General features: G+C 54.6%; 228 protein-coding genes, 2 tRNA genes, 1 other RNA gene, 3 pseudogenes and 1 other annotated feature (1 of these 235 cut by a window edge). Of the genes and pseudogenes, 124 read left to right on the forward strand and 110 right to left on the reverse strand.

Going from position 1 to position 225647, the window contains the following annotated elements; all coding sequences use genetic code 11:
- The first annotated feature begins 230 nt into the window (after positions 1–230).
- Together iraM and G6Q29_RS09880 are read left to right on the forward strand one after the other, a co-directional pair.
- Entirely contained in the window at positions 231–602 is a 372-nt protein-coding gene (iraM, locus tag G6Q29_RS09875; RefSeq protein WP_207309788.1) for an anti-adapter protein IraM, read from the forward strand.
- 387 nt (positions 603–989) lie between these two features.
- On the forward strand, positions 990–1208 hold the full coding sequence (locus G6Q29_RS09880) for a cold shock domain-containing protein (protein WP_165465469.1): 219 nt from the start codon (positions 990–992) through the stop codon (positions 1206–1208).
- Positions 1209–1324: 116 nt separating this feature from the next.
- Here the strand turns inward: G6Q29_RS09880 and G6Q29_RS21715 are convergent, their stop codons facing one another.
- Entirely contained in the window at positions 1325–1522 is a 198-nt protein-coding gene (locus tag G6Q29_RS21715; RefSeq protein WP_306414190.1) for a YnfU family zinc-binding protein, read from the reverse strand.
- Between the two features lie 119 nt (positions 1523–1641).
- Between G6Q29_RS21715 and G6Q29_RS09885 the strand changes: the two genes are divergently transcribed.
- The 3 genes from G6Q29_RS09885 to tus all read left to right on the forward strand — a co-directional run bounded on the left by G6Q29_RS09885 (position 1642) and on the right by tus (position 4449).
- Entirely contained in the window at positions 1642–1869 is a 228-nt protein-coding gene (locus G6Q29_RS09885) for a hypothetical protein (protein WP_165465470.1), read from the forward strand.
- A gap of 277 nt (positions 1870–2146) precedes the next feature.
- Positions 2147–3445, forward strand: coding sequence for a two-component system sensor histidine kinase RstB (rstB, locus tag G6Q29_RS09890; protein ID WP_165465471.1), 1299 nt, complete (start codon positions 2147–2149; stop codon positions 3443–3445).
- A gap of 74 nt (positions 3446–3519) precedes the next feature.
- Positions 3520–4449 carry a DNA replication terminus site-binding protein gene (gene tus / locus G6Q29_RS09895; RefSeq protein WP_165465472.1) on the forward strand — a complete coding sequence of 310 codons (930 nt, stop codon included), beginning with the start codon at positions 3520–3522 and terminating at the stop codon, positions 4447–4449.
- Here tus and fumC read toward each other — a convergent pair whose 3' ends face one another.
- Both fumC and fumB read right to left on the reverse strand, forming a co-directional pair.
- The gene (gene fumC / locus G6Q29_RS09900) at positions 4450–5844 is read right to left on the reverse strand and encodes a class II fumarate hydratase (protein WP_165465473.1); all 1395 of its coding nucleotides are present in this window, start codon (positions 5842–5844) and stop codon (positions 4450–4452) included.
- A gap of 181 nt (positions 5845–6025) precedes the next feature.
- Entirely contained in the window at positions 6026–7672 is a 1647-nt protein-coding gene (gene fumB / locus G6Q29_RS09905; protein WP_165465474.1) for a class I fumarate hydratase, read from the reverse strand.
- Positions 7673–7871: 199 nt separating this feature from the next.
- Between fumB and manA the strand changes: the two genes are divergently transcribed.
- Both manA and G6Q29_RS09915 read left to right on the forward strand, forming a co-directional pair.
- Positions 7872–9047, forward strand: a complete 1176-nt coding sequence (gene manA / locus G6Q29_RS09910) for a mannose-6-phosphate isomerase (RefSeq protein WP_165465475.1) — start codon at positions 7872–7874, stop codon at positions 9045–9047.
- A 99-nt stretch (positions 9048–9146) separates the two neighbouring features.
- On the forward strand, positions 9147–10673 hold the full coding sequence (locus G6Q29_RS09915; RefSeq protein WP_165465476.1) for a YdgA family protein: 1527 nt from the start codon (positions 9147–9149) through the stop codon (positions 10671–10673).
- A 516-nt stretch (positions 10674–11189) separates the two neighbouring features.
- Here G6Q29_RS09915 and G6Q29_RS09920 read toward each other — a convergent pair.
- Entirely contained in the window at positions 11190–12218 is a 1029-nt protein-coding gene (locus G6Q29_RS09920; protein ID WP_165465477.1) for a Mal regulon transcriptional regulator MalI, read from the reverse strand.
- Between the two features lie 179 nt (positions 12219–12397).
- Here G6Q29_RS09920 and malX point away from each other — a divergent pair, with 179 nt between their 5' ends.
- From malX to add, 3 genes are all read left to right on the forward strand, one after another.
- Positions 12398–13990 (forward strand): maltose/glucose-specific PTS transporter subunit IIBC, encoded by a 1593-nt coding sequence (gene malX, locus G6Q29_RS09925; protein ID WP_165465478.1) that lies wholly within the window; start codon positions 12398–12400, stop codon positions 13988–13990.
- A gap of 49 nt (positions 13991–14039) precedes the next feature.
- The gene (locus G6Q29_RS09930; RefSeq protein ID WP_165465479.1) at positions 14040–15212 is read left to right on the forward strand and encodes a PatB family C-S lyase; all 1173 of its coding nucleotides are present in this window, start codon (positions 14040–14042) and stop codon (positions 15210–15212) included.
- 96 nt (positions 15213–15308) lie between these two features.
- Positions 15309–16310 carry an adenosine deaminase gene (gene add, locus G6Q29_RS09935; RefSeq protein ID WP_165465480.1) on the forward strand — a complete coding sequence of 334 codons (1002 nt, stop codon included), beginning with the start codon at positions 15309–15311 and terminating at the stop codon, positions 16308–16310.
- A 54-nt stretch (positions 16311–16364) separates the two neighbouring features.
- Here the strand turns inward: add and G6Q29_RS09940 are convergent, their stop codons facing one another.
- Positions 16365–17405 carry an oxidoreductase gene (locus tag G6Q29_RS09940; RefSeq protein ID WP_165465481.1) on the reverse strand — a complete coding sequence of 347 codons (1041 nt, stop codon included), beginning with the start codon at positions 17403–17405 and terminating at the stop codon, positions 16365–16367.
- Positions 17406–17643: 238 nt separating this feature from the next.
- Between G6Q29_RS09940 and blr the strand changes: the two genes are divergently transcribed.
- From blr to gstA, 12 genes are all read left to right on the forward strand, one after another.
- A complete protein-coding gene (gene blr, locus G6Q29_RS09945; RefSeq protein ID WP_151884424.1) occupies positions 17644–17769 on the forward strand; it encodes a division septum protein Blr in 126 nt (41 codons plus the stop codon).
- 229 nt (positions 17770–17998) lie between these two features.
- Positions 17999–18214, forward strand: coding sequence for a transcription modulator YdgT (ydgT, locus tag G6Q29_RS09950; protein WP_000217941.1), 216 nt, complete (start codon positions 17999–18001; stop codon positions 18212–18214).
- An 85-nt stretch (positions 18215–18299) separates the two neighbouring features.
- Entirely contained in the window at positions 18300–18740 is a 441-nt protein-coding gene (locus tag G6Q29_RS09955) for a DUF2569 domain-containing protein (protein ID WP_015570663.1), read from the forward strand.
- A gap of 76 nt (positions 18741–18816) precedes the next feature.
- Entirely contained in the window at positions 18817–19398 is a 582-nt protein-coding gene (gene rsxA, locus G6Q29_RS09960; RefSeq protein WP_000133206.1) for an electron transport complex subunit RsxA, read from the forward strand.
- Entirely contained in the window at positions 19398–19976 is a 579-nt protein-coding gene (rsxB, locus tag G6Q29_RS09965; protein ID WP_165465482.1) for an electron transport complex subunit RsxB, read from the forward strand. The genes rsxA and rsxB overlap by 1 nt, the downstream gene beginning before the upstream one ends.
- The gene (gene rsxC / locus G6Q29_RS09970) at positions 19969–22185 is read left to right on the forward strand and encodes an electron transport complex subunit RsxC (RefSeq protein WP_165470167.1); all 2217 of its coding nucleotides are present in this window, start codon (positions 19969–19971) and stop codon (positions 22183–22185) included. Before rsxB ends, rsxC begins: the two co-directional genes overlap by 8 nt.
- Complete coding sequence (gene rsxD / locus G6Q29_RS09975) at positions 22186–23238, forward strand: electron transport complex subunit RsxD (protein WP_165465484.1); 1053 nt, start codon at positions 22186–22188, stop codon at positions 23236–23238. It abuts the gene before it with no gap.
- A 10-nt stretch (positions 23239–23248) separates the two neighbouring features.
- A complete protein-coding gene (rsxG, locus tag G6Q29_RS09980) occupies positions 23249–23869 on the forward strand; it encodes an electron transport complex subunit RsxG (protein ID WP_165465485.1) in 621 nt (206 codons plus the stop codon).
- A gap of 2 nt (positions 23870–23871) precedes the next feature.
- Positions 23872–24558, forward strand: coding sequence for an electron transport complex subunit E (locus G6Q29_RS09985; RefSeq protein ID WP_165465486.1), 687 nt, complete (start codon positions 23872–23874; stop codon positions 24556–24558).
- The gene (gene nth / locus G6Q29_RS09990; protein WP_165465487.1) at positions 24555–25190 is read left to right on the forward strand and encodes an endonuclease III; all 636 of its coding nucleotides are present in this window, start codon (positions 24555–24557) and stop codon (positions 25188–25190) included. The genes G6Q29_RS09985 and nth overlap by 4 nt, the downstream gene beginning before the upstream one ends.
- 613 nt (positions 25191–25803) lie before the next feature.
- Entirely contained in the window at positions 25804–27312 is a 1509-nt protein-coding gene (gene dtpA, locus G6Q29_RS09995) for a dipeptide/tripeptide permease DtpA (RefSeq protein ID WP_165465488.1), read from the forward strand.
- Positions 27313–27417: 105 nt separating this feature from the next.
- Positions 27418–28023: a glutathione transferase GstA gene (gstA, locus tag G6Q29_RS10000; protein WP_165465489.1), complete on the forward strand. Its 606-nt coding sequence runs from the start codon at positions 27418–27420 to the stop codon at positions 28021–28023.
- Between the two features lie 91 nt (positions 28024–28114).
- On the opposite strand, the gene pdxY is transcribed toward gstA, so the two are convergent.
- The 5 genes from pdxY to anmK all read right to left on the reverse strand — a co-directional run bounded on the left by pdxY (position 28115) and on the right by anmK (position 32697).
- Positions 28115–28975, reverse strand: coding sequence for a pyridoxal kinase PdxY (pdxY, locus tag G6Q29_RS10005; protein WP_165465490.1), 861 nt, complete (start codon positions 28973–28975; stop codon positions 28115–28117).
- A gap of 66 nt (positions 28976–29041) precedes the next feature.
- Positions 29042–30316, reverse strand: a complete 1275-nt coding sequence (gene tyrS / locus G6Q29_RS10010; protein WP_165465491.1) for a tyrosine--tRNA ligase — start codon at positions 30314–30316, stop codon at positions 29042–29044.
- A 125-nt stretch (positions 30317–30441) separates the two neighbouring features.
- Positions 30442–31098, reverse strand: a complete 657-nt coding sequence (gene pdxH / locus G6Q29_RS10015; RefSeq protein WP_165465492.1) for a pyridoxamine 5'-phosphate oxidase — start codon at positions 31096–31098, stop codon at positions 30442–30444.
- 57 nt (positions 31099–31155) lie between these two features.
- Positions 31156–31479 (reverse strand): C-type lysozyme inhibitor, encoded by a 324-nt coding sequence (gene mliC / locus G6Q29_RS10020; RefSeq protein WP_006808994.1) that lies wholly within the window; start codon positions 31477–31479, stop codon positions 31156–31158.
- Positions 31480–31572: 93 nt separating this feature from the next.
- Positions 31573–32697 carry an anhydro-N-acetylmuramic acid kinase gene (anmK, locus tag G6Q29_RS10025; RefSeq protein WP_165465493.1) on the reverse strand — a complete coding sequence of 375 codons (1125 nt, stop codon included), beginning with the start codon at positions 32695–32697 and terminating at the stop codon, positions 31573–31575.
- 255 nt (positions 32698–32952) lie between these two features.
- Here anmK and slyB point away from each other — a divergent pair, with 255 nt between their 5' ends.
- A complete protein-coding gene (gene slyB / locus G6Q29_RS10030) occupies positions 32953–33420 on the forward strand; it encodes an outer membrane lipoprotein SlyB (protein WP_003857604.1) in 468 nt (155 codons plus the stop codon).
- Between the two features lie 193 nt (positions 33421–33613).
- Positions 33614–34975, forward strand: a complete 1362-nt coding sequence (locus G6Q29_RS10035) for an MASE4 domain-containing protein (protein ID WP_165465494.1) — start codon at positions 33614–33616, stop codon at positions 34973–34975.
- Between the two features lie 38 nt (positions 34976–35013).
- Here G6Q29_RS10035 and slyA read toward each other — a convergent pair whose 3' ends face one another.
- Entirely contained in the window at positions 35014–35454 is a 441-nt protein-coding gene (gene slyA / locus G6Q29_RS10040) for a transcriptional regulator SlyA (RefSeq protein ID WP_006808997.1), read from the reverse strand.
- Positions 35455–35640: 186 nt separating this feature from the next.
- Between slyA and G6Q29_RS10045 the strand changes: the two genes are divergently transcribed.
- The 3 genes from G6Q29_RS10045 to G6Q29_RS10055 are packed head-to-tail and all read left to right on the forward strand — an operon-like array spanning position 35641 to position 38773.
- Positions 35641–35874, forward strand: a complete 234-nt coding sequence (locus G6Q29_RS10045) for a DUF1656 domain-containing protein (protein WP_165465495.1) — start codon at positions 35641–35643, stop codon at positions 35872–35874.
- Between the two features lie 5 nt (positions 35875–35879).
- Positions 35880–36740 (forward strand): efflux RND transporter periplasmic adaptor subunit, encoded by an 861-nt coding sequence (locus tag G6Q29_RS10050; RefSeq protein WP_165465765.1) that lies wholly within the window; start codon positions 35880–35882, stop codon positions 36738–36740.
- Entirely contained in the window at positions 36740–38773 is a 2034-nt protein-coding gene (locus tag G6Q29_RS10055) for an FUSC family protein (RefSeq protein ID WP_165465496.1), read from the forward strand. Before G6Q29_RS10050 ends, G6Q29_RS10055 begins: the two co-directional genes overlap by 1 nt.
- Here the strand turns inward: G6Q29_RS10055 and sodC are convergent.
- From sodC to G6Q29_RS10070, 3 genes are all read right to left on the reverse strand, one after another.
- Positions 38752–39270 carry a superoxide dismutase [Cu-Zn] SodC gene (gene sodC / locus G6Q29_RS10060; protein ID WP_165465497.1) on the reverse strand — a complete coding sequence of 173 codons (519 nt, stop codon included), beginning with the start codon at positions 39268–39270 and terminating at the stop codon, positions 38752–38754. The genes G6Q29_RS10055 and sodC overlap by 22 nt on opposite strands.
- An 81-nt stretch (positions 39271–39351) precedes the next feature.
- Complete coding sequence (locus G6Q29_RS10065; RefSeq protein ID WP_165465498.1) at positions 39352–40248, reverse strand: aldo/keto reductase; 897 nt, start codon at positions 40246–40248, stop codon at positions 39352–39354.
- A gap of 48 nt (positions 40249–40296) precedes the next feature.
- On the reverse strand, positions 40297–40536 hold the full coding sequence (locus G6Q29_RS10070; RefSeq protein WP_003857614.1) for a DUF1289 domain-containing protein: 240 nt from the start codon (positions 40534–40536) through the stop codon (positions 40297–40299).
- A gap of 147 nt (positions 40537–40683) precedes the next feature.
- On the opposite strand from G6Q29_RS10070, the gene eptA reads away from it, so the two are divergent.
- The 5 genes from eptA (at position 40684) to rnt (ending at position 45364) form a co-directional block, all read left to right on the forward strand.
- A complete protein-coding gene (gene eptA, locus G6Q29_RS10075; protein WP_165465499.1) occupies positions 40684–42309 on the forward strand; it encodes a phosphoethanolamine transferase EptA in 1626 nt (541 codons plus the stop codon).
- 41 nt (positions 42310–42350) lie between these two features.
- Positions 42351–42950, forward strand: a complete 600-nt coding sequence (locus tag G6Q29_RS10080) for a TetR/AcrR family transcriptional regulator (RefSeq protein WP_165465500.1) — start codon at positions 42351–42353, stop codon at positions 42948–42950.
- Between the two features lie 53 nt (positions 42951–43003).
- A complete protein-coding gene (locus G6Q29_RS10085) occupies positions 43004–44101 on the forward strand; it encodes an alkene reductase (protein ID WP_165465501.1) in 1098 nt (365 codons plus the stop codon).
- A 99-nt stretch (positions 44102–44200) separates the two neighbouring features.
- The gene (gene gloA / locus G6Q29_RS10090; RefSeq protein ID WP_003857623.1) at positions 44201–44608 is read left to right on the forward strand and encodes a lactoylglutathione lyase; all 408 of its coding nucleotides are present in this window, start codon (positions 44201–44203) and stop codon (positions 44606–44608) included.
- A 96-nt stretch (positions 44609–44704) separates the two neighbouring features.
- Positions 44705–45364, forward strand: coding sequence for a ribonuclease T (gene rnt / locus G6Q29_RS10095; protein ID WP_165465502.1), 660 nt, complete (start codon positions 44705–44707; stop codon positions 45362–45364).
- Between the two features lie 78 nt (positions 45365–45442).
- Here rnt and grxD read toward each other — a convergent pair whose 3' ends face one another.
- Positions 45443–45790, reverse strand: a complete 348-nt coding sequence (grxD, locus tag G6Q29_RS10100; protein WP_003832760.1) for a monothiol glutaredoxin 4 — start codon at positions 45788–45790, stop codon at positions 45443–45445.
- A 338-nt stretch (positions 45791–46128) separates the two neighbouring features.
- Between grxD and G6Q29_RS10105 the strand changes: the two genes are divergently transcribed.
- Together G6Q29_RS10105 and sodB are read left to right on the forward strand one after the other, a co-directional pair.
- On the forward strand, positions 46129–46887 hold the full coding sequence (locus tag G6Q29_RS10105) for a C40 family peptidase (protein ID WP_165465503.1): 759 nt from the start codon (positions 46129–46131) through the stop codon (positions 46885–46887).
- Positions 46888–47009: 122 nt separating this feature from the next.
- Complete coding sequence (gene sodB, locus G6Q29_RS10110; RefSeq protein ID WP_165465504.1) at positions 47010–47591, forward strand: superoxide dismutase [Fe]; 582 nt, start codon at positions 47010–47012, stop codon at positions 47589–47591.
- Between the two features lie 37 nt (positions 47592–47628).
- On the opposite strand, the gene G6Q29_RS10115 is transcribed toward sodB, so the two are convergent.
- Both G6Q29_RS10115 and G6Q29_RS10120 read right to left on the reverse strand, forming a co-directional pair.
- Positions 47629–48795 carry an MFS transporter gene (locus tag G6Q29_RS10115; RefSeq protein WP_165465505.1) on the reverse strand — a complete coding sequence of 389 codons (1167 nt, stop codon included), beginning with the start codon at positions 48793–48795 and terminating at the stop codon, positions 47629–47631.
- A 161-nt stretch (positions 48796–48956) separates the two neighbouring features.
- Positions 48957–49046: a YnhF family membrane protein gene (locus G6Q29_RS10120; RefSeq protein WP_003857632.1), complete on the reverse strand. Its 90-nt coding sequence runs from the start codon at positions 49044–49046 to the stop codon at positions 48957–48959.
- Positions 49047–49343: 297 nt separating this feature from the next.
- On the opposite strand from G6Q29_RS10120, the gene purR reads away from it, so the two are divergent.
- Positions 49344–50369, forward strand: coding sequence for an HTH-type transcriptional repressor PurR (gene purR, locus G6Q29_RS10125; protein WP_003857634.1), 1026 nt, complete (start codon positions 49344–49346; stop codon positions 50367–50369).
- A gap of 17 nt (positions 50370–50386) precedes the next feature.
- On the opposite strand, the gene punR is transcribed toward purR, so the two are convergent.
- Positions 50387–51298: a DNA-binding transcriptional activator PunR gene (punR, locus tag G6Q29_RS10130; protein WP_165465506.1), complete on the reverse strand. Its 912-nt coding sequence runs from the start codon at positions 51296–51298 to the stop codon at positions 50387–50389.
- Positions 51299–51411: 113 nt separating this feature from the next.
- Here punR and punC point away from each other — a divergent pair, with 113 nt between their 5' ends.
- Positions 51412–52611 (forward strand): purine nucleoside transporter PunC, encoded by a 1200-nt coding sequence (gene punC, locus G6Q29_RS10135; RefSeq protein WP_165465507.1) that lies wholly within the window; start codon positions 51412–51414, stop codon positions 52609–52611.
- A gap of 297 nt (positions 52612–52908) precedes the next feature.
- Positions 52909–54057: a cyclopropane fatty acyl phospholipid synthase gene (gene cfa / locus G6Q29_RS10140; protein ID WP_165465508.1), complete on the forward strand. Its 1149-nt coding sequence runs from the start codon at positions 52909–52911 to the stop codon at positions 54055–54057.
- 30 nt (positions 54058–54087) lie between these two features.
- On the opposite strand, the gene G6Q29_RS10145 is transcribed toward cfa, so the two are convergent.
- Positions 54088–54729, reverse strand: coding sequence for a riboflavin synthase (locus G6Q29_RS10145; protein WP_017384610.1), 642 nt, complete (start codon positions 54727–54729; stop codon positions 54088–54090).
- A gap of 225 nt (positions 54730–54954) precedes the next feature.
- On the opposite strand from G6Q29_RS10145, the gene mdtK reads away from it, so the two are divergent.
- From mdtK to G6Q29_RS10160, 3 genes are all read left to right on the forward strand, one after another.
- Entirely contained in the window at positions 54955–56328 is a 1374-nt protein-coding gene (gene mdtK, locus G6Q29_RS10150) for an MdtK family multidrug efflux MATE transporter (RefSeq protein WP_165465509.1), read from the forward strand.
- 153 nt (positions 56329–56481) lie between these two features.
- Positions 56482–56558, forward strand: a tRNA-Val gene (locus G6Q29_RS10155).
- A 4-nt stretch (positions 56559–56562) separates the two neighbouring features.
- Positions 56563–56639: transfer RNA gene (locus G6Q29_RS10160), tRNA-Val, on the forward strand.
- 303 nt (positions 56640–56942) lie between these two features.
- On the opposite strand, the gene G6Q29_RS10165 is transcribed toward G6Q29_RS10160, so the two are convergent.
- The gene (locus tag G6Q29_RS10165; RefSeq protein WP_080337613.1) at positions 56943–57413 is read right to left on the reverse strand and encodes an Hsp20 family protein; all 471 of its coding nucleotides are present in this window, start codon (positions 57411–57413) and stop codon (positions 56943–56945) included.
- Between the two features lie 172 nt (positions 57414–57585).
- Entirely contained in the window at positions 57586–57786 is a 201-nt protein-coding gene (glgS, locus tag G6Q29_RS10170; protein ID WP_165465510.1) for a cell surface composition regulator GlgS, read from the reverse strand.
- Positions 57787–58567: 781 nt separating this feature from the next.
- On the opposite strand from glgS, the gene G6Q29_RS10175 reads away from it, so the two are divergent.
- Positions 58568–60163, forward strand: a complete 1596-nt coding sequence (locus G6Q29_RS10175) for an FAD-NAD(P)-binding protein (RefSeq protein WP_165465511.1) — start codon at positions 58568–58570, stop codon at positions 60161–60163.
- Positions 60164–60191: 28 nt separating this feature from the next.
- Here the strand turns inward: G6Q29_RS10175 and G6Q29_RS10180 are convergent, their stop codons facing one another.
- The gene (locus G6Q29_RS10180) at positions 60192–60827 is read right to left on the reverse strand and encodes a carbonic anhydrase (RefSeq protein WP_165465512.1); all 636 of its coding nucleotides are present in this window, start codon (positions 60825–60827) and stop codon (positions 60192–60194) included.
- A 72-nt stretch (positions 60828–60899) separates the two neighbouring features.
- The gene (locus tag G6Q29_RS10185) at positions 60900–61682 is read right to left on the reverse strand and encodes an MBL fold metallo-hydrolase (RefSeq protein WP_165465513.1); all 783 of its coding nucleotides are present in this window, start codon (positions 61680–61682) and stop codon (positions 60900–60902) included.
- Positions 61683–61807: 125 nt separating this feature from the next.
- Between G6Q29_RS10185 and G6Q29_RS10190 the strand changes: the two genes are divergently transcribed.
- A complete protein-coding gene (locus G6Q29_RS10190) occupies positions 61808–61948 on the forward strand; it encodes a hypothetical protein (protein ID WP_003857665.1) in 141 nt (46 codons plus the stop codon).
- Between the two features lie 56 nt (positions 61949–62004).
- Here the strand turns inward: G6Q29_RS10190 and G6Q29_RS10195 are convergent, their stop codons facing one another.
- Together G6Q29_RS10195 and G6Q29_RS10200 are read right to left on the reverse strand one after the other, a co-directional pair.
- Entirely contained in the window at positions 62005–63411 is a 1407-nt protein-coding gene (locus G6Q29_RS10195) for a DUF1996 domain-containing protein (RefSeq protein ID WP_165465514.1), read from the reverse strand.
- Positions 63412–63555: 144 nt separating this feature from the next.
- Complete coding sequence (locus G6Q29_RS10200) at positions 63556–63723, reverse strand: hypothetical protein (RefSeq protein WP_032653328.1); 168 nt, start codon at positions 63721–63723, stop codon at positions 63556–63558.
- A gap of 245 nt (positions 63724–63968) precedes the next feature.
- Between G6Q29_RS10200 and G6Q29_RS10205 the strand changes: the two genes are divergently transcribed.
- Genes G6Q29_RS10205 through G6Q29_RS10220 form a run of 4 tightly spaced genes read left to right on the forward strand, consistent with a single transcriptional unit; the run spans position 63969 to position 67032 of the window.
- Positions 63969–64799 carry an ABC transporter substrate-binding protein gene (locus G6Q29_RS10205; RefSeq protein ID WP_165465515.1) on the forward strand — a complete coding sequence of 277 codons (831 nt, stop codon included), beginning with the start codon at positions 63969–63971 and terminating at the stop codon, positions 64797–64799.
- 1 nt (position 64800) lies between these two features.
- Positions 64801–65616: an amino acid ABC transporter ATP-binding protein gene (locus G6Q29_RS10210; RefSeq protein ID WP_165465516.1), complete on the forward strand. Its 816-nt coding sequence runs from the start codon at positions 64801–64803 to the stop codon at positions 65614–65616.
- Positions 65616–66362 carry an amino acid ABC transporter permease gene (locus G6Q29_RS10215; RefSeq protein WP_165465517.1) on the forward strand — a complete coding sequence of 249 codons (747 nt, stop codon included), beginning with the start codon at positions 65616–65618 and terminating at the stop codon, positions 66360–66362. The genes G6Q29_RS10210 and G6Q29_RS10215 overlap by 1 nt, the downstream gene beginning before the upstream one ends.
- Entirely contained in the window at positions 66346–67032 is a 687-nt protein-coding gene (locus G6Q29_RS10220; RefSeq protein WP_165465518.1) for an amino acid ABC transporter permease, read from the forward strand. Before G6Q29_RS10215 ends, G6Q29_RS10220 begins: the two co-directional genes overlap by 17 nt.
- Here the strand turns inward: G6Q29_RS10220 and fumD are convergent.
- The 4 genes from fumD to G6Q29_RS10240 all read right to left on the reverse strand — a co-directional run bounded on the left by fumD (position 67013) and on the right by G6Q29_RS10240 (position 69850).
- On the reverse strand, positions 67013–67222 hold the full coding sequence (gene fumD, locus G6Q29_RS10225; protein ID WP_003857676.1) for a fumarate hydratase FumD: 210 nt from the start codon (positions 67220–67222) through the stop codon (positions 67013–67015). The two genes, G6Q29_RS10220 and fumD, sit on opposite strands and share 20 nt — an antisense overlap.
- 108 nt (positions 67223–67330) lie before the next feature.
- A complete protein-coding gene (locus tag G6Q29_RS10230; RefSeq protein WP_003857677.1) occupies positions 67331–68143 on the reverse strand; it encodes a MetQ/NlpA family ABC transporter substrate-binding protein in 813 nt (270 codons plus the stop codon).
- Between the two features lie 23 nt (positions 68144–68166).
- Positions 68167–68835, reverse strand: coding sequence for a methionine ABC transporter permease (locus G6Q29_RS10235; RefSeq protein ID WP_045334087.1), 669 nt, complete (start codon positions 68833–68835; stop codon positions 68167–68169).
- On the reverse strand, positions 68828–69850 hold the full coding sequence (locus G6Q29_RS10240; protein WP_165465519.1) for a methionine ABC transporter ATP-binding protein: 1023 nt from the start codon (positions 69848–69850) through the stop codon (positions 68828–68830). Before G6Q29_RS10240 ends, G6Q29_RS10235 begins: the two co-directional genes overlap by 8 nt.
- A 335-nt stretch (positions 69851–70185) precedes the next feature.
- Here G6Q29_RS10240 and G6Q29_RS10250 point away from each other — a divergent pair.
- From G6Q29_RS10250 to lpp, 4 genes and pseudogenes are all read left to right on the forward strand, one after another.
- Positions 70186–70414 (forward strand): annotated as a pseudogene (locus G6Q29_RS10250) (PLP-dependent transferase); the annotation flags it as partial.
- Between the two features lie 73 nt (positions 70415–70487).
- Complete coding sequence (locus G6Q29_RS21880; RefSeq protein ID WP_431732536.1) at positions 70488–70784, forward strand: hypothetical protein; 297 nt, start codon at positions 70488–70490, stop codon at positions 70782–70784.
- Positions 70785–70791: 7 nt separating this feature from the next.
- Positions 70792–72204 carry a pyruvate kinase PykF gene (pykF, locus tag G6Q29_RS10255; protein ID WP_014883536.1) on the forward strand — a complete coding sequence of 471 codons (1413 nt, stop codon included), beginning with the start codon at positions 70792–70794 and terminating at the stop codon, positions 72202–72204.
- Between the two features lie 312 nt (positions 72205–72516).
- Complete coding sequence (lpp, locus tag G6Q29_RS10260) at positions 72517–72753, forward strand: murein lipoprotein Lpp (RefSeq protein WP_001082307.1); 237 nt, start codon at positions 72517–72519, stop codon at positions 72751–72753.
- 60 nt (positions 72754–72813) lie between these two features.
- On the opposite strand, the gene ldtE is transcribed toward lpp, so the two are convergent.
- From ldtE to G6Q29_RS10305, 9 genes are all read right to left on the reverse strand, one after another.
- Entirely contained in the window at positions 72814–73827 is a 1014-nt protein-coding gene (gene ldtE / locus G6Q29_RS10265) for a L,D-transpeptidase LdtE (RefSeq protein WP_165465520.1), read from the reverse strand.
- Between the two features lie 97 nt (positions 73828–73924).
- Positions 73925–74341 (reverse strand): cysteine desulfuration protein SufE, encoded by a 417-nt coding sequence (sufE, locus tag G6Q29_RS10270; protein WP_165465521.1) that lies wholly within the window; start codon positions 74339–74341, stop codon positions 73925–73927.
- Between the two features lie 14 nt (positions 74342–74355).
- A complete protein-coding gene (sufS, locus tag G6Q29_RS10275; protein ID WP_165465522.1) occupies positions 74356–75576 on the reverse strand; it encodes a cysteine desulfurase SufS in 1221 nt (406 codons plus the stop codon).
- Positions 75573–76844: a Fe-S cluster assembly protein SufD gene (gene sufD / locus G6Q29_RS10280; RefSeq protein WP_165465523.1), complete on the reverse strand. Its 1272-nt coding sequence runs from the start codon at positions 76842–76844 to the stop codon at positions 75573–75575. Before sufD ends, sufS begins: the two co-directional genes overlap by 4 nt.
- Entirely contained in the window at positions 76819–77565 is a 747-nt protein-coding gene (gene sufC, locus G6Q29_RS10285; protein WP_165465524.1) for a Fe-S cluster assembly ATPase SufC, read from the reverse strand. The genes sufD and sufC overlap by 26 nt, the downstream gene beginning before the upstream one ends.
- A gap of 9 nt (positions 77566–77574) precedes the next feature.
- Positions 77575–79065 carry a Fe-S cluster assembly protein SufB gene (gene sufB / locus G6Q29_RS10290; protein WP_003857739.1) on the reverse strand — a complete coding sequence of 497 codons (1491 nt, stop codon included), beginning with the start codon at positions 79063–79065 and terminating at the stop codon, positions 77575–77577.
- Between the two features lie 8 nt (positions 79066–79073).
- Positions 79074–79442, reverse strand: a complete 369-nt coding sequence (sufA, locus tag G6Q29_RS10295) for a Fe-S cluster assembly scaffold SufA (RefSeq protein WP_003857741.1) — start codon at positions 79440–79442, stop codon at positions 79074–79076.
- A 321-nt stretch (positions 79443–79763) separates the two neighbouring features.
- Positions 79764–80492, reverse strand: coding sequence for a MerR family transcriptional regulator (locus tag G6Q29_RS10300; protein ID WP_165465525.1), 729 nt, complete (start codon positions 80490–80492; stop codon positions 79764–79766).
- Positions 80493–80681: 189 nt separating this feature from the next.
- The gene (locus G6Q29_RS10305) at positions 80682–81902 is read right to left on the reverse strand and encodes a diguanylate phosphodiesterase (protein WP_165465526.1); all 1221 of its coding nucleotides are present in this window, start codon (positions 81900–81902) and stop codon (positions 80682–80684) included.
- 339 nt (positions 81903–82241) lie between these two features.
- Between G6Q29_RS10305 and ycgZ the strand changes: the two genes are divergently transcribed.
- The 4 genes from ycgZ (at position 82242) to fdhF (ending at position 85458) form a co-directional block, all read left to right on the forward strand.
- Positions 82242–82481: a regulatory protein YcgZ gene (gene ycgZ / locus G6Q29_RS10310; RefSeq protein WP_165465527.1), complete on the forward strand. Its 240-nt coding sequence runs from the start codon at positions 82242–82244 to the stop codon at positions 82479–82481.
- A 4-nt stretch (positions 82482–82485) separates the two neighbouring features.
- Complete coding sequence (locus G6Q29_RS10315) at positions 82486–82806, forward strand: hypothetical protein (RefSeq protein WP_165465528.1); 321 nt, start codon at positions 82486–82488, stop codon at positions 82804–82806.
- Positions 82807–82835: 29 nt separating this feature from the next.
- A complete protein-coding gene (locus G6Q29_RS10320) occupies positions 82836–83114 on the forward strand; it encodes a biofilm/acid-resistance regulator YmgB/AriR (protein WP_003857748.1) in 279 nt (92 codons plus the stop codon).
- Between the two features lie 193 nt (positions 83115–83307).
- Positions 83308–85458, forward strand: a complete 2151-nt coding sequence (gene fdhF / locus G6Q29_RS10325; protein ID WP_165465529.1) for a formate dehydrogenase subunit alpha — start codon at positions 83308–83310, stop codon at positions 85456–85458.
- Between the two features lie 60 nt (positions 85459–85518).
- On the opposite strand, the gene G6Q29_RS10330 is transcribed toward fdhF, so the two are convergent.
- Together G6Q29_RS10330 and G6Q29_RS10335 are read right to left on the reverse strand one after the other, a co-directional pair.
- Positions 85519–86169, reverse strand: a complete 651-nt coding sequence (locus G6Q29_RS10330) for a helix-turn-helix transcriptional regulator (RefSeq protein ID WP_165465530.1) — start codon at positions 86167–86169, stop codon at positions 85519–85521.
- 41 nt (positions 86170–86210) lie between these two features.
- The gene (locus tag G6Q29_RS10335; RefSeq protein WP_165465531.1) at positions 86211–86723 is read right to left on the reverse strand and encodes a fimbrial protein; all 513 of its coding nucleotides are present in this window, start codon (positions 86721–86723) and stop codon (positions 86211–86213) included.
- A 33-nt stretch (positions 86724–86756) separates the two neighbouring features.
- Between G6Q29_RS10335 and G6Q29_RS10340 the strand changes: the two are divergent.
- Together G6Q29_RS10340 and G6Q29_RS10345 are read left to right on the forward strand one after the other, a co-directional pair.
- A pseudogene (locus G6Q29_RS10340) lies at positions 86757–87092 on the forward strand (helix-turn-helix domain-containing protein); the annotation flags it as partial.
- Positions 87093–87169: 77 nt separating this feature from the next.
- Positions 87170–87799 (forward strand): helix-turn-helix domain-containing protein, encoded by a 630-nt coding sequence (locus G6Q29_RS10345; RefSeq protein ID WP_165465532.1) that lies wholly within the window; start codon positions 87170–87172, stop codon positions 87797–87799.
- 46 nt (positions 87800–87845) lie between these two features.
- Here the strand turns inward: G6Q29_RS10345 and G6Q29_RS10350 are convergent, their stop codons facing one another.
- From G6Q29_RS10350 to ydiJ, 3 genes are all read right to left on the reverse strand, one after another.
- Entirely contained in the window at positions 87846–88040 is a 195-nt protein-coding gene (locus tag G6Q29_RS10350; protein WP_013096972.1) for a YdiH family protein, read from the reverse strand.
- A gap of 85 nt (positions 88041–88125) precedes the next feature.
- Positions 88126–88536 (reverse strand): 1,4-dihydroxy-2-naphthoyl-CoA hydrolase, encoded by a 411-nt coding sequence (gene menI, locus G6Q29_RS10355; protein WP_165465533.1) that lies wholly within the window; start codon positions 88534–88536, stop codon positions 88126–88128.
- The gene (ydiJ, locus tag G6Q29_RS10360) at positions 88533–91589 is read right to left on the reverse strand and encodes a D-2-hydroxyglutarate dehydrogenase YdiJ (protein WP_165465534.1); all 3057 of its coding nucleotides are present in this window, start codon (positions 91587–91589) and stop codon (positions 88533–88535) included. The genes menI and ydiJ overlap by 4 nt, the downstream gene beginning before the upstream one ends.
- A gap of 199 nt (positions 91590–91788) precedes the next feature.
- Between ydiJ and ydiK the strand changes: the two genes are divergently transcribed.
- Together ydiK and rprA are read left to right on the forward strand one after the other, a co-directional pair.
- The gene (gene ydiK, locus G6Q29_RS10365; protein ID WP_165465535.1) at positions 91789–92904 is read left to right on the forward strand and encodes an AI-2E family transporter YdiK; all 1116 of its coding nucleotides are present in this window, start codon (positions 91789–91791) and stop codon (positions 92902–92904) included.
- A 209-nt stretch (positions 92905–93113) separates the two neighbouring features.
- An RNA gene (rprA, locus tag G6Q29_RS10370) (antisense sRNA RprA) lies at positions 93114–93221 on the forward strand.
- 5 nt (positions 93222–93226) lie between these two features.
- Here rprA and G6Q29_RS10375 read toward each other — a convergent pair.
- The 3 genes from G6Q29_RS10375 to ppsA form a co-directional block, all read right to left on the reverse strand.
- Positions 93227–95602 (reverse strand): glycoside hydrolase family 3 N-terminal domain-containing protein, encoded by a 2376-nt coding sequence (locus tag G6Q29_RS10375; protein WP_165465536.1) that lies wholly within the window; start codon positions 95600–95602, stop codon positions 93227–93229.
- A gap of 3 nt (positions 95603–95605) precedes the next feature.
- Entirely contained in the window at positions 95606–97006 is a 1401-nt protein-coding gene (locus tag G6Q29_RS10380) for an MFS transporter (RefSeq protein ID WP_165465537.1), read from the reverse strand.
- A gap of 234 nt (positions 97007–97240) precedes the next feature.
- The gene (gene ppsA / locus G6Q29_RS10385) at positions 97241–99619 is read right to left on the reverse strand and encodes a phosphoenolpyruvate synthase (RefSeq protein WP_165465538.1); all 2379 of its coding nucleotides are present in this window, start codon (positions 99617–99619) and stop codon (positions 97241–97243) included.
- A gap of 335 nt (positions 99620–99954) precedes the next feature.
- Between ppsA and ppsR the strand changes: the two genes are divergently transcribed.
- The 8 genes from ppsR (at position 99955) to G6Q29_RS10425 (ending at position 108508) form a co-directional block, all read left to right on the forward strand.
- Positions 99955–100788 carry a posphoenolpyruvate synthetase regulatory kinase/phosphorylase PpsR gene (ppsR, locus tag G6Q29_RS10390; RefSeq protein ID WP_017384644.1) on the forward strand — a complete coding sequence of 278 codons (834 nt, stop codon included), beginning with the start codon at positions 99955–99957 and terminating at the stop codon, positions 100786–100788.
- Between the two features lie 150 nt (positions 100789–100938).
- Entirely contained in the window at positions 100939–101985 is a 1047-nt protein-coding gene (aroH, locus tag G6Q29_RS10395) for a 3-deoxy-7-phosphoheptulonate synthase AroH (RefSeq protein WP_165465539.1), read from the forward strand.
- 633 nt (positions 101986–102618) lie between these two features.
- Positions 102619–102807, forward strand: a complete 189-nt coding sequence (hemP, locus tag G6Q29_RS10400) for a hemin uptake protein HemP (protein ID WP_015570723.1) — start codon at positions 102619–102621, stop codon at positions 102805–102807.
- A 75-nt stretch (positions 102808–102882) separates the two neighbouring features.
- Positions 102883–104865: a TonB-dependent hemoglobin/transferrin/lactoferrin family receptor gene (locus G6Q29_RS10405; RefSeq protein ID WP_165465540.1), complete on the forward strand. Its 1983-nt coding sequence runs from the start codon at positions 102883–102885 to the stop codon at positions 104863–104865.
- A 35-nt stretch (positions 104866–104900) separates the two neighbouring features.
- Positions 104901–105929 (forward strand): hematinate-forming heme oxygenase ChuS, encoded by a 1029-nt coding sequence (gene chuS, locus G6Q29_RS10410; protein ID WP_165465541.1) that lies wholly within the window; start codon positions 104901–104903, stop codon positions 105927–105929.
- Complete coding sequence (locus G6Q29_RS10415) at positions 105926–106744, forward strand: heme/hemin ABC transporter substrate-binding protein (RefSeq protein WP_165465542.1); 819 nt, start codon at positions 105926–105928, stop codon at positions 106742–106744. The genes chuS and G6Q29_RS10415 overlap by 4 nt, the downstream gene beginning before the upstream one ends.
- Positions 106744–107736, forward strand: coding sequence for a FecCD family ABC transporter permease (locus G6Q29_RS10420; RefSeq protein ID WP_165465543.1), 993 nt, complete (start codon positions 106744–106746; stop codon positions 107734–107736). The genes G6Q29_RS10415 and G6Q29_RS10420 overlap by 1 nt, the downstream gene beginning before the upstream one ends.
- The gene (locus tag G6Q29_RS10425; protein ID WP_165465544.1) at positions 107729–108508 is read left to right on the forward strand and encodes a heme ABC transporter ATP-binding protein; all 780 of its coding nucleotides are present in this window, start codon (positions 107729–107731) and stop codon (positions 108506–108508) included. Before G6Q29_RS10420 ends, G6Q29_RS10425 begins: the two co-directional genes overlap by 8 nt.
- On the opposite strand, the gene selO is transcribed toward G6Q29_RS10425, so the two are convergent.
- From selO to thrS, 14 genes are all read right to left on the reverse strand, one after another.
- Entirely contained in the window at positions 108505–109947 is a 1443-nt protein-coding gene (gene selO, locus G6Q29_RS10430) for a protein adenylyltransferase SelO (protein WP_165465545.1), read from the reverse strand. The two genes, G6Q29_RS10425 and selO, sit on opposite strands and share 4 nt — an antisense overlap.
- A gap of 61 nt (positions 109948–110008) precedes the next feature.
- Positions 110009–110722 (reverse strand): EAL domain-containing protein, encoded by a 714-nt coding sequence (locus G6Q29_RS10435; protein ID WP_165465546.1) that lies wholly within the window; start codon positions 110720–110722, stop codon positions 110009–110011.
- A 291-nt stretch (positions 110723–111013) separates the two neighbouring features.
- Positions 111014–111478, reverse strand: coding sequence for an NlpC/P60 family protein (locus G6Q29_RS10440; RefSeq protein WP_017693586.1), 465 nt, complete (start codon positions 111476–111478; stop codon positions 111014–111016).
- Between the two features lie 72 nt (positions 111479–111550).
- On the reverse strand, positions 111551–112306 hold the full coding sequence (gene btuD / locus G6Q29_RS10445; RefSeq protein ID WP_165465547.1) for a vitamin B12 ABC transporter ATP-binding protein BtuD: 756 nt from the start codon (positions 112304–112306) through the stop codon (positions 111551–111553).
- Entirely contained in the window at positions 112306–112857 is a 552-nt protein-coding gene (locus G6Q29_RS10450) for a glutathione peroxidase (RefSeq protein WP_165465548.1), read from the reverse strand. The genes btuD and G6Q29_RS10450 overlap by 1 nt, the downstream gene beginning before the upstream one ends.
- A 31-nt stretch (positions 112858–112888) precedes the next feature.
- Positions 112889–113869, reverse strand: coding sequence for a vitamin B12 ABC transporter permease BtuC (gene btuC / locus G6Q29_RS10455; RefSeq protein WP_165465549.1), 981 nt, complete (start codon positions 113867–113869; stop codon positions 112889–112891).
- Positions 113870–113972: 103 nt separating this feature from the next.
- Positions 113973–114272 carry an integration host factor subunit alpha gene (gene ihfA, locus G6Q29_RS10460; RefSeq protein WP_003857805.1) on the reverse strand — a complete coding sequence of 100 codons (300 nt, stop codon included), beginning with the start codon at positions 114270–114272 and terminating at the stop codon, positions 113973–113975.
- 4 nt (positions 114273–114276) lie between these two features.
- Entirely contained in the window at positions 114277–116664 is a 2388-nt protein-coding gene (pheT, locus tag G6Q29_RS10465) for a phenylalanine--tRNA ligase subunit beta (RefSeq protein ID WP_165465550.1), read from the reverse strand.
- A 15-nt stretch (positions 116665–116679) separates the two neighbouring features.
- Positions 116680–117663: a phenylalanine--tRNA ligase subunit alpha gene (pheS, locus tag G6Q29_RS10470; RefSeq protein ID WP_029740434.1), complete on the reverse strand. Its 984-nt coding sequence runs from the start codon at positions 117661–117663 to the stop codon at positions 116680–116682.
- Between the two features lie 62 nt (positions 117664–117725).
- Positions 117726–117850, reverse strand: a sequence feature (Phe leader region).
- Positions 117801–117845: a pheST operon leader peptide PheM gene (gene pheM, locus G6Q29_RS10475; protein WP_001386830.1), complete on the reverse strand. Its 45-nt coding sequence runs from the start codon at positions 117843–117845 to the stop codon at positions 117801–117803. (Overlaps the previous feature by 45 nt.)
- A gap of 117 nt (positions 117851–117967) precedes the next feature.
- Positions 117968–118324: a 50S ribosomal protein L20 gene (gene rplT, locus G6Q29_RS10480; RefSeq protein ID WP_000124850.1), complete on the reverse strand. Its 357-nt coding sequence runs from the start codon at positions 118322–118324 to the stop codon at positions 117968–117970.
- Between the two features lie 49 nt (positions 118325–118373).
- A complete protein-coding gene (gene rpmI, locus G6Q29_RS10485; RefSeq protein ID WP_001124225.1) occupies positions 118374–118571 on the reverse strand; it encodes a 50S ribosomal protein L35 in 198 nt (65 codons plus the stop codon).
- A 97-nt stretch (positions 118572–118668) separates the two neighbouring features.
- Positions 118669–119211, reverse strand: coding sequence for a translation initiation factor IF-3 (infC, locus tag G6Q29_RS10490; RefSeq protein ID WP_023616141.1), 543 nt, complete (start codon positions 119209–119211; stop codon positions 118669–118671).
- Positions 119212–119214: 3 nt separating this feature from the next.
- Entirely contained in the window at positions 119215–121143 is a 1929-nt protein-coding gene (thrS, locus tag G6Q29_RS10495; protein ID WP_047051470.1) for a threonine--tRNA ligase, read from the reverse strand.
- Positions 121144–121465: 322 nt separating this feature from the next.
- Between thrS and yncL (G6Q29_RS10500) the strand changes: the two genes are divergently transcribed.
- Both yncL (G6Q29_RS10500) and yniD read left to right on the forward strand, forming a co-directional pair.
- A complete protein-coding gene (yncL, locus tag G6Q29_RS10500; protein ID WP_165465551.1) occupies positions 121466–121558 on the forward strand; it encodes a stress response membrane protein YncL in 93 nt (30 codons plus the stop codon).
- Between the two features lie 98 nt (positions 121559–121656).
- Entirely contained in the window at positions 121657–121764 is a 108-nt protein-coding gene (yniD, locus tag G6Q29_RS10505) for a small membrane protein YniD (RefSeq protein WP_165465552.1), read from the forward strand.
- A gap of 148 nt (positions 121765–121912) precedes the next feature.
- Here yniD and G6Q29_RS10510 read toward each other — a convergent pair whose 3' ends face one another.
- Both G6Q29_RS10510 and G6Q29_RS10515 read right to left on the reverse strand, forming a co-directional pair.
- Positions 121913–122146: a hypothetical protein gene (locus G6Q29_RS10510; protein WP_165465553.1), complete on the reverse strand. Its 234-nt coding sequence runs from the start codon at positions 122144–122146 to the stop codon at positions 121913–121915.
- A gap of 262 nt (positions 122147–122408) precedes the next feature.
- Positions 122409–123167, reverse strand: coding sequence for a DUF481 domain-containing protein (locus tag G6Q29_RS10515; protein ID WP_026080717.1), 759 nt, complete (start codon positions 123165–123167; stop codon positions 122409–122411).
- 296 nt (positions 123168–123463) lie between these two features.
- Between G6Q29_RS10515 and pfkB the strand changes: the two genes are divergently transcribed.
- The 3 genes from pfkB (at position 123464) to G6Q29_RS10530 (ending at position 125744) form a co-directional block, all read left to right on the forward strand.
- Positions 123464–124396 carry a 6-phosphofructokinase II gene (gene pfkB / locus G6Q29_RS10520; RefSeq protein WP_165465766.1) on the forward strand — a complete coding sequence of 311 codons (933 nt, stop codon included), beginning with the start codon at positions 123464–123466 and terminating at the stop codon, positions 124394–124396.
- 91 nt (positions 124397–124487) lie between these two features.
- On the forward strand, positions 124488–124778 hold the full coding sequence (gene ghoS / locus G6Q29_RS10525) for a type V toxin-antitoxin system endoribonuclease antitoxin GhoS (protein WP_165465554.1): 291 nt from the start codon (positions 124488–124490) through the stop codon (positions 124776–124778).
- 105 nt (positions 124779–124883) lie between these two features.
- Complete coding sequence (locus G6Q29_RS10530) at positions 124884–125744, forward strand: fructosamine kinase family protein (protein ID WP_165465555.1); 861 nt, start codon at positions 124884–124886, stop codon at positions 125742–125744.
- A 34-nt stretch (positions 125745–125778) separates the two neighbouring features.
- Here the strand turns inward: G6Q29_RS10530 and G6Q29_RS10535 are convergent, their stop codons facing one another.
- A complete protein-coding gene (locus G6Q29_RS10535) occupies positions 125779–126315 on the reverse strand; it encodes a YniB family protein (RefSeq protein WP_165465556.1) in 537 nt (178 codons plus the stop codon).
- Between the two features lie 141 nt (positions 126316–126456).
- Here G6Q29_RS10535 and hxpB point away from each other — a divergent pair, with 141 nt between their 5' ends.
- The 4 genes from hxpB (at position 126457) to tcyP (ending at position 130223) form a co-directional block, all read left to right on the forward strand.
- Positions 126457–127128 (forward strand): hexitol phosphatase HxpB, encoded by a 672-nt coding sequence (gene hxpB, locus G6Q29_RS10540; RefSeq protein ID WP_165465557.1) that lies wholly within the window; start codon positions 126457–126459, stop codon positions 127126–127128.
- 128 nt (positions 127129–127256) lie between these two features.
- On the forward strand, positions 127257–128018 hold the full coding sequence (kduD, locus tag G6Q29_RS10545; protein WP_165465558.1) for a 2-dehydro-3-deoxy-D-gluconate 5-dehydrogenase KduD: 762 nt from the start codon (positions 127257–127259) through the stop codon (positions 128016–128018).
- 95 nt (positions 128019–128113) lie between these two features.
- Positions 128114–128704 (forward strand): metal-dependent hydrolase, encoded by a 591-nt coding sequence (locus G6Q29_RS10550; RefSeq protein ID WP_015570742.1) that lies wholly within the window; start codon positions 128114–128116, stop codon positions 128702–128704.
- A gap of 127 nt (positions 128705–128831) precedes the next feature.
- Positions 128832–130223 (forward strand): cystine/sulfocysteine:cation symporter, encoded by a 1392-nt coding sequence (gene tcyP, locus G6Q29_RS10555; RefSeq protein WP_165465559.1) that lies wholly within the window; start codon positions 128832–128834, stop codon positions 130221–130223.
- Between the two features lie 48 nt (positions 130224–130271).
- On the opposite strand, the gene cedA is transcribed toward tcyP, so the two are convergent.
- Positions 130272–130526, reverse strand: a complete 255-nt coding sequence (gene cedA, locus G6Q29_RS10560) for a cell division activator CedA (protein ID WP_071850030.1) — start codon at positions 130524–130526, stop codon at positions 130272–130274.
- Positions 130527–130714: 188 nt separating this feature from the next.
- Between cedA and katE the strand changes: the two genes are divergently transcribed.
- Positions 130715–132964 (forward strand): catalase HPII, encoded by a 2250-nt coding sequence (gene katE / locus G6Q29_RS10565; RefSeq protein WP_165465560.1) that lies wholly within the window; start codon positions 130715–130717, stop codon positions 132962–132964.
- A gap of 126 nt (positions 132965–133090) precedes the next feature.
- Here katE and chbG read toward each other — a convergent pair whose 3' ends face one another.
- The 7 genes from chbG to osmE all read right to left on the reverse strand — a co-directional run bounded on the left by chbG (position 133091) and on the right by osmE (position 138942).
- Positions 133091–133840, reverse strand: a complete 750-nt coding sequence (chbG, locus tag G6Q29_RS10570; RefSeq protein WP_165465561.1) for a chitin disaccharide deacetylase — start codon at positions 133838–133840, stop codon at positions 133091–133093.
- Between the two features lie 11 nt (positions 133841–133851).
- Entirely contained in the window at positions 133852–135207 is a 1356-nt protein-coding gene (locus G6Q29_RS10575; RefSeq protein ID WP_165465562.1) for a 6-phospho-beta-glucosidase, read from the reverse strand.
- A 109-nt stretch (positions 135208–135316) separates the two neighbouring features.
- Positions 135317–136135 (reverse strand): transcriptional regulator ChbR, encoded by an 819-nt coding sequence (chbR, locus tag G6Q29_RS10580; RefSeq protein ID WP_017384663.1) that lies wholly within the window; start codon positions 136133–136135, stop codon positions 135317–135319.
- Positions 136136–136164: 29 nt separating this feature from the next.
- Positions 136165–136512 (reverse strand): PTS N,N'-diacetylchitobiose transporter subunit IIA, encoded by a 348-nt coding sequence (gene chbA / locus G6Q29_RS10585; RefSeq protein WP_165465563.1) that lies wholly within the window; start codon positions 136510–136512, stop codon positions 136165–136167.
- A 47-nt stretch (positions 136513–136559) separates the two neighbouring features.
- Positions 136560–137918, reverse strand: a complete 1359-nt coding sequence (chbC, locus tag G6Q29_RS10590; RefSeq protein WP_165465564.1) for a PTS N,N'-diacetylchitobiose transporter subunit IIC — start codon at positions 137916–137918, stop codon at positions 136560–136562.
- Positions 137919–137998: 80 nt separating this feature from the next.
- On the reverse strand, positions 137999–138316 hold the full coding sequence (gene chbB / locus G6Q29_RS10595) for a PTS N,N'-diacetylchitobiose transporter subunit IIB (RefSeq protein ID WP_015570750.1): 318 nt from the start codon (positions 138314–138316) through the stop codon (positions 137999–138001).
- 281 nt (positions 138317–138597) lie between these two features.
- Complete coding sequence (gene osmE, locus G6Q29_RS10600; RefSeq protein ID WP_003857836.1) at positions 138598–138942, reverse strand: osmotically-inducible lipoprotein OsmE; 345 nt, start codon at positions 138940–138942, stop codon at positions 138598–138600.
- 231 nt (positions 138943–139173) lie between these two features.
- On the opposite strand from osmE, the gene nadE reads away from it, so the two are divergent.
- Positions 139174–139998 (forward strand): ammonia-dependent NAD(+) synthetase, encoded by an 825-nt coding sequence (nadE, locus tag G6Q29_RS10605; RefSeq protein ID WP_165465565.1) that lies wholly within the window; start codon positions 139174–139176, stop codon positions 139996–139998.
- Between the two features lie 167 nt (positions 139999–140165).
- The gene (gene cho, locus G6Q29_RS10610) at positions 140166–141056 is read left to right on the forward strand and encodes an excinuclease Cho (protein WP_431732537.1); all 891 of its coding nucleotides are present in this window, start codon (positions 140166–140168) and stop codon (positions 141054–141056) included.
- On the opposite strand, the gene ves is transcribed toward cho, so the two are convergent.
- The 7 genes from ves to astC form a co-directional block, all read right to left on the reverse strand.
- Entirely contained in the window at positions 141034–141591 is a 558-nt protein-coding gene (gene ves / locus G6Q29_RS10615; protein WP_165465567.1) for an environmental stress-induced protein Ves, read from the reverse strand. The two genes, cho and ves, sit on opposite strands and share 23 nt — an antisense overlap.
- Positions 141592–141756: 165 nt before the next feature.
- Positions 141757–142251, reverse strand: a complete 495-nt coding sequence (gene spy, locus G6Q29_RS10620; protein ID WP_165465568.1) for an ATP-independent periplasmic protein-refolding chaperone Spy — start codon at positions 142249–142251, stop codon at positions 141757–141759.
- A 337-nt stretch (positions 142252–142588) separates the two neighbouring features.
- Complete coding sequence (gene astE, locus G6Q29_RS10625) at positions 142589–143554, reverse strand: succinylglutamate desuccinylase (protein WP_165465569.1); 966 nt, start codon at positions 143552–143554, stop codon at positions 142589–142591.
- A 9-nt stretch (positions 143555–143563) separates the two neighbouring features.
- On the reverse strand, positions 143564–144889 hold the full coding sequence (gene astB, locus G6Q29_RS10630; RefSeq protein ID WP_165465570.1) for an N-succinylarginine dihydrolase: 1326 nt from the start codon (positions 144887–144889) through the stop codon (positions 143564–143566).
- Positions 144876–146363, reverse strand: coding sequence for a succinylglutamate-semialdehyde dehydrogenase (astD, locus tag G6Q29_RS10635; RefSeq protein WP_165465571.1), 1488 nt, complete (start codon positions 146361–146363; stop codon positions 144876–144878). Before astD ends, astB begins: the two co-directional genes overlap by 14 nt.
- Positions 146360–147394 (reverse strand): arginine N-succinyltransferase, encoded by a 1035-nt coding sequence (gene astA, locus G6Q29_RS10640; RefSeq protein WP_165465572.1) that lies wholly within the window; start codon positions 147392–147394, stop codon positions 146360–146362. The genes astD and astA overlap by 4 nt, the downstream gene beginning before the upstream one ends.
- Positions 147391–148611, reverse strand: a complete 1221-nt coding sequence (gene astC, locus G6Q29_RS10645) for a succinylornithine/acetylornithine transaminase (RefSeq protein WP_165465573.1) — start codon at positions 148609–148611, stop codon at positions 147391–147393. Before astC ends, astA begins: the two co-directional genes overlap by 4 nt.
- Positions 148612–149044: 433 nt before the next feature.
- Here astC and xthA point away from each other — a divergent pair, with 433 nt between their 5' ends.
- The 6 genes from xthA to G6Q29_RS10675 all read left to right on the forward strand — a co-directional run bounded on the left by xthA (position 149045) and on the right by G6Q29_RS10675 (position 155220).
- Positions 149045–149851: an exodeoxyribonuclease III gene (gene xthA, locus G6Q29_RS10650; protein WP_165465574.1), complete on the forward strand. Its 807-nt coding sequence runs from the start codon at positions 149045–149047 to the stop codon at positions 149849–149851.
- Between the two features lie 6 nt (positions 149852–149857).
- Complete coding sequence (locus G6Q29_RS10655; protein ID WP_165465575.1) at positions 149858–150541, forward strand: TVP38/TMEM64 family protein; 684 nt, start codon at positions 149858–149860, stop codon at positions 150539–150541.
- A gap of 15 nt (positions 150542–150556) precedes the next feature.
- A complete protein-coding gene (locus tag G6Q29_RS10660) occupies positions 150557–151717 on the forward strand; it encodes an ABC transporter substrate-binding protein (RefSeq protein WP_242637213.1) in 1161 nt (386 codons plus the stop codon).
- Positions 151690–153219 carry a thiamine ABC transporter permease gene (locus G6Q29_RS10665; protein ID WP_165465577.1) on the forward strand — a complete coding sequence of 510 codons (1530 nt, stop codon included), beginning with the start codon at positions 151690–151692 and terminating at the stop codon, positions 153217–153219. The genes G6Q29_RS10660 and G6Q29_RS10665 overlap by 28 nt, the downstream gene beginning before the upstream one ends.
- Entirely contained in the window at positions 153219–153839 is a 621-nt protein-coding gene (locus G6Q29_RS10670; RefSeq protein ID WP_165465578.1) for an ATP-binding cassette domain-containing protein, read from the forward strand. Before G6Q29_RS10665 ends, G6Q29_RS10670 begins: the two co-directional genes overlap by 1 nt.
- 73 nt (positions 153840–153912) lie before the next feature.
- Entirely contained in the window at positions 153913–155220 is a 1308-nt protein-coding gene (locus tag G6Q29_RS10675; RefSeq protein WP_165465579.1) for a sulfurtransferase, read from the forward strand.
- Here G6Q29_RS10675 and G6Q29_RS10680 read toward each other — a convergent pair.
- Both G6Q29_RS10680 and G6Q29_RS10685 read right to left on the reverse strand, forming a co-directional pair.
- A complete protein-coding gene (locus tag G6Q29_RS10680; protein WP_165465580.1) occupies positions 155217–155834 on the reverse strand; it encodes a CDP-alcohol phosphatidyltransferase family protein in 618 nt (205 codons plus the stop codon). The two genes, G6Q29_RS10675 and G6Q29_RS10680, sit on opposite strands and share 4 nt — an antisense overlap.
- A complete protein-coding gene (locus G6Q29_RS10685; protein ID WP_165465581.1) occupies positions 155824–156396 on the reverse strand; it encodes a carboxymuconolactone decarboxylase family protein in 573 nt (190 codons plus the stop codon). The genes G6Q29_RS10680 and G6Q29_RS10685 overlap by 11 nt, the downstream gene beginning before the upstream one ends.
- 75 nt (positions 156397–156471) lie before the next feature.
- Here G6Q29_RS10685 and G6Q29_RS10690 point away from each other — a divergent pair, with 75 nt between their 5' ends.
- A complete protein-coding gene (locus G6Q29_RS10690) occupies positions 156472–156888 on the forward strand; it encodes a pyrimidine (deoxy)nucleoside triphosphate diphosphatase (protein ID WP_165465582.1) in 417 nt (138 codons plus the stop codon).
- On the opposite strand, the gene G6Q29_RS10695 is transcribed toward G6Q29_RS10690, so the two are convergent.
- The gene (locus tag G6Q29_RS10695; protein ID WP_006809115.1) at positions 156848–157120 is read right to left on the reverse strand and encodes a YnjH family protein; all 273 of its coding nucleotides are present in this window, start codon (positions 157118–157120) and stop codon (positions 156848–156850) included. The genes G6Q29_RS10690 and G6Q29_RS10695 overlap by 41 nt on opposite strands.
- Before the next feature lie 225 nt (positions 157121–157345).
- Here G6Q29_RS10695 and gdhA point away from each other — a divergent pair, with 225 nt between their 5' ends.
- The gene (gene gdhA, locus G6Q29_RS10700; protein ID WP_165465583.1) at positions 157346–158689 is read left to right on the forward strand and encodes an NADP-specific glutamate dehydrogenase; all 1344 of its coding nucleotides are present in this window, start codon (positions 157346–157348) and stop codon (positions 158687–158689) included.
- Positions 158690–158803: 114 nt separating this feature from the next.
- On the opposite strand, the gene G6Q29_RS10705 is transcribed toward gdhA, so the two are convergent.
- From G6Q29_RS10705 to G6Q29_RS10715, 3 genes are all read right to left on the reverse strand, one after another.
- Positions 158804–160726 carry a DNA topoisomerase III gene (locus G6Q29_RS10705; protein WP_165465584.1) on the reverse strand — a complete coding sequence of 641 codons (1923 nt, stop codon included), beginning with the start codon at positions 160724–160726 and terminating at the stop codon, positions 158804–158806.
- Between the two features lie 4 nt (positions 160727–160730).
- Positions 160731–161774 carry a selenide, water dikinase SelD gene (gene selD / locus G6Q29_RS10710; protein ID WP_165465585.1) on the reverse strand — a complete coding sequence of 348 codons (1044 nt, stop codon included), beginning with the start codon at positions 161772–161774 and terminating at the stop codon, positions 160731–160733.
- Between the two features lie 116 nt (positions 161775–161890).
- Positions 161891–162442 carry an NAD(P)H nitroreductase gene (locus G6Q29_RS10715; RefSeq protein WP_165465586.1) on the reverse strand — a complete coding sequence of 184 codons (552 nt, stop codon included), beginning with the start codon at positions 162440–162442 and terminating at the stop codon, positions 161891–161893.
- Between the two features lie 167 nt (positions 162443–162609).
- Between G6Q29_RS10715 and sppA the strand changes: the two genes are divergently transcribed.
- The 4 genes from sppA (at position 162610) to G6Q29_RS10735 (ending at position 167673) form a co-directional block, all read left to right on the forward strand.
- Positions 162610–164466 carry a signal peptide peptidase SppA gene (sppA, locus tag G6Q29_RS10720; RefSeq protein WP_165465587.1) on the forward strand — a complete coding sequence of 619 codons (1857 nt, stop codon included), beginning with the start codon at positions 162610–162612 and terminating at the stop codon, positions 164464–164466.
- A gap of 62 nt (positions 164467–164528) precedes the next feature.
- Positions 164529–165545, forward strand: a complete 1017-nt coding sequence (ansA, locus tag G6Q29_RS10725) for an asparaginase (protein WP_032673734.1) — start codon at positions 164529–164531, stop codon at positions 165543–165545.
- 9 nt (positions 165546–165554) lie between these two features.
- Complete coding sequence (pncA, locus tag G6Q29_RS10730; protein ID WP_165465588.1) at positions 165555–166196, forward strand: bifunctional nicotinamidase/pyrazinamidase; 642 nt, start codon at positions 165555–165557, stop codon at positions 166194–166196.
- Positions 166197–166416: 220 nt separating this feature from the next.
- On the forward strand, positions 166417–167673 hold the full coding sequence (locus tag G6Q29_RS10735; RefSeq protein ID WP_165465589.1) for a glycoside hydrolase family 18 protein: 1257 nt from the start codon (positions 166417–166419) through the stop codon (positions 167671–167673).
- A 60-nt stretch (positions 167674–167733) separates the two neighbouring features.
- Here the strand turns inward: G6Q29_RS10735 and G6Q29_RS10740 are convergent, their stop codons facing one another.
- Both G6Q29_RS10740 and msrB read right to left on the reverse strand, forming a co-directional pair.
- Entirely contained in the window at positions 167734–168012 is a 279-nt protein-coding gene (locus G6Q29_RS10740) for a YeaC family protein (RefSeq protein WP_165465590.1), read from the reverse strand.
- A 41-nt stretch (positions 168013–168053) separates the two neighbouring features.
- A complete protein-coding gene (gene msrB / locus G6Q29_RS10745; RefSeq protein WP_165465591.1) occupies positions 168054–168467 on the reverse strand; it encodes a peptide-methionine (R)-S-oxide reductase MsrB in 414 nt (137 codons plus the stop codon).
- Positions 168468–168808: 341 nt separating this feature from the next.
- Between msrB and gapA the strand changes: the two genes are divergently transcribed.
- On the forward strand, positions 168809–169804 hold the full coding sequence (gapA, locus tag G6Q29_RS10750) for a glyceraldehyde-3-phosphate dehydrogenase (protein WP_006809136.1): 996 nt from the start codon (positions 168809–168811) through the stop codon (positions 169802–169804).
- 74 nt (positions 169805–169878) lie between these two features.
- Complete coding sequence (locus G6Q29_RS10755) at positions 169879–170763, forward strand: D-hexose-6-phosphate mutarotase (RefSeq protein ID WP_165465592.1); 885 nt, start codon at positions 169879–169881, stop codon at positions 170761–170763.
- 66 nt (positions 170764–170829) lie between these two features.
- Here G6Q29_RS10755 and G6Q29_RS10760 read toward each other — a convergent pair whose 3' ends face one another.
- On the reverse strand, positions 170830–171576 hold the full coding sequence (locus tag G6Q29_RS10760; protein ID WP_165465593.1) for a MipA/OmpV family protein: 747 nt from the start codon (positions 171574–171576) through the stop codon (positions 170830–170832).
- Positions 171577–172008: 432 nt separating this feature from the next.
- On the opposite strand from G6Q29_RS10760, the gene yeaG reads away from it, so the two are divergent.
- The 3 genes from yeaG to G6Q29_RS10775 all read left to right on the forward strand — a co-directional run bounded on the left by yeaG (position 172009) and on the right by G6Q29_RS10775 (position 175918).
- Positions 172009–173943, forward strand: a complete 1935-nt coding sequence (gene yeaG / locus G6Q29_RS10765; RefSeq protein WP_006809140.1) for a protein kinase YeaG — start codon at positions 172009–172011, stop codon at positions 173941–173943.
- An 89-nt stretch (positions 173944–174032) separates the two neighbouring features.
- Positions 174033–175316, forward strand: coding sequence for a YeaH/YhbH family protein (locus G6Q29_RS10770; protein WP_165465594.1), 1284 nt, complete (start codon positions 174033–174035; stop codon positions 175314–175316).
- Positions 175317–175417: 101 nt separating this feature from the next.
- Positions 175418–175918 (forward strand): YbaK/prolyl-tRNA synthetase associated domain-containing protein, encoded by a 501-nt coding sequence (locus G6Q29_RS10775; protein ID WP_165465595.1) that lies wholly within the window; start codon positions 175418–175420, stop codon positions 175916–175918.
- Between the two features lie 20 nt (positions 175919–175938).
- Here the strand turns inward: G6Q29_RS10775 and yoaI are convergent, their stop codons facing one another.
- Complete coding sequence (yoaI, locus tag G6Q29_RS21725) at positions 175939–176040, reverse strand: small membrane protein YoaI (protein WP_017384693.1); 102 nt, start codon at positions 176038–176040, stop codon at positions 175939–175941.
- Between the two features lie 154 nt (positions 176041–176194).
- Between yoaI and G6Q29_RS21730 the strand changes: the two genes are divergently transcribed.
- Both G6Q29_RS21730 and G6Q29_RS10785 read left to right on the forward strand, forming a co-directional pair.
- Complete coding sequence (locus G6Q29_RS21730) at positions 176195–176683, forward strand: MFS transporter (RefSeq protein WP_242637210.1); 489 nt, start codon at positions 176195–176197, stop codon at positions 176681–176683.
- Positions 176684–177102: 419 nt separating this feature from the next.
- Entirely contained in the window at positions 177103–177549 is a 447-nt protein-coding gene (locus G6Q29_RS10785; RefSeq protein WP_003857881.1) for a DUF441 domain-containing protein, read from the forward strand.
- Here the strand turns inward: G6Q29_RS10785 and G6Q29_RS10790 are convergent.
- Entirely contained in the window at positions 177533–178324 is a 792-nt protein-coding gene (locus G6Q29_RS10790; protein ID WP_165465596.1) for an AraC family transcriptional regulator, read from the reverse strand. The two genes, G6Q29_RS10785 and G6Q29_RS10790, sit on opposite strands and share 17 nt — an antisense overlap.
- A gap of 99 nt (positions 178325–178423) precedes the next feature.
- Between G6Q29_RS10790 and G6Q29_RS10795 the strand changes: the two genes are divergently transcribed.
- On the forward strand, positions 178424–179611 hold the full coding sequence (locus G6Q29_RS10795) for a CynX/NimT family MFS transporter (RefSeq protein ID WP_165465597.1): 1188 nt from the start codon (positions 178424–178426) through the stop codon (positions 179609–179611).
- Between the two features lie 30 nt (positions 179612–179641).
- Here G6Q29_RS10795 and G6Q29_RS10800 read toward each other — a convergent pair whose 3' ends face one another.
- Complete coding sequence (locus tag G6Q29_RS10800; protein ID WP_165465598.1) at positions 179642–180349, reverse strand: CTP synthase C-terminal region-related (seleno)protein; 708 nt, start codon at positions 180347–180349, stop codon at positions 179642–179644.
- Between the two features lie 151 nt (positions 180350–180500).
- Between G6Q29_RS10800 and G6Q29_RS10805 the strand changes: the two genes are divergently transcribed.
- Positions 180501–180845, forward strand: a complete 345-nt coding sequence (locus G6Q29_RS10805) for a DUF488 domain-containing protein (protein ID WP_165465599.1) — start codon at positions 180501–180503, stop codon at positions 180843–180845.
- Here G6Q29_RS10805 and G6Q29_RS10810 read toward each other — a convergent pair whose 3' ends face one another.
- Together G6Q29_RS10810 and G6Q29_RS10815 are read right to left on the reverse strand one after the other, a co-directional pair.
- The gene (locus tag G6Q29_RS10810) at positions 180846–181151 is read right to left on the reverse strand and encodes a hypothetical protein (RefSeq protein ID WP_165465600.1); all 306 of its coding nucleotides are present in this window, start codon (positions 181149–181151) and stop codon (positions 180846–180848) included.
- 80 nt (positions 181152–181231) lie between these two features.
- Positions 181232–181486 carry a putative hemolysin gene (locus G6Q29_RS10815; protein ID WP_165465601.1) on the reverse strand — a complete coding sequence of 85 codons (255 nt, stop codon included), beginning with the start codon at positions 181484–181486 and terminating at the stop codon, positions 181232–181234.
- Positions 181487–181797: 311 nt separating this feature from the next.
- Between G6Q29_RS10815 and G6Q29_RS10820 the strand changes: the two genes are divergently transcribed.
- From G6Q29_RS10820 to yoaJ, 3 genes are read left to right on the forward strand one after another with little or no spacing between them, the layout of a single operon-like run.
- Positions 181798–182826 (forward strand): sensor domain-containing diguanylate cyclase, encoded by a 1029-nt coding sequence (locus tag G6Q29_RS10820; protein WP_165465602.1) that lies wholly within the window; start codon positions 181798–181800, stop codon positions 182824–182826.
- Positions 182827–182871: 45 nt separating this feature from the next.
- Positions 182872–182970, forward strand: coding sequence for a YoaK family small membrane protein (locus G6Q29_RS10825; RefSeq protein WP_165465603.1), 99 nt, complete (start codon positions 182872–182874; stop codon positions 182968–182970).
- Positions 182971–183045 carry a protein YoaJ gene (gene yoaJ / locus G6Q29_RS21885; protein WP_165465767.1) on the forward strand — a complete coding sequence of 25 codons (75 nt, stop codon included), beginning with the start codon at positions 182971–182973 and terminating at the stop codon, positions 183043–183045.
- Between the two features lie 52 nt (positions 183046–183097).
- Here yoaJ and G6Q29_RS10835 read toward each other — a convergent pair whose 3' ends face one another.
- Positions 183098–183346: a GlsB/YeaQ/YmgE family stress response membrane protein gene (locus G6Q29_RS10835; protein ID WP_003857896.1), complete on the reverse strand. Its 249-nt coding sequence runs from the start codon at positions 183344–183346 to the stop codon at positions 183098–183100.
- Between the two features lie 370 nt (positions 183347–183716).
- Between G6Q29_RS10835 and yncL (G6Q29_RS10840) the strand changes: the two genes are divergently transcribed.
- Together yncL (G6Q29_RS10840) and G6Q29_RS10845 are read left to right on the forward strand one after the other, a co-directional pair.
- Positions 183717–183809 carry a stress response membrane protein YncL gene (gene yncL / locus G6Q29_RS10840; RefSeq protein WP_165465604.1) on the forward strand — a complete coding sequence of 31 codons (93 nt, stop codon included), beginning with the start codon at positions 183717–183719 and terminating at the stop codon, positions 183807–183809.
- Between the two features lie 124 nt (positions 183810–183933).
- Positions 183934–185433, forward strand: coding sequence for an EAL domain-containing protein (locus tag G6Q29_RS10845; RefSeq protein ID WP_165465605.1), 1500 nt, complete (start codon positions 183934–183936; stop codon positions 185431–185433).
- Between the two features lie 4 nt (positions 185434–185437).
- On the opposite strand, the gene G6Q29_RS10850 is transcribed toward G6Q29_RS10845, so the two are convergent.
- Both G6Q29_RS10850 and icd read right to left on the reverse strand, forming a co-directional pair.
- A complete protein-coding gene (locus tag G6Q29_RS10850; protein ID WP_165465606.1) occupies positions 185438–185683 on the reverse strand; it encodes a DUF2543 family protein in 246 nt (81 codons plus the stop codon).
- Between the two features lie 75 nt (positions 185684–185758).
- A complete protein-coding gene (gene icd, locus G6Q29_RS10855; protein ID WP_165465607.1) occupies positions 185759–187009 on the reverse strand; it encodes an NADP-dependent isocitrate dehydrogenase in 1251 nt (416 codons plus the stop codon).
- A gap of 405 nt (positions 187010–187414) precedes the next feature.
- On the opposite strand from icd, the gene G6Q29_RS10860 reads away from it, so the two are divergent.
- On the forward strand, positions 187415–187846 hold the full coding sequence (locus G6Q29_RS10860; protein WP_165465608.1) for a hypothetical protein: 432 nt from the start codon (positions 187415–187417) through the stop codon (positions 187844–187846).
- Positions 187847–187852: 6 nt separating this feature from the next.
- On the opposite strand, the pseudogene G6Q29_RS10865 reads toward G6Q29_RS10860, so the two are convergent.
- The 8 genes and pseudogenes from G6Q29_RS10865 to G6Q29_RS10900 all read right to left on the reverse strand — a co-directional run.
- A pseudogene (locus G6Q29_RS10865) lies at positions 187853–188097 on the reverse strand (IS3 family transposase); the annotation flags it as partial.
- Between the two features lie 318 nt (positions 188098–188415).
- The gene (locus tag G6Q29_RS10870) at positions 188416–188592 is read right to left on the reverse strand and encodes a hypothetical protein (RefSeq protein ID WP_165465609.1); all 177 of its coding nucleotides are present in this window, start codon (positions 188590–188592) and stop codon (positions 188416–188418) included.
- Between the two features lie 118 nt (positions 188593–188710).
- Positions 188711–189076 carry a DUF1870 family protein gene (locus G6Q29_RS10875; protein ID WP_165465610.1) on the reverse strand — a complete coding sequence of 122 codons (366 nt, stop codon included), beginning with the start codon at positions 189074–189076 and terminating at the stop codon, positions 188711–188713.
- An 887-nt stretch (positions 189077–189963) separates the two neighbouring features.
- Positions 189964–190365, reverse strand: a complete 402-nt coding sequence (locus G6Q29_RS10880) for an Exc2 family lipoprotein (protein WP_165465611.1) — start codon at positions 190363–190365, stop codon at positions 189964–189966.
- Between the two features lie 848 nt (positions 190366–191213).
- On the reverse strand, positions 191214–194441 hold the full coding sequence (locus G6Q29_RS10885) for a YadA C-terminal domain-containing protein (RefSeq protein ID WP_165470168.1): 3228 nt from the start codon (positions 194439–194441) through the stop codon (positions 191214–191216).
- Between the two features lie 68 nt (positions 194442–194509).
- The gene (locus G6Q29_RS10890) at positions 194510–194833 is read right to left on the reverse strand and encodes a hypothetical protein (protein ID WP_165465613.1); all 324 of its coding nucleotides are present in this window, start codon (positions 194831–194833) and stop codon (positions 194510–194512) included.
- A 712-nt stretch (positions 194834–195545) separates the two neighbouring features.
- Positions 195546–195770, reverse strand: coding sequence for a hypothetical protein (locus G6Q29_RS10895; protein ID WP_165465614.1), 225 nt, complete (start codon positions 195768–195770; stop codon positions 195546–195548).
- Positions 195771–196113: 343 nt separating this feature from the next.
- On the reverse strand, positions 196114–196587 hold the full coding sequence (locus G6Q29_RS10900) for a hypothetical protein (protein ID WP_165465615.1): 474 nt from the start codon (positions 196585–196587) through the stop codon (positions 196114–196116).
- A 1051-nt stretch (positions 196588–197638) separates the two neighbouring features.
- Here G6Q29_RS10900 and G6Q29_RS10905 point away from each other — a divergent pair.
- The 9 genes from G6Q29_RS10905 (at position 197639) to purB (ending at position 204871) form a co-directional block, all read left to right on the forward strand.
- Entirely contained in the window at positions 197639–197857 is a 219-nt protein-coding gene (locus G6Q29_RS10905; protein WP_278186974.1) for a hypothetical protein, read from the forward strand.
- Between the two features lie 350 nt (positions 197858–198207).
- Complete coding sequence (locus G6Q29_RS10910) at positions 198208–198609, forward strand: hypothetical protein (RefSeq protein WP_165465617.1); 402 nt, start codon at positions 198208–198210, stop codon at positions 198607–198609.
- Positions 198610–198920: 311 nt separating this feature from the next.
- Positions 198921–199121 (forward strand): hypothetical protein, encoded by a 201-nt coding sequence (locus G6Q29_RS10915; protein ID WP_165465618.1) that lies wholly within the window; start codon positions 198921–198923, stop codon positions 199119–199121.
- Positions 199122–199531: 410 nt separating this feature from the next.
- Positions 199532–199822 carry a Bor family protein gene (locus G6Q29_RS10920; protein WP_165465619.1) on the forward strand — a complete coding sequence of 97 codons (291 nt, stop codon included), beginning with the start codon at positions 199532–199534 and terminating at the stop codon, positions 199820–199822.
- A gap of 716 nt (positions 199823–200538) precedes the next feature.
- Positions 200539–201198 carry a 23S rRNA pseudouridine(2457) synthase RluE gene (gene rluE, locus G6Q29_RS10925; protein WP_165465620.1) on the forward strand — a complete coding sequence of 220 codons (660 nt, stop codon included), beginning with the start codon at positions 200539–200541 and terminating at the stop codon, positions 201196–201198.
- Positions 201198–201671 carry an NUDIX hydrolase gene (locus G6Q29_RS10930; protein ID WP_165465621.1) on the forward strand — a complete coding sequence of 158 codons (474 nt, stop codon included), beginning with the start codon at positions 201198–201200 and terminating at the stop codon, positions 201669–201671. The genes rluE and G6Q29_RS10930 overlap by 1 nt, the downstream gene beginning before the upstream one ends.
- Positions 201672–201711: 40 nt before the next feature.
- On the forward strand, positions 201712–202824 hold the full coding sequence (gene mnmA, locus G6Q29_RS10935) for a tRNA 2-thiouridine(34) synthase MnmA (RefSeq protein WP_165465622.1): 1113 nt from the start codon (positions 201712–201714) through the stop codon (positions 202822–202824).
- Between the two features lie 27 nt (positions 202825–202851).
- A complete protein-coding gene (gene hflD / locus G6Q29_RS10940) occupies positions 202852–203481 on the forward strand; it encodes a high frequency lysogenization protein HflD (protein ID WP_006809213.1) in 630 nt (209 codons plus the stop codon).
- Positions 203482–203500: 19 nt separating this feature from the next.
- Entirely contained in the window at positions 203501–204871 is a 1371-nt protein-coding gene (gene purB / locus G6Q29_RS10945; RefSeq protein ID WP_165465623.1) for an adenylosuccinate lyase, read from the forward strand.
- 86 nt (positions 204872–204957) lie between these two features.
- On the opposite strand, the gene G6Q29_RS10950 is transcribed toward purB, so the two are convergent.
- Positions 204958–205350, reverse strand: coding sequence for a hypothetical protein (locus G6Q29_RS10950; protein ID WP_207309790.1), 393 nt, complete (start codon positions 205348–205350; stop codon positions 204958–204960).
- Positions 205351–205762: 412 nt separating this feature from the next.
- Here G6Q29_RS10950 and phoP point away from each other — a divergent pair, with 412 nt between their 5' ends.
- The 3 genes from phoP (at position 205763) to G6Q29_RS10965 (ending at position 209111) form a co-directional block, all read left to right on the forward strand.
- Positions 205763–206434 carry a two-component system response regulator PhoP gene (gene phoP / locus G6Q29_RS10955; protein ID WP_165465768.1) on the forward strand — a complete coding sequence of 224 codons (672 nt, stop codon included), beginning with the start codon at positions 205763–205765 and terminating at the stop codon, positions 206432–206434.
- Positions 206435–207898, forward strand: coding sequence for a two-component system sensor histidine kinase PhoQ (phoQ, locus tag G6Q29_RS10960; protein ID WP_165465624.1), 1464 nt, complete (start codon positions 206435–206437; stop codon positions 207896–207898).
- 91 nt (positions 207899–207989) lie between these two features.
- Positions 207990–209111, forward strand: a complete 1122-nt coding sequence (locus G6Q29_RS10965; RefSeq protein ID WP_165465625.1) for a JmjC domain-containing protein — start codon at positions 207990–207992, stop codon at positions 209109–209111.
- 90 nt (positions 209112–209201) lie between these two features.
- Here G6Q29_RS10965 and pepT read toward each other — a convergent pair whose 3' ends face one another.
- The gene (pepT, locus tag G6Q29_RS10970; RefSeq protein ID WP_112791731.1) at positions 209202–210425 is read right to left on the reverse strand and encodes a peptidase T; all 1224 of its coding nucleotides are present in this window, start codon (positions 210423–210425) and stop codon (positions 209202–209204) included.
- A 237-nt stretch (positions 210426–210662) separates the two neighbouring features.
- On the opposite strand from pepT, the gene potA reads away from it, so the two are divergent.
- From potA to potD, 4 genes are read left to right on the forward strand one after another with little or no spacing between them, the layout of a single operon-like run.
- On the forward strand, positions 210663–211811 hold the full coding sequence (gene potA / locus G6Q29_RS10975) for a spermidine/putrescine ABC transporter ATP-binding protein PotA (RefSeq protein ID WP_165465769.1): 1149 nt from the start codon (positions 210663–210665) through the stop codon (positions 211809–211811).
- Complete coding sequence (gene potB, locus G6Q29_RS10980) at positions 211795–212652, forward strand: spermidine/putrescine ABC transporter permease PotB (RefSeq protein ID WP_165465626.1); 858 nt, start codon at positions 211795–211797, stop codon at positions 212650–212652. The genes potA and potB overlap by 17 nt, the downstream gene beginning before the upstream one ends.
- On the forward strand, positions 212649–213440 hold the full coding sequence (gene potC, locus G6Q29_RS10985) for a spermidine/putrescine ABC transporter permease PotC (protein ID WP_015570805.1): 792 nt from the start codon (positions 212649–212651) through the stop codon (positions 213438–213440). Before potB ends, potC begins: the two co-directional genes overlap by 4 nt.
- Positions 213437–214471, forward strand: a complete 1035-nt coding sequence (gene potD / locus G6Q29_RS10990) for a spermidine/putrescine ABC transporter substrate-binding protein PotD (RefSeq protein ID WP_165465627.1) — start codon at positions 213437–213439, stop codon at positions 214469–214471. Before potC ends, potD begins: the two co-directional genes overlap by 4 nt.
- Positions 214472–214505: 34 nt before the next feature.
- On the opposite strand, the gene cobB is transcribed toward potD, so the two are convergent.
- Genes cobB through lolC form a run of 5 tightly spaced genes read right to left on the reverse strand, consistent with a single transcriptional unit; the run spans position 214506 to position 219445 of the window.
- Positions 214506–215327 carry a Sir2 family NAD+-dependent deacetylase gene (gene cobB, locus G6Q29_RS10995; protein WP_165465628.1) on the reverse strand — a complete coding sequence of 274 codons (822 nt, stop codon included), beginning with the start codon at positions 215325–215327 and terminating at the stop codon, positions 214506–214508.
- A 14-nt stretch (positions 215328–215341) separates the two neighbouring features.
- Positions 215342–216253 carry an N-acetylglucosamine kinase gene (gene nagK / locus G6Q29_RS11000; RefSeq protein WP_165465629.1) on the reverse strand — a complete coding sequence of 304 codons (912 nt, stop codon included), beginning with the start codon at positions 216251–216253 and terminating at the stop codon, positions 215342–215344.
- Positions 216254–216307: 54 nt separating this feature from the next.
- The gene (lolE, locus tag G6Q29_RS11005) at positions 216308–217552 is read right to left on the reverse strand and encodes a lipoprotein-releasing ABC transporter permease subunit LolE (RefSeq protein ID WP_165465630.1); all 1245 of its coding nucleotides are present in this window, start codon (positions 217550–217552) and stop codon (positions 216308–216310) included.
- Complete coding sequence (gene lolD / locus G6Q29_RS11010; RefSeq protein ID WP_165465631.1) at positions 217552–218253, reverse strand: lipoprotein-releasing ABC transporter ATP-binding protein LolD; 702 nt, start codon at positions 218251–218253, stop codon at positions 217552–217554. The genes lolE and lolD overlap by 1 nt, the downstream gene beginning before the upstream one ends.
- On the reverse strand, positions 218246–219445 hold the full coding sequence (lolC, locus tag G6Q29_RS11015; RefSeq protein ID WP_006809230.1) for a lipoprotein-releasing ABC transporter permease subunit LolC: 1200 nt from the start codon (positions 219443–219445) through the stop codon (positions 218246–218248). The genes lolD and lolC overlap by 8 nt, the downstream gene beginning before the upstream one ends.
- Before the next feature lie 256 nt (positions 219446–219701).
- On the opposite strand from lolC, the gene G6Q29_RS11020 reads away from it, so the two are divergent.
- The 3 genes from G6Q29_RS11020 to ldtC all read left to right on the forward strand — a co-directional run.
- Entirely contained in the window at positions 219702–220775 is a 1074-nt protein-coding gene (locus tag G6Q29_RS11020) for an acyltransferase family protein (RefSeq protein WP_165465632.1), read from the forward strand.
- Positions 220776–221297: 522 nt separating this feature from the next.
- Positions 221298–224744: a transcription-repair coupling factor gene (gene mfd, locus G6Q29_RS11025; RefSeq protein ID WP_165465633.1), complete on the forward strand. Its 3447-nt coding sequence runs from the start codon at positions 221298–221300 to the stop codon at positions 224742–224744.
- A gap of 145 nt (positions 224745–224889) precedes the next feature.
- Positions 224890–225647: the 5' portion of a L,D-transpeptidase LdtC gene (ldtC, locus tag G6Q29_RS11030; protein WP_165465634.1), read on the forward strand. It continues 208 nt past the right edge of the window; the window shows 758 of its 966 coding nt (coding positions 1–758); the start codon lies at positions 224890–224892; its stop codon lies off the right edge, out of view.

The raw sequence follows: 225647 nt of genomic DNA on the forward strand, positions 1-225647 counted from the left end.
AGATGCTCGCACACCGTCATTGATCAAAAATCCGTCACTTAAATGCACAATGTGTTAAAAATGAACTTTACAATCGACTTAATAAATTTCTTATCCTTATGAAAACAAAGGGGATAGTCGCATCCTCTCAAATAATATCGATCTTTTTCAACAGCTTACGTGTTTGCAGAAATCTAATTCTCATGCTAAACCTTATACTCTCTCAATTATTTAATGAAAGAGGTATAGCGATGTCATGGAGAGTCATTAGCTCGGTAATTTGTCCTAACACGGGGATCGTTTATTCAAGCATCTTGGGACTCAAGTTCTTGAAACTCATCATTTGGTATGAAAGCGATGTCTATTTGTACCCCGGCGACAGGATATATCCGACAAAGAATGGCGTCTTCATTAACGGTATTTTTAAGCCTATATCAATATACAACATATCACCTTACAACGAGATGTTGTGGAGTGAAATTAAAAACAAAATGGCCTGCCCGTACAATCGAAACCAGGAAGAGGAGATATGCACATACGCTGTGCATTGCAATGCGCGGAAATGCCCGCATGGGTTTACCACTAACCCACTGATTATCAGCACAGGTAAATCCAGACATTAATGAAAATCGGGGATATTAATCGAGAGACAATTAATTTTTCTGCTGCACAGCCCGTCACCGGATAAATTTCCTTGACTACAGCCTTAATGCTGACATTGGTGGTATTAGGTCTGTAGTCACGCTCGGCAATTCTGGCTTCTTGTACATCATAAATTTTGATATGTCATTCATGGAAAGCCGTCTGGAAGGCTAAAATAAAAATTGCTAATTAACCCCTCCCGTGCATTAATGGTCTCGTTAGGCTGTTCCATTAACAGATTAACCAGTTTCATGACTATTCTCATAACCAGGCGCTATCGCTGATATCCCCTCCTTTTGAGTCCATACCTTAACATTATTTGTTTCTTAGCTTTTATATCACTTTGAAAATGTTCAAATGGAGTTTTTATGTCAACTAAAATTTTAGGTCTGGTTAAGTGGTTTAAGGAAGATAAAGGTTTTGGTTTTATCTCCCCGGTAGATGGTAGCAAGGATGTTTTCGTGCATTGTTCTGCCCTTCAGGGAGAAAATTTCAAAACGCTTTTTGAAGGCCAGAAAGTTGAATTTATCATCGTAAGCGGCAATAAAGGCCCCGCTGCTGCGAATGTAACGCTTTGCGATAAATGATATTAACAAGGACCCGCGATAACGATGATGGTTTTTCCTGAGTAGACGGGGCCGTGTTAATGAGGTCAGGCGACCTCAAAAGCATCATCTCTTCCACTTATTGTATGAGTATTTCTTCAGAGACGCTGAGAAGATTTAAACAACGCGCTACAGTAGGGACAGACAAGTTGGGCCCCCTTTTGTATGCGAGTGAAACTGTGCTCTGACTCTTTAGCGCAGTTTGGACATGAACATTTGACTAAATAATTGCGACGGAGTTGTGAGTTTTTACGTCCCGACATAGGCTGCTCCTGAATGAAAAGGATTGCCACCATACACGTTAAGGCAGGATATTGCTTGCTTTTATTTTCCAAAGAGAGCAAAAAAATGGAAAGGAGCCACGCTTATGGAACATTCTTACCTTGCACAATCACAAAGAGATATAGAGTGATATATGAAAAAGGTGATCGTTTTTTTTAATGCTAACCCCGGCAAAGTCATTATCGTGCTTAAGGGCATAACGTCTGTACGCCAGACTTATCCGGATGGTGAAGAAATTAATCTTCAGATCATGACTGCAAGCTTTCCGTCGTTGACGGGAGATCATAATTTTATCTATGTTGCTTCAGACAGAGAACTTACCTCTCAGAAAATAGCTGATGCTGCGAAACAATATTTATAATAGTTTCCGTCACTAGTCCGGTTAACAACACAGCATTTATTTCACTCAGAATGAGAAAAATTACAATCCATCATGATCAGCGCCTGCAAAATGCAGGCTTTTTTTACGACATCGCCCTTAAATTTACCTATTTCGCCTAATCGTGCTGTTCACTTTGCTCCCTCTGTTTCCGAAGAAAGTGTATTATCAACCCTCTTCGCTCCTGTGGTGATATGGATGTCCACGCAGGGCTGACGAAGTAAAGCAAGGTTCTTAATTGATTTAGCGGTGCTATCCAATGAAAAAGCTCTTTGTGCAGTTTTATCTCCTGCTGTTTGTCTGCTTTCTGGTGATGACCATGCTGGTCGGCCTGGTCTACAAATTCACCGCAGAGCGCGCGGGCAGGCAATCCCTGGACGATCTGATGAAAAGCTCGCTCTACCTGATGCGTAGCGAGCTGCGAGAAATTCCTCCCCATGACTGGGCGCGCACGTTAAAAGAGCTGGATCTGAATCTGTCGTTTGATTTGCGTATCGAACCCATGAAGGATTTTGACTTAGCGCCGCCTGCGATGCAGCGTCTGCGCGACGGAGACATCGTCGCACTGGACGAGAAATATACCTTCATTCAGCGTATTCCGCGCAGCCACTATGTCCTTGCCGTCGGGCCGGTGCCCTATCTCTATTACCTGCACCAGATGCGCCTGCTGGATCTCGCTCTGCTGGGCTTTATTGCCATCTCACTCGCTTTACCTGTGTTCATCTGGATGCGACCGCACTGGCAGGACATGCTGAAGCTGGAATCCGCCGCACAGCGTTTTGGGGAGGGGCATTTAACTGAACGCATACATTTCGACAGCGGTTCCAGTTTTGACCGGCTCGGTATTGCCTTCAACCAGATGGCCGATAACATCAACGCCCTGATTGCCAGCAAGAAGCAGCTGATTGACGGCATTGCGCATGAACTGCGTACTCCCCTGGTACGCCTGCGTTATCGCCTGGAGATGAGCGAGAACCTTACCGGGGCGGAATCGCAGGCGCTCAATCGGGATATTGGCCAGCTTGAAGCGCTGATTGAAGAGCTGCTGACCTATGCCCGCCTCGATCGGCCTCAGACGGAGTTGCACCTCAGTACGCCCGATCTCCCCGTCTGGTTACGGACGCATATAAACGATGTGCAGAGCGTTAACCCTCAGCGAAAACTGCTGACAGCCATTACCCCCGGGGCGTACGGCGCGCTGGACATGCGCCTGATGGAACGCGTGCTGGATAATCTGATGAACAACGCCATGCGCTACAGCGAAACGACGCTGCGCATAGGTTTAGATGTGCAGGGAAGCCAGGCGATTCTGTGTGTGGAGGACGATGGCCCCGGCATAGCGCCGGCGGAGCGTGAAAAAGTTTTTGAGCCGTTTGTGCGCCTCGATCCCAGCCGCGACCGGGCTACCGGCGGCTGTGGGCTAGGGCTGGCTATTGTCCGTTCTATTGCCCTGGCGATGGGCGGTTCGGTTCGCTGCGAAGCGAGCGAGCTGGGTGGGGCCCGGTTCGTTTTTAGCTGGCCAATCTATCACAATATTCCCCTTCCCGTTCCTGCCTGACCTAAACCGCACGCTGGCCTGACCCGGCGTGTTGTGCTATATCTTTAGTATGTTGTAACTAATTAAGGTCTGCCATGGCAACTTACGATCTCATCGAAAGGCTTAACTCCACATTTCGGCAAATAGAACAGGCGTTACTGACCCTCACGGGGCAACTTCAGGACTGTCGCCTGCTGGCCGCCCGCGTCTTTTCCCTGCCCGAGGTGGCGAAAGGCGCGGAGCACGATCCGCTGAATACCATTGAGGTGACGCAGCATATTGGCAAGGCGGCGCTGGAAATGACGTTGCAGCACTATCGTCGCCTTTTCATCCAGCAGCAATCCGAAAATCGCAGCAGTAAGGCCGCCGTTCGCCTGCCCGGCGTCATCTGCCTGCAAACGGATGCCGCAACGCGTGAAGGAATTGAGGCGCAGATTACGCATATCAATTCGCTGAAAGCCGCCTTCGAGAAGATTGTGACCGTTGAGTCCGGGCTGGCACCGGCTGCCCGCTTTGAGTGGGTGCATCGCCAGCTTCCAGGGCTGATCACCCTAAACGCTTACCGCTCGCTGACAGTACTGCGCCACCCCGCCACGCTGCGCTTCGGCTGGGCCAACAAGCACATCATTAAAAATTTCACGCGCGATGAGATCCTGGCGCAGCTGGAGAAAAGCCTGAAATCGCCGCGGACGGTCGCCCCATGGTCGCGGGAACAGTGGATTGAACGGCTGGAGCAGGAGTATCACAGCATTGCCGCTCTCCCTGCTGATACGCGTCTTAAAATAAAGCGACCGGTGAAGGTGCAGCCTATCGCCCGCGTCTGGTATGCCGGACAGCAAAAGCAGGTGCAATACGCCTGCCCGACGCCGCTGATTGCGCTCTACGATGCCGATCAGGGTGCGGTGGTGCCGGATATCGGGGAGCTGCTTAACTACGATGCTGAAAACGTTCAGCATCGCTATAAACCCCAGGCGCAGCCGCTACAGCCAATCATTCCGCGGCTGCATCTGTATGTGGCGCAGTGATTACCGGAAGCTGCCCACCATCGCTTCCGGGCGGACCCAGGCATCAAACTCGGCGTCCGTCAGGTAGCCCAGCGCCAGCGCAGAGGCTTTCAGGGTAAGCCCCTCTTTGTGCGCTTTTTTAGCGATTTCGGCCGCTTTGTCATAGCCAATGTGGGTGTTCAGCGCCGTTACCAGCATCAGAGACTCATTCAGCAGCTGGCTGATACGCTCGCGATTAGGCTCAATGCCCACCGCGCAGTGCTCGTTAAAGCTCTCCATGCCATCGGCCAGCAGACGAATCGATTGCAGTACGTTGTGGATCACCATCGGGCGATAGACGTTAAGCTCGAAGTTACCCGACGCACCGCCCATATTGACCGCCACATCATTACCCATTACCTGACAGCACAGCATGGTCATGGCTTCGCACTGCGTCGGGTTCACTTTACCCGGCATAATGGAGCTACCCGGCTCGTTTTCCGGAATGCTGATTTCGCCGATGCCGCAGCGCGGGCCGGAGGCCAGCCAGCGCACGTCGTTGGCGATTTTCATCAACGAGGCCGCCAGCCCTTTCAGCGCGCCATGGGTGTGAACCAGGGCATCGCAGGTCGCCAGTGCTTCGAATTTATTCGGGGCGGTCACAAACGGCTGGCCGGTGATCTTCGCCAGCTCGTCGGCCACGCGCACCGCGTACTCGGGATGGGTGTTCAACCCGGTGCCAACCGCCGTTCCGCCGAGCGCCAGCTCCGCCAGATGCGGCAGGCTGTTGTCTATATGCTTAAGGTTGTGCTCCAGCATCGCCACCCAGCCGGAGATCTCCTGGCCAAGCGTCAGCGGCGTGGCGTCCTGAAGGTGCGTACGACCAATTTTAACGATGTCGCGGAAGGCCTGCGCTTTCTCATTAAGCGTAGAGTTAAGCACGTTGAGCTGCGGGATCAGCTGCTCGCGGATAGCGATAACGGCCGCCACGTGCATGGCCGTCGGGAAGACATCGTTTGAACTCTGGCTTTTGTTTACGTCATCGTTCGGGTGAACCTTACGCTCCATGCCGCGCACGCCGCCAAGCAGTTCGCTTGCGCGGTTCGCCAGAACCTCGTTCATGTTCATGTTGCTCTGGGTGCCTGAGCCGGTCTGCCAGATGGCGAGAGGGAATTCGTCGGGATGCTTACCCGCCAGCACTTCGTCAGCGGCGTTAATGATAGCCGTGGCTTTATCGGCATCCAGCAGGCTCAGATCCTGATTCACTTTGGCGGCAGCGCGTTTGGTCAACGCCAGCGCCTGGATGAGCGAGACGGGCATTTTCTCTGTCGAAATACGGAAATGCTCCAGTGAACGCTGGGTTTGCGCGCCCCATAGCTTGTCGGCCGGGACGTCGATGGCGCCCATGGAGTCTTTCTCGCGGCGATGCATTGTCATTACTTACTCCTTGATAACAAAGATGGGATTGCTCACATGCTTAAGAGATAAGTATTGATGACTTCTGAGAAACGTTATGGCGCTTTGTGCGCTCTTTTTGATGTAGGGTGGCGTTGTGCTTACCCGACCTGCCAGACACGTAGGCCGGGTAAGGCGAAGCCGCCACCCGCAATTTACAGAATTACTTCACACACGCCGAACACTGAGACGACTGGATCTGTTTGAAAAAGTCGTTACCTTTATCATCCACGAGGATGAATGCCGGGAAATCTTCCACTTCAATTTTCCAGATCGCTTCCATACCCAGTTCCGGGTACTCCACGCACTCGAGGCTCTTGATACTGCCCTGTGCCAGCACCGCCGCCGGGCCGCCGATGCTGCCGAGGTAGAAGCCGCCGTGCTTGTGGCACGCGTCCGTCACCTGCTGGCTGCGGTTGCCTTTCGCCAGCATAATCATGCTGCCGCCGTTGGCCTGCAACTGGTCGACGTAGGAGTCCATACGGCCCGCCGTGGTTGGGCCTAACGAGCCGGAAGCATAGCCTTCAGGCGTTTTTGCCGGGCCTGCGTAGTAGATCGGGTGATCTTTAATGTACTGCGGCAGCCCTTCGCCGTTGTCCAGCCGCTCTTTCAGCTTCGCATGGGCAATGTCGCGGCCCACGATAATCGTTCCGTTCAGGGAAAGGCGCGTCGAGACCGGATACTGCGAAAGCTGCGCCAGGATCTCCTTCATTGGGCGGTTCAGATCAACGCGTACCGCTTCGCCCTCGCCCGCTTTACGCAGTTCTTCCGGAATATATTTACCTGGGTTGTTCTCCAGCTTTTCGATCCAGATACCGTCGCGGTTGATCTTCGCTTTGATGTTTCGGTCCGCGGAGCACGACACGCCCATCCCCACCGGACAGGAAGCACCGTGGCGCGGCAGGCGGATCACGCGAATGTCATGCGCAAAGTATTTGCCGCCAAACTGCGCCCCCAGCCCCAGATTCTGCGCTTCGGCCAGCAGTTCCTGCTCAAGCTGCACGTCCCGGAACGCCTGACCATGTTCGTTACCTTCCGTTGGCAGGCCATCGTAGTACTTGGTAGAGGCCAGCTTGACGGTTTTCAGGGTGCTTTCAGCAGACGTCCCACCAATCACGAACGCGATATGGTACGGCGGGCAGGCCGCGGTGCCGAGGGTGCGCATCTTCTCGACCAGATAGTTCTTCAGCTTGCCCGGGGTAAGCAGCGCTTTGGTTTCCTGGTAAAGATAGGTTTTGTTGGCTGAACCGCCGCCTTTAGCGATGCAGAGGAATTTGTACTCGTCACCGTCGACGCTGTAGAGGTCAATCTGTGCAGGCAGGTTGGTGCCGGTGTTGACCTCTTTGTACATATCCAGCGCCGCGTTTTGGGAATATCGCAGGTTGTCTTCGGTGTAGGTGTTGTAGACGCCGCGCGCCAGCGCCGCTTCGTCACCGCCGCCGGTCCAGACGCGCTGGCCTTTTTTGCCGGAGATAATCGCCGTGCCGGTGTCCTGGCAGGTCGGCAGTATGCCTTTCGCCGCGATATCAGAGTTACGCAGGAATTGCAGCGCGACGTATTTGTCGTTCTCGCTGGCTTCCGGGTCGTTCAGGATATCGGCAACCTGCTGCTGATGCGCCGGACGGAGCATAAAGGAAGCGTCGTGGAAGGCTTGCTGCGCCAGCAGCGTCAGCGCCTGCGGGTCAACTTTGAGGATCTCCTGCCCTTCAAACTCAGAGACAGAAACGTAATCGCGGGTTAACAGGTAATACTCGGTCTGATCCTTACTGAGGGGGAAAGGATCCTGATAATGGAAGGGTTTATTCGACATTGTTCTCTCACTTACTGCTTCGGTCTGTTTATTCAGGGCAGATGTTCCGCTGCCCGGCTTAAAAGCGAGTCAGCTTATCCTACACAATTTTTTAACAAAAACTGAGACTAGTACGACTTTTTACATCCGCAGGTTACTTCCAATCGGTTTATTGCTTTAATACGCGGAGTTAATTCCACATTTGAATCAGGGCTTGATAATGCAAAAACTCATCAACTCAGTGCAAAACTACGCCTGGGGAAGTAAAACTGCGTTAACGGATCTCTACGGTATCGCCAACCCGGACAACCTGCCGATGGCAGAGCTGTGGATGGGCGCGCACCCGAAGAGCAGCTCAAAAATTGAAGATGCCAGCGGCCAGGTTTGCAGCCTGCGTGACGTCATCGACGCCGACAAAGCCGCACTGCTCGGCGATAAAGTGGCGAATCGTTTTGGTGAGCTGCCGTTTCTGTTCAAGGTATTGTGCGCCGACCAGCCGCTGTCCATTCAGGTTCACCCGAACAAAAAAGCCTCTGAGCTGGGCTTTGCCAAAGAAAATGCCGCCGGTATTCCGTTAGACGCCGCAGAGCGTAACTACAAAGATCCAAACCACAAGCCGGAACTGGTTTTCGCCCTTACCCCTTTCCTGGCGATGAACGCCTTCCGCGAATTTTCCGAAATCATCTCCCTGCTTCAACCGGTCGCCGGGGCTCATAACGCCATCGCCCATTTCCTGGAGAACCCGAACGCAGAAGCGCTGAGCGAGCTGTTTGCCAGCCTGCTCAATATGCAGGGCGAGGAAAAATCCCACGCCCTGGCAGTGCTAAAAGCCGCGCTGAACAGCCAGCAGGGTGAGCCATGGGACACCATTCGCGTAATTTCCGCGTTTTATCCGGACGACAGCGGCCTCTTCTCTCCGCTGCTGCTGAACGTGGTGAAGCTCAACCCAGGCGAAGCAATGTTCCTGTTCGCTGAAACTCCACACGCCTACCTGAACGGCGTGGCGCTGGAGGTAATGGCTAACTCCGATAATGTGCTGCGCGCGGGCCTGACGCCAAAATACATCGACATTCCTGAGCTGGTGGCCAACGTGAAATTCGTGGCGAAACCTGCTGCACAGCTGCTCACGCAGCCAGTAAAAAACGGCGCAGAGCTGGATTTCCCGATTCCGGTTGACGATTTTGCCTTCTCTCTGCACGACCTCAGCGCAGACGAAACCGCCATTTCTCAGGATAGCGCGGCGATCCTGTTCTGTGTGGAAGGCGAAGCGACGTTGCATAAAGGTAGCGAACGTCTGGTGCTTAAACCGGGTGAATCCGCCTTTGTCGCGGCAAACGAGTCGCCTGTCCGGGCGAGCGGCACCGGTCGCCTGGCGCGTGTTTTTAATAAGCTTTAGGGACTTACTGAATTTTTTAACAACTCTTGCTAAGCTAGTAACAGGCGTTGTAACACCAGGCGGTTTTCACCGCCTGGTTTCATTTTAGGGATAATCGCAATGAAAAAATCGGTTGTAGCGGTAGGAGTGATTGTTGCTTTAGGCGTGATCTGGACGGGTGCATCCTGGTATACCGGGAAACAGCTGGAAAGCCGTCTGGCAGAGATGATGGCGCAGGCAAACAGCGAGATTAAGCGCAGCGCGCCTGAAGCAGGCCTGGAGCTGAGCTACCAGAACTACCAGCGTGGCGTGTTTACCAGCCATATGCAGGTGGTGGTGAAGCCGGTTGCGGGTAATCAGAACGCCTGGCTGAAACCGGGCCAGAGCGTGGTGCTGGATGAAGTGGTCAGCCACGGTCCGTTCCCGCTGGCGCAGTTGAAAAAGTTTAACCTGATCCCCTCCATGGCATCCGCCAGAACCGTACTGGTAAATAACGAGGTGACGAAGCCGATTTTCGAAATGGCGAAAAATGAATCGCCGTTTGAGATCAATACCCGCATCAGCTATGCCGGTGATACGCATTCCGACATCGACCTGAAGGCCCTGAATTACGAACAAGGCACCGATAAAGTCGCCTTCAGCGGCGGTAATTTCCAGCTTGATGCCGATCGCGACGGCAAGAATGTCTCCCTGACCGGCGATGCCGCCAGCGGCCTGGTGAATTCAGTCAATGAATATAACCAGAAGGTTCAGCTTACCTTCAACAATCTGAAAGCCAGCGGCAATAGCCGTATGACCGATTTTGACGAGCGAATTGGCGACCAGAAACTGAGCCTCGATAAGATCGCCATTGCGATCGAAGGCAAAGAGATGGCGGTGCTGGAAGGCATGGATCTGGACGGTAAGTCTGACGTGTCCAAAGACGGTAAAAGCATCAACACCCAGCTGGATTACAGCCTGAAAAGCCTGAAAGTACAGAATCAGGATCTGGGTACCGGTAAGCTGTCTCTGAAAATCGGCAACATTGACGGCCAGGCGTGGCATGAGTTCAGTCAGAAATACAGCAAAGAGAGTCAGGCTCTGCTGACCGATGCCGCCCTGCAACAGAACCCGCAGGCGTACCAGCAGCAGGCGATGACGGTGCTGTTTAATAACCTGCCGATCCTGCTGAAGGGCGAGCCGGTGATTACCGTTGCGCCACTGAGCTGGAAAAACGGCAAAGGCGAAACCAACTTCAACCTGTCGCTGTTCCTGAAGGATCCGGCCGCCGCAACCGGCGAACCGCAGACCCTGGCGCAGGAAGTTGACCGCAGCGTGAAATCGCTCGACAGCAAGCTGACCATCCCGATGGATATGGCGACCGAGTTCATGACGCAGATTGCGAAACTTGAAGGGTATGGTGAAGAGGATGCTGGCAAACTGGCAAACCAACAGGTGAAAGGCCTGGCGGCGATGGGCCAGATGTTCCGCGTCACCAAGGTAGAAGACAACACCATTTCCACCAGCCTGCAATATGCTAATGGTCAGGTGACGCTCAACGGCGACAAAATGCCGCTGGAAGATTTTGTCGGCATGTTTGGAATGCCAACGCTGGGCATTCCGGCACCTGCTGAACCGGCAGCCCCGCCGGCAGTACCGCAGCAGTAAATGACAAAACCCCTCGCACGAGCTGAGGGTTCCCCACAAAATTATGCCTGCACAGACGGCCCCCTCTCCCTTGAGGGAGAGGGCTGGGGTGAGGGGAACATATGGCTCTGATGGTCATTCCGTTCACCTTATGTTCCCTGCTACTCTGTCACGACATGAGCGGTGAACGTGCCAGGGTGGCTCAGTCGCCACCACCCTGGCGACCCGTGCTCCCGGCGGAAAATCGCCGCTTCGCGGTACCTTCGGCTTATTCCTTCCGGCTTATCGGGGACGGGCGGAGGTAACATCCCTGTAAAGCCCGCCCTCTCGGCGCATCCCTGCGCCTCGCCCCGGCCGGAAGGCAAACGCCTCAGCGATTTACAGCCGGACCAGGACATCGCTGAAAGCTCTCAGTTATTCAAAGGCAACGTTATCGCTTTTGCTTTCAAATTACTGGAGATCCCTCAGCTCGCACGAGGGGTTTTTTATTGCCGGGGGACGGCTGCGCCTTATCCGGCGTACGATTCTGAGCCAGCGTCACTTCACCGTCACTAACCGCGCCGCTACAATCTGATGCCCGGCCTGCACGTCCGTATTTTCAATGCGCTGCATGATCCTGTCTGCCAGGGTGTACCCCATTTCACGAGCCGGCGTCGTCGCCCAGACGATGGGGAGATCGTCTAATGCATTTTCACCCACATCCGCAAATGCCCCCAGCGCCACCTGATGGCCGAAGAAGGTTTCAACCCCGCCCTCACCGCTCTGGCGCCCGGCGCGGATCAAGCCAAACCACGCCCCCATCGCAATGACGTCGTTATAGCAAATCACCGCGCTGATCGTCGGGCTGTTACGAAGCAACGTGCCGATGGCTTCCGCGGCTTTTTTCTGGCTGGATCCACACTCCACCACCCATTCGCTGTGAAACGGCAGGCCGTATTTGATAAGCGTGGCGCAGTAACCGCCCACCCGCTCGGCACGCGTCAGAGACGAGCTTTTACCGCCGAGCCAGGCGATGCGCTGATGGCCGCGATGAATAAGATGCTCGGTCAGCATTTGCGCGGCCTGCATATTATCCGGCCGAAGGGTATCAGCTTCGTCGAGATAGCTGGCGCGCGACGCAAACACCAGCGGTACGCCTTTCTGCGCGGCGCGTTCGCACAGTTCGGTGCTCAGGCCAGACGCGCCGGCAACGATCGCCCCATCGACCCCTTGCGTCAGCAACATATCCAGCCTGGAGAGCAGCTGCTCCGGTTCGCGTCCGCCGTGGAGCAGGAAAACCATTCGCCCCTGCGCTTCAAGCGCCTCGGTAAGCCCGGCGGTCAGTTCTGCATAAAATGGCGACGCGAGGTCGCGAACGATCAGCCCTATCACCCCGCTTTGCCCACCGCGCAGCGCCGACGCCTGGCGATTACGCACAAAGCCCAGCTGCTCAACGGCCTCGTTGACGCGCTGACCCGTTGCAGGAGAGATACGCCCCTTCCCGCTCAATACCAGCGAAACGGTGCTGACGGAAACCCCCGCCGCCAGCGCGACATCGTTGATGGTGATCTTTTTCGCTACAGCCATGTGGTGGCGTGACTCCCTGATAATGAGATCGCTAAAACGTTTTATCAATACGTTATCTTTATACTACCAGTAAAAGCCTGAGAATGTGATTCAGCGCGCACTAAAATTTGATAAAACGTTTTATCTTCTCGCCCCATCGAGGCCGTTAAATCTCTTTCTACCATTTAAGGAGTCGTTTTATGACGACGAAAGCAGCACAAAAAATATCGCTGTGGGAGTTTTTCCAGCAACTGGGTAAAACCTTTATGCTGCCCGTGGCGCTTCTCTCTTTTTGCGGGATCATGCTGGGGATCGGCAGCTCGTTAAGCAGTCACGACGTCATTACCCTGATCCCTTTCCTGGGAAATCCGGTACTTCAGGCGATCTTCATCTGGATGAGCAAGGTCGGATCGTTTGCCTTTAGCTTCCTGCCGGTAATGTTCTGTATCGCCATTCCTCTGGGTCTGGCGCGCGAAAACAAAGGCGTGGCGGCGTTTGCGGGCTTCGTTGGCTATGCGGTCATGAACCTTGCGGTTAACTTCTGGCTGACCGCCAAAGGGATCCTGCCGACGACCGACGCGGCGATACTAAAAGCCAATAACATCCAGAGCGTGATTGGTATTCAGTCCATCGATACCGGGATCCTTGGCGCCGTGATCGCCGGGGTGATTATCTGGATGCTGCACGAGCGCTTCCATAACATCCGCCTGCCCGATGCGCTGGCTTTCTTCGGCGGCACCCGCTTTGTGCCGATCATTACGCTGGTTGTGATGGGTCTGTTTGGTCTGATCATCCCGCTGATTTGGCCGATTTTTGCCATGGGTATCACCGGTATCGGCCGCATTATCAACGGCGCAGGTGATTTCGGCCCGATGATTTTCGGTACGGGCGAACGTCTGCTCCTGCCGTTTGGTTTACAGCATATTCTGGTCGCCCTGATCCGCTTTACGGAAGCAGGCGGCACCATGGACGTTTGCGGCCATTCCGTTAGCGGCGCGCTGACCATCTTCCAGGCCCAGCTGAGCTGCCCGACCACTCACGGCTTCTCTGAAAGTGCGACGCGCTTTCTGTCACAGGGTAAAATGCCCGCCTTCCTCGGCGGCCTGCCGGGCGCTGCGCTGGCGATGTACCACTGCGCCCGTCCTGAAAATCGTCATAAAATTAAAGGCCTGCTGATCTCCGGCGTTATTGCCTGCGTGGTGGGCGGTACGACAGAACCTATCGAGTTCCTGTTCCTGTTCGTGGCACCGGTACTGTATCTCATCCACGCCGTACTGACGGGCCTGGGCTTTACCGTGATGGCGGTACTGGGTGTCACTATCGGCAATACCGACGGTAACGTGATTGACTTCGTGGTATTCGGTATCCTGCACGGCCTGTCCACCAAATGGTATATGGTGCCGGTTGTGGCCGCCATCTGGTTCGCGGTTTACTACGGGATCTTCCGCTTCGCCATCACCCGCTTTAACCTGAAAACACCTGGCCGCGATCCCGATACGGCCACCAGCGTTGAACAGGCGGTAGCCGGTACCGTTGGGAAATCCGGATATAACACGCCAGCTATTCTGGCGGCGCTGGGCGGTGCGGATAATATTACCTCTCTGGATAACTGCATCACCCGCCTGCGTTTGTCGGTGGCGGACATGTCTAAAGTGGATACCAACGCACTTAAAGCTAACCGGGCTATTGGGGTGGTACAGTTGAATCAACACAATTTGCAGGTCGTCATTGGCCCACAGGTACAGTCAGTGAAGGATGAGCTGGCAACCCTGATGCGAACCGTCGAAGCCTGATGCCTTGCCCCCCTCGTCATGAGGGGGTTTTACTTTACGGAGCACCGTCATGTTTGATTTTTCTACCGTCGTGGATCGACACGGCACCTGGTGTACTCAGTGGGATTATGTCGCTGACCGTTTTGGCGCAGCCGACCTGCTGCCCTTCACCATCTCTGATATGGATTTCGCCACTGCCCCCTGCATTACCGATGCGCTGCACCAGCGAATAGACCACGGCGTGTTTGGCTACAGTCGCTGGAAAAATGACGACTTTCTGGCCGCGGTGGCGCACTGGTTCCGGCAACGCTTTAACAGTCAGATTGATACTGAAACCGTGGTGTATGGGCCGTCGGTCATTTATATGGTCTCAGAGCTGATCCGACTCTGGTCCGCGCCTGGCGAGGGCGTGGTGGTCCACACCCCGGCTTACGATGCCTTTTATAAAGCCATCGAAGGCAACCAGCGTACCGTTGTTTCCGTGCCGATGCAGAAAAAGGCGCGTGGCTGGGAGGGCGATATGGCCGCGCTGGAAGCGGCACTGTCAAAACCGGAAAACAAGGTGCTGCTGCTGTGTAGCCCGCAAAACCCGACCGGCAAAGTCTGGACGCGGGAGGAGCTGACCACAATGGCGGCGCTTTGCAGCCGTTATGATGTGGCAGTAATCAGCGACGAAATTCATATGGACATGGTGTGGGGCACGCATCGTCATACCCCCTGGAATGAAGTTGCGCGCGGTAAATGGGCGCTGCTGACCTCGGGTTCCAAAAGCTTCAACATTCCGGCGCTGACGGGCGCCTACGGGCTTATCGCCGATGACGACAGCCGTAACGCCTATCTGAATGCATTAAAAGGTCGGGATGGACTCTCATCCCCTTCCGTGTTGGCGCTGACCGCGCATATTGCAGCCTACCGACAGGGAGAACCCTGGCTGGACGCGCTGCGGGCCTATCTCGAAGAAAACCTGCGCTACGTTGCTGACGAACTGAATACTGCATTTCCGACACTCAACTGGCAACCGCCCGAGGCCACTTATCTGGCATGGATCGATCTCAGCCCGCTTGGAATTGATGACACTACGCTGCAAAAAGTACTGACTGAACAGCAAAAAGTGGCCATCATGCCGGGATATACCTATGGGGATGAAGGAAAAGGCTATGTGCGACTGAACGCTGGCTGCCCGCGTAGTAAGCTTGAACAGGGCGTTCAGCGCCTTATCGCTGGCATCAACACTCTGCTGTAGATCATTTGCGCAACGGAATATTCCCTTGCGCAAATAGCTTTTTACCCCGTTTTGTTTTTATAATATGGCGCACTTTAACCAGCAAAGAGTGCGACCATGATTGATACACGCCTGCCTTTAACTGATATTCACCGCCACCTCGACGGCAACATTCGTGCCCAAACCATTCTCGATCTTGGCCGCCAGTTCAATTTAACGCTTCCTGCCGAAACGCTTGACACTCTGATCCCCCATGTCCAGGTCACGTCGAGCGAACCGGATCTGGTGAGTTTTCTGAGCAAGCTAGACTGGGGCGTGAAAATGCTGGCCTCGCTTGATGCCTGTCGCCGTGTCGCCTTTGAAAACATCGAAGATGCCGCGCGTAACGGCCTGCACTATGTCGAACTGCGTTTCTCGCCGGGCTATATGGCGATGACCCACCATCTCCCCGTAGCGGGCGTGGTTGAAGCGGTCATTGAAGGCGTGCGTGAAGGCTGCAAAACTTTTGACGTTCAGGCGCGTTTGATCGGCATCATGAGCCGTACCTTCGGTGAAGCGGCCTGTCTTCAGGAGCTGGAAGCGTTACTTGCGCATCGCGACCAGATCACCGCCATCGATCTCGCCGGTGACGAGCTGGGTTTCCCGGGCAGCCTGTTCCTGTCTCATTTCAACCGTGCACGTGATGCAGGCTGGCATATTACCGTTCACGCGGGTGAAGCCGCGGGACCGGAAAGCATCTGGCAGGCCATTCGTGAGCTGGGTGCGGAACGTATTGGTCACGGCGTTAAGGCGATTGAAGATCGCGCGCTGATGGATTTCCTCGCCGAGCAACGTATTGGGATCGAATCCTGCCTGACCTCCAATATTCAGACCAGCACAGTGGCATCGCTGGCCCACCATCCGCTGAAAACCTTCCTCGAACACGGTGTACTGGCTTCGCTGAATACCGACGATCCGGCTGTTCAGGGCGTGGATATTATTCACGAATACAACATCGCCGCACCGCAGGCCGGACTGAGCCGCGAGCAGATCCGTCAGGCGCAAATCAACGGGCTTGAAATCGCCTTCCTGACGCCAGATGAGAAACAGGCACTTCGGGATAAGGTTGCAACCGCGTAAATGCGTAGCCGGGTGGCGGCTACGCCTTACCCGGCCTACAAAAGCGTCGTAAACTTATGCCAGACAGAGCGTTGCGCGATGTTTGGCAGATTCGATCCCCAGCTCAATGAGTTCCATGATCTGGATTGCCTGGCTCGCCGGAACCGGGTTTTCACCTGAACCGTTCAGCGCGTCACGAATGGCGGCGTAATACGCCGGGTAATTCCCCGGCAGGGTCAACACCGTTTCCTCAACCCGTATCTCACCCTCCGCACGCGTCACCACTCCGTCCCGCATGTCGTAGCCCCAGTCCTCCTGCGGCAAGCGTTCGCCATTTTTGAGGCGCTCCTCCTGCGGATCCAGGCCGAACTTCACATAGCTGCCGCGCGCCGCGTGAATGATATAGCGCGCCGATTCCGCCGCCGCAAGCATTGTCCCGTGCAGCACAATGCGCCGCTGCGGATAACTCAAAATGGCATGGAAATAGTCGGTGGTCTGCGCCCCCGGCCTGAGCTGGGCTAAATCGACCGTCATGCTCACGGGCAGACCAAACAGATGGACTGCCTGATCGAGAAGATGCGGCGCTAAGTCATACCAGATGCCGCTGCCCGGACCCGCCTGCTCGCGCCAGCGATCTCGCACCTGCGGACGATAACGATCGAAATGCGACTCAAAAAAGGCAATCTCGCCGAGCGTGCCTTCGTTTATCAGCGCTTTGACCGTCAGGAAATCGCTATCCCAGCGTCGGTTGTGAAAGACCGACAATAACCGACCCAGGCTTCGCGCCAGCGCGTCCAGCTCGCGCGCCTGTGACAACGTCACGGTGAAGGGCTTATCGACAACGACATGTTTGCCTGCCTCCAGCGCCGCTTTCGCCAGGGGGAAATGCGTGTCGTTAGGGGTGGGAATGACAATAAGGTCAATATTAGGATCATTAAACAGATGCTTAGGCTCCTTTACCACCGGCACGGCAGGCCAGTCGGCGTGGACCTTGGTTTCATCGCTGCTTGTGATAGCAGCCAGTTCCATGCCCGGCGTGCCGGCAACCAGAGGTGCATGAAAGGTTTTACTTGCGTACCCGTAGCCAATAAGACCGACGCGGATGTTTTCACTCATCGTATGCCCCCTCGCTGTGCGCTTATTTATCACTGGCCTAGTGCTTAACGCACAGATTAATAATGTGCGCTGTAACGTAAAATAGCATCATATGGCCGTGTTTTTTGTTACCCCGCATTAAAGTGTGCATATTTGCCCGGGAATCGTTCCCAAAACCCTTGCTCTGTCGAAAAGGGCGCTGTAACATTTGTAATCTGTATTTATGGATAAATTACAAACACAAATTATGACGTCAATAATTAATCGAATCATTGAATTAGCGGGATGGATTGTCCTTGGAGTTTCGGTGGTGTTGCTCGGCATTGCCAGCCATATCGATAACTACCAACCGCCGGAGCCTGTTACTGTCGCACAACAAAAGTAAGCCGTAGCGTCATAAAGCGTGACACATTACGTCATGAAACGTATTGCCAGCCGTAATGAACGGGGTTACCCTTCTCTTCCAGGCATCAGCTGATGCCTGATTCTTCGCAAAGAAAACTCCTAATTTCGTCGCGTTACCCAAGTGGACAGTTTACGTCTTTATTAATCCGTTTATTATTCAAACGCATTACCTTTATGGGTATTACCCTTTTATATGGAAACTTATTAATATGACAGTTCAGGACTATTTATTAAAATTTCGTAAGATCAATTCCCTTGAAAGCCTGGAAAAACTGTTTGACCATCTGAACTACACGCTGTCGGATAATCAGGACATCATTAATATGTACCGCGCTGCTGACCATCGTCGCGCCGAGCTGGTTTCTGGCGGACGTCTGTTCAACGTGGGGGAAGTGCCTAAATCTGTATGGCGTTACGTTGTATAAGAAAGTAGCCTTCGGCGTGAAATGTTATATACTCTCCGCCCTGCAAATTTCTGTATAACATTTCGCGCAGACTATGGGAGAGCGTATGACCGCATTGCCTGGAGAGAGAATTGGGGGCTGGTTAATCGCCCCGCTGGCATGGCTGCTGGTGGCATTATTAAGCGCTTCGCTGGCGCTGTTACTATACACCACCGCACTGGTTACGCCTCATGCTATCCAGACACTGATGTCGCAGAGTGCGCTCAATATTGCAACGTGGTTTGTGTCGTTCGTTTTCGCGATCGCGATGTGGTACTACACGCTGTGGCTGACTATCGCCTTCTTCAAACGCCGCAAAAGCGTGCCGAAACATTACATTATCTGGCTGCTGGTCTCCGTGCTGCTGGCCGTCAAAGCGTTCGCTTTCTCGCCAGTGTCTGACGCGCTGGCGGTTCGCCAGTTACTGTTTCCGCTACTGGCGACGGCGCTTCTGGTGCCCTATTTCAAGCGTTCGACGCGCGTTAAGAAGACCTTCGTTAACCCGTAATAACCTTACAGTTAACCTGTTGTGACCTGTTGTCGTTTATCCGATAATAGGCGGCTATTTTATTTCAGGCTCAATAATGACCGATTACTTACTGCTCTTTGTCGGAACTGTGCTGGTTAATAACTTCGTACTGGTGAAGTTCCTTGGCCTGTGCCCGTTTATGGGTGTCTCCAAAAAACTGGAGACAGCTATGGGCATGGGGCTGGCGACCACCTTCGTGATGACGATGGCCTCCATTTGCGCGTGGCTGATTGATACCTGGATCCTAATCCCGCTCGACATGCTCTACCTGCGCACCTTGTCCTTTATTCTGGTCATTGCGGTTGTGGTGCAATTTACCGAGATGGTCGTGCGTAAAACCAGCCCTGCCCTGTATCGTCTGCTGGGCATTTTCCTGCCGCTCATCACCACCAACTGTGCGGTGCTGGGCGTGGCGCTGCTCAATATCAATCTTGGGCATAATTTTCTTCAATCGGCACTGTACGGTTTTTCAGCGGCGGTTGGTTTCTCTTTTGTTATGGTCCTGTTCGCGTCGATTCGCGAGCGTCTTGCGGCGGCGGATATACCCGCACCGTTTCGCGGTAACGCCATCGCCCTGGTGACCGCCGGTTTAATGTCTCTGGCCTTTATGGGCTTTAGTGGTCTGGTGAAGTTGTAATGAGTGCTATCTGGATTGCCGTCGCGTCCATCAGCGTACTGGGACTCGTCTTTGGCATCATTCTGGGTTATGCCTCCCGCCGTTTTGCGGTGGAGGACGATCCGGTTGTTGAAAAAATTGATGAACTTTTACCGCAGAGCCAGTGTGGGCAGTGCGGATACCCTGGCTGCCGCCCTTACGCTGAGGCGGTGGGCGTGCAGGGAGAGAAGATCAACCGCTGCGCGCCGGGCGGCGAAGCGGTCATGCTTAAAATAGCTGCCCTGCTTAACGTCGATCCGCAGCCTGTCGACGGCGATGAACAGGCCCAGGAGCCCATTCGTGCCCTTGCCGTTATTGACGAAGCCAACTGCATTGGCTGCACCAAATGTATTCAGGCGTGTCCTGTTGACGCCATTGTGGGCGCAACGCGCGCGATGCACACCGTTGTGGCGGATCTGTGCACCGGCTGTAATCTCTGCGTGGCACCCTGCCCGACGCAGTGTATAGAACTACGCCCGGTTGAAACGACTACCGAAAACTGGAAGTGGGACCTTCAGACCATTCCGGTTCGCAATATTCCTGTGGAACAACATGCTTAAGTTATTTTCTGCTTTCAGAAAAGATAAGATCTGGGATTTTGATGGCGGCATTCATCCGCCTGAGATGAAATCACAGTCTAACGGCACACCGCTGCGCCAAATCCCGCTGGCAACCCGTTACGTTATGCCTCTGAAACAGCATATCGGCGCGGAAGGTGAACTGTGCGTGAAAGAAGGCGATAGCGTTCTTCGCGGCCAGCCGCTGACCTTTGGTCGCGGACGGATGTTGCCGATACATGCCCCGACTTCCGGCAAGGTGGTGGCTATTGCCCCCCATACCGTTGCCCACCCGTCTGCGTTGTCTGAGCTGAGCGTGATCGTTGAAGCCGATGGCGAAGACCGTTGGATCGATCGTGACGGCTGGAGCGACTACTCTTCCCGCAGCCGAGAAGCGCTGATTGAACGCATTCATCAGTTCGGCGTGGCGGGTCTGGGGGGCGCTGGCTTCCCGACCGGCGCCAAGCTACACGGCGGTGGTGATAAAATCGACACGCTGATAATCAACGCAGCCGAGTGCGAACCGTACATCACCGCCGATGATCGTCTGATGCAGGACTGTGCCGCGCAGGTGGTGGAAGGTATTCGCATCCTTGCGCATATTCTGCAACCCCGTGAAGTGCTGATCGGTATTGAGGACAATAAACCGCAGGCTATTTCCATGCTGCGTGCGGTTCTGGCGGATAGCCATGATATCGCCTTACGCGTGATCCCCACCAAATACCCGTCCGGCGGTGCAAAGCAGCTGACGCAGATCCTGACCGGAAAACAGGTCCCTCACGGGGGCCGTTCATCCGACATCGGCGTGCTGATGCAAAACGTGGGTACCGCTTACGCGGTGAAACGTGCGGTGATTGACGGTGAGCCATTGACCGAACGTGTCGTCACGCTGACCGGCGAGTCCGTCTCCCGTCCCGGTAACGTCTGGGCACGTCTGGGTACGCCGGTACGTCATCTGCTTGAACAGGCGGACTTCTGCCCGGGAAGCGATCAGATGGTCATTATGGGCGGCCCGTTGATGGGCTTTACCCTGCCGTGGCTCGACGTGCCGGTAGTGAAGATTACCAACTGCCTGCTGGCCCCTTCCCCATCGGAGATGGGCGAAACACAGGAAGAGAAAGGCTGCATCCGCTGTAGCGCCTGCGCGGACGCGTGCCCGGCAGATTTGCTGCCGCAGCAGTTGTACTGGTACAGCAAAGGCCAGCTGCACGATAAAGCACAGGCGCATAACCTGGCTGACTGCATTGAATGCGGTGCCTGCGCCTGGGTCTGCCCAAGCAATATTCCGCTGGTGCAGTATTTCCGTCAGGAGAAAGCCGAAATTTACGCCATCTCCATGGAAGAAAAACGTGCCGCTGAAGCGAAGGCCCGCTTTGAAGCGCGCCAGGCGCGACTGGAGCGCGAAAAACAAGCCCGTCAGGAACGTCATAAGCAGGCTGCGGTACAGCCTGCGGCGAAAGATCAGGATGCCATTAACGCCGCCCTGGCCCGCGTGCGCGAGAAAAAAGCCACTGCCGCCCAGGCGGTAGCGATCGTGGCGGGACAGAAGCCGGACAACAGCGAAGCGATTGCGGCTCGCGAAGCGCGTAAAGCCGAAGCGCGCGCGCGTCAGGTGGAGAAAGCGCAAAACGCTAAACCGGAAGCCGACATCGATCCGCGTAAAGCGGCCGTTGAAGCGGCCATCGCCCGCGCTAAAGCGCGTAAAGCCGCGCAGAGTCAGCCTGCCGAAGAGAGTGAAGCGCCTGTCGACCCGCGTAAAGCCGCCGTTGACGCGGCCATCGCCCGCGCCAAAGCGCGTAAAGCCGCGCAGAGTCAGCCTGCCGAAGAGAGTGAAGCGCCTGCCGACCCGCGTAAAGCCGCCGTTGACGCGGCCATCGCCCGCGCCAAAGCGCGTAAAGCAGCGCAGAGTCAGTCTGCCGAAGAGAGTGAAGCGCCTGTCGACCCGCGTAAAGCCGCCGTTGACGCGGCCATCGCCCGCGCCAAAGCGCGTAAAGCAGCGCAGAGTCAGTCTGCCGAAGAGAGTGAAGCGCCTGTCGACCCGCGTAAAGCCGCCGTTGAAGCGGCCATCGCCCGCGCTAAAGCACGAAAAGCGGCGCAGCAGGATGAACTGCCTGCGGCCGCTAACGATGACCCACGCAAAGCCGCAGTCGCCGCCGCGATTGCGCGCGTTCAGGCAAAGAAAGCCGCGCAGCAAGCCGTTAACGAGGATTAAATGGTTTTCAGAATTGCAAGTTCCCCCTACACCCATAATCAGCGCCAGACATCGCGCATTATGATGCTGGTTTGCCTGGCCGCGCTGCCAGGTATTGCCGTACAGTGCTGGTTTTTTGGCTGGGGTACGCTTTTCCAGTTAGTTCTGGGTTGCGCCAGTGCCGTCGCAGCGGAAGCAGCGATCCTGAAGCTGCGCAAAATGGAAGTGACTCGCATCCTCAGCGATAACTCCGCCCTGCTGACCGGCCTGCTGCTGGCCATCAGCATTCCCCCGTTCGCCCCGTGGTGGATGGTGGTATTGGGCACGGTGTTTGCGGTGATCATCGCCAAGCAGCTGTACGGTGGGCTGGGCCATAACCCGTTTAACCCGGCGATGATTGGCTACGTGGTGCTGCTGATCTCCTTCCCGGTACAGATGACCAGCTGGCTACCGCCGCATGAGATCGCCGCCACCGTGCCCGGCTTCATGGATGCCCTGCACGTTATCTTTACCGGCCACACCGTGCTGGGCGCGGATATGAACACGCTTCGCATGGGGGTGGATGGCATCAGCCAGGCGACCCCGCTCGATACTTTCAAAACATCCCTGCGTGCCGGACACAGCGTGGAGCAGGTGATGAAATCGTCTATTTACAACGGTGTACTGGCTGGCGCTGGCTGGCAGTGGGTCAATCTGGCCTATCTCCTTGGCGGCGCGTTCCTTCTGCAACAGAAGGCGATCCGCTGGCACATTCCGGTGAGCTTTCTGGTGACGCTGGCCGTTTGCTCGACGCTCGGCTGGGTCATTTCACCTGAGTCACTGGCCAGCCCGCAGCTCCATCTGCTCTCCGGCGCGACCATGCTCGGGGCATTCTTCATTCTGACCGATCCGGTCACCGCCTCTACCACCAACCGAGGACGTCTGATTTTCGGCGCTCTGGCAGGCCTGCTGGTCTGGCTTATTCGCAGTTTTGGCGGTTATCCCGACGGGGTGGCGTTTGCCGTGCTGCTGGCTAACATCACCGTTCCGCTCATCGACTACTACACGCGTCCTCGCGTCTACGGTCATCGCTAAGGGTCACGCCATGCTTAAGACAATGCAAAAACACGGCGTCACGCTGGCGATTTTCGCCGCCGCCCTCACCGGGCTGACCGCGCTGGTAAATGAACTGACGAAAACCACCATTGAAGAGCAGGCAATGAAGCAGCAAAAGGCGCTGTTCGATCAGGTGATCCCATCAGACTTCTACGATAATGACCTGCAAAAAAGCTGCTTTGTCGTGCAGGCTCCGCAGCTCGGTAAAGGCTCCCATCGCGTTTATATTGCCCGCAAGGGCGATAATCCCGTGGGCGCCGTCATGGAATCCACCGCGCCGGACGGTTACTCTGGCGCCATTCAACTGCTGGTGGGTAGCGATTTTTCCGGTACCGTGCTGGGCACTCGCGTGACGGAGCATCACGAAACGCCGGGCCTTGGCGACAAAATTGAAACGCGCTTAAGCGACTGGATATTACACTTTGCCGGGAAGATGATTCATGGCGAGGACGATCCCGCTTTCGCAGTGAAAAAAGATGGCGGCGAATTTGATCAGTTCACCGGCGCCACGATTACACCCCGCGCAGTAGTCAACGCCGTCAAACGCGCCGGGCTGTATGCCGAAACGCTGCCCGCGCAAATCAATCACCTTTCTACCTGTGAGGAGTGATCATGAGCCAGGTTAAAGAGGTTATTGTCCAGGGTCTCTGGAAGAACAACTCGGCACTGGTACAGCTGTTGGGACTGTGTCCGCTGCTGGCGGTGACGTCTACCGCCACCAATGCGCTGGGGCTGGGGCTGGCGACCACGCTGGTACTCACCCTGACCAATTTCTCCATTTCTGTTTTGCGCCGCTGGACGCCGTCGGAAATCCGTATTCCGATCTATGTCATGATCATTGCGTCGGTGGTCAGCGTGGTGCAAATGCTGATCAATGCCTACGCATTTGGCCTGTACCAGTCGCTCGGGATCTTCATTCCGCTTATCGTGACTAACTGTATTGTCGTGGGCCGTGCTGAAGCCTTCGCGGTGAAAAACAATCCGGCCATATCCGCGCTGGATGGGTTTTCCATCGGCATGGGCGCGACTGCCGCGATGTTTGTTCTCAGCTCTCTGCGTGAAATGTTGGGCAACGGTACGCTCTTCGACGGTGCGGACGCGCTGCTTGGCGGCTGGGCGAAGTCGCTGCGTATTGAGGTTTTCCATACGGACACCCCGTTCCTGCTCGCCATGCTACCGCCAGGCGCCTTCATTGGCCTTGGGATGATGCTGGCATTAAAATACCTGATTGATGAAAAACGTAAACGCCGCGCCGCTGAACGCAGCGTGCAGGAAGGGATCCCAGAGAAAGTAGTATGAATAAAGAGAAACGCATTGCGATCCTGACGCGCCTGCGCGACGAGAATCCTCATCCAACGACAGAGCTGAATTTTAATTCGCCGTTTGAACTGTTGATCGCGGTGCTGCTCTCTGCGCAGGCGACGGACGTGAGCGTAAATAAAGCCACGGCCCTGCTCTACCCCGTCGCCAGTACACCGCAGGCCATGCTGGAGCTGGGCGTTGAAGGGGTGAAATCCTATATCAAGACCATCGGCCTGTTTAACAGTAAGGCCGAAAACGTCATTAAGACCTGCCGTATCCTGCTGGAACAACACGGCGGTGAAGTCCCGGAGGATCGGGCTGCGCTGGAAGCGTTGCCGGGCGTCGGGCGTAAAACGGCAAATGTGGTGCTGAACACAGCGTTTGGCTGGCCGACGATCGCTGTGGATACCCATATCTTCCGCGTCTCTAACCGCACCAGGTTTGCGCCGGGTAAGAACGTGGAAGAGGTCGAAGAGAAGCTGTTGAAAGTGGTTCCAGCGGAATTTAAGGTGGACTGCCACCACTGGCTTATCCTTCACGGGCGCTATACCTGTATTGCGCGTAAACCACGCTGCGGTTCCTGCATTATCGAAGATCTCTGCGAATACAAAGAAAAAGTCTATCCCTGAGCGTAAACCACCTTACTTCGTATCTGTTCAAGCCCTTAAAATTAACAAGGGCTCTGATATTTTCCCGATTGACCATAAATTACCCTATTGTTCTCGTGGACGCATTGGTGGTTCTTCGGTCATTTAACACTCAAACAGGTTAATAGTTTTTTCATCACCAAAAATTTCTATACATCTGTGATCGCGATCACTCTGATAACCTGATGTTGGATTTTTGTTGTCAAAACCCGCCCAACCCCTTTGTCAGACAAGATTTCATCGATTCCACACCGCACATAAGACCAGTCATTTTTCAGAATATGGGCTATATCACTGCCATTCACCCAAAATAGCAGAACATATCGCCATACAGCCATTAAACAGGGTCGATTACAGTGAAAAAAACCATCAATTTTGAACGGATGAGATTTAACGCTGTATAACATTTGCATGAACCGATGATTATACCGCCAGAGTTATATGTAACAGATTATTACAAACGTATTGCCAGATGGGGCTGGATAGTGAACATTACCCGCCGTTTCCCCTCCCAATATAACTATAAAGCGGATGGACTACGGTCATCACGCTATGAACACCCCCGTTAATATGGGATGTAAAAAAAGAGGTATATGTGTCTACTGCAAACAATAAACCAACAGATGAGAGCGTCAGTCTTAACGCTTTCAAACAGCCTAAAGCGTTCTATCTCATTTTCTCTATCGAATTATGGGAACGTTTTGGTTACTACGGCCTGCAAGGGATCATGGCGGTTTACCTGGTTAAACAGCTGGGTATGTCTGAAGCCGATTCCATCACGCTGTTCTCTTCCTTCAGCGCCCTGGTGTATGGCCTGGTCGCTATCGGCGGCTGGTTAGGCGATAAAGTCCTTGGGACTAAACGTGTCATTATGCTGGGCGCCGTTGTTCTGGCGATTGGCTATGGTCTGGTCGCCTGGTCCGGGCACGATGCAGGTGTGGTTTACATGGGCATGGCTACCATCGCGGTAGGTAACGGCCTCTTTAAGGCGAACCCGTCTTCCCTGCTTTCTACCTGCTACAGCAAAGATGACCCACGTCTGGACGGTGCATTTACCATGTACTACATGTCCATCAACATCGGTTCCTTCTTCTCTATGCTGGCAACCCCATGGCTGGCCGCCAAATTCGGCTGGAGCGTAGCGTTTGCGCTGAGCTTCGTGGGTATGCTGATCACCGTGGTGAACTTCCTGTTCTGCCGTAGCTGGGTTAAAGACTACGGTTCAAAACCAGACTTCGAACCTGTGCACATGGGCAAACTGCTGGCAACCATCGTCGGCATTGTGATCCTGGCGGCTGTCGCCACCTGGCTGCTGCATAACCAGGGCGTTGCACGTGCCGTACTGGGCGTGGTTGCGCTGGGTATCGTGATTATCTTCGCAAAAGAAGCCTTTGCGATGCAGGGTGCGGCACGTCGTAAGATGATTGTGGCATTTATCCTGATGCTGGAAGCGATCATCTTCTTCGTTCTGTACAGCCAGATGCCAACGTCTCTGAACTTCTTCGCTATCCGCAACGTAGAGCACTCCATCCTGGGCATCGCGTTCGAGCCGGAGCAGTATCAGGCTCTGAACCCGTTCTGGATCATGATTGGTAGCCCGATTCTGGCCGCTATCTATAACAAGATGGGCGACCGTCTGCCTATGCCGCACAAGTTCGCCATTGGTATGGTACTGTGCTCTGGCGCGTTCCTGGTGCTGCCGCTGGGGACGAAATTCGCGACCGACGCGGGTATCGTATCGGTTAACTGGCTGATCCTGAGCTATGCGCTGCAATCCATCGGCGAGCTGATGATCTCCGGTCTGGGCCTGGCGATGGTTGCACAGCTGGTTCCTCAGCGTCTGATGGGCTTCATTATGGGTAGCTGGTTCCTGACTACCGCTGGCGCAGCCATTATTGCCGGTAAGATTGCGAACCTGATGGCGGTACCAGAAAACGTTACCGACCCGCTGGTTTCCCTGAATGTCTACGGCACCGTGTTCATGCAAATTGGTATCGCGACCGCCGTGATCGCCGTGCTGATGCTGCTGACCGCACCTAAACTGAATCGTATGACGCAGGACGACGACAAATCCGCTAAAGCGATCAAAACCGCGAACGCGTAATGTCATCGGGAAACGACTGAACAGAAGCCGCTAATTGATTAGCGGCTTTTTTTTTATCCGAACGCGCACTAACATAGCTGGAACCTCAGCAAAAAGGAGTTACCGATGAAACTGTTCTATAAACCGGGCGCCTGCTCTCTTGCTTCCCATATTACTCTCCGCGAGAGCGGTAAAGATTTCACGCTGGACGGCGTTGACCTGATGAAAAAGCGTCTGGAAAACGGGGATGACTTTTTTGCGATTAACCCAAAAGGCCAGGTTCCGGCCCTGCTGCTGGATGATGGCACCCTGCTGACCGAAGGGGTGGCGATTATGCAGTTTCTGGCGGACAACGTACCGGATCGTCAGCTCCTTGCCCCCACCGGCAGCATTGCGCGTTATAAAACGCTGGAGTGGCTGAACTATATTGCCACCGAACTGCACAAAGGCTTTACGCCCCTGTTCCGCCCGGACACGCCGGAAGAGTACAAACCTACCGTGCGCGCGCTGCTGGAGAAAAAGTTGCAGTACGTTAACGACGCGCTGAGAGACGACCAGTGGATCTGTGGCTCGCGTTTCACCATCGCCGATGCCTATCTGTTTACCGTTCTGCGCTGGGCGCGCGCGGTTAAGCTGAACATGGAAGGGTTAGACCATGTCGCGTCGTATATGACGCGCGTGGCGGAGCGTCCTGCGGTGGCGGCGGCGCTGAAAGCGGAAGGGTTGAATTAAGCGAGCGGCCTGTGTTGCCGGGTAGCGCTAGCGCTTGCATCTGCCAATGGAAGTGATAGGCCGGGTAAGCGTCAGCGCCACCCGGCATAATTTAGAGCCGAGTTGCGCTGAAATAGTGCTCAGGCTGCGCGATACGATCCTGCGCCGCGACGACCTGGAGCTCATATTCCTGCATCGTCTTCGTCGCAATCATGATTTCATAAACGGCTGCGGTGACGTGCTCCAGCGCATCGCGCAGGCTCGCGCCCTGCAATAGCTTCACCAGCAGCAAACCGCTGGTCACATCCCCGACCCCGACAGGCTGACGTGTTCCAAAATCCACCAGCGGTCGACTGATATGCCAGGCTTCATCCTTCGTCACAAGCAGCATCTCAAAACGCTCCTGGCTCAACCCTGCGCGTGCCAGGTGTTTCACCAGCACAATCTCTGGCCCCTGGGCGATCAGCTCGCGAGAAGCGCGTACAGCCTCTTCTACGCTGTTGACCGGATGCTCGCACAGGATCTCAAGTTCAATCAGGTTGGGCGCAATAATGTCGCTGGCGGGCAACGCGTGACGAACATGGAACTCCGCCACCCCCGGCGCTACGATGCAGCCTTTTTCCGGATGTCCCATCACCGGATCGCAGAAATACTTCGCCGCGGGGTTTGCCGCTTTCACCTGGCGCACGATGCCGAGAATATGTTCTCCCTGCTCCGCCGAGCCCAGATAGCCGCTCAGTACGGCGTCGCAGCGTTTGAGCTGGTCGATATCCGCAATCCCCTGAACGATTTCCGTCAGATGCGTCGGCGGCATCACGCAGCCGGTCCATTTACCGTACTGGGTGTGATTCGAGAACTGGACGGTATTGAGGGGCCAGACGTTAACGCCGAGGCGGCGCATTGGAAATTCCGCAGCGCTGTTGCCAGCATGTCCAAAAACAACGTGGGATTGAATGGCGAGGATGTTCTTCATGTTGTACTTACCAAACCCTGTCAAAACAAAAGGGGCGTGGTTTCCCACGCCCCTGCATACTTTTAATTACTTCCAGCAGACCAGGCAGTAATTTTTCTTACCGCGACGCAGCAGCGTGTAGCGACCATAGAGACGGTCGTTCTCGGTAAAAATGTATTCCGGATCGGCCTGTTTTTCGCCATTAATGGTGATTGCATTAGAGGCGATGGTTTTACGCGCCTGACCGCGAGACGGCTGGAGTTCGGAGTCCACCAGCGCCTGCATCAGGTCCGCGCCTTTTTCCATCTCCACCATTGGCACACCATCCTGCGCCAGCTGTTCGAAATCCGCTTCGCTTAAATCGCTCAGGGTTCCGTTGAACAGGCTCGCCGTAATGCGCTTCGCCGCCGCCAGGCCTTCTTCGCCGTGAACCAGTTTAGTCACTTCGTCCGCCAGCACGTACTGGGCGCGTGGCGCTTTACCGCTGTTCTTGTCTTCTTCTTCCAGGGCATTGATTTCTTCGATATCCATAAAGGTGAAGAACTTCAGGAAGCGATAAACGTCGGCATCCGCCGTGTTGATCCAGAACTGGTAGAATTTATACGGGCTGGTTTTCTTCGGATCCAGCCATACCGCGCCGCCTTCGGTCTTGCCGAACTTGGTACCGTCGGCTTTGGTGATCAGCGGCACGGTCAGACCAAACACCTGGTTCTGGTGGAGGCGACGGGTCAGATCGATACCGGAGGTGATGTTACCCCACTGGTCGGAACCGCCAATTTGCAGAGAGACGCCGTGCAGCTTGTTCAGGCAAGCGAAGTCATACCCCTGCAACAGGTTGTAGGAGAACTCGGTGAAAGAGATACCCTGATCGTCACGGTTAAGACGCTGTTTCACTGCTTCTTTGTTAATCATCTGGTTAACAGAGAAGTGTTTGCCGATGTCACGCAGGAACGTCAGCACGTTCATGCCACCAAACCAGTCGTAGTTGTTCGCCGCAATCGCAGAGTTATCACCGCAGTCGAAATCGAGGAACGGTGCAACCTGTTTACGGATCTTATCCACCCACTCCTGCACGGTGTCTTCGGTATTCAGCTTACGCTCAGCGGCTTTAAAACTTGGGTCGCCAATCAGACCGGTTGCACCGCCAACCAGTGCGACAGGCTTATGGCCGGCCATCTGGAAGCGTTTCAGGCATAACAACGGAACAAGATGCCCCAAATGCAAGCTGTCAGCGGTAGGATCGAAGCCGCAATAGAGCGCGATCGGGCCTTGCGCCAGCAGCGAAGCTAACGCTTCTTCGTCCGTCACCTGAGCCACGAGGCCCCGCTCTTGCAATTGTTTAATCAAGTTACTGCTTGCCATCAAATTCTCCATGTATAAACGACTGCACCTTTGCCGGTACACGACTTTTCGCCTGGTGCGAAAGGTACATAGAATAAAGCGCCAGCGCGGTGTGCGCTAGCGCTTAACACAACAAATTTCAGGGTTTACGGCGCCAGTCGGTCTATTTTCCAGCCGCCGTTGTCGCGCTGGTATAAAAAGCGGTCGTGGAGACGGTGTTCACCGCCCTGCCAGAACTCCATTTGTTCAATGGGAATACGGAACCCGCCCCAGAAACTCGGCAGCGGTACTTCACCCTGCTGAAACTTCTGTTTGAGTTCGAGGAATTTACTCTCCAGCACGCCGCGAGCTGAGATTCGGCTGGATTGTTTAGAGACCCAGGCACCGATCTGACTGTCGCGCGGGCGGCTGTGGAAATATTTCACCACTTCCAGCGTAGAGAGACGCTCCGCCTTGCCGGTGACCATCACCTGGCGCTCAAGCATATGCCACGGGAAGAGCAGGCTAATACGCGGATTATTTTCCAGGTGATGCGCTTTGCGGCTGCCAAGGTTGGTGTAGAACACCAGCCCTTTCTCGTCATAATGCTTGAGAAGAACGATGCGTTGATACGGCTGACCGTTTTCATCAACCGTGGCAACGACCATCGCCGTCGGGTCAGCCAGTTTCGCGTCGCAGGCCTGCTTCAGCCAGCGTTCAAAAAGCACCAGCGGTTCGGCGGGAAGATCCTGGCGGCGCAAACCGCCTTTGGTGTATTCACGGCGCAGATGCGCAATTTGCTGTAGTTCGTCGTTATCTGACATGGCGTTAGCTGAAAGTGAGATTGGGTGGCGCTATTGTGCGCGCCCCCTTCAAAAATCTCAACGCTTCGGATTTTCGAGCTGACAATTGTTCAGCACAATACGGTCTCGCTTGTAGACGGTGGCGCTGTCGCCTTTCGACCAGAAGACGTAGATCCCGTCTGAATAGCGCGCACCGGAGGCCGACATCCCCTGTTTCAGGGTTAACAATTTATTATCGTAAACAAAGCTGGCTTCCTGACGAGGATTGTTCAGCTTCACCGTCAGCGGTTTTTCATCACAACGGTATTCCAGCGTATCGGTCTGCATACGCTCAACGAACTGGTTATAGACGCTGCATCCGGTCATAAGAAAAGGTACAGCAATAAGAAGGAGTTTTTTCATGGGCAGTTTCCGAAGACTATCCTGGTCCTGGAGGGCCTAACCGCCCTCCTGTTTTTCCCTATTTTACGGGTTACAACTCCTGCTGAATTTCAGTTAACTCTGATTATGGCGCGGGTTTGCGGGGAAAATGGCGCCGAGGACACTCGCCTCCCGCGCACCGGTAACGGAGGGTAAATTCCCCGGCAGACCGGCAACCGTACGCCAGGCAAGCCAGGCGAAAGCCAGCGCTTCCATATCGTCTCCGCTGATCCCGGCTTCATCAGTTGTCGTGACTTCGGTGCCCGGCAGCAGAGCGGCGAGGCGTGTCATCAGCAGCGGGTTGCGGCTGCCGCCTCCGCATACCAACAAACGCTCACATCCGCCGCTCAGCAACACCTGTTCAGAAATCGACACGGCGGTGAGCTCAGTCAGCGTAGCCTGCACATCCTGAGGTGCAAGGCCGGGGAATCGTGCCAGCTGACGTTCAAGCCAGCCGTAGTTGAAATATTCTCGCCCCGTACTTTTCGGCGCGGGCAGAGCAAAGAAAGGATCGCTTAACAGGGTTTGCAGCAAGGGAAGGATCACTTTCCCCTGGCTGGCCCACTGCGCGTCTTTGTCATAGGGTTTACCGCTCTGACGCCAGATCCAGGCATCCATCAACATATTACCGGGTCCGGTATCGTACCCGCGCACGGGCTGACCGGGAATGAGCATCGACAGGTTGGCGATCCCGCCAATGTTCAGGACCATTCTGCGCTCTTCCGGGTGCGCAAGCAGCGCCTGATGAAATGCAGGAACCAGTGGCGCCCCCTGCCCACCAAGGGCCATATCGCGACGACGGAAATCGCCTACCACCGTCACGCCGGTTTTTGCCACAATCTGGTTGTTATCGCCAATTTGCATCGTATGCGGCGCCTCGCCGACAGGTTCATGCCAGACGGTCTGCCCATGGCAGCCTATTGCCACGATATCCTGCGGGTGGAGTCGTTCTTGTTGCATCAAGGCCAGTATCGCATCAGCAAACAGCGCCCCCAGACGCACATCCAGTTGGCCCAGTTGGGAAAGCGTCAGCTGCTGCCCCTGGCAGATGTTCAGAATCTCTTCTTTTAGCGAGACCGGAATAGGCCAGCTCAGGCTTGCCTGCTGCGCCACCATGTTCTCATCAATGGCGGCCAGAACGACATCCACACCATCAAGACTGGTACCAGACATCACACCGATATAGCGACCCGATTTCATGCGCTTTCCTTACGTTAAGTGGGCTAAATGCAAACACTCCATCATAAATGACGCGGCTTTGCTATGCGGTAATAATAATTTTTAACAATCTCAGATCTGTCACACAGGCAGTTTTTGTTTATGTCCCGTTAAGCCACAACCAAGTAAAATTTGCCTATTCGGCATGCAAAGATATGAACTGTGGTCAGGAATGCCATATAATTTAGCCATAACGGATGCCCCAACCGGGCGTTTTTTGGTGAACAGGAGAGTCAAATGATTTTACGTGTACTGGGCGTTTCGCTGATTGGTTTAACACTGGCGGGTTGTGTGAATGACAGTTCACTCTCCGGCGACGTATATAGTGCTTCAGAAGCTAAACAGGTACAGAACGTGACATACGGTACTATCGTTAATGCCCGTCCTGTTCAGATCCAGGGTGGCGATGACACGAACGTAGTGGGCGCAATCGGTGGTGCTGTGCTGGGCGGTTTCCTGGGCAATACCATTGGCGGAGGCACCGGACGTTCTCTGGCGACCGCAGCGGGCGCAGTTGCTGGCGGCGTAGCAGGTCAGGGCGTTCAGGGCGCGATGAACAAAACTCAAGGCGTTGAACTGGAAATCCGTAAGGATGATGGCAGCACCATTATGGTTGTACAGAAACAGGGTAATACTCGTTTCTCTGCTGGCCAGCGTGTTGTGCTGGCAAGCAATGGTAGCCAGGTCACCGTTTCCCCGCGCTAATATCCTGATGGATGTGGTCTCTTCGGACCACATCCATTCATAAAAATCATTATTTAAATAAATCTATTTGCTGAACGCATTCACACGGTGAATATTAGATTTCATCCGTTCTTGTCCCTGCGCAAAGTATTTTTTATCCGCCTCCCGTAGACTCTTCGCAATCTCTTTTTCTTTTTTATTATTAAAATTATCTATGCTTGCGATCTGTCGATTTGTAAAAAACCGTTTTGTAGCCTTCGCACTTGTATGCTTTGTTATCATTGCTTTATTACAAGCTTTATTTATTAAACTTGTTGAATGGGTTCCTTCGTTTTCTCCCCTGTTTTTCCCTACGCTGACTATTTTTCTTTTGGTATTCCATCTGTTTATAGCCTGTTTTATGGCAATGAAATACTGGTGCGACAGGAGGCGGTTGTATCTTGTTCCAATTGCGCTGGCTTTTGCCGGCTCAGCGTTACTGATGGCAGGAACATTGTCCAGCTTCCCGGCCTGGCTCGACCTCTATCAGTTCAATGAGGCGAACTATAACGACGCAATGATTTTCTATATGTTCCGACACTTATTGATGGCGGTGCTGATAATCGTTGCGGCATTACTGTATGCCCTGCGGAATTCTGGACTCTCACGAAGCACCCATCTTGGTATCGTTATGGGCACCTCGCTCTTTACGGGCTGTATGCTGGGACTGGCGATGATGTATTCCAGCCATTCAACCCTACTCACACTGGACCTGGTGGATAATGAAACTCGCCAGTTTATGGTTCTCTGGAGCCATGCGATCAATATCATTCTGATCGTCCTGTGGGTAATAACATTAATCATCCTGATGGTCATTACTCAAGTGAGGAATTTGTTTTGGGTGGGCGGCAATTTTTTATGTGTGTGTTACATCGTCACGCTGTTAATGCTTTTGTTAGGGGGACACGCAGAAGATATTTCATGGTACCGGGCGCGGTTATTCGAAACTGTCGCTACGTTAATGATTATTTTCATCTTACTTTCTGACGTATTTAATTTGTATCGTGAATCGCATGTAAAATACCAGCAGTCTTATCAAAACTCGATCCGCGATCCCCTTACCCGTCTTTATAATCGCAGCTATTTCTATGATTCATTACATCATGCACTGAGTACAGCAACAATGGCGCACCCGGTCTCGGTGATCGTAAGCGATCTTGACCGTTTCAAGCGGATTAACGACTGCTACGGCCATTTGCAGGGGGATAAGGTTTTACAGTTTGTTTCTAATCTGCTGACCGACTCGGTGCGACCAGAGGATATCGCGGCGCGGATAGGCGGCGAAGAATTTGTGCTCATGCTGACAAATACCCCTTCCGATCTTGCGCAACAGGTTGCCGAACGTATACGTCTCAAATTGAGCGGTTACGATAAAGCCAGCAGCGGTGGTCATCTTCCGGAACCGATTACCATCAGTATGGGCGTATTTACCGCCACGTCACCGCAAATCAGTGCAGAAACCTGTGTGGAAAGCGCGGATAAAGCCATGTATGAGGCAAAAGAAACGGGCCGCAACCGGGTGGTGGTGTTCAAATGATGATGCAGGCCTTGAATGAGCAAGGCCTGTTACCCATGTCAGTCGCGTGACTGTAAGTCATGAATATTTTGTTCGAGACGGGCGATGAGGCCGATCAGCATCTCCAGCTCAGCGGGGGAAATTCCGGCCAGGATCTCCCCTCGCGTTTTACTGATGACGGTTTCCATCTCGGTAATTATCGGGGCCGCTTTTTCCGTCAGCTTTATCCGCTTGGCGCGACGGTCGCTGGCACAGGTTTGCCGGGAGATGAGTCCCTTCTCTTCCAGCTGGTCAAGGGTACGCACAAGAGACGGTTGCTCAATACCAATCGCTTTTGCCAGTTGGATCTGTGACTGATCGGGCGGAAGCTGATGTATGTTATGCAGCGTAACCCAGTGCGTCTGTGTGAGTTCCAGAGGTTTCAGGCGATGGTCAATCAGAGCACGCCAGATGCGTACCAACCTTGCCAGATCAGAACCTAATGGCGATTCCAATTTCATCTCCTTATAATTAGCTTGCTAAGTGATTATAGTGATTTTAGAATAGTTTGCAGTATTTGTATTGCCAAAACAAATGCAATCACGGTATTCATCATTCCTGAAAGGTTGATTTACACTGAACGGTATGCGCCATCGCATTGAAAAATGCCATTGTGGCCCTCATTCCACTGCAAAGGATCGCTGCTTGTGACGTTTTTTTCCTTCTCCGCAGGGTTGCCCCTCCAGGATCTGATTGTTGGCGCATCGGTCTACTTTCCGCCACTGTTTAAAGCCGTCATGGTCGGTTTTGTGATCTGGCTCATTGCGCACCGCCTGCTGCGCGACTGGATGTATTCCGGTGAAATCTGGCACCCCATGTTAATGGATCTCTCCCTTTTTACCCTCTCCGTCTGTCTTGGCCTTGCCCTGTTAACCGTGTAGTGAGAATTGCTTTGAAAACGTTAAAATATTTTTCCACTCTTATCGTTTTAGCACTGGCGCTGGTGGCCGGCTGGTGGCTCTGGAATTATTACATGCAGTCGCCCTGGACGCGTGATGGCAAGATCCGTGCGGAACAGGTCAGCATTACGCCACAGGTGTCCGGTAGTATCAGCGCGCTTCTGGTGAAGGACAATCAGTTCGTTCACGCGGGCGATGTGTTATTCCGCATCGATGAAACCCCTTTTCATATTGCGGTGCTTAATGCCCAGGCGCAGCTCGCTAAAGCTCAGTCAGATCTCGCAAAAGCCAATAACGAAGCCGACCGCCGCCGACATCTGTCGAGGAATTACATTTCTGCGGAAGATCTCGATACGGCCAATATCAATGTGAAAAGCATGCAGGCCAGCCTGAAGGTTGCGGAGGCAACGCTGAAACAGGCCGAGTGGCAACTGACTCAGACAGTGGTCAAAGCCCCGGTGGAGGGATGGGTCACGAGCCTGTCTACCCGTGTGGGGGATTATGCCACCACCGGACAGCCGGTTTTTGCCCTGGTCGATAGCCACTCTTTCTATGTTGTAGGTTATTTTGAAGAGACTAAGCTGCGCCATATCCGCGAGGGAGCGCCTGCACGGATCACGCTTTACAGCGGCTCTGAGACGTTACAGGGTCACGTAAGCAGCATAGGTCGGGCAATTTACGATCAGAGCGTGGAAACCGATTCTGGCCTGGTGCCCGACATTAAACCTAACGTACCGTGGGTACGTCTGGCTCAGCGGGTACCTGTTCGCGTCGAGTTTGATCAACTGCCGAAAGATATTACCCTGGTCTCTGGCACGACCTGCACTGTCTCCATCGGGTCGCGATAATGAACCTGGGGGCTTTCTCCTGGCGCAATACGCCCTGGATAAAAGCGACACGTCCGCAGTGGCGTTACGCGCTGCGCAACGGCATCGCCATGTGCCTTGCGCTTACGGTTGCCTACTATCTGAATCTGGATGCACCCTACTGGGCAATGACCTCTGCGGCAGTCGTCAGCTTCCCTACCGTCGGTGGTGTTATTAGTAAAAGCCTTGGGCGCGTGGTGGGTAGCCTGCTGGGGGCGACCGCCGCCCTGCTCCTTGCCGGGCATACCCTGAACGATCCCTGGCTCTTCCTGTTAAGCATGTCGGCATGGCTGGGGCTGTGTACCTGGGCCTGTGCCCACTTTACCAATAACGTTGCCTACGCGTTTCAGCTGGCGGGTTATACCGCGGCCATTATCGCCTTTCCAGTTGTCAACGTGCTGGATACCACCGAGCTGTGGGATATCGCTCAGGCACGCGTGTGCGAAGTGATGGTCGGCATTCTGTGCGGGGGTCTCATGATGATGATCCTGCCCAGTACCTCAGATGGCACTGCGCTTATTACCGCCCTTAAAACGATGCACGCACGTTTGCTGGAACATGCCAGCCTGCTCTGGCAGCCCGACAGTAATGATGATATGCGTCTTGCACACGAAAAAGTCATCGGCCAGATCCTGACCATGAACCTGTTGCGCATCCAGGCTTTCTGGAGCCATTACCGCTTTCGTCGCCAGAATACGCTCCTGAACTATCTACTGCACCAGCAATTGCGCATGACGAGTGCAATCTCAAGCCTTCGTCGGATGTTGCTGAACTGGCCTTCGCCGCCAGCCCAGACTCGGGAGATTATCGAGGCGCTGCTCGCCGCCCTTGCGCGTCCGGATGCCGATAGCTATACCGTGGCCCGCATTATCGCGCCGCTCGCCCCAACGGATGAATATGACTACCGGCACCGCGCGTTCTGGCAGCGTCTGAACTATTTCTGCCGCCTGTATCTGCGCAGCAGCCGCTGGTTAAAAGCCGTCGAAAATGCCACGCCCGTCACCGAATTTTCCGTTCCCGGTCGTCCTGCTCTGGCACGCCATACCGACGCAATGGAGGCGCTGTGGAGCGGTTTTCGTACGTTTTGCGCGTTGACAACCGTGGGCGCATGGGCCATCACCACCCAATGGGAGGCGGGCAGTGCGGCCCTGACGCTTGCGGCAATCAGCTGTGTGCTCTATTCCGTCGCCGCTTCCCCCTTTAATTCCCTGACGCTTCTGCTGCGTACGCTGGTACTGCTGTCGCTGTTCAGCTTCGTGGTGAAATTTGGTTTGATGGTGCAGATAACCGACCTCTGGCAATTTCTGCTGTTTCTCTTCCCGCTATTGACCACCATGCAGTTGCTCAAGCTGCAAATGCCGAAATTTGCCGGTCTGTGGGGCCAGTTGATTGTTTTTATGGGCTCATTTATCTCTGTAACGAATCCACCGGTTTATGATTACGCTGATTTTCTCAATGACAACCTGGCGAAGATCCTCGGCGTGGGGCTGGCGTGGCTGGCTTTCGCCGTGTTACGCCCGGGGTCTGACGCACGCAAAAGCCGCAGGCATATTAGGGAGTTACGCAGAGAGTTCGTGGATCAGCTGAGCCGCAGGCCATACCTGCGCGAAAGCGAGTATGAATCGCTGGTTTACCATCATGTCAGCCAGCTGAACAACAGCCAGGATTCACTCTCCCGTCGCTGGCTACTGCGCTGGGGCGTGGTGCTGCTAAACTGTTCGCACGTGGTGTGGCAGCTGCGCGCCTGGGAGACGCGTTCCGATCCGCTGTCGCAGGTCCGTGATAACTGTATTTCTATGCTCCGCAATGTGATGAGCGAGCGCGGGGTTCAGCAGCGCCCCCTGAGCGTCACGCTCGTCGAACTTCAGCGTATATGCGACACGCTGGCGCACCATCATCAGCCTGCGGCCCGCGATCTGGCGTCGATTATCTGGCGGCTGCACTGCTCCCTGTCACAGCTTGAGCAGGCGCCGCCACCCGGAACGATTGGCGATCAGATCACCCCGCAGGCATAGCGCGCCCCGCCGCCGCCGAGCGGTTTAGGCTGATCGGACATGTTATCGCCGCCCACGTGGACCATCAGCGCCTTGCCTTTGACCTCTTCAAGCTTTTTGAGTCGTGGCGCCACAACCGGATCGGTGGCTTTACCGTCGTTATTTACCACCAGCACCGGCAGATCGCCGAGGTGCCCCATCCCTTCCGGGCCTTCATGCTTACCGGAGTTATGCGGGTCGAGATGCCCTCCTGCGGCCTCCGCGGCTGAAGGTTTCCCCTCTTTCATTGCGGGTTGACAGCTGCCTTTGGCATGAACGTGAAAACCATGTTCGCCGGGTGGAAGAGCCTTGAGATCGGGAGCAAATTCCAGCCCTTTATCGGTTTCGGTGATTTTCACCGTCCCGATGGACTGACCTATCCCCTGAGAAGTGACGAGATTCATTTCAACGTCCTCGCTGGCTGCCTGCGCCCCTGCGCAAACAACCAGCGTGACCATTGCCAGAGCAAAACGCTTCATATGACCTCCACGGGTTATTTTTTGCACCTTAAGTTTATACCAGAGGCGCAGATTTCACCGGAAAGTCAGGCTCAGGCGTACTCAGGGTACGTCGTAGCCCAGCGCCGCCTTACGGATGCGGAACCACTGCTGACGCGTCATATTCAGCTCTTCAGCAACAAGCGCAGCGCGGACGCGCTCAATTTTGCCGGAGCCAATAATCGGTAGCGGTTTAGACGGCAGGCGCAGTATCCAGGCGTAAACCACCTGCTCAATGCTCTCCGCATTCAGTTCGCGGGCCACCGTTTCAAGCTCGTTACGCAACGGCTGGAATGCTTCATCGTTAAACAGGCGGCCGCCTCCCAGGCAGGACCATGCCATTGGACGGATGCGCAGCTGTTGCAGTTGGTCGAGCGTGCCATCCAGCAGCAGCGGCTGATGAACAGGCGAGATCTCCACCTGATTCGTCGCCAGCGTAAACGGCAGGCGAGACTGCAATAGCGCAAACTGTGCCGGGGTGAAGTTAGACACGCCAAAATGGCGCACTTTGCCGCTCTGGTGCAGCGTCAGGAAGGCTTCCGCGACCTCATCCGCATCCATCAACGGATCGGGACGGTGGATCAGCAGCAGGTCGATACGATCGGTATCCAGGTTGATCAGTGACTGCTCGGCGCTTTTAACGATATGCGCGCTGTCGGTGATGTAATGCCCAAGCGCATGCTCCGGTTTTGCTGTGGTGGCAATACCGCATTTGGTCACAATCTCCATACGTTCACGCAGCGCTGGCGTACGCTTTAGCGCTTCGCCAAAGGCGGCCTCGCACTGATAGCCGCCATAAATATCAGCGTGATCGACGGTCGTGATCCCGAGATCGAGATGTTCTTCTATAAAATCCGCCAGCTGGACCGGAGACATATTCCAGTCCATAAGACGCCAGTAGCCCATAACAAATCGGGAGAATTCCGGGCCCTGCGGGGCAAGGGTAATACGCTGAACCATAACATTTTCCTCAAGGAAGTCATGTCACCAGTATACGCAATTACCCTGCTAAAACAGTGAAGGTTGCTGAGGTTCTTCGGGTTCAACCGCTTTATTTGCACGAATTTTGCGCAGCAGACGCTGTCGGCAGAGCCGTAAGACCTCCTGCTTCTGCGCGTCGCTGAAATTTTGCCAGTTAAAACGTTCATCGCGCGTGCGCATGCAGCCACGGCAGTATCCTCGTTCATCAACCTGGCAAATACCCCGGCACGGGCTCTGGACAGGGAAAAATTCCAGTTGCTCTGCCACACCAACCTCCAGAACGTTATTATTCCCTACAGTGAAGACCCTAAATGGATTGCATGCAAGGATGTCCGCCACAAACAGAGCATTAAGGTTTCGCTAATCTTTCCTTCTTATACTCGCCACATTGATATTATGAATGGTTTGGTTATCATGTGGTTCACTAAAAAGTTACACTGTAACGATATAAAATTTACGCTGGGCTGTGCGCTTTTCTTTACCGTACTGAATGCACTGTTTATCCAGCGCAGCTGGTCGATCATTGCGCCTGCGCGTCTGCACGATGTCCTGTTTGCTGCCAGCATACCGCTGGTGCTCTTCTGCGGCTGGGTCATTGTTTTTAGCCTGCTGAATATTCCCTATATACGCAAGCCGCTCATGATAGTCCTGACCCTGGGATGCGCCGCCGCAACCTGGTTTATGTATACCTATGGCGCGGTTATCGATCAGAACATGATTGTGAACGTGTTCGAAACTAATTCTCAGGAAGCGACTGCCCTGGTGACGCCACAGATGCTCCTGTGGCTGATTGTGGCGGGTCTGGTTCCATCGATTATTTTAGCCCTGACGCGCATTCGCACCGGAAAATGGTGGTATGCCCTCCTGACGCGTTTCGCCGCGATGCTGGGTGCGCTGCTGGCGATCATCCTGGTCGCGTCAGTGTTTTATAAAGACTATGCTTCGTTGTTCCGCAATAATAAAAGCATCGTCAAAATGGTCACCCCGGCGAATTACGTGAGCGCCGTGGTGAAATACAGCAAAATGCGCTGGTTTGCCGGCGACCAAACGCTGGTCCGCATTGGGGAGGATGCCCATAAAGGGGCGCTGATTTCTGGTCAACACAAGAAAACCGTGCTGGTTGTGGTGGTAGGCGAAGCCTCCCGCGCCGCAAACTACTCGTTAAACGGTTACCCGCGTGAAACTAACCCCGAGTTGAAAAAGCAGGCTGTCATCAATTTCCCGCAGGCCTCCTCCTGTGGCACGGAAACCGCCGTTTCCGTCCCCTGCATGTTCTCCGGCATGACGCGGAAAAAATATGACGCGGACCTCGCCCATCATCAGGAAGGTCTGCTCGACGTACTTAACCATGCCGGATTCAACCTGCTGTGGCGCGACAACGACGGCGGGTGTAAAGGCGCCTGCGACCGCGTCCCGCACACGGACATGACCCAGTGGAAACTGGATCAGTTCTGTAAGGACAAATCCTGTATCGACGACGTTAACCTGTACCGCCTGGACAATGTGCTGGATGGAATAAAGCAGGATACGGTTCTGGTTATTCACCTGATGGGCAGCCACGGTCCGGCCTATTACAAACGCTACCCGGACAGCTTCCGCAGGTTTACCCCAACCTGCGATACCAATGAAATTCAGGATTGCGATCATCAGTCGCTGATCAATACCTATGACAACTCGATTCTGTATACCGACAGCGTGGTCAGCCGAACCATCGACGCGCTGAAAACCCGGCAGGCCAGCATGAACACGGCGTTGATTTACCTCTCCGATCACGGTGAATCGCTGGGCGAAAGCGGAATTTACCTGCACGGTACGCCGTACATGCTGGCCCCGGAACAGCAAACGCATATTCCGTTTATGTTCTGGCTCTCCCCGGATTATGCGAAAAACTTTGGCGTAAACACGGATTGCCTGCGTGACCATGCCGCAAAAGAGGTGGTCTCACAGGACAATTTATTCGCCACCGTTCTGGGCATGATGGACGTAAAATCAGCGGTTTATCAGCCGCAGCTGGATATTCTGTCGCAGTGTCGTCGCTAAGCGGGCTTGCATTAGACCGAACGGTCTATTAGAGTTAAGGCATGAGCAGACACACTGAACACGATACGCGAGAACATTTGCTGGCTACCGGCGAGCGCCTTTGCATGCATCGCGGGTTTACCGGGATGGGGCTGAGCGAGTTATTAAAAACCGCTGAAGTGCCTAAGGGATCGTTTTATCACTATTTTCGATCTAAAGAGGCGTTCGGCGTTGCCATGCTGGAGCGGCACTATGCCAGCTACCATCAGCGCCTGGCAACCCACTTTGCCAGCGGAGAGGGCAACTACCGGGATCGTGTATTGAACTACTATCAGGAGACGCTGACGCAGTTCTGTCAGCAGGGCATCATCAGCGGCTGCCTGACGGTAAAACTGTCTGCCGAAGTGTGCGATCTCTCCGAAGATATGCGCACCGCCATGGATAAAGGAGCCAGCGGCGTTATTGCCCTGTTGGCTCAGGCGCTGGAGAACGGGCGCACTGAAAAAACGCTCTCCTTCTCCGGCGATCCGCTCGCGCAGGCACAGGTGCTCTATTCCCTCTGGTTAGGCGCCAACCTGCAAGCAAAAATGTCTCGCAGCGCCGTGCCGCTCGAAAGCGCGTTGGCGCATGTGAAAAACTGTATTAACGCGCCTGCCGTTTAGCCGGCGTTTTTATTTACCTATTTACTAGTCGACTGGTCTACTCAGGAGCCATTATGTCCGATGAAAAGTTGTTTACCCCTCTGAAAGTGGGTGCCGTTACTGCACCAAACCGCGTATTTATGGCCCCACTTACCCGTCTGCGCAGCATCGAGCCAGGCGATATCCCAACGCCATTGATGGGTGAGTATTATCGTCAGCGCGCCAGCTCGGGCCTGATTATTTCCGAAGCCACGCAGATATCTGCCCAGGCAAAAGGCTACGCCGGTGCGCCGGGTCTGCACAGCCCGGAACAGATCGCCGCGTGGAAAAAAATCACCGCAGGTGTTCATGCTGAAGAAGGCCGGATTGCGGTTCAGCTGTGGCACACCGGTCGTATCTCACACAGCAGCATCCAGCCTGGCGGTCAGGCGCCGGTATCTGCCTCTGCCCTGAACGCCAATACCCGCACTTCCCTGCGCGATGAAAACGGTAATGCGATCCGCGTCGACACCACCACGCCACGCGCGCTGGAGCTGGACGAGATCCCGGGTATCGTGAATGATTTCCGTCAGGCCGTCGCCAACGCCCGTGAAGCGGGCTTCGACCTGGTTGAGCTTCACTCTGCGCACGGTTACCTGCTGCATCAGTTCCTGTCCCCGTCTTCCAACCAGCGTACCGACCAGTACGGCGGCAGCGTTGAAAACCGCGCGCGTCTGGTACTTGAAGTGGTGGATGCTGTCTGTAATGAGTGGAGCGCAGACCGCATTGGTATTCGTGTCTCTCCGATTGGTACGTTCCAGAACGTCGACAACGGTCCGAATGAAGAAGCAGACGCGCTGTATCTGATTGAAGAGCTGGCGAAACGCGGTATCGCCTATCTGCACATGTCCGAGCCGGACTGGGCAGGCGGCAAGCCTTACAGTGAAGCCTTCCGACAGAAAGTGCGCGAGCGCTTCCACGGCGTGATTATCGGGGCGGGTGCGTATACGGCAGAGAAAGCCGAGGATCTGATCGGTAAAGGCCTGATCGACGCCGTGGCCTTTGGCCGCGATTACATTGCAAACCCGGATCTGGTTGCCCGTTTGCAGAAGAAAGCCGAACTGAATCCGCAGCGCCCAGAAAGCTTCTATGGCGGCGGCGCGGAAGGATATACCGACTACCCTTCACTGTAATCCCGCTTTGTACATTGATAGCGGCGGCCTTTCGCCGCTATACTAAAACATCGTTTCTGTTCAAAAAGATAATCCATTCCACTGGTTAATGAGGAAATTATGCGCCTACTTCACACCATGCTGCGCGTTGGCGACCTGCAACGTTCCATCGATTTCTACACTAACGTTCTGGGCATGAAGCTGCTGCGCACCAGCGAAAATCCGGAATATAAATATTCTCTGGCGTTCGTCGGTTACGGCCCGGAATCTGATGAAGCGGTCATCGAGCTGACCTACAACTGGGGCGTGGACAGCTACGAGCTGGGTACGGCTTACGGCCACATCGCGCTTGAAGTGGATAACGCCGCCGAAGCCTGCGAACGTATCCGCAGCAATGGCGGTAACGTCACCCGTGAAGCCGGTCCGGTTAAAGGCGGTACCACCGTAATTGCGTTTGTGGAAGATCCGGACGGTTATAAAATCGAACTGATCGAAGCCAAAGACGCTGGTCGCGGTCTGGGCAATTGATCCCGCAGGGCGCGCTATGCGCCCGTTGTTTTGCTGCATCCCCGCTTAAAATTTGCCATAATGCGCACTGCTTTTTCCCCCTTGTAAGAGACCCTGATGTCCGATAACGCTCAATTTACCGGTCTGTGCGACCGTTTTCGTGGTTTTTATCCTGTTGTCATTGATGTAGAAACAGCCGGATTTAACGCTAAAACCGATGCGCTGCTTGAGATTGCCGCCATCACGCTGAAGATGGATGAACAGGGCTGGCTTGTACCGGACACCACGCTGCATTTCCACGTTGAACCCTTTGAAGGGGCAAACTTACAGCCAGAGGCGCTGGCCTTTAACGGTATCGATCCGACAAACCCGCTGCGCGGGGCGGTAAGCGAATACGAGGCGCTGCACGCCATTTTCAAAACGGTGCGCAAAGGCATGAAAGAGAATGACTGTAGCCGCGCCATCATGGTGGCCCATAACGCTACGTTCGATCACAGCTTCACCATGGCTGCCGCCGAGCGCGCCTCGCTGAAGCGTAATCCATTCCATCCGTTTGTGACCTTCGACACCGCCGCGCTGAGCGGCCTGGCGCTGGGGCAAACCGTGCTCTCTAAAGCCTGCATCACGGCAGGTATTGCGTTTGACGGCACCCAGGCGCATTCCGCGTTATACGATACCGAGCGTACGGCGGAGCTGTTCTGTGAGATCGTCAACCGCTGGAAACGTCTGGGCGGCTGGCCGCTGCCGATGGGCGACGAGGCCGATCTTCAATCGTAGATTGGGTAATCAACAGCCGCACAGGACAAAAAAAAGCGACCAACATAGTGTGGTCGCTTTTTTATATCCGCAGAAAATTTATTCAGCGTCCGGCTCTTCGGTTTTATACTTCGCGGCAGTCTCTTTGATCAGCTGTTGCAGTTCGCCGCGCTGATACATTTCAATCAGGATGTCGCATCCGCCAACCAGTTCACCATCAACCCACAGCTGTGGGAAGGTCGGCCAGTTTGCGTATTTTGGCAGTTCAGCGCGAATGTCCGGGTTTTGCAGGATATCAACGTAAGCAAAACGCTCACCACAGGCGGACAGCGCCTGAACCGCTTGCGCGGAGAAGCCGCAGCTTGGCAGCTTCGGAGAACCTTTCATGTACAGGAGAATCGGGTTTTCAGCGATCTGGCGCTGAATTTTTTCAATAGTGGTGCTCATGTCTTGCTTCCTTTAACTTCTGTTACGGCATCAGTCTGACATTGTAGCGGGTCAGGCCGACATCGGAAAATAACATTTTTGTCACGTCTAATTATTTTATCGCTTATCGCATAAAGTTGCATTGCTAATGTCGTTTATCCCCAGACGCGGTGCGGTTTTGCTTAAAGAGCGAACAAGCGGACAACAGAATGGCGAATTTTTTTGCACTTGCTAACGAAACACGATTTTTGAATGAAAAATGCTATTAACTTCTTCTGATTTTATGGATTAGAATCGACAAGTTTTGTCAATCTCACGCGGGTATGCATTGTAGCCTGCACTTATCAGGGGACTGCCCAGTGGCGCGGATAACTAAAATCTCGATGACGCTCTGTGCTTTACTGTTTACCACACTCTCATTTACGCCAGCGGCGAACGCCTCCGAACAGGCGCGGCATTCTGCTGTACAAAAAACGCATCTGGCAAAAAGCACAGAACGTAAGAAAAAAACCACCAGCAAGACCGTAAAAAAGAAAACGACCTCTCAGACCAAAAAGACCGCCTCCAGTAAAACCAAAACTCTCCGTTCCGGCACGCACAAAACCTCCGGTAAAACCGCCAGCCTGGTTAATGAAAAGTGCACCGTGCGCAAAGGCCATAAAACGAAATGCGCGAAGGTGACGAAGCTGGCTGAGGTGCATAAAGCTCGCATGCAGAAAGCGCAAAAAACGGCGATGAACAAACTGATGGGTCAAATTGGTAAACCGTATCGCTGGGGTGGCACCTCTCCCCGCACGGGTTTTGACTGTAGTGGGCTGGTCTATTACGCCTATAAAGATCTGGTGAAGTTCCGCATTCCGCGCACCGCCAATGAGATGTACCATCTGCGTGACGCCGCGCCTGTAAATCGTGGCGAACTGCAAAATGGCGACCTGGTGTTCTTCCGAACCCAGGGGCGTGGCACGGCCGATCACGTTGGGGTGTATGTGGGTAACGGTAAATTTATCCAGTCACCACGCAGCGGTCAGGATATTCAGATCACTTCCCTCAGCGAAGATTACTGGGTACGCCACTATGTGGGCGCACGCCGTGTCATGACGCCAAAAACCATCCGCTAACCCCTGCCCTGCCGCCTTCACGGCAGGGTAAGTTCCTCTTTTGCATACCCTTTCAATTTGCTATTCTGTCCTTGTTGTCTGTAGGGTTATTGGCAACGTATAAAACTATAAGGAGAGAAGCAATGTCGTTCGAATTACCTGCACTACCGTATGCAAAAGACGCTCTGGCCCCGCACATTTCTGCGGAAACCCTGGAGTACCATTACGGCAAGCATCACCAGACCTATGTCACCAACCTGAATAACCTGATCAAAGGCACCGATTTTGAAGGCAAAACGCTGGAAGAGATCGTGCGCAGTTCTGACGGTGGCGTATTCAACAACGCCGCTCAGGTCTGGAACCACACCTTCTACTGGCACTGCCTGGCCCCAAATGCAGGTGGAGAGCCTGCCGGTGAGTTAGCCGCAGCGATTAACGCCGCGTTCGGCAGTTTTGCGGATTTCAAAGCGAAATTTACTGACGCCGCCGTTAAAAACTTTGGCTCCGGCTGGACCTGGCTGGTAAAAGAGGCCGATGGCAAACTGGCTATCATTTCCACTTCTAATGCGGGTACCCCTCTGACCACCCGCGCAACGCCGCTGATGACCGTGGACGTATGGGAACACGCTTACTACATTGATTACCGTAATGCGCGCCCGAACTACCTGGAACACTTCTGGGCACTGGTTAACTGGGAATTTGTTGCGAAGAACTTCGCCGCATAAGAGACACGCAGAAGGGGCAGCCCTTCTGCGTTTTTGTTTATTCCGCCGTACACGCCGCTTCAGGCTGTTTACGACCAGACATCATCACCAGCAGCAGGCCGAGTGCGGCAATGATCGCCCCCATCACCGGCACAAAGCTGTAACCCAAACCACCGGATATCACCGCCCCGCCCGCTGCGGCTCCCAGCGCATTGCCCAGGTTAAACGCACCGATATTCACGGACGAAGAGAGCCCCGGCGCTTCGTGCGCAACGCGCATTACGCGCATCTGCAACGGTGGCACCACGGCGAAGGTTGCGGCGCCCCACACCACCATGGCAATCGCGGCACCCACTTCGTTACGTGCCAGCCACGGGATCGCCACCATGATGACAATCAGCAGCGTTAAAAAACCTTTCAGCGTCCCGCTGACGGAGCGGTCTGCAAATTTCCCGCCGAGATAGTTGCCAATCGAGAACCCGACGCCAATAAGCACCAGCATCGCGGTAACAAACAGTGGCGTTGCGTGGGTAATGTCATGCAGTACCGGGGAGATATATGTGTAGAGCGTAAACATCGCCCCGGCCCCCAGCACCGTGGTGAGCAGCGCGGACAACACCTGAGGACGCATGAGCACCGCCAGCTCTTTACGCACTTCCGGACGTTCTCCCGCACTTCCTTTCGGCAGTGAGAAGAACAGCGCGACCATTGCGACCACGCCCAGTCCGGCGGTTGCGAGGAAAGACATACGCCAGCCGATGGCTTCTCCCAGCCAGGTGGCAGCGGGAACGCCGCCGATATTAGCGATGGTGAGGCCCATAAACATAGTGGCTACCGCGCTGGCCTGCTTATGCTTTGGCACCACGCTGGCGGCAACAACGGAGCCCAGTCCGAAGAAGGCACCATGGTTGAGGCTGGTCAGAATGCGCGAAAGCATCAGCGTGGTGTAATCGGGCGAAATCGCGGAAAGCACATTTCCGAGAGTAAAAATTGCCATCAGGAAAATCAGCGCGTTGCGGCGCGCGCGGTGCGAAAGCAGCAGCGTCATCAGCGGCGCGCCCACCATCACGCCGATTGCGTAGGCGCTAATTAACATACCGGCCGCAGGGATAGAGACGTCCACCCCCCGGGCGATAACGGGCAATAATCCCATCGGGGAGAATTCAGTGGTGCCAATCCCAAAGGCGCCAATCGCCAGGGCCAGCAGGGGAAAATTGATTTTCATGAAGAGACTCCGGATACCGTGCCATAACCCGGCACAGAATTAAGAAGTCAAAAGCATGACATTAATCACAAAAAATGAGAAGTTAACATTTTGGCAAAAGATTTTTGCCGTAGAGGTAACAATAGCGGCAAGAGAGAGGGAGAAGATCTCCCTCTCCTGAATCAGTGCAGCGCAGCGGTTAAACCACCGGCAACAATCAGAGCAAGAACAACAATGGTGGTAAACAGCGAAAACTTCAGATCGGTACTCATCAATTTTTCTCCTTTTATTCACCCTACGAAAAGTGAGCTTGCTCATTTTTACACAGTTCAGGTCAAAAATCTTCCAGGATTTAAACGGATATACACTTTACCTCTTCCCCTTTTCATCAAGATAGGACAAAATTCCACGCTAAATTTATTAGCGTACCGGCCACTGACCCCCTCCTGACGTCCTGTGTCGTTTTCCCGGCGTGTCGCAACTCATGTTTGCGTGATAAGGGTGAGAGAAGGCAAACGTTTACCTTCATATTTTTCAGGAGCTTAGGATATGGTCTGGAGTGACATTTAATGGCAACAATTAAAGACGTAGCAAAACGCGCAAACGTTTCCACTACAACCGTATCACATGTTATTAACAAAACGCGTTTCGTTGCTGAAGAGACGCGTAATGCCGTCTGGGCGGCAATCAAAGAGCTGCACTACTCGCCAAGTGCGGTCGCGCGCAGCCTGAAGGTTAATCACACCAAATCGATTGGCCTGCTGGCCACCAGCAGTGAAGCGGCCTACTTTGCTGAAATCATCGAAGCCGTTGAAAAAAACTGCTTCCAGAAAGGCTATACCCTGATTCTGGGCAACGCGTGGAACAACATTGAAAAACAGCGCGCTTACCTGTCAATGATGGCGCAAAAGCGCGTCGACGGCCTGCTGGTAATGTGCTCTGAATACCCTGAGTCGGTCCTTTCCATGCTGGAAGAGTATCGCCACATTCCGATGGTGGTGATGGACTGGGGCGAAGCGCGCGCAGATTTCACCGACTCCGTTATTGATAACGCCTTTGAAGGCGGCTATATGGCGGGGCGTTATCTGGTAGAACGCGGCCATCGTGAAATTGGCGTGATCCCGGGTCCGCTGGAGCGTAACACCGGCGCTGGACGTCTGGCCGGTTTCATGAAGGCGATGGAAGAGGCGCTGATCACCGTGCCGGAAAACTGGATTGTTCAGGGCGACTTCGAGCCGGAGTCGGGCTATCGCGCCATGCAGCAGATCGTCTCCCAGCCTCATCGCCCTACTGCGGTGTTCTGCGGCGGAGACATCATGGCGATGGGCGCGCTCTGCGCGGCGGATGAACTCGGCCTGCGCGTCCCGCAGGATATCTCGGTGATCGGCTATGACAACGTGCGCAACGCCCGCTTCTTTACCCCGGCGCTGACCACTATTCACCAGCCGAAAGATTCGCTGGGTGAAACGGCCTTCAATATGCTGCTGGACAGGATCGTCAACAAGCGTGAACAGTCCCAGTCCATTGAGGTTCACCCGCGCCTGATAGAACGCCGTTCCGTTGCGGACGGTCCGTTCCGCGACTACCGTCGTTAATCACTTTACGGGGCCAGCTATGCTGGTTCCCGCAACCACTCCCGGTTCAGCGTTTCGCTGTCGCCCAGATAATCCAGCAGCCAGGCCATGGCGGGCGAGACGTCGTTTTGCTGCCACGTCAGGCAGCACGCGGCATCCGGGAAGGGGTTTTCCAGCGTCAAGGCCACCCACTCTCCCGCGTCGATGCGCGGGCGCGCAAAATGCACCGGCACCATGCCCACGCACAGCCCCGCGCTCAGACAGGTGGCTGACGATTCCCAGTCCGGCGCAACCACGCGGCGCTGATTATCGAGCAGCCAGGTAATGCGCTTGGGCAACGAACGCGATGTATCTTCCAGCACCAGCGAGGGCCAGTTGCGTAAGGTGTCATCGCTCAGCGGCCCTTCCAGCGCCGCCAGCGGGTGTTCGCGCGCGACCACGCAGGTCCAGCTCAGCATGCCCATATCGCGAAACGCGTAGCGCCCACCAACCGGGATCGCCTGGGTTGCACCAATAGCCATCTCCACCCTGCCGTCCGCCAGCGCGTCCCATACGCCGTTGAACACTTCCTGCGAAACACGCAGTTCGACGTCGGAAAAATGACGATAGAAATCGACGATCATCTGCCGGGTCCGTTCCGGCTTAACGATGTTATCCACCGCGATAGCGAGATGCCCGCGCCAGCCGTTGGCGATCTGCTGGCACTGCTCCCGGGTGATCTGCATTTTTTTGATAACAGATCGCCCTTCCTTCAAAAACCACGCTCCGGCAGGCGTGAGCTCCACGTCGCGATGACGCCGCTCGAACAGCGGGACCGCCAGCCATGCTTCCAGCTGGCGCACCGTATAGCTGATAGCCGAAGGAACGCGGTGCAGCTCCTGCGCGGCACCGGTAAAGCTGCCGTTACGCGCCACGGCATCAACCACTTCAAGGGAATAATCTGACCACATCTTTAGCCTGCAAAATTTTTGAATGCACTCGCCAAATATTAGCGTTTCACAAGCCGCTTTGCACTCCCTACACTCTGCGCCAACGTACACCTGCCTCCTCAGGAGAAAAAACAGTGCAACCCAGGAAAGGATTTTTAGTCTGGCTCGGCGGCTTAAGCGTGCTGGGCTTTTTGGCGACCGATATGTATCTGCCCGCGTTCGCCGCGATGCAGGAAGATTTGCAAACGCCTGCCGCCGCCATCAGCGCCAGTTTGAGCTTGTTCCTCGCCGGCTTTGCTTTTGCGCAATTGCTGTGGGGTCCGCTCTCGGATCGTTTTGGCCGTAAGCCCGTTCTGTTGCTGGGGCTGGCGATTTTTGCCGTAGGCTGTCTGGGTATGCTTTGGGTCCGCGATGCCACCTGGCTACTGGCGCTGCGCTTTATTCAGGCGATCGGTGTCTGCGCCGCAGCGGTGACCTGGCAGGCGCTGGTGACCGATTACTATCCCGCCTCGCGCACTAACCGCATATTCGCCACCATTATGCCGCTGGTCGGCCTGTCGCCGGCGCTTGCCCCGCTACTGGGCAGCTGGATCCTGGCGCATTTCGACTGGCAGGCCATTTTTGCCACGCTCTTTGCCATTACGCTGGCGCTCATGCTGCCCGCATTCGGGCTAAAACCTGCGCATAAAAAAGAGACGCATCCGGACGCGAAGCCCATCACCTTTACCTCTTTACTGCGGTCGAAAGCCTATCGCGGTAACGTGCTGATTTATGCTGCCTGCTCTGCCAGCTTCTTTGCCTGGCTGACCGGTTCGCCGTTCATTCTGCATGACATGGGCTACAGCCCGGCGGCTATCGGCCTGAGCTACGTTCCACAGACCATAGCTTTCCTCGTAGGCGGCTATGGCTGTCGCGCCGCACTGCAAAAATGGGATGGTCAGCAGATGCTGCCCTGGCTACTGGTACTGTATGCGTTAAGCGTGATTGCGACCTGGGGCGTTGGCTTCATTCCCGGCGCCGGGCTTGCAGAAATTTTGATTCCGTTCTGCGTTATGGCGATCGCTAACGGGGCCATTTACCCTATCGTTGTGGCGCAGGCGCTACGTCCGTTCCCGCAGGCGACGGGCCGCGCTGCCGCGCTGCAAAATACCCTGCAACTTGGCCTGTGCTTCCTGGCAAGCCTCGTGGTCTCTGCGCTGATCGCCACACCGCTGCTCACCACCACCAGCGTAATGCTGGTTACCGTTGCGCTGGCAGGTCTGGGGTATCGTATGCAGTCCTCCGCGCGTGGGGAGCAGAATGACAACGCGCAAACCGAAACGTCTCACGCCTGATTACGCGGGAAATTATGTTAAAAACCAGTGATTAGGTTGCTAACAATTTTCTGTTGAATCACCCATTTTTGAGGCCTATACTGAATTTGGTTCGATAAATACGATAAATATTAAGCGTTAACGGGAGCCGGAGCGCTCCCGTTTTACCATGGAAGGCATTTCGGCAAGGGTTATCTCCCTTCCTCTGTTCTACGTCGGATATTAGCCTCGCGGGCATTTACCGTGAGATTTCTCACAAACCAAAAAAGCGTCTACGCTGTTTTAAGGTTCTGATCACAGCAAGGTGATGGAGAAGCTATGAGTTCATCGTGTATAGAAGAAGTCAGCGTTCCGGACGATAACTGGTCCCGGATCGTCAGTGAACTGTTGGGACGTGCGGGCATTACGATTAATGGCTCATCGCCCTCCGATCCCCAGATTAAACATCCCGATTTTTTCAAACGCGTTTTACAGGAGGGATCGTTAGGGCTGGGTGAAAGCTATATGGACGGCTGGTGGGAGTGTGAGCGGCTGGATATGTTCTTCTCCAGCGTATTACGCGCCGGTCTTGAAAACCAGCTCCCTCGTCATTTCAAAGATACCTTACGCATTGCCTCCGCCCGCCTGTTCAATCTGCAAAGTAAAAAAAGGGCGTGGATCGTCGGTAAAGAGCATTACGACCTGGGCAACGATCTGTTCAGCCGTATGCTCGATCCTTTAATGCAATACTCCTGCGGATACTGGAAAAAAGCGACAACCCTGGAAGAGGCGCAGCAGGACAAACTACAGCTGATCTGCGATAAATTGCAGTTACAGCCCGGTATGCGTGTGCTGGACATCGGCTGTGGATGGGGTGGCCTTGCCTGGTTTATGGCGAAAAATTACGGAGTCAGCGTAGTCGGCGTCACGATTTCGGCTGAACAGCAGAAGATGGCGCAGGAACGCTGTCTGGGTCTGGATGTTGATATACGGCTTCAGGATTACCGCGACCTGACCGAGCAGTTCGATCGCATTGTTTCCGTGGGCATGTTTGAGCACGTGGGGCCGAAGAACTACAAAACTTACTTCGAGGTCGCCGACCGTAACCTGAAGCCTGACGGAATTTTCCTGCTACACACCATCGGCTCTAAACGCACCGATAACAATGTAGACCCCTGGATCAACAAATATATCTTCCCGAATGGCTGTTTACCTTCTGTGCGCCAGATTGCGAACGCCAGCGAACCGCATTTTATTGTGGAAGACTGGCATAACTTCGGCGCAGATTACGACACCACCCTGATGGCCTGGCATGAACGTTTCCAGGCTGCATGGCCTGAAATCGCCGACAACTATTCGGAACGATTCAAACGGATGTTTAGCTATTATCTGAATGCCTGCGCAGGCGCGTTCCGCGCGCGGGATATACAGCTATGGCAGGTGGTGTTTAGTCGTGGGATTGAGCACGGCTTACGGGTGGCCCGCTAAAAAATAACCCCGGTTACCCGGGGTTATTTTTTATTCTTCTTCCACGGTCTTTATTATCGCCGCCTCTTTCGCCGCCAGCACGCGCTCAACGGTATCCACGACCGCCTGGGTCTGGGGATCAATTTCGATATTCACGCGCTGCCCCAGTTTTTTTGCGCCAAGCGTAGTACGTTGCAGCGTTTCAGGAATTAAATGCACGCAAAAACGCGTTGGCGTCACTTCACCGACGGTCAGACTAATCCCATCGATGCCAATAAATCCTTTATAAAGGATGTATTTCATTAATGACGGATCCTGCACCTTAAACCAGATTTGACGGTTATTTTCCGAGGTCACGATTTTCGCCACCTCTGCGGTGGTCATAATATGGCCCGACATCAGATGCCCGCCAATCTCATCGCTGAATTTCGCCGCGCGTTCAACGTTGACGATATCTCCCACCACCAGCTCACCCAGGTTAGTGATGCGCAGCGTCTCTTTCATTAAATCAAAGCTAATCTGATTACCGTTAATTTCGGTCACCGTCAGGCAGCAGCCGTTATGCGCTATCGACGCCCCGGTTTCAATGCCGTCGAGCATATATTCAGGCAGCTCAACTACGTGAGTGCGGAAATTCGGTTTTTCATCAATGGACACTACTTTGGCAGTGCCCTGCACAATACCAGTAAACATGCTTACAGCTCCTGTTCATTCCGAACGGCGATGACACCGTATAATCCCACCACAATAACAGTTGAAAAAACAGGTTGCCAGCGATGCGCAATTTCTGGCGATTTTTTCACTAGATAATTAGTTAAACCCCGCTACAATAGCTGGCATCCCTCTGTTTTTTCTTCTTGCTGCCAGTTAAGGCGGCCTTTTTAGTCTCTCAAATAACTACAATACAAAGGTGTTCACGTGCAGAAGTATATGATCGAAGCGCGTCAGTTATTGGCACTGGCAATACCGGTGATCGTCGCGCAGGTAGCCCAAACCGCAATGGGATTTGTGGATACGGTAATGGCCGGTGGTTACAGCGCTACCGATATGGCCGCCGTGGCGATCGGAACCTCAATCTGGCTCCCGGCCATTCTTTTTGGCCACGGTCTGCTGCTGGCGCTAACGCCCGTTATCGCACAGCTTAACGGCTCCGGTCGACGCGACCGCGTAGCGCATCAGGTGCGCCAGGGCTTCTGGCTGGCCGGGGGTGTCTCCGTCCTGATTATGATCGTCCTGTGGAACGCCGGGTATATTATTCACGCCATGCATAATATCGACCCGGCGCTGGCCGATAAGGCGGTGGGTTATCTGCGCGCCCTGCTCTGGGGTGCGCCGGGCTATCTGTTCTTCCAGGTGGCACGTAACCAGTGTGAAGGGCTGGCAAAAACCAAGCCGGGTATGGTGATGGGCTTTATCGGCTTGCTGGTGAACATTCCCGTGAATTATGTCTTCATTTACGGTCATTTTGGCATGCCGGAACTCGGCGGCGTGGGCTGCGGCGTGGCCACGGCTGCGGTGTACTGGGTAATGTTCGGCTGTATGCTCACCTACATTAAACGTGCGCGATCCATGCGTGACATTCGTAACGACACCTCGTTCAGCGCACCTGACTGGACGCTCATGACCCGTCTCATTCAGCTGGGGTTACCCATTGCGCTGGCGCTGTTCTTCGAAGTGACGCTGTTTGCCGTCGTCGCCCTGCTGGTCTCGCCGTTAGGGATTATTGATGTCGCAGGACACCAGATCGCCCTGAACTTCAGCTCGCTGATGTTCGTCCTGCCGATGTCTCTGGCTGCTGCGGTGACGATTCGCGTGGGCTTCCGTCTGGGGCAAGGATCGACGCTGGATGCGCAAACGGCAGCCCGTACCGGGCTTGGCGTCGGCGTTTGCATGGCAGTCTGTACCGCACTCTTTACCGTGCTGTTGCGTGAGCAAATCGCCCTGCTCTATAACGACAACCCGGAGGTGGTGACTCTGGCCTCGCATCTGATGCTGCTGGCGGCCATTTATCAGATCTCTGACTCCATCCAGGTGATTGGCAGCGGCGTACTGCGTGGGTATAAAGATACGCGCTCTATCTTCTTTATCACCTTTATCGCTTACTGGGTGCTGGGTCTGCCGTGCGGGTACATTCTGGCGCTCACGGATCTGGTGGTGGATCGCATGGGGCCAGCCGGATTCTGGATGGGCTTTATTATTGGCTTAACGTCTGCGGCCATTATGATGATGCTGCGCATGCGCTTCCTGCAACGTCAGCCGTCTGCGGTAATTTTGCAGCGCGCTGCACGTTAATGTCACAGTAGCCGCCGTCTGGCGGCTACTTTCTCTTCACTTTGCGCGGTAATGAAGCAATCGCGTGAAATCAGAGAGAAAAATGCATTTTCCCTCTTGCCACCTTGGGGCTGTGCCGCTAATATTCGTCCCCGTTGTCACCGACAACACGATGCGTTCATAGCTCAGTTGGTTAGAGCACCACCTTGACATGGTGGGGGTCGTTGGTTCGAGTCCAATTGAACGCACCATTCTGCGTCTGTAGCTCAGTTGGTTAGAGCACCACCTTGACATGGTGGGGGTCGATGGTTCGAGTCCATTCAGACGCACCATTCCGTTTTCTCGCACATTTCATTTCCATTCAGCCTCGTGCAGGGGCAGCAAACTTTCTTAAATACATCGACAATGACCTCCAGCCCGCGCATGCCGGGAAAAGCGGAATGGCATAAGCCATTTTTATCTGTCCAGTAAAAGCATTGACGACTTCAAAAAATTAAGCTGGAGGCGGTCCTGGTTCAATAGCAAGAGGTCGTTACAGCATTCGCGACTTAAATATCCAGTGGCCAGAAAAGCGCCCCATCAGGTTAGCAAAACGCCCGGCGTTTGCCGGGCGTGAAAACAGCGTCAGTCAATGATTACGGCTTGTGTTCAATCGCCGGGTTGTTGTTGATGGCGATGCGCTGAGGTTTCTCTTCTTCCGGGATATCCTGGTGTAATTCAATCGCCAGCAAGCCGTTTTCCAGCGAAGCGCCGGTTACTTTCACATGCTCCGGCAGACTATAGCTGGCCCGGAAGTCGCTGCGGCTGATACCCCGATGGATCCACCCTTCTTCGCCGTTTTCGGTTTTCTCCTCTTCACGTTTACCGCTGATGTTCAGCTGACCGCCGACGGTTTCAATTTCCAGTTCGCTCTCTTTCCAGCCCGGCACGCTGAGCGTCAGTTCATAGCGGTTATCGCCCACCCGCCGGATATTGTAAGAAGGCGTGGAGGGCAACGGCGTACTGCCGGTTAGCTGGCTAAAAAGGCGATCGATACGGTTAAAACGGTCCGCAAACAGAGAGTCGGAGAGATCGTTCAACATGGGAAAAGTTCTGAGAGTCATCATGTACCTCCTGAACAGTAAAAGAGAATATTCAAAAAGTTCATGTATTACGGGCAGGTATTCCTTACCCGCCTTCTATATGAGGTTACCGCACAATATTTCAACCCCAGGAGCCTGCAAAATGTAGCTGGAACCTAAAAAACGCAACGGGCCGTTAAGCCCGTTGTTCGTTATATCATCGCAGTTCTGTCACTCTCGCCCGCTCAGCCTGCCTCCGGTAGTGGTCATATCGCTCCCGAAACCATGCCTGCTGTTCATTACTCATATTGCCGGTCACGGCATTGATATCAACTGGCTGGCCCAGGGCGTACATACGGGCAAAACTGCGTGCCAGAAAATCAAAATTCTTTAATGCGTTTATACCTTGTCGCTTCATTAGCATATCCCTCCAGTCATTGTGATTACTGTTCAAGGTCATATGCTTTTCTGATCTTAGTATCCGCCTGAAAAAGATCGTTTTTTGAGCGATGCGTGCGCATCCATCTGCCAGTGTTCACATTTCAGGAACAATAAAACTCTTCAGCCCTGGTCATGAATTTCCCTCCCTTTTATCACTCATGCAGAAAATATAAACGCCAGCCATGCAGTAAGTTCGCAATGTAGCCAGAAGGTGCGAACGGCGTGCTTTAATGCCAGACGCTGTAACAGGTCGCCCCGAACAATAAAATGCTCAAATTAAACAAGCTAACGCACCGATTCCACTGCTTTTGTGAAATGGTCTGTCCATCAATACAGCCATGTTCTTCGCCCAATTATCACGAGGGCAATGGTCAGCCCTACGTGCTGCACCTTCTGGACGGGTGCTATCCACACTGAAATTACGTACCGTCATAAACCAGGCTACTACCTGTAGTCAGAATCGTAATTTATATTTATATACGTTAGCTAACGCATAAGCGTTTTCTCCAAAATCATTACAATGCCAATGAACTGTAACAAGTACATCATTAAGTACATTAATGGTGAAAATGATTATGTAAAAGCATCTAAATCAGGAAGTTGTGCGTTATATCTATTTTCAATTGAACGCACAATTTCAGTCCTGAAATGGTGCAAAAAACCCTGTTCTAAACGTCTTAATCCCCCTCTTCATTGAATGACTTAACCGTTCTCCTGCTACGCTTGTTGTATGGTTCAGAAACGCAGGAACGCTTTCGATGAAAAAAATCGCCATTATCGGCTCAGGCCCAACAGGGATTTACACCTTTTACTCACTTCTTAACAACGCAGCGCCGCTTTCGATCGCCGTGTTTGAAAAGGCAGACCAACCCGGTGTCGGGATGCCCTACAGCGACGAGGATAATTCCCGGCTGATGCTGGCGAACATCGCCAGTATCGAAATCCCGCCCATTTTTATTTCCTATCTCGACTGGCTCAAACAGCAGAGTGCGGCCCATCTTGCACGCTATAACGTCGACAGTGAGAAACTGCACGACCGGCAATTCCTGCCGCGTATTCTGTTGGGTGAATATTTTCACGATCGTTTTCTTGCCGTCGTTGCTGAGGCGAAAAAGGCGGGCTTTCATGTCGAGGTGCACCCCAACGCAGAAGTCACTGATATTAAAGCTGATGTAGACGGCGTGGCCCTTTCAGTGAACGATGCCCCTTTCTCAAGACGGTTTGATCTTGCGGTAGTCGCCACCGGTCACGTCTGGCCTGATGAAGATGAAACCACCCGCGCATATTTCCCAAGCCCCTGGTCGGGGCTGATGGACGCGGAGATCCGAGCCTGCGAGGTGGGAATTATGGGTACCTCCCTTAGCGGACTGGACGCTGCAATGGCGGTTGTAATGCAGCATGGCCGATTTACTGATGAGCAGTTCGTTGTCAATAAAGGCAGCGAGGGGTTAAAAATCACCCTGATGTCCCGCACGGGCGTTCTGCCGGAGGCCGACATTTACTGCCCTATCCCTTATGAACCGCTGTCCGTGTTAACGGAGTCTGTGGCAGAAAGCGAAATAGCCAAAGGCCCGGACGGGCTGCTTGACCGCATCTTTGCGCTGATGGTGAAAGAGCTTGAACTGGCCGATCCGCGCTGGTGCCAGTCGATAGCGCTCAGCACGCTGAATCCAGACACCCTTCGTGATGTCTGGTTTGAGGATCGTAAAAAGCAGGGTCCTTTCACCTGGGCCGAAGCGAATCTGAAAGAAGTGGAGCGCAATAAGCGCGAGAAACGCACCGTGGCCTGGCGCTATACCGTACTTCGTCTGCATGAAGTGGTTCAGGCCATTGTCCCTTCACTCAATGAGCGTGACAGAGAGCGGTTTAAATCCGGGCTGGAGCGCGTCTTTATTGATAACTATGCTGCCATTCCACCGCAGTCTATCCGTCGGTTACTGGCGCTGCGGGAGGCAGGGATCATTAGCGTGGTCGCACTCGGTGATGATTACGACCTGGATATCGGCAGCGATCAGACCGTCATCACCACGGCAGAAAAGCGTTACCGCTTCGATGTATTTATTGATGCGCGCGGACAAAAGCCACTTAAAAACAAGGATATTCCCTTCCCCACCCTGCGTAATCAGCTTGCGGAAACCGGCGATGACGTCCCCGACGTGGGGGAAGACTATACGTTGCTGGCGCCTGCATCACTGCGGGGGCGCATCGCTTTTGGGGCGATCCCCTGGCTGATGCACGATCGTCCGTTTGTTCAGGGTTTGTCTGAGTGCGCTGAAATTGGTAAAGCGATAGCGAAAGCGGCTGGAAAACCTGCGTCGGGCGTGCGAAGGAAGTTACCTTACACGGAGTTTTAACAGGGCTTCCCTGCCCTGCGGTGTCGGATTACTCGAAGAAGACTTCCGGGTTTTCCGACAGCGATACGAACGATTTAGTGTTCTTGTCCAGGGCAAGGATTTTGCCGCTTTCGATGTCATATACCCAGCCGTGCAGGCGAATGGCGTTGTTGCGCAGGCCTACCGCCACCGACGGATGGGTCTTGATGTTGCTCAGCTGCGCAAAAACGTTCTCCTGCACCATCGCATTCACTTTATCGATTGGCTTATCCCAGGTTTTCTTCTCAACCACCGCTTTCGCCGCATCGGAGTAGCGCAGCCAGTGGGAAACGGCCGGCATGGGCTCCAGATTGGCGTTGTCAGCAATCGCCTTCATCGCGCCGCAGTTGGAGTGGCCGCAAATAACGATATCGGTCACGCCCAGGGCGACAACAGCGTATTCAATGGTCGCTGAGACACCGCCCGGCTCCGGCCCGAACGGTGGCACAATGTTGCCCGCGTTTCGAATGACAAAGAGCTGTCCTGGCTCCTGTTGCGTAACCAGTTCCGGAACCAGACGGCTGTCGGAGCAGGAGATAAACAGCGCTTTGGGATTCTGACTGGACGCTAAACTACGAAAAAGCTCTTTACGTTGCGGGAAAATCTCTTTTTGAAAGCTGAGAAAACCTTCAATGATATGTTGCATAGCCATTTCTCTTTTATCTGTTTTAGTTTAGGTATGATCGCGATCACACTCGTAAAATTTAACCACCGCGCCTTAGCGGAGACAAGCAATATATTTCTGGCCCGACCGCTGGACGATCTCATCCGCGTTCGCCGGGATGTTCTGACCTTCAAAGGCCCCGTACAGGCGCTTGTACGTTTTACCTGTCAGTCGGCCAATAACCGACTCAACGCTGCGGGCAGGCAGCGGGAGCATATTCGGGTAACTCCACATAAACGACACGGCGTCTTTACCGGGCGTGACCTGCAAAATATCACCGGCCAGCAACACGCCGTCGCCTGACTGCCAGTGCAGCACCGTGCCGCCTGCAAAATGCCCGCCCAGTCGCAGCAGCGTTACCGACGGCATAATTTCCAGAGTGTCCTCCTCCCAGAAGCGTATCGCCGGGCTGTCACGCATCACCCACTGCCGATCGCTGGCGTGCAGGTAGATCGGCGCGTTAAACGCGGCAGCCCACTCCTGCATGGTGGTGTAGTAGTGCGGGTGCGAAATCGCGATCGCGCCGATCCCCCCGAGCGCGTTGACTAACGCTCTGGTGGCCGGATCTAGGTTGGCGATACAGTCCCAGAGAATATTGCCATGCGGCGTGCGCAGCAGGATGGCGCGTTGGTTAATGGCAAAAGAGGGGACGGTTTTGATGCTGAACAGCTGCGGCTCCAGCTGTTGCCATTTGTTGGTATGCGTGGCAGTAAGACTGTCAAAATCCGTCCACGCCTGGCCCGTCACCGGGACATACTGGCGCTCATCGTCGCAAATCGGGCAGTTTTTGGGCTGTTCATCGTAAGCGGTACCGCAGGTTTTACAGAGTGTAATCATCAGCTTTTCTCAGCAATAAAGCACTGAGTATGGCAGGGATTATCCATATGTGCTGAGGGGTGCCTGGCCCGCTCTTTTTGACTTATACTGTGCCAGTATCAAAAACTGAATAACGCAGGTGGCACATGGAAATTGATCTCGATAACTTAGTCTTTAACGGGCTGGATGAAGCAGAAGAGCGCAACGCGGAACGTCTCGACGACGCGGATAAAAAAGCCCAGGCGATTGTCGCCGATGACGACTGCGGCGATGCCTGCAAGATCTGACGAGAAAGCACCGGAAGCCCCGGTGCTTTTTTTATGAATGAGGTGTTCACCCGCTATCAGTTCTCCGGCGTTTTGCTAAACCCGGTAAGCATCAGGATCAGACTTTGCGGAGATGATGCCGTCTCAAACTGATAGTGATTTCCCTGACGATCGCCGCCGATATACCACGAAATTTCGGTTTTCCCTTCAGCCAGCGCCTTACGTACCGCTTTATCCACGTCCACCATCCGGTATTCCCGGGAGTGGTTCAGGTACAGCACCGCATCCGAGCGGTAGTTGCAGGACGGCCGTGAATGCCAGCTCACGGTGGATGGATCCCAGTCGTTACTCGCCGGATAGAAGAAGATTTGATCCGCGCCGTTGGTTTCCACTTTCCCGCCATAAATACGCACGCGGTATGTAAACTGGGCAGGATCCTGTCCGGCCGGCAGCGGAGGGATGTTGAACTTCACCAGCGACAATGTTTCGCTGTTTTTTGTTCGCCCGCCGTTTTGCCAGTTATCCTGCACCAGTAAGGCCTGAGGATCGGGCTGAGACAGTGTGGGTTCCATGCTGCTTAGCCAGACGTTGGCCTTCGCTTTCGAATAACCATACGGCACGGTGGTGCCGCAATCCATTCCGCGATTCATGCACAGGTCGGTCATAAAGCGCGCGGCATCTTCTGTCCACCCGTTCATAAAGTCAGCATGCGCCGTATACAGGCTTCCCCACCGCTCTTCTCGCTCATTGCCATGCATGATGGGGTCGAGGGAAAGCTGGACTTTGCTGGTATCCAGAGAGCTGATGGTCGGGAGCACGTAGGCGATATTCATGTTCACCGTCGGGATTTTCACCGGGAAGGCCGATGGGCACTGCCCTTTCGTGTCATAGGTGGCGTTAGCCAGGCCGTGAGCGGGCTTCAGGTTGACCCCGTCCCAACAGTTCGGGAATTGAATACCGATATTAAACTGCACGGCATCCTTCGCCTTGCGTAAGCCGCAGACTTCACCCGTTTTGCTGGTGTAGCCTTTACCGTTAGCGCATAAAAAGGTGATATGGGGATTGGGCGCGGTGCCGTGGTGATCGCCGGCCAGAAGCGACAGCCCCGCCGGGAACGGGTGCAGCGGCCAGGCGTCAACGTTCGATGCCTGATAATAGGTTTTTTGATAGGCGGGTTTGGCCACCGTTCCGTCCGGCAATTTCAGCGATGGCGCCCAGTAGGCCGAGCTGTCTGCTTTGTTATCGCAGGTGGTCTTTTCCTGCGTCCGCAGCGATTCACGGCTGGAGTAAGCATCCGTGTGCACGTTGCCAAAAAAGTCGTGCAGCATGGCCTCGTTGGGCATGCCGAACATCATAATGGCATCATCGCCGAGGGTGTGGGAATAGCTGCATACAACATGCGCCTGTGGACCAGCGTGTGCCGCCTGCATGGCAAGCAGAAGTGCGGTGGCAGAAAGCGCGGGGGTTAATACTGTCCGTTTCATTATTATCTCCATCTTTGAAAGGAGAAAGTGGTAACAAAACGGCCATCATTTACCGAGGATTAGCCTGGGTATTTTTCCCTTCATCCTCGCTTTACAGACACCATGCACAGCTCATTCCAGTACATTTCGCGCGTCCGGCGCAGTTCAGCGTGACGTTTTATCATGGAACCACTCCGGGTCGATGTTGGCTACGTCCACGCCATACAGGCTGGCGACAGGCAGTATTGACTCAAGAACACGTTGCGCGCTGTTCTCCGCATTCACTGGTCGGGGCGCAAAAAACCGCCGTAACGTGCTTATCCATTTTTTCATCGTCATTACCCTTCTCGCTTAACCTGTCCTCAGTTAAACACCCGGACTGCACCCGGGGGAAATATCAAAATCCACTGTTGATGTGCAGGATCTGCAAATAGCGCCCCGCCTTCTTGTTTTTTCTTTAAAACCTTGTTCACTCATGCTTTTTTTCTCATAGCAAAGAACGATTTCTTATTTGGCGATAGCTTTCCCTTATGGGAGCGTAACGGGGTAAAACAAAAACAACGGGATGGCGTATGACTATGGCTGCAAAAATGAAAGGGTTTAAAAAACGGGCGCAGGTTCTGGGATTAGTGGCAGCCTGGAGCCTGGTTTCAGCGCAGGCGCAGGCCGATCGGCTGGCGGATATCAAGGCAGCAGGCGTGGTGAAAGTGGCCACGTTTGATGCCAATCCACCCTTTGGCTCGATTGATGCCAAAACGCATGAGATCGTGGGTTACGATGTGGACTTCGCCAAAGCGCTGGCAAAATCGCTCGGCGTAAAGCTTGAACTGGTCGCCACTAATCCGGCTAACCGCATTCCGTTGCTACAGTCCGGAAAAGCGGATCTCATCGTGGCGGATATCACTATCACCCCGGAACGTGCACAGATAATTGATTTCTCGACGCCTTACTTCATCACCGGCCAGCAGTTCCTGGTTCCGGCAAAATCACCGGACAAGCTTGATGACTATAGCCGGGCACGCATTGGTGCCGTAAAGGGTACGACGGGTGAACAGGCGCTGCACCAGCGTTTTCCGCAGTCCCGCGTCCTCTCTTATGATGACATCCCGCTGGCGCTGACGGCACTGCGCAATGGCAACGTGCAGGCCATTACCCAGGACAGCACCATCCTGGCCGGTCTGCTGGCGCAGGCGCCGGATAAAGCCGACTTCAAAATCCTGCCTGACCTGCTCAGTAAAGAAGAGATTGGCGTGGGGGTGAAAAAAGGTGAAACGGCGCTGCTGAAAGCCGTTAACGATGAGCTGGTAAACCTGGAGAACAACGGCCAGGCGGCAAAAATCTATGACGTCTGGTTCGGTCCAGGCACGCCAGCTCCACAGCCTCGTAACTTTAAAATAGAAGCCCGGTAATATGCTCTCAGGTTTATTTTCACACTCCGCGGCCAATGCCGCGGATTTTTCACGTCTGGAACGGGCCAGCGTTGAGTTTCGCCATGTGGACAAACGCTACGGCGACCATCCGGTTTTAACCGACATTAACCTCACCATCATGCCGGGTGAAGTGGTTGCCATTCTCGGCCCTTCGGGTTCCGGAAAATCGACCCTGATTCGGCTTATCAACCAGCTTGAAAGCCTGAGTGGCGGGGAGATTCTGGTCGACAACAAGCCGACCGGACAGCTTTCCGGCAGCAGGCTACGTCAGTTACGCAGCCGTGTCGGGTTTGTGTTCCAGCAGTTCAATCTCTATGCCCACCTTACCGCCAGCCAGAACATCACCCTGGCACTGGAGCACGTTCACGGCTGGAAACCCCTGCCCGCGCAGGAGCGCGCACTGGCGCTGCTGGAGAAGGTCGGCATGCTGGAGAAGGCGCACCGCTTCCCCGCTGAACTTTCCGGCGGACAGCAGCAGCGCGTGGCGATTGCCCGTGCTCTGGCCTCGTCACCGCAAATCATTCTCTTTGACGAGCCGACGTCGGCACTTGACCCGGAGATGATTGGCGAAGTGCTGTTTGTGATGAAAGCCCTCGCCCACAGCGGGATCACCATGATTGTCGTCACCCATGAGATGCAGTTCGCCAGGGAAATTGCCGATCGAATCGTCTTTATCGACGGCGGAAAAATTCTGGAAACCGCGCCCCCGGTGCAATTTTTCAACCAACCGTCGCATCCCCGTGCGAGGCGGTTCCTGCAAAAAGTGCTGGATCCGCTGCATCAGGAGCAACTGTAATGCCCGCTCTGGACTGGCAGGGGGTGCTGGCCGGACAGCCCCTGCACTGGATCCTCTCCGGATTTCTCACCACCCTGTGGGTCACGCTGGCGGGGATTATGCTGGCTAGCCTGCTCGCCTTGTTCTTTATGCTTTTGCGGCTTTCCGGGGGACGTATCGGGGCGTCGATGGTCAGCGGCTGGGTATCGCTGTTTCGCAATACGCCGCTGCTGGTCCAGCTGCTGTTCTGGTATTTCGCCGCCTGGAACGGGTTGCCGCAGGGGCTTCGCGACGCGGTCAATGCAGACCACAGCTGGTCCATTCTGCCCGGTGACGTCTGGTGGTTTACGCCCGAGTTTTTATGCTCCGCCTGGGGGTTAGGCGTCTTTACCTCGGCGTTTTTAATTGAAGAAGTCGAATCGGGGCTGCGTTCCGTGCCTGCCGGGCAACGGGAGGCGGCGCTCGCTCAGGGATTTTCCTCATGGCGTCTGTTTCGCTACATTCTTCTGCCACAGGCGCTCGCTAACGCCTGGCAGCCCGTCGTCGGTCAGTACCTTAACCTGATGAAGCTCTCCTCGCTCGCGAGCGGGATTGGCTTCGCCGAACTGACCTACCAGGTCCGCCAGATAGAAAGTTACAACGCCCATGCACTGGAAGCCTTCACCGTCGGTACGGTGCTCTACTTGCTTACCGGGATGGTGACGGGAAGCGTGCTGGTGCGCCTCGGCCCCCATTCAGGGAGGAAAAATCATGAGCCCCGGATTTAACGTTATTGTCGAAAACCTGGATTATCTGCTTTGGGGACGGGCGGCTGCGGGAGAACCCGGCGGCGTACTGCTCTCACTGCTGATGGCCGCAGGCGCCGCCGCGCTTGCCCTGCCCGGCGGGATTGTGCTGGCATGCGTCGCCTGGCGCTATCCCGGCGTGGTGCGCAGTGCGCTGTTTGCGTGGGCAGAGTTGATTCGCGGGATCCCCCTGATCTTCGTGATATTCTGGATGTGGTATCTGCTGCCGCTGATAACCGGCAGGGATCTCCCGGGCGCGACGACCGTCACGCTGGCGCTGGCCTGGTTTACCGCGGCAGCGGTGATGCATTCGGTGTTAGCCGGACTGAGAGCGCTACCGTCGGGCCAGAATGAGGCCGCGCTTTCTCAAGGGTTCAGTACGCAGCAAACGCTGTGGCGCGTGCTGCTGCCGCAGGCGCTGAGAAATATTCTGCCGTCGCTGGTCGGGATTTTTATCAGCCTGCTGAAGGATACGTCGCTGGCGTTTATCGTGAACGTTCCTGAACTGACCACGGTAGCGGGACAGATCAACAACCGGGTGCAAATTTACCCGGCGGCCATTTTTATCTTCACGGGTGTAATCTATTACCTGCTCTGCTGCTCGCTTGAGCTGCTCGCGAAGCGCTGGCGCGTTAGCCGGCCAGCGCTTTAACCACCGTTTCCATCGCTTTAGTTGTCAACTCACTGCGCTTAACGCGCTGGTTCGCCAGCGCGGTACGCAGTACGCCCGCAATGACAATATGTTTCGGCTCCTGCCCTAAATCACGCATTTCGAGAACGACCTTGCCTACCACCCGACACATCTCCTGGTACAGCGCTTCGTCTTTGGTCACATTGCCCATTGCCATCACTCCGTTGCCCTAAAACGTCAGCTTAAATCATTCGTCGGCTGGATACAAAAAAGAAGCCCGGCGTATTGTTAGCCGGGCTTCGTCTGTAAAATCAGGACATTAGTTGTTTACCGGGATAACCGCGCCTTTGTATTTGGTGCGGATCCAGTCCTGAATCTCTTTGGAGTGCAACACGTTCACCAGCGCGACGATATCCTTCTTCTTCTCGTCACCGCGATGAACGGTAATGATGTTGGCGTACGGGTTATTCTCACCGCTTTCAACCGCAATTGGATCGTGCACCGGATCCAGACCAGCATCAATTGCGTAGTTGGCGTTGATCACCACCGCAGCACCTTCGTCGTTGTTGTACATCTGCGGCAGCAGAGATGCCTCGACGTTAGGAGTGAATTGCAGCTTTTTCGGGTTCTCCACGATATCGCTGATGCGCGCGGTCACTTTATCGATGCCTGGCTTCAGCTTGATCACACCTTCTTTTTCGAAGATGGAAAGAATACGCCCTTCCTCGGAAACCGCATCACGCATGATGATTTTGCCGCCTTCCGGCAGATCCTTCAGCGATTTGTATTTTTTCGAATAGATACCGATCGGCTCAATGTGGATTGCGCCCGCACTGACAAAGTCATAATCCTTATCGCCCGCGTGATCTTTCAGGACGCTGTTCAGGTAAGGGATGTGCTGGAAATAGTTGGCGTCAATGTCATGCCCCGCCAGCGCCGTGTTTGGAAGAATGTAGTCCTGGAACGGTTTAATCTCGAGATCGATCCCCTGCTTCGCCAGGATCGGCTTAGCCTGCTCCAGAATTTCCGCATGCGGGGTGTTGGACGCCCCTACGGTGAGCGTGTCCGCCCAGGACGCAAAGCTCAGGGCGCTCAGGGTTGCGGCGGCGATCAGTGTCAGTGTCTTTTTCATGATGTGGTTCCTGTGTGTATTTATTAGCGTTTATCCAACAGTGAAGTAATGGCATCGCCGACGAACTGGATAATGAACACGATGATCAGAATGGTCACCGTTGCCACCAGCGTGACGTCACCATGGTTGCGCTGGAATCCTTCCAGATAAGCCAGATTTCCCAAACCGCCGGCACCTATCACCCCTGCCATTGCGCTGTAGCTCACCAGCGCAATCAGCGTCACCGTCATGCCTGAAACCAGTGCGGGTGAAGATTCTGGCAACAAAACCCGAAACACTAGCGTGCTCAGCCGCGCGCCCATCGAACGCGTAGCTTCAATGACCCCTTTATCCACTTCACGCAGGGCGATCTCGACCAGACGGGCGTAGAACGGCGCCGCGCCCACAATCAGGGCGGGCAGCGCAGCGTTAGCGCCAAGAATGGTTCCCACAACGGTCTTGGTGAACGGGATCAGCAGGACGATGAGAATGATGAACGGAATCGAACGGAACACGTTCACCACAATCGACATCACGCTGTAGACCGTGCGGTTGTGGAATAACCCGCCGCGGGCGGTTAAAAACAGCGCCAGACCGAGCGCGATCCCCAGGACAAAGGTCGCCACGCCCGAAAGCGCGGTCATGTAGAGCGTCTCCTGGGTTGCCGCCCAAAGCTGATCCCACTTCAGGTGCGGAAAGAGTTCTTCAGCCATGCTTGATTACCTCGCCTTCAATATCGCTTTGCTTCAGGTCGGCGAGGATATTGTTCAGTTGTTCGTCCGATGCCACCACGTGCACCCAGAGCTGCCCGAAAACACCGTGGGCCGTTTGCGTCATTTTGCCGTGCAGGATGTTAAACGGCAGGCCGTAGCGCAGGGTCAGTTCACCGACGATCGGCCTGTGCGTGCTGTGACCGGTGAAGGTCAGCCTGATTACCGTGCCTTCCAGATCGTTTGCCAGTTCGGTATTGAAGGTCTCTTCCTCCGCGTACTGGCTCACCTGGCGGACAAACTGCCGGGTGATCGGCTGCTGCGGATGCGTAAACACGCTCAGCACGTCCCCCTCTTCCACCACCTTGCCGTTCTCCATCACCGCCACGCGATCGCAAATTTTGCGCACCACGTGCATTTCATGCGTGATCAGCACGATAGTCAGATTGAAACGACGGTTAATGTCCAGGAGCAGATCGAGGATCTGATCGGTAGTCTGCGGATCCAGCGCCGAGGTGGCTTCGTCGCACAGCAACACATCCGGATGATTAGCCAACGCGCGGGCAATGCCTACTCGTTGTTTTTGCCCGCCGCTCAGCTGCGATGGGTAGGCATTTTCACGCCCCGTCAGGCCGACCAGGTCCACCAGTTCGGCAACACGGACCTCTATTTTCGCTTTTGGCACACCGGCAATTTGCATCGAAAAGGCAATGTTTTCCTTCACCGTGCGCGACCAGAGCAGATTAAAGTGCTGGAATACCATGCTGATTTTCAGGCGCGCCTGGCGCAGCGCTTCGCCCTTTGCGGCGGAAATATCCTGCCCGTTAATGGTAACGCTGCCGGCGCTGGGCTTTTCCAGGCCGTTCAGCAGACGGATCAGCGTGCTTTTCCCGGCCCCGCTGTACCCTATGATCCCGTAAATTTGCCCCTGCTCTATCGTCAAATTGACGTTATCAACGGCAGTCAGCGCCAGCTTCCCGTTGTCAAAAACCTTCGAAATATTGCTGAGTACAATCATTGTTATTCGTTATCCGTTGCGCATATGGCGGTTTAGCAGTATGGATGTCCGAAAGAGAGTAAACAGCCTTTATCAGCTTTCAAATGACCAAAAAAGAATGTCATATAACGCCATGGAATAAGCAGCGAACTAGCGGGTGGAAAGCGTTTAGAGCAATGGCATTAATGATTTTCCATCAGGCGCATAACAACCTCTTCGCGCGGGGTTGAAATGGCTATTTTTAGACCAATCAACCCCAATTAACGCCAGGTCGACATTTGCGCAACCGTCACCGGGTGAACATACTGGTTACGAATACTCCCGGAGCGGCAACCCAACCCGCCACCCGCTGGAATCGGGAAGCGGTTGGCGGCGCTCTGGATCCGTTCAGCAGCTTCCTGACGCTGCGGGGCATTCGGACCCTCTCAGCGCGTAGAAAAGCACAGTGCCAACGCGCTGGCGATTGCGTAATGGCTGGCGCAGCGCCTTGCAAACGGCATTGCGCCGCAGCCGATCTGCCTCTCGGTAGGGATTGAGGATGCGAATAATCTGATAGACGATCTTCAGCAGACGCTGGAAAAGTGAGCAAAAAACGGCGGGCGTTGCGCCTGCCGTCATCAGATGACATTAGGCCTTAACGCCTTGATAACAAACTTATGTGAATCTGCACAGATTGTTTTTGAAACGCTGTTTCCATTTTCCTTTTTACTGTAAATCAGCGTATAATGCGCGCCAAATCCCTGGTGAATGGTTTCAGCGCTTGGAATACAAAAAACAACGTACAACTTCTCCTCTCCTTCGTTGGGCTGGCACTCAGGCACACTTTCTTCTGCACGCTCATTTGATGTCACCTATTCTTAGTGCGTGTCATAGACTCTTTCGCAACACAGGTTTGACTCCGCGGCGGTGCGCCCCCGGAGCGAGATTTCCATATCCTTCCCAACTTAAAGACTAAGACTGTCATGAAAAAGACGAAAATTGTTTGTACTATCGGCCCGAAAACCGAATCCGAAGAGATGCTGAGCAAAATGCTGGACGCCGGCATGAACGTGATGCGTCTGAACTTCTCCCACGGTGACTATGCAGAACATGGTCAGCGTATCCAGAACTTGCGCAACGTGATGAGCAAGACCGGTAAAAAAGCAGCGATCCTGCTCGACACCAAAGGTCCGGAAATCCGTACCATCAAACTGGAAGGCGGCAACGACGTTTCTCTGAAAGCGGGCCAGACCTTCACCTTCACCACCGACAAATCCGTTGTGGGTAACAGCGAAATCGTTGCTGTGACCTACGAAGGCTTCACCAGCGATCTGTCCGTCGGTAACACCGTACTGGTCGACGATGGTCTGATCGGTATGGAAGTTACCGCAATCGAAGGTAACAAGGTTATCTGTAAAGTGCTGAACAACGGCGACCTGGGCGAAAACAAAGGCGTTAACCTGCCGGGCGTTTCTATCGCGCTGCCAGCACTGGCTGAAAAAGACAAGCAAGACCTGATCTTCGGCTGCGAACAAGGCGTTGATTTCGTTGCAGCATCCTTCATCCGTAAACGTTCTGACGTGGTCGAAATTCGCGAGCACCTGAAAGCGCACGGCGGCGAGAAGATCCAGATCATCTCCAAAATCGAAAACCAGGAAGGCCTGAACAACTTCGATGAAATCCTCGAAGCGTCTGACGGCATCATGGTTGCACGTGGTGACCTGGGCGTAGAAATCCCGGTTGAAGAAGTGATTTTCGCGCAGAAGATGATGATCGAAAAATGTGTTCGCGCGCGTAAAGTGGTTATTACCGCTACGCAGATGCTGGACTCTATGATCAAAAACCCACGCCCGACCCGCGCTGAAGCCGGCGACGTGGCTAACGCCATCCTCGACGGTACCGATGCCGTTATGCTGTCCGGCGAATCCGCAAAAGGGAAATATCCTCTGGAAGCGGTTGGCATTATGGCGACCATCTGCGAACGTACTGACCGCGTGATGACCAGCCGTCTGGACTTCAACAACGACAGCCGCAAGCTGCGCATCACCGAAGCCGTTTGCCGCGGTGCGGTAGAAACTGCTGAGAAACTGGAAGCGCCACTGATTGTGGTTGCAACCCAGGGCGGTAAATCTGCGCGTGCCGTGCGTAAATACTTCCCGGATGCCACTATCCTGGCCCTGACCACCAACGAAACCACCGCGCGTCAGCTGGTGTTGAGCAAAGGCGTCGTTGCACACCTGGTTAAAGAGATTGCCTCTACTGACGATTTCTACATTCAGGGTAAAGCAATGGCTCTGGAAAGCGGTCTGGCGCAGAAAGGCGACGTTGTGGTTATGGTTTCTGGTGCGCTGGTTCCAAGCGGAACGACCAATACTGCATCCGTGCACGTGCTGTAATATTTCACGAACAAATTATAGTTTTGTTAAAAAGCGTCCTTCGGGGCGCTTTTTTTATTCCCGCCTTTAACCAGAACTATTCAAAAAGCAAATCGGGTTTTTCTATTTAATCGCGATTTATCTAAGATGAATCCGATGAAAAATGCCTTTTTTAACATAGCTTTTTCGTCAAAATTGCCGATTTCGTTGCTTCTTTGAGCGAACGATCAAAAATAGGCGTAATCCCATCAAAAAAATATTCTCAACCCAAAAAACTTTGTGTAATACTTGTAACGCTACATGGAGATTAACTCAATCTAGAGGGTATTAATAATGAATCGTACTAAACTGGTACTGGGCGCGGTAATCCTGGGTTCTACTCTGCTGGCAGGTTGCTCCAGCAACGCTAAAATCGATCAGCTGTCTTCTGACGTTCAGACTCTGAACGCTAAAGTTGACCAGCTGAGCAACGACGTGAACGCAATGCGTTCCGACGTTCAGGCTGCTAAAGACGACGCAGCTCGCGCTAACCAGCGTCTGGACAACCAGGCTACTAAATACCGTAAGTAATAGTACCTGTTAATAAAATGGCGCACATTGTGCGCCATTTTTTTTGCCTTCGTCAAACCTCTACTGAAGCGCTTTCTCTCCCTCGCCTTCCGTCACCGCCGCTGAGACACGACTGTTTTGTACCGACAGGACAGAATTGCTGGCTGAAGAACGACTGCCCGCTGAAACGGCAACCGGTATCCCCGCTCTGCGAGCCAGGGCCTTGTCGATTTGCGTTTTATCGCTACCTGACTCCGCGACAAAGGCGGTAAACGCCGCCGAGTGCGTGAACGGCACCGTCTGCGGGTTTTCTCCCTCAGCCTGTGCCAGGGGCCTGTGCACCTCGATATAACGTTTGCCGTCCGGCTCGACGGAGAACTTCACCGGCTCATTGATAATCTGCACCCGCGTACCGACGCGCACGTGTTCAAACAACGCTTTGATATCCGGTGCGTTCATTCGCATACAGCCCGAACTGACCCGCAGCCCTACGCTGTCCGGGGCGCTGGTGCCGTGGATAAGATATTCCCCATTCCCGATGCCCAGACGCAGCGCATAGCGCCCCAACGGGTTATTTGGCCCTGCGGGTACCACAGGCGGTAGTTTAATGCCCTGCGCCAGTGAGCGCGCTCTGATGCCCGCTGTGGGGGTCCAGGTAGGGTTAGGGATTTTCTGACTCACACGGGTGGTACTGACCGGTGTTTCCAGCCCAAGTTGACCAATACCCAGAGGATAAACCTGTACGATATTTTCACCAGGCGGATAAAAATAAAGACGCAGCTCCGCCAGATTCACAACGATACCTTCACGCTCGGTGTCCGGCAGTAGCATCTGGGAAGGGATCGTAATGACCGTTCCTGGCGCAGGGTTCACCGGTGCAATGGTATTATTGGTTTCAAGGATGAGCTGTGCGGCGGTATTAAACCGACGGGCGATAGACTGAAGTTTATTGTCACCTTCCTGAATGGTGTATGTCTGGTTTTGCCCAATCAGGCGGCTACCTGCGGGCGGTAAAGGATAATCAACCGCCCTGGCTGAATTAACAGCACTGAGCGAACCAAGAAGTAATAGTGTTATTAGAGACGCGCGCTTCATGCTGAGATTCCTTATTCACTGACCTAACGTCAGAAAGCTGAAAAACCAGCGAGGTGGAAACCACCCCGCGAAACAGAATGAATGCTGTTCTGAAAGTTTAGCTAAGGATTGCGGCTTTGGCGCGGATGGCGCGGATCATCGCTTCCAGCCCCTGGGATCGGGACGGGGTGAGGTGTTGGGTTAAGGCCATTTTTTCAAACCACGGGCGGACGTCAAAGGCGACAATATCCTGCGCCGACATCTGGTGATAAAGAATAAAGACGACGGCAATAAGTCCCTTCACGATGGCGGCATCGCTGTCACCCTGTAATTCGATGACGCCTTCATCCGTCTGCTGCATCTGGATCCAGACCTGGCTCTGACAGCCCTGGATGATGTTGTCCGGATTATGCGCCTCTTCGCTGAGCGGCGGCAGGCGCTGGCCCAGCTCAATAATATAAAGGTATTTCTCTTCCCAGTTTGCGCATCGCCCAAAGTTGCGCAGCAATTTATCTCTATCCGGCAAATCAGCCATCTCTCGCCTCTCCGTTAGCCAAGCAGCTGGTGAATACGTTTCAGTCCCGCCACCAGTCTGTCGACCTCTTCCGTTGTGTTGTACATCACCAGCGATGCGCGGCACATGGCCGGAACCTGATAATACGCCATCAGCGGCATCGCGCAGTGATGCCCGGTACGTACGGCGACGCCGTAATTATCAAGGAAACTGCCCACATCATAGGCGTGATGCTTGCCGAGGTTGAAGGCTATCACACCCAGACGGTCAGCAGGGCCATATAAGGTCAGTTCCGGGACGCTGGCAAGCTCCTGCAAGGCATAATGCATCAGCTGCTGTTCGTACTCCTGAATCGCCGCCAGCCCCGTTTCAGAGACGTAGCTAATGGCCGCGCCCAGCCCGATGATCCCGCCCGTGTTGGGCGTACCCGCCTCGAAGCGCCAGGGCGCACGGGCGTAGGTCGTTCCTTCCGTCAGGCTGACGGTGGCGATCATTGACCCGCCCCCTTCCCACGGCGGCATGGCCTGGAGAATGTCCTCTTTAACATACAATACGCCGATGCCTGTCGGGCCATAGAGCTTGTGCCCGGAGAAGACGTAGAAATCGCAGTCCAGGGCCTGAACGTCAACCGCATGGTGCATCACCGCCTGGGCACCATCAATCAACACTTTCGCACCGGCCTGACGGGCTTTGTCGACGATCAGCGCCACCGGATTTTCCGTGCCCAGCACGTTTGAAACGTGGGTAACTGCCACCAGCCGCGTTCTGTCGTCCAGCAGAGCGTCCAGCTTTTCCAGCTGGAGCGTGCCGTCTTCATTCAGGGGGATCACCCGCAGTTGCGCTCCTACACGCTCACAGAGCATCTGCCAGGGAACGATGTTGGCGTGGTGCTCCATCTGGGTGATGATGATGTTATCCCCCGCGCGCACCTGCGCATTGCCCCAGCTGTTAGCCACCAGGTTGATCCCTTCGGTGGTGCCGCGCACGAACACCAGCTCTTCCGGCGAACGCGCGTTGAGGAAGGCTGCAACCTGCGTGCGCACGTTTTCCATGCGCTGGGTCGCCTCGGCGCTCAGGGTGTGGATCCCGCGATGTACCGCCGCATATCCGTGGCGGTAAAACCCGGCTTCCGCATCCACCACCTGATTTGGTTTTTGCGCGCTGGCCGCACTGTCGAGATAGGCCAGCGGCAGACCGTTCACTTCACGGGTCAGTACCGGAAAATCTGCCCGGACTTTCTCTACGGGAAATGTCATGCTTCGCCTCCAGGCAGCCGCTGACCGATACGGGCCAGCACCTGCTGTTTAAGTCCGCCATCGGCTAGCGCTTCCGTCAGCTCAGCCGCAAAGGCGTAAATAATCATCTTTTGCGCGGCCTGCTGGTCTATCCCGCGCGAGCGCAGGTAGAACATCTGCTCATCGTCAATACGCCCGACCGTCGCGCCGTGGCTGCATTTCACGTCGTCCGCATAGATTTCCAGCTGTGGTTTGGTGTCCACCTCTGCCAGACGTCCCAGCAAGAGATTGTTGTTGGTCATCTGCCCGTCGGTTTTGATGGCGTGCTGCGCCACGTTGATCAGGCCGTTAAACACCGCACGTCCTTTGTCGCTAACGATGGTTTTGTGCAGCTGACGGCTGTTGCAGTAGCCTTTGTTATGCTCAAGCCAGGTGCGCGTGTCGCACACTTCTGACTTCACCGGCATCGCCAGGCTGTTAATACGCAGCGTAGTGTTCTCACCGTTCAGCTGGGTGCTGGTATTGTGGCGCAGCACCGCGCCGCCAAGCAGGAAGCTGTGGCTGTACGCCGCGGCATCCTGGCCCAGCAGAATATCGTTGTGGGCAAAGTGCTGACTGAGCGGATTCTCAAACGCCAGCTTTATGTGGTGCAGCTGGGCATTGGCCGCCACGTTCATCGTCAGACGCGAACCGGTGAAATGACGGGTATCGTTAAGACTGGCGTAATGCTCGATCACCGTTGCCTCTGCCCCTTCTGCCAGCTCAAGATGGTGGCGATAGTGGGCGGTGTTAATCTCATCCCCCGCAACGCCCTGGGTGATATGCATCAGCAGCAGCGGTTTCGCCGGGCGCTGGTTACGCTTAACGCGAATATGGGTGACAGACTGCGACAGGCTCTCTGTCAGGTGCAGGAAGATTTCAGGCTGAACGGGCGCGTTCAGCGACTGACGTTCATCGTTAATGACGATATCGAACCCGCTCTCCTGCACGCTGTCGCTCAGCTCCGCACGGAACTGACCGTCGACAAACACCAGACGCACGGCATCCACGTTCAGCGCCAGCCTGTCGCGCTGACCGGGGCTGACCTGCGCCAGACGGGTGACAAACTCGCCGTTCAGCAGGCCATCCAGCGGGGTATATTTCCAGTTCTCATGTTTACGCGTCGGTAAACCGAGACGCAGCATCTGCTGAAGATGGTGCTGAGCCTGTTCTGAACGCGCCCCACCCTGCGCTTCAAACAGCCGGTGCCACTGCTGAAGTGCATTACTGCTGTTCGGTAAGCCAGCCATAACCCTGCTCCTCCAGTTGTTTAACCAGCGTAAAGTCACCGGATTTCACAATGCGTCCCTGGTAAAGCACGTGGACATAGTCCGGTTTGATGTAGTCCAGAATTCGCTGGTAGTGAGTGACGATGATAAATGAGCGGTTGCCGTCACGCAGGGCGTTCACCCCGTCGGCAACGATCTTCAGGGCATCGATATCCAGCCCTGAATCGGTCTCATCGAGAATGCACAGCGCTGGCTCCAGAACCGCCATTTGCAGAATATCGTTACGTTTCTTCTCACCGCCGGAGAAACCCACGTTTACCGAGCGGGTCAGCAGATCTTCCGGCATTTTCAGCAGCTTGATCTTCTCTTCCATCAGATCCTGAAAGTCAAAGCGATCCAGCGCCTCAAGGCCGCGATACTTGCGCACCGCGTTCAGCGCGGTTTGCAGGAAGAACTGGTTGCTGACGCCCGGAATTTCCACCGGATACTGGAAGGCCATAAAGATGCCCTCGCCGGCACGCTCTTCCGGCGACATCTCCAGCAAATCTTTGCCGTTGAACTCAACGGAGCCGCTGGTGACTTCATAATCTTCGCGTCCTGCCAGCGTCGCTGAAAGCGTACTTTTCCCGGAGCCGTTTGGCCCCATGATGGCGTGAACTTCACCCGGTTTGACGTCAAAATTGAGGCCACGCAGGATCTCTTTCTCTTCCACGCTAACCTGTAAATCTTTAATGCTTAACATGTGCTTTCCTTAACCGACGCTGTGTTCAAGACTAATGGCGAGGAGTTTCTGGGCTTCAACGGCAAATTCCAGCGGCAGTTCAGAGAACACGTCCTTACAGAAGCCGTTAACGATCATTGAAATCGCATCTTCTTCACTGATCCCGCGTTGCAGGCAGTAGAACAGCTGATCTTCACCGATGCGTGACGTAGTCGCCTCATGCTCGAGCTGGGCGCTGTTATTGCGGCATTCGACGTACGGGAAGGTATGCGCCCCGCAGTCCGCGCCAATCAGCATGGAGTCACACTGGGTGAAGTTACGCGCGTTGGTGGCCGTCGGCATGATTTTCACCAGCCCGCGATAGCTGTTCTGGCTGTGACCGGCAGAGATCCCTTTGGAGATGATGGTCGATTTGGTGTTTTTACCGATGTGGATCATCTTGGTGCCGGTGTCGGCCTGCTGATGACCGCTGGTCAGCGCCACGGAATAAAACTCACCGATGGAATTGTCCCCGCGCAGAATACAGCTCGGGTACTTCCAGGTAATGGCGGAGCCGGTTTCTGACTGCGTCCAGGACATTTTGCTGTTTTCACCTTCGCACAGCGCACGCTTGGTGACGAAGTTCAGAATACCACCGGTGTTGCCGTCGCCCGGGAACCAGTTCTGTACCGTAGAGTATTTCACTTCTGCGTCTTTATGGATGATCACCTCTACCACCGCCGCGTGCAGCTGGTAGCTGTCGCGCACAGGAGCGGAGCACCCTTCGATGTAGCTAACGTAGCTGCCTTCATCGGCCACCAGGATGGTGCGTTCAAACTGGCCGGTTTTTTCCGCGTTAATGCGGAAATAGGTCGAGAGCTCCATCGGGCAGCGCACGCCTTTCGGCACGTAGATAAATGTGCCGTCTGACGCCACCGCCGCATTCAGTGCCGCGAAGAAGTTATCGTTACTGGGTACCACGGTGCCAATGTACTTTTTCACCAGCTCCGGGTGATCGTGAATGGCTTCCCCAAAGGAGCAGAAAATTATCCCCTGCTCCGCCAGTTTTTCACGGTAGGTGGTTGCCACCGAGACGGAGTCAAAAATGGCATCTACCGCCACCTCTTTGCCTTCACGCACGGGTACACCAAGCTGATTGAACGCCTCTTCTACCTCTTTACTCAGGAAGCTGTTCTCGGCACCGGTTTGCTGTACCGCGCCGGGCTGCGAGGCACAGGTATCATCACAGCTGCCGCATGAGGGGGCGGAATAGTAGCTGTAATCCTGATAGTTCAGCTTATCGTAATGCGCTTTCAGCCAGTGGGGTTCTTCCATCTCCAGCCACGCGCGGAATGCGCTCAGGCGAAACTCGAGCATCCACTCCGGCTCATTGCGTTTCGCCGAAATGGCACGCACGACCTCTTCGTTAATGCCTTTCGCCAGCTCATCGGTTTGCAGCTGCGTGAAGAAACCCTCTTTATAGTTGAGGTGTCCGCCGCTCCAGGTGTTTACATCACTCGTTGCTTCAGTATTACGAGACATAGTACCGCCTATACCCCAAAGCTTTCGCCACAGCCGCATTCGTTCTGGGCTTTCGGGTTATGAAATTTGAATAACTGGTTTAAACCTTCCCGAACGTAGTCGACTTCGGTTCCATCGATAAACGGCATAGCCTGTAGCGCGACGTATAACTTTGCACCGTCGGTTTCAAAGACCAGATCGTCTTTTTCAGGTTCGGTAACGGTGTCCAGCACGTAGCCAAATCCCGCGCAGCCAGTCTGCTTTACGCCTAAGCGTACGCCGAGGATGTCGGGATTTTTTGCCACCAGCTCATGAATGTGTGCCGCCGCCGCAGGCGTCAGCGTTAAGCCACGCCAGGCAAAATCGGCCGGATTGAAGGTTTCTGAATGCAATTCCATAGGTCCACCTCATCTGATAAGCCACCAGGGCATTACACCATGTTAGTGATAACGATTATCACTTCAACCCCCTGCGAGCAGGGGCTTTGGGCTAAACCGCCCTTTTTGGCTACTTTCTTTAAGCATAGACTCTGTAACAGGATGCGGATGGGAGGGTGCAATTTATTCAATATATTGATAGATAAAGTATTTCATAAGAAATAACTGTACGGTGGCGGGCAATAAAAAAAAGGTATTGGAAATACCTATTTTTAAGATAGCTATCTCAAGAAAAGAAAGAAGACGTGAAAAAACAAAAAGGCCCTGATGGACCCCTTAACGTCAGTGATGGAACGAAACGGAGAACCCTTGCTCACGCCAGTGATCGAGCTGTTCCTGTTGGCGAGGTGTTGGCGTTTTACCGGTCCATACGAAGATTTTTTGTCCTGGGAAAAGTTCCGGACGCGGAGAGTCAATCGGCTCAGCCAGCACGTCGATATGCCAGCCCTTGTAGGCAAGACGGGCCGCTTCCAGCCACAAATGCGTACGGTCATCGCACTCCCACCCGACCAGCAGCGCATCTTTACCTGCTTTTTTTCGCGATTCAACCAGGCTGGTTACGGCAAATTCAATCAGGACACCGTCGAGCAGGCTCGCCATATGGCGCACCGTATTTTGATCCTGGTTCATTCGCTGTCGCACAGGGGTGATGATGTTGTCTATCAGAACATCCATCGCATGGTCTCGACGAAACTCACCGATTTTGGCGCGCAATTTTGCCGGGCTGGCATAGCGCAGAACGGTTAACATCTCTTCCTGAAACGATGCCCAGTTCCCCTGGGTCAGCACTTCTGTATTTTCAAGAAGCGCTTTTACTTTACCGACCGACACGCCTGTTTTCATCAGGCGCTTGATCTCTTCTATACGCAGGATATCTTCATCGTCAAACTGACGATGACCCCCTTCGCTTCGCTGCGGCTTCAACAATCCATAACGGCGCTGCCAGGCACGCAGCGTAACGGGGTTGATACCGCATCGTTCGGCCACTTCGCCGATACTGTAATAGGCCATTAACTCCCTCACGCACAATACTTCCATACCTAACCAAACCAACCTTATCAGATTGTACAAATCATTTGTATAACTAACTCCTCGTTCAGAAACAAGTGAATGGCTCAACGAACCCCTCACTCGTTAATGTATTGTTGTATAAATTTAGCGATACGTACAGGTCACTCTTTAGAGTTACGTACAAGTTTTTTATAAATCAAACTTTTTCTCGGGCCAGGCAATCGCCGGAACGCCCCCCAGGCGCGGGCTGGCGAACAGGTGTCCCTGGAATTGAGAAATCCCGGCAGATTCCAGCCACATCCACTCTTCAGCCAGCTCTACGCCTACCGCACAGAACAATATTTCCAAAGACGCGCAGCATTTGATGATCGCCTGAACGATAGCCTGACGCGGGCCGCTCTTGTGTACGTTGGCAATCAAATCGCGGTTAATCTTGATTCTGTCCGGCTGGAACTGGGCCAGCAGCTGTAGACCGGCGAATCCCGCGCCAAAGTGATCGATGGCCACGCTAATACCGGCGCTTTTTAGCTGTCTCACCGCGCTGGTGAACTCTTCAAAGCGCGAGATCGCCTCGCTCTCGGTAAACTCGACCACAATCTGCTCCGGCACAAAACCGTTCGCCTCAATTGACGTGAGTAAAAAATCGACGGCGCCAGGCACATTGACCAGCGTCATCGGCAGCAGATTAATGGACAACGTTTGAGTCTGAAGGCCCAGCGCGCTGGCCATCGACAGGGCCACCTGCTTACTCTTCAGATCCGATTCGTACAGCGCCTCACGCGACAGGTTGGCAAAATAGCTTTCCGGGGACTCACCGGACGGCGTGCGGATCAGGGCTTCCCAGGAAACAACCTGCTGCATAAACGGATCGACGATAGGTTGAAACGCGAAGCTACAGTCCGCCCCCTTTGCCACTACCGTTGGCTGGGAGGACAACGGCGTGTTTTCGGTCACAAACTCCCAGGCGTCAGCCGGAGGCAGCTCAAAGTAGTTGGCTTTTTCAGTAGCCTCAACGAAGGTGCGGAAAAATTGCAGGGCGCGATCGTTATAGGTCAGCTGATAGCGGGTTGTGCCTTTATCAAGAACCTGTTGCAGCACTTCGTCGGTATCGTACTGACGAAGGTCAAAGAGCTCCATACCCACATTGCCAAAACGTCTTGAAGGCCCGTGATCGCTCAGCAATTCGACCACGTTGTGATGCCGTGGGTCACGGCAGATGAGCTCATAAATCTCCTTAACGTTTTCAGCGGGCCCTTCAAGTAACTGAAAAAAGTGTGTGCCGTTAAACAGCAAAATCCCCGTCACATCGGACTGGCGATTTCTACAATTTGCAGCAGCGACCATATCTTCCAGCGCTTTCACTGGAACGTCATCACAGATATGACTGCGGTAAATGATGGTTGTGAGCATGCTAATCCTGAAGATTGAGGGAGTGGCCACGCAAACACGTGGAGAGACTTCTGTTATAGCATATTAATTGCCCAACAAATAATTTACATCTCAACGATTTACACGATTTCTTTGCGCCATTTCCTGGCTTGTACAACTCCGCGACGCCGCTTCGGATTGTACAATATATCTTGTGGGCCCAGTAGTAAAATGTATAAATATAACTATATGATAAATAGGAACATTATAAAATAAACTATAAAATTTTTAAAAATCTGTACATTTTAAATGTACAGATTTGAAAATTATGTATACCTTAAATGTAACGTTACTGATTACGAAAATTTACAGGAGCGAAACATGCAGCAGAACGGACAACTCGCAAACTCAGCAACAGCGATTGCGCAGTACTTCGAAAAAGCCGCGCTTCCTACCCAGCAGGAGACATTGGGTCAGGTTGTTGTTGAAATCCTAAGCGATGGGCGGAGTCTGAATCGCAAATCGCTCTGCACAAAACTGCTGAGTCGCCTTGAAAAGGCTAAAGGCCCGGAAGAGGAACATCATTATCACATGCTGCTTGGCCTGCTTTTCGAACGTTAATGTCATGGACAGCAGTGATGCAGACAGACTGATCGACCAGCTTATTGGAGAAGCCACTCTTTCACTTTTGAAGGAGCGCGGTCCCGTGACGACCGAGGGATTGGTTCAGCGTCTGCGTAACATGCAAGCATATGAAACGGATCCCCAGCGGCGGGAGACATTAGCGCGAGTAATAGCTGAAATCAGCTCTGGCACGGTCGCTTTTAAAGGTCGCAGAACCGCACAAGGACGAATACAGAGAGAGGGATCTCTCAAAAATAACCGAGACAATGTAGTGCCGTTATTTGGAAATGGAAAACCGTCCGATCCTAAAAAGATACATTGACTACAACTTTACAGCTACGGTGAGAACAAATGAGACAAAATATTCAGCTTCAACCCGAATACCACTCCGCCTTTCTAGATAGCGCGTTGTCGGAGTATTTCCGTCACGCAGGCGATCGCTTTGCTGAAGAGTCTGCCATTTTTTCAACTGCGGTTCGTTGTGTTCTTGCTTCCGAAGGTCATCTGACCAACAAAGCGATCATTCTCTGGCTGATCCAGACGCTGGAATCCACCGATGATGTCGTTAAGGCGGATGTGATCCGTAAGACGCTGGAAATTGTCGTCGGTTACACCATGGACGATCTTTAACGCTTCTCCCTTCCCATCCATATGGGTTGCGTGTCATCGACAATTCTGACGAACAGAGTGACGATGACACGCCTTCTCATTCATAACACCCTGATAATCAAGCACGCTGAATGTGGCATGGATCCTGCTTAGTCCGCTATGGGACTGGGCTTTCCAGTAAACATTGCTTCATTTCTTAACAGGTCTGTTATTGATGAAAAAAATCGCCAGCGTCTGCCCCTACTGTGGTGCAGGCTGCAAACTTAACCTCGTCGTTGAAAATAACCGAATTATCCGTGCCGAAGCCGCTGATGGGGTAACCAATCAGGGTACGCTTTGCCTGAAAGGTTTCTACGGCTGGGACTTTCTAAACGACACACGTCTGCTTACCCCCCGTCTGACGCAGCCCATGATCCGCTACAGCAAAGGCGAGCCCTTTACCCCTGTTACCTGGGAAGAGGCCATTCGCTACACTGCTCAGAGGCTTAAAAGCATCAAAGAACAGTACGGCCCTCGGTCCATTATGACCACGGGTTCCTCACGGGGAACGGGCAATGAGACCAACTATGTGATGCAAAAATTTGCCCGAGCGGTGCTGAATACTAACAACGTCGACTGCTGCGCCCGCGTCTGTCACGGTCCGTCCGTTGCCGGTTTACAGGAGACCCTCGGCAACGGCGCCATGAGCAATTCCATTAACGATATTGAAAACTCAAAATGCCTGCTGGTGTTCGGCTATAACTGCGCCGACTCTCACCCCATCGTCGCCCGACGCGTGCTTAAAGCACGTGAAAATGGCGCTAAAATCATCGTCTGCGATCCGCGTCATATTGAAACGGCACGCATTGCCGATCTTCATCTTCCGTTGAAGAATGGCAGTAACATGGCGCTGGTCAATGCCTTTGGCTATGTCCTGCTTGAAGAGGAACTGTACGACAAAAATTACGTTGCCCGCTTTACAGAAGGACTTGAGGCCTACCGACTCACGGTAAAAGATTACGCACCCGAGCAGGTTGAACATCTGACGGGCATTCCCGCACAGGATGTTCGTCAGGCAATGCGCACGTTTGCGGCGGCGCCTTCAGCGACGGTGATGTGGGGAATGGGCGTCACACAGTTTGGTCAGGCGGTCGATGTGGTAAAAGGTCTCTCCAGCCTGGCGCTGCTGACCGGCAATCTGGGCCGCCCTGCCGTCGGCGTAGGCCCGGTTCGCGGGCAAAATAACGTTCAGGGTGCCTGCGATATGGGCGTTTTGCCCAACATGTTCCCCGGCTACCAGGACGTCACCGATCCGGCGGTCAGACAGAAATTTGCCGATGCGTGGAAAATCAATGTCAGCCGGATGGACGATCGCGTCGGGACGCGGATCACCGAAGTGCCGCATCTCGCGCTGGAAGGTAAGATCAAAGCATATTACATCATGGGGGAAGATCCGCTTCAGACGGAAGCCGATCTGGGCCTGGTCCGCCGCGGCTTTGAGGCGCTCGATTTTGTGGTGGTTCAGGACATCTTTATGACCAAAACGGCAGAGGTGGCTGACGTGCTGCTTCCTGCCACATCATGGGGAGAACACGCCGGCGTGTTCACCTGTGCCGATCGCGGCTTCCAGCGTTTCGGCAAAGCCATAGAGGCCAGCGGCAACGTCAGGCGCGACTGGGAGATCATTAGCCTGCTGGCCACGGAGATGGGTTATCCCATGCATTACGAGAATAACCAGCAGATCTGGGACGAAATGCGCGAGCTGTGCCCCCTCTTCTACGGCGTGACCTACGAAAAAATGGGCGAGATGGGCCATGTGCAGTGGCCCTGCCCAACCCTCGATCATCCCGGCACCCCCTACCTGTACAAGGATAATCAATTCGACACCCCCACTGGCAAAGGTCAGTTATTTGCCGCCCCCTGGCGCGCGCCAGCGGAGACGCCGGATGCGAATTACCCGCTGGTACTGTGCACGGTGCGCGAAGTCGGTCATTACTCCTGTCGCTCGATGACCGGGAACTGCGCGGCGCTGCAAAGCCTGGCCGACGAGCCGGGCCAGGTACAAATGAACCCGGCCGACGCGGATGAGCGGGGGATCGCCAACGGCCAGCTGGTCTGGGTAGGTTCACGCCGGGGTAAAGTGATCACGCGCGCCAGCATCAGCGAGCGCATCAATGCGGGAGCAATCTATATGACCTACCAGTGGTGGATTGGCGCCTGTAATGAGCTGACGCAGGATAATCTCGACCCGATCTCCAGAACGCCGGAAACGAAATATTGCGCCGTGCAGCTGGAGGCGATCGAGGACCAGCGCTGGGCGGAGGATTTTGCGGCTTCCGCGTACCAGACCATGAAGACGCGGCTGATCGCTGCGGTTAACGTTTAAATGCATTGCCGGGCGGCGGCTATCGCTGCCCGGCCCGCTATCCGCTGCCGTTTTACACTATTAGTTTAGTTGTGCATTATTCTTTTTCAGGTATTCGCGAAGCAGGTTCGGACGGCTCTTTTTCTCCATCATCCTTCTCAACAGTACGATCAGCTCGTAATCGCTTCGCAGATTAAATTTCTGCATCATCATATATTTATGGGTAAAAACCGTTTTTTCGCTCACCTTCAACGCGTTCGCGGTCTGCACCACCGACAGCCCCCGGTAAAAATTGACCATAATACGAATCTGTTGCCGGGATAAACCTTTATGCTGGCAGTCGAAACAGGTCTTTTTATTCCACGTGTAACCCGGTAATTGCGTCGCGAACCACGCAATAAACAGAACGCCGCTTATACGATCGAGCGACGCCCGGCGCGGGAGAAAAATGATGTCCTGAAAGCAGGAAGGCGGTGCCGAGAAGCGTAGTTCATCGTCGACGAGACCTATCACAATCCCCTTTTGCCGGGCCAGTAACGCCGGAAAACAGGTCAGCGTTTCCCCCTGACATAATGAAAGAACAATAATATCGGCCTGGCTGACGTTTTCACTGGTCAGCGCCAGATTAAATGTGATGGAGCAATGAAAGTTAAGCTTAAAAAAATCGTCGAAAAAGCGCTGTAGCCCAGCCTGAAAAAACAGATCCGTTTCCTGAATCAGAATATTTAACATAGTTTACACCAACGTCTTTAATAAACGCTTATCACCGGCATTCAGTTGTACTGCATCGTCATTACCACAACCGCACTGATGCTTCCCGGCGTGGCGCCCCCCGTCATGGATTTTACCGAGGCCAGCATAGGTAATGTCGCGGTTCTGTCCGCGGCAAGGATCTGGGTCATGCTGGAGCCTGTTCCTTTAAGCGCACCGGTTTGGGCATCGCGCATGGCTATCGCCACATGTGTGGCCGAACCGCTGTTCATAAAATAGTCCGCACCCGCCTCGGGATCGGGGCTGCCGGTGAAAGCGACGGTCACACTCTGCGTTCCGGTTGGGCATTGAGTAAACAGCAGACTGAAAGGCACCGGATCCGATGTTGCGCCCGGCGTTGCCATATTGGTTGCCTGAATATTGCCCAGGTTGACATCAAGGCGGTTACTACCGCCATTAAATATGCACGGCGACGCCACGATATTTCCCCTCACACCGATGCTGATGCTATCAGCGGAGAAAGCCTTCCCGCTGAGTAAAGCCAGTAACAGCAGTGTCCCGTATATTATTTTCATCTTCGTAGCTGCTACTGATAGGTCAAATTAAGGGTGGCGCTGGCGTGTTTTAACCGTGTTGTCGCAAAACAGAATTTATGGGAGCACTTTTCACACCTGCTGATCTATACCGCATCGCGCGTCTACGAACATTGCGCCCAGATATCGCAAATGTCGGCTTATGACATTATCCGCTTTCAGCTGGTCGAGCTGATGCAGGAGCCGGAAGCCATAAGACAAAACATTACCGCCGCAGCCTACATCAAAAGCCGTACCTATCTTTCACGCAGCGGCATTATGCGGATCCTCGCGGAGTTACGGACGGGAAAATACATCACCATGGAGCGCGGCGTGCTGGTAGATATCCATCATTTACCCCGTAAGTACTGAGCCTGTATTTAACTCTGGAGAAGGTGGAAAAGAAGAGCGACACTATAGAAAGTAATATCTCTTTCCAGGTTAACGCTATGTCTTCTGACAAACCATCGCATCGCGGCTCTCCCTATGCTCAGGAACTGATTTCTCATTTACAGCCGCACTGCACCACGCACAAAACCGATCGCGGCGAGCGACTTGATCTCCAGGTGAACGGGCAGAGCATGTGTTATTTAATTCTTGAGGGCACGGTCGCCATATACAGAAGAAGCAACGACATGATGCTTTCGACAGCACGCAGCCCCGCCCTGTTTGGCCTCGCTAATCTGACGGATATTTATTTTACCGATTATCTCAGAACGGTGACGCCTTGCCTGATCGGTGTGCTCACGACCGATCGGGTGTCTGAAATTATTAAAGAGGAAGCGTTGTGGGGGGTGCTTTCCAGACATCTGATGTTTGTTTACAACCGCCTCTATCACAACGTTATGCCGAAAGGCGCGCCTACTGCATACGAGATGATTCGTCATCAGCTCGTGCTGCTGATGCAGGAAGATGACAGCTACCGACGCAGCGTGACGGCGGAAAGGTACATCAGGGATAAAACTCAGCTTTCCCGCAGCGGTGTAATGCGGATACTGGCTGACCTGAAAACAGGCGGGTTCATCGAAATGGAAGAAGGCCGGCTCATTAAAATAAACAAACTGCCTGCCAAATACTGAAAGTCAGACACAAAAAAGGCCGCGCTTGCGGCCTTTTCTTCACTGCTTAATGGACGTGAACGCCCAACCGCCAGGCAAAGTAGATCTCTTCTTTCAGTTCGTTTGAAGAGAGCGCCAGCAAATCCGTAAATTCCAGTTCAAGCTGTTTCAGCTTTTTCAGGTACTGTGCGGGAGACAGATTGCTGTTATCGCGACGTAAATATTCAATTGCCAGCTGTGTTGGGGTTATTTCAGTATCCATGATGTCCTCGCTTATGTTCAAAACGTGACCAGTATATCACAATCGAACGGCTAATTTTTGACCAAAAACAAGACATCTGGAAACTTTACACAACGGCCGTCGTCAGCCTGGAAGAACAACACAGGCGATCCTGTTCGTCCAGAATATCAATTTGCCACACCTGATGACGGCTTCCTGCATGCAGTGCGCGGCAAACGCCGCGCACGCGCCCGCTGCGAACGGAGCGGATGTGGTTGGCATTGACCTCCAGACCCACCACCTTCTGCTCTCCTTCCGTACAGAGATAGCCCGCCACTGACCCCAGCGTTTCGGCCAGCACGACGGACGCACCGCCGTGTAACAGGCCAAACGGTTGATGAGTCCGGCTGTCTACCGGCATCGTCGCTTCCAGTTCATCATCGCCAATACGCGTGAACTGGATGTCCAGCAAACCGACCATGTTCTCCGCGCCCATGGCATTTAAGGCCTCCAGGGTAACCGTACGTTTCCAGATCATCCGATAATCTCCAGTAAAGCCTGCAATGGATGGCGGACGCCGTTACCTTCCACCCGTTTCACCTGGCTGCGGCAGGAGTAGCCCGTCGCCAGACAGCGGTTGCGTGGCAGGTGCTGCATTGCCTGATGCCACGACAGCTCGTAAATGCCGAGCGAATTAGCGTGGTTTTTGACTTCATGGCCGTAGGTTCCGGCCATACCGCAGCAGCCCACGTTGACGCTTTCCAGCTTCGCGCCAAACCGGGCGAAGATAGAAGCCCACTGGGCTGGCGCCGTCGGCAGCGCCGTCACTTCGGTGCAGTGCCCAAACAGATACCAGGATTCTCCGCTGACCTCCTGAGAGGCCGTTTGCGTCAGTACCGCAGGGAGCCACTCGTGCACCAGTAAGACCTGAAAATCACCGCGCTTATCGCCGAGCGTCTGCTTATACTCATCGCGATAGCAGAGCACCAGCGCCGGATCGACGCCCACCATCGGCATACCGAGCTGCGCCACGCGATTCAGGAAATCCGACGTTTTCTGCGCGGTTTTCGCAAAGCGGGTCAGGAAGCCTTTAATGTGCTGCGCCTTGCCGTTGGGCGAGAACGGCAGCACCACCGGCTGGTAGCCGATTTTCTCGGCCAGTCGGACAAAATCAGCCACCACCTGCGCATCGTAATAACTGGTAAAGGGATCCTGCACCACCAGCACCACCTTCGCTTTCCGATCGGGACTTAGTGCTTCCAGTTGTTCCAGGGTCATATTCGCCGAGCGATGCCCCACCAGCCGACGCTGGAGCGATGGCACCGACAGCAGCGGCAGATCCACCATGCCGATATGTTTTTCAGACAGTTTGCGCACCAGCGGCTGATTGATAAAGAAGTTAAAGGTTTTTGGCGCACGGGCCATCAGCGGCGCGTAACTCTCCACCGTCGCCACCAGATGATCGCGCATCGGGCGCAGATAGCGCGTGTGGTACAGCTGGAGGAAGCGGGAACGGAATTCCGGTACGTCAATTTTAATCGGGCACTGGGTAGAACACGCCTTGCACGCCAGGCAGCCGGACATCGCCTCTTTCACCTCATGCGAGAAATCGTATTCGCCTTTATTCGCATGCCAGCTGTTGCGGGTGCGTTCGATAAGCCCGCGCAGGCTGGCGCGTTTTTCCGGCAGCTCCTGTTCCAGCTTGAGCGGGTCAATGCCGCGGTCAGCCAGCAGGCGCAGCCATTCGCGCACCAGCGTGGCACGCCCTTTCGGGGAGTGGATACGGTTACTGGTGATTTTCATCGACGGACACATTGGGCTTTTCACATCGAAGTTGAAGCACAGCCCGTTGCCGTTGCACTCCATCGCGCCGCGCCAGGAAGCGCGTACCGCAATCGGAATTTGTCGGTCATAGGTGCCGCGCTTAACGGCGTCCACCTTCAACATCGGCGCATCAACGCCATCCGGCGGACAGATTTTTCCCGGGTTAAGGCGGTTATCGGGATCAAACGCGGCTTTCACCTTACGCAGCTCGGCGTAAAGTTGTTCGCCAAAAAACGCCGGGCTGTACTCGGCGCGGAATCCTTTTCCGTGCTCACCCCATAGCAAGCCGCCGTATTTGGCCGTGAGGGCCACGACCTCGTCGGAGATCGCCTTCATCAGGATCTCCTGCTGCGGATCGCACATGTCCAGCGCCGGGCGCACGTGCAGCACACCCGCGTCGACGTGCCCGAACATGCCATAGCTCAGACCATGGCTGTCGAGAAGCGCACGAAACTCCACAATATAATCGGCAAGATGTTCCGGCGGCACGCAGGTATCTTCCGCAAATGGAATCGGCTTCGCCGCCCCTTTCGCGTTGCCGAGCAGCCCCACCGCTTTTTTACGCATCGCGTAGATTCGCTCGATGCCGGAGAGATCGTTACACAGCTGCCAGCCAATGACGCCGCCTTCTCCCTGCGCAATCAGCTCGTCCAGACGCTGGCAGAGCGTGCTCACCTGGCTCTCAATCAGCTCTGCGTCATCCCCGGCGAATTCGACGATGTTCAGGCCGAGCATCTCTTTATCCGGCACGTCGGTAATCAGTTCGCTCACCGAATGCCAGACGATATCCTCCCGGGCCAGGTTCAGGACTTTTGAATCGACGGTTTCCACCGACAGCGCACGCGCCTCCACCATGAACGGTGCATTACGCAGCGCGGAGTCAAAGGAGTTGTATTTGACGTTCACCAGACGGCGCACCTTTGGCAACCGGGTGATATCCAGACGCGCCTCGGTGATGAAGGCCAGCGTCCCTTCTGACCCGGTCAGTACGCGGGTCAGATCGAACTGGCTCAAATCCTCATTAAAAACATGGCGCAGATCGTAGCCCGTCAGGAAGCGGTTGAGCTTCGGGAATTTGTCGAGGATCAGTTCGCGATTTTCGCGGCACCGCTCCAGCACGGTACGATAAATCCGTCCGCTGGTGGTGCTCTCTTTTGCCAGCGTCTCAGCCAGTTCGACCGACATCGGTTGGGTATCAAGAATATCGCCCCCCAGCAGCACCGCCCGCACACCCATGACGTGATCGGAGGTTTTGCCGTAGACCAATGATCCCTGCCCCGAGGCATCGGTGTTGATCATCCCGCCAATGGTCGCGCGGTTACTGGTAGAAAGCTCCGGCGCAAAAAAATAGCCGTAAGGTTTCAAAAACTGATTCAGCCGATCTTTGATCACCCCCGCTTCCACACGCACCCACCCCTCTTCCGGGTTGATCTCAATGATGCGGTTCATATAGCGGGACATATCAATGATGATGCCCTGGTTCAGCGCCTGCCCGTTGGTGCCCGTCCCGCCGCCGCGCGGGGTAAAGACCAGGGAGCTGAAACGCTCCTGCGACGCCAGACGAGCGATGAGCGCCACATCGGCGGTAGAGCGCGGGAAAACGACGGCATCGGGAAGAAGCTGGTAAATACTGTTATCGGTCGCCATCGTTAGCCTGTCGGCATAATCGGTGGCGGTGTCACCTGTAAAACCCTGTTGCTCCAGTGCCTGCAAAAAATTAAGCACCAGCTGAACGACGCCCGGTGCCTGAGAAATCTGTGGGATCATTGTTGTCGACCCTAATGAGAATAGTGTGAAATCGTTTGCGTTGTGTCTGGAAAGTTTTATCACATTTTTTTCTTATGTGCTTCGTAGAATTGCGGGCAAAATCTGCCTGTCAAAAATCGCTGAAATCACTAATGATTAGAGAGATGCGGTTTATATTCCCATCAGCCTTGCTGGTGTTCATTTAAGGAAAGTTTTGTTTATGGTCAATCTTCGTCAGCCCAGGGATGTCGCGCAGATACTGCTGTCGGTGCTGTTCTTAGCCATTATGATTATTGCGTGTCTGTGGATTGTTCGCCCTTTCGTGCTCGGATTTGCCTGGGCCGCGACCGTCGTCGTCGCTACCTGGCCTTTACTCTTACGTTTGCAGAAGCTGCTGTTTGGTCGCCGCGGTCTGGCCGTGCTGGTGATGACGCTGCTGTTGTTCCTGCTGTTTATTATTCCCATTGCACTGCTGGTCAACAGCCTGGTTGACAGCAGCGGCCCGGTTATTCGCGCGGTCACCAGCGGTGACATGACGCTGCCCGATCTCGCGTGGCTGAACAGCATTCCTGTTGTAGGTGCCAAACTGTACAGCGGCTGGCACAGTCTGCTGGAGATGGGCGGTAGCGCCCTGATGGCCAAAGTGCGTCCGTATATCGGCACTACGACCACCTGGTTTGTGGGGCAGGCTGCGCACATCGGTCGCTTCATGATGCACTGTACGTTGATGCTGGTCTTCAGCGCCCTGCTGTACTGGCGCGGCGAACAGGTTGCGCTGGGGGTACGTCATTTCGCCACCCGCCTGGCAGGTAAGCGCGGCGACGCAGCCGTGCTGCTGGCAGCCCAGGCCGTGCGAGCGGTGGCGCTCGGCGTGGTGGTCACCGCGCTGGTACAGGCGGTGCTCGGCGGTATCGGCCTGGCGATTTCCGGCGTGCCGTATGCCACCATTTTTACCGTCATCATGTTAATGACCTGTCTGGCACAGCTCGGTCCACTGCTGGTGTTGGTTCCCTGCATCATCTGGCTCTACTGGACGGGCGATACGACCTGGGGCACGGTGCTGCTGGTCTGGAGTTGCGTGGTGGGCACCATGGATAACGTGATCCGTCCCCTCCTCATCCGCATGGGCGCTGACCTGCCGCTGATTCTGATCCTGTCCGGGGTCATCGGTGGGTTAATTGCCTTCGGCATGATTGGTCTGTTCATCGGTCCGGTGCTGCTTGCGGTAACCTGGCGTCTCTTCTCCGCCTGGGTGCATGAAGTACCGCCGCCGGGGACCGATCCAGACGTCATCTTAAGTGAACTTGAAGAGCTGGAAGATAAGAACGCGAAATAAAAACGTATGCCGGGTGGGATTAACGCTTACCCGGCCTACACTCTCAACATGAATACTTAAACGTTGCTAAACTATTTATTCTCTGCGCACTGGTCAGACCCGCCTTTACATGCCTAAAACCGTCATTTTGCTCAAGAAATCTTTACCTCCCTTTAACTATTGAGACGAATCCGATCGACTCAAAATGTTGGCATGCCTACTATTAAGACACGGTTATAAATCAACACCTTGATTTATAAGCATGGAAATCCCCTGAGTGAAACAACGAATTGCTGTGTGTAGTCTTTGCCCATCTCCCACGATGGGCTTTTTTTTATCCTTTTTACGCCCGTGTAATGTCACACCGACTAAGCATCCGCCATTCCTTCGTCAGCACCTGCGACTCCCCGGTTACCAGCACGTTCACCGCTTCGCGAATATCCGCCGAGGAAGCCCCAACCTGTAGCTCAAATTCCCCTGGCTCGACAATTCGCTTCCCATCCCGGCGCGTAAAATTGAACATATCCACCGGCAGGGTAAAGGTTAGCGAGGCGGTTTCTCCCGGTGAAAGCGTAACGCGCTGGAACGCTTTCAGCTCCTGAAGCGGACGCACCTGCGTGGCAACCCTGTCACGCACGTATACCTGTACCACTTCACTGCCGCTGCGCTCCCCTGTGTTGGTGACATCGACGCTTAGCACCACCTCTCCGCTGACCGGTACGCGGCTTTCAGCCAGGCGTACCGCTCCCCAGCTAAACTGCGTCCAGCCGAGACCGTAACCGAATGGGTAAAGCGCGCCAAAATGGAACGCAAACGGCGTGCCCCCGCTTTTCAGCTTGTGGTTGTAGTAGTACGGCATCGCCCCGGCGCTTTTCGGCACGCTCACGACCAGCCTGCCCTGCGGCTCCGCGCGGCCGGTTAAGACATCGGCAATCGCCCAGCCCCCTTCCTGCCCCGGCGCCCAGGCCATCATCAGCGCGGCCACCTTATCTTCCAGCCCCTGAAGGTTATAAGGTCGCCCACCCGTGAGGACAACTATCACCGGCTTACCGGTTGCCACCAGCGCCTCCAGCAGCTGTTGCTGCACGCCCGGCAGATTTAGCGAATCGGTATCCGAGCCTTCCCCCACGGTGCCGCTCTGGAAAAGCCCGGCGAGGTCGCCCACGCAGGCCACCACGACGTCGCTCTCTTTTGCCGCACTCACGGCTTCGGGGATCAGGTCCGTGCGTTGTGAAACCGGCGACTGCTGCATCGGTTTACCGCCGCTGTCGCCCGGGAACACCGGCGCGCCCGCCATCCGTTTTTCGATAATGTGGCACCCTTTGGCGTAACGTATCTGCGATGTGCCAAGATACTGCTCCAGCGCCGCGCGCGGGGTGGTCACCTGCGAGGTCTCTTCAACCATATCGCTGATGATGAGGTGAACCGGGAAGCTGTAGCCGCTCAGCAGCGCCAGCGGATCGTCCGCCGTCGGCCCCACTACCGCTACACGGGGTTTTCCGCCGAGGGGCAAAATGCCGTTATTTTCCAGCAGCGTGATCGATTTTGTTGCCACCTCGCGTGCCACCTGTCGGGTCGAGTCATTCTGCAAATCGATACCGTCTTCGTCGGCGTACGGTTTTTCAAACAGCCCGAGACGGAATTTTTCATTCAGCACGCGCGCCACAATCTCATCCACTTTCGCCATTGAGATAAGACCACGCTCTACCGCTTCCGCCAGATGACGCGCGCAGTCATCCTTCGGCAATTCCACGTCCAGCCCGGCGTTAAACGCCAGCGCCGCCGACTCCGCTGGATCGTGAGAAATGCCATGGTGCTGGTGCAGCAGGCTGACGCCGCCGTAATCCGCCACGATAATGCCGTCGAAGCCCCACTGTTCACGCAGCACGGTCGTGAGCAGGAAATGGTCGCTGTGCCCTGGCTGATTATCAATGTCATGATAGGCTGGCATCACCGAACCGGCGTTGGCCAGCTTCACCGCCATCTCAAACGGCAGCAGGAAGGTATCGTTGAGCTCGCTGAAACCGAGATGGACCGGCGCATGGTTGCGCGCCCCTTCGCTGAAGGAGTGGCCGACGTAGTGTTTCAACGTCGCCAGCAGATCGCGCTTATCGCCCTGCAACCCCTTTACGTACGCCGTCGCCATCACCCCTACCAGCCACGGATCTTCCCCAAAGGTCTCTTCCGTCCGTCCCCAGCGCACATCACGCGAGACATCCAGCACCGGTGCCAGCCCCTGCTGGCACCCGACAGACCGGGCCTCTTTGCCGATCTGCTCCGCCGCGCGCTGTACCAGCGCCGGGTCCCAGGTGGAACCGTAGTTCAGCGACGACGGGAACAGGGTTGCATCTTTGCACAGCAGCCCCACCAGACACTCCTCATGAAACAGCGCCGGAATGCCGAGCCGGGTCTCCTCCATCATCATGCGTTGCAGGCGGTTGGCGGCACGCACGCCGGTTTTTGCATTAACAATGTGCGTGCCGAGCGGACGGGTGATCTGCCCGACGCCGAGCTTCAGCCTTTCGCTGAGGGACGCCTGTTCGCTCACGCCAGCGAATTCATCGCTCAGATCGCTGCGCTCGCGGTGGTTGCCGTGTTCATCGAGGATCAGCCAGTACGCGTGCATCTGGGCAAATTTCTCTTCCGGCGTCATACGCGCCAGTAAATCAGCGACACGCTCGTGTACGGGACGTCCCGCGTCCTTGTAGATCGCAGTCATGGTTTACTCCTGTAGTGCGGATTGGGTTGCCGGGCTGAGCTGCCCCGCATCGTTTCGACTATCGCGTTTGCTGGCCAGCTCGCGGGCGATGCTGTCCACCAGCCGGCTATTAAGTTTGTAAATGGCAAGGAGCGCCACCATGCAGAGGAACAGCGCGCAGGGGATCAGGGTGAACAGGGCATTGATGGTTGCGAGAACCTGAGGCGCCTGGTTTGCCTGACCGGGAGCGTAATCCACCATGCCAAGCACCCAACCGACCACTGCCCCGCCCAGCGCCAGCCCAAACTTGATGGCAAACAGGGCGGTAGAGAAGACCAGCCCGTCCAGACGGCGGCCGCTACGGTGCTCTTCGTAGTCCACCACATCGGAGAACATGGTCCATTGCAGCGGCGTGGTCAGGTTCTGAATAAAGCTAAACACAATATTCAGACCGAATATCAGCCACACCTGCGAAGGAGGAATGAAGAAAATCAGCGCGCCAAAAATAACGAAAGAAATAATGGTCCACTGATAGGCACGCACGCGATCAAATTTCCCCAGCAGGCGTTCAGATAATAATGCGCCGCTTAAGGAGGCCACCATGCCGGAAACGATAAAGGCAAAAACCAGTTCCGGACGTAACAGAACATAGTTAACGTAATACATGGTTGCAGAGCCACGCGTCACGACGGCGGTTAACAGCAAAATATTAAACAGAAAAACAATTCGCCACTGGCTGTTGCCGGCCAGCAGTTTTAAATCCGTCAGCATCGAGCCGGAGGTGTCATTGCGCGGCGAGTAACGCTCCCGGGTCATAAAGAAGCAGCAGAAGAATAAAACAATACCCAGCAGCCCCATCAGGCTCATGGCATAGAAATAGCCTTTTTGCACATTCCCCTGGCCTAATAATGAGACCAGCGGCAGCGCGATAACCGTCACAATCAACCCGCCGATAAACGACAGGCCAAAGCGCCAGGATTGCAGCGAGTGGCGTTCGCGCGGGTCAAGCGTCAGCGCGCCAGGCATAGCGCAATAAGGAACATTGATCGCGGAATAGATCAGGCTCAGGATGGCATAGGTTACGCAGGCATAGACAATTTTCGCCGTCTGCCCGGCATCCGGCACGTAGAAGGTAATCAGGCAGCTCACGCCAAACGGAATGGCAAACCAGAGCAGCCAGGGACGAAAACGACCGTGGCGCGTCTGAGTACGATCCACCAGCGCACCAATGCACGGGTCGACAAACGCATCGACAACGCGCACCACTAAAAACATGGTGCCCATAATGGCCGCCGGTAAACCGAATACGTCCGTATAGAAATAAGCGAGAAATAACGTTGCCGTTTGCCAGACCAGCGCGCTGGCCATATCGCCGAGGCCATAGCCTATTTTATCTTTGGTACGTAATACAGAGGAGATTGTCATTGTTATTTGCCTTTTTATCAGGTTAAAACGTATTTCAACCAGTCGCGCATCATCCCGACGGATGTACGCGGTAAGGCTCAAGTATTAGCAACGCCCTGCCCGCTAACAATTGTCTAAATTAACAGATAAATTATGATATTTGGTTTTTTGCTTTATTTGTGATGGTGAGCATATTCGCAGGAAAATAAAAAAGGCGAGGACAGATATCCTCGCCTTTTTCAGGTTATGCCGGTTTTACTTGTTCAGCTCTGCCAGGCTCAGCCAGGTTTGTACCACGGTGTCCGGGTTCAGAGAGAGGCTATCAATCCCCTCATCCATCAACCAGGCCGCAAAGTCTTCATGGTCAGAAGGACCCTGGCCGCAAATGCCAACGTATTTACCCTGTTTCTTCGCCGCGCGGATGGCCATGGAGAGCAGCGCCTTCACCGCCTCGTTTCGCTCATCGAACAGTTCAGAGACGACGCCGGAGTCGCGGTCCAGGCCGAGCGCCAGCTGCGTCATGTCATTCGAGCCAATGGAGAAGCCGTCGAAGTGCTCAAGGAACTGCTCGGCCAGGAGGGCGTTGGACGGGATTTCACACATCATGATGATTTTCAGCCCGTTCTCGCCGCGCTTCAGCCCCTGACGCGCCAGCTCATCCACCACCGCTTTCGCCTGATCCACGGTACGGACGAACGGGATCATGATTTCCACGTTGGTCAGCCCCATGTCGTTGCGCACGCGTTTTACCGCCTCGCACTCCAGCGCGAAGCAGTCGCGGAAGCTTTCCGACACGTAACGTCCGGCACCGCGGAAGCCCAGCATCGGGTTCTCTTCTTCCGGCTCGTAGCGTTCACCGCCCACCAGGTTGGCGTATTCGTTGGACTTAAAGTCCGACAGACGCACGATCACGCGTTTCGGGTAGAAGGCCGCGCCGAGCGTGGCGATCCCTTCCGTCAGGCGTCCGACATAAAACTCTTTCGGCGAGTCGTAACCTTTCATCATCTCGCGGATTTCGTTTTGCAGTTTTGCGTCCTGGTCCTCGAACTCCAGCAGCGCACGCGGGTGCACCCCGATCATTCGGTTAATGATGAATTCCAGACGCGCCAGGCCCACGCCTTCGTTCGGCAGGCAGGCGAAGTCAAACGCGCGGTCCGGGTTACCGACGTTCATCATGATCTTCAGCGGCAGGTCCGGCATGGTATCCACGCTGGAGCTTTTCACGCTGAAGTCGAGGATATCGGCATAGACGTAACCGGTATCGCCTTCAGCACAGGAGACCGTAACCTTCTGGTCATCCTTCATGCGTTCGGTTGCGTCACCGCAGCCGACCACCGCCGGGATCCCCAGCTCACGGGCGATAATTGCCGCGTGACAGGTACGGCCACCGCGGTTGGTGACGATGGCAGCCGCTTTTTTCATGATCGGTTCCCAGTCCGGGTCGGTCATGTCGGTGACCAGCACGTCGCCGGGCTGAATGCGGTTCATCTCGCTGATGTCGTGGATCACTTTCACCGGACCGGCACCGATGCGGTGGCCGATTGCGCGGCCTTCCGCCACGATTTTGCCCTGCGCGTGCAGGGTGTAGCGCTCCATGACCTGACCGCGTGAACGGACGGTTTCCGGACGCGCCTGCACGATAAACAGCTTGCCGGTGTGTCCGTCTTTGGCCCACTCGATGTCCATCGGACGGCCATAGTGTTTTTCAATCTGCACCGCCTGCTTCGCCAGCTCTTCCACTTCGGCGTCGGTCAGGGAGAAGCGATCCCGCTGCTCCTGCGGCACATCTTCAATGGTGACCTGCTTGCCATGCTCCTGGGTCGGGGCATAGATCATACGGATTTTTTTCGAGCCCATGGTGCGGCGTACCACTGCCGGACGGTTAGCCGCGAGCGTAGGCTTGTGCACATAGAATTCGTCAGGGTTCACCGCCCCCTGCACCACCATCTCGCCCAGACCCCATGCGGAGGTGATAAACACCACCTGGTCGAAGCCGGATTCAGTGTCGATAGAGAACATCACGCCGGAAGAGCCCACGTCGGAGCGCACCATGCGCTGAACGCCCGCAGAGAGCGCGACGCCGCGGTGGTCATAGCCCTGATGGACGCGATAGGAGATGGCGCGGTCGTTGAACAGGGAAGCAAATACATGCTTCACCGCCACCAGTACCGCCTCGTAACCCTGGACGTTGAGGAAGGTTTCCTGCTGCCCGGCGAAAGAGGCATCCGGCATATCTTCCGCGGTAGCGGAAGAGCGCACGGCAAAGGAGGCCTGCGCGTCGTCAGCGGAGAGCTGGTTGTAGGCGTCATGGATGGCTTTTTCCAGTTCCGGCTGGAAAGGTGTGTCGATAATCCACTGGCGGATTTGCGCGCCGGCTTTGGCAAGCTCGGTGACATCATCAATATCCGTTTTATCCAGCAGGTCGTAAATGCGCTGGTTTACACCGCTCTGGTCTAAAAACAGGTTAAACGCATCGGCGGTTGTGGCAAACCCGTTAGGTACGGAGACACCCATACCGGACAGATTTGTAATCATTTCACCCAGGGAGGCATTTTTGCCCCCAACTCTGTCTACATCATTCATGCCGAGTTGGTTATACCAAAGCACCAGCGGTGACGAGCCATTGTTGGACATCGAAACAATCCTTTTGTGATATTTGATCGGAGTAAGAAACACCTGACTACGTATTTATACTGGCATATTTATTTCCGCTAAAAAAACGGTGAATCGTGTAAGCAATTTAAATTTTCAACTTTTCGGACAGTTTCCCCGCACTCGCTAACCCGATGATTCCTATAGATTCCGGCAAAAACCATAGAAATAAAGCCGCTATTCGAAAAATGAACTCCACTTTTCAGGAAAATCAAAAACACCATTTCATTTTAAATTCAGATAAGTTCTTTGCTGTGAAATTAACTTTTTTAATTTATGCTTTCAGGCAATTACGTATGCTATTCAGGGTGGATAAAATGGATAATGCTGTCGATCGCCACGTTTTTTATATTTCTGATGGGACGGCGATTACCGCCGAGGTGCTGGGACACGCGGTGATGTCGCAGTTTCCGGTATCGATAAACAGCATCACGCTGCCGTTCGTGGAAAATGAGAGCCGGGCTAAAGCGGTCAAGGACCAGATCGACGCCATTTACCAGCAGACCGGCGTTCGTCCGCTGGTGTTCTATTCCATTGTGATCCCTGAGATCCGCAACATCATTCTGCAAAGCGAAGGCTTCTGTCAGGACATCGTGCAGGCGCTGGTTGCTCCCCTGCAAAGCGAGCTGAAGCTCGACCCAACGCCGATCGCCCACCGTACCCACGGGCTGAACCCCGGCAACCTGACCAAATACGATGCGCGTATTGCCGCCATTGACTACACCCTGGCGCACGACGACGGGATCTCGCTGCGCAATCTCGACCAGGCGCAGGTAATTTTGCTTGGCGTGTCGCGCTGCGGTAAAACCCCCACCAGCCTTTATCTGGCCATGCAGTTTGGCATTCGCGCCGCCAACTACCCCTTTATTGCCGATGATATGGATAACCTGGTGCTGCCCGCCGCGCTCAAGCCGCTCCAGCATAAGCTGTTTGGGCTGACCATCAACCCGGAACGACTGGCAGCGATCCGCGAAGAACGTCGCGAGAACAGCCGCTACGCCTCGATGCGCCAGTGCCGAATGGAAGTCTCTGAAGTCGAAGCGCTGTACCGGAAAAATCAAATTCCCTGGCTGAACAGTACCAACTATTCAGTAGAAGAAATTGCCACCAAGATCCTCGATATCATGGGTCTGAATCGCCGCATGTACTAACATGCTAGTACAATAATCCAGTTTCAGTTATTATTACGCCATCCTCGGGGCGACGTGCCCCGAACTTGAAATCAGCAGGGATTGGTTTAAGGTGATGCCCATCACTTCCCGGTAGTCTGCCGATGAAGCAAAAAATTTCTGAGACATTCCATGAACAAAACCGATGAACTGCGCACCGCGCGCATTGATAGCCTGGTCACACCGGTTGAACTGGCCCGGCTGCATCCCGTTTCCGCCGAGGTGGCGAACCATGTGACGGCCTCTCGTCGCCGCATCGAAAAAATTCTCACTGGTGAAGACAAACGTCTTCTGGTGGTGATGGGTCCCTGCTCCATTCACGATCTGGACGCGGCGATGGATTATGCAAAACGCCTTCAGACGCTGCGCGGCACGTATCAGGATCGCCTGGAAATCGTGATGCGTACTTACTTTGAAAAACCCCGTACCGTCGTGGGCTGGAAAGGATTGATTTCCGATCCCGATCTGAACGGCAGCTATCGGGTAAATCACGGTATTGCCCTGGCGCGCAAGCTGCTGTTACAGGTTAACGAGCTGAGCGTGCCAACTGCCACCGAATTTCTGGATATGGTGACCGGACAGTTTATTGCCGACCTTATTAGCTGGGGCGCGATTGGCGCGCGTACCACAGAAAGCCAGATCCACCGTGAAATGGCGTCGGCGCTCTCCTGTCCGGTGGGCTTCAAAAACGGAACGGACGGCAATACCCGAATTGCCGTAGACGCCATCCGCGCGTCACGCGCCAGCCATATGTTCCTCTCCCCGGATAAAAACGGCCAGATGACTATCTACCAGACCAGCGGCAACCCGTTCGGACATATCATTATGCGTGGCGGTAAAAAACCGAATTACCATGCAGAAGATATTGCCGCCGCCTGCGAAACGCTGGCGGAATTTGACCTGCCGGAACATCTGGTGGTGGATTTCAGCCACGGCAACTGCCAGAAACAGCACCGCCGCCAGCTGGACGTCTGCGAGGAAGTTTGCCAGCAGATCCGCAGCGGCTCGACCGCCATTGCAGGGATTATGGCAGAGAGCTTTATCAAAGAAGGCACGCAGAAGATCGTAGCCGGACAGCAAATGGTCTACGGCCAGTCAATCACCGACCCGTGCCTGAGCTGGGAAGACAGCGAACGGCTGCTGGAGATGCTGGCGTCTGCGGTAGATTCGCGCTTCTAACCCCTTGCCGGGTGGCGGCTTTGCCTTACCCGGCCTACGATTCGTGCCCTTCAGCCTCTCCCTTGAGGGCTGAGGGATCCCCAGTAATTTGAAAGCAAAAGCGATAACGTTGCCTCAGAATAACTGAGAGCTTTCAGCGATGTCCTGGTCCGGCTGTAAATCGCTGAGGCGTTTGCCTTCCGGCCGGGGCGAGGCGCAGGGATGCGCCGAGAGGGCGGGCTTTACAGGGATGTTACCTCCGCCCGTCCCCAATAAGCCGGAAGGAATAAGCCGAAGGTACCGCGAAGCGGCGATTTTCCGCCGTAAGCCCGGGTCGCCAGGGTGGTGGCGACTGAGCCACCCTGGCACGTTCACCGGCCTTGTCGTGACAGAGTAGCAAGGAACATAACGTGGACGGAATGACCACCAGAGCCGTATGTTCCCCCTCACCCCAGCCCTCTCCCTCAAGGGAGAGGGGGCCGTCTGTGCAGGCATAATTTTGTGGGGAACCCTCAGCCCTGTGGGGAGGGCATCAGATCGCCCTTACCCACAAATTTGATCCCGTCACACAATTTTCACAAAAACGCTTGCCGTGAATTTGCAGTTTATTGATAATGATTATCATTGTTACATTGATTGTTATTTATAAACATTATGTCACCGACCGATAACAGCGCGGCAACGCCAACAAAAACACACACAGCGCCGTCCCCTGCTCCCACCGATCGCCGCATCGACAGCAAAAGCCTGTTGGGTGAGGAGGGCCGGGTCATTATCGAGCATGACGGCCAGCACTACCTGCTGCGCCAGACCAATGCCGGAAAACTGATCCTGACTAAATAAACCAGAAAAACATTCGCCAGCCACCCAGGTGATCCCCAGGCAGCCAGCGCTTTTCAATTCTTATGGAGAGTTGCTATGCCACACCTGCAATCCGCGTCCTTACGCCCGTCTCTTCTGGCGCTGGCGATTGTCAGCACCCTGCCGGGCGTTACCTTTGCCGCCGCAGACGAGATCACCGTCACCGCCACCGGCAATGCCCGCAGCGCCTTTGAAGCCCCCATGATGGTGAGCGTGATTGACGCCACCGCGCCAGAAAGCCAGACCGCCAGCTCCGCCGCCGACCTGCTGCGCAAGGTTCCTGGCCTGACGCTGGACGGTACCGGGCGCACCAACGGCCAGGACGTTAACCTCCGGGGCTACGACCGCCGTGGCGTACTGGTGCTGGTGGATGGCGTACGCCAGGGCACCGATACCGGACACCTGAACAGCACGTTCCTCGATCCGGCGCTGATCAAACGTATCGAAGTGGTGCGCGGTCCTTCCGCCTTGCTGTACGGCAGCGGCGCGCTGGGCGGCGTAATTTCGTATGACACCGTCGACGCCAGCGATCTGCTGGATGCAGGTAAAAACAGCGGCTATCGCGTATTTGCTACCGGTGCAACGGGCGATCGCAGCATCGGGATGGGCGCCAGCGCCTATGGCCGCACCGATACCCTGGACGGACTGGTCTCCTGGTCCAGCCGCGATCGCGGCGACATTCGTCAGAGTGACGGCGCGAGGGCGCCAAACGACGAATCCATCAACAATATGCTCGCGAAAGGCAGCTGGAAAATCGATCCGGCGCAGACGCTGAGCGGCTCCCTGCGCTACTACAACAACGACGCGCAGGAGCCGAAAAACCCGCAGACCACGGATGCCAGCAGCAGTAACCCGATGACCGATCGTTCCACCATTCAGCGCGATGCCCAGCTTGGCTACCGCATTGCGCCAGCCGGAAACGACTGGCTGAACGCCGATGCGAAAATTTACTGGTCCGAAGCGCGGTTCAACGCCCAGAACATCGACGCCAGCGGCGAGTTCCGTAAGCAGACCACCAAAGGCGGCAAAGTGGAAAACCGCACCCGCCTGTTCAGCGACGCCTTCGCCTCGCACCTGCTGACCTACGGCGGGGAATATTACCGTCAGGAGCAACACCCCGGCGGCGCAACCACCGGCTTCCCGGACGCGAAGATCGACTTCAGCTCCGGCTGGTTGCAGGATGAGATCACCCTGCGCGACCTGCCGATAACGCTTCTCGGCGGGACGCGTTACGACAACTACCGCGGCAGCAGCGACGGTTACGACGACGTGGATGCGGATAAGTGGTCATCACGCGCCGGGTTAACCGTGAGTCCAACCGACTGGCTGATGCTGTTCGGCTCTTACGCCCAGGCCTTCCGAGCGCCAACGATGGGCGAGATGTATAACGACTCGAAGCACTTCTCTATCGGCAGCTTCTACACCAACTACTGGGTGCCGAACCCGAACCTGCGTCCGGAAACTAACGAAACCCAGGAGTTCGGTTTTGGGCTGCGTTTTGACGATCTGCTGCTCGCCAACGACGCGCTGGAGTTCAAAGCCAGCTACTTCGACACCAACGCGAAAGATTACATCTCCACCACGGTCGATTTTGCGGCGGCCACCACCATGTCCTATAACGTACCGAACGCCAAAATCTGGGGCTGGGACATGATGGCAACCTACGCGACCAGCCTGTTCAACCTCGACGTGGCCTACAACCGCACGCGCGGGAAAGATACCGACACGGGCGAATACATCTCCAGCATCAACCCGGACACCGTCACCAGCAAGCTGGATATCCCCGTGGCGCAAAGCGGCTTTTCCGTGGGCTGGATCGGCACCTTCGTCGAACGTTCAACACACATCAGCAGCAGCTACAGCGAGCAGCCTGGCTACGCAGTGAATGATTTCTACGTCAGCTATAAAGGCCAGCAGCAGTTCAAAGGCATTACCACCACCCTCGTGCTGGGGAACGCCTTCGACAAAGCCTACTGGTCACCGCAGGGCATCCCGCAGGATGGCCGCAACGGCAAGATTTTCGTCAGTTATCAATGGTAATGCCCTTCAGGGCAACGATTCAGAAGGATAAGATTATGGGTCACTACACACGCTGGCTTGAGCTTAAAGAAGAACATCCGGGTAAATACGCCCGTGATATCGCCGGATTAATGTACATCAGCGAAGCAGAGCTGGCATTTGCGCGCGTTGGACACGACGCCTGGCGGCTGCGCGGTGAAATCCGTGAGATTCTGGCAGCGCTGGAGTCGGTGGGGGAAACCAAATGCATCTGCCGTAACGAATACGCCGTTCACGAACAGATCGGGGCGTTTACTCACCAGCACCTCGGCGGCCACGCCGGGCTGGTGCTGAATCCGCGCGCGCTGGATCTGCGTTTGTTCCTCAACCAGTGGGCGAGCGCGTTTCACATGAGTGAAACAACCTCCCGCGGTGAACGTCAGAGCATTCAGTTCTTCGATCATCAGGGCGACGCGTTACTGAAGGTCTACACCACGGATCGCACCGACGTTGCCGCCTGGGGCGACGTGCTGACCCGTTTTATCATTGCCGATAACCCCGCTCTGGCGCTGAAGGCTGTCGATGCCCCTGCGCATTCCGACGGTGCTGATGCAGGCTCGGTTGAGAAAGAGTGGCGCGCCATGACCGACGTGCATCAGTTCTTTAGCTTACTGAAGCGCCATAACCTGAGCCGCCAGCAGGCGTTTCGTCTGGTGAGTGACGATCTGGCCTGTAAGGTGGATAACAGCGCGCTGGCACAGCTGCTTGAGACGGCGCGACAGGACGGAAACGAAATCATGATCTTCGTCGGCAACCGTGGCTGCGTGCAGATCTTCACGGGTGTGGTGGAAAAACTGACGCCCATGAAGGGCTGGCTAAACATCTTCAACCCAACCTTTACCCTGCATCTGCTGGCGGAGACTATCGCCGAGACGTGGGTAACGCGTAAGCCTACGGCGGACGGACACGTTACCAGCCTGGAATTGTTTGCGTCGGATGGAACTCAGATTGCCCAGCTCTACGGCCAGCGTACCGAAGGCGAGCCGGAACAGAGCCAGTGGCGCCGCCAGATTGACGCCCTGACGCCAGAAGGGCTGGCCGCATGAAAAATTGGTTTGCCCTGCTCTGCGCCCTACCGCTGGTCGCCGTCGCCGCGCCGGAGAGAATTGTCGCCCTCGGCGGCGACGTGACGGAGATCGTCTACGCCCTCGGCGCGGAGTCTTCTCTGGTGGCGCGCGACAGTACCAGCCAGTGGCCGCAGGCGACAGACGCGCTGCCTGACGTGGGGTATCTCCGCCAGCTCAACGCGGAGGGGATTTTATCCGTACGCCCGACGCTGGTGCTGGCAAGCGATCAGGCGCAGCCCTCTCTGGCGCTGAAACAGGTTGAACAGAGCCACGTCCGGGTAGTAACCGTTCCCGGCACGCCTGACCTGCGCGCGATTGACGAAAAAGTGCGGGTGATAGCTCAGGCGACGCATCATGAGGCGCAAGGGGAAACCCTGCGCACCTCGCTGCGTCAGGCGCTGGCGGCACTGCCCTCATCACCGCTCAACAAGCGGGTGCTGTTTATCCTCAGCCACGGCGGAATGACCGCAATGGCGGCCGGGCAACAGACCGGCGCGGATGCGGCAATACGCGCCGCCGGGTTGCAGAACGCCATGCAGGGCTTTACCCGCTATCAGCCGCTTTCCCAGGAGGGAGTGATGGCCAGCCAGCCGGACCTGGTGGTGATTTCGCAGGACGGCCTTAACGCGCTGGGCGGCGAAGAAAATTTGTGGAAACTTCCCGGTCTGGCGCAGACGCCTGCGGGACGACACAAACAGGTGCTGCCCATTGATGACATGGCTCTGCTGGGCTTCAGCGTCCGCACGCCAAAAGCCATACAGCAGCTGCGCGCCAGAGCGGAGCAACTGCCCTGATGTCCCGACGCATCACGTTATCGTTATGGCTTCTGGCGGGGTTGCTTACCGTTATGACATTCATGGCTACCGGTTTTGGGGCGTTACGCCTGCCGTTGAACGTACTGTGGAGCGACAGCGACGAGACGCTACGCCAGATCTGGCTCACCATCCGTCTGCCCCGCGTGCTGCTGGCGCTGGTGATTGGTGGGTCGCTGGCCCTCGCCGGCTGCGTCATGCAGGGGCTGTTTCGCAATCCGCTGGCCGACCCGGGCCTGCTCGGGATCAGCAGCGGTGCGGCGCTGGCCGTCGCCCTGTGGGTGGTGCTCCCGCTCTCGCTGCCCGCGCTGGTGATGCTTTACGCCCCTATGCTGGCGGCATTTCTTGGGGCGCTGGCAGCCACAGGCGCGATCTTCCTGCTCAGCAAGCAGCATGACGCCTCTCTGTCACGTCTGTTGCTGGTGGGTATCGCCATCAATGCCCTGTGCGGTGCGGCAGTGGGTGTGCTTTCGTGGGTCAGCAATGACGCCCAGCTTCGCCAGCTTTCACTCTGGGGAATGGGAAGTCTTGGTCAGGCACAGTGGTCAACGCTGTTAGCCGTGACCTCGCTGATGGTGCCTGCCGTTCTGGCGATCTGGCGTTGTGCCAGCGCGTTAAATTTATTGCAACTGGGTGAAGAGGAAGCGCATTACCTTGGCGTGGACGTTGCCCTTGTACAGCGAATATTACTGTTATGCAGCGCCCTGCTGGTCGCTGCGGCTGTCGCCGTCAGCGGCGTAATTGGTTTTGTCGGACTCGTGGTGCCGCACCTGATGCGCATGTGGCTGGGCGCCGATCACCGGGCAACCCTTCCCGGCACGGTACTCGCGGGCGCTCTTCTGCTGTTGGTGGCGGATACGGTCGCGCGCACCCTGGTCGCCCCGGCAGAAATGCCGGTCGGCCTGCTCACCAGTATCCTTGGTGCCCCCTGGTTCTTATGGCTCATTTTTCGTCGTGGAGAACAGCATGGCTGAACGTTATACGGCTGAAAATCTTACTTTTACCCGGTCTGGCCGCACGCTGACAGATAACGTTTCGCTGTCACTGTCGCAGGGAGAGCTGGTGACACTGATCGGCCCCAACGGCGCGGGGAAATCCACGCTGCTGCGGCTGCTGACCGGCTACCTGAAACCCGACAGCGGAGGCTGTTCGCTGGCGGGAAAATCGCTGGAGGAATGGCATCCGCTGACGCTGTCCCGCTATCGGGCAGTGATGCGCCAGCATTCTCAGCCTGGATTTGACTGGCTGGTGGAGGAGATCGTTGGAATGGGGCGTGCGCCCTGGACGCGTCACCCGGAACCGTCAATTGTGCGTGAGGTGTTGCAGCTGACCGGCTGCCTGCCGCTGGCCGGCAGGCGCTATCATGCCCTCTCGGGCGGCGAGCAGCAGCGCGTCCAGCTCGCCCGCGCGCTGGCGCAGCTGTGGCGTGACGGCACGCCGCGCGGCTGGCTGTTTCTCGACGAACCCACTTCTGCGCTGGATCTCTATCATCAGCAGCATCTGCTGCGCCTGTTGAAATCGCTGACCCGTCAGGGCCACCTTCATGTCTGCGTGGTGCTGCACGATCTCAATCTCGCCGCGCTATGGTCGGACCGGATCCTGCTGTTACACAACGGCGGAATTGTTTCTCAGGGCATGCCGGAGACCGTTTTGCAGGCCGACGCGCTGGCGCACTGGTACGGTGCGCAGGTGCACGTCGGCAAACATCCGGCGCACGCCGCGCCGCAGGTTTTTCTCGCCCCTTAGCTTGAGCAGCTTACTTCCAGCCGCTTGCCCCAGTCCGGTGGACGGCTGACATAGTCGTCCTCCCGGTCGGTAAACGGCGTGCGCAGAGCGATATGCAGCCGATGCAGCTCGGTATAATCTCCCTGCTCTGCCTGCTCAATGGCCCGTTGCGCCAGCCAGTTGCGCAATACCATCGCCGGCTTAACCGCCTTCATCCGCGCCTGGCGGGTGTCGTCATCAACCTGTTCCTGCTGCAAACGCGCCCGGTAAGCGGCAAACCAGTCATCAAACGCCTGTCGGTCAATGAACTCGTCGCGCAGCGGTGACGCGGCGCTCTGCTGCGCGGTCTGGCTCAGCATACGGAAGGTTCGGGTATAGTCGCTGCCTTCACGCGCCATGATGGCAAACAGCCCATTCAGCAGCGCGTTATCGCCTTTTTCCTGCGTCATCAGCCCCAGCTTGTTGCGCATTAACACACCATATTCCCGCAGCAGAACCTCCTGATAGCTGTCCAGCGCATCGTTCAGGGCATCGACGTCGATAAACGGCGACAGGCTTTGCGCAAGCCGCTGGAGGTTCCACAGCCCCACCGCAGGCTGGTTGTCGAAACGGTAACGCCCCTGATAGTCCGAATGGTTACAGATGTAACCCGGCTGATAGTCATCAAGGAAGCCGTACGGACCGTAGTCAAACGTCAGCCCTAACAGGGACATGTTGTCGGTATTCATCACGCCGTGGGCAAAGCCGACGGCCTGCCAGCGGGCAATCATTGAAGCGGTGCGCGCGACAATATCACGGAACCAGAGAACATAGCGGTCCGGTTCGTTTTGCAGGTCTGGCCAGTGACGGCGCAGGGCATAATCGGCAAGTTGCCGGACTTTATCCGGCTCGCGGCGATAGTAGAAATGTTCAAAATGGCCGAAACGCAGATGGCTTTCCGCCACGCGGATCAGCATCGCTCCTCGTTCCATCGTTTCGCGGGCCACCGGCGTGTCGCTGGTGACCATCGACAGCGCGCGTGAGGTGGGGATCCCAAGCGCATGCATCGCCTCGGAAGCCAGACCTTCGCGGATGGTTGAACGCAGCACCGCGCGGCCATCTCCCATGCGTGAGTACGGGGTTAGCCCTGCCCCTTTCAGGTGCCAGTCGAACGTTTCGCCGTTCGGCAGAACCTGTTCACCCAGCAGGATGCCGCGACCATCGCCGAGCTGTCCCGCCCAGACGCCAAACTGATGTCCGCTGTAGACCTGAGCCAGAGGCTTCATGCCCGGAAGCAGCGTTTCGCCGCCCCAGACGCCGGCGCCTTTTTCTGGCTGAAAAAGCGTCGAAGGGATGCCAAGCGAATCCGCTAATGCATCGTTATGCCAGACAAGACGCGCATTCTCTAAAGGCGTCGGCTTAAGCGCGGTGTAAAAGCCGGGTAATTCATCGTGCCAGTGGGCAGTAAAAGACAGGGTCATAAGTCCTCCTGCTTTAAGTGTAGAGGGTTTCCCTGGACGTAAACACGGGCGAAGAAAGGGGTTATTGCTGAACGAGGGTCGTTACCCGGTCTGCCGGGACGGCAGGCCACAGGCTTCCCTGCATTGCACCAAAATTGAAGGGTAATACGCGCTGTAAGATGCCATGATCGTCAATTCCCGAGACCATGACCGACTGACAATGCGGCGCGATCTGCCAGAGAATGGCGCGCATAAAAGGCTCAAACGAGAGTGCCCGGACGCGCTGCTGGATAAAGTTTTTATCCAGGATCACTCGTTTGAACAGACCATCATAAACCGGCTTAAGGGACGCTGCCCCTGCACCAAAGTTAGCCAGCACCAAGGGGAAATGGATCGCCATTCTTGCCAGATCGAGATCGTCTTTCCCGTTATTTAAACCTGGATAGTTCTCATTAACAGTAAACTCAAGAAACGGATAACGCTCAAGGATTGAAACAGCGTTCTCATTAGTTAATAAAAACTCAACAATTGCAGGTGTAATATTGATCCATGCAATTAACTGATGCTGAATAAAAAATAGCTTACAGGTATCGAGTAATTGCAGTTTCTCCTGAAACAGCACTAATTCATCTTCATGAGAAAGATGCGGGATAACCAGTTCGGTCGGGATCCTTACGTCCGCCCCCACGCCAGTAAAGTTAACCAAAATCTCTAAACCTTTAAGCAAACCTGCACTATCACGCGCCGGAAGGAGTAAAAGTTCAGACTGGTAAGCATTATCTAGCGTAATAATCATCGCGCTTGTCCTGCATTAAAGATGAGAGAGAACATCCTGGAGCAATTGCAGGCACAATTCCACTGTCTTGATTTTAATAAGATTAATTTCATTCTTTCCGTATTAATTTTCAGATTTTCCCTGAATCTAAAATAATCTTATCCTGGTTACTGAATAATAGCCAGTTTTAGATAAAACAGGCACATACCGACATAAATAATTGGGCAAAAATTTTACTTTAATCAACCCATGAGAAAAGCCTGACGTCTATTTTCATCGCCAGGCCCTTCGTACTGCACCGTTATGCTGCGTTTAAATACGTCTCGCCTGCCAGAAGTTTTTACGCCAGTAAACATTATCGAGAGAAGAACGCATCACGCCCCGACTGGTCGAGGCATGAATGAACTGATTATCGGTGTCATAAATGCCGACATGGAGGCCGTTTTCACCGGAACCTGTTTTAAAAAAGACCAGGTCCCCGGGCAGGAGCTCGTCTTTATCAATTTCAGTGCCGATTTTTGCCTGCATACGCGTCTCGCGCGGAAGCTGAAGGTCAAATTTATCGCGGAAGGTCATCAGCACGAATCCTGAGCAATCCACCCCGCCCCGGCTCATGCCGCCGTAGCGATAAGGGGTGCCTCGCCAGTTGCTGAGCTGATCGTTCAGGCTGGCAATGACCGTAATGGAATCAGAAAGCCGTGGGTTGGGTGGAGGTGCACGATGGCTGCTGCATCCTGCAAGAAAGAGCGCCGCAACAAGGAGAAACCAGAATCGCATTTCAGACGAATCCTCTGCTTTTTTTGTTCTTTCGGTAATTTAGCGTGCATCTATGCAACGGCGCAAGAAAGGTTATTCCTGCACCGAGGAAATGAGCATCTTGTGGCCTTCAATATCCAGCCTTTGGAACGACATGTGGTAAGCGCTCGCAAGATTGGCGGCCGTCAGCACGCTGTCGCGCGTTCCGCTGGCAATCAGCTTGCCACGCGCCAGCAACCACACCCGATGCGCGTGGCGCAACGTATGGTTTAAATCATGACTGCTCATCACGATGGCGATGCCCTTATGACACAGCGCGCTGAGCAGGGTATCCAGCGCTGCCTGCTGGGCAACGTCCAGTCCGCTCATCGGCTCGTCAAGCAGCAACAACCGTCCATGAGGATTTCCCGCCGGATGGATCTGAAGGATGACGGCGGCCAAACGCACGCGCTGCCACTCGCCGCCGGAAAGCTGATTTGCCAGCCGGGTGAGCTTGTCGTCTAACCCGAGCGCCGCAGCAACCTCGTTGAGCAATCCCACCTGATTTTTATCAGGCAGATGCAGCGTCAGGTAGTGCCAGACGGGCATTGCAAAGGGCGGAACCTGCTGCTGAACCAGGTAGCCTCGGCGGGAGGCGAGCGTAGCGGGTAGCCAGTCGACGAGCGATTGCCCGAGAAAGGTAATCTCCCCTTCCCCGCTGGTCAGCCCCGCCATGCGCGCCAGCAGCGTGCTTTTTCCGGCGCCGTTTGGCCCAACCAGGTGAAGGATTTCACCTGCGTTGACTGCGGCGGTAACAGGCTCAAGACGCCCCTTGCCGGCAACGTCTGTGAGCTGCATCAGCAGCATCATTATTTCGCCAGCGCCAGCTTGATTGATTCCATCACGATAGGATCTTCAGGCGTCATGTCAGGCGAAAAACGCTGCACGACCTGACCGTCACGGCCAATCAGGAATTTTTCGAAGTTCCACAGAATATCGTCCGGATAGAGCGGCGCGCGACCTTTACTCGCCATACGCTCATAGAAACCACTCTCTTCAGGCGCAACGGCGGTCGGTGCCGCGGCCACCAGTTTGGCATACAGCGGATGACGACTTTCCCCGTTCACATCAATTTTGCTGAACATCGGGAACGTCACGCCATAGGTTGTGCTGCAAAAAGTCTTAATCTCCTCTTCGCTACCTGGCTCCTGACCCAGGAACTGGTTGCACGGAAAGCCGAGCACGGCAAAGCCGTCTTTTTCCCAGGCTTTGTGAATGTTTTCCAGCTGTTCATACTGCGGCGTAAGGCCACATTTCGATGCCACGTTCACGATGAGCAGCACCTTGCCCTTGTAGCCTTCCAGCGTGGTTTTCTCGCCGTCAATGGTCGTCACTTCGGTATTCAGAATATCAGACTGCATAGCATTCCCTCAGGTTGACTTACAGGTTGTTTTAACGTCCAGCTTTTAATAGTAGCCAGATAAAGACCGGCGCGCCCAGCGTCGCGGTCACTACGCCTATGGGTAATTCAGCGGCCGTCAGGGCGAGCCGGGCGATGATATCGGCAACCAGCAGCGTTGCCGCCCCGGCAACCGCCGAGGCCGGGAGCAGGGTTCGATGGTCCGTAATGCCGCACAGACGCAGCATATGCGGGATCACCAGCCCAATAAAACCAATCGCCCCCGCCAGCGCCACGCTTACCCCCACCATCCAGCCAATAGCAATCACCAGTGTGTTGCGCCAGAATCCAATCGGCATCCCAAGCTGGCGAGCAGACGTTTCGCCCAGCGCGAGCATATTTAGCGGCTGTGACTGGAACGCCGTCCACAGGATGATTGGGATCAGGAGCGCCATCAACCACCCCTGATGCCAGTCAACGCCACCAAATCCCCCCATCATCCAGTACATTAGCTGGCGCAGATCGAAGGAGGTAGAGAAGTAGACAGCCCAGGTCATCAGCGCACTACATATGATCCCCAACGCTACGCCGGCAAGCAGCAGTCGGCTGGTGGATAAGTGACGTCGGGCAAAGCGCAGGAGGATCAGGGTTATCATTAACGCGCCAAGAATGGCGCTGAGGCTAATCCCCCAGGCGGAGAGCTCGCCTCCCCCCAGCATCACGGCAGCGATAAGCCCGACGCCTGCGCCATTCGACACCCCGAGCAGCCCTGGTTCCGCCAGCGGGTTTTCAAATAATGCCTGCATGATCGTGCCGCACAGCGCCAGCGCAGCGCCGACGAATAGCACAGCCAGCGTCCGCGGCAGGCGGATCTGCCAGACAAAGAGCTGTCCTTCAGGCGTAAACCAGCGTTCCGGCCCCAGCCACCGATCGCCCGCACACAGGCTGACCGTGGTGGCAACAAGCAGCAGAACCCCAAGCAGACACAGGCGGCGGAGATCGGAGCGGTGCTGGCTACGGGCAAGATCTAGCATAGACGATAGGTTATCCGGTTGAGATATCATTGATTTTACGGCGGGTTTAGCAAATAGCGCAAAGAAAAAAGGCCGCGTGAGCGGCCTTTTTAGTTAGTTCATATTACTCTGCTTTGGGCGTTGCGTTTTCGACACGGCTTTTTAACTTCTGTCCGGGTCTGAAGGTCACCACGCGGCGGGCTGTAATGGGAATATCTTCCCCCGTCTTCGGGTTACGGCCCGGACGTTGGTTTTTGTCTCGCAAATCAAAATTGCCAAAGCCGGAGAGTTTTACCTGCTCACCATTTTCCAGAGCACGACGGATCTCTTCGAAAAACAGCTCTACCAGCTCTTTGGCATCCCGTTTGCTAAGCCCAAGCTTATCAAACAGATATTCTGACATTTCAGCTTTTGTAAGCGCCATAGGTTCAATCCCTCAATGATGCCTGGAATCGCTCTTTTAATGCCTCTACACATTTGGCGACGGTAGCGGCAATCTCCTCTTCTTCGAGTGTACGGCTGGTATCCTGAAGGATAAGGCTAATAGCGAGGCTCTTGAAACCTTCTGCTACGCCCTTGCCGCGGTACACGTCAAATAAGTTTACGCCAACTACCTGATTTACGCCAACTTTCTTACATTCGGCCAAAATATCTGCTGCGGGCACATTTTCAGCGACCACAACCGCGATATCACGGCGGTTTGCCGGGAAGCGTGAGACGTCCTGCGCCTGAGGAATGACGCGGTCTGCAACCGGGTTCCACTCCAGCTCGAATACGATGGTACGGCCATTCAGATCCAGTTTACGTTCCAGCTCTGGGTGAACAACACCAATGAAACCAACACGTTTGCCGTCTAAATAAATCGCCGCACTCTGGCCCGGATGCAGGGCTGGAATGGCTTCTGCACGGAATTCAATTTCAGATAATTTACCGGTCAGATCGAGTATCGCTTCCAGATCGCCCTTCATATCGTAGAAATCGACCGTCCCTTTTGCCAAATCCCAGTGCTCTTCATAGCGGTTACCGCTGATGGCACCGGCCAGCATGAGATCCTGACGGATGCCTAAATTCGCCTGAGTATCCGGTACAAAGCGCAAACCGCTTTCGAAAATACGCACGCGGTTTTGCTGACGGTTCTGGTTATAAACGATAGTGCCCAGCAGCCCCGTCCACAAGGACAGACGCATCGCTGACATCTCGCTGGAAATCGGACTTGGCAGGGTCAGCGCTTCCTGACCCGGGTGGATTAGCTGTTGCAGCTTAGGATCAACGAAGCTGTAGGTAATCACTTCCTGGTAGCCTTTGTCGTTCAGCATGGTTTTCACACGCTTCAGCGACAGATCGGCTTCGCGATGGCTGCCCATCACCAGACCAGCCTGAACCGGCTCGTCAGGGATGTTGTTGTAGCCGTAAACACGGGCTACTTCTTCCACAAGATCTTCTTCAATCTCCATATCGAAACGCCAGGATGGCGCAACGGCTTTCCATTCGTCCTGGCCTTCAGTCACTTCACAGCCCAGGCGCGTCAGAATGTCAGTCACCTGCGCATCGTCAACATGGTGACCAATCAGACGATCCAGTTTACTGCGGCGCAGGGTAATGGTCGCACGCTTCGGCAGCGTCGCTTCGTTTGTCACATCAATAACCGGACCTGCTTCACCGCCGCAGATGTCGATCAGCAGACGAGTCGCACGTTCCATCGCTTTGTATTGCAGCGCTGGATCGACGCCACGCTCGTAGCGGTGAGAGGCGTCAGTGTGCAGACCGTGACGGCGTGCGCGGCCAGTGATGGACAGCGGGCTGAAGAACGCGCATTCCAGCAGGACGTTTTGCGTCCCGTCGTTGACGCCAGAGTGCTCACCACCGAAAATACCGCCCATCGCCAGCGCTTTGTTGTGATCGGCAATCACCAGGGTGTCGGCGCTCAGTTTCGCTTCGCTGCCGTCCAACAGAACCAGGGTTTCACCCTCTTTCGCCATGCGCACCACAATACCGCCTTCGATACGATCTTTATCGAAAGCGTGCATTGGCTGGCCCAGCTCCAGCAGAACGTAGTTGGTGACGTCAACCACCGCGTCGATAGAACGGATACCGCAACGACGCAGTTTCTCTTTCATCCACAGCGGGGTTGGCGCGTTAACGTTGATGCCTTTCACTACACGACCGAGGTAGCGCGGACATGCGTCAGGAGCGTCAACCTGAATCGGCAGCACGTCACTGATGGTTGCCTCAACCGGTGCAATCTCCGGCACGTTCAGTTCGGTCTGGTTAAGCACGGCCACGTCGCGGGCCACGCCGATGATGCCCAGGCAGTCTGCACGGTTTGGGGTCACGCTGATTTCGATGGTGTTATCATCAAGCTTTAGGTATTCGCGAAGGTCAGTGCCAATCGGCGCATCCAGCGGCAGCTCGATGATGCCGTTATGATCATCGGAAATCCCCAGCTCGGAGAAAGAACACAGCATGCCTTCAGACGGCTCGCCGCGCAGTTTGGCCGCTTTGATTTTAAAATCACCCGGCAGTACCGCACCGACGGTCGCCACGGCTACCTTCAGGCCCTGACGGCAGTTTGGCGCACCGCAGACGATATCCAGCAGACGGTCACCGCCCACATTGACTTTTGTTACGCGCAGTTTGTCTGCGTTAGGGTGCTGACCGCACTCAACCACTTCACCCACCACGACGCCGGTGAAGGCGCCAGAAACAGGATCCACGCCATCAACTTCCAGACCCGCCATGGTGATCTGGTTGGAAAGCGCTTCGCTGTCCAGCGTGGTGTTAACCCATTCGCGTAACCACAGTTCACTGAATTTCATTGTTCTGTCCTGCCCTTATTTAAACTGTTTGAGGAAACGCAGATCGTTTTCGAAGAACGCACGTAAATCGGTTACGCCGTAGCGCAGCATGGTCAGACGCTCCATGCCCATACCGAACGCAAAGCCGGAATACACTTCCGGATCGATACCCACGTTGCGCAGCACGTTTGGATGCACCATGCCGCAGCCCAGCACTTCCAGCCATTTACCGTTTTTACCCATCACGTCAACTTCCGCAGACGGTTCGGTGAACGGGAAGTAGGACGGACGGAAGCGAACCTGCAAATCTTCCTCAAAGAAGTTATTCAGGAAATCGTGCAGCGTGCCTTTCAGGTTGGTGAAGCTGATGTTTTTATCAACAATCAGACCTTCCATCTGGTGGAACATTGGGGTGTGGGTCTGATCGTAGTCGTTACGGTATACGCGACCCGGCGCGATGATGCGGATCGGTGGAGCCTGATCCTTCATGGTGCGTATCTGAACGCCGGAGGTCTGGGTTCGCAGCAGACGGGTGGCGTCAAACCAGAAAGTGTCGTGGTCAGCACGTGCCGGATGATGGCCAGGAATGTTCAGGGCATCGAAGTTGTGGTAGTCATCTTCAATTTCCGGGCCAGTCGCCACGGTAAAGCCGAGCTCACCGAAGAAACTTTCAATACGATCGATAGTACGGGTAACCGGATGCAGACCGCCGTTTTCAATACGACGACCCGGCAGAGAAACGTCAATCGTTTCTGCCGCCAGGCGCGCATTCAGCACCGCGCTTTCCAGCTCGGCTTTACGTGCGTTCAGCGCCTGCTGTACCTGCTCTTTGGCTTCGTTAATCACTGCACCGGCTGCCGGGCGCTCCTCTGCTGGCAGTTCACGCAGGGTAGTCATCTGAAGGGTCAAATGCCCTTTCTTGCCCAGATATTCGACGCGGACATTGTCTAACGCGGCAACATCTGAGGCCTGGTTAATGGCGGCCGTTGCACTGGCAACCAGCTCTGCGAGATGTGACATGGTTTTCCTCATTATGTCGGTGCAGACACCGAATTGTTGGACGTATTCTCTCAAATTCAGGCACAAAAAAAGCCTCCATCAGGAGGCTTATCTGGCGCTGTTTTTCGTTTCATCTTTCACGCGCTAGCCTCCTGAAGTCAGGTGCTAAAGTAAAAGAAGAAGCGGAAAATAGCAGCATTCATGCTTGCGTTACCTTATAGGTAAAAAATCGTTAAGACCTTATTGAAAAGCCTGCACGGATAAATGTCAATCTTCTGATGGTGTGAAATGAAAAGAGGAGGCAAAGCCCCCTCTCTCAACTGGCTTATGCCAGTGCTGCTTTCGCTTTTTCGACCAGAGCGGTGAACGCTACTTTGTCGAATACTGCGATGTCAGCCAGGATCTTACGGTCGATTTCAACAGAGGCTTTTTTCAGGCCGTTGATGAATTTGCTGTAAGAAATACCGTTCTGACGTGCTGCTGCGTTGATACGCGCAATCCACAGTTGACGGAACTGACGCTTACGCTGACGACGGTCACGGTAAGCGTACTGACCTGCTTTGATAACAGCCTGGAAGGCAACGCGGTATACGCGTGAACGCGCACCGTAGTAGCCTTTAGCTTGTTTCAAAATTTTCTTGTGACGTGCACGTGCAATTACACCACGTTTTACGCGAGCCATGTGTGCTCTCCTGTATCTATTCTAAGTTAAAAAAGTTAAACGAAACGACTTATGCGTACGGCAGGCACGCGATGACCAGGCCCAGATCGCCTTTAGAAACCATGGCTTTTGGACGCAGGTGACGTTTACGCTTGGTAGCTTTCTTAGTCAGAATGTGACGCAGGTTAGCGTGCTTGTGCTTAAAACCACCTTTACCGGTTTTTTTGAAGCGCTTAGCAGCACCGCGTACGGTCTTAATTTTTGGCATTTTAATAACTTCCACTTCGCATTGTTAAATAAACGAAACATAGGCGAACAAAACCTATGGGGCCCAAAGGCTCCACAGATTTTGCTGCTTGAAGGCCTTACTGTTTCTTCTTAGGAGCGAGCACCATGATCATCTGGCGGCCTTCGATCTTCGTAGGGAAGGATTCGACTACTGCCAGTTCACTCAGATCGTCACGGACGCGGTTAAGCACTTCCATACCGATCTGTTGGTGGGCCATTTCACGACCGCGGAAACGCAGTGTGATCTTGGCCTTATCGCCATCTTCCAGAAAGCGAATCAGGCTGCGGAGTTTTACCTGATAATCGCCATCGTCGGTACCAGGACGGAATTTGATTTCCTTAACCTGGATAACTTTTTGCTTCTTCTTCTGTTCCTTAGAAGACTTACTCTTTTCATAAAGGAACTTGCCGTAGTCCATGATACGACAAACTGGCGGTTCGGCGTTAGGGCTGATTTCAACTAAATCTACTCCAGCTTCTTCAGCCTTTTCGATCGCTTCTCTCAGACTCACAATCCCCAGCTGCTCGCCTTCCAGACCTGTTAAGCGAACTTCCTGGGCGCGAATCTCGCCATTGATACGATTCGGACGTGCCGTTTGAACTCGTTTTCCGCCTTTAATACCTTATTCCTCCAGTTGTTGAAGACTGCGGCTGCGAATCTCTTGTTGCAGCTTCTCAATCACTTCACTTACGTCCAGGCTGCCCAGGTCTTTACCACGGCGGGTGCGAACGGCAACTTTGCCTGCTTCCACCTCTTTATCACCACAGACCAACATATACGGGACACGACGTAAAGTGTGCTCGCGGATTTTAAAGCCAATCTTCTCATTTCTCAAGTCTGCTTTTACGCGAATGCCCGCATTTTGTAGTTTCTGCGTCAATTCTTTAACGTAATCCGCCTGAGAATCGGTAATGTTCATCACCACGACCTGCACTGGCGCAAGCCAGGTTGGGAAGAAGCCTGCGAACTCTTCGGTCAGGATGCCGATGAAGCGCTCCAGTGAACCGAGAATCGCACGGTGAATCATAACCGGCACCTGACGCTCGTTGTCTTCGCCAACATAAGAGGCGCTTAAACGCTGCGGCAGGGAGAAGTCCAGCTGTACCGTTCCGCACTGCCATGCGCGATCGAGGCAGTCATACAGGGTAAATTCAATTTTCGGACCGTAGAATGCGCCCTCGCCCAGCTGGTATTCGAACGGAATACCGTTCTCTTCCAGCGCCACGGCGAGATCCGCTTCTGCGCGATCCCATGTCTCATCGCTGCCGATACGTTTTTCCGGACGCGTTGAGAGTTTGACCACGATCTTCTCGAAGCCAAAGGTGCTGTACATATCGTAGACCATACGAATACAGGCGTTAACTTCATCACGAACCTGATCTTCAGTACAGAAGATATGCGCATCATCCTGAGTAAAGCCACGAACACGCATCAGACCGTGCAGCGCACCTGATGGCTCGTTACGGTGGCAGCTACCGAATTCCGCCATACGCAGCGGCAAATCGCGGTAGGATTTCAGACCCTGGTTGAAGATCTGAACGTGGCCCGGGCAGTTCATTGGCTTGATGCAGTATTCACGGTTCTCAGACGAAGTGGTGAACATCGCATCTTTGTAATTGTCCCAGTGGCCGGTTTTTTCCCACAGCACACGGTCCATCATGAACGGGCCTTTCACTTCCTGATACTGGTACTCTTTCAGCTTGGAGCGCACGAACGTTTCCAGTTCGCGGAAGATTGTCCAGCCGTCGTTATGCCAGAACACCATCCCCGGCGCTTCTTCCTGCATATGATACAGGTCAAGCTGCTTACCGATTTTACGGTGGTCACGCTTAGCCGCCTCTTCCAGGCGTTGCAGGTATGCGTTCAGGGCTTTCTTATCGGCCCACGCGGTACCATAGATACGCTGCAACATTTTGTTGTTGCTGTCGCCACGCCAGTAAGCGCCTGCGATTTTCATCAGTTTGAAATGATGACAGAAGCGCATATTCGGCACGTGCGGACCACGGCACATGTCGACGTATTCCTGGTGATGGTACAAGCCTGGCTTGTCATCATGAGCGATGTTTTCATCAAGAATCGAGACTTTGTAGCTCTCGCCGCGCTTCACGAAGGTTTCACGCGCTTCGTGCCAGCTGACTTTCTTCTTAATGACGTCATAGTTGGTTTCGGCGAGCTCGTGCATACGTTTTTCGAGCGCGTCGATATCTTCCTGGGTTAGGGTGTGGTCAAGGTCAACGTCGTAGTAGAAACCGTTGTCGATAACCGGGCCGATCGCCATTTTGGTGTTTGGCCACAGCTGCTTGATAGCATGGCCTAACAGGTGCGCGCAGGAGTGACGAATGATCTCCAGACCTTCTTCGTCTTTCGCCGTGATAATTGCAAGCGTTGCATCGCTTTCAATCAAGTCGGACGCGTCTACCAGTTCGCCGTTTACGCGGCCTGCAATGGTTGCTTTTGCAAGTCCAGGACCGATATCCAGGGCAACATCCATTGGGCTAACAGCGTGGTCGAAATGGCGTTGGCTGCCATCAGGAAGAGTAATTACAGGCATTTTATATCCTTATTTGCAGTGATGCCCCACACATAAGAGCATATACAAAGAAAATAATCGTGATTAAACAGTAGATTACGAAACCATCTGACCAACAATCGTCAAATTGGTTCGTCATCATGCACCTGCCGATTTCAGAATAGTGCGGGTTTACGGCAAGCGGACTAATGGTAACACTAATGCCAGGGCGAATGCACCTTCTGCGACCGTTTTGAACCTCTCATCCTTGCGGATGGAAGCATGAACTATCGCGACCAGATGCTCGCATTCCAACAACGCTGAGCTATTCTTGAACAGGTCCTAAACATCCAGGGGTTATCACATGAATGTATCCAGCAAAACCGTTGTGATATTAAATCTACTCTCCGCTGCCGGTCTGGTATTGATCTTAGCCGACAGATTCCATTGGTTTTAAGACGAACCGGTGTTCTGGCATAACCTGGGGTTCCGTGTTGAGCGCTTTCTTGCGCAGGCTTTGGTAGACTAAGGTTATCTACTGACAAGGATTAGGTTATGCCAACAAAAAAATTTGCCGCGAAGCACTGGAAAATGGTCGTGGTGTTAATTGCTATTTGCGGCGCGATGCTGCTGCTGCGGTGGGCCGCTATGATTTGGGGCTAATAGTATGTCATCGAAAACGTGATGATAAGTTACTGAGTAAAGTTTAATTATCGTTACGTTAATTGAAGTGTAAAACCGGTACATCATAATCCGGTTTTCAACAGGTTTTAACAGATTTTATATTCCATCCAACGTGGCAGTTGAATTTTCAGGACCACTCACCCGCCACCAGCTTGTGCACATCGAAGGCATCATTCATTGACTGGCCGGTAGACTGAGAGCCAGGGGCAATGTTGGAGCCTGCTTCTACATCAGAGGCTTTAGCGATCCCGATTTGACCGTTAACGTCACTGGCTGGTTGCGTCATATTATCAGCAGCAAATACGCCAAATGAAAGTGCGGAAAGCACTATCGCTGCTGTAGCAGTTTTGATTTTTTTCATAAATTTATTCTCATACTTAATTTATGCAGAAATACCTTAGGCGCGTGTTTGCCTGTGACGTAAGTGTAGATCTGGATCACATTTTTGCCTAGTCAAATTATTTAGCAATTCGTGTCAAATAAACTGAATAAACGCTGCGTGACTAATTAAGGAGAAATAATGAAGATGAATCCAAAATCCTCATTTTAAAACGCCGTTTAATATAAATAAGCACAGTTTCAGAAAATAAAAAACGGGCCGGGAATAATCCCGGCCCACGAAATTACATTTTATAGCCTAATGAAATCGTAGTTCTGCGATCGGTATGTTCCGGCGCAGAATCAGGCGGTGAAGAGTTCCAGGTTACGTTGTACGCCACCTTGAGTCCAAAGTGTTCGTTGATGGCCACGTTCAACGCACTTTCAGAGTTCAGGGTTGTATCTTCAGCACCAAACACCGACACACCCTGGGTGAATTTAGCGTTGTCCGTCATCTGCCATGCATAAGTGCCCGATGCATAACCCAGCGGCTGGGTTTCATCTTCGCCATTGGTGTACTCGTCGTAACGGACACCCGGACCAAATTCAAAACGCAAACTGTGCACCGGCCCGTTCAGGAACTGACGACCATAACCCGCAGTCACGACATCACGCTGGCGATAACCGTTGTAGCGATCGGTCAGCCAACTTGCCTGCCCGAACAGGTAGTCATAATCGGTCATGTTGTAACGGCTACGTCCGCCTACCGCGTATTTCTCCGATGAGCGTTGATCGTTAGCAGAGGTGTTGCTGGCATTTCCCCACAGCGACCATGCCGTGGTGTTGCCGTACCAGGTCAGGGTGCTGTCTGCGGTCAGAGAGGAGCTTTTCGTATTACCGGATTGCGCCAGATACCCGGCATTCACGTTACCTTCAAAGGGTTTTTTGGCAGTGGAGGGATCGTCCATGACAGTAAAAACGGTATCATCGGCGGTTGCATTCAGTGACGCAAATACGCCACCCGCCAGCATCAGTGCTGCGGGTACTGTCTTCAAGAGCTTCATTTTATTTAAGGAGTCCGTACAACATAAAAAGAGACCGTCACGGTCTCGGAAACTTTCTTGCGGATCAATGACAAGGCGACCATAGAAAGGTAACAAATTATAAAAAGCCGCAAATAACATAGCAATATTTTCTTCTTTCATTTTTTGAATAAGAACGATCCCAAACCGCGTTTTATTTTATATGCCCGGCGCAGATTATTTGTCAGCATTCATATTTAAAATCATACTGTTATTTACGTTGCCTTCCTGCCAAACGGTGCCATGCTTAAAAGAACCCATGAAAAAAGGAGGTCATGATGGCTTCGATTTATACGCTGACACTCTCCCCTTCCCTCGACTCCGCGACCATGACGCCGCAAATCTACCCGGAGGGTAAGCTGCGCTGTAGCGCGCCGGTGTTTGAGCCGGGCGGCGGCGGCATTAACGTGGCGCGCGCTATTACCCATCTCGGCGGAAAAGCCACCGCCATCTTCCCCGCTGGCGGCGCTACGGGAGAACATCTGGTGGCGTTGCTGGCAGATGAACAGGTAGCCGTGGACACCGTAGACGCTAAAGACTGGACCCGGCAAAACCTGCATGTCCACATCGAATCCAGCGGCGAGCAATATCGTTTTGTGATGCCGGGAGCGAAGCTGAGCGATGATGAGTTTCGTCAACTGGAAGAGAAAGTGCTGACCATTGAAAGTGGTTCATTGCTGGCGATCAGCGGAAGCCTGCCGCCGGGCGTAAAAACAGAAAAGCTGACGGCGCTGGTTCAGGCGGTACTCCAGCGCGGTATCCGCTGCATTGTCGATAGCTCGGGCGACGCCCTGAAGGCGGCGTTAGAACCCGGACAGCTTGAACTCGTTAAACCTAACCAGAAAGAGCTCAGTGCGCTGGTTAATCGCGAACTCAGCCAGCCTGATGACGTGCGTACTGCCGCAGAAGAGCTGGTACGTACGGGCAAAGCGCATCGCGTTGTGGTCTCTCTCGGTCCTCAGGGTGCACTGGCCGTCGACAAGACGGGCTTTGTACAGGTTGTTCCACCGCCAATGAAAAGCCAGAGCACCGTGGGTGCCGGTGACAGTATGGTTGGCGCGATGGTGCTGAAGCTGGCGCAGGGCGCTTCGCTTCTGGAGATGGCACGCTATGGCGTCGCGGCAGGTAGTGCAGCCACCATAAACCAGGGAACGCGTCTGTGTTCGCTTGCGGATACCCAGAAAATTGTCGATTACCTGGCGAGAAGCTGAACGTACTCCCCCTCCACAGGGAGGGGGAAGTCGCCAAATATGGCTTATCAACTATGCTAAGAAAACTTTCAGGATAACAACGAGGTGAATTATGAGCAGTGGTGATATCACCCGCTACGTCGTAACCGTCAATATTCATGAGGCATCGCTGACCGAACTGAATGAACTCAACAACGCTTTCACGCGGGCGAACTTTCTGCTCACGCTGACGGACGGTGAGGGCAATATTCACGATCTCGGCTCACTGGCATTTGGCCTGATTAGCCCGCTGAGTCAGGAAGAGGTGAAGGCGCTGGCCAGTAGCCTGGTGGAAAGCGTGACTGACAAAGCCACGGAAATTGACGTGGATAGCTGGGAAAACTGGCATAAAAAAGAACAATAAGTGCCTTGTACAAAATTAAACCGCTCAGTTGTGCGTTAGTTCCTGTTTTTTTATAGCCGTTTTGCGCTAACTTTATGATCTGGCAGACAACATGGGAGAGACATCATGTGGCAGGCTATCAGTCATCTTTTAAGTGAGCAGCTGGGTGAAGGTGAAATTGAACTGCGTAACGAACTGCCAGGCGGAGAGATCCATGCCGCATGGCATTTACGTTACGCCGGGCGCGATCTTTTCGTTAAATGTGATGAGCGCGAATTGCTCCCCATTTTTACTGCCGAAGCCGATCAGCTTGAGCTGTTATCGCGCAGTAAAACCGTCACCGTTCCGCAGGTTTTAGCCGTCGGCAGCGATCGTGACTATAGCTTTCTGGTGATGAACTATCTTCCCGCACGTCCTCTGGATGCGCACAACGCCTTTATTCTCGGGCAACAGATCGCCCGTTTGCACCAGTGGAGCGATCAACCTCAGTTTGGGCTCGATTTCGATAATGACCTCTCCACCACCCCACAGCCAAACGCATGGCAGCGCCGCTGGTCGACTTTTTTCGCCGAACAGCGTATTGGCTGGCAGCTGGAGCTGGCCGCTGAAAAGGGATTAGCGTTCGGCAACATCGACGCGATCGTTGAACACATTCAGCAGCGTCTGGCTTCGCATCAGCCTCAGGCTTCCCTTCTGCACGGTGACTTATGGTCGAATAACTGTGCGCTTGGGCCTGATGGCCCCTATATATTTGACCCGGCCTGCTACTGGGGCGACAGAGAGTGTGACCTCGCGATGCTGCCGTTGCACCCTGAACAGCCGCCGCAAATTTATGATGGCTATCAGTCTGTCTCGCCTTTACCTGCGGGTTTCCTCGATCGTCAGCCGGTTTATCAGCTCTACACCTTGCTAAACCGGGCTATTTTGTTTGGCGGGCGTCATCTGGTGAATGCCCAGCGGGCGCTGGATCGTATTCTGGCGGCATAACGGAAGGGGGCAACATCACGCCCCCCTTTAACATTTACAGGAAGCCAAGCAGCGTAAAGAAGAAATACCCGGCCACAATGATAATGATCGGCAAGACGTAGAGCGGGAAAAACTGCACAAAGATGGTATGACGCGGAACGACAATGCGCGATTCAATCTGCTCGCGGCTCATCCCGTCAGGCCCTTTCGCCTTCTCAAGTATCAGCTGATCTTCCACGCCTTCACGTAGAAAGCGGGTCTGGCGGCTCATGCGCGCGCCGGAAGCCTGTAACGCCATCGCGATGAATATTAACGCATAAATTATCCAGAACCCGATATTCAACTGGTGGTGAAAATCCGGCGTGGGCGAATTGAACCAGAAGACGTTCAGAAACGGGGTATTAAATCGCATCATCTCAATCATGACGTGGGCAAAATCAAGCATGACGGCATTAATGCCCGGCTGTTTTTCGCTGTGATCGTACATAAATTTGAGTACGGAGATCAGCGTTGAAATCAGGGCGGGAATGAAAATAACCCAACCAGCAATACGTTTTAAGACCGCGATGCGTCCAGCTTGTTGATACGTCATTAGTTCCTCTTCATAAAGACGCGTTATTTGTGCCTAAGTCTACCTGCTGTCGGTCATTTTCGCCCGCTCTTTGAATGCAATATGCTAAATTGCTTGTGCTTAGCACCGTTCGTCTTACCCCCAAGATAAGGAGATGTTGTAATGTCGACCCCGCGCCAGATACTTGCCGCTATTTTTGACATGGATGGATTGCTGATTGATTCCGAACCCCTGTGGGATCGGGCTGAACTGGACGTAATGGCCAGCCTCGGCGTCGATATCAGCCGTCGTAACGAGCTTCCCGATACTTTGGGGCTGCGCATCGATATGGTCGTTGACCTTTGGTATGCACACCAGCCATGGGCTGGTCCGGATCGCAATGAAGTTACGGCGCGCATTATCAACCGCGCCATCTCCCTCGTAGAAGAGTATAAGCCCCTTTTACCGGGCGTACGCGACGCTATCGCCCTGTGCAAGGCGCAAGGGCTGAAAGTGGGGCTGGCCTCCGCCTCACCGCTGCATATGCTGGAAAAAGTGCTGGCAATGTTCGGGCTGCGCGACAGCTTCGATGCGCTGGCCTCGGCCGAAAAGCTTCCTTACAGCAAGCCACATCCGCAGGTGTATATGGACTGCGCCGCGAAACTGGGGCTGGATCCGCTTACCTGTGTGGCGCTGGAAGATTCGGTTAACGGCATGGTGGCGTCCAAAGCCGCACGTATGCGCTCCATCGTTGTGCCGGCTGAAGAAGGTCGACACGATCCCCGTTTTGCCCTCGCGGATGTCAGGCTGACGTCTCTCCAGGAATTGTCTGCCCGCCATCTGCGCGGGGAGTAACACTCTCTCAGGCAGCTTCGGCTGCCTGAACCAAAAAATCAAAACATCGTTTTACTTTATTTGCTTTTCTCATTCCAGACTCCTATCCTTACGTGCAGAATGACAATAGTCTGACTTCTGAGGCGCATATGATACTGGATGCTTTTACCCTGAAAGGAAAAGTGGCGATAGTGACCGGGTGCGATACCGGCCTGGGGCAAGGCATGGCCATTGCCCTCGCCCAGGCAGGATGCGATATCGTGGGGGTTAACCGCAAGGTTCCTGACGAAACGGCAGCGCGCGTTACGGCGCTGGGACGACGCTTTATCGCGATTCGCGCCGATCTTGGCAAGCAGGAGCGTATTCAGAGCGTGGTAGATACCGCGGTCGCTGAGATGGGCCGCATCGATATTCTGGTTAATAATGCCGGCACCATCCGCCGTGCCGATGCGCTGGAATTTAGCGAGAAGGACTGGGACGAGGTCATCGATCTCAATCTGAAATCGGTCTTTTTCCTCTCACAGGCAGTGGCGAAACAGTTTATCGCGCAGGGTCAGGGCGGCAAGATCATTAACATTGCCTCCATGCTCTCCTTCCAGGGCGGCATCCGGGTGCCCTCCTATACGGCGTCCAAAAGCGGCGTGGTGGGCCTCACCCGCCTGCTGGCGAACGAATGGGCGACGCTGGGCATTAATGTGAATGCTATTGCGCCGGGCTATATGGCGACAAATAACACCCAGCAACTTCGCGATGACGAGCAGCGCAGCCAGGCGATCCTTGACCGTATTCCGGCGGGGCGCTGGGGACTGCCGAATGATTTACAGGGCCCGGTGGTGTTCCTGGCCTCATCGGCATCTGATTACGTTCACGGTCACACGCTCGCCGTAGACGGCGGCTGGCTGGCGCGCTAGCCGCGCGTTTGAGACAAAGAGTTACACCGTCACCTCTTTCACACACTGTATAAAAACCCTATACTGTATGAATTGACAGTTTACCGGGTTTTATCATGACGGCGGAAGGCCACCTGCTTTTTTCACTTGCTTGTGCAGTGTTTGCCAAAAACGCTGAACTTACCCCTGTGCTGGCCCAGGGGGACTGGTGGCATATTGTCCCTTCCGCCGTGCTGACCTGCCTGCTGCCGGATATCGATCATCCAAAATCATTCCTTGGTCAGCGGCTGAAGTGGATTTCAAAGCCCATCGCCAGAGCATTTGGTCATCGTGGGTTTACCCACAGCCTGTTGGCCGTGTTTGGCCTGCTGACGCTTTTCTATTTGAAGGTCCCGGAGAGCTGGATCGTCCCGGCGGATGCCATTCAGGGCATGGTGCTCGGCTATTTAAGCCATATTCTCGCCGATATGCTGACGCCTGCGGGCGTGCCGCTGCTCTGGCCCTGCCGCTGGCGTTTCCGTCTTCCGATCCTCGTACCGCAAAAAGGCAACCAGCTGGAGCGCGTGCTGTGCATGGCACTGTTTGCGTATGCCGTCTGGATGCCGCAAACATTGCCCGAAAATGGTGCAGTACGCTGGTCGTCGCAGATGATTAACTCGCTGCAATTTCAGTTCAATCGTTTTATTAATCACCAGATTGAACATTAAACCGACAATATAATCACTTTTGTCATAAACCATTCCATATGGATATAAGCGCGGCATCACACTTCTGATAACCTTGCGCCAACAGGTTCGGTAAAAACCGACCGTATAATAAATCAGGAGAACGGGGATGAATTTTCCACTCATCGCGAACATTATTGTGTTCGTCGTATTGCTATTGCTTCTCGCCCAGGCTCGCCACAAACAGTGGAGCCTGGCGAAAAAGGTACTGGTCGGTCTGGTCATGGGCGTGGTGTTTGGCCTGGCCTTACACGCCATTTACGGCTCCGATAGCCCGGTACTGAAAGATTCCATTCAGTGGTTCAACATTGTCGGTAACGGCTATGTACAGTTGCTGCAAATGATCGTTATGCCGCTGGTATTCGCCTCTATTCTGAGCGCCGTAGCCCGCCTGCATAACGCTTCTCAGCTGGGTAAAATCAGCTTCCTGACCATTGGTACCCTGCTCTTCACCACGCTGATTGCGGCGCTGGTGGGTGTGCTGGTAACCAATCTGTTTGGCCTGACTGCTGAAGGTCTGGTGCAGGGTAGCGCTGAAACCGCGCGTCTGACGGCGATTGAGACGAACTACGTGGGTAAAGTGGCCGATCTGACCGTTCCGCAGATGGTCCTCTCCTTCATTCCGAAGAATCCATTTGCTGACCTGACTGGTGCAAGCCCAACCTCCATTATTAGCGTGGTGATCTTCGCGGCGTTCCTGGGCGTGGCTGCTCTGAAGCTGCTGAAGGACGATGCGCCGAAAGGTGAGCGCGTTCTGACGGCCATCGATACCCTGCAAAGCTGGGTGATGAAGCTGGTGCGTCTGGTTATGCAGCTGACGCCGTACGGTGTTCTGGCACTGATGACCAAAGTCGTTGCAGGGTCTAACCTGCAAGACATCATCAAGCTTGGCAGTTTCGTAATAGCTTCTTACCTGGGACTGGGCATTATGTTTGTGGTGCACGGTATCCTGCTGGGCGTGAACGGCGTTAGTCCGCTGAAATATTTCCGCAAAGTTTGGCCGGTGCTGACATTCGCCTTCACCAGCCGTTCCAGTGCGGCATCAATCCCGTTGAACGTGGAAGCACAGACCCGTCGTCTGGGCGTACCGGAATCTATCGCCAGCTTCTCGGCTTCTTTCGGCGCGACTATCGGGCAGAACGGCTGTGCGGGTCTTTACCCGGCGATGCTGGCGGTGATGGTTGCCCCAACCGTGGGTATTAACCCGCTGGATCCGGTCTGGATTGCAACGCTGGTGGGTATCGTGACCATTAGCTCCGCCGGTGTTGCGGGCGTGGGCGGCGGCGCGACCTTCGCTGCGCTGATCGTTCTGCCTGCGCTGGGACTGCCGGTGACGCTGGTTGCCCTGCTGATCTCGGTTGAACCGCTGATCGATATGGGTCGTACCGCACTGAACGTGAGTGGCTCAATGACCGCCGGCACCCTGACCAGCCAGTGGCTGAAGCAGACCGACAAATCGATTCTCGACAGTGAAGAAGATGCCGAACTGGCGCATCGTTAATCACGGCTGAAATAAAAAAACCGCCTGCGGGCGGTTTTTTTATTGCTGTTATTCTTCAACCTCTTCATCCTGACGGGTCTGCACAGCCCATCGCTGCGCCGATTCTGGCACCGAAAACGCAGGGGAGCGACGGAAGTGCTCGCCAATCAGCACGAAGGCAACGTATTTACCCCTTAACATCCAGACATCGCGAAAACCATCCACTTTCAGGGCATGGTCAGGCGGCGCGGGTTCAACGCGGGGCACATAGCTAATAACCTGGCGGTTTTGTTGACGAAGAGGTTTCATAAGCGACGGGTTCACTAAAGCAAATTCTTAAAGCAGGAAATTTCTATCATAGCCGATTCTCCCCCCACCCGTCGCGCCTGACGTGTGGCAGATGGCTCCTTTCGCTAATCACTTCCTCTGAAAACGCTTAGTTCGCCTGCTAATTCATCACATTGTTCTATCCTTAATAGGGTTTTCAGGAACGAACTAAGGAGAAGCGTGCAATGTCGAACAACGATAAACCCCATCAATCCCCCATTCATGGCACCGAAGGATCTCAACCGGGAATGGACTCACTCGCCCCTGCGGATGGTTCTCATAAACCGTCGCCAGGTCCTTCGGCACCGGGCGAGCAACCTACCGCTCCGGGAAGCATGAAGTCACCCGATGCGGATAACGAAAAGTTAAAATCTCTCGACCCGCACCGCAAAGGGGGGGAAGGCTATGCGCTGACCACCAATCAGGGCGTGCGCATCGCCGATGACCAGAACTCCCTGCGCGCCGGAACGCGCGGCCCGACGCTGCTGGAAGATTTCATCCTGCGGGAAAAGATCACCCATTTCGACCATGAGCGTATTCCTGAGCGTATCGTCCACGCTCGCGGCTCCGCGGCGCACGGCTATTTCCAGCCGTACAAGAGCCTGAAGGAGATCACAAAAGCAGATTTCCTGTCCGATCCGAACAAAATCACACCGGTGTTTGTTCGCTTCTCTACCGTACAGGGCGGCGCGGGCTCGGCAGATACGGTGCGTGATATCCGCGGCTTTGCCACTAAATTTTATACCGAAGAGGGCATCTTCGACCTGGTCGGGAATAATACGCCGGTTTTCTTCATTCAGGATGCGCATAAGTTTCCTGACTTTGTCCATGCGGTAAAACCAGAGCCACACTGGGCCATACCGCAGGGACAAAGTGCGCATGACACCTTCTGGGACTACGTCTCCCTGCAACCGGAAACCCTTCACAACGTGATGTGGGCGATGTCTGACCGGGGGATCCCACGCAGCTATCGCACCATGGAAGGCTTTGGTATTCATACCTTCCGTCTGATTAACGCTGAAGGTAAAGCGACGTTTGTACGTTTCCACTGGAAACCGGTCGCGGGGAAAGCGTCCCTGGTATGGGATGAAGCGCAGAAGCTGACCGGGCGCGATCCGGACTTCCACCGTCGCGAACTGTGGGAATCCATTGAAGCCGGTGATTTCCCGGAATACGAGCTGGGGCTACAGCTGATCCCGGAAGAGGACGAGTTTAAATTCGACTTCGACCTGCTCGACCCAACCAAGCTTATTCCTGAAGAGCTGGTGCCGGTTCAGCTGGTGGGCAAAATGGTGCTTAACCGTAACCCGGATAACTTCTTCGCGGAGAATGAGCAGGCAGCGTTCCACCCGGGCCATATTGTGCCGGGGCTGGATTTCACCAACGATCCGCTGCTACAGGGTCGTCTGTTCTCCTACACCGATACGCAGATCAGCCGTCTCGGTGGCCCTAACTTCCATGAAATACCAATCAACCGTCCGACCTGCCCGTACCATAACTTCCAGCGTGACGGGATGCATCGTCAGGATATCGATACCAACCCGGCGAACTACGAGCCGAACTCCATTAACGATAACTGGCCGCGTGAAACCCCGCCGGGGCCAAAACGTGGCGGATTTGAGTCGTATCAGGAGCGCGTGGATGGCGCGAAAATTCGCGAACGCAGCCCGTCGTTCGGCGAATATTACGCTCAGCCTCGCCTGTTCTGGAACAGCCAGACCCCAATTGAACAGCAGCACATTATCGGCGGTTTCAGCTTTGAGCTGAGCAAAGTGGTGCGTACCTACATTCGCGAGCGCGTGGTCGACCATCTGGCGCACATTGATATCCAGCTTGCTCAGGGCGTGGCGAATAATCTCGGCATCACGCTGACTGACGAGCAATGCCATGCCGCACCGCCAAAAGACGTGAACGGGCTGAAGAAGGATCCGTCCCTGAGCCTGTACGCGGTACCTGGCGGGTCAATTAAAGGCCGCGTGGTGGCTATTCTGCTGAACGATAAACCGCGCGCCAGCGACGTACTGGGGATCATGCGGGCGCTCAAAACCCAGGGCGTACATGCCAAACTGCTTTACTCTCGCATGGGTGAAGTGACGGCCGACGATGGCTCCGTCCTGCCGATTGCCGCGACCTTTGCCGGGGCACCGTCGCTGACGGTTGATGCGGTGATTATGCCATGCGGCGACGTTGAGAGCCTGCTCGGCAACGGTGATGCCGCCTATTATCTGCTGGAAGCCTATAAGCACCTGAAGCCAATCGCCCTCGCAGGCGATGCGCGGAAGTTTAAATCTCTGCTGAAGGTACCGGATCAAGGGGAAGAAGGCATTGTCGAAGGTGATAACGTTGACGATGCGTTTATGACCCGGTTGTTTGACCTGCTTGCCGCGCACCGCGTGTGGTCTCGCAGCAGTAAGATCGACCAGATACCGGCGTAAAAAACCATAAACGGTTGAGCGGCCTGAAGCCCTCATCCCGGCCCTCTCCCTCGGGAGAGGGAGAAAACAATAAAACGGTAACCAAAAGGTTACCGTTTTGCTTTTACCTCGCCACCGGGCTTTGCCTCAAAGATCCCTGAACGTCCCCAGACGATACCCACGCTCGGCAATCGCATACTTCAACGACGCCGACGTCAGCACGTCCAGTTCCGCCAGACGCGGCCAGCAGTAGGCGCTTTTACGTACGATATTATCGACAAACGCCGGGTGCGCCATCACCTCAAGCGAGCGCTCCCCTTTTGCGTTAGAATCATCCAGCACCTTCAGGAACAGCGCTTCGTTGATTTCGTCGCCATAAAATGCGCTGCTGAACCCCTCCGTTGACGTCACAGCGACGTCCGGCAACCCGCGCACCTCACGATCCACGCGCATCGCCACGCCTTTACGTAGCGCAAACTTTGCCACAAGCGGGAAAATCTGCGGGATCATATGTACATGATGATGGCTGTCAATATGGGTTGGTTCGCGGCCAAACACATCCACAAAGCGGTTAAACTGGCAATCCAGCTCGCGGGCAATCTCATCGAGCGGTAGAGCGTCCTGCTCCGCCATTTCCCAAATCCATTTTCCCAGCTGTCCCTCGCGCGTCAGACCCGGCATCGGTGAAAGGGGCAACCCAAGCGTCAGCACAAAGTGCATGCCCACGCCCAGCTCGGGCAGCTCACGGCTTAGCTGCGCCGCATGTTCCACCGCCTCACCGTTGATGAGCGCTGTTGTAGAGGTAACCACGCCCCGACGACAGGCTTCAATAATGCCGTAGTTCTGCCCTTTTGACAGGCCAAAATCATCGGCATTAACGATCAGCAGGTTTTCCATCGCACCTCCTCTTAACGGTGTGTCAGCTTCAGTTTCTCAACCGTTGCAGCAAAGTTTGGCAGCCATTTTTCATGCGCCAGGATCATCTCACTCGCGAGTTTTTCAGCGTCACGGTCAGAATGCACCAGCGGGCTAAGGTTCAGCGCGAGCAGCACGTCATTCAGTTCGCCGCTCAGGGCCGCATTGCTCGCCGCCACTTCAAAGCCTTTGATGGTGTGAATCAGGCCCATCACCTTATCGTCGAAGTGGGTAATGCGGGGATGTGGTTTTGCACCCTCGCGTCCAAGGATGCAGGTCATCTCAACGGCCCAGTCTGCCGGGATATTGTCGATGTGCCCGTGATGGGGTACGTTCACATAGTGCTCGGCCTGCTTGTCATTGTAAATGGCGTTGATCACTTCACACGCGGCATCCGAATAGTATGCCCCGCCGCGCTGCTCCAGCTCTTTCGGTTTGACGTTCAGGTTCGGATCTTTATACAAATCGAAAAGCTGTTTCTCTACTTTCTGCACAACCTGAGCGCGCGCGCCGCCTTTGTAGTATTCGCCCATTTCAATCGCCAGCATCTCCTTCTGCTTGAAGTAGTAGAGCAGATACGAACACGGCAGCAGATTCAGGGAGCGGATCAGCCCTTCGCTGAACGGCAGATCGAAGATGTTTTTCACCGAGGCCGCAGTCAGGCGACCAGAGGCGACGCCGTCGAGCAGTTCCGCAAAGCGCGATTGCCCGTTCACCATCACATCTTTTATAAAGACCATGTGGTTGAGGCCGAACAGGTCAATGGACAGATCATCGTGCTCGGTCAGGTCCAGCACATCGCGAATGAACATCTTCATGCCAATCGGAATATTACAGACGCCGATAAAGCGTTTGAAACCGGTGTGACGATAAACTGCTTCGGTGACCATCCCGGCCGGGTTGGTAAAGTTAATCACCCAGGCGTTCGGGCAGATCTCCTCTACGTCTTTAATGATGTCAAAAATAACCGGAATAGTACGCAGGCCTTTAAACAGGCCACCAGCGCCGTTGGTTTCCTGGCCCAGATAACCGTGGCTCAGCGGAATGCGCTCGTCCAGCTCGCGCGCCTTCAGCTGACCGACGCGCAGCTGCGTAGTCACGAAGTCAGCATCTTTCAGCGCCAGGCGGCGATCCAGCGTTTTATGCACGGTTAAGGGCACGCCCGCTTTTTCAACCATGCGTTTGCACAGTTCAAAAATAATATTCAGCTTCTCCTGACCTTCTTCAACATCCACCAGCCATAATTCGCTGACCGGTAATTCATGATAACGTTTCAGAAAACCTTCAAGTAATTCCGGGGTATAGCTGCTGCCGCCACCAATGGTTACGACTTTTAATTTCTGTTGCATAATATCTCCCTTAGCGTATCAGGTTAATCGCCTGCAAGGTATAGCGTACTCTTCCCGCTATTTGGGCAAGCCATTACGTCACTGTTCCTGGCGGATAAACCGCCGAAAGTTAATTAATTACCGTTAAATTTTTGCGGTAACTGTTCGGTGTGAATGAAGTCAATTTTTTAAAGGTTTTAATAAACAGACTGGGACTGCTGTAACCCGATTCGTAAGCGATATCGGTGACAGAGTAGTTGGTAATTTCCAGCTGTTTTTTGGCAAAGTTAATGCGGATTTCGTTAATGATTTGCACGGGCGTTTTACGGTAATAACGCTGCGTGGCGCGCGTCAAATATTCCTGCGATTTACCCGACAGCGCCACCATATTCTCCAGCGCGTTATCGCTGAACTGTCCTTTATCGTGCATCAGTTCCACGGTACTGCGCAGCCACTGAGGAATATCATCCACCACCTGCTGTTCTTCACGGTGATGGCGGAGACGATTCATGACATAGAACGTCACGGTTTCAATAAATTCATCAAATTCATTGTCGCGAAAATTCAGCGAGGCGATAACCGTTTCAATCCAGGTCATAAACTCATTTTTAACGCGATACACCTGTGACGCCACAAAGCAGAACGGAACCAGCGGCAGATAGTGCTTCTCGAAGAAACGCCTGCTCACGCCTACGTTCAGAATGCGCGTCGCTCCAAACTCATAAAAGCTCTGGTGATAAGATCCCATCGGCAGGAAGACAAAATCGCCACGCTCAAGCAGGACGCGCTTACCGTTGATCTCCTGATAGTAGCGGCCGGTCAGAACAATCGTGAACTCGTAGTAGTCATGCTGGTGAAGCCCACTGGCACTCTCGGTTTTGTTGTAAATCACCACGTGAAAATTCTTGCCATTAAACAGCTGCTGCTCATGTGCGGTTTTGATTTCCATCGTGCTGACCTCCTGCTACTTCAACGGACTTATTGCATCTTCTCGTGAAGCTCGATGAGCTCCGCTACCAGCTCGCGCGCCAGCATGGAGGTCATCAGATGATCCTGCGCATGTACCAGCACCAGGCTTACTTTCATCTTCCCTTCACCCTGGTCGCTTTCGATGAGCTTCGTCTGCACCAGATGCGCTTCGTTTAATGCCGTACGAGACTGCTCCATCATGGTTTTCGCGGCAATGAAATCGCCCAGCTTAGCCTGCTTAAGCGCCGCATACGCCAGGCTGCGAGCCTGCCCGGAGTTGATGATGAGGCCCATCACCACCTCTTCCAGATCGTTCTCTGCGGTTTCTTCGGCAACGATACTCTCTAAATCTAACATCTTTTAGCTCCTTTCCGCTGGCGCGGGTTGCCCCGCGCCGTGCAATTTTAGAATTTCAGTGCGAGGGCGATATCCTCTTCGCTCTCTTCTTCATCGATAACCGTTGCGGCCTTGTTCGCAATCGCCACGAACGGCATGTAGAGCAGGGTTGCAATCCCGAGGTTGAATATCGCCAGCAGGAAGGCGGCCACGCTACCGTTGGTGTTGAAGAACGCGCCCAGACCAGCCGGCATCGTCCACGGCGCAATGTTGGTCACCGGCGGGATAATGCCCAGGTAGTACGCCGTCAGCGTAATCGCGGCCAGCAGCGGCTGAACCAGGATGAATGGAATGAACATCACCGGGTTCATGATAATTGGCAGACCAAACAGGATCGGCTCGTTAATCTGGAAGATGCCTGACGGCAGGGCCAGCTTCGCAACCTGACGATGGTCAGCGCGGCGAGAGACAATAAAGACCGCGATGATCAGACCCAACGTTGCCCCGGTTCCGCCCAGGAAGATATAGGAGTCAAGCATCGGCTTCGCCCACACATGGAAGGTTTTACCGGCCGCCAGCGCCGCATCGACGGAGCCGTACTGCTGGTAAAGCGCGACGTTTTCCAGTGCCCACGGGGTCATAATACCGCTGTCCAGCGCCGCCAGTGCCAGTGAACCATGCACGCCGAAGAACCACAGCAGGGAAGTAAAGATGACATACGCCCAACCGACCACGCTACCCATCGACGCCAGCGGCGTTGAGATAGAGTCCATAATGATCTGGTGGAAGTTAGTTCCCCAGTGAGAGAGCGCCCAGGCAACAATCCCCATGATGGAGAGAATAATGAAGCCCGGAATCAACGCGGAAAATGAACGAGAAACAGAGGCCGGAACGCTATCCGGCAAGCGGATAACCCAGTTACGGCGAATAATGAAGGTGAACATCTCGGCCGCCACCAGCCCGATAATAATACCGGAAATGATGTTTGCCCCACCCAGCCAGTTGGCGCCAACGGCATAAGCGTCACCCACGCTGTACGGTGTGACGGTCATGAACGCGGCAATGGACAGTAAGCCTGCCGCCAGCGGATCTACTTTACGCTCTTCCGCCAGCGCCATTCCGATAAAGAAAGGCGCCATTAGCGACATAATACCCAACGTACCGTTGTATACGTTGCCGCCAATGGCTTTTAAACCATTAAGGGTTTCAATAGTTGAAGCATCTAACCTAATTCCTAATGAATAAAAAAAGGAACCCTCTCCAAAGCTCAGAAAAACGTTGTTAATTAAAACGAACATTGCCCCGGCTAATGTCAACGGCATTAATTTAATAAAGCCGTTCTTAATGGCATTAACGTGAGGCTGCTTTCCTATTTTAACAGCAAAAGGAAGGAGTACCTTTTCAAGTGAAGCGATGACTTTACTCATAGGAAAATACCCTTAAAGGCCGCAACGACCGTTACGGCATAGTGTGTGTGAAATAACTCTTTGACGGGAAAAATAAAAAATTAATTAGCAGCTTTTTTAATCGCCGCAACAGCAGCTTTTAATACACCTAAACCATCAATCTTTCCGTATAAAACGGAATCGATCACTTCGACCGGCTTATTGGGTAGCAGACGCTGAATTTCTGGCAGCATATAAGCGATTTGCGGCCCAAGTAAAATAACGTCTGCTGTCTGGCCCTTCTCGCCCGCCAGCGTTTCCGGAAACGCCTCAATCACCACAGGGACTTCATACTTTTCGGCCTGCGCACGCATTTTGGACACCAGCAGCGAAGTGGACATGCCCGCAGAGCAGAACAGATAGATATGTTTCTTTTCCATGATAACTTCCCTCTTGTTTGTCTACCCGCCGTCGCGCTATCACTCGACTCGCTATCCTGGCTGACGGGCAGTGTGCTAAACATTGTTTGTCGTTGAAGTGAGTATACGCAATGGTACAGGGAGGGGATAATTCTGGATAGACTGAAATTGTCTCTCATTGACCTGGCTTGTTGACTACCTTCACATTTCGGGCAAATAATTCGCGCCAAGAAATAAGATTTACGTATGCATAAAAAAACCGGCCTTCAGGCCGGTTTGTTAACACTCTCGGGCAAGCATGCTTACTGTGCCTTAGGTGCCTGTGGGTCGGTGTCGTATTCGGCACAGGTCTGATAACCAGAATTGATCACGTGGCCCGTATCATCCAGGGCGACAAAGTAGGTCTCTGCCTTACCATCACGTTGACCCAGAATATAGGTCTGGCAGGTACCACGCGCGTGGATCATAGTGACTTCTGAAGAAGGTTTACCGGCAATGGCAGCAACCTGGGAACGCGTCATGCCTTTTTTGACGTCTTTTACCACTGGCTGTGTGAACTGATCTTTGGTGCGATCGTAAGCTGTACACCCTGCCAGCATAGTCAGTACCGCCGCTGCGCTTAAAATTCCTGCTACGTTCTTGTTCATATTCCGTCCTCTTGTTTATCAGCGTGTTAACTAAGCATGGGATAAAAATTACTATTGTTCAACTTTGCGAGTTACGCCAGACGAATTTCGGAAAATTCTAATAAAACAACGATAAGCTGCTAAATCGCTGTAAAACAGTACACTCAAAACTGTGATCCTTGTCGTTTTCCCGACAAAGGGTTAGTTTTAACAGATCACACTTTCTGTTTGGTTCTGCATAGGGAGGGCGTAATGGCTCTGCAACAAGAAATTATTCAGGCGCTGGGCGCGAAACCTGCGATTGATGCCAATGAAGAGATCCGTCGTAGCGTTGATTTTTTGAAAGCTTACCTGTCTGCACACCCTTTCCTGAAGACGCTGGTTCTGGGTATCAGCGGCGGTCAGGATTCTACTCTGGCCGGTAAGCTGAGCCAGATGGCCATCTCCGAGCTGCGTGACGAAACCGGTGACGCCGCGCTGCAATTTATTGCCGTACGCCTGCCGTATGGCGTACAGGCCGACGAGCAGGACTGTCAGGACGCGATCGCTTTTATTCAGCCGGACCGTGTTCTTACCGTAAACATCAAAGGATCGGTACTGGCTAGCGAGCAGGCCCTGCGTGAGGCCGGTATTGAACTGAGCGATTTTGTCCGCGGCAACGAGAAAGCCCGTGAGCGCATGAAAGCGCAGTACAGTATCGCAGGGATGACTAAAGGGGTCGTCGTCGGCACCGACCACGCCGCGGAAGCCATCACCGGCTTCTTCACCAAATACGGCGATGGCGGCACGGATATCAACCCCCTCTTCCGCCTGAACAAGCGTCAGGGCAAGCAACTGCTGGCGGCGCTGGGCTGCCCGGAGCACCTGTATAAGAAGGCGCCAACTGCGGACCTGGAGGACGATCGCCCTTCCCTGCCGGATGAAGCCGCGCTGGGCGTCACATATGACAACATTGATGATTATCTGGAAGGCAAAACGCTCGACGAAGGTACGGCTAAAATTATCGAAGGCTGGTATCTGAAAACCGAGCACAAGCGCCGTCCGCCCATTACGGTGTTTGACGACTTCTGGAAATAAACGCAAAACGGCAACCCCGTTGCCGTTTTTAGCGTTTGCGCCCTCTCCCGTGGGAGAGGGTTGGGGCGAGGGCAACGGACCGCACGATGTTGCCCGGTAAGGCGTAGCCGCCATCCGGCTCTTTTTTAACCACCGAACACCTGCTACACTGTATGCCTGAACAGTATATGGAGCAGTATGTGAGCAGGCGTCAATCTGCCCCGCGTCTTGAGTTTGAAGCGGCGGCTATCTACGAATATCCCGAGCATCTTCGCCCCTGGCTTGAGGCACTGCCTAAACAGCCTGGCGTCTATTTCTTCCACGGCGAAAGCGACACCATGCCGCTCTATATCGGCAAAAGCGTGAATATCCGCAGCCGGGTGATGTCGCACCTGCGCACGCCGGATGAAGCATCGATGCTCAGACAGTCCCGGCGGATAACCTGGATCGAAACGGCAGGTGAACTGGGCGCGCTTCTGCTCGAAGCCCGGCTCATCAAGGAACAGCAGCCGCTGTTTAACAAACGCCTGCGCCGCAACCGCCAGCTGTGCTCCTTGCAGGTCAACGCGGGAAAACCGCAGGTTGTTTATGCCCGTGAAGTGGATTTTTCGCATGAACCGAATCTTTACGGGCTGTTTGCCAACAAACGTGCCGCACTGCAAACCCTGCAATCCCTGGCTGATGAATTACAGCTTTGCTACGGGCTGTTAGGACTGGAAGCCACCACCCGCGGTCGCGCCTGTTTTCGCTCCGCGCTGAAACGCTGCGCCGGGGCGTGCTGTGGAAAAGAGAGCGTTGAAGAACATCATGCCCGGTTTATGGCTGGCCTGGCCTCTATCAGCGTCAACTGCTGGCCGTGGGAAGGCGCGGTGGCGTTGAAAGAAACCCGCGATGCGATGACGCACTATCACATCATTCGCAACTGGCTCTGGCTTGGCGCCGTCGAAAGTCTGGATGACGCTACCGCCCTGCTGCGCACCCCCGCCGGGTTCGATCAGGACGGTTATAAAATTCTCTGTAAGCCACTGTTAACCGGTAAATATGAGATCATCGTCCTCAATGACCCGGCAGCCAGGTAATTTCACTGAACAGCAGACTGCCTTTCGACTCCAGTAAACGGAGGGTATGGCTGCCCTCTTCCCAACTGGCTCCCTGATCGGCGGTCAGTAATTTGTCTCCCAGTTGCCAGGCACCGCTTAATACAAACGCCACCCCACCGCGTGACGCGAAGGTAGTAAACGTTCGGGTAGCAACACGTACCTTTGCCTGGCAGCGATCCCGTCGGGTCATGATGTTGAAGTCCATCGACATCTGCCCCTCTGTGAGCACGGCTTTCACCGCCAGATCGCCCGCAAAACAGTAAGGCTGATGATGCTTCAGGGTATGGCAAAACGCCCTGCCTGCATCCAGGATCACCTCCCCGCCCTCCAGTAACGTTATCACCCGGTCAACCCCCGGGAATGCGGAAAATTCGCCGTTACGGGCAATGGAGGCAATACTGGCCCGCCAGAAAAAATCCCGCGTCGCAGGCGGGAAACAGCAAATCTCGCGCGTCTCACCCGCGCCGTTACGCCACAGACTGACCGGCATTTTACGGATATCAAAGTATTCCATGACCACTCCTGAAGGACGCACCGTGCGCCAGGGCATTTTCACAGACGTATTATCGGCAGAAGTCAGGCCAGACCTTAGGCATGGAACAAAAGAAAAACCGCCGGTCCTGTCCACAGCGTTTTCGCTTTTGTGGACAGGACCGGCGGTCTTAAGAGAGTGAACCGATTATTCGGTTGGTGCAGGCATTTTACCTTCCGGCGCTGCACGTTCTGTCAGACGCTTCTCAAAATTGGTATTAAATTGCTTTTTCTGTTCCGGCGTCAGAATGTTGTAAATCTTGTTCTGGGTTTCCATGTGGGCCAGCATGCGCGCTTTATGCTGCTCGGTCATTTTGTCGATCTGCGCTTCCGCTTTTGCTTTATCGAAACTGTCGCTGGCAATGATGTCATGCATTGCGCGGCGCTCTTCCAGCGGAGGACGTTTCATCTGGTCACGCTGGCTTTTCATGATGTCGCGGATCTGCTGTTTCTGCGCATCGGTGAGGTTCAGATCTTTAAACATCATCATCTCATGGTGCATACCCGGCTTGCCTTTATGATGCATCATCATTTTGCCTTCCATCGGCGCGGCGTTAGTGGTCGCGGTATCGGCGGCGAAGGCCATGCTGGTAGCGCCCAGAGCCAGGGTAGAGGCAACAAACAGTGCAGTTAATTTACGCATAATCTCTTTCCTTACTTTCAGTTATTCTTCGGCGCTATGCCGTGTTGACGAGATTAACTTTACGGGGTTTATCGTCAATTAGTCAGAGCAACGGTAAAACAATGAAAGTGTAAAAAACAACTTTTCGCCAATTGTGGAGAAATTAAGGAAAAAACGTGGAGAGATGAAACAGAAATATTCAACAGGATGATTTTAAAGAAATTATGGAGGAGTATAGCGAAGTGCCGTTTAATAATAAAGCAATTACCCAGGAATATTCCGCAAACAATACCAGAGCGCTTTTAAGGTTAAGAAATTTTATCTTCATTTCCCCTCCGGTCTGCGCGAGGGGAGACGGTCAGGGCATTTTTTCCAGCATCAGGCCAGCTCGCAAACCAAACGCGACCGACGGATTAGGAAATAAAACATATTCCGTGGATTTCTGTACCGCATAGCGCGTTTCACCCTCTTCCGCCAGCAGGACGCCCTGGCGAAATGGCGTAAAGTTCAGCGTATGGGGCGCCATATGAAGCTGGAAAGCCTCGCTTTGACGCGTAATCTGCTGCACGACCCGATAGCGCACGACGGGTTCCCGGGTGGGTTCCGGCGCAACCCCGGCGAGCAACGCCCGAAGCGCCTGATGCGTAGGGGCAAAACGCGTCAGGTCGTTTTGCCCGAACGGCAGCGCTTTTCCCAGCTCCAGGGTGCAGGATAACGCGCCCAAATTCTCGCAGGTGAAGTGGGTAAACGTGCCGCCTGGCGTCTGGTGGAAGACCAGCGCCTCCAGCCCCGCGTCGCCAAGCCAGGTCAGAAACGCCTCATCCCACGGCTGATGACGCTGCGGTAACACGCCAAAACGCACGTGATACGAGGCGCGAATGGCCGTATGCAGATCGAGGTGCCAGCGCGTTTCCCCCGCCCCGGCAAAAAACGCCGTCACCACCTTCTCCAGCCATTGCGCGCGAGTCGTCTCATCACTCTGTGGAAACTGCGCCCAGCGGCCACCAAACATGCGGTTGATGTCGCTCACGAGATACCGCCTGTTTTGCGCCAGCGCAGGCGGATTTCCCAGCACCACCAGCAGACGGCAGTGCAGCGTGATCTCTGCGCGATACAGCGCGCGCAGCAAAAGATCGACAATCTCCACGGGCGCGGTTTCGTTTCCATGAATGCCGGTCGAAAGCAGCAGCGACAGGTTATATTCCCCCCTCGGCGTCAGTTCAAGCACGCCCGGCCCCAGCCATCGCCAGTAGAACGAGGGGCCTTCCCCCTCGTGCCGCTCCGGTGTCTCTTCGACCAGCGTCAGCGCCAGTAAGTTTTCCATATCGTCTCCTTAGCGCTGGAACGGGTAAACCGATCCCAGTTGCAGGATGGTCGATAATGCATCCAGCGCCTCGCGGCCTTCGCGCAGCAGCTGCGGATCAACCAGATCGGCCTGAACCAGACGGTCGCGATAATAGCGCTCCACCCAGTCGTTGAGCCTATTGAACAGCGTGTCGTTCATCATCACTGCCGGATTCACGGCCTGCATTTCCTCCGGCGTTAACACTACGCGCAGTCGCAGGCACGCCGGTCCCCCGCCGTTTGCCATACTTTCCCGCAGATCAAACACGCGCAGTTCATCAATCGGGTTATCCGCCTGCACCAGTTCACTGAGATAACGCCAGACGCCCTGATGTTCCCTGGACTCCTGCGGCAGCACCAGCATCATGCTGCCGTCCTCCCGGCTCAGCAGCTGGCTGTTGAACAGATAGGTTTCGACCGCATCCTGCACGCTCACTGCCTGCGCAGGGACCTGAATCGGCATAAATCCCGGGACGCGTTCGCGCAGCGTGGCCAGCAACGTTTCCTGATGGGCAAACGCCTGCTCGTGGCAGAACAGTACCTGACGGTTGGAAACAGCAATCACATCGTTGTGAAACACGCCCTGGTCGATCACCTGCGGATTTTGCTGGGCAAAAATCACCTGAGAAGGATTAACCTGGTTCAGCCGCGCAACCGCCTGGCTTGCAGCTAAGGTTTGTCTCGCCGGATAACGAACCGGCGCGGCGTGGCCGCCCTCTTCCCGTCCGTAGATAAACAGCTGTACACCCGGTTCACCATAATCGCCGCCCAGACGGTTGTGGTTTGCCGCCCCTTCATCGCCAAACATCGCGACCTGCGGCAGCGCCGAATGCACCTCGAAATGCGCATCGTGATTAAAAATGGCGCGCAGCACGCGCCCGGTAGTCTCCGCTTCGCTGGCGCGGTGAAATTTGTTGTTCAGGTTAGCAACGGTCAGATGCACTTTGCCGTCCAGCGTATCCGCCGACGGCGCGACGGTGGCGGCATTCGCCACCCACATCGAGGAGGCTGAACTGGCTGCGGAAAGCAGGTGTGGCGTCTGCGTGCCTGCTTTTTCCACCACCTGTTCATCCGTACCGCTGAACCCCAGCTGGCGCAGCACGGCCACGTTTGGGCGCTCCTGCGGCGGGATCACCGCCTGCGGGAAACCGGCATCGGACAGCGCCTTCATTTTCAATAGCCCCTGCTTCGCCGCCAGCTTTGGGTTCGATACCTGGAAACGGTGCTTCGTCGACGCTTCATTACCGAACGACAGCCCGGCATAGTGGTGCGTCAGCCCCACGAGGCCGTCAAAGTTAACCTCACGCGCTTTCATGGGCGTCACCCTCTGTAAAATCCAGCCCCGGATTCAGCGTCTCCGGCAGCGTCAGCGCCGGGGTTTCCAGGCTTGCCATCGGCCACGCGCAGTAATCGGCGGCATACCAGGCGCTGGCGCGATGGTTGCCCGACGCCCCTACGCCACCAAACGGCGCGGTGCTCGCCGCACCGGTCAGCGGTTTGTTCCAGTTCACGATCCCGGCGCGCGCTTCCAGCAGCAGCTGTTCGAATTTCTCGCGATGCGGCGATATCAGGCCGCTCGACAGGCCGTAGCGGGTGTTGTTGGCCCTCTCGATCGCCGACTCAAAATCGTCATAGCGCCAGACGCACAGCAGCGGGCCAAAGACCTCTTCATCCGGCACGTTGCTCGTCGCACTCATCTCAATAATCCCCGGCGTCAGCAGCGACGTGCCCGGCTGAACCAGCTTCGGCTCCAGCAGGGTTTTCGCCCCGCGCGCCACGTGTTCCTGCCAGGCTTTCAGCACGTTCAGCGCCGCCTGCCCGGAGATGAGACCGCCGATAAACGGCTGCGGCTCGGCATCCCATTTCGCGGGAACCAGACGTGCGCTCACCTCTACCAGACGCTTCAGGAACGCATCCCCCTGCGCACCTCGCTTAACCAGCAGGCGGCGGGCACAGGTGCAGCGCTGACCGGCGGTAATGAACGCCGACTGAATGGTCAGGTGAACCGCAGCATCAATATCATCCGGATCTTCCACAATCAGCGGGTTGTTGCCGCCCATCTCCAGCGCCAGAATTTTTTCCGGCTGGCCCGCCAGCTGGCGATGCAGCTCATAGCCCGTTCCGGCACTGCCGGTGAACAGCAGGCCGTCAATGTCGCTCAGCGCACTCAGCGCCTGACCGGTTTCACGCCCGCCCTGCACCAGATTCAGCACCCCCGGCGGCAGCCCCGCCTGCTCCCAGAGTTTTACTACTGCTTCTCCGGTTAAGGGGGTTAACTCACTCGGCTTGAAGATAACGGTATTCCCCGCCAGCAGCGCAGGCACAATGTGCCCGTTCGGCAGATGTCCGGGGAAGTTATACGGGCCAAACACCGCCAGCACCCCGTGCGGACGGTGGCGCAGCGTGGCGGCACCGTCTGGCATCTCGGTATGCTGCTCGCCGGTGCGGGTATGGTACGCCTTCACCGATATTGCAATTTTGTTGATCATCGCCGTGACTTCGGTTGTTGCCTCCCAGCGCGGCTTGCTGGTTTCGCAGGCAATGATGCGGGTCAGCTCGGCTTTATTGGCCTCCAGCAGCGCAGCAAATTTCTCAACCAGCGCCTGGCGCTCGGAGAATGGCCGTTTCGCCCATGCCGGAAACGCGCGCCGTGCAGCCTGGCATGCCTGCTCAACCTGCCCGGCACTGGCATCGTTCCCCGACCAGAGCACCTCCTGACCGACCGGGTTAGTTTTTGTCCGCGCGTCACCTTCGCCCGTTACCCAGTCACCGTTAATCCATAGAGTCATGCTGTTTTCTCCTCAGGGCAGAGCCGCACCAGGCGAACCGTGTCGCCAGCGTTACATTTCAGGGCATCCAGTTGCGCAGCCGTCAGTACCAGGCGCTCGCATGATGGGTTGGTTCGCACCAGCATGGCGCGGAAGTTGGTGTAATTCTCGTTCGAGACCAGGCAGGCTGGCCACTCGCCCGGCGCGGGCTGGCCTTCTGAAACCTCAACCAGGCGGCTTTTACGGATGGCGCGAACGCGGTCAATGTCGCATTCCAGCGTCGGGCCGCCGTCGAAGATGTCGACATAGTTACGGTAGCGAAATCCTTCTTTCTCCAGCACCGCGCGGGCCGGGGCGGTTTGCGGGTGAACTTCGCCTATCACCGCCTGCGCTTCCGGTGTTAAGAAATGGGTATAAATAGGATGCTTCGGCATCAACTCGGCGATAAACGCCTTCTGACCCGTACCGCACAGGTAATCCGCCCGGCTGAATTCCATGGAGAAGAAGCGTTCGCCCAGGCTCTCCCAGAACGGCGAATAGCCCGTCTCATCAATCACGCCGCGCATCTCCGCGACCACTTTTTCGTTGAAGCGGTCGCGAAAGGCGGCCATAAACATAAAGCGCGATTTGGAGAGCAGATAACCGTTGCCCTCTTTGCGCCAGTCCGGATCGAGAAACAGGGTGCAGAGTTCGCTGGCGCCGGTATGGTCATTACAGAGGAAGAGCGTCGGCAGCGCGTTGTAAACGTTCAGCTCTTTCGAGGCGTGGACCATCGTACCGACGCGGTAGTTGTACCACGGATCGTTAAGCCCGACAGCCACTTCAATGGCGCAAATCCCCGCCACGGTTCCCGTGTCGGTATCTTCCAGCACAAACACATAGCCCTGTTCGCTCTTTGGCAACGTCCCCTGCCAGGTTTGCAGGGCGCGCTCAATGCGCGCCGACAGCGTTTTTTCATCGGCAGGCAGCGAGGTCAGCCCGCCCCCTGTCTTACCGGCAAGCTGCATAAGCCCATTGATATCGCCGGGCGCAACGGGACGGATGACCATCATGATGACACCCCGGACTTCACCTGTTCACACGCCAGCGCAAAACGATCTAACCCGGTTCTGACCTCTTCCTCGCTGACGATCAGGGCAGGAGCAAACCGCACCACGTTAGCGCCGGCAATCAGCACCATCACGCCCTGTTTCGCTGCTTCCTGTGAAATCAGCTTCGCTTTGCCGGCAAACTCAGGGGCAAGCTCACAGCCAATCAACAGCCCAAGACCGCGGATCTCTTTGAACAGGCCAGTTTTGCTGTTAATGGCCGTGAGGCGTTCAACGAACCACTGGTGACGCTGCTTCACGCCGTTCAGCACCTCAGGGGTGTTGATGATATCCAGCACCTGTCCGGCGACAGCGGTGGCCAGCGGGTTACCGCCGTAGGTGGTGCCATGAGTGCCCACGGTCATCACGCTGGCGAATTTATCGGTGGTCAACATCGCCCCCACCGGGAAACCGCCGCCGAGCGCTTTGGCTGTTGAGAGTACATCCGGGGTCACGCCATAGTGCATGTAGGCGTACAGCTCACCCGTGCGGCCCACGCCGGTCTGGACTTCGTCAAAAATCAGGACCGCGTTATGCCGATCGCACAGCTCGCGCAGCCCTTGCAGGAACGCTTTCTGGGCGGGCATGACGCCGCCTTCCCCCTGCATGGGCTCGACAATCACCGCACAGGTGGTGTCGTCAATCAGCTCGCTGGCAGAGTGTAAATCGTTATACGCCGCATGACGGATATCCGGCGGCAGCGGCGCAAAATCCTGAGAATAAGAGGGCTGCCCCCCCGCACTGACGGTAAACAGCGTGCGGCCATGGAAGGCATTTTTAAAGGCTACGATGCCGCTCTTGTGCGCGCCGAATTTATCGTGCGCATATTTGCGCGCCAGCTTCAGCGCCGCTTCGTTCGCTTCCGCGCCGGAGTTACAGAAAAAGACTTTTTCTGCGAATGTCGCGTCAATCAGCTTCTTCGCCAGACGCAACGCCGGTTCGTTGGTATAACCGTTGCCGGTATGCCAGAATTTCGCCGCCTGGTCATTCAGCGCCTGCCGCAGCGCCGCGTTTGCATGCCCAAGTGCATTCACCGCAATCCCACCCGCAAAGTCGATATACTCTTTGCCCTGCTGATCCCACAGGCGAGAGCCCTCCCCACGTACCGGAATAAAAGCCGCCGGAGCGTATACCGGCATCATCCATTCATCGAAATTTTCACGCGTAACTGACAGAGACATAGCGACCTCATCCGGTAAATAAAAGGTTGTTTAAATGTTAAATAATTGAGTGTTTGCACTGTGAATGTAGATTGCAGCGTTCGTGCCAGCCAGCGATAAAAATGCATAAACGGGTTGGGGTAACAGAATATCAATGAGTTACAATATGGAATTATTCACTGTTAATGCATAAATAGTGAATATTTTTACGACAAGCGGCGCTTTGCCGCATGAAAACAAGAAAGAGTATGCAGAGGCCAAATATAATTCTGGAATTGTGATCGCTCGCGAAATTTATCGGTCGTTTACGCCCTGTTCGAGGGCAAAACGCGCCGAAATGGTGCAAATATTGCACCGTCGGCATTATCTGTCGCAGTAATTGGGCGAAGCGGATAACAGACGACGTAAATTCTGCTACCATCCTTGCACTATTCACCTTGCATTGGCAGCGACTATGAAATTTGTCTCTTTTAATATCAACGGCCTGCGTGCCCGCCCTCACCAGCTTGAAGCGATTGTTGAGCAACATCAGCCAGATGTGATCGGCTTGCAGGAGACAAAAGTTCACGACGATATGTTCCCGCTCGAAGAGGTAGCAAAGCTGGGCTATAACGTCTTTTACCACGGTCAGAAAGGTCACTACGGCGTTGCGCTGCTGACCAAAGATACCCCAGTGTCGGTGCGTCGTGGCTTCCCGGGTGACGATGAAGAGGCCCAGCGCCGCATTATCATGGCTGAAATTCCTTCCGCACTCGGCAATGTGACCGTCATCAACGGCTATTTCCCGCAGGGTGAAAGCCGCGATCATGAAACCAAATTCCCGGCCAAAGCGAAGTTTTATCAGGATCTGCAAAACTACCTGACAACCGAACTCAAAAACGAAAATCCGGTGCTGATCATGGGCGACATGAATATCAGCCCGACGGATCTGGATATCGGTATTGGCGAAGAGAACCGTAAGCGCTGGCTGCGCACCGGCAAATGCTCTTTCCTGCCGGAGGAGCGCGAGTGGATGGAGCGCCTGCTGGGTTGGGGGCTGGTGGATACCTTCCGCACGGCTCACCCGGAGACGCAGGACCGCTTCTCGTGGTTTGACTACCGCTCTAAAGGCTTCGATGACAACCGGGGCCTGCGTATCGACCTGCTGCTGGCAAGTGCCCCGCTGGCCGAACGCTGCATCGAAACCGGTATCGACTATGACATCCGCAGCATGGAAAAGCCGTCCGACCATGCGCCGGTATGGGCAACGTTCAAGCTGTAAACATCAGTGAATATTAAAAAAATCAGTCTTCTGTGCGCCCTTCTGGGCGCATTTGTTTTGATCGTTGTTTTGCTTCCTCCGGGCATGCTCTCCCTCGACACGCTAAAAATGCACCAGCAAACGTTGCTCGATCGCGTGGAGCAGGCGCCCCTTCAGAGCGCGCTAGTCTATTTTGCGGTTTACGTTCTGCTCTCCGCGCTGTCGATCCCCGGAGCCGCGCTTCTGACGCTGCTCGGCGGGGCGATTTTCAGCCTGTGGGAGGCGACGCTGTTGGTGTCATTTGCCTCAACGCTCGGCGCCACGCTTGCCATGCTCGTTAGCCGTTATCTGCTGCGCGACTGGGTGCAGCGGCGCTTTGCCGCACAGATGAAGACGATCGATGCGGGGATGGATCGCGACGGCGCGCGCTACCTTTTTGCCCTGCGCCTGATGCCGTTGTTCCCGTTTTTTCTGGTCAATCTGCTGATGGGGCTAACCCGTCTCAGGGTGCGTCACTACTGGTGGGTCAGCCAGCTTGCTATGCTACCCGCGACCGTCATCTATCTGAACGCCGGACGCGAGCTGGGGAAACTCACCTCGCTGCACGAGATCCTGTCGCCGGGACTGCTGTTCGCCTTTACACTGTTAGGGTTATTACCCGTGGCCACTCGCTGGCTGTTTTCCCGTTACATCCCTTCGATTAAAAAGTGAGGCATTATGCGCCGGGTGCGTTTTTGCGCGTTTCTGACGAGTCTGCTGCTGGCAACCTCTGCCTTCGCCGCAGAGAGCTGGCAATCCATTCAGCAACAGGCCACCGGGCAGACCGTCTGGTTTAACGCCTGGGGCGGCGACGAGGCCGTTAACCGCTACCTCGACTGGGTGAGCGGCGAGATGAAAACGCACTATGCCATTAACCTGAAGATCGTTCATCTGGCCGATGCCGCCGATGCGGTGAAGCGGATCCAGACGGAACAGGCCGCAGGACGCAGCAGTAACGGGTCGGTGGATCTGCTCTGGGTAAACGGGGAAAACTTCCGCACGCTGAAGGAGGCGAACCTGCTGCTCACCGGCTGGGCGCAAACCCTGCCCAACTGGCGCTACGTCGATACCCGTAAACCGGTCACGGAAGATTTTGCCATCCCGACCGATGGGGCAGAATCCCCATGGGGCGGCGCGCAGTTAACCTTTATCGCCCGGAAAACGAGCATGCCGACGCCGCCGACAGATCTCCACGCGCTGCTGGTATACGCCCAACAGCATCCTGGTAAGGTGAGCTATCCGCGACCGCCGGATTTTACCGGCACGGCGTTTCTTGAACAGCTACTGCTGGCGCTGACCGCCCATCCGGAGGCGCTAAAAAACGCGCCGGACAGTTCCTTTGCGCAGGTCACCGCGCCGCTGTGGGATTACCTTGATACGCTGCACCCCCTGCTGTGGCGCGAAGGGAACGATTTTCCTCCGTCGCCTGCGCGCATGGATACGCTGCTGGCCAGCGGCAGACTGAACCTGTCGCTCACCTTTAACCCCGCCCATGCGATGCAAAAGGTGGCGAGCGGTGAACTGCCTGCCGACAGCTACAGTTTCGGCTTTCTCAAAGGCACGATCGGCAACGTCCATTTTGTCGCCATCCCGGCAAACGCCAGCGCGAGCGCAGGCGCGAAGGTAGTGGCCAATTTCCTGCTTTCACCGCAGGCGCAGATCCGCAAAGCTGATCCTGACGTCTGGGGTGACCCGAGCGTACTGGATGGCGAAAAACTGCCTGCGAAAGCGGCAAAACAGCTTCGCGCCTTTACACCCTCAGGCACACCTGATGTGCTGCCCGAACCGCACGCCGCCTGGGTTAATGCCCTGGAGCAGGAATGGCTTCGCCGCTACGGAACCCGCTAAGCGGGCTGGTCTGGGCGGCAATGGCGGTGATCTATCTGCCCCTGATTCCCGCCAGCGGCATGCTGCTGGCCCCGGCGTTTTCTCCCGGCAACTGGGCGGCGCTGTTTGCCGACCCGCAGCTGCCGCAGGCGCTGGTCGCCACGCTGGTTTCCACGCTTACCGCGACGCTGGGCGCACTGTTTATCGCCCTGAGCCTGCTTGCGCTTCTCTGGCCGGGTGAAGGCTGGCAGCGCCTCAGTACCCGTCTGCCGTGGCTGTTAGCGGTGCCGCACGTCGCCTTCGCCACCAGCGCGCTGCTGCTCTTTGCGGAAGGGGGGCAGTTTTACCGGATCTGTACTGTCTGCTCACCGCATCTTGACCGCTACGGTATCGGACTTGGCCTGACGCTTGCGGTCAAAGAGAGCGCATTCGTTCTGTGGGCAATCTACGCCGCGCTGCCTGAAAAGCGCCTCGCACAGCAGAAAATCGTCCTGCATACCTTCGGCTACGGACGAATGCAGGCGCTCAACTGGCTCGTCCTCCCGGCAATCGCCCCCGCGCTGGGCGCCGTGATGCTGGCGGTGCTCGCCTGGTCACTTTCCGCGGTGGATGTGGCGATCGTGCTCGGGCCGGGCAACCCGCCTACGCTGGCGGTGCTGGCCTGGCAGTGGCTCACCCAGGGCGATGCGCAGCAGCAAATAAAGGGAACATTGCTGTGTCTGGTGTTGCTTATGCTGCTGGTCGCGCTTGCCGCGGTGGGATATGGCCTCTGGACGGCATGGCGGCGCGCCCAGCCCGATCTCTCCGGGGTACGTCGCGCTTCGTATACCGCATTGCCCGCACGGACGCTGGGCGGGTTACTGCCGCTGTGCGGCGTGCTCTGTGCGCTGGTTCTGGTGACGCTGGCACGCCGGGACGACATCGGCCCCGTCAGCGACAGCCTTTCACTGGGACTGTTGTCCAGCCTGACAGCGCTGGTCATCATCGTGCTCTGGCTTGAGTGGGGCCCCCGGCGCGGCGCGATGTGGGTCTGGCTGCCGCTTGCCCTTCCGCCGCTGCCCCTCGTCTCCGTGCAGTACGCCGTGGCGCTGTGGCTGGGCATCGATGGCCAGTACGCTGCCGTGCTCTGGAGCCATATGCTCTGGGTCCTCCCGTGGATGCTCCTGGTGCTGCAACCGGCCTGGCGCAGGCTCGATCCCCGGCTTATCCTCACCGCCAGAACGCTGGGCTGGCGACAGGCGAAAATTTTCTGGCTGGTGAAATGTCCCCTGATGATTCGTCCGGCCCTGCTGGCCTTTGCCACCGGCTTTTCCGTGAGCATGGCCCAGTACATGCCCACCCTCTGGCTGGGAGCGGGACGTTTCACCACCCTGACGACGGAGGCGGTCGCCCTCAGCAGCGGCGGCAGCATTCCGATCCTCGCCAGCCGGGCGCTGGGTTTGTTGTTATTGACCAGCGGCGTATTTGCCCTCGCCGCACTGCTCTCCCGGCTCGTGGGCCGTCACAGACAAGGACTACGTTAATGCTGACCGTGAAAAATCTCACCATTGCGCCACTCTTCCGTGAGGTCAACTTCCGCGTCCCGGCGGGGGAGATCGTCACGCTGATGGGGCCCTCCGGGAGTGGGAAATCGACCCTTTTTGCCTGGATGGTGGGGGCGTTATCCGCTGATTTTAAGGCGCACGGCGAGCTGTGGCTGAACGATCGTCGCTGCGACAGGCTCCCCGTGGAAACGCGCGGGATCGGCATTCTGTTTCAGGACGCCCTGCTGTTTGACGCCTTCAGCGTGGGGCAAAACCTGATGCTGGCGCTGCCATCGCATATCGTCGGCCGCGCCCGCCGCAACGCGGTCGAGCAGGCCCTGGAGACTGCCGGGCTGGCAAACCACTACGCCAGCGATCCGGCGACCCTTTCCGGCGGCGAGCGCGCCCGGGTCAGCCTGTTGCGCGCCCTCCTCGCCCAGCCGCAGGCATTGCTGCTCGACGAGCCGTTCAGTCGACTGGATAAAACGCTGCGCGCCTCATTCCGGGCGTGGGTATTCGAGGTCACTCGCCAGCGCAGGATCCCGGTGGTGCTGGTCACGCATGATGAGGACGATATTCCGCCCGGCGGCGAGGTAATTGAGATTTCTCGCTGGCAATAATGTGCTAACGCAATGTTTTTGGCTTCAGGAGAGACGACAATGCCCCCCTCTTTTAATGACGTCAGGTTTTTCGATGAAACGTGTTTCTCAACTGACCGCGCTGGCCCTGTTCTGCGGCCTCGCCTCACTCTCCTCCATGGCGGCTGATATGCCCCACTCCCTCACGCTGGCCCAGCTTCAGGCGCAAAACGGCGCGGTAATTGATACGCGCATCAGTGCGTTCTATAACGGCTGGCCGCAGACCCTGAGCGGAACGTCCGGGCATGAGCCCGCCGCGCTTAACCTCTCTGCCAGCTGGCTTGGGGCAATGAGCGATGAACAGCTCAGCGGCTGGGCAAAACAGCATCGGCTTACGCCTGACATGCCGGTTGCGCTCTATGGCAACGATGATGACAACCAGACCGTCAAAACGCGGCTGGAGAAAGCGGGCTTTACCCACGTTTCCACCCTGGGCGACGCCCTGCAACAATCCGACCGGCTGCAACGACTGGCACATTACGAACAGCTGGTTTATCCGCAGTGGATCCGCCAGTTGCAGCAGGGCAAACCGGTTACCGCCGCACCAGCCCGGGAGTGGAAGGTGATCGAGGCTGGCTGGGGTGCGCCGAAGCTTTATCTCCTGAGCCACATTCCCGGTGCGGGCTATATCGACACCAATGAAGTGGAAAGCGAACCGCTGTGGAATAAGGTCTCTGACGAAAAGCTGAAAGCGATGCTGGCGAAGCACGGGATCCGTCACGATACCACCGTCATTCTGTACGGTCGCGACGTGTATGCCGCCGCTCGCGTGGCGCAGATCATGCTCTACGCGGGCGTGAAGGATGTGCGAATTCTGGATGGCGGCTGGAAGGCGTGGTCCGACGCCAGCCTGCCCGTTGAGCGCGGAACGCCTGCAAACGTGAAGCCAGCCCCTGATTTTGGCGCGCCGATCCCGGGCCAGCCGCGGCTGATGGTCGATATGGAGCAGGCCCGGGGAATGCTGCACCGTCAGGACGCCTCGCTGGTGAGCATTCGTTCCTGGCCAGAGTTTATCGGTGAAACCAGCGGCTACAGCTATATCAAGCCAAAAGGTGAAATTGCCGGTGCGCGCTGGGGCCATGCGGGCAGCGACGCGACCCACATGGAAGATTTCCACAATCCGGATGGCACCATGCGCAGCGCCGATGATATTGCCGCCATGTGGAAAACGTGGAATATCCTGCCTGAGCAGCAGGTTGCGTTTTACTGTGGTACCGGCTGGCGCGCGTCTGAAGCCTTTATGTACGCCCGCGCCATGGGCTGGCAGAACGTTGCCGTCTACGACGGCGGCTGGTACGAATGGAGCAGCCATCCGCAGAACCCGGTCTCCACCGGGGAGCGCGGACCGGAGAGCGCACGCTAGCGGGGAAGTGACTTCAGCGTGATATAACCGCTCCATATGCGCGTTGTGGTGGTCAGCCAGCACAACGCGCCAAACGTCCAGGCAAAGAGCGCGAAATGCGCCGGAAACAGGCAGCACAGCACAAACAGCACGATAGTCTCCGTTCCTTCCGTTAATCCTCCAATGTAATAAAGCGACTTGTGCGCATAGCCGGGGTTGTCGATATTATGCTTCCCCGCCAGCGCAGCAAAGGCCAGGAAGCTGCTGCCCGTCCCCATAAAGGCGAACAGCAGCCAGGCGGCGGCGATCGCATTGTCAGCCGGGGCGGCCAGCGCAAAGCCAAACGGCACCAGCGCGTAAAACAGGAAGTCGAGGGCGATATCAAGAAATCCTCCCGCGTCCGTCAGGCCACGACGACGCGCCAGCGCACCGTCCAGACCATCCAGCAGCCGGTTCAGCACAATGGCCGCCAGCGCCGCCGGATACCAGCCCAGCGCCAGAAACGGTAACGCCAGCGCGCCAATCGCAAACCCGGCGAGCGTTAAGCCATCAGGCGTGATAAACGGTTTATCCAGCGCGGCGGCCAGCTGATTTAACCCTGGTTTCAGCCGGGGGTGCAGATGTTTATCCAGCATGCGGTTTACCTTTAAACGTGGCGCACAGCCCCTGAGCCGGGATATCCAGCGCGGCGTTAAAGCGGGCGGAAAGATTCTGAAAGGCAATCAGAGCCGTCATTTCGGTGATGGTCTCTTCCGTAAAGTGGTGCTTCAGCAGGCTTTTGATATTTTCATCCACCTGAGGCGGCGTGGTGGTGACCGCTTCCGCATAGGCCAGCGCCGCGCGCTCCTCTTCGCTGAACAGGGTGGAATTTCGCCAGTCGCTGACGGCCTGCACCTTATCCAGCGCCCCGCTCCGCTCGGCCAGACGCAGGCTGTTGGCATCAATACAAAATGCGCAGTGGCAGATCTGCGAGACCCGCGTCATTAGCAGCGATCGCAGAACCGGGGTCAAACGCGCCTTGCGCCGCTCCAGATAGCCGACAAACAGTGCCACCAGCCAGAAAAGACGCGGCATACGCCCCCACCAGCGCGTGGGGTTCAGCACCGCGCCGAAGTGCTTTTTCTGCATGGCGGCAATGGGGCTAAGGCAGACGGGAAGGGTTTCCATGGGCGCAACCCAGGCGGATGTCTCTTTCACCTGATTCTCCTGAAGACTGGACTCTTTGAAAGGGCACGATAATATGTCGGTTTTCGCTTTTAATTATTGACGAACATGCTGAAAACACTCGATGTTGTTGCGGCCATCCTTGAAAAAGAGGGCAAGATTTTACTGGCGCAGCGTCCCGATCATGCCGATCAGCCAGGAATGTGGGAATTTGCGGGCGGAAAGGTTGAAGCCGGTGAGACCCAGCCGGAAGCGCTGATCCGCGAACTGCGCGAAGAGCTCGGCATTGAAGCCGTGCCCGCGCGGTATGTGGCAAGCCACCAGCGGGAGGTGTCGCAGCGGCTGATTCACCTCCACGCCTGGCATGTACCTGAATTTAGCGGTGAGCTGAAGGCGCATTATCATTCGGCGCTGGTATGGTGCACGCCAGAAGAAGCGTTCACGTATGATTTAGCCCCGGCGGATATACCGCTGCTGGAAGCGTTTATTCTTTTACGCGACGCCAGACCAGCGGGTTTGTACTGAGGGTGCGTTCATCACGCTGGCACTGCAACAGCACGCCATCTGCCCTGACCACCGCCCCTTCTGAATAGTTTTGATCCTGATAGATACAGCACTGATTACAGGGCTGAGCGCGCTGGCCGCCAGCACTAAAAACCTCTGGCGGCACGTTCACCTCAACATCCGGGCGGATGCGGTCAGCCAGTGCCCCGGCGGATAACATCAGACATAACGCGGCCATTGCGTAACGGTTCATAGACTTTATTTCCTTTGCAACGTTTATATTTATAACGGTCGATCCGAACGGGATCTTTAATTTATCTCGTCATCGCTTTTGGTTATGACACACGTCTTGTCATTAATTTCCCTTTCGGCATAAATTTCTGCTTGCCTCTCAAAGCGGTGCGGGTGGTATAGTCAAAAAAACGACACAAAACATCTCCGCCACACGCATACATTATTATAAGAGGTTCTTATATCTATGGATCAGACACGCTCTCTGGAAAGCTTTCTTGCCCATGTTCATCAGCGCGACCCGCACCAAAGCGAGTTTGCCCAGGCCGTTCGTGAAGTGATGACCACCCTGTGGCCCTTCCTTGAGGAAAATCCGCGTTACCGTCAAATGGCGCTGCTTGAACGTCTGGTAGAGCCGGAGCGCGTCATCCAGTTCCGCGTGGCATGGGTGGACGATCGTAATCAGGTGCAGGTCAACCGCGCGTGGCGCGTGCAGTTTAACTCCGCCATCGGGCCGTTTAAGGGCGGGATGCGCTTCCATCCATCGGTAAACCTGTCGATACTGAAATTCCTCGGCTTCGAGCAGACGTTTAAAAATGCGCTCACTACCCTGCCGATGGGCGGCGGTAAGGGCGGGAGTGATTTCGATCCGAAAGGCAAAAGCGAAGGCGAAGTGATGCGCTTCTGCCAGGCGTTGGTCACTGAGCTCTATCGCCACCTTGGGCCGGACACCGACGTTCCTGCCGGGGATATCGGCGTGGGTGGCCGCGAAGTGGGCTTTATGGCCGGGATGATGAAAAAGCTCTCCAATAACAGCGCCTGCGTCTTTACCGGCAAAGGTCTGTCGTTTGGCGGCAGCCTGATTCGCCCGGAAGCGACGGGTTACGGTCTGGTCTATTTCACCGAAGCGATGCTCAAGCGTCACGGGCTGAGCTTCGAGGGGATGCGCGTGGCGGTCTCCGGCTCCGGCAACGTGGCCCAGTATGCGATCGAAAAAGCGATGGCGTTTGGCGCGCGCGTGGTGACCGCGTCCGATTCCAGCGGTACCGTGGTGGATGAAGCTGGCTTTACGACAGAAAAACTGGCGCGTCTGTGCGAAATCAAAGCCAGCCGTGACGGTCGGGTAGCGGATTATGCCCGTGAATTTGGCCTGACCTATCTGGAAGGTAAACAGCCGTGGGGCGTGCCGGTGGATATCGCCCTGCCGTGCGCGACGCAAAACGAACTGGACGTGGACGCCGCCCGGACGCTGATTAGCAATGGCGTGAAAGCGGTAGCGGAAGGGGCAAATATGCCCACCACCATTGAAGCGACCGACCTGTTCCTGGACGCGGGCGTGCTGTTTGCACCAGGCAAGGCGGCGAACGCTGGCGGCGTAGCAACATCCGGTCTGGAAATGGCGCAAAACGCCGCGAGAATGGGCTGGAAGGCAGAGAAAGTGGATGCCCGTCTGCACCACATCATGCTCGATATTCATCACGCCTGCGTGGAGTACGGCGGTGAGGCTTCGCAAACCAACTACGTGCGCGGGGCGAATATCGCCGGGTTCGTGAAGGTGGCCGATGCGATGATCGGACAGGGTGTGATTTAGTTTCGCTGCATTCTCGCCCTTGTAGACCCGGTAAGCGTTAGCACCACCGGGCTTTTTTCAGGCCGGAGAGCGGCTTTTCGCCGGGTGGCGGCTTCGCCTTACCCGGCCTACGGTTTAAGCGGTTGTATCTTTGGCCGCGCTTTTCTTCTTCTTGAACGGTTTCTTCGCCCCGCCACCCGGCGCAACCATCCCTCTGAACCGCTTCACCGGCGTACTGCGCGCCTGGTCAATCAGCTGATAAAGCGTCCCCACCAGCGGCTGCATAAAGTCCTGGTAACGGCACTGCTTTTCGCTGATTTGCGTCAGCACGGATTCCCAGTGCGCGGTCATGTCCGGCCTCGCGGCCAGCTCCGGCAGGGAGTGGATGAGCGCCCGACCCGGCTCCGTGGAGTGGATATAGCGTCCTTTTTTCTCCAGAAAACCGCGCCTGAACAACAGTTCGATGATCCCCGCGCGGGTCGCCTCGGTGCCCAGACCGTCGGTAGCGCGCAGGATCTTCTTCAGATCTTTGTCCTGCACAAAACGGGCGATACCGGTCATGGCCGAAAGCAGCGTCGCATCGGTGAAATGGCGCGGCGGCTGGGTCTGTCGTTCAACCACTTCGCCCTTCTCGCACAGCAGCTCGTCGCCTTTGGCCACGACCGGCAGCGGCGTGCCGTCGTTCTCTTCGTCACGCTCTTTGTTGCCGAGCAGCGTGCGCCAGCCCGCTTCCGCGAGGAAACGCGCTTTGGCGATAAATTTGCCTTTGGCAATTTCCAGTTCAATAACGCACTTGCGGAACACCGCGTCCGGGCAGAACTGCATCAGATACTGACGCGCGATCAGGTTATAGACCTTTGCTTCGTTGTCGGTCAGGTTGACGTTGCTGGTGCGCGCCGTCGGGATTATCGCGTGGTGGGCATCGACTTTTTTATCGTCCCAGCAGCGGTTATGGGTATCCGGGTTTACCGCCGGTTGCGGCAGCAGATCCGGCGCATGGACGCCAATGGCATTCATCACCGAGTGACGTCCGGCGAAGTGTTCTTCCGGCAGATAGCGGCTATCCGAACGCGGGTAGGTGATAAGCTTGTGGGTTTCATAGAGCTTCTGGCAGATATCGAGCACGTTCTGCGCGCTCAGGCCAAACTTTTTTGCCGCCTCAATCTGAAGTGCGGAAAGAGAAAACGGCAGCGGTGCGGGTTCTGATTCCCGTTTATCGTTATAGCTGGTGACAATGGCGGGCTGGCCGGTAATGCGGTTGACCACGTGCTCCGCCAGCGGGCGATGCAGCAGCCGTCCCTCTTCGTCCTGATATGACTCACAGGCATCACTCGGCTGCCAGACGGCGGTAAAGCGTTCGTCTTTCGGCGTGACGATATGCGCTTTAACTTCGAAGAAGTCTTTGGCGACGAAATTTTCGATCTCTTCGTCGCGACGCACCACCAGACCCAGCACCGGTGTCTGGACACGGCCCACGGAGAGTACGCCCTGATAACCCGCGTTGCGCCCGAGAATAGTGTAGGCGCGGGTCATGTTGATCCCGTACAGCCAGTCCGCACGGGCACGCGCCAGCGCGGAGACACACAGGGGAATAAATTCGCTGTTGGCGCGCAGGCGCGAAATAGCCCGCTCCACCGCCTGCGGGTTGAGGTCGTTGATCAGGCAGCGCTGCACCTGCTGGCGCTTTTCCGGCGCCAGCTCCAGGTAGTCCAGCACTTCATCGACCAGCAGTTGCCCTTCCCTGTCCGGGTCACCCGCATGGACCACTTCCGTGGCCTCATGCAGAAAGCGCTTAATAACGTTGAGCTGTTTGGTGACGGAAGGACGCGGTTGCAGACGCCACTTTTCCGGCACAATCGGCAGATCGTTAAGGTTCCAGCGGGCGTAGCGGCTGTCGTAGACATCCGGCTGCGCCTGCTCAAGCAGGTGACCAATACACCAGGTGACCACCTGCCCGTTACCGCATTCGATAAAGCCGTCGCCTTTGCGATGCGGCTTGGGCAGTACATCAGCGATGGCGCGCGCCAGACTTGGCTTTTCGGCAATAAACAACCGCATCGAATTAACGGATCTCAATCATCGGGCGGCCACCGCGGGCGGTCACCAGCTCCCCAATGGCCGTCAGGGTAATGCCAAACTCGGCAGCCGTCGCCTGAACGTCAGCCTCTGCTTCCGGCGTCACCGCCAGCAGCAGACCGCCGGAGGTTTGCGGATCGCACAGCAGGTTACGCCACGCTTCCGGCATCTCGCCCATCAGGTGACCGTAGCTGGCGAAGTTGCGCTGCGTCCCGCCCGGCACCGCGCCCTGCGCAATGTACTCTTCCACGCCCGGCAGCTTTGGCACGTCCTGATACCAGACCTGCGCCTGCACGCCCGCGCCCTGACACACTTCGGAGAGGTGGCCCAGCAGACCAAAACCGGTCACGTCGGTCATTGCCTTGACGCCGTCAATATTGGCGAAAGCCGCACCGGCGAGGTTCATCTGGCACATCACGTCCGTTGCCAGACCAACATGCTCAGGCTTCAGCAGGGATTTCTTTTCTGCGGTAGTGAGTACGCCAATGCCGAGCGGCTTGGTGAGGAACAGCTTGCAGCCCGCCTGTGCGGTGCTGTTGCGCTTTACGCGCTCGGTCGGCACCACGCCGGTGACGGCCAGGCCGAAGATCGGCTCCGGCGCATCGATAGAGTGACCACCGGCCAGGGCAATACCCGCCTGCTGGCAGGCAAAGCGTCCGCCTTCGATGACATCGCGGGCAATCTCCGGCGGGAGGGTGTTAATCGGCCAGCCCAGAATGGCGATCGCCATAATCGGTTTACCGCCCATCGCAAAGATATCGCTGATGGCGTTGGTGGCCGCAATGCGTCCGAAGTCGAACGGGTTGTCGACAATCGGCATAAAGAAGTCAGTGGTGCTAATAATGCTGGTGCCGTTACCTAAGTCATAAACCGCTGCATCGTCACGCGTTTCGTTACCGACAAGCAGGTTCGGGTCGACAAACTTCGCCTGCTCACTGTGCAGGATGGTCTCCAGCACTTTGGGGGAAATTTTACAACCGCAACCGGCTCCGTGGCTGTATTGCGTTAAACGAATGGTTTGCTCGCTCATGGACGTCTCCTGTCATCTCAATCGCGCTATGGTAGCGCTCATTCCATAAAGAGGTAAGTATGACTGTCTGAATTCTGCGGCAGATGCTCAGAATCCAGACAGTTTAGCGCGTGTGATTAAAAACGGCTGACGAAAGGCGTGGTGTCCGGCACGCTAATGGTGCTGGAGGCTTTAAGCTGTGGGGTACCGAGATAGAGGAAGCCGACAATTTTATCATGTTCACCGCAGGAGAAGCCTTCCCGCACGACAGAACTTTCGGTCAGCGGTCCGGTGCGCCAGATGCCATTGAAGCCCTGCGCGACGGCGGCCATCTGCATTGCCATTACCGCGCAACCGGCAGACATTTCCTGCTCCCAGACCGGCACTTTATGATCGGCCTGGCATTTTGCGACGACCGCGACGATCATCGGCGCCCGAAACGGCGCGTTGCGGGCTTTATCAATTCCCTTCTCATCCTGGCCTGCGGCAATCGCCCCCTGCATCAGCAGCTCGCTGAAGCGGTCGCGCCCTTCGCCTTCAATAATAAAGAAGTGCCACGGCTGCAATGTGCCGTGGTCCGGCGCACGCATTCCGGCACGCAGAATGTTTTCCAGCTGCTCGCCGACGGGTGCCGGTTCGGCCAGGCGGGAAGCGCTACGACGGTTAACAAGCAGTTCAAGTGCGTCCATTGGTTAACTCCTTTCATGAAATTTACTCACAAAATTAACACGACAGCAGAATTTGTTACAGCGTGGCAGGCGATTCCTGCTGACAAGTGGCGGTTGGGTCATTACGATAACCGCACATTACCGTCCCGTGGCGACGGATACAGTCCTTTTCTGGTTAGGGAGAATACATGCGAACCCTTTGGCGAATCTTTGCCGGTTTCTTTAAATGGACGTGGCGACTGCTCAACTTCGTCCGCAACCTGGTGATGAACATCTTCTTCATCTTCCTGGTCCTGGTATGCGCAGGTATCTGGATGCATATCAGCAACGCAAACCAGTCGCAGCATTCGACGCGCGGCGCGCTGTTACTCGATATCACCGGGGTGATTGTTGATAAGCCATCGACCAGCAACCGTCTGGGCGTAATTGGCCGCCAGCTGTTCGGCGCAACGTCAGACCGTCTCCAGGAAAACTCCCTGTTTGATATCGTCGACACCATCCGTCAGGCCAAAGACGATCGTAACATCACCGGTATCGTGCTGGACCTGAAAGATTTTGCCGGGGCCGATCAGCCGTCAATGCAGTACATCGGTAAAGCGCTGCGCGAATTCCGCGACAGCGGTAAACCGGTTATTGCCGTTGGCGACAGCTACACCCAGGGGCAATATTATCTGGCGAGCTTTGCCAATAAAATCTGGCTTTCGCCACAGGGCACGGTCGATCTGCATGGCTTCGCCACTAACGGTCTGTACTACAAATCCCTGCTCGACAAGCTGAAGGTCACTACCCACGTCTTCCGCGTCGGGACCTATAAATCTGCCGTGGAGCCGTTTATCCGCGATGATATGTCCCCTGCCGCCCGTGAAGCGGACAGCCGCTGGATTGGCGAGCTGTGGCAGAACTACCTCGGCACCATTGCCGCTAACCGTCAGATCACCGCGGAGCAGGTCTTCCCGGGCGCGCGCGGCGTGCTGGACGGCCTGCGCAAGGTGGACGGCGATACGGCGAAATACGCGCTTGATAACAAACTGGTCGATCGGCTGGCTTCCAGCGCTGAAATTGAAAAAGCGCTGACCAAACAGTTCGGCTGGAGTAAAGAGGACAAAAACTACAGCGCCATCAGCATGTATGACTACGCCGCGAAAAAGCCGGACGACAGCGGTGACAGCATTGCCGTGGTGTTTGCTAACGGGGCCATTATGGACGGCGAAGAAACGCCGGGGAACGTCGGCGGGGACACCACCGCGTCGCAGATCCGCGATGCGCGCCTGGATCCGAAAGTGAAAGCCATTGTTCTGCGCGTCAACAGCCCAGGCGGTAGCGTCAGCGCCTCCGAGGTGATCCGCGCTGAGCTGGCCGCCGCGCGCGCCGCGGGCAAGCCGGTCGTGGTCTCGATGGGCGGCATGGCGGCTTCCGGGGGATACTGGATCTCGACGCCAGCCAACTACATTGTGGCTAACCCAAGCACGCTGACCGGCTCGATTGGCATCTTCGGCGTAATCAACACCGTAGAGAACAGCCTGGATTATCTCGGCGTCCACACCGACGGCGTCTCCACCTCGCCGCTGGCGGATGTGTCCGTGACGAAATCCCTGCCGCCTGAGGTGTCTGAGATGATGCAGCTCAGCATTGAGAGTGGCTATAAACGTTTCATCACGCTGGTGGCGGATTCCCGTAAAAAGACGCCAGATCAGATTGACCAGATCGCGCAGGGCCACGTCTGGACCGGCCAGGACGCGAAGAGCAACGGTCTTGTAGACAGCCTGGGTGACTTCGACGACGCCGTGAAGAAAGCGGCGGAGCTGGCGAAGCTCAAGCAGTGGCACGTGGACTATTATCAGGACGAACCGACGTTCTTCGATATGGTCATGGACAGTATGTCCGGCTCCGTCCGCGCCATGCTGCCGGACGCGCTTCAGGCTTATCTGCCGGCGCCGGTAGCGACCGCGGCGAAAGCCATGAAAGCAGAGAGCGACAAGCTCGCGGCCTTCAACGATCCGCAAAGCCGTTACGCATTTTGCCTGACCTGTGCGAACGTGCGTTAAAACCCGTCCCCTCTTCCTGCGAAGAGGGGATTTTTTCTTTTGAAGAACAAGAACTCATTACCATGCAGAAGAAATCAATTTATGTCGCCTATACCGGCGGTACCATCGGTATGCAGCGCTCAGAAAATGGCTATATTCCGGTTTCCGGCCACTTGCAGCGCCAGCTGGCGCTGATGCCTGAATTCCACCGTCCGGAAATGCCGGACTTTACCATCCACGAATATGAGCCGCTGATGGACTCCTCCGACATGACGCCGGAAGACTGGCAGCATATTGCAGACGATATTAAAGCCCATTACGACCAGTACGACGGCTTCGTGATCCTGCACGGTACCGACACCATGGCGTTCACCGCCTCGGCGCTCTCCTTCATGCTGGAGAACCTGAGTAAGCCCGTCATCGTGACCGGCTCGCAGATCCCGCTGGCGGAACTGCGTTCAGACGGGCAAATCAACCTGCTTAACTCCCTGTACGTGGCCGCTAATTACCCGATCAACGAGGTATCGCTGTTCTTTAACAACCGGCTGTACCGCGGGAACCGTACCACTAAAGCGCACGCCGATGGCTTTGACGCTTTTGCCTCACCTAACCTGCAACCGCTGCTGGAAGCGGGGATCCATATCCGTCGTCTGGGCACGCCGCCCGCGCCAAATACCGCAGGCGAACTGATCGTTCACCCGATCACCCCGCAGCCGATCGGCGTGGTGACGATTTATCCAGGTATTTCCGCCGACGTGGTGCGCAACTTTCTGCGCCAGCCGGTGAAGGCGCTGATCCTGCGCTCCTATGGCGTAGGTAACGCCCCGCAGAACGGTGAGTTCCTGAAAGAGCTTCAGGAGGCGAGCGATCGCGGGATTGTGGTGGTTAACCTCACCCAGTGTATGTCCGGCAAGGTCAATATGGGCGGCTACGCCACCGGTAATGCTCTGGCTCACGCAGGCGTAATCAGTGGTTTCGATATGACCGTTGAGGCAACGCTGACTAAACTTCACTATTTACTGAGTCAGGATCTGGATATTGATTCCATTCGCCGCGCCATGATGCAAAACCTGCGCGGGGAACTGACGCCGGACGAATAAGGAGGTCCCATGAAGCAACGCGCCCTGTTACTGGTCGATTTGCAAAATGATTTCTGTGCGGGCGGTGCGCTGGCCGTGGCGGAAGGCGACAGCACCGTAGACGTCGCGAATTCGCTGATTGAGTGGTGTAAGGCTCGTGGTGAAGCGGTGGTGGCGAGTCAGGACTGGCATCCGGCAAACCACGGAAGCTTTGCCAGCCAGCACAACGTTGAGCCTTACAGCCAGGGCGAACTGGACGGGCTGGCGCAAACTTTCTGGCCCGATCACTGCGTGCAGCAGACGGAAGGCGCTGAGCTGCATCCGCTGCTGAACCAGAAGGCGATCGACGCGGTGTTCCACAAAGGTGAAAACCCAACCATCGACAGCTACAGCGCGTTCTTTGATAACGGTCATCGTCAGAAGACGGCGCTGGACGCGTGGTTACGCCACCATGAGATCACCGAGCTGATTGTGCTGGGACTGGCGACGGATTACTGCGTGAAGTTCACCGTGCTGGATGCGCTCCAGTTGGGCTATACCGTGAATGTTATCACCGACGGCTGTCGCGGGGTGAATATTCAGCCGCAGGACAGCGCCCAGGCGTTTATGGAGATGGCCGCAGAAGGCGCAACGCTGTATACGCTGGCTGACTGGATGGAGACGCAGGCGTAAGCTTTTTTAGCCGGATGGCGGCTTCGCCTTACCCGGCCTACTTTCTCTGGTTTTGTAGGCCGGGTAAGCGTCAGCGCCACCCGGCATTTCCTCTCTAATCCCCATAAAGTGAACTCCCTCGCATCACAAGCGAAACGGCGATGCTATTCTCTTCAGGCTGTTTTTTCGCCACGCCTTTTCTGTGGCGTGGTTATTTTTATTCAGTCAAAGAGGAACTTATATGAAACGTTTGCCCTTGCTGGCAGCATTACCCTTGCTTTGCGCGTCACTGGCTTCCGCCGCGCCCCTGATGTCCGTGGGCTACTTCAATGGCGGTGGCGATGTTACCGCCGGACCGGGTGGCGATATTAATAAACTCGACGTCCGCCAGATCACTCACCTCAACTACTCGTTTGGTCTGGTCTATAACAACGAGAAAGACGAAACCAACGCCGCGCTGAAAGATCCGGCAAAACTGCATCAAATCTGGTTATCACCTAAGGTGGCATCCGATCTGGCGTTACTTCCTCAGCTTCGTAAACAAAACCCGAACCTGAAAGTCCTGCTTTCCGTTGGCGGCTGGGGCGCGCGTGGTTTCTCTGGCGCAGCGGCGACCAAACAGAGTCGCGCGGTATTTATTCGCTCCGCGCAGGAGATCGTCAGTAAATACGGCCTGGACGGGATCGACCTGGACTGGGAATATCCGGTAAACGGCGCGTGGGGACTGGTCGAGAGCACCCCTGCCGACAGGGATAATTTCACCGCGCTGTTAAAAGAGATGCGTGACGCGTTTGGTAAGAAAAAGCTGGTCACGATTGCGGTGGGCGCGAATGCGGAAAGTCCGAAAAGCTGGGTGGATGTGAAAGCCATTGCCCCCCTGCTCGATTACATCAACCTGATGACCTACGACATGGCGTACGGTACTCAGTATTTTAACGCGAATCTTTATGACTCCAGCGCCTGGCCAACGGTGGCTGCCGCAGATAAATACAGCGTCGATTTTGTCGTAAATAACTATCTGACGGCCGGGCTTAAGCCCCAGCAGATGAACCTCGGGATCGGTTTTTACGGCCGCGTACCGAAGCGCGCCGTTGAACCGGGTATCGACTGGAGCAAACCAGACGCACAAAACAATCCGGTGACGCAGCCCTACTTCGGGCCGCAGGAACTGAGCCTGTTCAAATCGCTTGGCTATGATCTGACCAAAGATACCTATGTGAAATACAACGATATCGTTCGCAAGCTGCTGAACGATCCGCAGAAACGCTTTACCGAGCACTGGGACGAACAGGCGAAGGTGCCATGGCTGTCGGTGAAATCCGCCGACGGGAAGGCGCTATTTGCGATTTCGTATGAGAACCCGCGTTCCGTGGCGATCAAAGCGGATTACATCAAGGAGAAAGGTCTGGCCGGCGCCATGTTCTGGGAGTATGGGGCTGACGACGAAAACCAGCTCGCGAAACAGCTGGCGGAGTCGCTTGGGATCCCGCATCAGTAGTAAGACAATCAAGCCCTCTCCCTTTGGGAGAGGGTTGGGTGAGGGCATCAGCCCGCACGGTTATTGCATTTTCATCGTCGCAATTGGCTTCGGCGTAATGCCGAATTCTTCTTTCAGCTCGCGCTTGCTTTTCATCACCATCTGACCGTTAGTGTCGATGGTCATGTGCTGGGCGTCGGTATTGTGACGCGCCTGCCACAGCATCACCAGCTGCAAACTGTTCTCTTTTTGCTCAGGCGTGAGCGCCACACCGTCCGGCCATTTTCCCAGCTCAACGGCCGTCACCAGACGCTGATAAACCTCCGGGGTCATACCTGCAATCATGTCATCAATATTCACGATCTCTCCCTTTCAAAGGAATAATTTGCTGAATCGTTTTTTCAACCCTTGGTCTGGTCGCCGTTTTCATCATCGGTAAAGCTCATGGAAGCCGAATTTACGCAGAAACGCTCCCCCGTCGGCTGCGGGCCATCCGGGAAGACATGCCCGAGATGGGCGTCACAGTTCCCGCAACGAATTTCGGTGCGCACCATGCCGTGCGAGGTGTCCGTCAGGTAGCGGATCGCATCATCGCTGACAGGCTCGTAAAAGCTCGGCCAGCCGCAGCCAGAATCGTACTTCGTCTGGGAGTTAAACAGCGGTGCATCACACACCAGGCAGTGGTAGACGCCTTCCCGTTTATTGTGCAGCAAACGCCCGGTAAACGGCGGTTCCGTGCCGTGATTTTGCGTTACGTAAAACTGCATCTCTGTAAGGTTTTTTTTCAAATCGTCGGGGTTATGTTGGTTCGACATATGCTTACATCTCGCTGTTGAAACAGACATCTTTTAACCCAGATTCTAACAAAACATTAACACCCGCGCGTGCACTTTTGTTCTAAACTTATGTGTCGCGAAAAGGCGGTCAGGCAATTGTGATCAATTTCACATTTTAATCCTGCGAGGCCTTTAAAATTCCGGGCGCAGCCCCCATGTGGTTGCTAGCTCAAAGGGAAAGTGAGGCGAGTCAGTCGCACAAACGTTAGTCACAGGATTGATTTGTCGCAATGATTGACACGATTCCGCTTGACGCTGCGTAAGGTTTTTGTAATTTTACAGGCAACCTTTTATTCACTAACAAATAGCTGGTGGAATATATGACTATCAAAGTAGGTATCAACGGTTTTGGCCGTATCGGCCGTATTGTTTTCCGTGCTGCTCAGAAACGTTCTGACATCGAAATCGTTGGTATCAACGATCTCCTGGACGCTGAATACATGGCGTACATGCTGAAGTACGACTCAACTCACGGTCGTTTCGACGGCACCGTTGAAGTGAAAGACGGCCACCTGGTTGTTAACGGCAAAACCATCCGCGTTACTGCTGAGAAAGACCCAGCTAACCTGAAATGGAACGAAATCGGTGTTGACGTTGTAGCTGAAGCTACCGGTATCTTCCTGACCGACGAAACTGCACGTAAACACATCACTGCGGGTGCGAAGAAAGTTGTTCTGACGGGTCCTTCCAAAGACAACACCCCAATGTTCGTTCGCGGTGCAAACTTCGAAACCTACGCTGGCCAGGACATCGTTTCCAACGCATCCTGCACCACCAACTGCTTGGCACCGCTGGCTAAAGTTATCAACGACAACTTCGGCATCATCGAAGGTCTGATGACTACCGTTCACGCTACCACCGCTACTCAGAAAACCGTTGATGGCCCGTCTCACAAAGACTGGCGCGGCGGCCGTGGCGCGGCTCAGAACATCATCCCATCTTCTACCGGTGCTGCTAAAGCAGTAGGTAAAGTACTGCCAGAACTGAATGGCAAACTGACTGGTATGGCGTTCCGCGTTCCAACTCCTAACGTATCCGTTGTTGACCTGACCGTTCGTCTGGAAAAAGCTGCTTCTTATGAAGAAATTAAGAAAGCCATCAAAGCTGCTTCCGAAGGCCCAATGAAAGGCGTTCTGGGTTACACCGAAGACGACGTTGTATCTACCGATTTCAACGGCGAAGTGTGCACTTCCGTGTTCGATGCTAAAGCAGGTATCGCACTGAACGACAACTTCGTGAAACTGGTTTCCTGGTACGACAACGAAACTGGCTACTCTAACAAAGTACTGGACCTGATCGCTCACATCTCCAAATAAGTTGAGATGAGTGCTTGATCCTAAAAGGCGACTTCGGTCGCCTTTTTTATTGTTTCTAGACAGAGGATTGCTTAATGATTAATAAAATTTTTGCACTTCCGGTAGTCGAACAACTTACCCCTGTGCTCTCCCACCGTCAGATTGACGGTGCCGATATCATCGTCGTTGACCATCCGCGCGTAAAAGCCTCCGTAGCGCTCAATGGCGCCCACCTGCTCTCCTGGAAACCAGAAGGTGAAGAAGAAGGCCTGTGGCTGAGCGAGGCCACCTCGTTCAAAAAAGGGGCGGCGATTCGCGGCGGCGTACCGATCTGCTGGCCATGGTTTGGTCCGTCAACGCAGCAGGGATTACCGTCTCACGGTTTCGCCCGTAACCAGCAGTGGACGCTGAAAGCCCACAACGAAGATGAAAACGGTGCGGTGTTGACCTTCGAGCTCCAGGCGAATGATGAAACGCGCGCCCTGTGGCCACATGAGTTCACCCTGTATGCCCGCTTCAGGCTGGGTAAAACCTGCGAAATTGAGCTGGAAGCGCACGGCGAATTCGAAACAACGTCCGCCCTGCACACCTATTTCAACGTAGGCGACATTCAGGCCGTAAAGGTGAGCGGACTTGGCGATAGCTTTATCGACAAAGTGGATAACGCGAAAGAAGGCAAGCTGGACGATGGCGTGCAGACTTTCCCGGATCGTACCGACCGCGTATACCTGCACCCGGAAGCCTGTAGCGTAATCCACGACAGCGCGTTGAACCGCGGTATTGACGTTGTTCATCACCACCATAGCAACGTGGTGGGCTGGAACCCGGGCCCTGCTCTTTCCGTCAGCATGGCGGATATCCCGGATGACGGTTACAAGACCTTCGTGTGCGTGGAAACCGCGTGCGTGACCGCGCTGCAGAAAACCAGCGAAGAAAAACCGTCCCGCCTAGGCCAGACGATCAAGATTGTGAAGCGCTAATTTTTACAGGCATCATAAAAAAACAAACGGGGCGCAAGCGCCCCGTTTTAATGCATCACGTTCTGGTCAGAACTTGTAGGTCACACCCACAGAGAAGATGCCAGACCAGGACTTGTCGACCATCGGGCTGTCTTTCACTTCATCGCTCAGACGAATGTAACGGCCAGTACCGTACACATTCCAGTCCCCGAGGAAGTTATACGAGGCGGTGAGTTCCAGGTACGGATCCCAGCCGTCATCAGCGCTGTAGCTCTTCAGACCACTGCGGCGAGATTCCGCTTTAGACACGCCATAGTAGTAGTCGTTGTAATTCTCGCTGCTGTACTGCACACCGATACCCGGCGTCAGCGTCACTGCGCCGTTGGTATAGCGATAAAGCCACGCCAGATCCCAGATGAAGCCGTTGCTGTTGTCCAGGGTATCGCCCGCCAGCGCAGTGCGCAGGAAGCCATACTCGGTATTATGGACGTATGAAAGCCCTGCCATCAGTGAGCTTCTGCGTTTGTCCAGCTGACGAAGCGCATTGCTGTCGCTATCGCCCGGTTTAAAGTGCGTAGGATCGTAATAGGCCATAACGGAGAGTTTATCGGCCTTGTCGTTCCACAGATAGTAGCCGCCGCCCAACCCACGGAACCAGAAGTTATCGCCTTCATAGGTGACAACGGGGACAGGATATACGTCGCGGTCATACTGCTTGTACGGGCTGTTAATCACGCCAGCACCCGCGCCAACAGTCCACTGGCTCTCAGCCTGTACGGTACTCGCTGCGGTGGCGGCAAGGATGCCCAATGCCAGAAGTTTGAGTTTGGTCACAATCCATTCTTTCCTGTAGTCAAATAATCAGCGGGTGAAGTGTAACCGCCATTCCCGTACATCCCAAAATTTTTTGCGCGCTAATCCGTTTGATTAACCCGTTATTTTTCATTTTTCAGATGACATCCCGCTTTCATTTATGTGACCGATAAATGAAAAACCCACTTTTAGCTTATAACCGCAGTGGAAATTTTTGGATGAGTTATTGATATGTCATTGAAAGTAGATTTTATCCGTATGCAAGTTTTGCAATTGCCATCTACGCTTTAATTTAAGAAGAGGTTTTGCTGAACACCCTGCGGTTCATAGCCTTCGACCTGGCACACAGGTTGCTGCTCTGGCAGTGAGGTGCGAAAAATTCTCTTCCGGGAGCCTCCACTACTCATACGAACGGCTCTTATCCTGTGCTAAAAAACGAAAGGACGGCATGCCATGAATATATTCGATCACTATCGCCAGCGCTACGAAGCTGCCAAGGACGAAGAGTTCACACTGCAGGAGTTTCTTACCATTTGTCGGCAAGATCGCAGTGCCTATGCCAATGCGGCAGAACGGCTATTGATGGCTATTGGTGAGCCAAACATGGTTGATACTGCCCTGGAGCCACGGCTTTCCCGTCTCTTTTCGAATCGGGTGGTCGCCCGATACCCGGCGTTTGAAGAGTTCTATGGCATGGAAGATGCCATCGAGCAGATCGTCTCCTACCTGAAGCATGCCGCTCAGGGGCTGGAAGAGAAGAAACAGATCCTTTACCTGCTGGGTCCTGTCGGTGGGGGTAAATCCTCCCTGGCTGAACGGCTGAAGGCGCTGATGCAGCGCGTGCCGATCTATGTGCTGAGCGCCAACGGCGAGCGCAGCCCGGTCAATGACCATCCGCTGTGCCTGTTTAATCCGCAAGAGGATGCGCAGATTCTGGAAAAAGAGTTTGGCATTCCGCATCGCTATCTCGGTACGATCATGTCGCCGTGGGCGGCAAAACGTCTGCACGAGTTTGGCGGGGACATCACCAAATTCCGCGTCGTGAAAGTGTGGCCGTCTATCCTCGAGCAGATCGCCATTGCCAAAACTGAACCCGGTGACGAGAACAACCAGGATATCTCGGCGCTGGTGGGTAAAGTCGATATCCGTAAGCTGGAACATCACGCGCAAAACGACCCGGATGCCTACGGCTATTCCGGTGCGCTGTGCCGCGCCAACCAGGGGATTATGGAATTCGTCGAGATGTTTAAAGCACCGATCAAAGTGCTGCATCCGCTTCTGACCGCCACCCAGGAAGGGAACTATAACGGGACGGAAGGTATTTCTGCCCTGCCGTTTAACGGGATTATCCTCGCCCACTCCAACGAATCCGAATGGGTGACCTTCCGTAACAACAAAAACAATGAGGCGTTCCTTGACCGCGTGTACATCGTCAAAGTGCCTTATTGCCTGCGGATCTCCGAGGAAATCAAGATTTACGAAAAACTGCTCAACCACAGTGAGCTGGTGCATGCTCCTTGCGCACCGGGAACGCTGGAAACGCTGTCGCGCTTCTCGATTCTGTCGCGCCTGAAAGAGCCGGAAAACTCCAGTATCTACTCAAAAATGCGCGTGTACGACGGCGAAAGCCTGAAGGATACCGACCCGAAAGCGAAATCGTACCAGGAATACCGCGATTACGCCGGTGTCGACGAAGGGATGAACGGCCTGTCGACGCGTTTCGCGTTTAAGATCCTCTCCCGCGTCTTTAACTTCGACCACGCGGAGGTGGCCGCCAACCCGGTTCATCTGTTCTACGTGCTGGAACAGCAAATTGAACGTGAACAGTTCCCACAGGAGCAGGCTGAACGCTACCTGGAGTTCCTGAAAGGCTATCTGATCCCGAAATACGCCGAGTTCATTGGCAAAGAGATCCAGACCGCCTACCTGGAATCCTATTCCGAATACGGCCAGAACATCTTCGACCGGTACGTCACCTACGCTGACTTCTGGATCCAGGATCAGGAGTACCGCGACCCGGATACCGGTCAGCTATTTGATCGTGAATCCCTGAACGCGGAGCTGGAAAAAATTGAGAAGCCAGCCGGGATCAGCAACCCGAAAGACTTCCGAAACGAGATTGTGAACTTCGTGCTGCGCGCCAGAGCGCATAACAACGGCCGTAATCCGAACTGGACCAGCTACGAAAAACTGCGCACGGTTATAGAGAAGAAAATGTTCTCTAACACGGAAGAGCTGTTGCCGGTTATCTCGTTCAACGCCAAAACCTCAACCGACGAGCAGAAAAAGCACGACGATTTTGTCGACCGTATGATGGAGAAAGGCTATACCCGCAAACAGGTCCGCCTGCTTTGTGAATGGTATCTGCGCGTGCGTAAATCATCTTAAAACACGTGCCCGGTAACGCGCTTACCGGGCCAAAAAAATGTCCGGCATTTACGGACGCTGCAAGTTGGCAAATGCAGTACGGGGGATATATGACCTGGTTTATTGACCGGCGTCTTAACGGCAAAAACAAGAGCACGGTGAACCGCCAGCGCTTCTTGCGCCGTTATAAAGCGCAAATTAAACAGTCGATCTCCGAGGCCATCAACAAACGCTCGGTGACCGACGTCGACAGCGGCGAATCCGTCTCCATCCCCAACGATGACATCAGCGAACCGATGTTTCATCAGGGGCGTGGTGGCCTTCGTCATCGCGTGCACCCAGGTAATGACCACTTCGTCCAGAATGACAGAATCGAGCGGCCACAAGGCGGAGGCGGCGGTTCTGGCAGCGGTCAGGGACAGGCCAGCCAGGACGGTGAAGGCCAGGATGAGTTCGTCTTTCAGATTTCAAAAGACGAATATCTCGACCTGCTGTTTGAGGATCTGGCCCTGCCGAATCTGAGAAAGAATCAGCACCGTCAGCTCAACGAATACAAAACCCATCGTGCGGGCTATACCGCAAACGGAGTGCCCGCTAACATCAGCGTGGTGCGTTCACTGCAAAACTCGCTGGCGCGACGCACGGCAATGACGGCAGGTAAACGGCGTGAGCTGCGCGAGCTGGAAACCAGCCTGAAAGTGGTTGAAAACACAGAACCGGCGCAACTGCTTGAAGAGGAGCGCCTGCGTCAAGAGATTGCAGAACTGCGGGCGAAGATCGACCGGGTGCCGTTTATCGACACGTTCGACCTGCGCTACAAGAACTATGAAAAACGGCCGGAGCCTTCCAGCCAGGCGGTGATGTTCTGCCTGATGGACGTGTCAGGCTCTATGGATCAGGCCACCAAGGATATGGCTAAGCGTTTTTATATTCTGCTCTATCTGTTTCTGAGCAGAACTTATAAGAATGTGGAAGTGGTCTACATCCGCCATCACACTCAGGCAAAAGAGGTCGATGAACATGAGTTCTTCTACTCGCAGGAGACCGGTGGCACCATCGTGTCGAGCGCCCTGAAGCTAATGGATGAGGTAGTGAAGGAGCGCTACGATCCGGCACAGTGGAACATCTATGCCGCGCAGGCATCGGATGGTGATAACTGGGCGGATGATTCGCCGCTGTGTCATGAAATTCTGGCGAAGAAGATCCTGCCGGTGGTGCGTTATTACAGTTACATTGAAATTACCCGTCGCGCCCACCAGACGCTGTGGCGCGAGTATGAGCATCTGCAAGCGATGTTCGATAACTTTGCGATGCAGCACATTCGTGACCAGGATGACATCTATCCGGTCTTCCGGGAACTATTCCAGAAGCAGAGTTCCACCAGCAACGCATGACCCAACAGCCAGCGCTTCCGCTGGCTGTTTTCTTTCATCCCCCCCTCTGTCCCGTGCTAATGTAGCAACCTACGTATTGGCAAATCACAGGTGACATTGTTATGTCTGATGACGTGACCGGGACGACGACCCATCAACAGCTAATCCGCTTATTAACCGGCCAGGGGGCGCGCTTTCGTGTGGTGGCGCATGAGGCCGTTGGGAAATGCGAAGCGGTGAGCGAAATTCGCGGGACCGATCTCCGGCAGGGTGCAAAAGCGCTGGTCTGCAAGGTAAAAGGCAACGGCGTAAAGAAACATATTCTGGCAATCCTCGCCGCCGATCGGCAGGCCGATCTGAGCCTGCTGGCAAGTCATTTCGGTGGGCTTAAGGCCTCTCTCGCCAGTCCGGCAGAAGTGGATGCGCTTACCGGCTGCGTTTTCGGCGCCATTCCCCCCTTCAGCTTTCACCCGGATCTGACGCTGGTCGCCGATCCGCTACTGTTTGAGCGCTTCGACGAGATCGCGTTTAACGCCGGCCTGCTGGAAAAGTCGGTGATAATGGATACCCAGGACTATCTGCGTATCGCCCGTCCTGAACTGGTGACGTTCCGTAAAGAATAAATACAGGGGCTGGCTAACGGTCAGCCGTTCTCCAGCAGCAGCACGGAAGCAATCAAAATAATCGCGATGATAAAAAACGATGAGGAGATAATCAGCGTTTCGACAAACATAGGATCGTTCATGGTGATCTCTGCTTTGCCCATTTGCCTCTTTTTTACTCCCGCACAATGACAGTTAAATGACAATGTCGCGTCCGCGAAATGACTATTTTCGCTGAAACGATTCCGAATTTTCCTCCAGTCTTATCGCTTTTTCCTGGCCACGCCGGGTGACACGGTGTCGACATTCTTTATGATGCCGCTGGCAGCGTTTTTAGGCGGCGACAATAAATTACGGGGCTACCGCCGGGCGATGGCCGTTATGGCGACCGTCGCGGTCGTCATGTTCTGGATCTGCTTCGCCAATACGCTTGAATGTATTAAGGCTCCCGCTACCCACAATAATTATCTTGCGGAACTGCGGGACTTATTACGAAACGACCAATGGCGGGTTGGTGCCGTCCTGGTATTAACCAACATTGGTTTTGGCGTTATTCGTCTTAGCACAATGCTGTATTTCGTCACTTATTATCTCGGTAGCGCAAGCTATTTTATATGGATGCTCGGGGCGCATATTCGCGGGAAAACCGCAGGCAGCGCGCTGGCCAAACGTCTAAAGCAGAACGTCGGCAAAGTGCAGATGTTTGGATACTGTTCCGTACTGGGGGGAGACCCAGCATCGTCCTGTTCCTTGCGCCTAAATCCGTGCTTATTCTGGCACCCATGACGTTTATCGACTCCACCCTTTACCGGGCCACCACCACGCTGAAGTGGGTGATGATGGCGGACGTCGCCGATTACGGCTAATGGAAACAGGGCCAACGCATGGACGGCGTGATCTTCTCCCCCTTCCTCGCCGTACTCAAGCCGGGAATGGCGATCGGCGGCGCGATTGTTGGCTGTCGACGAGTAATAGCTGGATCGCCCTTATTGGTAAGCGCTACGCCTGTGGGGAGCATATCCGGGTGCCTGCGGCGCTGGGAACCATCCCGGTGTTTATCCGCGAAGGGTGTCCGCTTATCCAGCAACTGGTGGACTGACGTCAGACAAGTGCCCAAAAATAGGCAATTTTTTCAGTAAAGCCTGCCTGTCGTCGCGTTTGCGCGTAAAGTAAGCAGGCTTACTATTTTTGGCAAGGATCCCCTCATGTTCGACCCTACACTGCTCATACTTCTGGCCCTGGCTGCTCTGGGTTTTGTCAGCCACAACACCACCGTCGCGATTTCCATTCTGGTCCTGATCATCGTTCGCGTCACACCGTTGAATACCTTCTTCCCGTGGATTGAAAAACAGGGGCTTACTATCGGGATCATTATTTTGACCATCGGCGTGATGGCCCCGATTGCCAGCGGAACGCTACCGGCCTCAACGCTGCTGCACTCCTTTGTAAACTGGAAATCGCTGGTGGCGATTGCGGTGGGCGTTTTTGTCTCATGGCTTGGCGGGCGCGGCGTGACGCTGATGAGCAGCCAGCCTTCTCTGGTGGCCGGGCTGCTGGTGGGCACTGTGTTAGGCGTAGCGCTGTTTCGTGGCGTGCCGGTTGGCCCGCTGATTGCTGCCGGCCTGGTTTCGCTGTTTATCGGGAAGTCGTAGTCAGGCTGGCGATATAGCGGGCGGGCGTCTGTCCCAGTCCTTTCTTAAACATGGTGATGAAGGCGGTGGTGGAGTCATACCCCAGCGCCTGCGCCGCCTGCTGGACCGACTTTCCGCCGATCAAAAACTGCAAGGCGACAATCAGCTGGAGCTGGTGGCGCCAGCGGCGAAAGCTTAAGCCAGTCTCTTTCACCACCAGCCGCGCCAGATTGCGCTCGCTCATGGCAAAGTGGCTGGCCCACTGCGCCAGCGTCTGCCAGGCGGCCGGTTCGTTTGCCATGGTCTCACTCATCAGGCGAATTTTTGGATGCGGAGAAACCGGCAGCTGAAGATGCGCCTGTGGTTGCAGGGTCAGTTCATCAAACAGGACGCCAACCAGCCTTCCGGTAGCGGGGAGAGGAAGTTCTTCCCGTGACCTGTCCGCAAGCGCCAGCACCAGCTCCCGCACCAGGGGCGATATTTTCAGGGTACAGGTACGCGTCGGCAATTCGAGCGCACCGGGTTCAATAAACAGCAGGCAGAGCTGCGCGCCGGGCGTCGCCTTGTTGCTGTGCGGCGTTTGACCCGGGATCCACACCGCATACTGGGGCGGTACCATCAGCATCGCGTTCTCCACTTCACAGGTGATAGCGCCACCCAGCGCCATAATCAGCTGCCCTTTGCGGTGCTGATGCAGCGGAATATATTGTTCCTGTGCCACCACGCGGATGCGAAAGGCCACCGCCGCGTCGCGCTGGCTGTCGGGATCGTAGCCGTCGAGTCCCAGTCCGTACATAAAATTGTCCGATATTAGCGATAAACTGTCATTTTAGCCTGATTTCAACCACGACTTAAATCGGTATGGTATGCGCTCGCCTGAACGTAAGAGACAATAATGACTACTGCTATTCAACCTTCCGGGAAACAGGGTGCGCTGCTGATTGCAGGCATCCTGATGATTGCCACGACGCTGCGCGTCACGTTTACCGGTGTCGCCCCCCTGCTCGACACCATCCGACAGGACTATGGCTTAAGCACGGCGCAAACCGGCCTGCTCACGACGCTGCCTCTGCTGGCCTTCGCCTTTATCTCTCCCCTTGCAGCAGGCTTCGCCCGGCGCCTGGGCATGGAGCGCAGCCTTTTTATCGCTCTGCTGCTGATTTGCATCGGGATTGGCGTACGCTCGCTGCCGTCGGCCTCGCTGCTGTTTATCGGTACGGCGATCGTGGGCTGTGGGATTGCGCTGGGCAATGTCCTGTTACCCGGATTAATCAAACGTGATTTTCCGGGCCAGGTCGCAAAACTGACGGGGGCTTATTCGCTGACGATGGGCGCCGCTGCTGCCGCAGGGTCGGCGCTGATCGTCCCGCTATCGCTGGGGAGTGCTGGCTGGCACGGGGCGCTGTTGATGCTGATGTTCTTCCCGCTGGTGGCGCTGCTGCTGTGGTTACCGCAATGGCGCCACAGACCGGCCACCACCCTGACAGGAGCGGGCGCGTTGCACAATCGGGCTATCTGGCGCTCGGCACTCGCCTGGCAGGTGACGCTTTTTTTAGGCATTAACTCGCTGATTTACTATGTCATTATCGGCTGGTTACCCGCGATTTTGCTTAGCCACGGCTACAGCGAAACGCAGGCTGGCTCCATGCACGGGCTTCTCCAGCTGGCAACCGCTGTTCCCGGTCTCGCCATTCCGCTGATCCTGCACCGCCTTAACGATCAGCGTGGCATTGCCGGGCTAGTCGCCCTGATGTGCGCCGTCAGCGCGGCCGGGTTCTGGTTCGCACCGGGGCTGGCCGTCGTCTGGACGCTGGTGTTTGGCTTTGGCTCCGGCGCCACCATGATCCTCGGCCTGACGTTTATCGGGCTGCGCGCCAGCTCGGCCCATCAGGCCGCGGCGCTCTCCGGCATGGCACAGTCGATTGGCTATCTTCTGGCGGCCTGTGGCCCACCGCTGATGGGAAAAATTCATGATACCGCCGGAGACTGGCGCATTCCGCTGCTCGCCTGCGCGCTGGCCGCGGTGGTGATGGCTTTATGCGGCTTGCTTGCCGGGCGTGACCGGGAGATCACACCCCGCTGATAGTCAAGGCAGACCCGGAGGTCTGCTTTTTTATCCCTGCGCCGCCCGCAGCATGGCCTGTACCAGCACGACCGGGCGACCTTGCAGCGCGGCTCGCTCATGCTGGAACAGGGTGATGACAAAGAAAGGATGGGTTACCAGCTCTGCCGCGCGGATCTCGCCCTGCTCGTCCCAGCCCGTTACGCGCATGTCGCCCCGCTCAAGCTGGTTGGCAAACTCAGGTGAAACGCCGTAGTTGCAGTGATATCCCTCCTGAATTTCCGGCTTGCCATACGCTTTGGCAATCAGCGTGTTATTCCGCAGTTCGATCGCGTCGGTTTTTTCCACCAGCGAGCAGGTCAGCGGCGCAATTACCATCCTCCCTTCGGTATCCGTTTCGGCATGGCCTGCATCGTGCCAGCCCAGGACATTACGCGCATACTCAATCAGCGCATGCTGGAATCCGCCGCAGGTGCCGAGAAAGGGGATGCTGTTTTCGCGTGCGTAACGCGCCGCAATAAACGCCGCTTCGGTGTTTTTATACGGGCTTGCCGGTACCAGCCAGATGGCATCGTACCCGACCAGGTCTTCGGGGCTGGTCAGCTCAGGCGTGGCGAGCCAGTCATAATCAGCGGTGAGATCCAGAACCGCAGCGGCGTCGTCAATCGCCAGCGGGATCGCCTGATGCGCAATAACATCGGAATTGTAATCACCTACCAGCGCAATGCGCAGCGTCGTCTTAACCGGGGAGAGTTCCATGAGAGATTCCTTATGCCAGAGGATTTTCAGATAACATAAGGAACCTCAGACTACCGATCTTTTGCAATTATCACAATACCTTAAATTGGGAGGATAAACGCCGGGTGCTATAGTGTTCTTGCTAAGCGTCGCACGGTATGGAGGAAAACGGATGATTCAATGTAAGCGCGTGTATGAACAGGCAGCGTCAGACGATGGTTACCGCGTTCTGGTAGACAGGCTCTGGCCGCGGGGAATAAAAAAGACCGACCTCGAGTTTGATGAGTGGTGCAAATCGCTAACGCCGTCCAGCGAACTGCGAAAAGCCTTTCACAGTGAAACGATAGATTTCACCGCATTCAGTGAAGCCTATCGTAAAGAACTGGCGCAACATCAGGATGAAGGCAAACGCCTGGCCGCCCTCGCCCGACAGCAGACCGTGACGCTACTCTATGGTGCGAAAAATACGGAACAGAATCACGCCCTGGTACTGGCGGACTGGCTGCGTAAATTGTGATTAACCGATCGCCAGCTCATCAACGTTGTGTGGCATCTCGTCCGGAGTGAGCGGCATAAGATGTTCAGGGCGAACAAACGCAAAACCGTGCTGGTTATCAAAGGTGTAAACATCACCGGTGACCAGCCACAGCGCACGCGCTGACGTGGCGGGTAGTTGCGTCATGACGCCGTTAACCGGGTTCACAAAACGCTGACCCGGCTGACAAAGGCCAAACAGCTCCACGGATTTACCGATATTCCGACGGCCTGCCGTCGTACGTGCACCCACGATCATCGCCATGCTGCCCGGTTTTAACTGAAACATACTTCTTCTCGCAAACATACTGCCAGAAACTGGCTAAGAATAATCCTAAAAAGAAGTGTATCGCAGTTTTATTGCCGTTGTCATCTGGTCGGTTGCGGATGATCGCGACGATAGAGATCCCATTCATCGATGACTTCCCCGCCTGGCAATTTGCACTCGGTACGTACACCCTGCGGGCTTTGAACAGGGATTTGCTCTCCCCCTTTCTCCAGACAATACACTGACGCCGGGTTTGCCATACCAATAGCGTGTGGCGGCGCAGGCGCATCGGGAGGAGGTGTCTTCGTTGAGCAGGCGGTAAGCGGTAAAAGCAGCGCCAGGAGAAGATATTTCATTATCATGATCCTTCAGGATGTAAAAACGTCAGAGTAACGGGTCATTACCGTTTTCTCCATGATTTCTCCATTAAACCTGCATGATTCTTACTTATAGTGATGTCTGTTCTCACTCTGACCAGAGAACATCATTCCGTAATCAAGATGTTTTGCCCCGATCTCAACATCGGGGCTTTTTTTGGCCTCGCCCTCATCCGCTTCCAGAAGAATCTATAAAAATTTTCCCGTTCATGTTTAACTATGACCGGAGTCTATATTTTCAGCATAACATGCAGATACAGAGGTCTTCTGCATGGGAGTCAACCTGCTTTATGTCAGATATCATTCTTGCCCGTGTTTCAGAAACCCTCTCCACCGAGCAATCTCTCGACAGTCTGGTGCGTCAGCTACTGGAAATGCTGGAAATTGTGACCGATATGGAATCAACCTACCTGACCAAAATCGATGTCAACGCGCGTCTACAGCACATTTTATATGCCCGTAACAGCAAGCAAATGCAGATCCCGGAAGGATTAAGCGTGCCCTGGGACGAAACGCTGTGCAAACGCGCCATGGATAGCGACACGTTGTTCAGTAATGAGGTCCCCGAACGGTGGCCGGAGTGTGAGGCTGCAAAAGCGCTGGGAATTACAACCTATATGAGCGTGCCGGTTCATCTTGCTGACGGTTCTCTGTATGGCACGCTTTGCGCTGCCAGCACCGCACAGAAACAGTTTAGCGAGCGTGGCGAGCAGGTAATCAAACTCTTTGCCGGTTTAATTGGTCAGTACATTCAGAAAGAGTCGCTTGTGCATCAGCTTCGTGAAGCAAACGCGGCGCTCATTGCCCACTCTTACACTGATGCCCTCACTGGGCTGCCGAATCGTCGCGCCATTTTTGAAAACCTTACCACCCTGTTCTCACTGGCGCGCCATCTTAACCGCAACGTCATGATGGCCTTTATTGACCTCGATGATTTCAAGCGAATCAATGACCAATACGGCCATGAGGCGGGCGATCGGTTCCTCGTACAGGTCGGCAAGCGGCTGACGCATGAGCAAACGCAGGATGAGATTATCGGCCGGCTCGGCGGCGATGAATTTCTGGTGGCCTGCCTGAGTAACATTGATGGAGGTGAGACCAGCCCAGAGGTCAACGCAACTAAAACTCGCCTCAATGGCCGTATCGCGGGTGAATACGGCTTAGGCAATGTCACAATTCTCTATCCCGGGGCAAGCCTTGGCGTCGTTATTGTTGATCCTCACAGCACTGATGAAGATAGCGCCCTGCGCACCGCAGACCTCGCGATGTATCAGGATAAAAAAGGAAAAAGCAAAACAGGCTTTGTCGCGTTAGATTAAAACCGTACACTCTACGGCCTTATACAAACTCAAACAGGTGATGGCATGAGAATAGGGATCCTCTTTCCGGTGGTTATTTTTATCACGGCGGTGGCGTTTTTAGGCTGGTTTTTCCTTGGCGGTTACGCCGCGCCGGGGGCATAAATGAAAAAAACCACCCTCATCATGCTGATTGTCGCCATCGTGGCCGTCGCCGGTGCGCAGTTAGGCTGGTGGTAACGCCCAAGTAAAAAGGCCGCCGTCAGGCAGCCTTTTTTAACACAGGTCAGATTTAGCTTTTGATTTTTCTGTAAATAAACAGAACCACCAGCGCGCCAATCACCGCAACGACAAAGCTGCCGAAGTTGAAGCCATCAACTCTGCCAAAGCCGAACAGGGTACTGATCCAGCCACCGACGACTGCACCCACAATCCCCAGAATGATCGTGACGATGAAACCGCCGCCATCTTTGCCCGGCATAATCCACTTCGCCAGGATCCCCGCAATCAGCCCAAAGATAATCCAGGATAAAATTCCCATAGCTTTCCTCTCCGTATGGTTTTTGTCATTAAATCAACGACACAGAAAAGAATAGCACAGGATCGGAGAAAGGAAATTTGTGATAAAAATCACACGGTTCGTTTGAATAAAATATGAGCAGTAAAAAATGGTCGTTCCACACTCATCGTGGGGTTGCATCTTTTACTGAGAAAGATTATCTTTCTCATTACTGAATAGTTGAGCAAATCACTCGGGTATTCAGTACGACATTGCTCACATTGCTTCCAGTATTTCTTGCCCACTTTTGAGTGGGCTTTTTTTTGCCTGAAACCACCAAAATCTGGCGTTTTTTTTGTGGGGGTGAAACGCTATTCTCTGTGGTTCCTGAAAAGCAAAAAACGTAGATAACATGAACGTATCAAGCAAGTTTGTCATCTGCCTTAATCTTATTCTTGCCAGTACGCTACTGGTACTGCTCTCTACACGGTTTGAGTGGTTCTGAAATGAAATGAGCCTGGCACGGTCGCGTTCCTTTCATTTCCGGGCGGGCTCAACGCTTATACTTGTAGCTTTTATGACCTGTGTTAAGATCCCAGCACCTCAGGACGTGGCGAGACCGCAGGAAAATGAAGAAGACCATTGCCGTTGTTATCATATCAACCTTAATGGTCATCCTGTCGCTGTATGCTGTAAACGCCATTATCGCTGAGCAGCAAATGAACCGGCAGAGGGGTCTCTCCCACACGCTTTTAAGCTATTCCGAAGAGTTAACGCAAAATATCACCAGTACGCTTAAAAATACCTCTGCACAGGGATGCGATAACGCAAGTCTGAACGTCTATCGAAAATTAAAGATGCAGAGCCTCTATTTCGCCGATGTGGGATTTATTGAAAAGGGGAAAATCACGTGTACCGCGTTTTGGGGCAAGCTGGTACATCCCATCGCCCTTCCCTCTGAGATTCATAAAACCCAGAACGGATTCAGTCTGGCACAATTTTCGCAGAAAGATTTCTTTGTCGGCAACGCGACAATCTATAAACATCTTATTATCTTCACCTCCCGTTCGGCCTACGATAAATTTACTCCCGTCACTGCCAATTATTCGCTTCATTCTTCCACCAGGGATTTCGAGCGAACCTTTTTCACGATTGCATCTCCTTCAGATAACCTTGGCCGCGTACACTCTCTGTTATTTACGCTGGCTGTGACGGAGTGCAGTACACACTGGGATTTGTGCGTTACCGTTACACACCACGATGCCGGCCTGGCATCACTTTCCCAGGCAGTGATGATGCTCCTGTGCCTGTTTTTATACTTTATCTGGGTATCGCTGACGCTGTTTTCCCTTCGACTTTATGAAGACCGGCGCTCTCTGGAGCGGACGTTGGTTAAGGCGGTGGAAGCGAATACTATCAGCGTTCATTTCCAGCCTATTATTCGGGTTGCTGATAAAAAAATCGTCGGGGTTGAAGTGCTATCGAGATGGCAGGATAACAATCACAGAGAGGTTTCTCCTGAGCTGTTTATCCCGTTAATTAAAAAAATAGGCCTGTATAAGGTTTATTATCAGAACATGATTAAAAAATCCCTGTCAGAAATTGCCGCGCTGGCCACTGAACATCAGTTAATGATTTCGCTGAACGTTGGCCGAACGGAAATTGAAGACGGCAAATTCCTGGCGGTGTTACGTCAGGAATGCTTACAAAACGCTATTCCCTTATCGTTAATCAAGGTTGAGATATCCGAGAATGGCGTTTCCACCTCGGCCATCCTTGAGGCGTTTTGTGAAGAGCTTAAATCGGCAGGTGTTAAAATTTCAATAGATGATTTTGGCGTGAAAAACTCTAATCTGGCCAGGCTGTCAAATCTCAAATATGACGAAATCAAGGTAGATAAGTCGTTAGTGGACGGCATCAACGAGCACTATAAACAGGATATTCTGGTGATCTTTAGCGACGCGCTCGCTAAACTGCATAAGACCCTCGTTTTTGAAGGGGTCGAAAGCGAAACGCAATACCAGTTCATCGCGCAGAGATACCCCGAATCCCTCGTACAAGGCTGGTACTTCTCAAAGTCGCTCACCCGGCACGACCTGGCCAGCCTGCTGACAGACTCAGCGCGATGACGCGTTATTCATTGCCCCATTGATTCAGGAAGTTCGCGATATCGTCAATGCGCTCTTCATCGATCTCTGCCTGCACGGCCATCTCCCGCTGCGCCTCTTCACTGATTTCCTCATTATTGTATAAGCGAGTAAGCAGCAGCTGGAAATAACGTGCCAGCGGCGTACGCTCTGCCTCTTCAACCGGTTTCGCCGTTTCAGTCGAATACTCGTCGACGATGTCATAATACTTAAGCGGGATATCATGGTTCATTGCATTGTTTCCTTCTTGTGTGCATAAAAAACGGGAACCCTCAGGCTCCCGTTGTCACTTAACCCAGCGAGTGGATTACATGTTCGCGATAATCGCGTCGCCAAACTCTGAGCATTTCAGCAGTTTAGCGCCTTCCATCAGACGTTCAAAGTCATAGGTGACGGTTTTGGCGTTAATCGCGCCTTCCATACCCTTAACGATCAGGTCTGCGGCTTCGAACCATTCCATATGACGCAGCATCATCTCTGCGGACAGAATGATAGAGCCTGGGTTGACTTTGTCCTGGCCTGCATATTTCGGTGCGGTACCGTGAGTTGCTTCGAACAGGGCGCACTCGTCGCCGATGTTCGCGCCCGGGGCGATACCGATACCCCCCACCTGCGCTGCCAGCGCATCGGAGATGTAGTCACCGTTCAGGTTCATACAGGCGATTACGTCATACTCAGCAGGACGCAGCAGGATCTGTTGCAGGAACGCATCGGCGATCACATCTTTAATGATGATCTCTTTACCGGTGTTCGGGTTCTTAATTTTCTGCCATGGGCCGCCGTCGATCAGTTCACCGCCGAACTCTTCGGTCGCCAGCTGGTAGCCCCAGTCTTTAAACGCGCCTTCGGTGAACTTCATGATGTTGCCTTTGTGCACCAGGGTCACAGAGTCACGGTCATTGGTAATAGCGTATTCGATGGCGGCACGCACCAGACGCTTAGTCCCTTCTTCGGAGCACGGCTTGATGCCGATACCGCAATGCTCAGGGAAGCGAATTTTCTTCACGCCCATCTCTTCGCGCAGGAATTTAATCACTTTTTCTGCATCAGCAGAGTCCGCTTTCCATTCGATACCGGCGTAAATGTCTTCTGAGTTTTCACGGAAGATAACCATGTCGGTCAGCTCCGGGTGCTTAACCGGGCTTGGAGTACCCTGGTAGTAACGCACCGGACGCAGACACACATACAGATCCAGTTCCTGACGCAGCGCCACGTTCAGGGAGCGAATGCCGCCGCCAACTGGCGTGGTCAGAGGGCCTTTGATAGCAACGCGATAGTCGCGGATCAGGTCCAGCGTTTCGGCTGGAAGCCAGACGTCCTGGCCATAAACTTGAGTCGATTTTTCACCGGTGTAAATTTCCATCCAGGAAATTTTACGCTCGCCTTTGTAGGCTTTCTCAACAGCGGCATCAACCACTTTCAGCATCGCAGGGGTAACGTCTACACCGATACCGTCACCTTCGATGAACGGGATAATCGGGTTGTGGGGAACGTTAATTTTGCCGTTTTGCAGGGTGATCTTTGTACCTTCCGCCGGAACAACTACTTTGCTTTCCATTAACCTCTCCTTCGAGCGCTTCTGGTTGTTACTGATCTTATGTTAATAAATTGTAATGAGCCTTCCGATAGTACCTGATTGTCCGACGCCATGAAAGGTCTTCGTTATTAGGCTATAATGCGGCAATTGATAACGCCTGAAAATACCATGACGAAAATTGCTTTTAGAGGAATCATAGTATTTTGTGTGACTACCAATAAACCAATCTGACATCAATTAGTTATACCAGATTCCTGTGAACAAAAACCCTGCCAGCGTTAAGTAACAAAGTGATTTTTGGTCAAATTTTGACATTCCTCGATTCAGCAACTAACCAGAATTTGCGCTAATGGGAAGTTATCAAAAGTCATGGATGCTAAACGCTGCAACGTGTAATTTATGACTTCAATATTTTCCGAGGTTCCCATGAAAATTAAGTTGTCCATTGTGACACTGGTTCTGCTGGCGTCCACTGGTACTGCGCCTGCTACTGGTGAAGGTGTATCTATGGCAGAGTATCAGGCTGTGAAAGCTGGTGCTATTTGTGCGTATATCGGAAACATGACCACTCCGAGACACCGCGCAAACGAGGTAATTGCTCAACTATTCGAAGATAACGTTATTGCATGGAAAGCTGTGAACGGGCGCATGTTGCCATACGAGTACAACCCCGCACCTGCAACGCTTGCTTCTGACTATGCCGTTTTCTACCAGCAATCTACCGCTGACACTGCTGATGAAATGGATGTCTCTCTTAAAAGTCAGGGTTTAAGTTACTCCCCTGAATCGTGGCAAACCGTAGCGGCTCAGTTTTGGGATTCTCGCAACTGTGACAGCGTAGTGAAGTCAAATCGATGAATCTCTCCCTAAACGCCTTCGTTCGAGCGCCAGTTCTGTGATCCGCCCTGATAAACGTGCATCAGCCGCCGAACGCTGCCCCTCACAGCGGCAGGTCGACAGGGACAAACCGGTAAGCCAGCAGGCACGACGTTGCGACAGACCGGTCGCATCTAACATAAACTCAACGGCTTCCCGCTTCTTGTCTATCGTCACTACTTTCACCCCATAGCCACCTGTAGTGCCTTCTTATCCACCATGGCTTCGATGAGGTTTAGAAGCACCTGAAGTTGCAGCGTGCTAAGAAGCAAAAAGCTATCCAGGCCCAGGTTTAGCCCCTGCCAATGATGAAACCACGAACAAATAAGGGGTTTTAATTACCCTATACATACATCGTGACGCAAAGACCCTGCGTAGACCCGATAATAAAGCTCATTAAGAACGCGCTTAAGTTACTGTTTATGATAGAGAAATAATAATAGAGGCTGGAGAAGTACATGCCGGTACTAAGTTTTCATATCATCAAAAGGACGAATTTGGCCGGCATGTACGTGGCTGCATGGCTATGCCTACCCAAGCGTAAGCGAAGCTTATGCCTTAATTTGAGGGGCTTTCAATTCTCTGCGTGGGGAGTACAACACATCGCGGACCACGATGAAATTTTCTTTGATCCATCGCGTAACTGCCTGAGGGTTAGTGCCCTGAGCTTTAGCAAAAAGAGCCTGATTTCCACCGTAATGAATAGCAATATAGTCTTTAACTGGCATGTTTAGCCTCCGATGTCGTTGCTTTGTTGTCTATAAGTCCGTTTAGAAGGCTGCTGCCCTAACATTGGTGCTGCATTTTATAAATGTGCTTTGCTCTCAAAGCACGTCCCGAAAGAGATCAGTAAAACACCACTAAATCGTCTACGTATAATCGGGTCTTAACAGACTGGTCGATCCGCCATTCAATAAAATCATCAAGGCCGGTTTCTTCCTGGTACTGCTCAAATGAAACATAAAAAGGAACAGCTTGCCTCCCCTCTCCGCGCTTTCTGAAGTCGATGGCTTTTTGACGCAATTCATCAAGGAGGCTATCGCGTCTTTGCATAAAACCGATCATTTTGGATGCGATATGTTCGGGAATAGCACTGCGCCCGGCTTCGTAGTATCGCCAGGTACGTGCCTCAACGTTCCCAATGTACTTAGCCGCTTCTGCCACCTCAAGGAACAGCATTTTTCTGCAAGCAAGCAGTGCAAGATTGTTCATTTTTCCCTCGCGTCTATATAAAAAAAGATGGAGTCATACAAACCACTCCCTCAGTTTTCTTACGCCGTCCTGGTATGTTGACTTATTGACGCCCGATATTACCTATCGTCTGACCACCTTACAAGTAATATGGAATACCAAATCGTGGAACAGTGACGTAAAACAGGATTTACACTCATCAATTCTGAATTTACAACGTCCTTAAGCATACCAGCTAAGATTTTAAAGGCGAAAAACACCTAAAAAGATACATGCCATTATAAAAAACGTTAATTTGTATGTAGTGATATTATCTTTTTAGCATCATTTTCTCGCGACAATCCAGGAACATTCTATATCAAGATATATCCCCCACCGACTCGGCACGTTTACCGCAGGCTGGAGTGTTTGCGCCCCTTGATGCTCCTCGGTCACTGGGAACGCCGGAAGTTCAGGACGCTGGATGTCTACCTGGTATGCGACAGCGATAAGCGCAAGACGCCTTGTTAATGACAAAGAAACATATAACCAGGAAGTCATGAATGACATTTTGTACTGAAATGGCTCCCCCGCGCGGGCTGGTAGCCAGGATGCCGACTGACGGCATTGATTATGAGGATGATAACGGCCGCGGTAGCTGATGAAGGTGGTCCAGTATGCCCGGTTCGGGGCGCCATTGTATTACCCGGATGAGACCCCCAACACTCCCGCAGCCAGAGTTTAAGGTTGACACACGGAGGGCATCGTTTTCAATCAATAATCTGGGTAAGAGACTGGTACCATGTATGGCCGGTTCCACATGAAAAATGCGAATCACAGTCCCAGTTTCTTGCCAGCTCCAGAATTTTTATCCGGTCCTGGAGCAAGCGCGCTTCAATCTCCTGAATGCTTATTATGTCCCTGGTATCTTATTTACCGTCATATCCATCCAGGTAAGTACGGCACAGGGCAACACCCAGCAGGTGCGCTTCACGCGGCGAAAGATAGCTTTCAAAATGCGTGCTCGGGTTATTACCGAAAGTCACATTAATCGCATCAGATGAGACAGCATTCTTACGAATCTCATCAGCCGTTTTCATCGCATGCTGAATGGTGATCCCCCGTGCTTTATCTGCTTTACCGGCCTCATACACTTCCCGGAAAACAGGCAGTATGGCTTTAATACTGTCAGCCTTATTCACGACCAGATTAGCGTCGTGAGTCTCCATGCCAGTCATCACATAATGACGGGCATTTACTTCCGGAGAAGAGTGAGCAGCACAACCTGTTAGCGCTGCGGCCAGCGTGGCCGCGATAAAGATTTCTTTCATTGTCGGTTACCCGTTTTACTTTATAAACAAAGGGCATTAACCCTCAAACAGCACCCAGGTAATGGCAGTACGCCAGCACCAGGATCATTACAGCCATACCAACCTAACAGCCCCGCGCATTGCGGGAGTTCCGGTGTTCGGCTTCCACCTACGTCTGTATCTGGGCCAGCACCTTAAAATTTTCGGAAGCAAGTCGCCTGGCTTTCCAGCCCAGCAAGGGGATGCCATCTTTTCTGGTAGTAGTTGTAGCCGTTAAGGTTCTTATGTTGGTTTGCCAAGTGAATTCCTTGATAGATAAGAGGCTCAGGGTCCCATCACGACAGATAAAAAAACCCCGCACGGGCGGGGCAGGCAGAGCCTGAACAGATAGGACTTATGTTGTCGAGTTATTATGGGGAGGTACTTAGAGCTGACACGTTGCCGCCACGATCACAGGGTCAGCAGTATCAAAGCCAACGGTGGACAAGTCTCCGCTGCGTATGCAGCGGGGGATGTAACCAGTGCTATCAGCACCGCTAATGCCACTTTGCATTTCATTTTCTGTTCCAGATTTCTTTTTCGTTGCCCACACGGGCGCCGGCATCCATTCGCTACTTTATGTACGGTTCTTACCCTCTAAAAAAGCCCCTTGGTGGAGAGGGGCAAAGTGATAGCAACTACATAATTTATGATGGTAGCGGTTGGATGGAGTCAACCAGAAAGCCTCGGCTGGCTTTGTGCTTGGCTCTAAAAAAGGCCCCTCGGCAACGGGGCACAATTAGATCAACTAAGCGCTTACAAATCATTCAAACAAACATTTCGAAGGTCGATTGGTTAAAGGCTGCCTTTCAGCAGCCTTTGGAGCTTACTTATTTAAACGAATAACCAACGCCTGCGTTCCAGCCCATGGCACCGTTAGTTGCGGTAACACCCGCTTTAACAGTTACGGCTTTGTTTTCGAACGGGTGAGCAGAAGCGCCTACAGCGATTGCGGATTCACCTTCATAACCGCCGAGAGCAGCAGCCACGCCGAAAGTATCATCCTGATTCAACTGCGGCAGACCGGCCAGGGCGTTAGCGCCAGCGATGCCGCGCATTGCTTTCTTCTCTACTTTGTCGATTTTCTTATCGATGTTAGAGAATTTCTGGTTGGTCTGAGCTTCGAACGCTGCCTGCTGCTGGCCCTGGGCCTGAATATCAGCGGTGTTCTGCGCTACGCGAGTATTGGTGTCGATCAGCGCCTGGCGGTTTGCTTCGGCATAAGCCTGAGCATCAGCAGCGCGTTTCTGAGCGTAAGCGCCAGTATTCTCAGCATGTTTCACACCATATTGCAGCTCAGTGAAGTGCTTATCTTCTGTTGCGGCCAGAGTGTTGTAATGATGCTGTTCAGTCGCAGCCATTTTGCTGATCTGCGGCTGTTCAGTTGCAACAACTTCTCCGGCTTTCTGATCTGCGTACACTTTTGCCTGAGCGTTAGAGGCAGCAGCATTCATTTTTGCCAGACGATCACCGTCATGCGCACTGGCTTTAACAGTCTCGATTGCAGTTTTGTTAACAGCAGCTTGAGTCAGAGCAGTATCGGCAGTGGTCTGTGCTTTGTGTGCGACATCAGATGCAGCCACCATCCCTCGGGTATTAGCGCTAACGATGGTTTTAACATCAGTGATGGCATTAGCATTTTTGTTGATCGCATCATCGCGAACAATGTTCTCAATCGCCTGTTTCTGCACAGTGCCGTTGAGAGCAGTAGTGAAGGAATCCAGGTTATGGATCTGGGCAGCGTTCTGTTTAGCACCGCTCAGGGCAGTTGCTTCAACTTCTGCGGCTTTCTGATCTGCGTACACTTTTGCCTGAGCGGTAGAAGCAGCAGCATTCATATTTGCCAGACGGTCACCGTCATGCGCGCCAGCTTTCAGCTCGTCAGTAGTAACGTGTGAATCAACAGTGACTACTTCGTTAGCAATAGTCGTGCTGGAGGTTTCCGGCTTAGCCTTGATCATTGGCGTAAATTGAGTCGGCTGCGGCACATTAGTTGCCACTACCAGTTGCGTCTCAACCGGCGTTCTCATAGGCGTCTTGTTAGCCTGAGCTTCTGCGGCATCTTTCACAGCTTCTATGTGCCTGGCGGTAGCATCAGCTACGTCCATCACGTTATTGCGTTTGTCGAAAGAATCGTGCATCAGGCTGACTTCAACACCTTCGTGACCACGGGCAACCTTGTGGGCAGTGGTGTCCAGCTTGGACGCACCCAGGGTGCTGATATCAGGGGAAGCCAGTTGAGCATCAGCCGCATCTTTCGCGGCTGCGATCTGTTTGGCGTTGGCATCAGCCACGTCCAGAACGTTGTTACGCTTGTCGAAGGAATCGTGCATCAGGCTGACTTCAACGCCTTCATGGCCACGGGCAACCTTGTGGGCAGTGGTGTTCAGCTTGGACGCACCCAGGGTGCTCACATCCGGGTTAGCCAGTTGAGCATCAGCCGCATCTTTCGCGGCTGCGATCTGTTTGGCGTTGGCATCAGCCACGTCCAGAACGTTGTTACGCTTGTCGAAAGAGTCATGCGTCAGGTCAACTACAACACCTTCATGGCCACGGGCAACCTTGTGGGCAGTGGTGTCCAGCTTGGACGCACCCAGGGTGCTCACGGCCGGGTTAGCCAGTTGAGCATCAGCCGCATCTTTCGCGGCTGCGATCTGTTTGGCGTTGGCATCAGCCACGTCCAGAACGTTGTTACGCTTGTCGAAGGAATCGTGCATCAGGCTGACTTCAACGCCTTCGTGACCACGAGCAACCTTGTGGGCAGTGGTGTTCAGCTTGGACGCACCCAGGGTGCTCACATCCGGGTGAGCCAGTTGAGCATCAGCCGCTTTCTTCGCTGCTGCGAAAGTTTTACGCGTCTGATATTTTGCTTCACTGTCTGCATCCAGCGTGGACGCTTTAGCGGTATCCAGAGCAGAAATCATTTGTTCTGCTTTTTCCTGCTGCTGGGCGGCCAGGGCAACGCCTTTAGCGGCTGCTGCGCGGTCAACTTGTGCAGACTGGATCTCGTTAACCACGTTGGTTTTGTGGTCGGCTTTGTCTGTCAGCAGATTCTGGCGGTCTGCCTGGTAATCTGCGGCGTAGACAGCGCCACGCTGAGCATTGCGGTCTGCTGCTGCCAGAGCATTGGCAGCTTTACGAGTCTGATATTTTGCTTCACTTTCTGCATCCAGCGCGGACGCTTTAGCGGTATCCAGGGCAGAAATCATTTGTTCTGCTTTTTCCTGCTGCTGAGCGGCCAGGGCAACGCCTTTAGCGGCTGCTGCGCGGTCAACCTGCGCAGACTGGATCTCGTTTACCACGTTGGTTTTGTGGTCGGCTTTGTCAGTCAGCAGATTCTGGCGGTCTGCCTGGTAATCTGCGGCGTAGACAGCGCCACGCTGAGCATTGCGGTCTGCTGCTGCCTGAGCATTGGCAGCTTTCCGAGTCTGATATTTTGCTTCGCTTTCTGCATCCAGCGCGGACGCTTTAGCCGTGTCCAGGGCAGAAATCATTTGTTCTGCTTTTTCCTGCTGCTGGGCGGCCAGGGCAACGCCTTTTTTAGCATCTTTAATTGCCTGCAAATCAATCGCTGCCTGACGTTCAACAGCGGTCGGCTCTTGAATCATCAGGGGAGTAGCTTTCACATCAGCTTTGCTCTGATTGGCTTTAGCCAGTGCATCGCGATCTGATTGCAGGATATCTGCTGTCGCCTGCACATCAGGAGAGTAACCATTTGGGAGCATATTCGGTTGAACTGATGTTCCGCCAGGGGTTTTACTTGCATCAGAAGGAACAGGAGCAGGGAAATAGAACAAAGTCTCAATCACCTGGCTTTTTGATGGCTCAGTGTAAAAACCCTGATCCCGAACATAAGCCTGACCATCCGCATCCAGTTCTTGCCACTTCTGATGCAATTCAGCGAATTTACCAATTTTATCAACATCATTTGCTTTTACATAGAGATCAAAAACCATGTTAAAGGTGTTCATCCTGTTTTGATCATATGCAAAAGCTGGTGATGCAGCCGAAGTCGCCATAGTAGCCAGTACGATGGCAGCGATTTTATTCAGTTTCATTTTCTAGTCTCGTTGGTCGCGTTTAGTCGGTAAGTCGGTTTTGTCGGTTACTGTTTGTCGGTTACTGGCTATAAGCCTTTTTTCTGCATCCATAGGCTCAGTGCTTCTGCCAGGATGTCCTGCTGTTTCATCCCGATCTGGGCGGAAACAACCTTCAGTTTTACTTTCAATGACTGGGGCAATTTCCCGGTAAAAACAACCAGATCGCTGGATGCGTTTACCGATACTGCCACCCCTGCCGCGTTTGCTTGTCTCATTTCAAAACTCTCATTCGCTTGGGTGGCTCTCGTTCCACATTTGGAACAGTGTAAGGACGAGGCGGATATTACTGGTAAGATAGTAACGCTAGCAAGCCCTTTTTTTGATGTATTTTCGCGGTCCGAATCAAACACGTGCTAAGTCATTATATCGACTCGTATTTAGCTTAAGAAAATTTACAAAACCGCTTCATCCCCAGAAATACAGGCTCTTATGGATATGGACAGCATTTATTGCAACATGGATAATTCTGCTACATAGAGCCGACCTTCATTCGAAATGTGATAAGCATCACTTTGTTGCAATTCATTTACATGTTCCACTAAGGAAATTAACTTTTATCTTTTTTGCTGCATTTCAGAAAGCCGCATTTTTCGGGTGTCGAGGGGTTAATCATCGATAACCATGGAGAGGGGTAAGACGATGACTTTCTCTGAGCCGGAGTCAAAGCGCATCGGACGGTTGTCGTTATTGGTAGCGGAAGGGAGTCGTTTAAGCTGACTGCGCAGATCGTTGGAAAATGGATAATTTTATAGCGATTTCATGAGGTTAGTGTTACATGGGGCAAAGGCGATAATCGCCCGATTGGCGTCGATGGCGACCCCATGCGTTCGCAGGGCGGCCTGAGCTTTGGGACGGTCCACCAGATCGTTATCGGATTTTCCCAGCACCATCAGGCAGGCTGACAGACGGTATATGTCCGCATCTGGCAGTTGATAAGGCTCGACATCAGCACCGATGGCACCGTGGATAAATCTTCTTTTTCGACCTGCGAAATATGTTCATCCCGCTCAGAGGACTTGAGCGTATCAAGCGCGGCGGCTTATGCAGGGAGATTGTCGCGAGTCAGGCACCAGTCATCAGCGTCGCGCACTGGTCGGCCATACGCTGGGAATGGAAGAAGGCCGCACCTGCCTTTTTTAAGACGCCGAAAATGTCCATGAGCATTTTTGCCATGGATAACGCTCGGGTCACCAGACGAGTCGAAAGACCTTCCCACGATTTAACGCGGTGAAAGTCTTCCTCCAGTTCAGCCCAGTTATCGACCTTGCGCAGATAGGGAGGAAGCATTTCAAGCCGGATCAGGCTTTAGCATCCACCTGCTTCGAAAGCAAGTTGCTGAACCCGGCTTCGCCATGGCGAAACGATTGTGGATAGTGGCGTAAGTGGTGGCCGCACATAAAGGGCACACATCAATGATGATATCCGTGTAACAGAGGATATTTTCGAGACGGCCAACAACGGTCGTAACGCTCATTTCATAAGGTGCTGGCGACAGATGTAGGGTGTCAGGCCGATGTCGGTGAGCTTGCAGGAGCTTTATATAATGAGCTGAACGCCGAGCGCGAGGGTCATCGTCAAATCATTTACCACCCCCGACGTTTACGGTTGGGGGGCGGAAAGATACAAAACCTTAATCTTCCTGGTTGCTGGCTTCGTTACGCTGGCGATTAATGCGACGCGCCTCATTGCGACGTTCGCGGCGCTGGCGTTCTTCTTCGCGTAGTCTTTCGGCCTCCTGTGCTTTAATTCGTTCTCTCTCACGTGGAGGGAGGTCCTCAAACGCCTTCTCTTCGGATTTTTTGGCTTCTTCAATTTCAAGCAAGGCCTGAAACATTAGATCAACGATACCTATAGACTTGGGCACACGTTTTTCCCACCGTTCCGGCGTCGTGCGGCTAATCCCGGCGTTACGGCAAAGCTGGGTAATGTTCGTACCCGCTGCTTTAGCGCGCTGCTTGATAGTTTCCACGCGACGGTAAAACTCCGCTTCAAAGCTGTCATCGCTTTTCGATGTATCCATGGGTTTACCCTCATTCAATTTTCTCACTATTTCTTTTACCATATTTGCATAATATCTCATAGTCCATTGCAGAAATCCTTTCATTAAAGCACCTCAAAAATGCATATTTTTGCAGTGTTCCAATTGCATTCCAGAAGACCTTTATGGGAAAAAATTTAGCTGCATAATTCGTTCGCATGCTAACGAGAATATATTATGAGTTAGGAGATGCCTGGAGTAGTAGTTCTGCTAAATGACCAATACCATAGTTTATATGACGACGAGTGATTCGCACCTGGACCTTATCGCTAAAATTCACCGCTTCGCTACCGGCACAAATAGCTGTACCTGACAGGGATCCGTAAAAAGACCCAAGCGATAAAGGGTGGCACCGCTAGCTATGCTAGTAACACTCCAGCCAATCGAGTTTGAAAGCGCGTAATTCTTAGCCGTGAGGTGATTCGCTAAATCTAAACCAACAAAGAGGACTGGACCGAATGTGAAAAAGTACATGCTAAAATGACCATCATCACGAGGGATGCTTAAGACAACATTCTCCTCTGCGTAATCATATCCTGGCGCATCCCGAAGCCTCTCGCCTGCTCTCCAACATCCGCGTAGAGCAATCAATTTTCAGCAAGATGGTCGCACCGAAGAAATGCGTTCTCGATCAGGAAAAGCGAGAGATGCATTAAGCATGGTTAAAAGGCAGCCAGTCGTACTGACACGGGACTTCTTGTACTTGCTCAATTTGAAATCAACCGAGGACGCTAACAAGGATACTTTTGACCGCAGCGTCGATATCGGTCAGGATCAATACGAACGAATGAGACGAATCGCCAACCTCGAAGCCCTGTACTATTCCTGTAACAGTCGGCGAACAGGATTAAGCAAACAAAAAATCAAATAAGTCCCAGGCTCAACCTGAGCCAGAAAAGGCTGATCCACCCCTGGCTGCATCCGCTATCGCAAAAGCCTTGCTGGACGCCCGACAAGACAACACGCCGCCAGTGGATGACGCCAAGTACCAGAAGTTTCTGGAAAGCGGCAGCAGCGCTGTCAGCAATCCCTCTGTTATTAATTAAGAAACAATAAAATAACAAAATATGAACTGGCCGCTACGCTTGCGCAGGAGCATTAACTTTGCAAAGCTCAGGTGAACAATTTGCTGGATGCCTATGTGGCGATGCTGAAAGCAGATCTGATTGCTCCGAGGCTGACAGTGGTAAATGGCACTGGCCGTCTTAAAATGGCTGAGCGCGTGCCAGTCCTGGGCCTTAACCCTTCCACAGACGAAGCGATCCCTATCTATTTCTCTAAATTGGTAAAACTGCTGGTAACATCAGATTTAAAAAAGCCGTTAACGCCCAGGTGAATTCTTTCTATAATTCAAGTCTCTCTGGGCACTTTTTGTTTATATGGGATTTGTCTCACGATCTTTTTTGATAACCTTCAAATGAGGAATATGATAGCTGACATACATTCCGTGCGCCTTTTTGCATCCCAGGAATTTTTATAGAAACTATACTCGCAGCGCTTCTGACCGGCTGCTTCACTGAGGCAAGCCACATTCATGATATCTGCTATCTGGCAGAGAAATTCATCGGGCAACGATGAGTGCCGCTGCTGATAAACAGGCTATCGAAAATCAGCGGGTTTTATTTGATAAGTCATCCAGTGACACATCGCGCCACTCGCACAAACGCCATTAATCAGGAACCGACAATGAACAAAACTACATTGGGTAGAGTTATTTTAGCCCTCAGCGTGACTGCTGCATCTATGTCTCCGGCGTTCGCCATCAGCGAAAAATATCGCCACCAGCTTGAGCAAAGCGGCAAAACCCAGATGGATGAGCTGGCAGAGCCGGTTCATCCGAACACACCGAATATGAGCAAAGGCCTTACAACCTATTCCGATAAAATGCTGGAAGTTCAGGCGGACAGCTCCTGCCAGGTAAAGAAAGTCAATGGCTTCGCACCGAAACACATAAAGCACGTTAAGAAGAATATGGACGAAGTACAGACTCAAATGGGCGCGACGCTCTCTGTTCTGTATACCGGCACAGGCTGTGATATCACCTGGACAAATGAGCAGGGTCAGTCTGGCATTCTGAAAGCTCAGTAACCGCCCTCAGGCCCCTATCAAGGGGTTTTTTACTAAAAAGAACATGAAACATAACGATGCTGCATTATTCACAGCAACGCTGGCAGGCCTTTACGCTTTGCCAGGTGGCAAGACTTATACTGCCGATTTTGAAGAAGAATAAAAGCATGACTGGATTGATCGGTTTGTAAAACTGATTCACGTGGACCTGACTGGTTTAATTTTTCCTGGCTCGATTATCCCAAGCATCACGATCAGAAGGCCCGTAACCGGGGAATACAAGATAAAGAAGACGTCCTGCGTCTTAAATACCATTATCCGACAAATAAACCATGAAACTGAAAATATCGGCGCTGCTGGCGCTGACAACAACAACCGGAGCGCATGCTGACCGAATAATTCGCGTTGAAAACGCGTGTCCGAAATTGTTTTCTCTGAAAACTGCATCTGAATGCACTGGCGAAACGCGGGAAAAATTCGGTCACGGGTTTGTGCTGACGCATAACCTGTCTGTCATCTTGCAAGGCGGCTAATACGAGGCTGGTGCGCTGATGACCGATAAAATGAGCAATTCAACGAGGCTCTGGTCCATGACAGCACGCTGGGCAGTAACAGTCCCTGAGCGATCGCTAAGATTTTGTTTCATCTTACATTACTGCTGATGTAGTCGCAGCGCCGCTGTACGGCCCGGCTTACATAATAAAGAAGATATTGTTGTTTAGCATGACCCACCATCATGCTAAAGCTGAACGGTTAAAAGTTGAATTTATTAACTCCCTGAGGTGGTCGGATATGTTTTAAAGATGTTTTCGAACGGTTGTGGCATCGCTTTTTATATAAATAAAGTATAAACGACACACATAAAAAAGGATGCACCTATATGTTCCTCATTAGGAAAGGAGGAAGATACCGTTCCTCCAATGAGCTATCTACCAGGGACTTTATGAAAAAACTTATTATTGCAGTTTTGGCCGCCGGGGTTTTATCAGGTTGCGCTCAACAGACTTTCAAAATCAATAATGGCGTGGCTACAACGCCGACTGAAGAAGTTAAACAGTCTTTCTTTATCAACGGCTTAGGTCAGTCTCAAACGCTTGATGCGGCACAAGTTTGTGGTGGTAGCGATAAAGTGATTCGAACCGAAGTTCAGGAGTCTGGAATGGACGTTTTGTTGCGTATCGTAAGTCTTGGCATTTACACACCACGTGAGGCTCGCGTTTATTGTGCAAAGTAATACCGCTATTGACTATAGATGCTATGGCGCTTCACATACCTAAGAAACTGCGTTAACCTTGCCGCGTGAAACGTTTAGTTGGTTTCTTGTCGGTTACTGGCTAACGGAAAAGGCCCATCAGAAATGATGGGCCTTTTTTCCTCTGTGCTTCCACCGATTTAATGTTTAATCAGAGCCTACAGGGTCAGAGGCAGGGAAGGAGCAGATAGCGCCTCAGGGGTATTGATGTTTACAGGTGTCAATGTCGGTTGGCACGTTCAGCCGCTGCAATAACTTGCATTGCGACAATTAATGTTTTCAGGTCTGAACGCTAAATAACCTGACGGTCAAGAATGCTGTCTACACATCCAGTAGAGGTCAAACGGTTAAGGATTGCTGCTGCCTCTTCATGCCTCTGTCTCGACATCCTGTCGATACTTTCTAACATGATTGGCGTCCCCTCTGGATAAGTACCCGCTTCTACTTCTTCCATCATTCGCTTTAATGTCCTCGTCAGAAGGTTTTTACCTGCCCAACCTGAAAGCCCCTACCCGTATAATATTTGACCTCACACACTCTCCCGTGACGAGTTTTCTGGTCATCTACTCATTTATTAATTAGGCTTTTCTGACGATGAATGGTGGAATCTGTACCCTTGAGTTTGACGAGTAACGCATGTACCCGATAGCAATACGCATAGCTTTAAATCTTTTGAATCGCCCTATAGGGGACATTAAATGAGCAATACTCGTAAATACCACAATAACTCTAAAACTTCTTTTAGAAAACAACGGGTTGAGAGATTCAGCTCGCGACAAATCATCAGAAGAACGCCAGAACCCCAGCCAACGCGGGTCATACTGTTCAATAAACCCTACGACGTATTGCCGCAGTTTACCGACGAGGCCGGGCGCAGCACGCTGAAGGATTTTATCCCTGTACAGGGAGTCTACGCGGCCGGGCGTCTGGATCGTGACAGCGAAGGGTTGCTGGTACTCACCAATGACGGCGTGCTCCAGGCCAGGCTCACTCAGCCGGGCAAACGTACCGGAAAAATTTACTTTGTGCAGGTTGAAGGCGAGCCGGACGACGCGTCGCTGGCTAAATTGCGCAACGGCGTAACGCTGAACGACGGTCCCACCCTGCCGGCTGGTATTGAGCGTGTGAATGAGCCCGAGTGGCTGTGGCCGCGTAATCCGCCGATTCGTGAACGCAAATCGATCCCCACCAGCTGGCTTAAAATCACCCTTTATGAAGGCCGCAACCGACAGGTCAGGCGCATGACTGCGCATGTGGGCTTCCCTACCCTGCGACTCATTCGCTACGCCATGGGCAGCTACACGCTGGACGCGCTGGCAAACGGAGAATGGCGTGACGTTACCCCTAAGGAGAAGTGATGTTTAAACCGCATGTTACTGTCGCCTGCGTGGTCCACGCGCAGGGGAAATTCCTGGTGGTGGAAGAGACCATCAACGGCAAAGCGCTGTGGAACCAGCCTGCCGGGCATCTTGAAGCCAATGAAACCTTACTCCAGGCGGCAAAGCGCGAGCTGTGGGAGGAGACGGGTATCCGCGCTGAACCGCAGCATTTTATCCGTATGCATCAGTGGATAGCGCCTGACCACACGCCTTTCCTGCGCTTTTTATTCGCCGTTGAGCTTAACGATACGTGCGCCACTGAACCCCACGACGACGATATCGATCGCTGCCTGTGGGTGACTGCCGAGGAGATCCTGAACGCGCCAAACCTGCGCTCGCCGCTGGTTGCCGAAAGCATCCGCTGCTGGCAGTCGGCGGGTCGCCTGCCGCTGGACGTCATTGGAGAATTTAACTGGCCGTTTACAGAGGGTGCCAACGGTGGGGGGGCGTGATAGAATACGCCGCCTTGAAGTTCAATGTCGTGAGTATTCCATGTCAGATAACAGCCAGAAAAAAGTGATCGTCGGCATGTCCGGCGGTGTCGATTCCTCCGTTTCCGCCTACCTGTTACAGCAACAGGGCTATAAGGTGGAGGGCCTGTTCATGAAGAACTGGGAGGAAGACGATGGCGAGGAATACTGCACTGCCGCTGCGGATCTCGCCGATGCGCAGGCCGTGTGCGATAAGCTCGGCATCGAACTGCACACCGTTAACTTTGCCGCAGAATACTGGGACAACGTTTTTGAACTCTTCCTCGAAGAGTACAAAGCGGGCCGCACGCCAAACCCGGATATCCTGTGCAACAAAGAGATCAAATTCAAAGCCTTCCTCGAGTTTGCCGCAGAAGACCTGGGCGCAGACTACATTGCGACCGGCCACTACGTGCGTCGCGCAGACGTGAACGGCAAAAGCCAGCTGCTGCGCGGCCTGGACGGCAACAAAGATCAGAGCTATTTCCTCTACACGCTGAGCCACGAACAGATTGCCCAGAGCCTGTTCCCGGTCGGCGAGCTGGAAAAGCCGGAAGTGCGCAAAATTGCCGAAGAGTTGGATCTGATCACCGCGAAGAAGAAAGACTCCACCGGCATCTGCTTTATCGGCGAGCGTAAATTCCGCGAGTTCCTGGGACGTTACCTGCCTGCACAGCCGGGCAAAATCGTCACCGTTGACGGTGATGAGATTGGTCAGCACCAGGGGCTGATGTACCACACTCTCGGCCAGCGTAAAGGTCTGGGTATCGGCGGCACCAAAGAGGGCAGCGAAGATCCGTGGTACGTGGTCGACAAAGACGTCGAAAACAATATTCTGGTTGTGGCTCAGGGGCACGACCACCCGCGCCTGATGTCCGTTGGGCTGATCGCGCAACAGCTGCACTGGGTCGATCGCGAGCCGCTGAAAGGCACGCTGCGCTGCACTGTGAAAACGCGCTACCGCCAGACGGACATCCCTTGCACCGTAACCGCACTGGATGACGATCGTATTGACGTGCGTTTCGACGAGCCGGTTTCCGCCGTTACCCCTGGCCAGTCTGCTGTTTTTTACAGCGGCGACATTTGCCTCGGCGGTGGGATCATTGAACAGCGCCTGCCGCTGCCTGCTGTTTAAACCGTTTGCACACATAAAGGAGACCGTGTGGCGAAGAACTATTACGACATCACCCTGGCGCTGGCGGGAATTTGCCAGTCAGCCCGTCTGGTGCAACAGCTGGCGCATCAGGGTCATTGCGACGCTGATGCCCTGCACGTTTCACTCAACAGCGTTATCGATTTAAACCCAGGCTCCACGCTGGGCGTCTTTGGCGGGAGTGAAACCAATCTTCGTCTCGGTCTTGAAACTCTGCTCGGCGTGCTCAACGCCAGCAACCGTCAGGGGTTAAACGCGGAACTGACCCGCTACACCTTAAGCCTGATGGTGCTGGAACGTAAGCTGAACGCGGCAAAAGGCGCAATGAATACCCTGGGCGATCGCATCGCCGGGCTACAGCGCCAGCTCGACCACTTTGACCTCCAGTCTGAGACCCTGCTGAGCGCGATGGCCGGTATCTACGTTGACGTGATTAGTCCGCTCGGCCCACGTATTCAGGTCACCGGTTCGCCTGCCGTATTGCAAAGCCCACAGGTACAGGCGAAGGTACGCGCCTCGCTGCTGGCAGGCATTCGTGCCGCCGTGCTGTGGCAACAGGTCGGCGGTGGCCGCCTACAGTTAATGTTTTCTCGTCATCGCCTGACGACTCAGGCAAAACAAATTCTTGCTCATTGTTAACCTCCCGGAGTTGCGAATTATGGAATTATCCTCACTGACCGCCGTATCCCCTGTCGATGGACGCTACGGCGATAAAGTCAGCGCGCTGCGCGGGATCTTCAGCGAATATGGCCTGCTGAAGTTCCGTGTTCAGGTTGAAGTACGCTGGCTGCAAAAGCTGGCCGCCCAGACAGCAATCAAGGAAGTTCCTGCTTTTGACGCAGAGGCAAACGATTACCTTGATAAAATCGTTGCTGAGTTCAGCGAAGAAGATGCCGCGCGCATTAAAACTATCGAACGTACTACCAACCACGACGTGAAAGCGGTTGAGTACTTCCTGAAAGAGAAAGTGGAAAGTGTTCCTGCCCTGCACGCGGTTTCTGAATTTATTCACTTCGCCTGTACGTCTGAAGATATCAACAACCTGTCCCACGCGCTGATGCTCTCTACCGCGCGCCAGGAAGTCGTGCTGCCTTACTGGCGTAAAATCATTGACGCGGTGAAAGCGCTGTCCGTGGAATACCGGGACATTCCGCTGCTGTCCCGTACTCACGGCCAGCCAGCAACCCCATCCACCATGGGTAAAGAAATGGCGAACGTGGCGTACCGCATGGAACGCCAGTATCGTCAGCTGGAGCAGGTTGAGATCCTCGGCAAAATCAACGGCGCGGTAGGTAACTACAACGCCCACATCGCCGCTTACCCGGAAGTGGACTGGCACCAGTTCAGCGAAGAGTTTGTGACGTCTCTGGGGATCCAGTGGAACCCTTACACCACCCAGATTGAGCCGCACGACTACATCGCCGAGCTGTTTGACTGCATTGCGCGCTTCAACACCATCCTGATCGACTTCGATCGTGACGTATGGGGTTACATCGCCCTGAACCACTTCAAGCAGAAGACCATCGCCGGAGAAATCGGTTCGTCCACCATGCCGCACAAAGTGAACCCAATCGACTTTGAAAACTCCGAAGGTAACCTGGGTCTGGCAAATGCCGTATTGCAGCATATGGCGAGCAAGCTGCCGGTATCCCGCTGGCAGCGCGATTTGACTGACTCCACGGTGCTGCGTAACCTGGGCGTAGGTATTGGCTACGCGCTGATTGCATACCAGTCCACCCTGAAAGGTGTGAGCAAGCTGGAAGTTAACCGCGACCGTCTGCTGGACGAACTGGACCACAACTGGGAAGTGCTGGCAGAGCCGATTCAGACCGTGATGCGTCGTTATGGCATCGAAAAACCGTACGAGAAACTCAAAGAGCTGACCCGCGGTAAACGCGTTGATGCTGAAGGTATGAAACAGTTTATCGACGGTCTGGCGCTGCCAGAAGAAGAAAAAACGCGCCTGAAAGAGATGACCCCGGCAAACTACATTGGCCGCGCCATTACCATGGTTGACGAGCTGAAGTAAACGCCCTCCCCCTTTCCATCCGGAAAGGGGGCTGCTATTCATTATTGTGTCGACGTTTTCATGCCCCGTTACGGGCTTTGCCGGGATTAAAGCCTGCTGTCAGATTGATTGTTATTTTTCGTCGAGGAATAACTTTCCGGAATATATCGCTTTAAGCCGAACGGGCACAGCCTGAACTGGCACGGGGTTTCAACCGTGCATGGCCGATCCATCTCCTGCCGGTTTCCTGGACACGCGTTTTTCTGTTTGAACCCCATCCAGCCTATTGATGTAAAGGGCATTGCCTGCGCTATCCAGACTCTTCGGCGTCGATCGTTAATCAGGATCCCCTGGCTTGAGGTGGTGATGATTTCACCTGTACGAACGTAATAATCTCCCTTTAACCACAGGATATAATTCAGGCCATACTGTGTTTCAACCTTACAAAAGAGAGTACCGCTTTCCGGGCTCGCAATAGTCTCAACAACCTTCCATTCCATAAATGCCTCTTTACTCGATAAATTGCTGTTTTGTTGTGTAAAAATGCTGATTTACTGGTACATATTATGCGGATCTAATTTCGCACCATAAAATAAGCGTAGACAAAGATGGATAGATCGAAAACATCCTTACAAAAAAAAGGGCAATATTTACAAAACTTGTGCGCAGCTTAAGTCCCTCGCGAGATTTGTCCCCCCTCAATGCCCGTTCTGACAAAAATGCCGCGCGCCCTCAACAGTTAATAAACAGATGGCTGTTTTATCCGGAATGCGGAAGCTTGCGAAAACAAGTCGGTTTATATTACTCGCGCTTTTTTAGGGCATGAAAAAACCATTTAATTTCATCGCGCTGGTGTCAACCTGAATAATCAGCGTTAAACTATTCATACTATTTATAAAGGGAGAAGCGATGATGCGCGTACTGGTTGTTGAGGATAACGCATTGCTACGTCATCACCTGAAAGTTCAACTTCAGGAGATGGGTCATCAGGTGGACGATGCTGAAGACGCAAAAGAGGCCGATTATTATCTCAATGAACACCTCCCGGACATCGCCATTGTCGATTTAGGGCTGCCAGATGAAGATGGATTGTCCCTAATCCGCCGCTGGCGTAGCCATGACGTTTCTCTGCCGGTACTGGTATTGACTGCTCGTGAAGGCTGGCAGGATAAGGTTGAAGTCCTGAGCGCTGGCGCGGATGACTACGTGACCAAACCCTTCCACATTGAAGAGGTCGCCGCACGTATGCAGGCGCTGCTGCGCCGCAACAGCGGGCTGGCGTCACAGGTTATCTCTCTGCCGCCGTTCCAGGTGGATCTCTCTCGCCGCGAATTTTCAATTAATGGTGAAACGATCAAGCTAACCGCATTCGAATACACCATCATGGAGACGCTGATCCGTAACAACGGTAAAGTGGTGAGCAAAGATTCCCTGATGCTCCAGCTCTATCCGGATGCCGAGCTGCGCGAAAGCCACACCATTGACGTGCTGATGGGCCGCCTGCGTAAGAAAATTCAGGCGCAGTATCCGCACGACGTGATTATCACGGTTCGTGGTCAGGGCTACCTGTTCGAATTACGCTAAATGAAAGGAATTTTGCGCCATATTTTGCCCCTTTCGCTGCGGGTTCGCTTTTTGCTGGCAACCGCCGCCGTCGTGCTGGTGCTGTCACTCTCTTACGGGATGGTGGCGCTGGTCGGGTATAGCGTGAGTTTCGATAAAACCACCTTCCGCCTGCTTCGCGGCGAAAGTAACCTGTTTTATACCCTGGCGAAGTGGGAGAACAACCGGATCACCGTCGAGATGCCGGAAAATCTTAACCAGCAAAGCCCGACGCTGGCGCTGATCTACGATGAAAAAGGAAAACTACTCTGGGCCCAGCGCGATGTCCCCTGGCTGAAAAAGCGCATCCGTCCAGAATGGCTGAAAACCAACGGTTTTCATGAAATAGAAGCCGACCTCAACTCCACCAGCAGCCTGCTGCGTGACGATCGCGCCTTACAGATCAAACTTAATGAGATCCGTGCCGAGGATGACGATACGGAAATGACCCACTCGGTCGCGATTAATCTCTATCCCGCCACGCTACACATGCCGCAGTTAACCATTGTGGTGATCGATACCATACCTGTTGAGCTGAAACGCTCGTATATGGTCTGGAACTGGTTCGTGTATGTTCTGGCGGCCAATCTCTTGCTGGTGATCCCGCTTCTGTGGGTCGCAGCGTGGTGGAGCCTTCGACCGATCGAATCCCTTGCCAAAGAGGTGCGCGAGCTGGAGGAACATCACCGCGAGAAGCTAAACCCGGAGACCACGCGTGAACTGACCAGCCTGGTGCGCAACCTCAACCGACTGCTGAAAAGTGAACGTGAACGCTACGACAAGTATCGCACGACGCTCACCGACCTGACGCACAGTCTGAAAACCCCGCTGGCCGTGATGCAAAGTACCCTGCGTTCCATGCGCAGTTCGAAAATGACCGTAGATGACGCCGAGCCGGTGATGCTGGAGCAAATCAGCCGGATCTCACAGCAAATTGGCTATTACCTGCACCGCGCAAGCATGCGTTCCGGTAGCGCCCTGTTGAGCCGTGAACTGCACCCGGTAGCCCCGCTGCTGGATAACCTCACCTCTGCGCTGAACAAGGTTTACCAGCGTAAAGGGGTCAACATCAGTCTGGATATCTCACCGGAAATTAGCTTTGTTGGCGAGAAGAATGACTTTATGGAAGTAATGGGAAACCTGCTCGATAACGCCTGCAAATATTGTCTGGAGTTTGTCGAGGTGTCCGCGCGGGTGACGGATAACGAACTGCATATTATCGTTGAGGATGATGGTCCTGGCATTCCCCGTAATAAACGCGAAGTGGTGTTCGATCGCGGCCAGCGCGCCGATACGCTGCGGCCGGGACAGGGCGTCGGATTATCCGTCGCCAGGGAAATTGTCGATCAGTACGAGGGCAAGATTGAAACCGGTGAAAGTTTGCTGGGCGGTGCCCGTATGGAAGTCATTTTTGGCCGCCAGCAGCCCGTATTGAACGATAGTTAACCCGAAATGTGAAAAATACGCGGATCTCGCAGCCAGGGGTCGGGGCTTCCGTTATAATCCGTCTCAGTAAGAGCCTGCGGAATACAAAAATATGGATTATCAATTAACGCTTAACTGGCCCGAATTTATTGAACGTTACTGGCAAAAACGCCCGGTCGTTCTTAAACGCGGGATCAGCAATTTTATCGACCCTATCTCACCTGACGAACTCGCTGGTCTGGCGATGGAAAACGAGGTAGACAGCCGTCTGGTGAGCCACCAGGACGGGAAATGGCAGGTCAGTCACGGTCCCTTTGAGAGCTACGATCACCTGGGTGAAAGCAACTGGTCTTTACTGGTGCAGGCGGTCAACAACTGGCACGAACCCACCGCAGCTTTGATGCGTCCGTTCCGCGCCCTGCCAGACTGGCGAATGGACGATCTGATGATCTCCTTCTCGGTTCCCGGTGGCGGCGTGGGTCCGCATCTGGATCAGTACGACGTATTTATCATTCAGGGTACCGGTCGCCGTCGCTGGCGCGTGGGCGAAAAAGTGCCAATGAAGCAGCACTGCCCGCACCCGGACTTGCTCCAGGTTGATCCGTTTGAAGGGATCATTGATGAAGAGCTGGAGCCAGGCGACATTCTTTATATCCCGCCGGGCTTCCCGCATGAAGGTTATTCCCTGGAGAACTCGCTGAACTATTCGGTCGGTTTCCGCGCACCAAGCGGGCGCGAGATGATCAGCGGATTTGCTGACTATGTTTTACAGCGCGAGCTGGGCAGCTACCGTTACAGCGATCCGGACGTTCCGGCGCGTGAGCATCCGGCGGATATTCTGCCAGAGGAGCTGGATAAGCTGCGCGGTATGATGCTGGATCTGATCGGCGAACCGGAGCACTTCAGACAATGGTTTGGCGAGTTTATCAGCCAGTCGCGTCACGAGCTGGACGTCGCACCGCCAGAGCCGCCGTATCAGGCAGATGAAATTTATGATGCGCTCCAGCAGGGCGATAAGCTGGTTCGTCTGGGCGGATTACGCGTACTGCGCATTGGCGAAGAGGTATTCGTTAACGGCGAGCGCCTGGACTCTCCGCACCGCCCGGCGCTGGAGGCGATTGCCAGCCATATGGTGCTGACTGCGGATACCTTTGGTGACGCGCTGGACGATCCCTCCTTCCTCGCCATGCTGGCCGCGCTGGTAAATAGTGGGTACTGGTTTTTTGAGGACTGAGCCGCTTTAATGCCCGGTGACGCTGCGCTTACTGGGCCTACGATCGAAATGTAGGCCGGGTAAGGCGTAGCCGCCACCCGGCATAAAACATTACCGCTTCGCGGTTAACTCCGCTATCCGCACGATCACCTGCACCGCTTTCTCCATTCCTTCCAGCGTCACGAACTCATGCTTACCGTGGTAATTATATCCACCGGTAAACAGGTTCGGGCACGGCAGACCCATAAACGACAGCTGCGAACCATCGGTTCCACCCCGGATCGGCTTCATCACCGGCTCGATGTCACAATCGCGCATCGCCTGCCGGGCGATATCCAGAATGTGCGGATGCTCCACCACCTTTTCGCGCATATTGTAATAGCTGTCTTCGATGATGAGCTCAATATAGCAATCCGGATGCAGCCCCTTGCCGACCTTTTTGGCGATCTCCATCATCTTACGTTTGCGCGCTTCAAAGGCTTTACGGTCAAAATCGCGAACGATATAGTGCATCTGTGCACTGTCCACGGTCCCCTTGATGCTGGTCAGATGATAAAAACCCTCATACCCTTCCGTCATCTCCGGGCTCTCTTCTGCTGGCACTTCGGCATGAATACGGGCGGCCAGCGACAGGGCATTCACCATCACCCCTTTTGCAGAGCCGGGATGCACGTTATTCCCGACGATTTTGATCGTCACCGATGCCGCATTAAAGTTTTCATACTCCAGTTCACCCACGCCGCCGCCGTCAACGGTGTAGGCCCACTGAGCGTTAAACGCCTCAACGTCAAAGTGTTTCGCGCCCTTACCCACCTCTTCATCCGGCGTGAAGGCGACGCGGATATCGCCGTGCGGGATATTTTTGCCCTTCAGCACCGCCAGTGCCGTCATGATTTCGGCGATACCCGCTTTGTCATCGGCGCCCAGCAGAGTTTTGCCATCGGTGGTAATTAACGTCTGTCCCAGCAGCTGGTGCAGCACCGGGAACATCACCGGCGACAGCACTTCGTCGCCAATGCCCAGCGCGATATCACCGCCGCGGTAGTTTTCAACAATCTGCGGATTAACGTGTTTACCGCTAAAATCAGGTGAGGTATCGACATGAGAAATAAAGCCAATCGCCGGGATATCACCCTCAACGTTGGCCGGCAGCGTTCCCATCACGGTACCTTTTTCGCTCAGCGTGACGTTGACCAGCCCCATGGCCTCAAGCTGCTCTTTCAGCAGGTTGAGCAGCTTCCACTGGCCTTCGGTGCTTGGCACCTGTCGGACCCCCGGTTTAGATTGGGTATCCAGCGAAACGTAATGTAAAAAACGCTCAAGTAGTTTATCCATGCAGTCACCCTCACTTTTTGTGACAACATTATCAGTAAGCAGCAAAACGCAAATATTGCGTCAGGTCACTTTTATCCCGCAAACGAGAACTTTTTACGTTTAAATCGTTCTGCGTTAATAAATGTAGCTTATGAATAAGTGAGAAGGATTGGCGATTCAATGGGTTTGCCGTAGAATGTCCGCCCTCATTACGAGTCACCAAGGTGGTTACACACAAACCCCGCTTCAGTCTGCTGTCTGAGGCGTCTATATGGGACAGCGCGAAAATTGAATACACAACCCCGTTCCCTTTCACCGCTGGTGCAACTGGAACGAATTCGTAAAAGTTTTGATGGCAAAGACGTCATTTCCGACCTGAATCTGACCATCAATGACGGTGAGTTTCTCACGCTGCTTGGCCCCTCCGGCTGCGGCAAAACCACCGTCCTGCGCCTTATCGCCGGGCTGGAAAGCGTCGATAACGGCCGCATCCATCTTGAGAACCAGGACATTACCCAGGTTCCTGCCGAAGATCGCCACGTCAATACCGTCTTTCAGAGCTATGCCCTGTTCCCGCACATGACCGTGTTTGAGAACGTGGCGTTTGGCCTGCGGATGCAAAAAACAGCGGCCAGCGAGATCCCGCCCCGCGTCACCGAAGCCCTGCGCATGGTGCAGCTGGAAGAGTTTGCCCAGCGAAAGCCGCATCAGCTATCCGGCGGACAGCAGCAGCGCGTGGCCATTGCCCGCGCCGTGGTCAACAAACCGCGCCTGCTCCTGCTTGATGAATCCCTTTCCGCGCTGGACTACAAGCTGCGCAAGCAGATGCAGAATGAGCTGAAAGCGCTTCAGCGTAAGCTCGGCATAACGTTCGTGTTTGTCACGCACGATCAGGAAGAAGCCCTGACCATGTCGGACCGTATCGTGGTGATGCGCGACGGCAAGATTGAGCAGGACGGCACGCCGCGTGAAATTTACGAAGAGCCGAAAAACCTGTTCGTCGCCAGCTTCATTGGTGAAATCAATATTTTCAACGCCACGGTGATTGAGCGTCTGGACGAGCAGCGCGTGCGCGCCAACGTGGAAGGTCGCGAATGCAACATCACGGTGAACTTTGCCGTGGAAAAGGGACAAAGACTCAACGTCCTGCTGCGTCCGGAAGATCTCCGCGTCGATGAGATCCACGACACGGCTGACGTCGAAGGTCTGATCGGTTACGTTCGCGAACGCAACTATAAAGGCATGACCCTCGAATCCGTGGTCGAACTGGAAAACGGCAAAATGGTGATGGTCAGCGAGTTCTTCAACGAGGACGATCCGGACTTCGACCACTCGCTGGATCAGAAGATGGTCATCAACTGGGTAGAAAGCTGGGAGGTTGTACTGGCTGATGAAGAACACAAGTAAGTTCCAGAATGTGGTGATTGCCACGATCGTCGGTTGGCTTGTGTTATTTGTCTTTCTACCCAACCTGATGATCATCGTAACCAGTTTCCTGACCCGCGACGATGCGAATTTCGTCGCGATGGTCTTTACGCTGGACAACTACGCGCGCCTGCTCGATCCGCTCTACTTTGACGTACTGCTGCACTCGCTCAATATGGCGCTGATTGCCACCGTGGCCTGTCTGGTGTTGGGGTATCCGTTCGCGTGGTTCCTGGCTCGCCTGCCGCAAAAAGTGCGTCCGCTGCTGCTGTTTTTACTGATTGTGCCATTCTGGACCAACTCGTTAATCCGCATCTACGGGCTGAAAATCTTCCTCAGCACCAAAGGTTATCTGAACGAGTTCCTGCTGTGGCTGGGGATTATCGATACGCCGATCCGCATTATGTTCACCCCGAGCGCGGTGATCGTCGGCCTGGTCTATATCCTGCTGCCGTTTATGGTGATGCCGCTCTACTCCAGCATTGAAAAGCTTGATAAACCACTGCTTGAAGCCGCGAGAGACCTGGGGGCCAGCAGGCTGCAAACCTTTATCCGCATCATTATTCCACTGACCATGCCGGGCATTATCGCCGGCTGTCTGCTGGTCATGCTGCCTGCGATGGGGCTGTTCTACGTATCGGACCTGATGGGCGGGGCGAAAAACCTGCTGATCGGTAACGTGATTAAGAGCCAGTTCCTGAACATTCGCGACTGGCCGTTCGGCTCGGCCACCAGCATAACGCTGACGGTGGTGATGGGACTGATGCTGCTGGTTTACTGGCGTGCCTCACGCCTGCTGAATAAGAAGGTGGAGCTGGAATGATCGGTCGACTGCTTCGCGGCGGTTTTATGACCGCCATTTATGCGTATCTTTATATTCCGATAATCATTTTGATCGTGAACTCATTTAACAGCTCACGCTTCGGGATCAACTGGCAAGGGTTTACCACCAAATGGTATGGCCTGCTGATGAACAATGACAGCCTGCTACAGGCCGCTCAGCACTCGTTGACGATGGCAGTGTTCTCTGCAACCTTCGCGACGCTGATTGGCTCGCTGACCGCCGTGGCGCTGTACCGCTACCGTTTCCGCGGTAAACCGTTCGTCAGCGGCATGCTGTTTGTGGTGATGATGTCCCCGGATATCGTCATGGCCATTTCACTGCTGGTGCTGTTTATGCTGTTGGGCGTCCAGCTCGGTTTCTGGTCGCTGCTGTTTTCGCATATCACCTTCTGCCTGCCGTTTGTGGTGGTGACCGTTTACGCACGTCTAAAAGGGTTCGACGTGCGCATGCTGGAAGCGGCGAAAGATCTGGGTGCCAGCGAGATGACTATTCTGCGCAAAATCATTCTGCCGCTGGCGATGCCCGCCGTGGCAGCCGGATGGCTACTCAGTTTTACCCTGTCGATGGACGACGTGGTCGTCTCCTCCTTCGTCACCGGGCCGAGCTATGAAATTCTGCCGTTGAAGATCTACTCAATGGTTAAAGTCGGTGTTTCACCCGAAGTGAACGCGCTGGCGACTATTCTGTTGGTGTTGTCGTTGGTTCTGGTGATTGCCAGCCAGGTTATTGCTCGTGATAAAACAAAATCTCAGGGGACACAGAAATGAAAAAAATGCTTGCCGCTGCGGCACTGGTACTCGGAATGGGTACCGCGCATGCTGATGACAGCAAAACGCTCTATTTCTACAACTGGACCGAGTATGTGCCGCCGGGCCTGCTTGAGCAGTTCACCAAAGAGACGGGCATCAAGGTTATCTATTCCACCTACGAGTCGAATGAAACCATGTACGCCAAGCTTAAAACCTACAAAGATGGCGCGTATGACCTGGTCGTGCCGTCGACCTATTTCGTCGACAAAATGCGTAAAGAGGGCATGATCCAGAAGATCGATAAAACGAAGCTAACCAATTTCAGTAACCTCGATCCTGAAATGCTCAACAAGCCGTTCGACCCGAACAACGACTATTCTATTCCATACATCTGGGGCGCGACGGCAATTGGCGTCAACAGCGACGCCATCGATCCAAAAACGGTTTCATCCTGGGCGGACCTGTGGAAGCCGGAATACAAAAGCAGCCTGCTGTTAACCGACGATGCGCGCGAAGTATTCCAGATTGCGCTGCGTAAACTTGGGCTTTCCGGCAACACCACCGATCCGAAAGAGATCGAAGCGGCGTATAACGAACTGAAAAAGCTGATGCCAAACGTGGCAGCGTTCAACTCGGATAATCCGGCTAACCCGTATATGGAAGGTGAAGTGAATCTGGGGATGGTCTGGAACGGCTCTGCGTTTGTGGCGCGTCAGGCCGGGACGCCGCTGGAGGTGGTCTGGCCGAAAGAAGGCGGCATCTTCTGGATGGACAGCCTCGCGATCCCGGCTAATGCGAAAAACGTCGATGGTGCCCTGAAGCTGATCAATTTCCTGCTGCGCCCGGATGTGGCAAAAGAGGTGGCGGAAACTATCGGCTATCCGACGCCGAATCTGGCCGCACGGAAGCTGTTAAGCCCTGAAGTGGCGAATGATAAATCGCTCTATCCGGACGCTGACACCGTCAGCAAAGGGGAATGGCAGAACGACGTTGGTGACGCGAGCCGCCTGTATGAAGAGTATTACCAGAAGCTAAAAGCAGGCCGTTAATGCATAACGGGCGACGCAGCGTCGCCCGTTAGTCTTACAGCCCCTTCAGGAGTTTATCCACAAAAGCTGGCACCACCTCGCTCGCCAGACCGTAATGCTTCTCTTCAAACTCACTGCCGACCTGGCTAGGCTCCAGATTGAGTTCCACCGTATGGGCACCTTGCAGTCTCGCTTCGTGAACAAATCCCGCCGCCGGATAGACATGTCCTGAGGTGCCGATGGCGATAAAGATGTCCGCCATGGCCAGGGCACTGTAGATCTCATCCATTCCCAGCGGCATTTCCCCGAACCAGACCACATGCGGACGCAGACGTGAAGGAAACTGGCAGCAATGGCAGCGGTCTTCGTCCAGCACGTCCTCTTTCCAGTCCAGCACCTGACCACTCCATGCGCACCGCACCTTGAGCAGTTCGCCGTGCATGTGAATGATGTTGTGATTACCGGCCCTTTCGTGAAGATTGTCGATGTTCTGCGTGACCAGCAGAAAACGATCTCCCAGCGCTTCCTCCAGCTTTGCCAGCGCCAGGTGCGCCGCATTCGGCGCGATCGCCGGCTGCTGAAGCTGGCGACGGCGGGCGTTGTAGAACGCCTGCACCAGCGCCGGGTCGCGGGCGAAACCTTCCGGCGTCGCCACATCTTCAACCCGGTGTTCTTCCCACAGTCCGTCCGCTGCGCGGAAGGTCTGAATACCGGATTCGGCGGAGATCCCCGCCCCGGTCAACACCACCACTCTGGGTTTATCCATCGCTTCTGGCATCATCCTGTCTCTGAAAAAGATCCGCTGACGCAGACGTTCACGTAAGCGGCGTTTATTTTTGCGAAAACGGCTGAGTCGACCCTGGCGACGCGACAGCATAGTAACCTCGTAAACTAATCCGTGAGATGAAGGAATGCGGCTCCACGCATGCCTCCAGCGTCCCCGTGCCGCGCACGCTCAATGCGCGGCACGCGGGCGACCGGCAATAAATGTCGGGGCAGACGCCCGGACAGCTGTTCCGTAATCGCGGTGAAGTTTGACAGCCCTCCCCCAATCACCAGAAGATCAGGGTCGACGATGGTCAGGATATTCCCCAGACACACCGCCAGCAAATCAAGATAGCGCTCGACGTGCTCACGCGCCTGCGCGTCTCCCTGCTCCCACAGCGTAATGATTTGAGGGGCCTCAAGTTTCTGATGATAGAAGTGTTCATAAAGCCATGCAAACCCGCGGCCTGAAAGGTAACTCTCAATACAGCCGTGCTGACCACACCCGCAGCGGATCAACGGGAAATCACGTCCGACGACATCCAGCGCATCCACCGGCAGACGGATATGACCAAATTCGCCGGTAATGTAGCTGCGCCCGGTAATGGGCTTACCGTTATTGACTATCCCGCCCCCCACACCGGTTCCGAGGATCAGCCCCATCACCAGCGGATAGCGACGAAACTCGTCGTCCCAGGCTTCTGAAAGAGCAAAACAGTTGGCATCGTTGTCTAAGCGTACGTCGCGCTCAAGGAGAGCAGAGAGATCGGTACGGAGCGGTTTGCCGCTGGCGGCAGGTACGTTGGCGGCATACAGCGTACCGTCGTCGGTTTCGGGCATACCTGGAATACCGATGCCAACGCTGCCTTTGACGCCAAACCGTTCATCCGCTTGCGCCACCAGCGCGGCGATGGCGGTTAAAAAATCATCGTAGCTTTCGCGCGGCGTGGGTACGCGGGTTTCCCATTGTAGCTTAAGGTCTTTATCGAACACGCCGAGCGCAATCTTGGTGCCGCCAATATCAAATCCGTAATACATGATGCATTCCTCTGTTTGATCTAGCGGCCAGGAGACCGCTAAACCATGACGAAATTACTGGCCACTTAATACCCTCGCCGGATCAATTCGGCTCGCGCGACGCGCCGGATACCAGCTTGCCAGCAGACTCAGTAAAAGTGCTGTAACCAGCACATAAATAACGTCCAGCCAGTGCAGTTCAGACGGCAGGAAGTCAATAAAATAGATATCGCCAGACAGGAACTGATGGCCGATAAGCGCTTCAATCCCGTTGATAATCGGCGTCAGCTGAAGGGAAACCACCACGCCGATTGCCACGCCGCAAAGGCTACCAAACAGCCCTGCCAGCAAACCGTACCAGACGAAGATAGCGCGAATAAGCCCGTCTTTCGCTCCTAAGGTACGCAACACGGCAATGTCGCCGCTCTTATCCTTAACGGCCATCACCAGCGTCGAGACAATATTAAAGCACGCCACCCCAATCACCAGCACCATCGCGAGATACATAATCGCGCGGATCATCTGGATATCACGGTACATATAACCATAAGTGCCGATCCAGCTTTTGATGTAGACATAATTATTGGTCACGCTGCCGGCGTCACGCACCAGTTTATTGGCGTTGAAGACGTCGTTAACCTTGATGGCAATGCCCGTCACGCTGTCGCTCATATCCAGATACTGACGCGCATCTTCCAGCGGCACCATCGCGAAGCTGTGATCAAGCTGGCCGCTTAGCTGCAAAATACCGGTGACGTGCAGACGTACGCGCTTAGGCTGCTGCAATTTGTGATCGGCGCTGGCGTTCGGGATCATGATCGATACCCAGTCGCCCTGCTTCACCTTCAGCGCATCGGCAACGCCTTTGCCCATAATGATCTGCTGCTCGCCGGCCTTAAAGTTTGTCCATGCGCCATTCTGCACATAGCGCGGTAGCGCGCTAAGACGCTCCTCCTGGCGAGGATTTACCCCTTTCACCTGTATGGCGCGCAGGTTTACCCCACTCTCCACCAGCCCGGTAAAATTGATGTACGGTGCAGCCGCCGCAATGCCGGGCACGTTTTCCACTTTGTTAAGGGCATCACGCCAGTTGGACCACGGCTGATTAACTGGCTCGATTTCACCGTGGGGTACAACGGCCAGAATGCGGTTATTCAGTTCACGCTCAAAGCCGTTCATGGCGCTCAGGCCAACGATCAACACCGCCACGCCCAGGGCGATACCGACGGTGGAGATCACTGAGATAAGCGATACCATCCCGCTCCGGCGACGACCGCGACTAAAGCGTAACCCGATGAGTAACGATAACGGTGAAGCCATTACTCCGCTCCCATCAGCGTCAGTTCTGCATTCAGACGACCGTCGCGCATTTCCAGCTGGCGTCCCATCCGTTTAGCCAGTTGCAAATCGTGGGTGACCACCAGAAACGCCGTACCCTGCGCGGCGTTCAGTTCGCCGAGCAGCTGGAAAATGCTATCTGCGTTACGCGCATCGAGGTTGCCTGTCGGTTCATCCGCCAGCACCAGACGCGGGTTGTTGACCAGCGCACGAGCGATGGCCACACGCTGACGCTCGCCGCCGGAAAGCTCAGACGGACGGTGATTACCGCGATGACCCAGCCCTACCGCTTTGAGCATGTCGCTGGCGCGGGCAGTAATTTCTGCGGGTTTCTTTTTACCAATCATCAGCGGCATCGCCACGTTTTCCAGCGCCGTGAAGTCCGGCAACAGATGGTGGAACTGATAGATAAAGCCCAGCTCACGGTTACGCAGCTCGGCCTTCGCCGTAGACGACATTTTACTCAGCGGCTGCCCGGAGAAGATCACATCGCCTTCGGTTGGCGTGTCCAGCCCGCCAAGCAGGTGCAGCAGCGTACTTTTACCGGAGCCGGAGCTGCCAACAATCGCCATCATCTCGCCTTCGCCTACGCTAAAACTCACATTGTGCAACACGTCGGTCTGCACAGTGCCTTCCTGATAGCGTTTGGACAGGTTGTCGCACTGCAACAGGATCTTATTCATAACGTAAAGCCTCAGCGGGTTGAGTGGCGGCAGCCCGCCAGGAAGGATAAAGCGTAGAAAGCAGCGCAATGGCCATTGCGGCCAGCGCAATACCGACCACCTGGAGCGGCTCGATAGCCACCGGCAGCGCCGCGCCATCAAGCAGCGCGCCGATGATCGGCATGAGATTGTTGAGCTGGCTGGCGAGCAGCGCACCCAGCGCCGCCCCGAGCAGCGCGCCGATGATGCCCGCGCTGGCGCCCTGAACCATAAATACCGCCATGATCTGGCGCGGGGTCAGCCCCTGGGTTTGCAGAATGGCGACTTCGCCTTGCTTCTCCATCACCATGAGCCCGAGCGAGGTGATGATATTAAATGCGGCAACGGCCACGATCAGGCTCAGCAGCAGCCCCATCATATTTTTCTCCATGCGCACGGCCTGGAACAGCTCCCCTTTCCGGTCGCGCCAGTCCTGCCATTTCGTCCCTTCCGGTAGCGTCTGCTGGCTAAGGGTATCCACCTTCAGCGGCGCATCGAGCCACAGACGCCAGCCGGTAATATTTCCCGCCGGGTAGCGCATCAGGCGCGAGGCGTCCTGAATGTTCACCAGCATCTGGTAACCATCGACTTCGCTGTTCGCCGCAAACGTGCCAATCACGTTGAACAGACGCTGGCTTGGCAGGCGCCCCATCGGCGTAAACTGACTGGCTGAAGGCACCATCACGCGCAGCTGATCGCCACGGTTGACCCCGAGCTGCCCGGCAAGCTGCTCGCCGAGGATGACGTTGTATTTACCCGCTTCCAGATCGGTTTGTTTTACGTTGACCAGGAACGGCGTCAGCGGGTCTTTTTGCGCCGGATCGATACCCAGCATTACCCCGACCGCCACGCTGCGGGCGCTTTGCAGCACCACGTCGCCCGTCGTGAGCGGCGCAACGCGCGTGACACCCTGTAACTTCACGGCGCTTTCCGGCAGCTGTTGCGGGTTAACGGAACCGTGAGTGGAAGAGAGAACGGCCTGCGGCATCAGCCCCAGGATGTTGTTTTGCAGCTCGCGCTCGAAGCCGTTCATAACGGAAAGTACCGTCACCAGTGCCATCACGCCGAGCGTAATGCCAATAGTCGAAAGCCAGGAGACAAAGCGACCGAAGCGGTCCGCGGCGCGCCCACGCATGTAACGTAAGCCTATAAAGAGTGCGACAGGTTGATACATGAAATCCGTCTGTTTGCTGATAGCAGACCCACGAGTATATAAGCGAATCCGTTAAGCGTAAATGACTGAAACCGTAAGATTCGGTAATCATTTTTCCGAAAAATTCAGATAAATCATCATGCTACTGACTTAACTTCCACCAGACAGCCTCCACCTTTTCCGAAAATCGTCCTGATACAGACTGTTACCCGTTACATCAGGGTTTCATTTTACAACAATCGACCTTTCGTTTATGGCAACAAGGTCGTCACGCACAATGAAACAAAAAGCATTATGGATTAACCAGATAAAAGGTCTTTGCATCTGCCTGGTGGTGATTTACCACTCGGTGATCACCTTTTATCCTCACCTGGACGGGCTACAGCATCCGTTATCGGGCCTTCTCGCCAAATGCTGGGTCTACTTTAACCTTTACCTCGCCCCGTTTCGTATGCCGGTGTTTTTCTTTATTTCTGGCTATTTGATCCGTCGATATATTGACGAGGTAAACTGGCGCACCTGCCTCGACAAGCGGATCTGGAGCATTGTCTGGGTGCTGGCCCTGTGGGGCGTGCTGCAATGGCAGGCGCTGACCCATCTGAATGTCTGGCTAGCCCCCGAGCGAGAGCTGGCGACATCATCCAACGCGGCTTACGCCGATTCTGTTTCAGGATTTGTACTGGGGATGGTCACGGCAAGCACCAGCCTGTGGTATTTGTACGCATTGGTGGTCTACTTTACGCTCTGTAAACTGCTGAGCCGCTGGAAACTACCGATGCTGGGACTTCTGGCGCTGGCAAGCATCGCCATTAACTTCCTGCCGTTACCGTGGTGGGGAATGAACAGCGTGGTGCGCAACATGATCTACTACAGCCTCGGCGCGTGGTACGGTGCGCAGTTGATGACGTGGATGAAAGGGATGAATCTGCGCCGTAGCTGGATGGTACTTATTGCCTCTGGTGCGGTGTCGGTGGTGCTGTGGTTCGCTAACGTCCCTCTGCCGCTCTCTCTACTGTCAATCGTGATCATCATGAAACTTTTTTACAGCGTCGAGCAGCGTTATGCCGTTCATCCCAATAACCTGCTGAACGTCATCGGTTCAAACACCATCGCGATTTATACCACCCACCGCATTTTAATCGAGGCGTTTAGCCTGATCCTGATCCGCGAAATGAATGCGGCGTACTGGCCGATCTGGGCGGAGTTAACGCTGATTCTGGTCTATCCGTTTATCAGTCTGTTCGTCTGTACGCTGGTTGGGCTGGGGGCTCGTAAGCTCTCGACCGCCCTCTTTGGCGATCTTTTCTTCTCCCCTCCCGCTCGGCTTTCGCCCGTGCCCGTGCCCCGCTAACTAACCCCTGTCCCATACGGACTACAAAATAAGGCCTGCACAGACGGCTCCCTCTCCCTGTGGGAGAGGGCTGGAGTGAGGGGAACATACAGCCGTGGAGCTCGTTCCGTTCACCTTATGTTCCTTGCTATTCTGTAACGGCACGAGCGGTGAACGTGCCAGGGTGGCTTAGTCGCCACCACCCTGGCAACCCGGGCTCCCGGCGGTAAATCGTCGCTTCGCGATACCCTCGGCTAATTCCTTCCGGCTATCGGGTCGGGCATAAGCCTGCATTCATGCAGGCTACGCCTCAGCGATTTACAGCCGGACCAGGGCATCGCTGAAAGCCCTCAGTTAGTCTGAAGACAACTTTATTGCTTATGCTTCCAAATTACTGAGGAACCCTTTCCCCATCCGGGGGCACTTTCCCTCTTGTGCGGTTACGATTTGCTTATGCATAACGATCGAGGATAATAAAGACATTGCGTATCAGTGATATGCCCCAATACTGTTGGTATATCCCCAAGAGACTCTGACATAGCCATGCCTGAACACTATCGTTACTCCTTGCCTGTCAAAGCGGGCGACCAGCGCCAGCTCGGCGAACTCACGGGCGCGGCCTGCGCCACGCTGGTAGCGGAAATTGCTGAACGGCATCCCGGGCCGGTGGTGCTGGTTGCCCCGGACATGCAAAACGCCCTGCGCCTGCACGACGAGATTCGTCAGTTCACCGACAGTCTTGTATTCAGCCTGGCCGACTGGGAAACGCTTCCCTACGACAGTTTCTCTCCGCACCAGGAGATTATCTCCTCGCGCCTGTCGACACTGTATCAGCTCCCCACCATGCAGCGCGGCGTACTGATTGTGCCGGTGAATACCCTGATGCAGCGCGTCTGCCCCCACAGCTATCTGCACGGCCATGCGCTGGTGATGAAAAAAGGCCAGCGCCTGTCGCGCGATGCCCTGCGCGTACAGCTGGACGGAGCCGGGTATCGGCATGTCGACCAGGTGATGGAGCACGGCGAATACGCGACGCGCGGTGCGCTGCTTGATCTTTATCCGATGGGCAGCGACCAGCCGTACCGTCTGGATTTCTTCGATGATGAGATCGACAGCCTGCGCGTGTTCGACGCCGACACCCAGCGCACGCTGGAGGAAGTAGACTCCATTAACCTGCTGCCCGCCCATGAATTCCCGACGGATAAAACCGCCATCGAACTGTTCCGTAGCCAGTGGCGCGACCGGTTCGACGTGAAGCGCGATGCTGAACATATTTACCAGCAGGTCAGCAAAGGCACCCTCCCCGCCGGGATCGAATACTGGCAACCCCTGTTCTTTAACGAACCGCTGCCAGCACTGTTCAGCTACTTCCCGGCGAATACGCTGATTGTGAATACGGGGGATATCGACGCCAGCGCCAGCCGCTTTGAAAGCGAAACGCGTGCCCGCTTTGAAAACCGGGGCGTTGACCCGATGCGCCCGCTGCTCCCACCGGAAATGCTGTGGCTGCGTACCGACGAACTCAATGCCGAGCTGAAACGCTGGCCGCGCATGCAGCTCAAAACCGACTCGCTTGCCGCTAAGGCGGCGAACACCAATCTCGCGTTCCGGACGCTGCCAGACCTGGCCGTCCAGGCGCAGCAGAAATCCCCACTGGATAATCTGCGCAAATTCCTTGAGGCCTTTACCGGGCCGGTGGTGTTCTCCGTTGAGAGTGAAGGCCGCCGTGAAGCGCTGGGCGAACTGCTGGGGCGGATCAAAGTCGCGCCGAAGCGCATTCTTCGTCTGAGCGAAGCGACCGGAAATGGCCGTTACCTGATGATCGGCGCCGCCGAGCATGGATTCATTGATACGCTCAATAACCTGGCGTTAATTTGTGAAAGCGACCTGCTGGGCGAGCGCGTCGCGCGTCGTCGTCAGGACAGCCGTCGCACCATCAACCCGGACACCCTGATCCGCAACCTGGCCGAACTGCACCCCGGTCAGCCGATCGTTCACCTGGAACACGGCGTGGGTCGCTATCAGGGGATGACCACCCTCGAAGCAGGCGGCATCAAAGGTGAATATCTGATGCTGACCTACGCCAACGACGCCAAACTGTACGTGCCGGTGTCGTCCCTGCACCTGATCAGCCGCTACGCCGGAGGCGCGGAAGACAACGCGCCGCTGCATAAGCTGGGCGGCGATGCCTGGGCGCGCGCGCGTCAGAAGGCGGCGGAGAAAGTGCGCGACGTGGCGGCCGAGCTGCTGGACATTTACGCCCAGCGTGCGGCCAAAGAGGGCTATGCGTTTAAGCATGATAAAGAGCAGTACCAGCTGTTCTGCGACAGCTTCCCGTTTGAAACCACGCCGGATCAGGCCCAGGCCATCAACGCCGTGCTGAGCGATATGTGTCAGCCGCTGGCCATGGACCGCTTAGTCTGCGGCGACGTTGGCTTCGGCAAAACCGAAGTGGCGATGCGCGCCGCCTTCCTTGCGGTCGAAAACAACAAGCAGGTGGCGGTGCTGGTGCCGACCACCCTGCTCGCCCAGCAGCACTTCGACAACTTCCGCGACCGTTTCGCCAACTGGCCGGTGCGCATTGAGATGCTGTCACGTTTTCGCAGCGCCAAAGAGCAGACGCAGATCCTCGAACAGGCAAGCGAAGGCAAAATTGACATTCTGATCGGCACTCACAAGCTGCTGCAAAGCGACGTGAAGTGGAAAGATCTGGGATTGTTGATTGTCGACGAGGAGCACCGCTTCGGGGTGCGCCACAAAGAACGCATTAAAGCGATGCGCGCCGATGTGGACATTCTGACCCTGACCGCCACGCCGATCCCGCGCACCCTGAACATGGCGATGAGCGGCATGCGCGATCTGTCGATTATTGCCACTCCTCCGGCGCGCCGTCTGGCGGTGAAAACCTTTGTTCGCGAGTACGATAATCTGGTGGTGCGCGAGGCGATCCTGCGCGAAGTGCTGCGCGGCGGCCAGGTGTATTACCTGTATAACGACGTTGAAAACATTCAAAAAGCCGCCGACAGGCTGGCAGAGCTGGTACCGGAAGCGCGTATCGCCATTGGTCACGGACAGATGCGCGAGCGCGAGCTGGAGCGGGTGATGAACGATTTCCACCACCAGCGTTTCAACGTGCTGGTATGTACCACCATCATTGAAACCGGGATCGACATTCCGACGGCGAACACCATCATCATCGAACGCGCGGATCACTTCGGCCTGGCCCAGCTGCACCAGCTGCGCGGGCGCGTCGGGCGTTCACACCATCAGGCCTACGCCTGGCTGCTGACGCCGCATCCGAAGGCGATGACCACCGACGCGCAAAAGCGTCTGGAAGCGATCGCCTCGCTGGAAGATCTGGGCGCTGGCTTTGCGCTGGCGACCCACGATCTGGAGATCCGCGGCGCCGGTGAGCTGCTCGGTGAAGACCAGAGCGGCTCCATGGAAACCATCGGTTTCTCGCTGTATATGGAGCTGCTGGAAAATGCCGTCGACGCGCTTAAAGCCGGACGTGAACCGTCTCTGGAAGATCTCACCAGCCAGCAGACCGAAGTGGAGCTGCGCATGCCTTCCCTGCTGCCGGATGATTTTATTCCAGACGTGAATACCCGTCTGTCGTTCTACAAACGCATTGCCAGCGCGAAAAGCGAAGGCGAGCTGGAAGAGATCAAAGTCGAACTGATTGACCGTTTTGGGATATTGCCCGATGCGGCGCGCAACCTGCTGGATATTGCCCGACTGCGTCAGCAGGCGCAGAAGCTGGGCATCCGCAAGCTTGAAGGCAATGAGAAAGGCGGCGTTATTGAGTTTGCCGAGAAGAATCACGTCGACCCGATGTGGCTAATTGGCCTGCTGCAAAAACAGCCGCAGCATTTCCGTCTTGATGGCCCGACGCGCCTGAAATTTACTCAGGATCTGACGGAACGTAAAACCCGCATGGACTGGGTGCGTAACTTTATGCGTCAGCTGGAAGAGAACGCCATCGCATAACGGATCCCCCCGTCAGCATCAGGCTGGCGGGGGGATAATTTACAAACTCTTTGCACTTCGCCCGATCTTCCCAACCAGACATTCGCCATAATCATCATTAACGCCTTATAAAACAATAACCTTATCATTTGCATGGATTATGATAATGATGACCTCTTCGCGTTTTACACGCTGGCTCACTCTGTTTGCGCTGGCCGCAACGGTTGCCGTCGCGCTCCCTGCTCGCGCCAATACCTGGCCTCTTCCGCCTGCCGGCAGCAACGTCGTAGGTGAAAACCGCTTTCACGTGGTTGAAAACGATGGCGGCTCGCTGGAAGCGATTGCCAAAAAATATAACGTCGGATTCCTGGCGCTGTTGCAGGCCAATCCGGGCGTAGATCCGTATGTGCCCCGGGCGGGCAGCGTACTGACGATTCCGCTGCAAACCATCCTGCCGGACGCGCCGCGACAGGGCATTGTAATTAACCTCGCCGAGCTGCGTCTGTATTACTACCCGCCGGGCAAGAACGAAGTGACCGTCTACCCTATCGGTATTGGTCAACTTGGGGGCGATACGCTCACGCCTACCATGGTCACCACCGTCTCTGATAAGCGCGCTAATCCTACCTGGACCCCGACGGCAAACATTCGCGCCCGTTATAAAGCTCAAGGCATCGACCTGCCTGCCGTGGTGCCTGCTGGCCCGGACAACCCGATGGGGCACCATGCAATTCGCCTCGCGGCATACGGTGGGGTTTATCTTCTGCACGGAACGAATGCGGATTTCGGGATCGGGATGCGCGTCAGCTCCGGCTGCATTCGCCTTCGCGATGACGATATTAAAACGCTTTACCGCGAAATCTCCCCTGGCACGAAGGTGAATATCATCAATACGCCGATTAAAGTGTCCGAGGAGCCGGGTGG

The organism is Enterobacter cloacae (assembly GCF_011078175.1).
GTDB classification, from domain to species: Bacteria; Pseudomonadota; Gammaproteobacteria; order Enterobacterales; family Enterobacteriaceae; genus Enterobacter; species Enterobacter cloacae_Q.

Excerpts from the sequence above, each read along its gene's own strand:
- iraM (WP_207309788.1), top strand. The coding sequence starts at position 231 with ATGTCATGGAGAGTCATTAGCTCGGTAATTTGTCCTAACACGGGGATC.
- G6Q29_RS09880 (WP_165465469.1), top strand. The coding sequence starts at position 990 with ATGTCAACTAAAATTTTAGGTCTGGTTAAGTGGTTTAAGGAAGATAAA.
- G6Q29_RS21715 (WP_306414190.1), bottom strand. The coding sequence starts at position 1,522 with ATGGTGGCAATCCTTTTCATTCAGGAGCAGCCTATGTCGGGACGTAAA.
- G6Q29_RS09885 (WP_165465470.1), top strand. The coding sequence starts at position 1,642 with ATGAAAAAGGTGATCGTTTTTTTTAATGCTAACCCCGGCAAAGTCATT.
- rstB (WP_165465471.1), top strand. The coding sequence starts at position 2,147 with ATGAAAAAGCTCTTTGTGCAGTTTTATCTCCTGCTGTTTGTCTGCTTT.
- tus (WP_165465472.1), top strand. The coding sequence starts at position 3,520 with ATGGCAACTTACGATCTCATCGAAAGGCTTAACTCCACATTTCGGCAA.
- fumC (WP_165465473.1), bottom strand. The coding sequence starts at position 5,844 with ATGACAATGCATCGCCGCGAGAAAGACTCCATGGGCGCCATCGACGTC.
- fumB (WP_165465474.1), bottom strand. The coding sequence starts at position 7,672 with ATGTCGAATAAACCCTTCCATTATCAGGATCCTTTCCCCCTCAGTAAG.
- manA (WP_165465475.1), top strand. The coding sequence starts at position 7,872 with ATGCAAAAACTCATCAACTCAGTGCAAAACTACGCCTGGGGAAGTAAA.
- G6Q29_RS09915 (WP_165465476.1), top strand. The coding sequence starts at position 9,147 with ATGAAAAAATCGGTTGTAGCGGTAGGAGTGATTGTTGCTTTAGGCGTG.
- G6Q29_RS09920 (WP_165465477.1), bottom strand. The coding sequence starts at position 12,218 with ATGGCTGTAGCGAAAAAGATCACCATCAACGATGTCGCGCTGGCGGCG.
- malX (WP_165465478.1), top strand. The coding sequence starts at position 12,398 with ATGACGACGAAAGCAGCACAAAAAATATCGCTGTGGGAGTTTTTCCAG.
- G6Q29_RS09930 (WP_165465479.1), top strand. The coding sequence starts at position 14,040 with ATGTTTGATTTTTCTACCGTCGTGGATCGACACGGCACCTGGTGTACT.
- add (WP_165465480.1), top strand. The coding sequence starts at position 15,309 with ATGATTGATACACGCCTGCCTTTAACTGATATTCACCGCCACCTCGAC.
- G6Q29_RS09940 (WP_165465481.1), bottom strand. The coding sequence starts at position 17,405 with ATGAGTGAAAACATCCGCGTCGGTCTTATTGGCTACGGGTACGCAAGT.
- ydgT (WP_000217941.1), top strand. The coding sequence starts at position 17,999 with ATGACAGTTCAGGACTATTTATTAAAATTTCGTAAGATCAATTCCCTT.
- G6Q29_RS09955 (WP_015570663.1), top strand. The coding sequence starts at position 18,300 with ATGACCGCATTGCCTGGAGAGAGAATTGGGGGCTGGTTAATCGCCCCG.
- rsxA (WP_000133206.1), top strand. The coding sequence starts at position 18,817 with ATGACCGATTACTTACTGCTCTTTGTCGGAACTGTGCTGGTTAATAAC.
- rsxB (WP_165465482.1), top strand. The coding sequence starts at position 19,398 with ATGAGTGCTATCTGGATTGCCGTCGCGTCCATCAGCGTACTGGGACTC.
- rsxC (WP_165470167.1), top strand. The coding sequence starts at position 19,969 with ATGCTTAAGTTATTTTCTGCTTTCAGAAAAGATAAGATCTGGGATTTT.
- rsxD (WP_165465484.1), top strand. The coding sequence starts at position 22,186 with ATGGTTTTCAGAATTGCAAGTTCCCCCTACACCCATAATCAGCGCCAG.
- rsxG (WP_165465485.1), top strand. The coding sequence starts at position 23,249 with ATGCTTAAGACAATGCAAAAACACGGCGTCACGCTGGCGATTTTCGCC.
- G6Q29_RS09985 (WP_165465486.1), top strand. The coding sequence starts at position 23,872 with ATGAGCCAGGTTAAAGAGGTTATTGTCCAGGGTCTCTGGAAGAACAAC.
- nth (WP_165465487.1), top strand. The coding sequence starts at position 24,555 with ATGAATAAAGAGAAACGCATTGCGATCCTGACGCGCCTGCGCGACGAG.
- gstA (WP_165465489.1), top strand. The coding sequence starts at position 27,418 with ATGAAACTGTTCTATAAACCGGGCGCCTGCTCTCTTGCTTCCCATATT.
- pdxY (WP_165465490.1), bottom strand. The coding sequence starts at position 28,975 with ATGAAGAACATCCTCGCCATTCAATCCCACGTTGTTTTTGGACATGCT.
- tyrS (WP_165465491.1), bottom strand. The coding sequence starts at position 30,316 with ATGGCAAGCAGTAACTTGATTAAACAATTGCAAGAGCGGGGCCTCGTG.
- pdxH (WP_165465492.1), bottom strand. The coding sequence starts at position 31,098 with ATGTCAGATAACGACGAACTACAGCAAATTGCGCATCTGCGCCGTGAA.
- mliC (WP_006808994.1), bottom strand. The coding sequence starts at position 31,479 with ATGAAAAAACTCCTTCTTATTGCTGTACCTTTTCTTATGACCGGATGC.
- anmK (WP_165465493.1), bottom strand. The coding sequence starts at position 32,697 with ATGAAATCGGGTCGCTATATCGGTGTGATGTCTGGTACCAGTCTTGAT.
- slyB (WP_003857604.1), top strand. The coding sequence starts at position 32,953 with ATGATTTTACGTGTACTGGGCGTTTCGCTGATTGGTTTAACACTGGCG.
- G6Q29_RS10035 (WP_165465494.1), top strand. The coding sequence starts at position 33,614 with ATGCTTGCGATCTGTCGATTTGTAAAAAACCGTTTTGTAGCCTTCGCA.
- slyA (WP_006808997.1), bottom strand. The coding sequence starts at position 35,454 with ATGAAATTGGAATCGCCATTAGGTTCTGATCTGGCAAGGTTGGTACGC.
- G6Q29_RS10055 (WP_165465496.1), top strand. The coding sequence starts at position 36,740 with ATGAACCTGGGGGCTTTCTCCTGGCGCAATACGCCCTGGATAAAAGCG.
- sodC (WP_165465497.1), bottom strand. The coding sequence starts at position 39,270 with ATGAAGCGTTTTGCTCTGGCAATGGTCACGCTGGTTGTTTGCGCAGGG.
- G6Q29_RS10065 (WP_165465498.1), bottom strand. The coding sequence starts at position 40,248 with ATGGTTCAGCGTATTACCCTTGCCCCGCAGGGCCCGGAATTCTCCCGA.
- eptA (WP_165465499.1), top strand. The coding sequence starts at position 40,684 with ATGTGGTTCACTAAAAAGTTACACTGTAACGATATAAAATTTACGCTG.
- G6Q29_RS10080 (WP_165465500.1), top strand. The coding sequence starts at position 42,351 with ATGAGCAGACACACTGAACACGATACGCGAGAACATTTGCTGGCTACC.
- G6Q29_RS10085 (WP_165465501.1), top strand. The coding sequence starts at position 43,004 with ATGTCCGATGAAAAGTTGTTTACCCCTCTGAAAGTGGGTGCCGTTACT.
- gloA (WP_003857623.1), top strand. The coding sequence starts at position 44,201 with ATGCGCCTACTTCACACCATGCTGCGCGTTGGCGACCTGCAACGTTCC.
- rnt (WP_165465502.1), top strand. The coding sequence starts at position 44,705 with ATGTCCGATAACGCTCAATTTACCGGTCTGTGCGACCGTTTTCGTGGT.
- grxD (WP_003832760.1), bottom strand. The coding sequence starts at position 45,790 with ATGAGCACCACTATTGAAAAAATTCAGCGCCAGATCGCTGAAAACCCG.
- sodB (WP_165465504.1), top strand. The coding sequence starts at position 47,010 with ATGTCGTTCGAATTACCTGCACTACCGTATGCAAAAGACGCTCTGGCC.
- G6Q29_RS10115 (WP_165465505.1), bottom strand. The coding sequence starts at position 48,795 with ATGAAAATCAATTTTCCCCTGCTGGCCCTGGCGATTGGCGCCTTTGGG.
- G6Q29_RS10120 (WP_003857632.1), bottom strand. The coding sequence starts at position 49,046 with ATGAGTACCGATCTGAAGTTTTCGCTGTTTACCACCATTGTTGTTCTT.
- purR (WP_003857634.1), top strand. The coding sequence starts at position 49,344 with ATGGCAACAATTAAAGACGTAGCAAAACGCGCAAACGTTTCCACTACA.
- punR (WP_165465506.1), bottom strand. The coding sequence starts at position 51,298 with ATGTGGTCAGATTATTCCCTTGAAGTGGTTGATGCCGTGGCGCGTAAC.
- cfa (WP_165465508.1), top strand. The coding sequence starts at position 52,909 with ATGAGTTCATCGTGTATAGAAGAAGTCAGCGTTCCGGACGATAACTGG.
- G6Q29_RS10145 (WP_017384610.1), bottom strand. The coding sequence starts at position 54,729 with ATGTTTACTGGTATTGTGCAGGGCACTGCCAAAGTAGTGTCCATTGAT.
- G6Q29_RS10165 (WP_080337613.1), bottom strand. The coding sequence starts at position 57,413 with ATGATGACTCTCAGAACTTTTCCCATGTTGAACGATCTCTCCGACTCT.
- glgS (WP_165465510.1), bottom strand. The coding sequence starts at position 57,786 with ATGAAGCGACAAGGTATAAACGCATTAAAGAATTTTGATTTTCTGGCA.
- G6Q29_RS10175 (WP_165465511.1), top strand. The coding sequence starts at position 58,568 with ATGAAAAAAATCGCCATTATCGGCTCAGGCCCAACAGGGATTTACACC.
- G6Q29_RS10180 (WP_165465512.1), bottom strand. The coding sequence starts at position 60,827 with ATGCAACATATCATTGAAGGTTTTCTCAGCTTTCAAAAAGAGATTTTC.
- G6Q29_RS10185 (WP_165465513.1), bottom strand. The coding sequence starts at position 61,682 with ATGATTACACTCTGTAAAACCTGCGGTACCGCTTACGATGAACAGCCC.
- G6Q29_RS10190 (WP_003857665.1), top strand. The coding sequence starts at position 61,808 with ATGGAAATTGATCTCGATAACTTAGTCTTTAACGGGCTGGATGAAGCA.
- G6Q29_RS10195 (WP_165465514.1), bottom strand. The coding sequence starts at position 63,411 with ATGAAACGGACAGTATTAACCCCCGCGCTTTCTGCCACCGCACTTCTG.
- G6Q29_RS10200 (WP_032653328.1), bottom strand. The coding sequence starts at position 63,723 with ATGAAAAAATGGATAAGCACGTTACGGCGGTTTTTTGCGCCCCGACCA.
- G6Q29_RS10205 (WP_165465515.1), top strand. The coding sequence starts at position 63,969 with ATGGCTGCAAAAATGAAAGGGTTTAAAAAACGGGCGCAGGTTCTGGGA.
- G6Q29_RS10210 (WP_165465516.1), top strand. The coding sequence starts at position 64,801 with ATGCTCTCAGGTTTATTTTCACACTCCGCGGCCAATGCCGCGGATTTT.
- G6Q29_RS10215 (WP_165465517.1), top strand. The coding sequence starts at position 65,616 with ATGCCCGCTCTGGACTGGCAGGGGGTGCTGGCCGGACAGCCCCTGCAC.
- G6Q29_RS10220 (WP_165465518.1), top strand. The coding sequence starts at position 66,346 with ATGAGCCCCGGATTTAACGTTATTGTCGAAAACCTGGATTATCTGCTT.
- fumD (WP_003857676.1), bottom strand. The coding sequence starts at position 67,222 with ATGGGCAATGTGACCAAAGACGAAGCGCTGTACCAGGAGATGTGTCGG.
- G6Q29_RS10230 (WP_003857677.1), bottom strand. The coding sequence starts at position 68,143 with ATGAAAAAGACACTGACACTGATCGCCGCCGCAACCCTGAGCGCCCTG.
- G6Q29_RS10235 (WP_045334087.1), bottom strand. The coding sequence starts at position 68,835 with ATGGCTGAAGAACTCTTTCCGCACCTGAAGTGGGATCAGCTTTGGGCG.
- G6Q29_RS10240 (WP_165465519.1), bottom strand. The coding sequence starts at position 69,850 with ATGATTGTACTCAGCAATATTTCGAAGGTTTTTGACAACGGGAAGCTG.
- pykF (WP_014883536.1), top strand. The coding sequence starts at position 70,792 with ATGAAAAAGACGAAAATTGTTTGTACTATCGGCCCGAAAACCGAATCC.
- lpp (WP_001082307.1), top strand. The coding sequence starts at position 72,517 with ATGAATCGTACTAAACTGGTACTGGGCGCGGTAATCCTGGGTTCTACT.
- ldtE (WP_165465520.1), bottom strand. The coding sequence starts at position 73,827 with ATGAAGCGCGCGTCTCTAATAACACTATTACTTCTTGGTTCGCTCAGT.
- sufE (WP_165465521.1), bottom strand. The coding sequence starts at position 74,341 with ATGGCTGATTTGCCGGATAGAGATAAATTGCTGCGCAACTTTGGGCGA.
- sufS (WP_165465522.1), bottom strand. The coding sequence starts at position 75,576 with ATGACATTTCCCGTAGAGAAAGTCCGGGCAGATTTTCCGGTACTGACC.
- sufD (WP_165465523.1), bottom strand. The coding sequence starts at position 76,844 with ATGGCTGGCTTACCGAACAGCAGTAATGCACTTCAGCAGTGGCACCGG.
- sufC (WP_165465524.1), bottom strand. The coding sequence starts at position 77,565 with ATGTTAAGCATTAAAGATTTACAGGTTAGCGTGGAAGAGAAAGAGATC.
- sufB (WP_003857739.1), bottom strand. The coding sequence starts at position 79,065 with ATGTCTCGTAATACTGAAGCAACGAGTGATGTAAACACCTGGAGCGGC.
- sufA (WP_003857741.1), bottom strand. The coding sequence starts at position 79,442 with ATGGAATTGCATTCAGAAACCTTCAATCCGGCCGATTTTGCCTGGCGT.
- G6Q29_RS10300 (WP_165465525.1), bottom strand. The coding sequence starts at position 80,492 with ATGGCCTATTACAGTATCGGCGAAGTGGCCGAACGATGCGGTATCAAC.
- G6Q29_RS10305 (WP_165465526.1), bottom strand. The coding sequence starts at position 81,902 with ATGCTCACAACCATCATTTACCGCAGTCATATCTGTGATGACGTTCCA.
- ycgZ (WP_165465527.1), top strand. The coding sequence starts at position 82,242 with ATGCAGCAGAACGGACAACTCGCAAACTCAGCAACAGCGATTGCGCAG.
- G6Q29_RS10315 (WP_165465528.1), top strand. The coding sequence starts at position 82,486 with ATGGACAGCAGTGATGCAGACAGACTGATCGACCAGCTTATTGGAGAA.
- G6Q29_RS10320 (WP_003857748.1), top strand. The coding sequence starts at position 82,836 with ATGAGACAAAATATTCAGCTTCAACCCGAATACCACTCCGCCTTTCTA.
- fdhF (WP_165465529.1), top strand. The coding sequence starts at position 83,308 with ATGAAAAAAATCGCCAGCGTCTGCCCCTACTGTGGTGCAGGCTGCAAA.
- G6Q29_RS10330 (WP_165465530.1), bottom strand. The coding sequence starts at position 86,169 with ATGTTAAATATTCTGATTCAGGAAACGGATCTGTTTTTTCAGGCTGGG.
- G6Q29_RS10335 (WP_165465531.1), bottom strand. The coding sequence starts at position 86,723 with ATGAAAATAATATACGGGACACTGCTGTTACTGGCTTTACTCAGCGGG.
- G6Q29_RS10345 (WP_165465532.1), top strand. The coding sequence starts at position 87,170 with ATGTCTTCTGACAAACCATCGCATCGCGGCTCTCCCTATGCTCAGGAA.
- G6Q29_RS10350 (WP_013096972.1), bottom strand. The coding sequence starts at position 88,040 with ATGGATACTGAAATAACCCCAACACAGCTGGCAATTGAATATTTACGT.
- menI (WP_165465533.1), bottom strand. The coding sequence starts at position 88,536 with ATGATCTGGAAACGTACGGTTACCCTGGAGGCCTTAAATGCCATGGGC.
- ydiJ (WP_165465534.1), bottom strand. The coding sequence starts at position 91,589 with ATGATCCCACAGATTTCTCAGGCACCGGGCGTCGTTCAGCTGGTGCTT.
- ydiK (WP_165465535.1), top strand. The coding sequence starts at position 91,789 with ATGGTCAATCTTCGTCAGCCCAGGGATGTCGCGCAGATACTGCTGTCG.
- G6Q29_RS10375 (WP_165465536.1), bottom strand. The coding sequence starts at position 95,602 with ATGACTGCGATCTACAAGGACGCGGGACGTCCCGTACACGAGCGTGTC.
- G6Q29_RS10380 (WP_165465537.1), bottom strand. The coding sequence starts at position 97,006 with ATGACAATCTCCTCTGTATTACGTACCAAAGATAAAATAGGCTATGGC.
- ppsA (WP_165465538.1), bottom strand. The coding sequence starts at position 99,619 with ATGTCCAACAATGGCTCGTCACCGCTGGTGCTTTGGTATAACCAACTC.
- ppsR (WP_017384644.1), top strand. The coding sequence starts at position 99,955 with ATGGATAATGCTGTCGATCGCCACGTTTTTTATATTTCTGATGGGACG.
- aroH (WP_165465539.1), top strand. The coding sequence starts at position 100,939 with ATGAACAAAACCGATGAACTGCGCACCGCGCGCATTGATAGCCTGGTC.
- hemP (WP_015570723.1), top strand. The coding sequence starts at position 102,619 with ATGTCACCGACCGATAACAGCGCGGCAACGCCAACAAAAACACACACA.
- G6Q29_RS10405 (WP_165465540.1), top strand. The coding sequence starts at position 102,883 with ATGCCACACCTGCAATCCGCGTCCTTACGCCCGTCTCTTCTGGCGCTG.
- chuS (WP_165465541.1), top strand. The coding sequence starts at position 104,901 with ATGGGTCACTACACACGCTGGCTTGAGCTTAAAGAAGAACATCCGGGT.
- G6Q29_RS10415 (WP_165465542.1), top strand. The coding sequence starts at position 105,926 with ATGAAAAATTGGTTTGCCCTGCTCTGCGCCCTACCGCTGGTCGCCGTC.
- G6Q29_RS10420 (WP_165465543.1), top strand. The coding sequence starts at position 106,744 with ATGTCCCGACGCATCACGTTATCGTTATGGCTTCTGGCGGGGTTGCTT.
- G6Q29_RS10425 (WP_165465544.1), top strand. The coding sequence starts at position 107,729 with ATGGCTGAACGTTATACGGCTGAAAATCTTACTTTTACCCGGTCTGGC.
- selO (WP_165465545.1), bottom strand. The coding sequence starts at position 109,947 with ATGACCCTGTCTTTTACTGCCCACTGGCACGATGAATTACCCGGCTTT.
- G6Q29_RS10435 (WP_165465546.1), bottom strand. The coding sequence starts at position 110,722 with ATGATTATTACGCTAGATAATGCTTACCAGTCTGAACTTTTACTCCTT.
- G6Q29_RS10440 (WP_017693586.1), bottom strand. The coding sequence starts at position 111,478 with ATGCGATTCTGGTTTCTCCTTGTTGCGGCGCTCTTTCTTGCAGGATGC.
- btuD (WP_165465547.1), bottom strand. The coding sequence starts at position 112,306 with ATGATGCTGCTGATGCAGCTCACAGACGTTGCCGGCAAGGGGCGTCTT.
- G6Q29_RS10450 (WP_165465548.1), bottom strand. The coding sequence starts at position 112,857 with ATGCAGTCTGATATTCTGAATACCGAAGTGACGACCATTGACGGCGAG.
- btuC (WP_165465549.1), bottom strand. The coding sequence starts at position 113,869 with ATGCTAGATCTTGCCCGTAGCCAGCACCGCTCCGATCTCCGCCGCCTG.
- ihfA (WP_003857805.1), bottom strand. The coding sequence starts at position 114,272 with ATGGCGCTTACAAAAGCTGAAATGTCAGAATATCTGTTTGATAAGCTT.
- pheT (WP_165465550.1), bottom strand. The coding sequence starts at position 116,664 with ATGAAATTCAGTGAACTGTGGTTACGCGAATGGGTTAACACCACGCTG.
- pheS (WP_029740434.1), bottom strand. The coding sequence starts at position 117,663 with ATGTCACATCTCGCAGAGCTGGTTGCCAGTGCAACGGCCGCCATTAAC.
- rplT (WP_000124850.1), bottom strand. The coding sequence starts at position 118,324 with ATGGCTCGCGTAAAACGTGGTGTAATTGCACGTGCACGTCACAAGAAA.
- rpmI (WP_001124225.1), bottom strand. The coding sequence starts at position 118,571 with ATGCCAAAAATTAAGACCGTACGCGGTGCTGCTAAGCGCTTCAAAAAA.
- thrS (WP_047051470.1), bottom strand. The coding sequence starts at position 121,143 with ATGCCTGTAATTACTCTTCCTGATGGCAGCCAACGCCATTTCGACCAC.
- yncL (WP_165465551.1), top strand. The coding sequence starts at position 121,466 with ATGAATGTATCCAGCAAAACCGTTGTGATATTAAATCTACTCTCCGCT.
- yniD (WP_165465552.1), top strand. The coding sequence starts at position 121,657 with ATGCCAACAAAAAAATTTGCCGCGAAGCACTGGAAAATGGTCGTGGTG.
- G6Q29_RS10510 (WP_165465553.1), bottom strand. The coding sequence starts at position 122,146 with ATGAAAAAAATCAAAACTGCTACAGCAGCGATAGTGCTTTCCGCACTT.
- G6Q29_RS10515 (WP_026080717.1), bottom strand. The coding sequence starts at position 123,167 with ATGAAGCTCTTGAAGACAGTACCCGCAGCACTGATGCTGGCGGGTGGC.
- pfkB (WP_165465766.1), top strand. The coding sequence starts at position 123,464 with ATGGCTTCGATTTATACGCTGACACTCTCCCCTTCCCTCGACTCCGCG.
- ghoS (WP_165465554.1), top strand. The coding sequence starts at position 124,488 with ATGAGCAGTGGTGATATCACCCGCTACGTCGTAACCGTCAATATTCAT.
- G6Q29_RS10530 (WP_165465555.1), top strand. The coding sequence starts at position 124,884 with ATGTGGCAGGCTATCAGTCATCTTTTAAGTGAGCAGCTGGGTGAAGGT.
- G6Q29_RS10535 (WP_165465556.1), bottom strand. The coding sequence starts at position 126,315 with ATGACGTATCAACAAGCTGGACGCATCGCGGTCTTAAAACGTATTGCT.
- hxpB (WP_165465557.1), top strand. The coding sequence starts at position 126,457 with ATGTCGACCCCGCGCCAGATACTTGCCGCTATTTTTGACATGGATGGA.
- kduD (WP_165465558.1), top strand. The coding sequence starts at position 127,257 with ATGATACTGGATGCTTTTACCCTGAAAGGAAAAGTGGCGATAGTGACC.
- G6Q29_RS10550 (WP_015570742.1), top strand. The coding sequence starts at position 128,114 with ATGACGGCGGAAGGCCACCTGCTTTTTTCACTTGCTTGTGCAGTGTTT.
- tcyP (WP_165465559.1), top strand. The coding sequence starts at position 128,832 with ATGAATTTTCCACTCATCGCGAACATTATTGTGTTCGTCGTATTGCTA.
- katE (WP_165465560.1), top strand. The coding sequence starts at position 130,715 with ATGTCGAACAACGATAAACCCCATCAATCCCCCATTCATGGCACCGAA.
- chbG (WP_165465561.1), bottom strand. The coding sequence starts at position 133,840 with ATGGAAAACCTGCTGATCGTTAATGCCGATGATTTTGGCCTGTCAAAA.
- G6Q29_RS10575 (WP_165465562.1), bottom strand. The coding sequence starts at position 135,207 with ATGCAACAGAAATTAAAAGTCGTAACCATTGGTGGCGGCAGCAGCTAT.
- chbR (WP_017384663.1), bottom strand. The coding sequence starts at position 136,135 with ATGGAAATCAAAACCGCACATGAGCAGCAGCTGTTTAATGGCAAGAAT.
- chbA (WP_165465563.1), bottom strand. The coding sequence starts at position 136,512 with ATGTTAGATTTAGAGAGTATCGTTGCCGAAGAAACCGCAGAGAACGAT.
- chbC (WP_165465564.1), bottom strand. The coding sequence starts at position 137,918 with ATGAGTAAAGTCATCGCTTCACTTGAAAAGGTACTCCTTCCTTTTGCT.
- chbB (WP_015570750.1), bottom strand. The coding sequence starts at position 138,316 with ATGGAAAAGAAACATATCTATCTGTTCTGCTCTGCGGGCATGTCCACT.
- osmE (WP_003857836.1), bottom strand. The coding sequence starts at position 138,942 with ATGAACAAGAACGTAGCAGGAATTTTAAGCGCAGCGGCGGTACTGACT.
- nadE (WP_165465565.1), top strand. The coding sequence starts at position 139,174 with ATGGCTCTGCAACAAGAAATTATTCAGGCGCTGGGCGCGAAACCTGCG.
- cho (WP_431732537.1), top strand. The coding sequence starts at position 140,166 with ATGGAGCAGTATGTGAGCAGGCGTCAATCTGCCCCGCGTCTTGAGTTT.
- ves (WP_165465567.1), bottom strand. The coding sequence starts at position 141,591 with ATGGAATACTTTGATATCCGTAAAATGCCGGTCAGTCTGTGGCGTAAC.
- spy (WP_165465568.1), bottom strand. The coding sequence starts at position 142,251 with ATGCGTAAATTAACTGCACTGTTTGTTGCCTCTACCCTGGCTCTGGGC.
- astE (WP_165465569.1), bottom strand. The coding sequence starts at position 143,554 with ATGGAAAACTTACTGGCGCTGACGCTGGTCGAAGAGACACCGGAGCGG.
- astB (WP_165465570.1), bottom strand. The coding sequence starts at position 144,889 with ATGAAAGCGCGTGAGGTTAACTTTGACGGCCTCGTGGGGCTGACGCAC.
- astD (WP_165465571.1), bottom strand. The coding sequence starts at position 146,363 with ATGACTCTATGGATTAACGGTGACTGGGTAACGGGCGAAGGTGACGCG.
- astA (WP_165465572.1), bottom strand. The coding sequence starts at position 147,394 with ATGATGGTCATCCGTCCCGTTGCGCCCGGCGATATCAATGGGCTTATG.
- astC (WP_165465573.1), bottom strand. The coding sequence starts at position 148,611 with ATGTCTCTGTCAGTTACGCGTGAAAATTTCGATGAATGGATGATGCCG.
- xthA (WP_165465574.1), top strand. The coding sequence starts at position 149,045 with ATGAAATTTGTCTCTTTTAATATCAACGGCCTGCGTGCCCGCCCTCAC.
- G6Q29_RS10665 (WP_165465577.1), top strand. The coding sequence starts at position 151,690 with ATGGCTTCGCCGCTACGGAACCCGCTAAGCGGGCTGGTCTGGGCGGCA.
- G6Q29_RS10670 (WP_165465578.1), top strand. The coding sequence starts at position 153,219 with ATGCTGACCGTGAAAAATCTCACCATTGCGCCACTCTTCCGTGAGGTC.
- G6Q29_RS10675 (WP_165465579.1), top strand. The coding sequence starts at position 153,913 with ATGAAACGTGTTTCTCAACTGACCGCGCTGGCCCTGTTCTGCGGCCTC.
- G6Q29_RS10680 (WP_165465580.1), bottom strand. The coding sequence starts at position 155,834 with ATGCTGGATAAACATCTGCACCCCCGGCTGAAACCAGGGTTAAATCAG.
- G6Q29_RS10690 (WP_165465582.1), top strand. The coding sequence starts at position 156,472 with ATGCTGAAAACACTCGATGTTGTTGCGGCCATCCTTGAAAAAGAGGGC.
- G6Q29_RS10695 (WP_006809115.1), bottom strand. The coding sequence starts at position 157,120 with ATGAACCGTTACGCAATGGCCGCGTTATGTCTGATGTTATCCGCCGGG.
- gdhA (WP_165465583.1), top strand. The coding sequence starts at position 157,346 with ATGGATCAGACACGCTCTCTGGAAAGCTTTCTTGCCCATGTTCATCAG.
- G6Q29_RS10705 (WP_165465584.1), bottom strand. The coding sequence starts at position 160,726 with ATGCGGTTGTTTATTGCCGAAAAGCCAAGTCTGGCGCGCGCCATCGCT.
- selD (WP_165465585.1), bottom strand. The coding sequence starts at position 161,774 with ATGAGCGAGCAAACCATTCGTTTAACGCAATACAGCCACGGAGCCGGT.
- G6Q29_RS10715 (WP_165465586.1), bottom strand. The coding sequence starts at position 162,442 with ATGGACGCACTTGAACTGCTTGTTAACCGTCGTAGCGCTTCCCGCCTG.
- sppA (WP_165465587.1), top strand. The coding sequence starts at position 162,610 with ATGCGAACCCTTTGGCGAATCTTTGCCGGTTTCTTTAAATGGACGTGG.
- ansA (WP_032673734.1), top strand. The coding sequence starts at position 164,529 with ATGCAGAAGAAATCAATTTATGTCGCCTATACCGGCGGTACCATCGGT.
- pncA (WP_165465588.1), top strand. The coding sequence starts at position 165,555 with ATGAAGCAACGCGCCCTGTTACTGGTCGATTTGCAAAATGATTTCTGT.
- G6Q29_RS10735 (WP_165465589.1), top strand. The coding sequence starts at position 166,417 with ATGAAACGTTTGCCCTTGCTGGCAGCATTACCCTTGCTTTGCGCGTCA.
- msrB (WP_165465591.1), bottom strand. The coding sequence starts at position 168,467 with ATGTCGAACCAACATAACCCCGACGATTTGAAAAAAAACCTTACAGAG.
- gapA (WP_006809136.1), top strand. The coding sequence starts at position 168,809 with ATGACTATCAAAGTAGGTATCAACGGTTTTGGCCGTATCGGCCGTATT.
- G6Q29_RS10755 (WP_165465592.1), top strand. The coding sequence starts at position 169,879 with ATGATTAATAAAATTTTTGCACTTCCGGTAGTCGAACAACTTACCCCT.
- yeaG (WP_006809140.1), top strand. The coding sequence starts at position 172,009 with ATGAATATATTCGATCACTATCGCCAGCGCTACGAAGCTGCCAAGGAC.
- G6Q29_RS10770 (WP_165465594.1), top strand. The coding sequence starts at position 174,033 with ATGACCTGGTTTATTGACCGGCGTCTTAACGGCAAAAACAAGAGCACG.
- G6Q29_RS10775 (WP_165465595.1), top strand. The coding sequence starts at position 175,418 with ATGTCTGATGACGTGACCGGGACGACGACCCATCAACAGCTAATCCGC.
- yoaI (WP_017384693.1), bottom strand. The coding sequence starts at position 176,040 with ATGAACGATCCTATGTTTGTCGAAACGCTGATTATCTCCTCATCGTTT.
- G6Q29_RS10785 (WP_003857881.1), top strand. The coding sequence starts at position 177,103 with ATGTTCGACCCTACACTGCTCATACTTCTGGCCCTGGCTGCTCTGGGT.
- G6Q29_RS10790 (WP_165465596.1), bottom strand. The coding sequence starts at position 178,324 with ATGTACGGACTGGGACTCGACGGCTACGATCCCGACAGCCAGCGCGAC.
- G6Q29_RS10795 (WP_165465597.1), top strand. The coding sequence starts at position 178,424 with ATGACTACTGCTATTCAACCTTCCGGGAAACAGGGTGCGCTGCTGATT.
- G6Q29_RS10800 (WP_165465598.1), bottom strand. The coding sequence starts at position 180,349 with ATGGAACTCTCCCCGGTTAAGACGACGCTGCGCATTGCGCTGGTAGGT.
- G6Q29_RS10805 (WP_165465599.1), top strand. The coding sequence starts at position 180,501 with ATGATTCAATGTAAGCGCGTGTATGAACAGGCAGCGTCAGACGATGGT.
- G6Q29_RS10810 (WP_165465600.1), bottom strand. The coding sequence starts at position 181,151 with ATGTTTCAGTTAAAACCGGGCAGCATGGCGATGATCGTGGGTGCACGT.
- G6Q29_RS10815 (WP_165465601.1), bottom strand. The coding sequence starts at position 181,486 with ATGAAATATCTTCTCCTGGCGCTGCTTTTACCGCTTACCGCCTGCTCA.
- G6Q29_RS10820 (WP_165465602.1), top strand. The coding sequence starts at position 181,798 with ATGTCAGATATCATTCTTGCCCGTGTTTCAGAAACCCTCTCCACCGAG.
- G6Q29_RS10825 (WP_165465603.1), top strand. The coding sequence starts at position 182,872 with ATGAGAATAGGGATCCTCTTTCCGGTGGTTATTTTTATCACGGCGGTG.
- G6Q29_RS10835 (WP_003857896.1), bottom strand. The coding sequence starts at position 183,346 with ATGGGAATTTTATCCTGGATTATCTTTGGGCTGATTGCGGGGATCCTG.
- yncL (WP_165465604.1), top strand. The coding sequence starts at position 183,717 with ATGAACGTATCAAGCAAGTTTGTCATCTGCCTTAATCTTATTCTTGCC.
- G6Q29_RS10845 (WP_165465605.1), top strand. The coding sequence starts at position 183,934 with ATGAAGAAGACCATTGCCGTTGTTATCATATCAACCTTAATGGTCATC.
- G6Q29_RS10850 (WP_165465606.1), bottom strand. The coding sequence starts at position 185,683 with ATGAACCATGATATCCCGCTTAAGTATTATGACATCGTCGACGAGTAT.
- icd (WP_165465607.1), bottom strand. The coding sequence starts at position 187,009 with ATGGAAAGCAAAGTAGTTGTTCCGGCGGAAGGTACAAAGATCACCCTG.
- G6Q29_RS10860 (WP_165465608.1), top strand. The coding sequence starts at position 187,415 with ATGAAAATTAAGTTGTCCATTGTGACACTGGTTCTGCTGGCGTCCACT.
- G6Q29_RS10870 (WP_165465609.1), bottom strand. The coding sequence starts at position 188,592 with ATGCCAGTTAAAGACTATATTGCTATTCATTACGGTGGAAATCAGGCT.
- G6Q29_RS10875 (WP_165465610.1), bottom strand. The coding sequence starts at position 189,076 with ATGAACAATCTTGCACTGCTTGCTTGCAGAAAAATGCTGTTCCTTGAG.
- G6Q29_RS10880 (WP_165465611.1), bottom strand. The coding sequence starts at position 190,365 with ATGAAAGAAATCTTTATCGCGGCCACGCTGGCCGCAGCGCTAACAGGT.
- G6Q29_RS10885 (WP_165470168.1), bottom strand. The coding sequence starts at position 194,441 with ATGAAACTGAATAAAATCGCTGCCATCGTACTGGCTACTATGGCGACT.
- G6Q29_RS10895 (WP_165465614.1), bottom strand. The coding sequence starts at position 195,770 with ATGCTTCCTCCCTATCTGCGCAAGGTCGATAACTGGGCTGAACTGGAG.
- G6Q29_RS10900 (WP_165465615.1), bottom strand. The coding sequence starts at position 196,587 with ATGAAAGGATTTCTGCAATGGACTATGAGATATTATGCAAATATGGTA.
- G6Q29_RS10910 (WP_165465617.1), top strand. The coding sequence starts at position 198,208 with ATGAACAAAACTACATTGGGTAGAGTTATTTTAGCCCTCAGCGTGACT.
- G6Q29_RS10915 (WP_165465618.1), top strand. The coding sequence starts at position 198,921 with ATGAAACTGAAAATATCGGCGCTGCTGGCGCTGACAACAACAACCGGA.
- G6Q29_RS10920 (WP_165465619.1), top strand. The coding sequence starts at position 199,532 with ATGAAAAAACTTATTATTGCAGTTTTGGCCGCCGGGGTTTTATCAGGT.
- rluE (WP_165465620.1), top strand. The coding sequence starts at position 200,539 with ATGAGCAATACTCGTAAATACCACAATAACTCTAAAACTTCTTTTAGA.
- G6Q29_RS10930 (WP_165465621.1), top strand. The coding sequence starts at position 201,198 with ATGTTTAAACCGCATGTTACTGTCGCCTGCGTGGTCCACGCGCAGGGG.
- mnmA (WP_165465622.1), top strand. The coding sequence starts at position 201,712 with ATGTCAGATAACAGCCAGAAAAAAGTGATCGTCGGCATGTCCGGCGGT.
- purB (WP_165465623.1), top strand. The coding sequence starts at position 203,501 with ATGGAATTATCCTCACTGACCGCCGTATCCCCTGTCGATGGACGCTAC.
- G6Q29_RS10950 (WP_207309790.1), bottom strand. The coding sequence starts at position 205,350 with ATGGAATGGAAGGTTGTTGAGACTATTGCGAGCCCGGAAAGCGGTACT.
- phoP (WP_165465768.1), top strand. The coding sequence starts at position 205,763 with ATGCGCGTACTGGTTGTTGAGGATAACGCATTGCTACGTCATCACCTG.
- phoQ (WP_165465624.1), top strand. The coding sequence starts at position 206,435 with ATGAAAGGAATTTTGCGCCATATTTTGCCCCTTTCGCTGCGGGTTCGC.
- G6Q29_RS10965 (WP_165465625.1), top strand. The coding sequence starts at position 207,990 with ATGGATTATCAATTAACGCTTAACTGGCCCGAATTTATTGAACGTTAC.
- pepT (WP_112791731.1), bottom strand. The coding sequence starts at position 210,425 with ATGGATAAACTACTTGAGCGTTTTTTACATTACGTTTCGCTGGATACC.
- potB (WP_165465626.1), top strand. The coding sequence starts at position 211,795 with ATGAAGAACACAAGTAAGTTCCAGAATGTGGTGATTGCCACGATCGTC.
- potC (WP_015570805.1), top strand. The coding sequence starts at position 212,649 with ATGATCGGTCGACTGCTTCGCGGCGGTTTTATGACCGCCATTTATGCG.
- potD (WP_165465627.1), top strand. The coding sequence starts at position 213,437 with ATGAAAAAAATGCTTGCCGCTGCGGCACTGGTACTCGGAATGGGTACC.
- cobB (WP_165465628.1), bottom strand. The coding sequence starts at position 215,327 with ATGCTGTCGCGTCGCCAGGGTCGACTCAGCCGTTTTCGCAAAAATAAA.
- nagK (WP_165465629.1), bottom strand. The coding sequence starts at position 216,253 with ATGTATTACGGATTTGATATTGGCGGCACCAAGATTGCGCTCGGCGTG.
- lolE (WP_165465630.1), bottom strand. The coding sequence starts at position 217,552 with ATGGCTTCACCGTTATCGTTACTCATCGGGTTACGCTTTAGTCGCGGT.
- lolD (WP_165465631.1), bottom strand. The coding sequence starts at position 218,253 with ATGAATAAGATCCTGTTGCAGTGCGACAACCTGTCCAAACGCTATCAG.
- lolC (WP_006809230.1), bottom strand. The coding sequence starts at position 219,445 with ATGTATCAACCTGTCGCACTCTTTATAGGCTTACGTTACATGCGTGGG.
- G6Q29_RS11020 (WP_165465632.1), top strand. The coding sequence starts at position 219,702 with ATGAAACAAAAAGCATTATGGATTAACCAGATAAAAGGTCTTTGCATC.
- mfd (WP_165465633.1), top strand. The coding sequence starts at position 221,298 with ATGCCTGAACACTATCGTTACTCCTTGCCTGTCAAAGCGGGCGACCAG.